Raw genomic sequence first — 227030 nt, 5'->3', positions numbered from 1 at the left:
GGTCATTCTTATTCACTTCACGCTAAAGCGGGCTCGTCTGAAGACGAGGGGTTTCCTCCAAGGCGTGGATACTAAAGGCTGTCTGCCAAGCGATTTGCAAGAAGCACAAGATCAGCTGGCTTGATCTCTTCAATGACCGAATGAATCTCGGTGTTTCAGATGAGTACGAAAAGAACTTGGGTCGCAATGCAGGACCGGAAAGAACCGCTGCAATCAAAAACTGGATACTCACCCATGAGCCTGACTTGGCTTATGGGATGTATCCTGAGCACTTTCCCCGCTCCCTCAAAACCAAATGGCAGGGCTTGCTTGAGGAACGTGGGCAATATGATCGTGTTCACTCACAACCGTTTCACACGGGGCAGCTTCACGAGATCAGCGCACAACGACCTATCCATACAAGGATCAAGCTGGATCAGGATTTTACGATAGAGGTGGATAGCTCGATTGCCGGATCAGTTATTGCTTTGGATCGTTATCGGGCAAAATGTTACCCAATGGTGTTGCGGGCTGAAGGCACATTCGACCCGATACCCATAACGCCAGAGCCATATGGTTTCCCGATCCGTGAAGGCGATCTCTCGCAAATCGTACCGATGCGACAAAGCGAATACCCTGGGGAACATGGGCACTGTTTCTTAATCGGCCCGCACGGTTTGATGAGCTACTACGCAGACCGCTTTATTGCAGGAACCGAAGTGTCTCTAGCCAACCTCGATGAAATGGCAAAAAGGCTGATGGAACTCGAACAATCCAAAGTCGCGGTCTTGCTCGAAAACGTCATCTTCGAGTAATTTTCTTAAGAGCTATCCACCTGCAGAGCCACTCTTCTTAAATCTCAGCAAAATAAGAGAAAATAGATATGCGACCGATAATATAAGAGAAAGATAGCACCCATTCAGTATCGCAACTACAATATCGCCCTCAAAAATAATCTTTTTTGATAGAATAAATGATATCTGAAAATAGTAATCAATAAATATATAAGCGAATACGAGAACTATAGAAAATATCAACTCTAATAATTTAGTCCTTAAGGTTGAAAAAATTATTATCATCATTACTGCAAAAACTGGATCGAAAACCATTGGCATGTGCTGCAATCTCAAAACAGCAAATAATGCCAGGGAAAATGTCACAAGAATAAATGTTCTTAGGAATCTTATTTTAGGCATACCGATTTTGCTTATTTTGAAGATGATCTGGCAAAGCATCCCAAAGTATATTCATTGACTCAATAACGTTTAACTGAATATTGGATTTTGAATTTTTGATGATTTTTTTGAGGTAATTCGTATCTGCGTTCCCACTCACCCCACCTCCAATATCAATACAACCAGCGCTACCGAGCGTTCCCCCGCCATGAATAAAGAAGCCCGAACGCCCAAGTGTGTCAGTAGAAGGCAATGGACGTAGTGATACGCGCCAGTCTCCCCAGTCTCCATGAAGTCTACGTAAGACATCATAAAATGAACTTGGGTCGCTAAGTTCTGAGGGTTTGATAAGGTACGTCCCAACCGGTATTGGACCTTCATTCTTCAAACTTGTTTTGCGTGGGTCATTCATTGACGGTGGTCGACCGCTTGTCGCTCTAATTTTTCTAGTTTTTTTGTTGTGCTTTACTACCAACCATCCCTCACGAATATAAAAAAATATTTCAGCCATCACGAAATCCATCATGTCTTCAAAAGAAGTAAATCGACCCTGTACTTCTTAATGACTTATGAACTTATTCGCAATCTAAAAGAGAATAGATCTTCACATTCAATTTTAAATAGCCAAAATCTATTGTTGCTAAGTTTCAATATACCGAAAGCGTTCCAGCTTAACGCGGGTCTCCTCAAACACGGTGCGATAGCTGATCGGATCAAACTTGTCAGTTTGAAGCCATTGCCTTCCGATTTGTCCAAGCACGAATTCGAATTCGCGCAATGTCGAACGTGTGACTTCGGAAGCGTCCAAACCAAGGTCTGTTAGTTCCCACACCGCCATATTTTGCGCCATCTGAAGGCGACGGATCGGTGCGGGGTGCGTAATCGCCAATCGCCCACGGGTGAATGTTGAGGCCATGGCCTCCATAAGCCAGCTCATGGCGCATATCCCAAACAACGCCATCCGCAGGCGCAGGTCACGCGGCAACGCCGCAATTCCATCGATGTTCTCTTTATTCTCAACTTGAATAGCGATGGATTGACCCAGCGCATAACCGTCGGCTTCAAACTCCAAGCATTGAAGGATGCGACTATCGAGCGATGGTGCCATCTGCCCCAATTCATTGAGGTTCAGCTCATCAAACCCAAGAGACGAGCTTTCGGCGTGTCCTCCGGCGTCACGCAGAAAATCAATATGTCCAAGCTGGCAATGCGCCAGCTCATGAAGCCAAACAAACCGCATCATCAAAAGTGCAAGATAGTAAGCAGCGGCTGAACGATGCGGATCATTCGGCATGATCGGTGCCGTGAGATTTGCGGTTTCCGCAACACCGCCGATCTCCAAGGTTTGCAAGAGAACGGATAGCCCCGGTGGAATACCATCAAGTGCAGTCGGGGACGTTTCCTGCTCAATGCTCCCGAGCTCTGGAAACACTTCTCCTTGCGCCATCACAAACCAAGCGAATTCAAGGATGACCATCGCGAGCCCCGTATGCATCGCCGCGATATGGTTATGGTCTTGTTTGTTCGCGAGAGCGTTGGGGTGCACGGACTCCAGAAAGCCAATATCGATTGAGAAATCAGAACCCGCGAACCTGGATTTCCGCACTGGCTCTGCTTGCAGCTGCGCGCGAATGCTCGCGAGCGATGTGACAAAGAGCTGATCATTTTGATTGCTATCTTCAGGAGCAAAAGCTGGCAGTTTTTGTATACTTGAAAGATTGGTTAAATGTTTTTTTACAGAGCGGTAAGAAAATCTCTCAACATTCAAATTTCTATTCATCGAATGTTGCGCCTTGATTGAGATTTTCAAAATTATTTAATTGAGAAATCTTTGCCACTGAACTGTTCAGAAATTTAAAAAGACGATCTTTGTCCGGATTGATTTTGAAATCATTATAGAGTTCAGGAGCCTGTTCTGCGGAGAGTCTGACACCTAGTATAGTATTTTTAGTGCCGTTTTTTCTGTCAATATATAAGCCCTGAATAATATCTATGTTGTCTTTTCTTCGAAATTGATAGTGACAGACAGCGGTACTGTTTGTTCCCTCAAGTTGATACCCAACAAAAACGTTATTTGTGTAGTGAGCGATTACAGGTCGAGGAATATCGTCTTCATGATTTACCCCTGCTGTCCCATTAAAAGTACCGTCACTTTCGTATATTTTAGCTCTTACTTTAACTTCAGAAGTATCGATTTCAAATTTTATTAGTCCAAAACGATTAATCGCCCTAACATCAGATGAACCTCGCCGTCTTCTTTTTGGATAACTAAGTGTAATCCATATTCCCTCTTTGTTGACCAATCCCAGCTCAGCTCCCGGAAGTCGCTCAGCCCCAACCTTACTGAAATCAAGAAAAAATGGTTTGTTTTTGTTGACTTTTTGATTCCAAGTCCTGTTTTTCAATTCCTGAAAATAGCTTTTGAAACTATTTATTAGGGTGGTTTCATAGGATCGGAATATTTCAGGATCTCGCTGTCCAGGTTCCCAACCCCAATAGACCTCCTCCACGTCTTGGCTGTATTTAAGTATTACAAAATTCAGAATGGGCATATAGTGCCTTAAAACATACACCTCGTGAGAATTAATTGCGTGTCCCGCGACAATCGATGCATACCTTCCTGAGAAAAATTCTCTAACTCCTACTATATCTTCCCAAGTCTCTTTACCTGGATTTGCAAGCCAGTTTTCATAGGATTTTACTATATTGGGATTGTCGGAATCATATAGACCAACAAAAGTATTTCTGACTGATTTTGCTTGAGATATTCTATTCGCAATCAGTTGTGTACATTCACTCGCTACTCCTAAACACTGAATAAATCCTCGACCTTTCGCAGAATCCTTGAAAGACTGTTTTAGTTCTTGAACTTCCTTTTTTCGCCGATAGTTGATCTCTGTCAAAAGCAAAAACTGAAGAAACACAGAACCAAAAACCCAACAAACCATGCCAAAAACTAAAGGATTATTGGCTATGGGGAATATTTCCAATATTATATTAGGCTGTATAAAAGATATTATGCCCATAGTATATGATAATATTGTTGCAATTGCTGTTGATGTTATGTATAAATAATATTTTAAGTTATTTTTACTAGGATTTTGCATGAATAATCTCACAAAGAAAACTAAAACCCGTTCTTCTAATTGGAGCCTCGAAGACTGTTTGTTCCTTCTATGCTCTATTCACCCAGCATCAGTCACCGGTTTGGTACTCTACGCTTGTATAAGTTACACCCCAAGCTCTCCTGAGAATAATAGACCAATTCCACTGAATGCGAACCCGACAGAAATTTTCAATCAACTTGAAGCCAACGCAAAAGACTCCTTCGATTTACCCAGTGAAAATCTGTCTGCAGTAAACAATATCGTAGTTCCGCGAGGCATCGTCGCCGCTCCAAAGTAATACTATTTTTCTCGCTCAACTTTAACCTTTTCACTTTCCTCAGCCCCGCACCATCCATCCAGTATCCGAAGCGCTTACCGAAGAACCTGACACACGGTCAATTCGCGGCCCGCATAAACGTGTGGCGTTGACCGCATGTCAGAACCGTTCGGTTTTTCAGGCGCATCGGCTGGATGGTCCGGCTGAGGAAAAACTGAAAGGACAAAACAATGACAACTTCAAACTCAAATCCAAAGCCGCTCTATCGCGTCAGCTTCTCCCGCATCACCGGGAAAGACAATCAGGGCAATGATATCCTCGGACGTCCCAAAGAAATCGGCGCAGCCTGGGAACGCAAAGGCGACAAACAAGGCGCGATTGTGCAGTTCGATATCATCCCAACGGATCTTATGAACCATAACGGCGTGATGTTCTTGGTTCCCACTGAAACCGCAAACAATGGTGGCTCGCAATGAGCCACCTTCCTTCTCAAGACAAAGCCGCGAAACCAGAACCGCAAGAACGCGTTTTCACATGGCAAGATCGATCCGTTCGGCTCATCTACGAACCCCGTCGCTGGTCAGCCATTGATCACGTCACGATCAAGTCTGAAGACGGCGATCCACTCCCGATAACAGAGACAGGATTCAAGTCGCACTACTTCGGACCGTATGACCCAATCCTGACAATGGATGAGGTTCAGACCATGGTCATTGAATGGCTCAATACCGAAGCGCTATCAAAACAATGGCAAACCTACCTTGCCCAATCTCGGCAATTGTCCCTCTTTTGAGGGGCAATTGCTTCTCGATTTGAGAGAATTGCGAAGATTGACGGTGATTGGCATTCCGCCTAAACCTCCCGGCCAGGAGGGGCGCAAATTCTTTGAATGTGTTCCCCAATAAGAAAACCGGGACGAGGCCCACACTCAAACCTGGTGACGGAACAGATCACTGCAAGACGCTCATTGTGCCCGCACTGAGCGTTTCATTTTTTCGACTTGAGTGTGTGGGCTGATCTTATCGCTTGCGGTTACTTCTTCTTTTTCTTTCCTCTGCGGGCTTTTCCGAGCCCCATATCTTTCGCAAGCTTTGCCCGCGCTTCGGCATAGTTCGGGGCAACCATTGGATAATCTGCGCTCAATCCCCATTTTGCTCGGTATTCATCAGGTGTCAGATCATAGTGCGTGCGCAAGTGACGTCTCAGAGATTTGTACTTCTTTCCGTCTTCCAGACAGATGATGTAATCCGGCGTCACGGACTTCTTGATCGGCACGGCAGGCGTTAAAGGCTCTGGTTCAGGCACGTATGACGCGGTGACCACACCTCTCAGCGCTGTATGGACGGAACCGATCAGCTCAACCATGTCCGCCGATGAGATTGTGTTGTTACCGGCATAAGCGGCAACAATGTCCGCTGTCAGCTCGATAAATTCCAAGTCTTGCTTTTGATCGTCCATAGTCGAAGTCCTTCGCCGCTATGCTCAAGGCTGCCTTGATCCGTTGCTGTCTTGTATGGCGGCGTTTTTGGCTCTGTCAAAATAGAAACTGCTGGCCCTTACCAAAGTCTCGGTTTGCGTATTCGCTAAAATCACACATTTTCTGCGTGCCCTCGGACATCATGTGTCATTAACACATCCCTCAAAAACTCGTGTGGCGCGCAAAGCGGCATACTCTTTTAGATAGGCGTCCACGAGCGGTGACATTATTAATCCTTCATCCGTCATAATATGAAGCGGCTCATTCACGTCATTCAGTGGATGATCTTTATAAAAACTTGCGTTCGATTTGGTGAGTTTGATCGGCATGAAATCGTTGATCCAACGAACCAATGAAATATCTATGGGACCGGATATATTGGTTCCCACGATCCCCCAAAGCCCATCTGGATTTTCAATACAGATTTTCAAAGCATCAAACCCATTGAGAAAGGGCTTGAATACAAATCCCTTGTATCCGGCTGCCACAATTTTTGAGTACCCGTGAGTTGTCAGAAAACTGTCCGCAATCAAAGGCAGATCAAAATTTACACCTTCCGCAAATTGCTGTGTCGGCTGTTCAACGCCGATGATGTTGTCGATATCAACAGACTGGGCAAAGTTTTCATATTGGTTACAAGTAAGCGACCCATTAAAATCTACAATAAAGCTGCAAGAATACTTATTTATAGCTCGAATAAGAGTTGGTATATTGTTTGGACTTCCCTTAAGTTTTGCAATGCCGTTGAAATCCGGAGGAACATGCAAAATCGATTTTGTGTCAAAGGTCGCTAGGTCAATCGCGTTTCTTTCGCTCCTGGATTTCAGGTTCGATAAGCTAGCCCAGCTTCCTTTGTGACAGAGCCCATTTAGGTATGAAATAAACCTCAGCACGCTTGGTGACGGTGGCGCGCTGACATTTTTAAGGGCATTGAGCACATTCTGCACACTTTCGCCCGAGCTGGGCGACAGGGGCATTTCCATCGCATAGATAAGATCGCCCGTCGCAGGGTCCCTACCCGCTATCACCAACTCTGTCTTCCGCTTTACCTCAGAAGAAGCTGATTGAAATGGCTGCTTAAGAACGAATTCCGATGCGTAGGCCTCAAGCTGTATATCCTGTTTCAATTTTGACCTCTGGATATCGAAGTTTTAAGGAGGAACGCAATTTTTCTAAATCTTCCGCGCCATCATTCATCGTATTTGTGAGGAAAAAATCAGGGCGCACGTCACCCAATAAATCGAAAACAGGCTCAAACTCGACATCGTTATCGACGGTCATCGTGATTCCAAATCCTATGTTTAAGTCATTTAACTGCGAGAGATTTTCTCTCCATATTGCTCGATGCCGAAGGCTATTTGCATTGCGTTCCGGCAACAAAACATCCGTACCCAATTGAATTCCGGCAAACCTAGGCATTGATTTCATGTAAGGTAAATACGGGTGCAGGCGCACATGGCCACCAGTGGCAACGCGGAAGTATTTTCCTGCTGAGACACAAGCTTTCATATAATTGAAGAGGGTATCAATCCTGGACTCGAATGGTTCACCACCAGAAAGAATTACGAGATCAGACCGTACATTTTCTATGTATGATAAAGGTTCGCCTGATAAACACGCGGTAGCGCTGTTACTTGCATATGGACAATGGCAACAGCGCGCATTGCAAGAACCGTTTACGAGGACAAGGTTCTCAGACACTTTTGAACTCTTCAGCTATCGCCCCATAGCCCTTTGAAATCCCTCGTATAAATTCACCGGAGAATTGGGATAACTCTTTTTCTTTCCGTTGAGAAAAACCAATTGCCTCGTTAAGCGCTTCATTGGGTGACATGCTTGTTGAAGCGGTTAATAGCTGCAAGCGATCATGAATCGAGATTTTTAACTTGGGGCTCGTGAACAGTGTAAGCGGATCGAAAGCTAAATGATGTGGGCCACAAAGATCCCAATCCACGACCGTCAACGTACCATCGTCTGCAACGAGAATGTTATCTGGGTGTAGATCTCCGTGACTTATTTGGACGTCATCTTGGAATCTTCCCTTGAAGATTTCGGAGAACTTCTGCAGCGCTTTTAATTGTTGATCTGCATCCAAATTGGAAAGTGGGGCGGCTTGTAGATACTCCCACTCTAATGAGCTTTCCCCAGAGGCGACCAGTGTTGGCGCTGGATATCGCGTTTCCCGAAACTTTCCCGATAGAACATATTCGTTGATCAAATCAGGTGCCGGATAGATCTGCTTGTAAGTCCACTTGCAATGTTCGCGCAGGAGATAATGTTCTTTGCCGGCAACAGCGTTTGTCGGTGTTACGTATATGGTTTCTGTCCGAAAATTGACCAAGCCTATTAGCCCTACACCGTAGACTATCAAAAGTGTTACGGCGATGAACAGGTTGGCTTCGGATGCCTTAGAGAACAGCACGGCAATGATCATGCTCAAGACAAAGGCAACAACGGCGCTAATGATTGAAGAAATCGATAAAGTGGTTGCAATGCTTTCCCGATCTCTCAAGCTCAAAATGAGCAATGAGGAAATGTAGTTTCGATATCCGGTTTTGAAAGCTGATAGAAGAATGAAACCAGCCGCAACCACTACAATGTTCTGGCCTGCTAGCATCAAACAAGAAAGAACAGCCATGAAGCCCAAGCAGAGAATGGGCACGACAGGAGACTCAAACGCTTTAAAGGTCCGCCGGAACAGCACAGCCGATTGTGCAGAACTGAGATTCCCGATGACAAAGATCACCGATGACACCAGCGCCGGGTCGTCACCAAAGACATCAGCAAAAACTAAAGGGCCGGTTCGGTTCGCAAGACTGACTGCGAAGGCACTCACTGAGCTAATGGCAATCAATATCAAAATATAGGGTCTTTGTATTTCTTGATGACTTGATCGTAGGAGTTGCGCAACGCTGGTGCTTTTGGGGCTGTGCACTTCACTATCGACGTTGATCAGATGGCATAGATAGATAGCCATCACCAAAAAAAGTATCTGTGCAATGAACGGCAATAGCGCGTTTATTTGGTAAAGAAATCCAGCGGCCAGAAGTAATACAATAGTCCACATGTACACATGGGTGCTTATGCGTGATTTCACCTCAAACAACTCATGTTTCGAGGAACATACTCGCAACAGCAAACTGTCTTCTGCGCCGGAAAGCGATGCCCCAGCAAAAGCAATTGCGGCCATGTAACCGTAATAGGAGATTTCACCAGGCAGAAAAATCAGGCAAAAAAACCCTACAATCATCGAAGCCATCGCCAGCTTGATGACTTTTTTGCTCCCTTCCTTGTCAGCCCATAAACCGAGAGGAGTTTCAAGGAGGATCACAACAACAGAAAATATGCCAGATATAAAAACGATGTTACCAGCATCTAATCCCTTTTCCTCCGATAGAAGCAAAGGCAAAACAGGAACGACGATTGCTGTAGACTTACAGACAGCGTACCATCTGAACAGGCCTATATTATCCACAAAACACCTTTCCGCGACAGCTCCTGCATTTGCCACTATTATGCAAGTCAGCAACGGTGTTTTTAGCGGTCCAATCGATTTGATCGTAATTGTAAATGTTTCCAAAGGATTTGGAATAGAAACAGCACTTTAGCTCTCCATCATAATCCAGAACCAAAGAAATAAATGGGAACTTGCAGAGGTCTGCGGATCTTAATTTCGGATTATTTTCGCCTAAATACAAATCTATGCAGTCAACGAAATTTCTGACATTCCAAGAGATTTCCTGCCGGTCATAGAAGGTTTTGACAGCACAGCTAATTTTGCTCGTGGGCTCATTCAACTCGCCTCTGATCGCTTTTAGTTCGGCTTCAACTGGCAACAGTTTTTCGCCGAGCTTGGTGCCGTTCGTCACACTATTGTCGGACCTCGAAAAACTGGTAGAGAATTGGTCTAGAGGACTAAAGCCAACGAAGTTGACACCTTTTTCCAAAAGATGCGAAATAGAGCCTTGCAGATCTCTTAAAAAATCTTTGGTCAGCGTAACTCTTGCGCCGATACTTTGACTTGGTTTGGTCTCTTTTATGCGTTGAATATTTTTCCAGACCAAATCGAACTTATCAGCGCCTCGAATTAGCTTGTAGTTCTCTCTATTTGTTGCATCCATCGACACAACAATTTCATCAATGTCTTCTTCGATCACCCACATATTCTTGTGAAGCAGTATACCATTCGTGTTTAGCTCAACACGCACACCTAGAGACTTGACGAATTGAACGATTTGCCGGCACTCGGGGTGCATCAAAGGTTCACCACCGGAAATCATGAGCGAATGTACACCGCGATCTGCCAAATCTGTAAATAGAGGCTTTAGGGCGTTCAGGCTATGCGAGACCTTGTGACGCGTTTTCCAACAATCGCACATGATGCAAGGACTGTTGCAGTTTTGAATGATGTGAATAATTGGAGTGGTCGGAGTCCAAACTTTTGAAAGATCATCAATACTTTCGGTTACATCCAGAACCAAATCACTGTTCAGGTTGAAACCTTTCTTTCCCAAGTCAACCTTTAAATCATAAATATCCTTCTGCAAAACCTCCGCATCTATATCAAATTTGGCGGCAATTTTGTTAGCATCCTCGTTATGCACGTACATATCCCGGAGAATAGTAATTGCCGTGTCATTCAACTCTAGAACTTCCATTGATGGGAGTTTTCGAATTGTATTTTGGCGACTATCAATATGATACATTGCGAAACTACAGAATTTGTATGCTGCGCCAGTTTAGGCGCAGCAGTATATATTAAATTGTTACTTTATTTTTTCGACTTTTTTGCAGGTGCTTTGTAACACGTGCTGCCGAGACCACCGGCTCCGACACCAATGCCGTCTCTAATGGCGGGCTTGCTATAGGACATAATTCTCTCCTTTTTAATGGGTAGCTTGAACTACGTAGCGCGTAATTCTTACGGGCGACGCGCCATTTTTGTTCCACAAAAAAAATCGAGAGTCAACTAAAGGTAGCTAAATTTTGCAATGCATCTTTTGGTGGCAAATTTCGCCTTTAAACATCGCATTTGGATGCAATAAGCGCTGAAACAGCGGCAACGAATTGTTCCGCAACTTACATCGAAAAACTCAAATACTTCGGCAACGGCACAGCTCGATGTCTCGATCAAATTCGTGAATGACATGGTCAAGCTGAAGCGTGAGACCAGACTGCTGATTACCAAATCTCTAGGCAATCCAGGTTTTGGCAAGCTCAGGCCACATACAGATTGGATCCGCTTCCCGGTAGCGGTGCACTCGCGATACAGCCAAAATTTCAGTGTGAAAGATGAAACTGAATTGAGCGATTTTTCGCCCAAGGCAGAGGCGAGGCTGTTCACCTAAAACTTTCGTTTCCGCTGCGACCCTACGAGCATGTAACGGCATAAAGTGATACTGCAAGATGTGCGCGGTAATACCGCGCCACTTGGCAAGGGGACTCGCTGCGCGTCCCCGTTGCATCCCCTCAAGCTCTTGGCACTGATCGGCATTGAGCCCATCAGTGCCATCGAAACGATCCGGCGTTTCATCCCGGCCAACAGAGGGCTGTTGGAGCACCCCAGTACAGAAAATTAGTGAGCTTATCCAAAGGACGCATTTAGTCGAACCTATGCGCGTCGGTTGCATTCTTGGTGGAGTTGCCTAACCACCGAGTGGGTGGGTCACCTCCTGCGATCGCTTCTAATATACACTCGAATGCAGGTCTACCTCGTAGAATAATCACAGAAGGGTATACCCGCCCTGGACCAAATTCGGTCCAAAATAGGAAGCTATGTGAAATAGTCGTCACCAAAAAGTTGTGATTAGAATGGGCGTATTTCTTAATTTTTTCTGAACGATCTGTATAATTGCACCCATGCGAACAAACTACGGTTGTATAATTTGACAATATCAAAAGTCGATTGGGATATTATTGATGCTCGCGTGGAAGCTGTTTCTAAACAAGAACAGCTCGCGACCAAATCAAAGGGCTTACTTTGGTTAGCCCTCGAACAGATATTTCCTTCCTTTCAGAATGAAGCTCTGGAAACCATAACTGATGGTCCTGATGATCGCGGTGTTGATGCGATCCACATTATCGAGAATGATGATACTGCTGAGGTTTTTATCTTTCAGGCTAAGTACCGAGAGAGTGTAAAAACGACAAACAAAACAATAAATGATAGCGAAGTTTTGAAGATTTCACTCTTCCTTGAAGATATTTTCAATCAAAATGAAGATTTATTGACTTCCAATATTCAGCTTTCAGAGAATGTAAAAAGAATTTGGGAGATACATAAACTTGGTAAGATTTGTCGTTATCATATCATTTTTTGCTCAAACGACTCTGGCCTGTCAAAAACGGCCGAAGATATTGTTTCAAATTATTGCCAAAACCATCCTCAAGTCACTTATGAATTCTATGGACCGTCCGAGTTCATTCGCGATTTAGCTCTGAAAGGCAGAACCGTTGCAAACGGTCACTTGCAAGTCGTTGGCAAAGAGATTTTTGAAAGAACCGATGGCGACGTTAGGGGCGTAATCGCTTCCGTAGATGCTAGATCCTATATTGACTTGGTTTGTGGTGAAGATGGAAAAACAATAAAGAGACACGTATTTGATGATAATTTAAGAGTCTTTTTGGGTGCGAAAGGTGGTTATAATTCTTCCATTATTAGTACAGCGACTTCTCAAAGTAGCTATTTGTTTTGGTACCTAAATAACGGGATAACTATTACTTGCAAAAATTTCTCGTACAACAAAGGGCATACTAACCCGACGATCAAAATCGACGATTTTCAGATCGTGAACGGGGCACAAACCTCTCATTCTTTGTTGGAAGCATATCGATTGAGTAAAGACGCCTTAGAAGATGTTGTAGTGATGATAAGGATCTACGCAACGGATAGAAGCGACATCGCCGAAAGAGTCGCGGTAGCCACCAACAGTCAAGCTAAAATCCAAAACAGAGACCTTCGCGCGAATAGCGAGGTCCTTAAGAAGATGGAGTTGGCTTTTGAGCAAAGAGGATACTTTTTCGAACGAAAGAAAAATATGCATGCAACCCAATTGGCAACGAAAAGAATTGACGCCTTAAAACTTGGTCAGGTCATCCAGACATACTACCTTCGCGAGCCCGACCGTGCCCGTGCTGGTTCAGATGACATTTTTGACGCTCAGTTTCAAAAAATATTTCATGAAGGTTATGAAATTGAAGAACTGTGTCGTGTCTGGGAACTTTATCGCTTCATTGAAACACTCCGTGAAGGCTACATAGGCAAGCATGGCACCTCAGCCGAACGCGAAGATCTGCACAAATTCCTAGTTTATGGTCAGTGGTTTATACTTTATACTTGCGGACTTCTTATTACTAGGTCGGATTATCGATTGACTTCAGAATTTAGTTTCGAAGAAGTTGTCGAGGAAGCAATTAGGCTTGTCTCGCTAGCGTGCGGCAAAAACAAGCTGGTTTCTCACTATCAAATATTCCGCTCCTCAAAGACAAAAGATAAAATTTTGGCAGAGTTAAGCGGAAAACAGCCTGACTTTTTCGACCTACTAAGAGCAGCAGGTTAATTCTTGCGTGCTTCATAGTGCACAACCATCGCCAAAATTGATGTTGTTGTAGTGCGGTGTAAATCGAAGCTTGTTGAAATTTAAAGTTGCAAAACCATGTTTTCTATAAAGGTTAGCTATGAGGGTGGAATCGCTGATGAAAATCGGCTGGATTTGTACGATGGGAGTACATCTATTCAAGGTGTCGCTCAGGCCATGCAAATCGCCACACATGCTTTCGTAAACGGTAAACTGATTACGAAAGCTCCTGCGATAAAAGGGGCTAGACTTTACCTGAAACCATCAAAACCTGGAAGTTTCTTAGTAGAGCTAGGAGTATTAATAACTGAGGATCCTCAGCGCGCACTAGCACTGGGAGGTATTTTTGCTGCATATACAGCCGCGCCATTCTATGACTTCGTCAAGATGATTTTTCGAAAAGCAAATGGAATGCAAGACGAAGAACCAGACACTCCAGCGGTGCGCCGAGCCTTGGAAAGGCAAGAGCCCTTTTTTGATGACGTTGCTGAAGTCATGGAGGGTAGCTTACAACGTACACATCGTCCAATTGGAGATGGTATTGATCAGATTCGTATTGGTCGACCAAGATCAAACCTGATTGTTCTGAACGAACACTCTAAGGATTGGGTAAATACGAGAGATATTACTCCTGTGACGAACAATTTGTCGGGTAATGTAACTCGGTATAACTCAGTTACGAGAAATGGCAGGGTTTATGTTGATCAACTGAGCCGTATCGTTCCGTTCAGGCTAGGGGAAAATTTTCCACTAGGTGTTATTGGGGCTCTAACTTGGTCCTTGCACGGGAGTAACTCTGGTGTGGGTGGAACGCAGGAGTTACCCAAGAAACTGAGGCTTTCTGCGGAAAAAGTTCTTTCTGCCTCAGGGCAAGTGAAAAGAATTATCTTATCGGATTGCAGCCGCGCAAATACATAGATTGGGGGCGCATAAAACAGTTTTCATCGCACTGCCCTAGACAGCGTGAGCGGAGCAACGCCGTATGATCGGGCGATGTGGGTGATGGTACTTTGCTTAGCGATGATCTGACTGCGGGCGTAGGCAATCTGGATATCCGTGAGTTTTCGTGGCCTGCCGATATGTTTGCCACGGGCTTTGGCGGCACGCATGCCTGCCTTGGTACGCTCCGAGATTTGTTCCCGTTCAAACTCCGCAAAGACAGCGAGTTGCCCATAGAGCATCCGTCCAACAGCGGTGGTCGTGTCGATGCCTTGCGTGATGGCCTGGAAATCCACACCGCGTTTGCGAAGGTCATCCAGCATCTGCAAGAGATGAATCGTTGATCGCCCCAGCCGATCTAACTTCCAGACACACAGCGTATCGCCTTGTTGAAGCGAGGCGAGCAGTTCGTCCAAACCCTGCCGCTTTGTGATCGCACCCGACACGCCATGATCTCCGTAGATCACGTCACATCCGGCCTGTTTCAGGGCATCAATTTGTAAATCCTCGGTCTGTTCCTTGTCTGAAACGCGGACATAACCGATTTTTTGTGGTCGTTTTTTCGATGGGGCTTTTGTTTTCTTCATCGCCGAAATCCTAACGTTTTCAGCGGCATGCGCAAGGATCGCGCATACACGCGAAACCCATCAAAAGGGTTCCTTTCTGAACGCATTGGTGACACGGGATTTGAGCGAATTACGGCATTCATTGAATCAACAACTTAGCTGAAAATCAAGCGCCGAATGCGAAAATATGGTAATGATATCAATAGGGAAGCCTTTTGATATGTCTGCCCTTCTCAAGCACAAAGCTTCGATTTTTTTATCTATTGCGGTCTTGATTTTACTCTGGCTGAGTTGGGGCTTCTGGGCGGGGCTGTTTGAGTTCGTTTCGGAACTCTGGGCGTGGCGTCCCGAGACTGTTATCGGCCTTGCCATGATCATCCTGCCGATCTTGGCAGCTTATCCGACACATTACTATTTGAATGTCCGCCGCACGAGCGAAGCTGGTGTGGTCCGAGTATCTGGCTTCGCCGACTTTATGGGGCATGGGCTGCTTAGTCTGATCGTTGGTGTTGCCTATAACGGCTCAATCCTCGCTGGAATTTTCATCCTGCTTTTTGGAGTTGATATTCACTAAATGACGCAAATTCCTCGCAAAAAATTTCGTCAATCAGGAGAAGTGGCATGCAAACTCAGGTATTCGCGGACAAACAAACAGACCCCTTAACACTTCCAATTGAGCAGGTCGAAGGGTCATTCTTTGCATTCTTCTCAAACAACAAAGGGATCGTAATTCCGCAAAATTCAGATACGCTTGTCTTGTTTGAACGCTTTGAGAAGACATGGGATACAGCGCTGTTCAAGCGCTTGGAGGTCGCATCCATAACCGCAACTGCGGTCAATGCCGACCAAATTGTTCCCCTAACAAATGTTGGTATCGGTCCGGCAGTTGGCATTGCTCTGAAAAACTCAATGGATAGTGCCCGTGCACACGCCAAAGCAGGCATCCGCATCAAGATGAAAGCCATCGATTTACCCGATTGGTTCATGCATATCCCAGATACTCAAGAACGCAGCATAGCTCATCAAGCACTCACACAGTTTCAGCTGGGAGAGATGCACGGATCATTTGTCCATATCCCGAGAGAAGTTCACGCCGTTCTGACCGCACAGCAGTTCCGCGAGAGAGATCACGTGAATATTGAGAAGCGCCAAAGTGCGTGGATCCCCGCAGCAGCAGTGTTTGCATTAATTGCCGGAGGATTTCTGCTGGCAATTCATCCGTTCTAGGCTTTGCCCCACGGGGCAATGGGGAGGCCGGGAGGCTCTGCCTCCTCTCATCCCCACAAGAGGAATAGTCAGACCCGTGTGGTGGTGACCCACTGGCCCGCGCCAGTCATGACGATTCCTCTTATCCCCTCCCATCTCCGTCCTCAGCCGGAAGGCAAGGTTGCATGGCGCAACCCACTTTCCAAAGGAGGACAACATGACAGTGACTTTTTACGCCCAGCCCTACAATATCAGTGCAACGGGGTTCTATTTTACGGACGAAGCCAGTTATTGCGAGAAGATCAACAGCATCACCGATGATTACGGTGACAAGGTCGAAGAGTTTGAGATTCAATTCATCAATGGCCTTGTGCTGGATAGTAAACTTGCTCAGGCGATTGAACCGACCCAATGCAACATCATCGCCATGATGGATGCCATGGCGACATGGACGGAAGAGCAAAAGCTCAAAGTCGTGATTGCCGTTCATGAAGGTGGAGCGCGTTTCGATATCACCGCAGATGATCCCGATGACATCGAGATTGATCTCTACCCAGATATGGATTTGAAAGACCTTGCCTATCAGTTTGTCGATGAAGGGCTATTCGGTGACATCCCCGACCATCTTGCCAACTATATCGACTATGACGCCATCGCTGACGATCTGAGGCACGATTACGACGAAGTGAGTATTTATGGTGACAGCTATGTGTATCGGTTGAGTTGAGGGATTGCTTTATTGCGCGCAAACTGTAAGGCAACGGTTTGGTTTTGTCAGTTTACAATTTAATGGTTTCGAGCATAACTAAGGCTCTCAATTATAAATTGCATGTTGGTATTTTTCGGAGGTGATAATGACTGGTTTTTCCTATCACGCTCATAAGAAGATGATTGATCTCTTTCATAACCACAGCCACGAAGTTGGCAGTCAATATTTCCCCCGTCCACCAGGAAAAACACCGACTGACTGTATAACTTATGTAATCAATGTTCTTACATATGCGTTCGAGCAAACGGGAAAAAAAACGGCGGCAGATAGAGGTCGTTCGCTTGGAGAATATGGAACAGAGCTTGCCAAATATCTCGTCGATGAACACAAGTGGATCGGTAATTACTACAATAAAGATGTCAATCACCCCAGTGACGGCGATTATGAACACACATATTCATTCTACAAACGAGTGCTCACTGGAAACAAGTATTACGGCATTTCAATAAGCAACCACGTCATTAACTACGCGCCCACACCAAAAAACAACTCAAATTACACGTCATTTCCACGTATTGGTGGAAGTAAAGAGCAAACTAAGTTAAATTTGAAGAATCTTGAGAAGATTAAAAAGGTCAAGTTCGCATTTGGTTTGTCAAGGGGAGGTAAACATACTTGGCTTTTTTCTGAAGGAAAGGTTTATGAGGTTCATTGGGAACGCATTGGAAGCGGTCTTTATGAAGCAACAAAGCTGGAAGACTTTCAGTGGTTGTCTGGGGCGATAATTGTTCCGCCTGATGCCTACACCGCAGCCGATTTTGATCAGAGAGATTTTTGGGATGACGTTTCAAAGTTTTTAAAGGGAATATTTGATTGAGAGGGATAACCAGACACAAAATAGGTTTTTTAGCCGCGGCAGCAATTATGCTTTTCATGGCATTGTATTATATGTCTTATTACTTTGAAGAGCAGACCTCTGATGAAGTTCTACATGTTTCTCACAATGAAAAGTATGGCCTATCGGTAGAATTTTTCGGTGAACGCGTTTTGAATGACAACGCAGTGCCGGAGCATCAGATCATCAAGTCAGTCAACTTACATGATCACTCCGATTCTACTGTCATCCGATACGAGCCCTTTGATCCGGAAACTCTTGAGCAGACCGGTGGCTATTTCATCAACGTCTGGTCACCCGACGGTGAATACTTACTGCTACCTTTGGGGCGGGGAGATGGGTTTGTTGTTTTTTCGTCGAAAACAGCAATGACGGATATGAAAAGTGAGCGCAAACCTCTCACGATAAGGGTCAAGAACAAATCACTTCCAACTGCGCTATGGCATAACTTTGAAGACTGGAGAGATGAACAGACGTTTCGGTTTTCGGCTGGCCAAACGAATTCTGCCTTGGTTTTTGATTTCGACATCTCAAACGAAATGGTTACATCCCAGAACCCCGCTGCGAATTTATTCGAGGCTCATATCAATACTCGTGCGATGCCGATCATTACTGATCAAGTTGAATAAAGTGATATCTCAAATAAACTTGATCCAATCGGGGAGCGGATCAATGGCTTTCTTGCGTTCGGTCATATCGAAGTAAAGCCACTCCATCAGATTTTCAGAGAGGGTTCTGTCACCGCGCTCATTGTCGCAATCGACGATATAGCGGTCTATCTCGACGTTCTCTGCTTCGACCAGCCAATCTACGTAACGCCAATAGCTCTGTGGCAAGACAAGCTTCTCATCGACACCAAACGCGTTCTTGACAAATCGTCCCACCGCTTCCGTGCCGCTCAGTTTGGGTTGGTTTTCAAGATACTTTTCAAATTCATATTGATCCATAAGACCAGAATAGCAGAGCGGGTATCCGCTCTGCTATTTGAAGATATTCCTAGAGATCACGTCCGTGATCTTTGTCCTGTGAGGGTGGTGCAATCGGCTTGAACTCTTTTTCCGGAGGATCAAAATGCTGCTGGATTTTATCCAAGGCTTGCATGTGCTTTTCCGTTTCCGGTCTCATCGCCCAACCCTGACTGTAAAAGGCCACAAGATTTGAATCCTTGTTGATTGCCAATCCTGTGATGCGGCCATGATTCAGCCCCTGTTCGGATGGCAAATTCTCAAGACGCATACGGAAGCTGTAACCCTCCATCGTGGCGATCTTCCCATGAATCCAAAGGTCTTTATTCAAATCACCCATGGTGATTTCGATATGTGGTTTTTGGGAGGGTGTTTCAGGCATCGGTCCGCGATATCCAATTGTTCCGGCTGGCCCCTGACGGTTTGTTCCGGCAATTCCCCATGTGGGCGGTTTCATCGTATGCGCCGTGTTGTCCTTGTCACGCGCCGGATAGGGATTGCTATAGGGCTCCGCCTTGCTTTCTTCCGGGTCGATATTGTGAACGGCATCATGGAACGGCTTTACAGGACGTTTGGTCATAGCGTTTTCCTGCTTTTGATTTGAAGAAGAGAAATTGCTGCGGGCCAATGCCCCTCCGCTCGGCGTTATTCAGCCGCGATTTGCTCGGGAGCTTCCTCAATCTGCGGATCATGCAGATTGACGCCGAGGGATTTGAGCTCATCATCTTTGAACCATGGGCGCTTGGTACCCAGGATCGGGTTCATATTCTCAATGAACACAAGCTGCTTGGCGTCGTCCATGCGCATCAGCTCATCGGGATAAGCAAGCTTGCGCTGCTTGGCCGATGCCGTATCCGTGTTGGTCGTGGTTTCCGAGTGCGAGGTGTCTTTGCCGCGAGAAACACCCACAGCACGGGCCAATGCCGTTGACCAATCCCAGACGGTCGTCACACCGCACAGCTTGGAAAAATACTCCGCCGTCAGATTATCGCGCGAGCCAAAATACTGGATCATGCCCGCATTAGAGATGAAGGTTTCCCAGCCATCGCCGTAAATGCGCTTTAATTGGCTCAAATCCTGACAAATACCCCAGATTTGGATTCCAAAGCCCGCCATCAGACCAAAGGCTTGTTCCAACATGGTGAGCTTGCCGAGCGCCGGCATCTCATCCAGCAGGAACAGAACGGGCTTTTTGGGTTTTAGTTCGATATTGCGGGCATTCACCGTCAAAGCTTGCTGGATCAACAGGCGTAACCACCGCCCATGACTTTCCAGCTTATCGGCAGGCAGCACCAGATAGACACTCATCGGAGTAGTTTTGAGGTCCTCGAACTTGAAGTCTGATGTTGCCAGACTGTCTCTCAGGCGTTCACTGTCCAGAAAATGGGTCTGGGCCTGCACGGATGCCATAACGTTAGAAAGAAGCTTTTCTTCCTTTTGCAAGCATCGCGCACCTGCTGAGCGAACCGCACGATGCGGGATCTTCAACATGTTCTTGAACAGCGTGTTGAGTTCGTCCCCATCCAGCAGCAGAAGTTCCCGAACACGGCCCAAGTTGCGGTTCTTGGCTTCTGATTTGCTCAAAGCGACATAGAGGATCACACCGAGCAACAGGGCTTTAGCTTCTTCATCCCAGAACCGCTCATCACCACCCGAATACATGATGATGGCATCCGCCAGCAGCATGGCATTATCGGCAATGTCGATGTCACCGGGAATGAGCCAATCCAGAGGATTGAAGCACGACACCGCCATGCCCGTGATCCCCCACGGATCAACCACATGGACCGCTTGTCCCAGAGCAGCACGGCACTTGGCGGTGATCATGGCGTTCTCGCCCTTGGGATCAATGACCAGCACCGAGCCCAGATAACGCAACAGGTTTGGGATAATCGCACTGATGCCTTTGCCCGATCTGTTTGGCGCAACGGTCAGCAGATGGCGCACACCAATATAAGACAGCGGCTGCATTGCGCCGCTGGCATCAGGCACATAGCCCAAGAGAAAGCCCTCGAGCGTGATGACGCCCCTCAAGAACATCTCTTTGAAGCTTGCCCATGCGGCAGAGCCAAAGGTGGTTGGGGTTTGTCCAAGCCGTTGGATGAAATGACGTGCCCAGTAACCAAACCCAGCAAAAAAGGCGAAGAACGCTGCAACAAACGCCGTGCCCCAGCCCAGCATACCGTGATCGACAATAACAATGTAGATTGCCCCGCCAAACACCGCGCCCATCGCAATCTGGCGGGCATTGGAGCCTTCGGGAGAGAAAAACCATCCCAAGACAAAACCAACTATCCCAGGCAAGATCGCGATACTCAGACGATACGCCGTCAACTCAAATCCATAATATGGCACCTGAGTAACAAGCCATCCTTGCAACAATGGCGTTTCCGCGAGAAATGCTAAACTGGCAAGGCCTGCCAGAGTGCCGATCCAGAACAATCCTGGTCCGCTTTCGAAAAACGTTTTGAGGGTTTCCAAATCATCCGAAAATGATGGTTCGGGTATTTGTTTTGACATGAGAGATACCTTCTCGGGTTTGAGTGACAAACCCGGTCCAAATATCAATCAATCAGGCGTAAGTGGCCGGTATTGCATGGGGTAAAGTGGGTAAATTCATCCACCCGTGAGGCAAACAAACCTGTTCTATACCTCACGAAAACACCGTTTTATGATCGATAGGAAAGCGCTTAAAAATCTTGCCGTCCGATCACCGCCATGATCTCGACTGCGGTGTCGTTCACCTTGTAGTAAACGGTGTGCGCTCGAAAAATGCTGCGGCGGTAACCTGGTCGGATATCATCAACGGCGGCGTATAAGAACGGGTTATCGCAAAGCTGATCAAGATGGTCGATCAAAGCGTCATAGTACAGATCGGCGCGCTCTTCTCCCCATTGGATAAATCCGTAGTCATAAATGGCAGTAAGATCACGATCTGCCGATGCGCTGAGTTTAAGTCTATATTTTCGCGGCATTCTTCAGTCTTTTCTTGGCCTGCGCGCGTATCTGTTCCGGCGTCCGGTCAGAAAATCCACTCTCCTCGGCTGCAATCAGCTTCTTGCGAATTTCTTCGACTTCCCGTGCCTTACGTATGAGGTCATTCACCACTTCGCTTTTGCTCGTATATTCCTCACTATCGACCTGCGCCTTAAGCCATTCATCGTTCGGGCGGGTCAGTGAAATGCTTTGTCTCGACATCTTCAAGTCCTCCAATATGGTTACGTCTATCTGATGTAATTATACACCAAAATCGCACCATCTTGCAACTTCAATGCACACAAATCTAAACGATAGGTTGCACTTCATTCCACTTCCCTTAAACTGAATCAGATATGATTTCTAATTTGGATTCTCCTCGTGCCGTTGATTGAAACAAGACCTTCCCCAGTAATGTTTGGTGAATTCTATGACAAAGAAAGCATAACCGTTGCCGATGTAAATGAAGCAGCGCCTCCGATGCCAGATGATTATCGTATCGTTAGCACCAGTGAGCATGAGCAATCGCTACAAAGCCATATTCACAGACCACTTGCGCTGCCTCTTCAGGATAGTGAGGAAAAGAATTGCCTGTGGAAGTGTCTGACAAGTGGTGCAGTTCCTGAAATAGCGCTCACAAGCATTGCCGCTATTGGCAGTGGTTCTATTCCAAAAAGCTGGGTAGGACTCCCAAGGGGCGCTGGACCTAGTGCAAGTAGGTTTACATCCGTAACTTCGATCATTGCGCACAAGGTTCCTTCGCTTGGTAATGTGCCAGTTCCGAAATCCATTCCAAATAAGGCTCCAGTGTTTGGAGGGCCTGGCATCGTAAAGATGTCGAGCACGAAATCCTTGTTGCGCTTTGTGGGACGCCGGATTCCAGGAATTGGATGGGGACTTCTTGCGATGGATCTTGTTGTCTTGGATCAGTGCCTAGCAGACTGTTCGGGAGAGAGGTCATTCTTACGCGCTGTTTGCGAAGAACTAACCCCATTTTGTATTAAGTCGGCTCACTAGATGGACAATGGTTGCACCGCACAGGAGTTGATTTTTGAAACCCTCAGAGATCTGGGTCTTCCGGAGAGTATGGACACCGTCCTAAATGGCGAGAACGGCATTCAAGGTGAAGAAGCCGAAAACCTAGTTCTCGAACTCTCCGAAAAACTCGGCATTGATCATCACAAAGTGGAGTCCTTCCCTTTTGACCGCTACTTTTATCGCGAAGAAAATCCTTTGTTTCTTCCTTTTTTTATTGTTGCTTCCTTTTTCTCAAAAAATAAATCAGACACAAAAGAGAAAATCACGGGCCAAAAGCTCATAGATTTACTTTATAAGTAATTCTGCAGGGCGTATACGAAAACCCTAAAGTGACGGCCCTCGATAGGTTCGAGACTTGTCTTGGCGGTGCTCTCTCTCCTGACTTTGCATGCGCTCGATCTGATCGCTCATCCGCATGGTCTGAGCGATATCGCGAGCAAGGATTTGGCGGTCTTTGATGTGTTTCCGTCGCAGCTTGTCAATTTCACGTTGGAGCTTCCGGCGATCTTGCATCTGCGCTTTGACTAAATCATCTCGTTGCTGCTGATCGCGCTGAAGAGCTTGCCACGCCTCACGTTCATTCTGCTTCTTGATGGTCTTGGCGCTCCCTGACAGGCGTTGCCACAACCCCTTAAGCCCTTTGTTGAGCCGCGCTGATCGCTCACGGGTTTCTGCATTCCATCGTGCCTGCTGTTTGGTTTTTAAGGATTGCCGTTCGGTGCGGTGCGCTTGTTTGAGCCTTTGACGTTCCTCGCCAAGCGGTTCCATGTCCTTCACCTGCTGCGCATCCACCTGATCGATATAATCATGGATATGATCCGTGACTTTCCGCGTGATGGTTTGCTTGGTCTCATCAACAGAGCTGAGAGCCGCAGGATCACCCAGCTTGGCTTTGACCTCGCGTGTCTTGATCCCAAGCATGCGTGGGACCGAAAAGGCTTCCCCATTGATATCCAGAGCAACAAAGCCGCGCCTGTCCCCTCGGGCAAGGAAGTAGCCCTTATCTTCCAGGGCATGTTTGAACGCCTTGGCATTGTCCGAGTGCTTCCAAGCCTCTTGAAAGCTCTGTTTGATCTCGCGTGGATCAAGCTTCAATCGTTTGGCTTGCTGCCATTCGGCGAGGGAGAAGTTCAGAGGAGACTTGCCGCCGTCACGGCGCAAGCCCTCGGGCAGTTCCCAGCCGTGATCCAGATAGAGTTCCCGCGCCAAACTCATTAGCCTGTTTTTAAAATGCGGCAGCGGGATTGCTTTCATGGTACTGGCTTCAATGCGGCTCCACACCACATGAGCATGGCGTCTGCCTTCCTTCTCATGAAAGACCATGGCGCGGGGCTGTCCGCTCAGCCCGAGTTTTTCTTCTGCGCGATTGGCTGCATCGATCAGTTCTTGCTCTGTGGCCGTGTGGTCCTTCGGAGGATTGAGGCTGAGCGAGAACATGAATTGCTCGCACTTCGTCCCCTTGGAAATCGCATAGGCTTCAGACAACGCACCATGCAGATCACGAGCAACAAAGCCGCGAACTTCATAGAGCGTGATGTGGTCGTTGTCGTGCTCGTTCATCAAATGCGCGGCGAGATTGTACGCTCCGCCGCGCTGAGAGCCTTTGAGGATCATAGGATCAATCCTCCAACGCAGCGGCTTGGGTGAAGGTTTGGCGCAGGGATTGCGATAGCTCCGCCTCATCAACTTGAAAACCGAGGGCTTTCATCAGCATCATGCGCATGGCATGCACTTCTGTGCAGGCTGATTGAATGACTGTAACTGTGTCATCATCCAACACCAGCGCTCCGCTCTCGGCAGCATTGACCAATCGACCCAGTCGATCACCGACATTGCTTTGTCCGAGCATGGCTAAGACTTGGCTCAGGCTCGTGCGATCCTGCACAGGTGAACGATTGGCATGACGGATACGTCTTGAACCATCGGCGAAGAGCTGGGACTTGATGTAAGCACCAAGAGCGATATTCCCCGCCCGAGCAAGAAGCTCGCTCTTTTCCGCGTCAGACAATCGCAATGGAAATGGTGACGGGCGCTTTGGTTTGGATTTGGGAGAAGAAGAACCGCTCATGGGCGCGGTCCTTTGGGCTTCGGAAATTGCAGATCAGATTTCGAATAACCCGCGCTTTCAAGCACGCTATTCCAGTCTTCTAAAGTATCGAAAATGTCGTCTAGAGTTTTTCGCTCTAGCGGCACCATTAAATCTCACATTCAGTCTGCACGAATGCGACACTACTGGTTCAGCGCCTCGCATACTCTTGCAGCAACATGCAGCTATCAATCTCCTGTTTGCTGGATGCATCACACAAAACCCAAACCGATTTTTGTTTGTTTTGCTCTCTCGTTCTCAGCAACTTACCCGCGGTCTAAACTGTTTCCGGCATTGGCCTGAGACGATTTGACTACTATGCCCATGGTAAGAAGACACGCTGTCAAATGCGCACTCTTATTGCTCAGATTGTCCCAGTTAAAGATTTCAGAAGTTGCCGCCGCGAGCGAGATGAGTCATTCTCCGTTAAGTTAAGGGTATTTAGAAGCAAATTTCAGGATGGATCGGCATATTTCCGATTCAAGATGAAGCAATCCAAAACCTTTCCTATAGGAAAAATATGGCTGTACGGCTCGATACTTTTTCATTGGTCTCAAGTTTATACGCTCGAATAAACGTCCTTGTTTTGGCCTTGGGCATATCATCGTTTGCCGCGGCACCAGCGCATGCGGACCTTCTGTCCTGCGAAGCTCTCAAGAAAGCCTGGTCGAGTATTTCGAGCGATGCCTCCTATGACGAGAAAGCCAGTCTCTATGACCAAGCCTACAACGACAGCGACTGCGATGGCGTGACGGTAGAGGCGTTTGGTGCAGACATCATCCATTCGCGGCTCGACAGCGTCGTTCCTTTTGACAGCCTTGCCTCCCATTCAGGGAACATCGAAGAACTCAAGGAGACACTGCTCGACCTGCAGGAGTTTGGCGAACACTGGCGGCTGTCTTATTTCCTAGGTGAAATCTACCGGCAGCAGCAGCAGGTGCTGCCGGCTCTCAGAGCCTACCAGGAAGCGCTCGGACTGGTCGACGATGAAGAGCTGACACCCAACGAGCCCGATCACAGAATGATCGCTCGGCTGCGGGACAGACTGGACGAACTTTCCGTCGTGGGGGCTCAGGTCTCAAACTCACCTGAAGACGCTCAAATACCGACCACCAGAAGTGGCCAGACGATCTCCCAATACAGCTTTTCAACACGCGGTTACAAGAGAAAGAAGACTCTTGTCCCGATCCAGTTCAAATATGACCAAGCCATCTTGACCGAAGCAGGCAGGCTCAGTTTTCAAGACGTCAGAAAAACGCTGGAGGCCCAAGGCAACCCGGACATTCGTGTGGTCGGACACACAGACCCGGCGGGCTCGGGCCCCTACAATCTCGACCTGTCCTTGCGGCGAGCACAAGCCATTCGCGAAGCACTTTTGAATACGGGCTATTCCGGCCGGATCGACGTGGACGGAAAAGGAGAAGCGCAGCCCTTTCGGTTTGATGATCCATCACTCTATTCAGAAGATCTGAGAAACCAGGCCCATCGCAGGGTCGAGTTCGTTCGCAACTGACATGAAGGAACCCATTGTCAAAAGACCTCGTGTGCAAGTGCGGACACACATTTTCAAAGTTGTCTTATGGTTGGCGATCGCAATCGCTCCAACCTCGGCAGCAGCCGGCGATCTCTATGCATTGGTGATCGGAATTGACCGGTACAGCACTCTTTCCGACCTCAAGGGTGCAACCAATGATGCCAAAGATGTTGCGCAAACCCTGGAGGCGATCGGTGCAAGGAAAGTTACCTTGATCACCGACGAGGACGCGACGCGTGAAGCAATCTTCTCTGCATGGCGCGCGTTGACCGAACGCGCGGGAGAAAATGACACTTTGATCTTTCACTATGCCGGACACGGTGCCCGACAGCCGGCGATCCTTGATGGCCACGAGGCATTCGACAACATGTTCCTGTTGTCGGGGTTCAACGAAACCGGCCCTGGGGTCAACGAGCGCCTGATCGACAACGAGATCGGCCATCTGCTGGCTGAAGAAGCCGAAGCAACTGTCGTTTTCGTCGCGGACAGTTGTTTTGCGGGCGGAATGACCCGCGATATCGATCCCAGTCTGCCGGCAAACTCCAGGGTAGCACAGGTCTCACTTGACCCTAGTGAGGACCTTATTCCACAACGTGTCGAGGCACTTGGCGAAGTCAGCGAGAAGGCGCTGGAACGCGTCGTCTGGCTCTACGCCCAGGATCAAAACAAGGTTACCCAGGAATATCGGATAAAGGACCAGGTTCGAGGGGCGCTTTCCTATGCATTTTCGCGTGCGTTGGAAGGAGCTGCCGATAAGGACAAGAATTCCGTCCTGAGCACTGCGGAGCTCAAGCGGTACATCAACCGCACGGTCAAACGCTATTCGGAACGCCGCCAGCGACCCGAAGTCAATGCAGGTTCCCGGGGATTGTCGATCCCGATTCCGACGGCATTTGGTGGTGGCACGGAACCTGTGAGCACTGGACTGCCAGGCCTTTCGCTTTACCGGACGCCAGATTTTCGGTTGCCACAACTCATTGGCGTGAAGGAAGTCGCAGACAAAACCCGGGCCGATCTGATCCTGGATGGAGAAGCGGGCTGGCTTTACAACAGAGCTGGTGATCGGGTCACTCGAATTTCGGATGAGATGAGCGCAGCAGCCTTGCAAGGTGCGATAGACAAGTGGCGCTTTCTGGCTTTTCTAGCCGAATTGAAATCCACGGAAGATCCGGACGTTTCGCTGCGTGATGGAAGCCGTGTCTACAAGGCTGGAGAACGCGTGACCTTTCAGATGGTTTCCGGCTCTCACGAAAACATTCTGCTTTTTAATCTGGCTGCGACCGGGAAAATCCAGCTGGTCGCTCCCGTTCGCTCCGGGGGGCGCGGTCTGGCAGCCGGCAAATTACGGCTTGAGCGGACGGAACGCTTTACCTCACAAGTCGTTCCGCCGCTCGGAGCAGACCACCTGATTGCCTTGTCATCGCCGACACCGATGACTGGTCTGGTGTCGCTGATCAAACTGGCAAACGGAACGGCAGACCTTGAAAATCTGGCCAAGGACTTTCGAGTGCTTCTGGACGGCCAGCAATTCGGGCTTGATTGGGTCGGTCTTTACACCCGCGAAAAGGATGAAACCCCGTGACATCAAAAACCGGCCCTTTTCTGGCAACGTTGGTGCTTTACTTCTTCCTGCTTCCAGCGGCACAGGCTGCTCAAAAGGCACTGCTGATTGGGGTCGGCGACTATCCACATCTTCCGCCAAGCGCACAATTGATCGGGCCGGCAAATGATTTGCGCGCCATGTCCTCCTTTCTGCAAAGCCACTGGAAGTTTACTCCATCGGACATTCGCATCCTCAGGGACAAGGACGCCACAAAGAACAATATCCTATCATCCATTTCAGGCTGGCTTGCCAATCAGACCAGCCCGGGCGACAGAGTTGTAATCTACTATTCCGGTCACGGGTCCCATGTACCCGACAGGAACGGCGATGAGGAAGATGGCGAAGACGAGACCTTTGTTCCATATGACTACGGGCGCCGAGGCAATGTCGCAGAGGACATGGTGCTGGACGACGAAATCGGCAAAGCCTTGTCAGCGCTTCCGGGGCGTGAAGTGATCCTGATCGCCGATTCCTGCCATTCCGGCACCATCAATCGGGATATCTTCGGCAAGGAACCCGCGAACGAGGCCGACGTGCGAGCGCGCTACTTGCCATTTGGTAGCGGGGCAAGGTCTGTTCCGCAGACGTCCCGGACAGAAGATCCACTCGCTCGCGACGCCGGTTCGCACATAACTTTTTCCGCCGCACTTCCCCACCAACTGGCCTGGGAATCTCGTGGCTATGGTATCTTCACTCGCAATCTTATCGAGGGATTGAGCACTGGCGCTGCTGACTTGAACGGCAACAACAGAATTACCAGTGCAGAACTCATGAACTACATCAGACCGAAGACGGAAAGGTGGTGCAAACAGGTCGCGCAGTGTCGCGAACTTCAGTTCACGCCCAACATATCGCCCCGCAACGAAGCTTTCATCTTACAGCCAATGCTGGCGGGCGCGCCGGTCCAGGCTGTCGAATGGAGCGCCGCAGAAGACGTTTCTGACGTGGTGCCTGAACTGAATTCGGCCGAAATCCGCGTGGATATTCTTCCGGGAAATACCCATCGCATTGGCGATGAGGTCCAGTTCCGGCTGACCAGCGGACTTGACGGTTACCTGACTCTTCTGGATATCACCGCCGAAGAAGAACTTGTGCTTTTGTTTCCAACCGATGAGGATCGGCAGGCTGGCAAAACCGGACGTATTCGAGCCGGTTCAGTATTGACGGTTCCTGATCCCACCTACGGCTTTGTTTTCGAGGCACAAGCGCCTGCGGGTACAGGAAGGCTTCTCGCCATCGTGACTGAGGACCCCGTCGAACTGGAAGATCTGCTTCGCGAACATGGCGAGCTTGAACCAATCTCTGGCAAGATGATCTTTTTGAAAGAGCTCTCCGCACGTCTCAATCAGCCTTGGACGCGCGATGCCAGCAACCGAAGTGTCCGTTGGGCTTCCGGATATGAGGATTACCAGATCAAGCCCTAAAGCTGGAGGCTGCTCACATTCGGCTAAGTAGAGACCTGCGGATTTTTTCACGATATCCCGATGAAAAACAGAAACAGGCGCTTTTACAACCTGTCCTGCTGGACAGCGGCAAAATCGTCTGCCTAGTATGCCCCAGGGGAATTTGAAAGCGCTTTCAGCAGCCAGCTTTTTATTACAGGAGCAGTCGGGTGAGAGGTCATCTGTCGGGGCGATTTTATATTTTAAAAAAAATATTCTTTGCTTTCTTGGTCTTGCAGGTTTTTTGGTCGACGCAGGCCGCACTTGCTGCGAGCCGGGTGGCGCTTGTCATTGGCAACTCGAATTACGAAAACATCCAATCTCTTTCCAATCCGGAAAACGACGCACGCCTGATGGCTGAAACGCTGATCGAGGCGGGGTTCGAAGTGCGGCAGCTGATCGACGCCGACTATCGGAAAATGAAAAAAGAGCTGCTGGAGTTCGGCCGCGTACTGCGCAATTCCGATGTTGAGGCGGGCCTAATCTACTACGCCGGACACGGCGTTCAGGTGCGCGGTGAAAACTATCTTATTCCGGTCAATGCCACGCTTGCGGACGAAGATGAAGTCGACCTGGAGGGAATCAACGTCAATGACTTTCTTCGCGTGATGAATTCATCCAACAGCCCCGTCAATATCGTTGTGCTGGACGCGTGTAGGAACAACCCGTTCAAAGGAGCCTTTCGGTCAGCAACACGTGGACTTGCGCCCGTCGACGCGCCCATGGGCACTTTGATCGCCTATGCGACCTCGCCAGGCCAGGTCGCCCTTGATGGTGCCACCAACAACTCCCCCTACACGGCTGCACTGAGCCGCGCCATCGTGGATAGTCCAGGCAAACCGATCGAATCCGTCTTCAAGCAGGCTCGCCGAGATGTGCTTCAGGAAACCGGTGATCGGCAGGTGCCTTGGGAGGTGAGTTCGATTACCGGCGACTTTTACTTTTATCCCGAAGACGAAGACGCACAGACGAGCGCATTGAGCCCCTCGGTCAGCACGTCCGATCTTGATGTGGCCTATTGGTCAGCCGTTCGAGACGACCCGACTACTAGCGAACTGCGTGCCTATCTTGAAAAATTCCCGAACGGACTGTTCGCCGCGGTTGCCGCCAAACGTCTGAAAGAACTTGAAAACAAACCCCAGCAACAAGCGAACCTCAATCCGGCGACGACGGCTCCCACGGAGACTGTCGCACCCGAGAACAATCAGCCGGTGCCAAGCGACCCAAAAGAACTTGCCCGCGCCGTTCAGCTTGAGCTGAACAGACTGGGCTGCAATGCCGGATCGCCAGATGGTGTGTGGGGTCGTGGCAGTCGTTCCGCCGCCGACCTGTTCAACCGCCACTCAAACCTGCGCCTGGCCTCGATAGAACCCAACGGCGAGTTTCTCAGACAATTGCGGGAGTTTGACAATAGGGTCTGCCCGCTTGTCTGCAAGGTGACCGAAAACCTTGTTGGCAATACCTGTGTCACCAAGTCATGTCCGAGCGGCAAGAAACTGTCTAGCAAGGGCGTGTGTTACACGCCACAACGAACAACAACACAGACGACACGGCCCGCAAGCAGCGGCGGGTCCAATTGTTTCGTTTTCAACGGAGAGCAATTTTGCGACTGAACGCCACCGTCAACCGGGGCGCATCAAAAACAGTATTGGGGTTTTGGGGCTTTTATATGAGAAAGACATTCTATTGGCTGACAAGCGTGTCAGCGCTATTTCTTGCTGCCGTCGTACTGGCTTTGCCGGCGCAAGCGGCACCCCCATCCGGAAAAACGGTGAAATGGGTGGTCTCTTACACAGTCTGCAGTCATCCCGTAGGCGTACGTGCATGCTATAAACGCCGAACGTTCAAAACGCCTTATCAGGTTTATTTCGCCAAGAACGGCGATGCCTTCTACTACACTGGCGACGGCGGCGGCATTCGCATTCGCAAAGGGCAGTCAAAGGGTGTTGAGCGGTCCAGCGGATCCATTACCGAGGCGCGACTGAAGGTTTCCGGCAACGGCTTCACGGCAGTCCACAAATACATCGACAAACGTGTCGTCAACGGAATGCAGTTTAAAGTCCAGTTCACTTCCAAGATCAGACTGAATGGCAACTCCTGTCAGGTCACACGTTTTGATGCGGACAATGTGTCAAGCGGTGGCAAGACGCTCTCCTATACGGCCGCAAAACAGGCAATTTGCAGCGTTCTTAACGGACCTCCTGGGTCTTAACCTTAGTTCAATCGACAAAAACACTCGAGCCAGGCTTTGGCTACAAAGACCTCGTAGGGAAGCATCGCATGCCAAAATCCACATTTGCACTGATCTTTATCGGGATCGCGTTGTCGCTCGCCGGCTGCCAATCAACGTCAGATGATGGTGGAGCCGCCACTCAGAATACAGCGCGCGCAACACCTCAGTCTCTTGATCTCAATGGCAAGGCCTTGTTTTTCGTCGCCAATACAAATTTCGAACGGCGAGATTCTTATTCGCAAACCGACAGGGGTTCGTTCACCGAAACGCAACGCGGAACCTCCAAGAAAGCCGTTCTTATCCGGCAGAATGACGATAGGCTCCTGATCGCCGACCCGGACACACCGTCAGGCGTTGTCTTCGTGAACGGGCGCAGCGTGAATTCATCCGGCAGCATTGCCGGCAAGGGCAAGACCGTTTGCGTCGAATTGCAGATCGAAGAAGGCTACAGGCGCGATCTCTGCTCACGTTACTCTTATCGAAACGGAATTATCGAGATCACTGAAGAAGAGAAAGACCCCGCTGAAAGCCGCACGACCAAACGCAGCTACAAACTCTCTTTCGACGGCAATAGCTGCAAGTTTGTCAGCTATACCTCTTCCTCAAATGCCACGGACGCCTATTGCGACGGCATTTGCCTCTCGGCTTATGGCGGCTCCACAAAATGGCGTTACACCTCGAAAAGCACAGCCACCACGGGAAGTTGCAGTATTCGTTAGTAAGCGAAACAGCTATTGTTTCATCAGTGTAAACTGGCCCACATCAAGAGCTTGAAGTAGAAACAATTCGGTTAGAGAGCCAGCTGGCCCGGCCCGCCGGGGTCAACGCGCACTAACTCTGCTCAAGCAGGCAACATCCAATCAACCGCCGGGGCGCGATACCATCATCGCAGAAAGTCAGTAAGTTGCCCTTCCGCCGGACAGATCAAACACGGCGCCGGTTGCAAAGCTGTTTTCGCGGTCGCAGAGCCAGGCGATCATGTCGGCTGCTTCCTTGACTTCCAGAAACCGGTTCCTCGGGATCTTGGACAGCATGTAGTCGATATGTTCTTTGCTCATCTGGTCGAAAATGCGCGTGCGCGCGGCGGCCGGGGTGACGGCGTTGACGGCAATGTCGAATGACGCGCATTCCTTGCCTGCGCTCTTGGCGAGAGCCATCACCGCAGCTTTAGATGCGCTGTAGGCGGACGCGTTGGGATTGCCCTCCTTGCCGGCAACAGAGGCGATCAGGGCAATACGCCCATAGTTGCGTTGCTTCATTCCCGGAAGAACGGCCTTCAACATGTGGAATGAGCCGGTGGTGTTGACGTCAAAAATCTGGCACCAGTCTTCCAGCGGGTAGTCTTCGATCACCGCATTCGGGCCTGCGATCCCTGCCGAGTTCACCAGAATTGAGGGCTCACCTGCCTTTGACACGGTTTCTTCCATCGCCGCGGTGACCGAGGCCCAATTGGAGATGTCGGCACAGATCGGAACAGCGCCGATCTCTGACGCTGCGGGTTTCAGCACAGTTTCATCGATGTCCCACAATGCGATTTCAACGCCCTTTTCCCGCAAGCGCTTGGCGCATGCAAGACCAATGCCCTGGGCGCCGCCCGTAACAATCGCAATTTCCTGCATGTTGATCTCCTGAACCCGGCACCCGTGCCGCCATGATCTGGTCGATTGGCTTCATGGCGAGACTATCTTCATGACAGCGCCGAGACCACAGAGGACGTGCGTGTCACACTGGCGACATTCTGCATGGCAAAGTTGATTGAGGCCCGGTGCCAGTCCGCGTTCATGGTGGAACAGGCGTCTTCCGGCACGATGACCTGAAACCCCTTGTCTGCCGCGGTGCGGGCCGTATGTTCCACGCTCATGTTTGTCCAGGACCCCGTGTTGATAATCGTGTCGATGCCGGCATGGCGAAGATAGCTTTCAAGACGTGACGTCTCCCAACCACTCATGGACATCTTTTCGCACACGAGGTCTCCCGGTCGTGGTTCCAGCCCCGGCACCGGCGCAACACCCCAAGTTCCCCGGACAAGCGCATTTTCCCCCTTTAACCCCTGAAAGAGCGGCGCATGCTGGGACAGAAGCGGGTGGCCGGGCTCGCAGACCATCCAGATGTGAATGACCGGAATGCCCTTTCGGCGTGCGGCTTCTGCAAGCGCGATCGCGTTGGCAACGACATTCTGATCCCGCGCATGTTGCGGCGAGCCGGTTTCGGCGAAGGCACCACCGTCCATCATGACATCGTTTTGCAAATCCTGAATGAGAAGCGCGGTTTTCTTCGGGTCGATTGCCGGACATCCCGAGACCTGAAGGCCGTTCTCTGTGCTTACCGGGGCTGCTTCGGAGCCCCCTGGCCGAGCATTGCTGCCAGCGCCCGAGGGCCTTGGATACATGAAAGGCTCATTGCGCGGCCTGACCCTGGTCTGGACGCTGTAAACGGACGTGCAGGCGCACATGAAGAGGGTTTGCCAGTCGTCACCTCCCCAATGAAGGTTCGCCACCATTTCAGGCACCTCCACCTTGCCGATCAGCAGCCCTTCAAACGAATAGACCCAAACCCCACCCGGTGCCGTTACCCAGACATTGCCGTTGGTATCGGCCTTCATGCCGTCCGGAACACCGGCTTTGAGCGCGTCCTTAATGCCGGAGGCAAAGACGCGGCCATTTTTGAGCCGGCCATCCTCGCCGACATCGAACATGCGGATATTCGCCTGTTCCGTGTCATTGACCCACATCCACCGCTCGCAGGGTGAAAAACACAAACCGTTCGGCTGCGTGAACATATACCGATCAGACACCAGGATCGCTTCATCGCCAGGCCGATGGTCAGCTGGCAGCATGTAAACGCCCTGGAACCCTTGCTGAAGTGGCCGGGGCACACCGAAGTGTTCAAGCCGTCCGTAGGTCGGATCGGTGAAGTAGATCGTCCCGTCGGATTTGACCACTATGTCGTTGGGTGAATTGAGTTCCTTGCCTTCAAAGTGAGAGGCAAGAACCTCGCGGGTTCCGTCTTTTCGAAACCGGGCCACGGAACTTGTCGCATGTTCGCAGACGAGGAGGTTCAATTCCGCGTCATAGGTCATGCCGTTGCCCTTGTTGGAGGGCCGCAGGTATTCGCTTACACCGGCTTCCGGCGTCCACTTTCGCCTGACGTCTCCGGGCATATCGGAAAACAGGAGAAACTTCTCCACAGGGTGCCAGATCGGCCCCTCGGTGAACACAAATCCCGTCCCGATCTGATTGACCGGTGCAAATTCGTCGATCAGGTCCCGGAATTTCGGGTCAACAACAGTGTGGCCCATGGGCTCCTCCCAATTTCACCCGTTTGCCGGCACAGCTTTCAAAGCCGTTCTCGCCAGCCCAAATCACATCGGAAACCATTGCCTTTCCGGCACGGTTTCCGTCATTGGTCCCGGCACGCTCATACCGAGCCGCCCGACCACCTGCTGGTTTTGAATTTTCGCGGGCTTGTCATGCACCGGCAGCAGGAAGGTGTAGTTGTTGAGGAGCTTCTTGATGGCGCCTTTCTCCTCACGTTTCGACCCGGCGTGGTTGCCGGTCACACGGGGTTCCATCCAGTTGTTGGTGTAAACGTGGTTCACGATCTGATCGTTGAAGTCGTAGATGACATCGCCGCAGATGCAGGCGAGCCCCTCCGCGGTCTCAACGATGACATTCATAGACCCTTCGGTGTGCGCACCTGCGGCTTCACACCAGACACCCGGAATGATTTCTTCCGCGCCGGTGATCTCCAGATCCAGAAAGCGCATCGCCTCCGGTTCGTAAATCCGTTCGACAAGATGCATGATATCGGGCTTCGGATATTGCGGATACATGATGCCGGAGACAGAGAATTCCATTTCCTTCCGGTTCAGAACAACAGTGGTGTTCATCGGAAACTTGTCGTCCTTGCCGGCATGGTCGATATGCAAGTGGGTGTGCAGGATGTAACGAATGTCGCCCAGTTTCAGACCATGTTTGGCAAGCTGGTTTTCAATCATGTTGTCGTGAAACTGAAGCCCTCGCATGCCGAGGCTTTCCATGATCGCATTGTCACGATAGCCTGTGTCTACGAGAACAGGATGCGTGCCGCCCAGGATCAGAAATCCATAGACAGGCACTCTGCGGACTCTGCCGCATTCGTGACCGAGCACGAGAAACGATGTCTCCAGCTCTATGTCTCCGTAGTCCAGAACGTGGATGGTAAGGGCCATTTCTATTACTCCCATGGAATGAAAGACCGGACGGCAGACAACGGCTAAAGCCGATAGATCCGCTCGGCCGTATCGTTGAAAATTGACTGCCTTTTTGCCTTGGTCAGTCCCTTTGCTCCGTCCTGAAAGGCGGCAAACAGATCTGCGTATGTGGTCCAGAGTTTTTCGATGGGGAAATTCGATCCGAACATGCATCTTTCTGCACCGAACAGGCTGACGCTTTGCTTGATCATGAAGGCGATAAATTCCGGATCGTTCTGGTGAATGAAGGTGCCGAATGCCGATAGTTTGGTCGCAACGTTGTCGCACTCGGCCAAGCGCCGCATGCCCTTGCGCCACAGCTTGAGGCCGTTCTGGCTGGTGTCCTCCAGCATGCCCGCATGCATCAGCACGAACTGAACATCGGGACAGTTCTCCGCCATATCGGCAGCATCGTCCATTTGCGAAGGAAACACCTGCAAATCGAAGCTCCAGTCGTAGTCGGCCAGGTATGCAATGTTCTTTTGAACCAATGGATCGGCAGGCAGGTCCGGTCTGGCGGCAAACCTGTAGAGCGGGTTTTCGTGCCAGTGCAGCTGCTGACGCAGCCCGCGCATGAGCGGGTAGCGTTTCAACCTGTCCAATTGCGGCCTGACATCTTCGACCGTGAAATCGGCATAGCCGACTATGCCGTGCGGCCACCCTGAAGCATCGGCAACCGATTGCACCCAGGCAACTTCGTCCTCAAACCAGTTCGGCGCCCAGTTGGCCTGCACATATACCGACTTGGTTATCCCGGTTCCGCTCAGATCGGCCTGAAACTCATCGACAAGGTAGTCGCGTTTGATCGCTTCATAAGGTCCGAAAATGCGCGGTTGTTCCGGGCCCAGAAGCCACGGCAGATCCTTCTGCAACCAGATATGATGATGGGCATCTATCATGAAGACCTCGATAGGCTGAGAACATGAGTGCAAAGCACCTCGATCCTGTCGCCCGGGACTAGGCTGTCGAGATAGGGCAGGCAGGCCGACAATGCTTCGGTTCGCGGCTCGTAATGCGGATCGGCGGCCAGAGGGGTCAGCCAATCCAGGCGCCAGCACAAGCGTGATAGCTTCCGGACCGCTTCAAAAAGCGATGCAGGGTCACCCCGCTCCAGTCCGTCAGACAGGATCAGCACAGCTGCTCCTCTCGCCTGACCCGCAAACCTTGGCACTGAAAGAAACGCCTGAAGCGCATCGCCAATGCGGGTACCGCCATCAAAATCCGCAACGCTGGCCCCAACAGTTTGAAGAGCCTGATCGGCATTTCTGATGCGCAGAGACTGCGAGATGCGCGTGAGCCGGGTCCCGAATGTGAATGTTTCCACGCGATCAGCGGCCTGGGTCAGCGCGTGCGCAAACCGCATTGTCGCTTCGCTCTGGTCCGTCATAGACCCGGAGACATCCACCAGAAGAAGAATACGGCGCTGTCGTGTTTTCCTGCGGGTCACCGGAAGGTCGAAGACCTCGCCATCCCGGCGCAGTGCCTGTCTCAATGCCTTGCGCATATCGATGCGGTCGCCACGCTGCGAAAAACTCCGCCTATAGGAAAGGCGTCTGGGCAGATCCCTCTCCGCCCGACGAGCGAGGTGTCTCAGGGCATCGTTTGCGTCTGCCGGAACGAATTGCCGGCGGCTTAGAAGCTCTGCGGATGTTGCGAGGTCGCCGGTTTCGTCTTCGTCCGCCCCCTCTTCAACATCCACCCGCGCTCCGGTCGGCTCAAAGGCTTCGAGATCGTCCTCTTCGTCGCCATCTTCAATCGACGTGGCAAGACCCTGACCGAGGAAATAGGCCCTGAACAAAGCATCGAACTCAAGGTGTCGCTCTCTGGGCACCGACAGCATGGAAATTGCCGCGTTTCTGATATCGCGCATGTCTCTTGGCCCCAGCAGACCCACAGCTTCAACGAAGCCCATCGTCTGATCGGGTGCGACAGGAAATCCATGCGCACGAAGGATCGCGGGAAACTCGACAAAGGGTCTGGTTGCGGCAGGAAGCGTCATGCGGCCTCCTGCGGCATGAAGCTGTCCATACGCTCTTCCAGGAACGCCAGGTCGTCATGGTCCTTGAGTGCAACGCCGATCGCACGGCGGAACGCCTCGGGCCAAGTTGCTCCCTGATCATGAAGCAGAGTGGCGGCCTCGGCCCACTCCACCGTTTCAGCAATGCCGGGCGGTTTGGCAAGAGGCTCCGTCCTGAGTTTGGCCACCGCTGCTGAAACGGCCGCGGCAGTTGCTTCAGCGACAGAGCTGGCCCGCGCCATCACGATCCGCGATTCCAGATGAATGTCCGGGTAGTCGATCCAGTGATAGACACAACGCCGGCGCAACGCTTCATGCAGGTCGCGTGTCCGGTTGGATGTCAGAACAACAACGGGTGGGCGCAGCGCCCTCACCGTTCCGGTTTCCGGAATGGAGATGGCAAAATCGGACAGAAACTCCAGAAGAAAGGCTTCGAATTCCTGGTCGGATCGGTCAATCTCGTCGATCAGAAGAATACAATCCTCAGGAGAGCGTAGTGCTTCCAGCATGGGGCGTTGCAACAGGAACTGATCGTCGTAGATGTTGATGTAATCATCACCGGCCTGCCGAATGGCGAGCATTTGCCGCGTGTAGTTCCATTCGTAGAGAGCGGATGCTGCGTCTATGCCCTCAAAACATTGCAGCCGCACGACACGGCGTCCAAGCACCGAGGCAATGGCCTTGGCAGCTTCCGTCTTGCCGACACCGGGTGCTCCTTCGAGCAACAAGGGTTTTCCAAGGGCCAAGGCCAGATAGGCCGCCGTCGACAGGTCGTCGCCTGCAATATACTGCGCGGCATTCAGCGCGTCCCTCAGGCGGTCTGGACCATCAATTCCAACGATGGACGGCTTCACGGGCATGGATCACCGCACTCCCTGTGGGCGGGCACCACCGTTGGCGATCAATCTGCGCAGTACCTTTTCCGGCGTGATCGGCAGCGTGTCGCAGCGCACGCCGACAGCGTTGTAGACGGCGTTGGCAATAGCCGGCAGAACAGGGTTGGCACACATCTCACCAGGCCCCTTGCCGCCAAATGGCGCGTCTTCAGCTGGCCGTTCCAGGACGGCAATGTTGTGATCAACCACTTCACCCGGGCCAGGCATCAGATAGGCATTGAAGTCTGTGGGAGCGTGGCTCCTGTCCGGATAGTAGGGTTCCGTCGTTTCATAAAGCGCATGGGAAACACCCATCCATGCACCGCCGATCAGTTGCTGTTCAACAAGACGCGGATTGAGCGCGCGGCCCACCTCATAAGCGGAGTTTATTTCTCTGACAGTGACCTCGCCGGTCTCGTCATCCACTTCCAGATCAACGACCAATGCGGCATGCGCAAAACACGATACTGGCGTCATTTCACCTGTATCCGGGTCAACATCTGAAGGGGGGATCAGAAAAATCCCCCTGCCCGACAACGTCCGCCCTTGCTTGAATTGCGCAGCAATTGCGGTATCGGCAACTGTAATGGTTCGGCTGGGGGCACCTTTGACGTGAATGTTTCCCTGACCGTCGGTGTCCAGGTCCGAAGCGTTGACTTCAAGTTCTTCAGCGGCGGCTTCCAGCAGCGCCTTTCGAGCTTCCGTCGCCGCCCGGATCACGGCATTACCGACCCGGTGCGTACCACGGGATGCGAAGGAGCCCATGCAATGCGGGCCCGTGTCGCTGTCAGCGGTATCGACATAGACGTCCGACACCGGGACCCCGAGCGTTTCCGCCGCGATCTGACGGGTCACCGACTTCATACCTTGTCCGAGGTCGATCGAGGACAAGGACACCATGAACTTGCCGTCCGGTGTTGAATGAACCAGTGCCTGACTAGGGTCACCACCAAGGTTCATGCCAATCGGATAGTTGATGCAGGCAAAACCGCGGCCCTTGTGAACAGTCATGATCAGCGTCTCCTTGAACCGGACAAGAACCTGGAAACGCCAGGTCGATTGACACCGCGTGAAAATGGTTTCTCCGGTTTGTAGGGCTGTGATGCGGGTTGCTGCGGCACTGCCGGGGGTTGGGCAGCAGGTGGCTCAGGAGCCATTTGAGCTGCAGGAGGAGGTGGCTTTGCTTGCTGATATTGCGAGCTGCTTGGAGGTGCCACGGGGCCGGGCCGGCTTGCCGGTGGCGGAGCTGCCGCGGCTGCCGCAGGCTGAAGCGAATGATCTGGCGTCATCGCAGCATCGGGAATTCTTGTCGGTGTGGACGATGGTCCCCTATAGCCCGTGCGGGCAGGGTCGATGACCATGTCTTCGTCCTGGGGAGCGGCAGCAACGATTGGTATACCTTGTGTCCCCGCACGAACATGCCCCTTGCTGGCAGCGCCTTCTCCCGGCGCTGTCGGGACAGGTGCACGCCTCCGCTCTCCTATTCGCCCGGCACTGTCGGTTACCGTTTCCGGGATCTCCGCCCTTGCCCCCCCGCCACCCAAAAGGGATGACTGCCGTGTGGCATCGGCCCCGATGCTCCAACCGGATTTTTGTGCCGCGACCTGGCAGCACTCGATCAGGGCCGTGTTCTTTGCCAACCTGCGGTGCGGCTTCATATCGCCGTCGCGATAGGCATTGAGGATCCGAAGCTCGATCGGATTCAGGCCGACCGTTTCCGCAACCTTGTCCATGTGACATTCGATGGCGAAGTCGACACCTGTGATGCCGAAGCCGCGCATTGCGGTCGCGGGCGTGCGGTTTGTGAAGACACAAAAGACGTTCGAGGCCACATTGGGGATGGTGTATGGCCCGGGCAAATGCGCCGAACACTTGATGATCGCGTATGAAGAGAGCCGGGTGTAGGCGCCCGCATCGAAGAAACCGGTAAAGGCCCGGGCCAGAATACGGCCATCTCTTGCAACGCCATCCTTGATCCGCCAGCGCTCCGCTCCGCGCGGGGCTCCGACCTGCATTTCCTCGGTGCGGTCCCACATGAATTTCACAGGCCGTCCGGTCAATACAGCTCCAAGGACAGACAGCGGTTCCACAATGCTGTCGACCTTGCCGCCAAAACCACCGCCGACAGTCCCGCCGATGAAGTGAAGCCGTGACGAAGCCATATTCAGGAGCTTTGCGGTCGTCCCGAGTGAGAAGAACAGCGCTTGCGTGGAGGTGTAGCAGACGTATCTGTCATTGGTTTCCGGGGCTGCAATGGCACCGCAGGTCTCGATCGGAGCCTGTTCAATCGGCGACATCTGGTATTCGCCCTCGACGATATGATCTGCCTCAGCAAAACCTTTTTCGACGTCTCCGAACCTGAGTTTCTGATGATCGTAGAGGTCGTGATAATCGAACGTGTTGTTCGGATAGATCTCGTTGACAACCGGTGCGTCGGAAGACAGCGCTTCTTCGGGATCCAGAACGTGGTTCAGAACCTCATAGTCCACCTTGACTGCAGCGCAGGCGTCACGGGCCTGACGGTCGGTTTCGGCAATAATGGCCGCGACGGGCTCGCCGATGTAGGCGACCTTGGTATCCTGTATGAGTTTCTCTTCGTCTTTACCGAAATTGATCAACGACAACAAGGTGTTGAGATTGTTCGGAACATCACGGGCGAGAACCACCCTGATGACACCGGGCATGCGCTCCGCCATGCCAGTATCGATTGACCTGATCCGCGCATGATGGTGGGGCGACCGGACACACCGCATGTGCAAGAGGCCATCAAAGAGATGATCATCATAGTAGGGTGAGCGGCCCGTTACGTGACCCAGAATATCCTGCCTGCGTGTCGGCTTGCCGATCTCCTGCAGATTATCGTCACGTTCGTCGTTGAAGAGATCCTTGCGGAATTCCACGGATGACATCAGCCGGTCCTCCGTGTCGGTTGACCGCTCGCAGCCAGGATGGCGTCGATTATGGGTTCATAACCGGTACATCGGCAAATGTTCCCCGAGATGGCTTCGATGACTTCTTCGCGGCTCGGCCTTGGTGTTCGATCTAGCAAGGCCTTGGCTGCCATCAGCATACCCGGCGTGCAGTAGCCGCACTGAGCTGCAAAATTTTCCATGAACGCTTCCTGGAGCGCATGAAGCTGCGGACCTTCGGCCAGGCCGTTTGTCGTTTCAACGGCGCGGCCCTCTACGGTTTCCGCCAATGTCAGACAACTCAAATGCGGCTCGCCATCGATCAGCACGGTGCAGGACCCACAGGTGCCCTGTCCGCAGCCGTATTTCGGCGACAAGTCGCCAACACCGCGTCTGAGAACATCAAGAAGGTTCTGTGCGTCATCGACAAAGACCGCTGCCGGAGATCCATTGAGTGAGAATTGTACGGGTGTCTTGGACATCAGCGCGTTCCTTGCCCGAGAAGCAGACGTTTGAGATGCACGGGTGCGACTTCCTTGCGGTACCAACCGGAGGCCAAACTGTCGTCTGGTGGGTTCAGGTCGTTGGCGACACTCTGAAGCGCGCGATCAATGCCGTTTTGGTCGAGACTGACACCTTCGAGCGCGGCTTCGACGGCTGGGGTACGAACCGGTGTTGGCGCCATGGCCCCAAACGCAACGCGTGCACCGGAGATACGGCCTGCCCGTCTGGGCAGCCACGCGGCGATACTGAGCACCGACGCCCCTCGCGGCTTAACCCGGGTGACTTTGAGAAACCGGAAATCATCGCCGGCAGGGCGCATAGCCGAAACAGATTCAATGAGACGCGTTTCCGTCTCGCGCGCGGCGAGCAGACGCTCCAACTCCAATTCACTGCCATCCGACATGCGCAGTTTTGCGTCCAATGCCAGCAAGGCGACGGCAAAATCACCATAAGGATGCGGGGCAAAAACATTGCCGCCGACAGTTGCCATGTTGCGGATCGCCGGACCGCCGACGGCACGCGCCACAGCGTGCAAAAAAGCGACATCTGCGGATTTCAGAATTGTTGCCATGGTCGCGCATGCCCCAAGCCGGACACGTTCTCCTTCCGACGACACGCCCGCAAGGCTCTCGGGCTGCCGCAGCCGCACGATGCGCGACACATTCTGATCACCATAATTCACACCACGCATGAGCAAAGTGCCGCCACCGAGGAACGCAGTTCCCTGGCCTTTGTTTGCAGCTGCATCCTGGAGCGTTTCGACCGTTGTAATCGTCACCATCTGTTAGGCCTCCAGTCCCATAAAGTCCGATACGGCTTTAAAGCCGGCGACATAGATTTCATCGCCGACGAGGGCCGCAAGCTCCTTGTTGCGGCCCGCCGGGGTGTCGAACCGGCTTTGCCATTCCCAAAGCGTGGTGTCGTCGTCCGTGACCGGTGACAAACGGACATGGGCGACATAGTTGAAAAGCGGAATGGGCGTATCCAGAAGGCAATAGGAGAAGGTCTGTTCCAGATCGGAGAGTGTCAGAAGCTGCTCTCTGAGTTCAGATCCGTCCTTCAGCCTGAAGCGCCGGACAGCGCCAACCCTGTCGGAACTCCCACCCCGCTCTATCTGGCTGGACGCCACTGCCGGATGCCAGCGATCGTGGCCGTTGAAATCGCGCAGGACATCCCACACAGCTTCGATCGGTGCCTTCACTATTGTGCTGCGAACAACCTTGACCACGGCGCTAACTTTCTGTTTTCACTTGAACTTCATGTCAGCCGGATCAAAGGTTGTGACCTGCACATACATCAGACCATCGCGCGTTACATATGCATCCGCTCCCTTGTAGGGCTCAGCCAGATAGTCTGCCTCGACACGCCAGGAGACATTCACAGTGTCGCCAATGGTCTTGACCTTTTCCGCGATGAAGGTTGCGCCCTTGAAGCCACCATCTTCGCGAGATTTGCAGAACCCCGCGAAGACGTCTCCGATGTTGCGACGTCCTTCGATCCAGACCCCATTTGGAAGAATGAACAGAACCTCTTCCGGATATTGCGCCATGAGCCGGTTCCAGTCGCAGGCGTTCAGCGCATCGATATGCTCAAAGGTTACCCGTTCTGCGTTGGGTTGAATTTCGAGTGGCGGAAGATCCTGCGCCAATGCATTTGATGTTCCCAGGATCAAGCCAAACCCGAAAACCACTTTCTGGAAATTCATCTTCTTTCCTCCCATTTTGACAGCGGAACCTGCTACTCAGCCTCCGAAATGTCTCTTCAACGCTTCAAAGCCACCTTGAAAGACATTGGTGCCGATGCCGGCGACCAACTCGTCTTCCACGTCCGGTTCGCAGGAAAACTCCGCCGACCATTCAATGAATGTGCGGTCACCCTCGGTGACCGGCGTCAGACGCAACGTCGCGATATATTCGCTCAACGGCATGGGCCCCTCGAGCATGGAATAGCTGTAGAAAAGGTCGTAGTCGGAGAGACCGAGCAGCTGTTCTCGAATGTTGTCGCCGTTTTGAAGATTGAAGTTTCTGATGCAACCGATCTTGTCGGCTGGCAGCGCTTCCTCAATGCGGCTTTCTCGTATCCTCGGATGCCATTTTGGCAGACCGTTGAAGTCCCGGATCCGCTCCCAGACCTTGTCTGCGGGGGCATCAATCACGGATGAGGTGTAGACCCGCGCCATTCACTTGCCCTCCTTGGAAGTGGTCTGGCCTTTGGGTTTGTCATCCGCCTTCAGCCGCTTCATCTCATTGGCGGCGCGTGTCATGTCGTTGGCGGTTCTCATCACGTCCGATTTGGCGAGATTGGATCCATCGATCCCGATATCGCTGAGCAGACTGTCCACCATCGGCGCTTGCACCCGGTAACGGAGTGCCGAGTTGATGACCTCGTCTGTCGGACTGCCGCCGCCACCTCCACCACCGCTGGTGCCGGTACCTGTGCCATTTCCGTCCGCCCAGCCAAGGCCGGAAGTTCCGCTTCCGCCCAACTGCATGATTTTGATATCGTTGATCTTCTCAAGCGGCTTGACAGACGCTGAGACAATTCCTTCCACATGCTCCAGCATCTTGCGCTTGAAGAGCGAGTGGCGTGCTGCATCGGTGAGGACGTTTTCTGCCTCGTTGATGAGCTTTTGAGCTTCGGCCTCCACTGCCTTGCGAACACGCTCGGCGTCGGCAGCAATACGTGTCTCCTCTGCTTCCTTTTCCGCTAGAACCACATCGACCGACTTGCGGCGTGTTGCGACTTCCGTTTCCTGCGCCGTCTTGACCTTTTCAGCAGCTTCCGTCGCCCGCGCCTTGGCAACCTCGGCCTCTACCGCGGCTGCACTTTCATCGAGCGATTTCTTGTAGAGCTCAATGGCCTTGTCCATCTGGGCACTTTCGACGGCCTTCTCGCGCGCAATCTCAAGGCGCCTGCGCTCCGTCTGATGACCAATCCTGGCATCGTCGAGACCACGCTCGGATGCGATCTGTGCACGCTCGATCTCTTCCTGGCTGGAGATTTCGGCTTCGCGCAGAGCCTGAACGCGTGAGATCTCGAGCTGCTCGAGCACTTTCTTGCGCTCCAGCTTCTTCGCATCGAGTTCCTGCTCGGCAAGGATACGCTCGGCATCGATGGACTTTTCCTTGGCGACCTTTGCAGCCTCGATTGCCTGATCTGCGGCAACCTGGGCTTGGTCGATTGCCTGGTTGCGAGCGATCTCGAGCGCCCGGATCTTCTCGTCGCGGGCGATCTTCTCCGCAGTCGTTTCCTGCTCCTTGACAATCCGGAGCTGTTCGACGGATCTGCGTGAGGCAACTTCTGCAGTCTCGATCGCCTCGGTGCGTTCGATCTCCCGTTTTCTGACTTCGGCTTCTTTGGAGATTTCCGCCGTGCGCAACTTGTTCTCCTGCGCAATGCGAGCGGCTTCGACCAGTTCCTGCGCAGAAATATTGGCGACATCGACAGCACGATTGCGCGCGATCTCGCGTTCTCTCAAATCCTGTTCGTAGGCAATGCGCTCTGCAGCGACCTTTTTCTCCTTGGCAATGCGGGCTGCCTCGGTCGCCTCGGCTTTTGCAATCTCTGCTGCTTCAACGGCCTTCGCTCTGGCGACATCCCGTTCTCTGGTGGCTTCTTCGCATTCGATGCGCTGCAACGCGATTTTGGCTTCCTGCGCGATGCGCGTGGCATCTACAGCTTCGCGTGCGGCAATCTCAGCCTCCTCAACAGCCCTGTTGCGGGCGATTTCAAGAGCACGTGTTTCCTGCTCGAAACCGATCCGTTCGGCGGCGATGACTTTCTCCTGCGCAATGCGCTTGGCTTCCGTTGCCTCCTTGGCGGCAATGGTGGCGGCATCCAATGCCGTTTGACGTTCAACGTCGCGGCCGTCCGTTGCTTCCTGAGCTGCGATCCGCTCGAAGGCGAGCTGCTTGTCCTGGGCAATTCGCGCCTTTTCGACTGCTTCGCGTGCGGTGATCTCTGCCTCGTCTATCGCCTTGTTGGAGGCAATTTCGAGATTTCTGATCCGCTCTTCCTGGGCAATCCGTGTCTTGTTGGTCTCCTCGCGGGCAGCAATCTGGGCGATTTCGATTTCGCGCTGCTGCTCGATCTGGAGTGCGCGTGTTGCCTGTTCGGATGCAATACGCTCTGCCGAAAGAGATTTCTCCCGCGCGATACGAGCGGCCTCGGTTGCCTTTTGGCTTGCGATCTCTGCTTCCTCGAGGGCCTTTTGCCGCTCGATTTCAAGGCGGCGTGTTTCGCGATCGGCCGCGATACGAGACGCATTGACCGTCTGCTCTTGCGCAACGCGCAGTTTTTCTGCGGCTTCGCGCGACGCGATTTCCGCCTGTTCAATTGCCAGATTGCGCTCGATTTCCCTTTCACGCGTAACAAGCTCGAAGGCAATACGTGCTTCCGTAATCGCGTCTTCCTGTGCGATCTTTGCCCTCTCCACGATCTCACGCGCTGCTATGTCGGTTTCCTCGATTGTTTTACGGCGTTCGATTTCAAGCGCTTCGGTTTCGCGGTCTTTTGCGATCCGGGCTTCGGTCAGGGTGCGTTCCTGAGCAATACGCGCCTTTTCAACGGCTTCCTTTGCCGCGATGTCGGCTGCTTCCGTGGTCTGCTGCGTGCGAATGCGTTCTTCGGTGAGGTTCTTTTCCTGACCGATCCTGGCTTTTTCAACAGCTTCGCGGGTTATTATTTCCGCTTCATCGATCACCCGCTGACGTTCGATCTCCTTTTGCCTGACTTCGCGTTCCGATGCGATCCGTGCCTCGGAAATGAGCCTTTCATTTTCGATCCGCGCCGTCTCGATGGCTTCGCGGCTCAACAGTGAAGCCTGTTCAGCTTCCTTTTCTCGCTCGGATCGCTCTCGCACCAGATCGGTGTGCTGCTGCGCCCGCTTGAACTCAATTTCCCGCTCCTGTTCAAGTCGCGCCTTCTCGCTTTCTCGTTCGATATCGAGAACCTGCTTTTCCGCTTCCAGGTTCCGGGTACGAATTCGGATCATCGAGTCCTGCTCGATGTCATTGCGCAGCTTTCTTCTGTCTTCGATATCCCTGATGACAGTCGTCAGACCTTCAGCGTCGAACCTGTTCGACGGGTTGAAATATTCAATACCGGTCTGGTCGATGTCTGTGATTGCAACGCTTTCCAGTTCAAGGCCGTTCTTGTCGAGACCGACCTGGGCCGCTTCAAGAACCCTGTCGACATAGACGTGCCGGTTCTCGTGCAGTTCTTCCATGGTCATCTCGGACGCAACGGTGCGCAGCGCGGATATGAATTTCCCCGTCAACAACGAGTGGATGCGCTCAGGCTCAAGTGTCCGGCGGCCCAATGTGGACGCGGCCAGACTGACGGCCTTCTTTGTCTGGCCCACACGGACATAGAATTCCGCATCGACATCGACCCTCAGGCGGTCCTTGGTAATCAGGGCATCTTCCTTTGCACGGGTCAGCGCCATCTGAAGCGAATTCATGTTGACCGGTGTGATGTCGTGAATGATCGGCCAGACGAATGCACCTCCGTCGATCACGACCTTCTCTCCCCTGAATCCCGTTCGGACGAAGGCAACTTCCTTGGTCGACCGCCGATAGAGCCAATGCATCACCCAGTAGAGGATGAAGACCACAATGACTGCGAGAATGAGCCACAGCACCAGTTGTCCGATGAGCTGACCAGCCATTTTCGATCCTCCCTCCCCGGCTCAAGAGCCGCGGATTTCCTTGAATTTTTTGGTTTGTTCGACAAGAGCGATTTCGGTCGGCAGGCGTTCCATTGAAGACGCGCCGTAGAACCCGTGACAGTTGCGCGTATTCTTCAAAACGAATTCCGCGTCGTCCGGCATGGCAACGGGGCCGCCATGGACCAGAACAATGGCTTCCGGATTGACCTCAAGAGCCGCCTCGGACCATTCATCGACGATCTGCGGGCAATCGGCCAGTTTGAGGGATGTTCCAGCACCAATACTGCCGCCAGTCGTCAGCCCCAGGTGACAGACGATGATATCGGCTCCCGCAGCAGCCATCGCGGCCGCATCCTCGGTTGCAAAGACATATGGCGTGGTCAGAAGATCCTTTTCGTGAGCCATCCGGATCATGTCCACCTCAAGCTGATAGGACATGCCGGTTTCTTCCAGGTTTGCACGGAAGTTGCCGTCAATCAGGCCAACCGTCGGAAAGTTCTGAACCCCGGAAAATCCGGCCGCTTTGACCTCGTCCAGGAACTTGTCCATGAGCCTGAATGGATCCGAAGCGCAGACGCCGGCAAGAACCGGTGTGTTGCGCACAACCGGCAAGACTTCACCCGCCATTTCCATCACCACCGAATTGGCGTCGCCATAAGGCATCAGCCCGGCGAGACTGCCGCGGCCCGCCATCCTGTATCGGCCGGAATTGTAGATAACGATCAGGTCAATTCCGCCTGCTTCCTCGCCCTTGGCTGACAATCCGGTGCCTGCGCCACCACCGATGATCGGCTCGCCCCTGGCGATCATGTCGCGATACCTGGAAACAAGTTTCCTGCGATCAAACATGTTCAGTCTCCTGCTGCTCGGCTGCGCCGGCTGGAATAAAAGCCCCGGAACGTCGTGACGATCAGATCAGCGAACTCGGGGTCGTTGATGTTGTGGGGCACCCTGATCAACCTGCGCTCGCTCGTCTGCCGCACAGTGTCTTCAAGGGATCTGAATAGTGCTTCGTCGGCGGCAGGGTCATGGAAGGCCATGCCTGGAGCATCGAGCAGGGAAACGCCGCCTTCGGGCATGAAAAACCGGACTGGTGCGGTCATTTCATTGAGACGCTGGCCAATCCAGCGTCCCATTTCGACGTTTTCCTCAACCGTTGTCCGCATCAAGGTGATTTGCGGATTGTGCTCATAGAATGTGCGTCCGCGATATCTTTCCGGAACTGTGTCAGGTGCATTGAAATTCACCATGTCCAGCGCACCGCAGGAACCGATGTATGGCAGGCCTGCGCGGATCGAAGCCCCGAAACGGTCTTCGCTGGCGGCAAAGACACCACCGGCGACCTTGTCGCAGACTTCCGTTGTCGTGAGGTCGACAATGGCGGCCAGCATGCCGCTGTCCATGAGTTTTTCCATGGAGCGGCCACCGACGCCCGTGGCATGGAAGACCAGACAGTCGAAGTCATATTCCAAGGCTGCGGTGACCTGTTGCACACAAGGTGTCGTGACGCCGAACATCGTCAGGCCAACGGCGGGCTTGGCATCCACAACAGGCTTGCGTTTCGCGCTCGCCTTGACGGCTCCTGCGAGCGCACCGGCACCATTGCCAAGCACTTCGCGAGTGATTGAATTCAGCCCCTGAACATCGGCAACCGAATGCACCATCATGATGTCTGACGGGCCGACATATTGCTCGACATTCCCGCTGGCGACCGTTGAAATCATGATCTTTGGGACGCCCACCGGCAGCGTGCGCATCGCCGGAGTGACCAAGGCCGTTCCTCCGGATCCACCCGCGGAGATGATCCCCGCAACGCTCGACTGGGCCTCCATCCAACGTTCGAATGCAAGTGTCATGGCAGCGACAGCAGAACCGCGGTCGCCAGTGAAAACCCCACTCGCACCGCGCGGGTGAAATGCTGCGACCGCATGAGGGGGAACCTCGGCACCTGATGGCCTGCCACTCGTCGAAAGATCGATCATCTGAACGGACAGGTCTTCCGCCTTTAATATATCGCGCAGGTAGCGGAGCTCCGCACCCTTGGTGTCCAGCGTTCCTGCCACATAGACAGTCGCCCCGGCCTTCGCCCGCTGAGCGGAGAATGGTGTCACGGTTGCAGAGGGAATCGCCGCGGCGGTGCTTGTCCGTGCAGAACTTTCAATCACTCTGATCGGAACCGGCTTTGACCAGCGTGTGGGGATCTTCGGGTTGGAGACATAAATCCTGGCAACGGAAGGGGTGGCAGGTGTTCCCACCGGTGTCTCCGAGACCCTTGCAGGTGCCGGGGTCTCGTCGTGCGCATGGCGACCAACACCCAGGAGTGCCTGTTGAAGGTCCCGATCTGCCGCCAGTTGAGCTGATGGCATGATCCTGTTGATCTTGCCGTTGACCATGATGGCCACCTGATCGGCAACCGCACAGGCAACGCCGATATTCTGTTCAATAACTAGAACGTCGATGTCACCTTCCTGGCCGAGACGCACAAGCATCTCGGCAACCTGATTGACGATGACCGGGGCCAGGCCTTCTGTCGGCTCGTCCATTACAAGCAGCTTCGGGTTGAGAAGCAGCGCCCGTCCGATTGCCAGCATCTGTTGCTCACCGCCGGAAAGCTGCGCACCTCCGTTCGAGCGGCGTTCGGCCAACCTCGGAAAGACCGAATAGACGCGTTCTGGGGTCCAGTCACCTCCTTTGCGCGCCACCAGTTTCAGGTGTTCGTCTACCGTCAGGGAACGCCACAACCGGCGACCTTGCGGAACATATCCAACACCCAACCGGGCGACTTCCGCCGGGCCCAGACCGGCAAGGTTGCGGCCCGCCAGACTGATTGTGCCGGAAGCTACCGGCACAAGCCCCATGATCGCCTTGCAGGTTGTCGTTTTGCCCATGCCGTTGCGCCCAACGACGGACAAAACGCCATTGCCAAGTGTCAGGTCGACACCCTGCAAGGCATGCGAGTGACCGTAGTAGACATTCAGGTCTCTGATCTCGAGCGCAGGTGCGGAGCGGTCAGCCATGCCCAAGTCCCTCCTCGCCACCGAGATAGAGAGCCTGCACCTCTTCATCGTCTTCGATTTCAGCCGGTTTGCCTTCTTTGAAGATCCTTCCGTTGTGCATCATCGTCACGGATTCGGCGACACGCAGGGCGACATCCATGTCGTGTTCGATGATGATGAAACCCATATGGCTGGGAAGACCTGTGAGTATCTCGATCAGTTCGCGCCGTTCGGTGGGTGACAATCCTGCGGCAGGCTCGTCAAACAGGATGAAACGCGGTGCGCCGGAAAGTGCCATGGCTATTTCCAGCTGCCGCTGTTGCCCATAGGAAAGATCGGCCACCTTGGTGTCGCGAAGCTCATCCAGATGAACCACCTGAACAAGGTTTTCCGCGCTTGCCATCAAGGCGTCGTCCCGTCCGGGGCGCACAAACGAGAACCGCCCGCGCGACACGCCGCAACAGGCCAGATAGACATTGTCCAAAACACTCAAGCCGGTGAACAGCAGAGATATCTGATAGGTTCTGCGCAAACCCCGCCGGATCCGTTCCTGAGCCGGGAACGCTGCGACTTCCTCGCCAAAAAAGCGGATGGAACCTGTTGTCGGGGCGAAGTCACCGGTAATGCAGTTGAACAGCGTTGTCTTGCCAGCGCCGTTGGATCCCAGCACTGCGCGCCTCTCACCGGGCTTGACCGTCATGTCGATCTCGGAAAGCGCTGCCAATGCACCAAACATCTTGCTGACGTTGCGAAGCTCCAGCGCATTGGCTGTGCCGGTTGCACTCAAGCGGTCGGAAACTGAAGAGCTGGCACGATCAAGCAGGGTCAACGCATGTCCTCCCGCCGATCGAGGAGTGGGTCGCGCTTGCGGTATTCCTGCCAACGATCCCAAAGTCCGAGCAGACCGTCCGGCGAAAAGAAGACAATTGCCAGGAAACCGAGACCGATGAGCAGCTGAAAGCGTTCTCCGCTCAATCCGACGGACAGCAGAACATCAATGGCGAAGGTCTTCAGAAGGACGTAAATGAACGCTCCGATAAAGGGGCCGATCGGCCGGCTCATACCGCCGATAACGGCAATCACGAGAATATCGATTGCCGGTCCGATTCCCGCCGTCCCCGGCGAAATCTGCGCGGATTGCCAGGTCAGCAAAATGCCTCCCGTCCCCGCGATCAGCGCGGCAAATGCATAGGCCGCAATCCTGTGCGCGTTGACGCTGTACCCCAACGCCGCCATCCGGCGCGGATTGTCCCGTACACCTTGTAGTGCGAGCCCGAAGGGAGCCCGGGAGATGTAAAGCACGGAAAAATAGGCAACGGTCGCCCAGAACAGGGTCAGGTAGTAGAATGGCTTGCTTTGCCGCCAGTCGACACCGAAGAGATCTGGTGGCAGAACGCCGTTGAACCCGGAAAACCCGTTAAACACGACATAATTCTGACGCGTGAAATAGAAGAACGCAGCAGCCACCGCGAGCGTGATCATGATGGTGTATATGCCCTCGGTCCGCACGGCGAGCGAGCCGACAATCGTGCCGAAAAACATGGCAACGATCAAAGCCAGAGGGATGGCGACGTACCAGGGCCAACCCATGCTGATATCGGTGATGGCGCTGTCACCAAATATGGCGACCATATAGCCGGCAAGGCCTGCGATGGACATCTGAACCAGGCTAACCATGCCGCCATAGCCGCCAAGGAACATCAGGCTGAGCGAAATCATGCCGAGGATGAAGGTCCAGCCGAAGACTTGATAAAGCGCGAAGTCGCTTGCAAATGCGGGCATGATCAAGAGGACGATACCGACGACCCAATAGCTTGCCGGGATCCGCTCGAACCAGACCCTCTCCTGTGCATTGTGTGTCCTGCGTGTTGAATTGGTTTCCGCAAGCGCCATCGATCAAGACCTCCCCATGAGGCCCTGCGGGCGGAATGCAAGCACAAGCACCATGATCAGGAAGGTCAGGACAACTGCATAAGTTGGAAAATAAACTGAGCCGAACTGCTCGGCGAGACCGATCAGCAGTGCCCCAAGCGCAGCGCCTGTGATCGACCCCATTCCGCCAACGATCACCACCACAAGCGAGGCCAGCAGAAAGCGAATGTCTTCGCCCGGTGCCACGGATTGGAATGTGCCACCGACCACGCCTGCAATACCCGCAAGGCCTGCGCCAAAAGCGAAGACGCCGACAAAAACCAGTTGAATGCGTGCACCTGTTGCCGACAGCATGTCCCGGTCATCGACGCCCGCACGGATCATCATACCGATCTGCGTCCGGTTCAGGATCAGCCACATGGCAATTCCGATGACGACAGAGGCCAGAAAAATGACTACGCGCACCACCGGGTATTTCAGGTAGATGAGATCGCCTGAAGAGCGCTTCACACCGGTTACCAGAAGCGTTTCCATCGGACCGCTCAACCAGCTAGGCGGCGTAATGTTGTAAAAATCGCCACCGACGCCCCAAAGCATCAGATCCGCCATGACGATCGAAATTCCGATGGTGACGAGTGTCTGTCTGAGGTCTTGTCCCTCCATACGGCGGAAGATGAAAATCTGCATGAGAACACCGACAGCCGCCACGAGCACAAACGCGACTGGAAAGGCTAACAGCCAATACCCTGTCGAGGACGCGACGAAGTAGCCGATGTATCCACCAAGGAGATAGAGGGATCCATGCGCAAGATTGACGTTGCGCATGAGACCGAAGATGAGCGTGAACCCGCTGGCGACAAGAAAATACAGACCACCAAGCGTGATGCCGTTGAACAAGGCGTTGAGAAACACTTTCTTGCGGCCGATCACATCGACCAGTCCCTTTGGCCAGATTGCAAAAATCAGCCAGATCAGGGCTGCGACCGCCAGCAGGATGACAATCGTCCAACCAGGATGCCGTGATGCCAAGGCCCTCATGTGCGAAACTCACAAATGAGACCTGCCCCGGTGCTGTCTTCAAATTGCCGCATAATGCGACACCCTCCCAAAGCGCTGTTGACGACAAAGTCTTCCGCTCTTGAAGAAAGGCTACGGCTTAGTTTCGGAAATCGGCGTACCCGATAGTCTTCTCGGATGGCCCAACATCGGCATTATTTTTGCCGATGCAGATTGGAGTTCAGGCGCTATTCGACATGTGCGACCCTGCGATAGTCGCTTGGCGGGATGCCAACATTGGAAGAAAAGAAGCGCGTGAAGCTTGCCTGCGAGGAAAAGCCCAGGTCGTAGCTGATTTCCGTGACCGATTTGTCGGTCGTCATCAGATCCGAAATCGCCTGTTCCGCCCTTAGCGTGTTCAAGTAAAGATTGGGTGTGATGCCCATCTGCTTCTTGAAAAGCTTGAAGAAATGCGGACGCGACAAGCCAACTTCCCGGGCCAGCCATTCCACTTCCACTTCTTCAGTGTAGTTTTCCTGCATAAGACGCAGTGAGCGACGGACGCGATAATCCGTAAAACGGCGTTTGCTGTCTTCCAGAACCGAATTGCGATCGGCATTCCGCCAGGATTGCTCGAAACACTGCAGTGTCGTGCGGTAAAGATATCCATCGAACAGGTGATCGTTGCCACCATCCAGCAGCAGCGACGTCAGCCGCTTCACCCAATTCACAACATCCGGCGTCATGGCGACATGAGACCTGCCGAAATTCAGTGCGAACTCCGCGGATTGGCTGTTTTCCAAAAACCAGATTGGCTTGATGTAGAGCACGAGACACAGACATGCTTCTGCAGTTGATGCATTTTTCAGATGGAAACTGTGCTGTTCCCAGGGACTGACTGCCACTCCGACGTGTTTATCCGCTGGCACCCACTTTCCAGATACGCTGACCTTTGCTTCGGCACCGCTCAAATAGAAGATCAAATGACCTTCTCGATGTGCGTGAGTCACGATCGGCTTGTCCAGCTTGTAAAGCGCCGCACGACCGAACTCACCGTGGTGAACGGAGATCGCCTCGCTCATCATCATTCCTCCCGATGACTTGCACGTTTATCGATGTAAACGTTTTCTTTTAAGTATCCTCCGTAAAAATCGATATTGGCAATACGAAATGACTCACAAAGAGACTTAGAGTTACGGAAGAAGACAATAATTGATGCTGCAATGCAGCGATCACGCCCGTATGTAACTTGTTTTTACTGTACTGAAAAACTCAGCCGCGTAACGTCCCTGTTCTCTTGGGCCATAGCTTGATGACTTCCTCCCGCCAAAGGGGACATGGTAATCCACGCCCGCCGTCGGCAAATTGACCATCACCATTCCGGCTTGGGAGTCCTTCCTGAAATGGGATGCGTATTTGAGGCTCGTTGTCATTATGCCCGAGCAAAGTCCGAATTCTGTATCGTTGGATGTTGCCAATGCTTCTTCAAAGTCGCGAACGCGGATGACGGATGCAACCGGCCCGAACACCTCTTCACGATTGATGCGCATGTCATTGGTGGTATCGGTAAAAAGCGCGGGCTGCAGAAAATAACCCTCATTCGAACCATTGACGAGATCGCCGCCACAGCGCAGGTTGCCTCCTTGAGCGCGCGCAATTTCGATATATTTGAGGTCCGTTTCCAGTTGCGCAGCGCTAGCCACCGGCCCGATATCGGTTCCAGCGTCCAATGCATCGCCAACTTTTAGTGTCCGGCATCGTTCGGTCAGCTTTTCAATAAACCTCCCATAGATACCCTCCGTAACGATGAGCCGGGAAGAGGCCGTGCATCTTTGACCCGTTGAATAAAAGGCCCCATCGACAGCACAGTCGACCGCGAGATCCAAATCGGCATCGTCAAGCACGACGAGGGGGTTCTTCCCACCCATTTCCAACTGCAGTTTGCGCATATGCCTGCTACAGGCCTGCGCGATGTGAGAGCCCACGCCTTGAGAACCTGTGAAGGTAACAGCTTCAACATCTTCGGCTTCTAGGATCGTATTTCCAACAACCGATCCCTTCCCAGTAACCAGGTTGAAAACACCCTTTGGGATTCCAGCACTTTGAAGGATGTCAGCCAGCACCCATGCACATCCCGGGACAAGTTCAGCCGGCTTGAAAACAACAGTGTTGCCATAGCAAAGAGCCGGGGCGATCTTCCAGGATGGAATTGCAATCGGGAAGTTCCAGGGTGTGATGATCCCGACAACGCCGAGCGGCTCGCGCGTTACCTCAACTGAAACATCGGGGCGGACGGACGGGAGAAGCTCGCCGGCTTGTCGAAGGCATTCACCTGCAAAGAAGCGGAAGATATTGGCTGCCCGTTCAGTTTCCGCAATTCCTTCGCGCAGCGTCTTGCCTTCCTCACGCGACAGAAGCGTCCCGATTTCTGTTTTCCGTCCGATCAGTTCGTTTGCCACCCGGTTCAGGATTTCGAACCTGAATTGTGGGATGCTCGACGCCCAGTCCGGAAAAGCCCGGGCAGCCGCCTCAATTGCCGCCTGCGTCTCGGCTCTACCAGCGTGAGCGTAAAGATCGATCACTTCGCTCGTGTTTGACGGATTGCGATTTTCCTCGGCATGTGCCGTCGTGACCCATGCTCCGTCGATCAAGAGAGGCTTCATCAATTCACCTGAATTTCGTTCGAAAGAGCCGACTTCATGATCGAAAACAAGCTCGGACTGCTGAGGGCTCTCGGGCTTTGCACCGCTGCCAGGTCCGATGCGGCAAGTTCGGCTGCTATTTTGATTTCTTGCTCGTTGATGCCCATCTCGGCAAGGCTCTCCGGCAGTGGCAGCGTATAGAGAAAGTCCGCGACGCAGCGCGCCGGCGACCTGTCTTCTCCCGATTTGAGAACCTGCTTCAACGTTATGTATTTTTCCTGGGCGGCATCTGCATTGAACTGCAGAACCGCCGGCAGCAGCAACCTGCTGAGGGCACCTGGATCCAGCCGCCTGCCGGCCACCGTTTCCAGGGCGCATCCAATTGCATGGATCGTACCCAGGCCCTTTTGCAAAGCCAGCGCACCATTCAGGCTGGCGGCCATCAACTCTCTGCGAGCCTGAACCGAGTCCTTGTCCAGTACCTTGTGAAGGTTGCTGACAACGCGGCCGAGGCCGTCGAGAGCTATGCCGTCGGCGGGCGGATTGAACCCGGGAGAGAGATAAGCCTCTATGCACCGGCCCATGGCATCAGCCCCGGCGCTGGCGCTCTCAATCCGACCAGCGCCCAAGGTCAGCGTCGGATCGCAAATCGTCATGGTCGGCACCAGCTTCTTGCACATGAGGCGGGTGCGTTCGCCGCTTGTCAGAATAACCGGCGCATGAGCACTTACAGCTGCACCAAACCCTTGAATGCTCGGCACCGCATATAAATCAGGCAGATTTGTACCGATGCGCCTCGATCCGCCACTGGCATAGGAAAAGGTCTCCAGCGGCTCGGTATGGGCGATCGAAATTCTTGCAATCTTGGCCAGGTCAATCGCCGTGTTGCGGCCGAAGGCGATCAATAGGTCGCGCTCCGTCTGGCGAAACGCCGTCGCAATTTCCTTGGCGGCTGTTTCGTTCGGAATGTCGGGTATATCGCTAAACACCTCAAGGGAAGTGCGCACCGGCAAACCGGCCAACAAACGTTCAAAAAGTTCGCTGTTCAGATGATGTTCGTCCGTGATGATCAGGGGACGCTTTTTGCGATTGACTTCAATTTCAGACCAAAGCGCTTCTTCCAAAACGCCGTCGGCGAAATGAACTCGCGTGACGTATGTGATGAGCGTCATGGCCTGATCTCGAGGATACGCTGCACTGGAGCGCGAAAAGATATAGGCACCGGGCAGAAACTCCTGCCCGGTGCAGTCGCCGTCAGTAAGAAGTCTTACACTCAGGCACGTCGCGGCTCGGGAGGCCGATCTTTGCAAAGACCCCGGGATCGATGCCGAGCGTCTGAGGGACATTGTCCTTTATTTTCACCAACTTCGTGACCAGCGACCCATCGTCGAGTTCGGTCACTTCCGATACGAAGTTGGCGCCGATGGCCTGACGGTTTTCATCAAGCTTTATCTTGCCGTTCGGAGCATCCAGTTCAAGATTGCTCAGGCAGGTACGGAACGCAGCTTGCCCGTCGGACAGATCGCCACCTACCTCATCGAGACAGGTCATGGCCGCCGTGGTCGCATTGTAATAGCCGGTCGCCAGCAGAGACGGGCTCGGGAAACGTTTGTCGGGCGGGAACGCGTCCTGATAGGCTTTCACATAGGCCTGCCAGCCTTCGTCGTCCCAGGTGTCAGCCTGAGGTCCGGAAGACGGCGTTCCGATCAGAGCCTTCTTGGCGTCTCCCTTGGAGTTCAGCACTGTGCCGTCCACCATGATGGATCCACCGATCAGATTGGCATCGCCGCCGGCCTGTTGATACTGGTTCAGGAAGTTGACGGCATCGCCCCCACCCAAGCCAAGATAAATTGCATCCACATCATCAGGAAGCGAGGCAATGATCGAACCGAAATCCTTGGTTCCAAGCGGCACCCAGAAGCGATCTGTGATTTCGCCACCGGCCTGACAATACTCGAGCGCAAATCCGAAGACCTGTGTGTAGATGAAGGAATAGTCCTCACCGATCGTGGCGACCGTTTTCCATCCCTTGTCGTTGAACACATAGTCGCCGAGGCCGGCCGACCATTGCGCGCCGTCAGTATTGAAACGGAAGAAATTGTCCGACGGGGTCACATAGGTTGTTTCCTGTGCGCCGGAAATTCCGTTCAGGAAAGTCACCTGCGGTTGCGTTTTCGAGTAGTCGCGGATCGCGATCCCCTCCGATCCTGAAAGTGGACCGATAACAATGTCCACCTTGTCCTGCTCGACCAGCTTGCGGGCTCCGCGTACGGCACTATCCGGTGACGCATCGGTCGACTGGATGATGAGTTCGAGATCTCTACCACCTGCCTGCTCGCCGCGGACGGCCAGCGCTGTTCTCAGACCGCGCACGCCATCTTCTCCAAGAACCGTATAGGTTCCTTCCAAGGTGGCCAGAACGCCGACTTTCAGTGGATCCGCCGCATAGGCGGCACCTGTCGTTAGAAATGCAGCCGCCGATACCGCGGCCAGGAGTTGCTTCTTCATCCGTTCCTCCCAACGAATTCCAGCCGCTTCTGGACGCAGGCGGAGAAAAATCTTTCGATCTTCACCGCTCGGAATGCGTCTACGGCAACCCGGTCAGCATGCGCCAAGGAGGAATTGTGACCTATCTCGGAGAGTAAGCGTCATATAACGCTCAGTCTGTTTTTGAGTTGTTTTTCACCCGGAACACTCCTGACTATCTTTTCGCGCACCTTACGCAGCAGCGTGGCGGCCTTGTTCAACGCTCCAGAATTTTCTTGAGCGAGACGACGGCGGCGGAGGTTCGGTTTTCGACGCCAAGTTTTCCAAAGATCCGGTCCAGGTGCTTGTTCACCGTCCTTGGACTCATTTCCAGGATGGCCGCGATTTCCTTGTTCGATTTTCCGTGGGCGATCCACATGAGCACTTCTGCTTCGCGCTCGGTCAAATCAAAGGATCTGCGTAGAACATCGGTCGGGTTGCCGTCGACCATCTCAGCGACCCTCAACAGGTGCTCACCCGAGCTTATTTGCCCTGCATAGCTGAAACGTAGCGAAAGGCCTCCCATGCTGGCAACGACATTGCTGTCATTGTTCGCTGACTTGCTGACGTTGACGAGATAGCCGCGCAACCATTCGACTGCTTCTGCGGGCAACTGGCCGATATGGTCCGGCTCCTTCTGGTTCCCGCCGTCGATCAGCACTATGGCCTGCGGTGTCGCCCAGCAAATTGCTCCGGTAAGATCAACCGAAATCAGGAACCTGCCCGACGCATCCAAAGCCACATGGGCACTGTGGGAATTGCGGGCATTGGAGATGTGGACGCGCAATCTTGCAATCAACTCTTCCGGGTCTACCGGCTTGGTGATGTAGTCGACACCTCCCGACTCCAGTCCCCTGACAATGTGTTCCGTCTGGCTCAGCCCTGTCATGAAGACGACCGGAACATCCCGGAGCGCATCCAGTCTTTTGATCCTTTTGCTCGTTTCGAACCCGTCGAGTTCCGGCATGATCGCATCCATCAGGATTGCGGTCGGCGTCACCCGCGAGGCGATGTCGAGCGCTTTGCGACCGTCCTGAGCGACCAGCACGGTATAGCCCGCCTCTTCCAGCGCGTCCGTCAGCATGCCCAGCGATGCCGGTGCGTCGTCGACCACCAGCACCGTTTCGCTTGGACTAGGAGCACTCATGATCATGTCCGAGCCTTTCAAGAACCTTGTCATATTGTGTCAGATCGAATTCGCGGATGAGGCGACGCATGTGCACCACAAACTCCGAAGCGTGGGGTTCGTGTGCTTCAATGTCATCAAGCTTGGCGCGAATGCCGCGCACATATCCAAGCCCGCTCAATTGTTTCAGCATTTCCAGGCTTTCCACCGACGGCAAACGGCCCTGCTCGAAAACCGGTTCAAAGTCCGATTTCGAGGAACTCGGCTTAATGCGGGGCTCTGCCGGAACGGTTCGCCAAACGATTTTCAGGCCCTGCTGCAACTTCTCCTGAAGGTTTTGCAGCCGCACGGGCTTGACCAGATAGTCATCGTGAAAGATCCGGTGCAACGGCTCACGCCCGCTTTCATCCGCATTCGCCGAGATCATGATGATCACCGCGTCGCTATGGCCCCTCTCCCGTAGCGTTCTGGCAAGGGTCCACCCGCTCATGCCCGGCATGCTGATATCCAGTAGAAATGCGTTCGGCTTTTCAACCTCCGCCATTGCCAGACATGCCTGACCGCCTGGAGCGGAAAGGACCTTGAAGCCGAGCGGGCTCAGAAAATCCTCGATAAGGGTTCTCTGTGCGGCGTCGTCATCAACCACAACGACCGTCTGAACCGGGCCTTCGTAGCCATTGATCCGCATTTCAGCCCGTGCCACCTTGGCCGGTGCGGCGGCTGCGCTCAACAACATGCGCACTTTAAAGGTGCTGCCTTTGCCGACTTCGCTTTCGACCTGAATATCGCCGCCCATGATTTCGCTCAGGAGCTTGGTGATCGTCAGGCCGAGACCGGTTCCCGGCACCCCTGCCTGTCCTTCTTCTTCCACCCGCTCAAAGGGATTGAAGATCCGACCGAGATTTTCCTCCGCAATACCGATACCGGTATCAACAATCGAAAACTCCGCCACCTGGCTGTGATAGTTGACGATCAGGCTAACGCTGCCTTGATCAGTCCATTTGATTGCATTGGAAAGCAGATTGATCAGCACCTGGCGCAGTCGCTTTTCATCGCCGAAGACGAAGAGCGGAAGATTGTCCGCAGGCTGAAAGGAAAAGGTCAGCGCCTTGGCATCGGTCTGCAATCGGAACATATCGACGATCTGATTGAGAAAGTCGTGCAGATTGAAGCGCTCGCGATAGATTGTGAGATGCCCGGCCTCGATCTTGGAGATGTCGAGAAGACCCTCAATCAGTCCCGCGAGATGATCGGCGGAATGCTGAATCACTTTGACCGCATCACGGCGATGAGCCGGGATCGTCGGATCCTTGCGCATAAGCTGTGCGTAGCCGGCGATCGCATTCAGCGGTGACCGCAGCTCGTGACTGATCCCGACAACGTACCTGCTTTTCGCCTGATTGGCCGATTCAGCTGCTTCCTTTGCCTTTTGCAGCTTTGCATCCGTGCGCTTGTGCGCCCTGATTTCCTTCATCAAAAGACTGGTCTGCCGCCGGGTCTCCTCGTTCGCGAACTTCCGGCTTTCATGAACAAGAACAAAGAGCCAGGCCATGACCCCTGAGATCACCAGGAGAATGAAGAAGACCTGCGTCAACGCCCTTGCAACGCCGTCCTGATCAACGGACTTTGCTTCGATAAACACGAGCGAGAGAATGCCGCCCAGTGATGCCATCACGATCAGCATGACGCCGAGGTATTTGCCGACCCGCGATCCAAGCCTGCTTGCAGCGTTTGCCGGCAACAGGGCATGCAGCAACATTGAAATCTGATCCCCCAGGCGAGCATTTTCCTTGCAATCGTCCTCACAGCGCGCGTCAAGGGAGCAACAGAGTGAACAGATCGGTCCCGAATAGACCGGGCAATTGGTCATGTCCTCATGTTCAAACGTGTGCTCGCAAATACAGCATTGGATACGGTGTTGTTTCACACCTGTTTCAGACACCACGTCTTCAGGTTCCCGGGCGATGTAGAACCGGCCCTTCGTCAGATAGGCAATGAGCGGTGCGAGTAGAATTGCAGTGAGGAGCGCGATGTAGCTTGCAAGCGCGTGCGCTGTCTGACCGAAGAAGCCCGCATATGCGATAAATGCGGCCACGCTTGCAACGGTCATCGACCCAAGTCCGACGGGATTGATATCGTAGAGATGCGCCCGTTTGAATTCGATATGCGGAGGGCTCAGACCCAAAGGTTTGTTGATCACTAAATCAGCGAAGATCGCACCGATCCAGGCCACTGCAACAATGGAATAAAGACCTAAGGTTCGTTCAAGCGCCTTATAGACACCCAATTCCATGAGCGTCAGTGCGATCACCACGTTGAACACCAGCCAGACGACCCGTCCAGGATGGCTGTGCGTCAGGCGGGAAAAGAAGTTGGACCAGGCGATTGAGCCCGCATAAGAGTTGGTAACGTTGATTTTGATCTGGCACACGATGACGAATATGCCGGTCAAGGCAATGGCAACTTCCGGTGTTGTAACTTTGCTAAAGGCCACCAGATACATATGCGTCGGTTCGACAGCCTTGTCCGGTGTCAGTCCGCTTTGCAGGGCAACAACAACCAGAAACGAGCCCATCAGCAACTTGATGGCTCCAACGATGATCCATCCCGGTCCTGCGGCCAGCAGTGCGAGCCACCAGCTGCCACGACGTCCCTGTCTCTGACGGGGTAAAAACCGCAGAAAATCGACTTGCTCGCCAATCTGCGCGATCAAGGAGAATAGAACCGCGCTGGCCGCGCCGAAGAGCAGAAGTTCAAATTGCCCCTCTTCATTGCCGAGCCGCCCTGAAAAGCTCCGCCAGTCTTCAATCGGAGCGACACCCTGCCAGGCCAGAAACACGAATGGCAGCAATTGAAGGGCGATCCACACGGGCTGCGTATAGACTTGCAAACGGCTTATCAAAGTGATGCCGTAGATCACCATCGGGATGACAACGAGCGAACAGACGAGATAGCCGATGTTGAGCGGAATACCGAGGAACAGCTCAAGCGCTGTTGCCATTATCGCAGCTTCAAGAGCGAAGAAGATGAAAGTGAAACTCGCATAAATGAGCGAGGTGACCGTGGATCCGATGTAACCGAAACCGGCCCCGCGCGTCAGCAAGTCGATGTCGACACCGTATTTCACCGCATAGTAAGAAATCGGCAATCCTGTGATGAAAATCAGCACTCCAACCAAAAGGATGGCCGATACGGCATTTGTGAAGCCGTAATTATAGGTGATGGCCGCTCCGATCGCCTCTAGCGCCAGGAACGAAATCGCACCAAGTGCAGTGTTGGCCACCCACACCGGAGACCACCTGCGTGCGCTTTTGGCGGTAAAGCGCAGGGCATAATCCTCCAGGGTCTGGTTCGCGACCCACTGGTTATAAGTTCGACGCAATCGAACGACCCGCTGATGACCTGCCATATACCCCGCCTTGCGAAACTGCTTCAGTTAGTCGCGCTTAGTATTTGTGCAACGCAATCATTTGACCTGCTGATTTCGCACAAACTCACAGCAGAGCGCGCTAACAAACAACAAATCGTCCCCTCACCTCTCCTAAAAGCAAAATACGTGCCTAAAATTTTTGAAATTAACTTTTACATCAAAAGTTGTATTCAAAATTTTATTTACGTTTTCCTCCTGAAAATTTCCAGAACTCAATAAAAATGGAAAACTTTCACGTATTAACTCCTGAACAATTTAGTCCATACAAACGTAAAACGATCTCACAGTTTCTCAACGCTTGGAATCAGTCAATTGACCCACAGCAACTGACGCATTGCGGCAGTGCACAAATTCAAGTGAGCCTTCCCTCCATGCGGTGGCGCCATGAGGTGCCCTGCTCCAACCTCAAACATGGAGGGGTCATCTGATGCGACGCCTGAAAAACCTGATTGAAAACCGGCTCTCCCGCCGGGCCGTTCTCGCCGGAACAGTGTCGGCTGCAACACTCGCGATGGCAGGTGCCTTGACGCCGTCTTTCGCGCAGGATGTCAACACGACCGGCCTTGCTGTTACCGAAGACACCGTGAAAGTCGGGATCCTGCACTCCGTTACCGGGACAATGGCAATTTCCGAAACCGGTTCTGTGCAGGCGGAAAAGCTGGCAATCGAACAAATCAATGCAATGGGCGGCGTGCTGGGCCGCAAGATCGAGTATATTCAGGAAGATGGTGCTTCCGATTGGCCGACCTTTGCGGAAAAAGCGAAGAAACTTCTGGTCAACGACAAGGTTGCCGCCGTGTTCGGATGCTGGACGTCCGCATCACGTAAGGCCGTTCTGCCAGTGTTTGAGCAATATAACGGCATGCTCTACTACCCAACTTTCTATGAGGGCCTGGAGCAGTCACCAAACGTGATCTACACCGGCCAGGAAGCCACTCAGCAGATCATTGCCGGCATCGATTGGGTCGCCAGGGAAAAGGGCGCAAAAAGCTTCTATCTGCTCGGTTCGGATTATATCTGGCCGCGCACTTCCAACAAGATCGCACGCAAACACATCGAAAAGCTGGGCCACAAAGTTGTCGGTGAGGAATACTATCCGCTCGGCCACACCCAGTTCAATTCGGTGATCAACAAGATCAAGTTGAAGAAGCCTGATGTGATCTATGCAATCGTGGTCGGCGGTTCCAATGTCGCGTTCTACAAGCAGCTTAAGGCCGCAGGCATCGACATGACAAAAGAGAAGCCTCTGCTTCTGACCATTTCGGTGACTGAGGATGAAATTCGTGGCATCGGCGGCGAAAACATCGAAGGTGCCTACGCCGCGATGAAATATTTCCAGTCTCTCGACAATGATAACAATCAGGCGTTCGTCAAGGCTTTCAAGGAGAGATGGGGAGACGACATCGTGATCGGCGACGTCACGCAGGCAGCATATCTCGGCCCGTGGCTTTGGAAAGCCGCCGTTGAGAAGGCGGGCAGCTTCGATATCGACAAGGTTCGCCTTGCCTCACCTGGTATCGAGCTGACGACTGCGCCGGAAGGATATGTCCGTATCCATGAAAACCATCACCTTTGGTCCAAGACCAGAATTGGTCTCGCCAAAACCGACGGTCAGTATGAAATGATCTACGAAACCGCGGATTTGATGGAACCCGATCCCTTCCCGGAAGGCTATCAGTAAGCCGGTAGCTGTTCCCCAGGGACGGAAACGCCCGCTTAAATGACGGGCCGATCCAGAGGCGCTGCGTGGATGCAGCCTGCGCAGCGCCGCATCAGCAATTTCATATCAACCCATTCCCACAGCAGGGGTACCGGCACTTGCGCCGCCCCCAAGCATGGAGACGTGCGCAATGTTCGCCGACTACACCTGGACAGAACTCGGGTCCATCTTTGCCATGCAGGGTTTTGCCGGACTGATCCTGTTTTCCGTTTTTGTCCTGATGGCCCTCGGCCTGGCCATCATCTTCGGCCAGATGGGCGTCATCAACATGGCTCATGGCGAGTTCATGATCCTCGGCGCCTATGTCACGTACCTGTGCTCCAACTTTGTCGAGGCTTACGCGCCGTCCTTCTTCGGTGTGTATTTCTTCTTTGCCATGATACTTGCCTTTGTGGCCGCCGGATCGCTTGGCGCCCTGGTTGAATGGTCGCTCATCAGACACCTATACAAGCGACCGCTCGACACGTTGCTGGCAACCTGGGGCCTCAGCCTGATCCTGCAGCAAGCGTACCGGTCGATATTCGGCGCCCGCGAGGTGGGTGTCACTCTTCCGAACTGGCTTCTCGGATCGGTCCCGCTGACGGATATAATCGAGATCCCGATCAACGGGATCTTCGTGATGGTGCTGACCTTCTTCATTGCCATCGGCGTCTATTTCATCCTGTTCAGGTCCCGCATGGGGATGCAGACGCGCGCGGTGGTGCAAAACCGCGTCATGGCCGGTGCCGTCGGCATCAACACCGAGAAAGTCGATCGTCATACATTTGCCCTTGGTTGCGGCATAGCCGGCATAGCCGGGAGTGCTTTCACAATGATTGGCTCAACCGGTCCTACTGCAGGCCAGCTCTATATCGTCGACACCTTCCTGATCGTCGTATTTGGCGGCGCAGCCAGCCTTCTGGGCACGATTGCCTCATCCTTCGCCATCAGTCAGGCGCAGTCGACAATGGAGTTCTTCCTGTCCGGCTCAATGGCCAAAGTGCTCACCCTGTTGACGGTTGTGGGCATCTTGATGTTGCGCCCTCAAGGGCTTTTCTCCCTGAAAATCCGCCGCTGAGGAGGTATCGATGACCAACCTGAAATCCTTCATGTCCCGGCAGGAAATGCTTGGCCTCCTGGTAGTTGCAGCGGTGCTGTTCGTTGTCATGCCGCTTGCCATGGACATCTTCAGACTGAACCTCTTCGGCAAGTATCTGACCTACGCCTTTGTCGCGATCGGCCTTGTCCTTTGCTGGGGCAAGGGCGGCATATTGAGCCTCGGGCAAGGTGTCTTCTTCGGCCTCGGCGGTTACTGCATGGCCATGTATCTGAAATTGGAGGCCTCGACTCCCGAGGCAACCGCCATCCAGTCGACACCGGGCATTCCCGATTTCATGGACTGGAACCAGATCACGGCCCTTCCCTGGTTCTGGCAACCGTTCAATAGCCTCACCTTCACAATAGTCGCGATCATCGCGGTTCCCGCCCTCTTTGCCTTCATCATCGGCACAGCCATGTTCAAGCGCCGTGTGGGAGGGGTCTATTTTGCCATCATCACGCAAGCAATCGCTGCAATCCTGACCATCCTCATCATCGGTCAGCAGGGCTATACGGGCGGTGTCAACGGCATCACGGATCTGCGCACTCTCAAGGGCTGGGATATTCGGACCGACGAAGCCAAATACATCCTTTATTATGTCAATGGCGGTCTGTTGATCGCAGTCCTGCTGCTCAGCCAAATCGTTCTGAAGAGCAAGCTCGGCCGGCTACTGGTCGCCGTCAGGGACCAGGAGGACCGCGTTCGGTTTTCCGGCTACGACGTGTCCAACATCAAGATCTTCGTCTTCTGCTTCGCGGCCGTTCTTTCAGCGATTGGCGGCGCGATGTTCACCTTGCAGGTCGGGTTCATGTCGCCATCTTTCGTCGGCATCGTTCCATCCATCGAAATGGTCATCTTTTGCGCAGTTGGCGGGCGGCTTTCGATCTTTGGGGCCGTTTATGGAACGCTGCTCGTCAACTGGGCAAAAACCACATTTTCCGAGACGTTTCCCGAACTTTGGCTGTTCGGTCTCGGGGCTCTGTTCATTGCCGTCGTCCTGGTTTTTCCCAACGGGCTGTCAGGCCTCTACCGCAGCTATCTCGCACCAATTGTGGACCGCTTCATCGTTCCGAAGGGACGAAAGGCCGAACCGGACAAATCAACGCCGGCGGCGCCGTTCGGTGCGGACACAACAGCCAAACCCGCGGAGTAGGACGCAGTCATGAACACGCTCAACAACAACACGGATTTCTTGCTCTCCATTGAGAACCTGACCGTCTCCTTCGACGGCTTCAAGGCGGTCAACGATCTCAATCTCTACATCGACGAGAACGAAATTCACGTCATCATCGGCCCGAATGGGGCCGGCAAGACAACGGTTCTCGATCTCATCTGCGGAAGAACCAGGGCGACCGACGGTTCGATCAAGTTCCGCAACAAGGAACTGACTGCCATGCGCGAGCACGAGATCGTGCGGGAGGGTGTCGGCAGAAAATTCCAGAATCCGTCCATTTACGAAGATCTCACGGTCTTTGAGAATCTGGAGCTTTCTTTTCCGCGTGGACGTACCGTCTTTGGTGCCCTCACCTTTCAGCGTGACGAGGAAGTCCGGTCACGCGTCAGGGAGATCGCTGAAATGGTCTTCCTGGACACACTTTTGGACATGCAGGCAGCTCTTCTGAGCCACGGTCAGAAACAGTGGCTCGAAATCGGCATGCTCCTCATTCAGGACCCGGAACTCTTGATGCTGGACGAACCGGTTGCCGGCATGAGCGTCTCGGAACGCAAGCAGACCGCAAAGCTTCTCAATGAAATCACCAAAGGCCGCTCGGTGATGGTGGTCGAACACGACATGAAGTTCGTTGAAGACATCGCCCACCGCGTCACCGTTCTGCACCAGGGCAAGATCCTTTCAGAAGGATCAATGGCGAAGGTCCAGGCGGATCCCAAGGTCATTGATGTCTATCTCGGTCACTAGGAGGCTCACATGCTGAATGTAGCGCAATACCACGTGGCCTACGGCCAGAGCGAGGTCCTGCATGGCCTCGATTTCACGGTGGCCCCCGGCGAAATCATTGCCATCATGGGTCGAAACGGCATGGGCAAGACCACGCTGATGAAGTCGCTGATGGGGATCGTTCCGACCAAGGACGGTGCTGCCGCCGTTGACGGCATCGATATCACTTCGATGAGAAGCTACGAGAGAGTCGCCAGCGGGATCGCCTATGTGCCTCAGGGACGGATGATCTTTCCGACCATGACGGTGCAGGAGAACATCGAAACCGGACTGACGATCAGCGGCCAATCCAAGGTACCTGGCGACATTTACGAACTGTTCCCGGTGTTGCTCGAAATGAACGGACGCCGTGGCGGCAATCTTTCCGGCGGTCAACAACAGCAATTGGCTATCGCCCGGGCACTGGCAACCAATCCCAAAGTGCTTCTCTTGGACGAACCGACGGAGGGCATTCAACCGTCCATCATCCGGGAAATGGCACGGGTCTTGAGGCGCATCCGAGATGAGCGCGGTCTGTCCATCGTTGTTTCCGAGCAGGTGCTCTCCTTTGCATTGGACGTCGCCGACCGCGTGCTCGTTCTGGAGAATGGCCGGCTCGTCCACGATGAACCCCGTGACAGTGTCGATGAGGACAAAGTCGCCGCATTCCTTTCCGTCTAACTCCGTTTCCAACCGCGCCAATGCTTGCGCACTTCCAAGAGGAGAACCCCATGGCTGATACGCTGATTTCGGTAGATTTGAGTGAGTCTCCGCATACGAATGAAAAAGTTCACAATCGCTGGCACCCGGACATTCCCATGGCGGTCTGGGTGGAACCGGGTGACGATTTCAAGATCGAAACCTATGACTGGACCGGCGGACAAATCAAGAATGACGATGACGCAGCCGATGTCAGGGATGTCGAACTTGAACAGGTTCACTACCTCTCCGGCCCCATCGGGGTCAAAGGTGCCGAACCTGGAGACCTTCTCGTCGTCGATATTCTCGATATCGGTGCGAAAGAGGAAATGCTTTGGGGTTTCAACGGCTTCTTTTCCAAACAGAACGGCGGAGGCTTTCTGACAGAACACTTCCCGGAGGCGCAGAAATCGATCTGGGACATTGAAGGAATGTTCACGCGCTCCAGGCACGTACCGGGCGTCAGTTATGCCGGGCTTATTCATCCCGGACTGATCGGCTGTCTGCCTGACCGCTCTATGCTGGACATGTGGAACTCCCGCGAAAAGGCCCTTTTCGACACGGACCCCGACCGTGTTCCGCCGCTGGCTGCGCTTCCCAACACCCAGTCGGCTCACATGGGCCAACTGAAAGGCGAAGCAAAGGAAAAGGCTGCAGCAGAAGGCGCACGCACCGTTCCGCCGCGCGAGCATGGCGGCAACTGCGACATCAAAGATCTGTCGCGCGGTTCAAAAATCTACTTCCCGGTCTATGTCGATGGCGCAGGCCTGTCGATGGGCGATTTGCATTTCAGCCAGGGTGATGGCGAGATCACTTTCTGCGGTGCAATCGAGATGGCCGGCTGGTTGCATATTCGCGTCAGTCTGATCAAGGATGGTGTCGCGAAATACGGCATCAAAAACCCGATTTTCAAACCGTCCCCGATCACTCCAAGCTACGACGACTACCTGATTTTCGAAGGTATTTCGGTCGATGAAGCGGGAACCCAACACTATCTGGATGTTCATATCGCTTACCGGATGGCCTGCCTTAACGCCATCGAATATATGAAGAAATTCGGATACTCGGGCGCTCAGGCCTACGCCATTCTGGGTACGGCACCCGTTCAGGGGCACATTTCCGGCGTGGTCGACATTCCAAATGCCTGCGCCACCTTGTGGCTGCCGACCGACATCTTCGACTTTGACATGATGCCAGGTGCAGAAGGGCCGACGAAACTCATTGACGGGTCCGTGGATATTCCTCTGGCTCCAGACCTGTGAGGAGAAAACTATGCCGGTTTATGATTACCTTTGCGCGCAGTGTGGGCCAATAACGGCACTGCGCCCGATGTCGGCTCACTCAGAACCGATCGAATGTCCGGCCTGCAAGCAGGAAGCGCCCCGCGCTTTCCTGCAAGCACCGAACATGTCGACGCTCTCAACAAGCGATCGGACAGCGCACCAACGGAACGAAACGTCACGCCACAATCCCGTTCATTCGACCAAGTCGGACAGGCAAGATGGGGCCAAAGAGCAGAGGAAACGTCATCCGGCCGGCTGTTCCTGCTGTTCCGGTTCGAAAAACAGCTTTCGATCAAGTGCTGTCTACAAGGCAGACGGCAGCAAGACATTTCCATCAAAAAGACCATGGATGATCAGCCACTAGAGCATTTCTCAACTTTGACTAAGGTCATGGCAACACAGGCTGAAGCGGCCCACAACTTGAATTGAACTTGAGCGCAATCCGTCAGCTTTCGACAACAGGCTGACAGTCTCATTGGACAATTCAAATGCTTGAAGACACACCGCTCTGCGGAGCGATTAGATCGGAACGAGGCGAAAACGTTGACCGCCTCCTCGAAGCGCTTGTCAAACTGCTTCAGGCCGAAGGACTTTGTGTTTCCGGGGTCGTTCAGCGCCGCGCCGAATATGGTGACACTTGTTGCGCCGATATGGGGTTGGAACTCATATCGAGCGGTGAAACCATAGAAATATCGCAAGCGCTTGGGCGTGGGTCGCAAGGCTGCAGGCTCGATCCGCGCAGTCTGGCCGACATCACTGCTCGTTTGCAGACAGAAATCGATCTGAAACCCGATCTCCTTGTCCTGAACCGGTTCGGAAAAGGCGAACAGGACGGCCAGGGATTTCGTCAGTTGATCGGTAAGGCCATGGAGCTTTCAATTCCGGTTCTGACCGTCGTCCGAGAGCCCTATCTGGAGGCCTGGCGTAGCTTTGCCGGCGAATTGGCTGTCGATCTTCCAGCTGACCTGGATGCAACCGTGGCCTGGTGCCTGACTGTTTCCGGTAAACCGGCGGCGGTGGCGGCCAATGGTTAGTCTTGATCCTGCCTGCGGTACGTTGAACGATCAGTTCGGCCGGACCGCGACGTATCTGCGCCTGTCTGTAACCGACCGATGTGACCTGCGATGCACCTATTGCATGGCAGAGAACATGACTTTCCTTCCACGCAAGGATTTGTTGTCGCTTGAAGAGCTTTATCGGCTTGCGACGGTCTTCATCGGTCATGGCGTGCGCAAAATCAGACTGACCGGAGGGGAACCGCTTGTCCGCAAGAATGTGACCAGCCTGTTCAAGAACCTGTCCCGACATCTGGAGACGGGGGAACTTGATGAAGTCACCCTGACCACGAACGGATCACTATTGGCAGCTTACGCTGGTGAGCTTGTGGATTGTGGTGTGCGCCGGGTCAATGTCTCCCTCGATACGTTAGATGCCGACAGGTACAGAACCATCACGCGCTGGGGCAAAATCGAGCGCGTCTTTGCGGGGCTGGAGGCAGCAAAACAGGCTGGCCTGAAAGTCAAACTGAATGCCGTCGCCCAAAAAGGCGTCTTTGAGAGCGAACTCAATGACTTGATCCGATTTGCCCATGAAAGGGCGATGGATCTTACCCTCATTGAGGAAATGCCACTTGGCGGGGCTGCAGCGTGTCGCAGTCGAAGTTTCCTCTGTCTTGCAGAATTGCGCGGACGACTCGAAACGGAATGGACGCTCGAACCCTTGTCGGAGACGACGGGCGGTCCCGCAAAATATGTCCGGCTAAAGGAGACTGGCGGCAAGCTGGGGTTCATCACGCCGATGTCCTGCGACTTTTGCGCTGACTGCAACCGCATCCGATTGAGCTGCACCGGCGATCTTTACACCTGTATGGGGCACGAAGGCGGCTTGGCTCTTAGGGAGCCTTTGCGTCAATCCAACGGCAACGAAAAAGTGGCGCAGCTCATTCGACAAAAGGTCTTCGACAAGCCACTCGGACATGCGTTTCAAATCAACGACACCGGGGTTAGCGGAATCGTTCGCTCCATGTCGACCCTTGGGGGGTAAGCCGATGCGTATTGCCATTCTCGTGGTGTCGGACCGCGCCTCAAGGGGCGAGTATGAAGATCGGGGTGGGCCTGCCATTCAGGCATGGTTGGAAAAAACCGTCACCACACCGTTTGAATGCGAAAGGATCATCATTCCGGATGGTTTTGAAAGCGTTCGCGACACCTTGATCGATCTGTGCGATGCCAAGGCATTCGACATGGTGCTGACAACAGGTGGCACCGGTCCGGCTCCCCGCGATCTTACGCCGGAAGCAACACAGGCCGTTATCAAAAAGGAACTGCCAGGATTTGGCGAATTGATGCGCCGACGCAGTCTGGACTTTGTGCCAACGGCTATCCTTTCCCGGCAAACTGCCGGAATTCGGGGCAACACTTTTCTGCTCAATCTGCCAGGCTCTCCAGGCAGCATCGATGTTTGTCTGACGGCGGTCTTTGCGGCAGTTCCCTATTGCCTTGACCTGATCGGGGCAGGTTACGTCGAAACCGATCCATCTATTTTGAAGGCCCACCGTCCCGGCACATAGGTCCAAAAGCCACAAACGCCCGCGGTCCATTCAGGTCCGCGGGCGTTTGTGTCTTGGCTTACAGGTTCATGCAGGCTGGGTCGATTTGCCGAGGTCAGCCAGTATTTCAAGCGCGATGATACGGCCTGCGCCGCTGACCTCACATGCGTCTTGAAGTTTGCCCATGATCCTGGTTGTGAGATCGCAAGCCCCCCGTTTTCCGACAGCGCCCGAGAGCTCTGACCAGAGCGCGCCGCTTTCTCTGAATGCTGCCTCAAGCAGAGCATCAGCAGCATCCCCATCAGCAGATGCACACAGTCCTTTCAGGGCAGCCCGCCGTGTCGTCCGATCATCAGATTGAAGTAACGCGCCGATTTGCGGCGGGAGGGTCTGCATTGTCATGCAGGCTTTCAGTGCTGCCGCCTGATCGGCAGGGTCGTTGCCGCTGAGGGCTGCCTCAAAATGAGGAGCCGCAACTGCGTCCGGTGCAAACGACAGGAGGTCGAGAAGCGCAGCCCTTGACGGCGCATAATTGTCGGGTGCCAAGTTCACCAGAAACGACCAATCCGAATGAGACAGGGTCACTCCGTTGCCGCTTCGCGTTGCAAGCGCTGTTAAAGCGGCAACGCGCAATTCATCGTCAAGGGTTTCCATCGCAGCCAGCAAAACCGGAGTGAAAACTGTCAGTTTTTGCTCGCCAATCAGTCTGACGGCAATTCTACGAATTTCCAGGCCCGCATTTGGTGCCACGTCCGGTCGGACGCGCTTCTTCTTCAATGTGGATTGTGCGAGTTCCAGAAATTTCAGGTCCTCGTCCGACAGGTCGATCTTCTCTTCCGTGAATTCGGCCTGTTCCACATCACCCTGCAGGATTGCTGCCAGCGTGCTTTGGGGGAAAACGACAATTTCAGCTGTCTCCTCAGGCGTTTCGCCTGCAGCTGCATCCGAACCAGCACTTTGCGCCTGGCTCTGGTCGGGGTCGTCAGCATCATCACCCTGCGTTTCGGGTCTGCGATAGTCGCTCAGCTTTACCGGTTCACCCGACTCGTTGGTCTCGTTCACCTCGTCTTGAGGAACAATGTTTCCCTCCCGATCCAGCACGATGCGATTTTTCGTGCCTCCGTCGTCGTCCCGTGCACGAGCGCCAAACTGTTTATGCTCCTCTTCAGCGCCTTCCTTTTCTTCATTCTCGGCGTCCGTTTCTTCAGACACCAGGTCGCCTTGTGCAGCCAAAAGAAGAATGGCGGCGGCATTATCAGCGACCGCTCCCTCCCCTTCAGACAGGGCCGCCACCGTGGCAAGCGCTGAAAGCCGGACCATCTGGCTCTTTGAGGTTATGCCATCGGCCAGTTGTTCAAGAACTTCAGGCTTTCGGAAATGTTCGAACGCCGACAACACAGCCCGTTGGACTTCCGGTTTCGGGTTATGCGCTTTGATTTCCAGAAGAGCTTCAAATGCTTCGTCGCTCTCGCTACGGCCCAGAACGTCCACCAGGCTAGAAACAAAATCTTCCCGTTCGCCGCGCAGTTTCGCGCCGGCGAGATCCAGAAGCTTGGCAAGCTGGGATGGTTTCAGCTTGTGATCTTTCAGTCGGTTGATCGCTGCCAGCCTCACGGTCCTGTCGTCGTCATGCAAAACCAGACCAATCAGATCATCGACCGATATCGTGGGCGATTTTGCGGCCGTCATGGATCGAATGAGCGCAGATGAATCTTCGATCAATCGGGTGTCAGACACGGGAGCGCTGCGCTCCAACATGGTTTCCAGCGCGGCCAAACGCACATCAACAATCTTGTCCTGACACAATCCATCCAAGGCCTTCAAAGCATGTGGGTCAGAGGATGCACCAAGCGCCCGGGCAGCGCGGGCGCGCTGACGGTCCGACGAGCTTTGCCCCGCATCCAGAAGCGCGAGGAAACCAGGGCGGCCAAGACCGGCATAAGCTTCAAAAACCTCTCGCCAGAGTTCTTGACCAAATTCATCCTTTGCCGCCGTCAGCAGGTCATCGAGGGCCTCTTCGATCCCCAGACGACCGATTGTGCGGATCGCTTCCTTTTGGACATCGAGCCAGTCATCCCAATCGGCGTTTTCATCTTCCCAGGCGATTTCGTCATCGAAGCTTTCAACTGCCAGCTTGCGCAATAGCGGTGCGGCCAGTTCGCGGTCTTCCGGTTGAAGACCATTGAGCGCCGCGATCTTGGATTCGCTCACGGGATCATTCTGAAGGCTCCAGAGAAAGGTCTCACCCAAGCCCTTCCCGCCAAGTTTTACCAGCGTTTGCAGCGCATCGACCCGGATATCGGGATCGCCATTTCGAGTTGCCTCCAGGAGCACATTACGCGCTGATGGAAGTTTCCATTCGCCGGCTGCCTTGATGGCCAGACACTGCTCCGCAGGTGAGCCTGATTGCACGATTTGAAGCATGGTGTTTTCAAGATCGCTGCCAAGCACCAGCGCCTCAGGCTGCATGGAAATCGAGGGTTTAGGCTGGGCCATGTCTGAAGAACCTTTTCGTTAAATGCCTGGAAAAACAATAAGGCGGGAACTCTCGTCCCCGCCTTGATCTTGATCAGTCTATCGCGACGCCTTTATGCGATGTCACGGCGTGCGAAGGACATCGAACGGTAGCTGGTCTTGTAAGGCGATGTGCCGATCTTGCGGATCCGGCCAACGCCCATCTTGTAGTTGTAGTTACCGCTGATCCAGTCGACCACACGCCCGGACAAGGCGTTGGCCGGCTGAGCCGTGTGCAGGAAGTCCATGTAAAGGAGCCCCTTCTTGACGGCGGGGGTCACAATGGCGACTGCTGTGATCGCGGCTTCCGTCAACTCGATATGGCCATGCTCCATCAGTTTTTCGAACTGGAAGTCATCGCCTTCCACACCGATGATGGTGTCCTTCTGAACAGGGATCCGGTCAGAATAGAGCATGACGTAATCACCGTTCTCGATCCCTCTGGCCGCCGCATCGTCAGGATGGATTTCCACCCAGTTTTCCGGCCAGCGCTGAACGATGTACGGGCGACGGCGATCATCGTAACCGGACTGCCAGCGCTCGTTGATACGACCGGACGTGACCCACAACTCGTCGTCCTTCGGCTTCAGCCATGCCCAGTAGTCGGAGAACAGGCTCCATGGTGACTTCTGGATGTTGCACTTGCCGGTCTGCGAGTTGAAGTGCGTCAGCTTCTTGCCAAGGCGGTTTGCACCGGACGGCCCGTCAGCTGGCAGTTTGCGTTCAGTGTCATGCAGACGCTTGGTACCGACCAGCGAGCCATCGTCCTGCAAGAGGACCGGGCCCTGGATGCCATTGGTGCCGAACTCGGCCAGTTTCTCATGCAGGGTTTTGCCTTCACGTTGTGCAACAACCTTGACGTTGAAGAAATCCTTGCGGCTTCCTCGTGAGAAACGGGCACCTTCTTCAAGCACTTCGTTGGAATTCTTCCAATCAAAGCCTTTGTAGCCCATGGCGGTCGCCAGTTTGGCAATGATCCACCAATCCGGCTTGGCTTCACCCGGCGCATCGTAGAACTTCGGATAGAGCCGAATGCGACGCTCGCCGTTGGCGCGGGTGAAGGTATCCTCGCCCCAGCCGGCAGCCGGGAAAACGATGTCCGCATAGCGTGCACCGATCGGGTCCACCAGATAGATGTCCTGGTTGACGACGACCATGCCGCCACTGTCAACGCGCCGCTTCAGCGTATCGATGATCTCCTGCTTGTCGAACGAACGGATCTGATGCGGATTTTGCACCGTCAGCTCGTTGAACTTCGCCGCAAGAGACTGCGATCCGCACATGGACTGGATCCAGGTGTTGCCGATCACATGCGCAAAGCGCGTATGGCCGGACATCAGATACCGGTCCGTATCCATGGCACGGCGACGGCGGCCGGGCAGTTTTTCAGGCGACTTGTTGCGTGGGTATTTGCCGCCGCGCAGACCGCCACGCTGGTGACCACCGGCTCGACCGATGACCTGCCCCGGACGACCACCGGCCCCGACGATGATGCCGAGTGCGGAGATGGCCTGGGTGTTGCCGGTGTTGTTCGACCAGTAGAAGCCCTTTTCGATCATGACCGATGTCTTCGGACGTGATCCGTCTTCCTTCGGTTTGGCCATCCATTCAGCGGCGGTGTAGATCTTCTGAACGTCGATCTGGGCGATCTCGGCAGCCGTTTCCGGTGCGAACTCGTCCTGAGACAGGAGCCATTCTTTCCAGTCTTCAAAACCGGCGGTCTGGAACTTGCCCCAGGTGGTGCGCCACTGCCACGGCGTGTTCCGGGTGCCTTGACCGAAGCCTGAGGAGCTTTCCCATTTGTTGTTGACCCATTTCTGGATCCAGTCGCTGTCTTCCCAACCGTTTTCCACGATGACGCGGGCAATGGCGTTGACGACCAGAAGGTCGGTGCCCGGTTGAATGTCGAGCCACATGCCGCCGTTCTTTTCGGCATAGGCAATGCCACCGGTCTTGCGCGGAACCATGAAGATCGCTTTTTGCCCGTTCTGAATACCAGGCATCATCCAGTCGGTGAACAGGATGGTCTTGGTCTCATAAGGGTCGGTGCCGCAAACAAGCAGCGTTTCGGCGTCTCTCCAGTCTTCGTAGGACGGTCCGAAGTTGTCGAAGCCAGCATCCCGGAAACCGGGTGTGGATGTCACGTCGGACGGCGTGTCGTGGAACGTGAAGTTGGCAGTGCTGACGCTGTTCAAGGCGTATTTCGTGATGGCATAGGTGTTTTCCATATAGCCATACGAGAAGGTCTTGACGCAGTAGGCGTTTTCGCCGTGAGTCTTGATCACATGCTTGCCGACTTCTGCTGCGATTTCCATCGCGAAGTCCCAGGTGACCGGCATCAGGACACCGAACATGCGGATCATCGGAGATTTCAGCCGATCACGGGTCGGTGTCTGCGGATTATAGACCTTCTGCGCCAGAGCCCCGCCGCGGATGGAGGAGTTGCCGAGCAGATTGACGTGCTCCGTATCCTTGTCGGGAATGATGATGACGTGATGTGGCTCGCCATCATGCAGCACGACATTGTACTGGTTCGGTGCAACCCATGGGCCGAGCGGGTCGACCGGGAAGTCGACGCCAAAAGCGTTTTCCTCGGCCTTCTCGCCGCCAACCTTGCCGCCCTTGACCGGCCAGCGATAAATCTTGTAGCCGCAGGCGACAATGCAGTAGTCGCAAGCGGTCGAGATCACATCCGCATCCACCGGAGGCAGCGGAATATTTGTCTCTGGGATATAGTAGGGTGTGGACATTATCGGTCTCCTCAGCCCTTGAGATTGTTGTAACGGCCATAGATCAGGCCGAACATTCCAACGGCATAGATGTCATCTCCATCCAGCTCGAGCAGCACCTGAGGCAGGCTCTGGTAAGCTTGTCCGGAGATGAAAATACCGTGGCGTGTCAGATCGAATGTGGTCAGGTGCAACGGGCACGGCCCCAGCACCTTGTCCTCGGACTTGTAAGTGCCCTGAAGCGGTCCACCCTGGTGGGTACAGGTGTAGTTGAACGCAACCACATCCTTATTGGGTCCGATCCCTCCGCCGGCTTCACGGCCGAGCTTGACCAGCATGGATTCCGAATAAGCGCCGTCATCGGGATAGGTGAAGTCGAGAGGCTCGTCCTCTTTCAGCTCCGAGAGCTTGCCGATCAGCTTGCGTTCGTAGGTCGAAACCACCGCCGGAACCTTTGCAGATGAAGGGCCAGCCTTCAGAGCGACCATGACCGTGAACGTGGTGATGCCCGACGTCAGAAGAAACTGACGTCTGTTCATGAGGCACCGCTTGCCTGTCTTGGCAACGTCCTTCGGGCCGTTGATGGCTTCGATCAGAGCCGGATCGATCGGTTTTTGATGTTTCGTCATAATCCGTCTCCTTAGTTCGAAGCCGCCGGAAGGACGTCGTATTCGGGAAGCTCAGGCTCCTCCATCACGATGCGTTCACCGGAAAGGCTTTCCAGAAAGGCCAGCAGATCGGCTTTTTCGTCGTCATTGAGGCCGAGAGGTTTGATGAGTTCGCTTTTGGTTTCAGCGAACTGGTTTTCACCGCCGCCCTGGTTGTAGAACTCGATGACGTCTTCCAGCGTTTCGATCATGCCGTTGTGCATGTATGGCGCCGTGTACTTTGTGTAGCGCAACGACGGAACGCGGAATTTGCCGAGGTGGTTCTTGTCCTTTGCACGGAAATAGACGCCCGGATCATCCTTGTAGGACCGGTACATTTCCTCCGTGGATCCCTTCGCATAAAGCTCGTAACGGAAGGTGATCTGGGCAAGCTCGTCGGCTTCCCAACCGTCATAGGCAGGCACACCGAGATTATAGTATTTCTGGTTGCTCAGCAGCGCCCCGTTGTGACACTGGGAGCATCCTGCCTTGCCGGTGAACAGTTCCAAACCGCGCTTTTGGGCATCATCCAGAGCCGCATCATCGCCGCGCATATAGGTGTCGAATGGTGTGTCTGTTTGAACGAGTGTGCGCTCAAACGCGGCAATTGCCATCCAGGCGTGGCTCAGGCGCGGATACTCGGTTCCAAAGACATCCTTGAACCGCTCGCGGTATTCCGGAACGAATGCCAGGCGAGATTCAAGCATGTCATCTTCGCCATTCCCGGCGACCGCACCTTTGGCAGCCGACTTGGCCTGTGCTTCCAGCGACTTGGAAGATCCCGCCCAGAAGAGGTTGCCGTAATAGGCCGAGTTGATGATTGTCTGGGAGTTCCGCCAGTGAACCGTGCCCGGATATCCAAGCGAGATCTTGTCGGGGAAATCCCACCCGGCGTCGGGTAGATGGCACGCCGAGCATGGCATTGCGCTGTTGCCGGAAAGACGCGGATCGAAAAACAACATCTTGCCGAGTTCGATCTTTTCCGGTGTTTGCGGGTTGTCTGCCGGAATGGGCGGGTCACCCAGCGGTGCAAGGTCTGCCGGCCGATCTGCGGCGATTGCTCCGGTGGCGATTGCCAGCACTGATGCGCCTGCAAGAGCCCATGCGGAGACGGCTTTCTTCATGGCTTTTGACATGATCCTGTCTCCTCAATTGGTCGCGTTTTTCCAGTCGGGAACGACTTCATATGCGTAGTCATCCTGTTCCCAGACATAGGCGGGTTGGTTGTAGCTATCGCCGGAAAGCGCTTTCAGAAATTCAACCAGGTCAGCCTTTTCGCCGCGGGTTAGTTCAAGCGGCTTCAAACGAGAATCCTTGTTCAAGTCATCACCACCACCCTGGTTGTAGAATTCGACCACGTCTTCCAGCGTTGCCAGCGTGCCATTGTGCATGTACGGCGCGGTGTAAGTCAGCTCGCGTAAGGTCGGCGTCATGAATGTTCGTTTCGAACTTTCCTTGTGATCGCGGATGTAGGCTCCGAGATCCGTGCGCACGTTCATGTAGTTTTCGACACCCATGAATTTCGCATAGGCAACGTATGTCTGATGCCGCAGCGGGTCGGACCAGATGTCCGGGTTGTCGGGAACGCCGATATTGTGCGGCTGGTCGTCGGTGAAACGGTCACCGGAATGACAGGCCGTGCAGCCGGCCTTGCCCTTGAAGTTCACGTAGCCGCGTTTCGCAGCTTCGCTCATTTCACCGGTATCGAACGGAGAACCTGAAGAGGCGATCGACTTCAGGAACTCCTGAAGCGCTGAGCGCGCACCGCCGTTTGAAGGTTCACCCTTGCCGGCAGCCTTGAACATTTCCACATAGACCGGATCCTGCTTCAGACGCTCCTGCATCATCCGCATGTCCATGTTCATGATGTAGTCTTCCGTGATCATTTCACGGGAAACGTCGTTCAGGTTCGTGCCGAGGCGGCCATCATGCATCCAGGCCGCACGCTGGCCGACATTGGCAAGCGTGGGCGTGTTTCGAAAACCTTCCGACCCGCTATAGGCCGTTGAAAGGGCCTCACCGTCCGAAAAGGCGAGATCCGGCTGATGGCAAGATGAACAGGAAAGGTTGGTGTCGCCGGACAGGCGTGTGTCGTAGAAAAGACGCTTGCCGAGTTCGGCCAGCTCGGGATTGACCTCCATCGGCGTAACCGGACCCTGATCTGCGGACCAGGCAGCCGTGGTGGCTAATAGCAGAGCTGCAATACTTGCAGTTAGGCGCATAGGACCCTCCGTAGTGGAGAGGAGTATTAGAACGCGATCACCACTGAATCCGGCGACCGCTCAACTCCCCCCTCACGGCGAGTATTCACTTGTGAAAATCATCAGCACTGATTGCAATCAATCGTCCGTTTTTTTGAGTAATCATACGTAGAGATTTGAAGTAAAACCGAACATTCAAACATTCGAAATTATATAATTATCAAACATTTGTGACGATTGATATTGCTCAATTATGTATTCGGAGACAGACCATATAGTCCCCTCAACAGTAGGGGCCTGATATGAGACCAATGAACGGACTATCGGCGGAGAGCTATACTGAAGATCAAGATGCCGGCAATCTGTGCAGTCTGGAACACAGCTGCGGTTTTCATTCTCAAAACTGTATTTGCGCCGCTCTTCGCACGACCTTTGGAATAGATCTCCCGAAGGGTGCGCATAGATATGCGCTTGCGACCGGACAGGAAATAGACCCCGAGACACTTCCAAATTCACCTGTTATCGGCATCCTGACCGGTGCGGTCGGGATCGTTGCCCACCTCAGCGATGGCAGAAGAACGATCACCGGTCTGTTCCTGCCGGGCGACTACATCAATCTTGCGACACTGCAACGTCAGTTCGACGGCTCGATAACAGCGCTTACGCCCAGCGCGGTCCAGTTGATGGAATACCCGATTTTCGAGAAACTTCTCAGTCGGTCCGATACAGCCAGAGACCACTTTATCGATCAGACAAACAATTTTCTTTTCCGCTTGCTCGATCACAGCAATGATCTTGCCAAGAAGACGCCTATCGAACGCATTGCTGCATTCATTTTTGAGCTCAAAAGCCGGATGCTGCCGCGAAGTGGACATCAGTTCAATTCGATCACAATTCCATTCGGGCGCCGCGACATCGCCGATTATCTCGGACTTCAGCCTGAAACCGTCAGCAGAGGTTTTACGACGCTGACAAATGAAGGGGTTATCAGCCTTCCCGAGGCCGAGCTGGTAACCATCGAGGACGTTCGCCGATTGCGTCTGATTGCCAATGGGGGGCGTCCCAGAAAACGCGGCGCCTAGTGTCGCTCACTCATGGCACCCAATTGGGCTGCCTTTCGTTCCCAAATTTCAAACTGCCGAGCCATCGCGGTCAACAGGTGTCGTAAACGCCACTTTCGGACCGGTAGCCAGGTCAACCTGGAGTGAACCCATGCCAAGCGCATTTTTCAAATATGCTGCGGTGGCTTCCGTCATGGCCGCCATACTTCTTGCGACATCGCCAATCTTTGCTGATGGCACATCTTCCAGCGCGAAGATCGATCAAATCAGCGACCCGTTGGCTGACCGGGTGTTGGACATGTTTCGGTTTGAGCCGAATTTCGTTGCCCTGAAAACAGGTGAACGGGTCACCTTCAACAATTCCAGGGGTCAGCACACGGTGGTCAGCGTCAAGGGACTGATACCAGACGGTGTTGAAAAGATCTCGGTGGCCAACACCGCATCCGAAACCCTGACAATGGACGTGCCGGGACTTTATGTCCTGACCTGCAAGGTTCATGGCCGGTATGGGATGGTCATGCTGCTGGCTGTCGGAGAACCCGACGCCTGGAAAAATCCACCGGAAAGCTGGACCAGGAAACTCTCCGGCCGCCACGATGAAAAGCTCCAGGAACTGCTGGCAAAGCTGGACGCAAAATTCCCGCGTTAAACCGCTTCTTTCGCGTTTTCTTGTGGCTTCCAGATCAGCAGCAAAGCTGCGCGTTTGCCAAGAGCAGTATCAAAAAACAGCCAGTCCTGAGGCTTCTCAAGGACCGGCTGCGTTCTTCCTAAAGTCCCATATCTGCTCTGAACGGATAAAACTTCAGCTCAGATCCCGGTTCTATGCTTGAACAGCCTGCAGTAACCGCACCCAAACCGTCTGCCTCAATGAGAGGCATGAGACGAGCGGAGCCGGCTCTGCCCGTCTTCTCAAGAAGCGGAAAACCTTCTTGTGACGTGCCGACGATGTTGCAGGGAAAGAATTCCTGCCGTCCCGGTCTTCGTTGCCAGCCAAAGGCAGCTCTGGCGTTCAGGACCAACGGCGCGCGCTGCACGGCACCGGCAAGCGCTTCAAGAACCGGCCTGCCGACCAGCAGAAAATCAACAAAACAGGCAAGCGGATTTCCCGGCAACCCGAGGTATACCGCCTTGCCGATCTTTCCAAGCGCGATCGGCTTGCCGGGCTTAATTGCCATGCGCCAGCCTTCTATGCTGCCACCTGCGGCAACTACGGCAGCCTTCAAATGATCTTCCTCGCCGACCGAGACGCCGCCTGATGTAATGATGAGATCGTGATCCCCTGCAGCTTCCCGCAGCGTCTCCGAGATCGCGCCGAGATCATCCTTGATGATCCCCAGATCAGTCGTCTCCACGGCATTCGAATTGAGAAGCGTGCGCAGCATCGGCCGGTTGGTGTCGAAGATATGGCCAGGCCCCATTCCTACACCGGTATCGCGCAGCTCATTGCCGGTCGACAGCACAGCCACCCGAATTTTCCTGACAACACATGCTGTCTGATAGCCGCTGGCAGTCATCAGCGCAGTGTGGCGCGCATCAAGGCGCGTGCCGCTGCGGACAAGGGATTGGTTGACTTGAACGTCTTCGCCAGCACGGCGAATGTTGTCGCCTTCCGGGACGTCGAAATTCGGCACAACGCAGCCATCCGAAACGGTCGCGTGTTCCTGCATGACAACGGACCTGGTTCCATTTGGCGTTGGAGCGCCGGTCATGATGCGGACGGCTTCGTCCGTCGCAATTCGGCCTTTCGGGCAATCTCCGGCAATCATTCGTCCGACAATCTTGAGCGCTTTTTTCCCACTTCCGCCCAGCGCATATCCGTCAACGGCTGAGTGATCATGAATTGGCAGGGAGAAAAGCGAAACCGTTTCGCCAAAGTTGACCCTTCCGGCGGCGCCTGGCAAAGGCACATCTTCAAATTCTGTGATTTTGCTGCAAAGGCTGACAGCCCGTGACACGGTATCATTAACGCTCGAAAGGCGGTTTTCCTGGCTATTGTCACAACAATCGAACTTGGCTTTGCTTTCCATGGACTTGATTCCGGAATGAGTTGTTGCTTGGTTTTTCAAGATCCAGAAAAGCTAACTCAGACCCGTCCGTCTTTCTTTGACGAGCGTCAAAGGCGTTTTCTTTGAAGAGACGTCCATCCCACAATCGACAGCAGCGAATTAGGTTTTTCAACTCAAGCAATGTCTGATTGCCATCTCACCTAAGGCGCGCGCCTCGCTTTACCTGGCGACACAGCTGCTATCGGGATCCATTCGATGTCCGGCAGGAAGCGTCTCACTTTCAAGGCTCCCCGGGACAGAACATGTGTTAGCGTCAGCACAAGATTTCATGCCGCGCAGTTGTTCAAGCGAAAACTCGAAAATGATTGCAGAAGGACCAAACGTCAAAAATGATGAAGCTAGATCGAGCCTATTCAGCTGTCCTGTTCGATATGGATGGAACGTTGCTGGATTCGCGTGTCGTAATCGAACGGATCCTAACGGAATGGGCCGTTGCAAATCAAGTTGATCCTGATGCCTTGCTCGCAGTTTCACATGGTCGAAGGACAATCGACACTCTAAAGGACTTCGCGAATGCCGGCACCGATTGTGAGGCGGAAGCTGCAAAAATTGAGTCGGCGGAAACTGCCGATGTGCGTGGCATCATCCCTGTTCCGGGCGCAGTCGAGCTTTTGAGCCGTTTGCCGCCCAAACGTTGGGCCATTGTGACGTCTGCGGGTCGCGACCTCGCTATCAAAAGGTTATCGGCTGCTGGTTTGCCTATACCTGAAGTGCTCGTGACTGCTGAAGACATCGAACACGGAAAGCCGGATCCTTCCGGATATCATCTGGCTGCCAAAAAGCTCAGTACGACCACCGACCAGTGCCTTGTCTTTGAAGACGCTCCGGCGGGAATTCAGGCAGGGATGAACGCTGGAAGTGATGTGATTGCCATCGGCTGTGCAAGTCCCACCAATACAAAACCTGCATGCCCACTGATTTCAGATTTTGAAGCCATCGAGTTCCGATTGACCTGATCCAATGCAGCTTCGTTGCAAGGCAGGATACTTCAATTTTGACACCAAAAACGGATCCGACGTTGAATTCAAAAGACTGAGAAATGAATTTCAACCTGCAAGAAGGCTGGAAAGTTGAGCCGCGGCTGATTTCAGCTTGTCGACATGATTGATCGCATCATTGAGCGGCAGTCTTTGTTCCGGGGCGTGAAAAGAAAGGGTCGAAACCAATCGGCCATTGGCTTCGATGATTGGAACCGCAACGGCAATCATGCCCTCCATGAATTCGCCGTTGTCAGTTGAAAAACCGCGCTCCCGAACTTTCGCAACCTCTTCAATCAGAACCTGGGGGGCCGTGATCGTCGTCGCAGTCATGGCGTCCAGTTTCGTCGAGGCCGAGTAGTTCCTGAGGTGCCTGCGATCAAGACTGCTCAGATACATCTTGCCGCTTGCTGTGCAGTAAAACGGCACTCTTGTGCCAACCGGCAGCTGAATGCGCAAAGGCCATTTGGTTTCCACGCGGTCCAGATAAATCATTGCATCGCGGTCAGGGATGGCAATGTTGCAGGTCTCGCCGATGTCTTCTGCAAGCTTTGCCAGGATTGCCAGACGCGCGGTACGAATGCGCAACGACGACAGGATGCCAGCCGACATCTTCCGCAAGCGAAGACCGGGCGAGTAACCCCTTCCGTCAATTTCCCGCTGGATGAAACCTTCGCTTTCCAGCGTGGTAAACAGCCTGTGGATAGTCGGCTTTGGCAAACCGAGCTTGGAATTCAGTTCCGTGGGGGTGACCGGAACGCCTGATTCGGCCAATTCTTCGAGAACGAACAGCAAACGCAGATTGGTTGGAATTGCATTTTCCCTGCCGTTTTCGTCCACCATGCAGTCCCCTTCCCCCTGTACTGCCTCCGCTTTAACCGGTTGGGACCAGCATTGTCGAGAGGGTCGGGACCATGGCGACAATAAACCAGACCACCAGAAGCGAGATCAGATAAGGCACCGTGTACCTCAGAAGTCGGAAATAGGGAACGCCCGTTACGCCCGACGCAACATAGAGATTAAGTCCGTATGGCGGGGTGACGAAGCCTATTGAAGCTCCAACGAGAAAGATGACGCCGAATTGCAGAGGATCAACACCGACCGAGTGGGCCGCTGGCGCAAGGATGGGTGCAAGGATGATCGTCACAGGAAGACTTTCAAGCACCATTCCCGCGACGAAAACGATCATCATCGATGTGAACAGAACGGCATAATAACCTCCCATGCCCGTCACGAAATCGCCAATGATCTGCTGTGCACCGAGCACGGAAAGAATTTGCTGCATCACCACTGAAACGGCGATCAGCGGTGCGAGAATGCCGGCAATCTGCGCTGAGCGCATCGTAATGCGCGGCAGCTCGAGCGGGCCGAAGCCTTTGACGACAAGATATTCTGCGATGTTTCGTTCTTTGTAGCTGCGTTCTTCTGAAGGTGAGCCCAGCAACTTGAACAGCGGCAAACTGATGAAACCGACCAGAACGCAGAAGCCGACCGTGACGCCCGCAGCTTCCGTCGGTGAAAACTTGCCGGTGTAAATGCCCCAGAGCACGAGACCGATGGCAAAGAAGCCCAGCCAGGCACCGGTTGCCGTCTTGAACACCCGGATGAAATCCAGCTGAATGAGATGACCCCAGGCATTTCTGCTGCAAATGACAAATGCGACCAGCATCATGGCGCCGACCATCATCGCGCCAGGAACAATTCCGGCGAGGAACAACTCGGAAATCGGCAGATTCAGCAGGAAACCATAGACAATGAAGATGATCGACGGCGGGATGATAATCCCGACCGTACCACCGGCGGCGGCCGTCGCCGCTGAAAAGCGCTCGTCATACCCACCCTTGACCATTTCCGGGTGCAGCATCGAACCGATCGTTGCTGTCGTCGCGGAGTTGGAGCCAGATATGGCGGCAAACAATCCGCAAGCGCCAAGACTGGCCATCGCAAGACCACCGCGCAGCCAGCCAAGGCAGGCATAAGCAAAGTCGGACAGCCGCTTGGCAATCCCCGACCGGTTGATCAGGTCTCCTGTCAGAATAAAGAGCGGCATGGCAAGAAGCGCAAAACCGTCCGTGAACACGTCGGCAAGCGCCGCACCGGTGTTGATAAGGGGAAGGCCCAGCACAAAGCTCATGCCGATCACCCAGTATCCGATGACAAGAAACACAGGCACGCCCAGCATGAACAAGACTGTGACGCCGATTGAGATGAGAGTGGTCCAGGTACCGTCAGTCATGTCTTGAATTCCTCAGTCTGAGCCAATCGCGACGGCGCCGGTAAGCGGCTTTCCGGTCATCAGGTTTTTCACGTCAATCATCCAGTTCTCCATTGCCCGGGCCGCAATCAGCAAGAATGCGAGCGGCACGGAAATGAGGAACCACCACTGCAGCACGTTGTCGGTGCCGAGCATGATTTGGAAATTTGCAGCAGAGTTCGCCGCAACCTGTGTGGAGGTGACAACAACAACCCAGGAAAAGCCGAGCCATAAAAGGGCGTCCAAGGTAAGACACATAAATTGTGCGGGACGCGGCATAGCCATTCGAAATTCAGAAAACGCCAAATGCGTCCGGAGCTTTACATTATAGGCACAGCCCATCCACGTCATGATCAGGAACAGGAAAGGAGGAAGCGTGGTCGACCAGGGTGCCTGCACGTTCAAAACAAATCGCCGGAAGACCTCAACAAATATGATCGCGCCAATCAGGAGATAGGTCGACGTCATGATTGTGGCTTCGAGGCTCCGCTCGATCCACGGCACATAGTGATAGACAAGCACGATCAGGGCGCCGCCAATAAGGGTAACAAAGGCTCCGACAACCCAAGCTGCATCGGTTTTCAGGGCTTCACTGATCATCCAGGCATCGTTTGACAAAACAGCACTGAAGATCTCGGCAGCTTCGCTGACGATACTCATGACATGTCTCCTCCCAAGCCAGACATTGTCTGGACTTTTGCAGCTGGTGACCACTCCGTTTCAATGCCGGCTCGTCCGGGCACCAGATCTGCAACGTAACCCATGGAGCCCACGGCGCGTGCCATGGGGTTCTTGAAATACGTTTCTGAAAACGCAGTCCCTGGAAACGTATATGAAGTTCCCCTCAGGCCCCATCTGTGAAAAGGGCGGCGGGGTCCTCCACCCCGCCGCCACTGTTTTCTTCTCGTCAGCCCTTCCACCAACGGCGAGGCTCTACGTTTTCCGGCTTCATGTCGGCTGGCACTTCGCGGGCCACGCGATAGAGTTCCGCGTAGGTATCCATGCCGCCAGCCCAGTTGTTGATGCGCTCGCGCCATTGTGCCCATGGCTCCGGATTGAATTCCGGCGAACACATTTCCTCAGCCATCTTGATCTGATCATCAGACAGGAAGGCCGGACGAACGTCGTTCTCGGCAAAGAGCGTACCCGGCATGACCGGATCAGAGAAACCGACGGTCTTGACCAGCGCCGCCTCGTTGGCGGCCTGAACATGAACCTGCGCCAGATAGGCCGATTCCATAACCGCATCCTGCAGATTTGCCTCAAGGCTGTCGAAGACCTTGGCGGACATGGCAGTGTGCTCAGTGCCGCAGAAGAAGCGCAGGTCGACCGATTGCGAAACGACCGGCGACATGTTGGCGTAGGCAACGGCAGAAGCCCAGGTTTCCGCACCGTCGATCAGGCCGGTTTTCAAGCCATCCAACGTCTCTTCCCAGGCAACAGGAACCGGATTCAGGTTCAGGAGTTGCATGGCAATACGACCCAGCTGAGTGCCGGTAACGCGGTTTTTGGTTCCGAACAGCTCTTCAAGTTTCGTAACCGTCGGCTTGTCCGCAAAGGATTGACCAAGCTGGATACCTCGCAATTCGCAGTGGCTGAAGAGGAACTTCAGACCATGGCGTTTTTCGAGCGGATCACGCAGGATCTTCTGGGACTCCGGGCTGTAAAGGAAATGATACTGCGACGCGCGGCCCGGGAACACATAGGCATAGTCGAGAACGTTCAGGTAAGGTGCGCCGCCAGCAGAGTTCTGGGTTGAAGCAGCGTAAATATCCACGATGCCGTTCTGTGTTTTTTCAACACAGTTCAACTGACCGCAGATCTGGTTGTCACCGATGAATTCAATTCTGATCTCACCATCGGTACGCTCTTCCAGGTCACGCGCAAATTCCAGACACCCTGCCCGCTCGATCAACAAGTTGCGTGCATTGAAGCCCGAAGCTCCGAACTTGAGAGTGTGCTTTGCTTCCTTCTTGTAACGCTTTTCGTAAGTGGACTCCGCGGCTGAAGCGAGTGCGCTCAGAGAAACCGTGCCTCCGAGAGCGCTTGCAGCAAACAGTGTGGACGACAGACCGTATCGTCCGGCAACCTGGAAAAACTCCCGACGAGAGACCCCATCAAGCTTATCCGAAATTTTCATGAACTCCTCCTCCGTGTTCATATTCGGCAATTTTTGAGACTTGCAGTATCATTTTTAATCATTATTGTTGCTACCGCAAGGAAAACTTCACTCGGTTCCAATTCGCGTCTTTTGGAGGGCCTGATAGATGGGAGCGCAAAAAGCCGATTATATCGTCGTTGGCGGCGGTTCTGCCGGATGTGTGCTGGCAAACCGTTTGAGCGAAGATCCGTCGAACCGCGTGATCCTGCTTGAGGCCGGTCCGCGCGACTGGAACCCATGGATTCACGTGCCGGTCGGCTACTTCAAGACAATGCACAACCCTTCCGTTGACTGGTGCTATCGCACTGAACCGGATGAGGGAATCAACAAGCGAACCATCGACTGGCCACGCGGCAAGGTGCTTGGGGGATCATCTTCGCTGAACGGCCTGCTTTATGTGCGCGGTCAAAAGGAAGACTATGATCGCTGGCGCCAGATGGGCAACGAAGGCTGGGGTTGGGATGACGTTCTGCCACTGTTCAAGCGGTCTGAAAATCAGGAGCGTGGAGAAGATGATTATCACGGCGTGGGGGGAGAACTTTCCGTTTCGAACATGCGCCTGCAACGGCCGATATGCGACGCATGGGTCGCAGCTGCCCAGGAAGCCGGCTATCCGTTCAACCCCGACTACAATGGCCCAACCCAGGAAGGCGTCGGCTATTTTCAGCTGACGACCCGCAATGGCCGGCGCTGCAGTTCTGCGGCCGCTTTCCTCAAACCCGCCCGCAAGCGACCGAACTTGCAGATTGTCACCAAGGCTCTGGTCCGCCGGATCGAGATCGAGGACGGTCGCGCCACCGGCGTCACGTATCTGAACGGCTCCGGCAAAGAGCATACCGTCCACTGCTCTCGTGAAGTGGTTCTCTCGTCCGGTGCGATCGGATCGCCGCAAGTTCTTATGCTGTCGGGTGTCGGAGATGCCGAACAACTCAAAGATAACGGCATTGAAGTGCAGAACCACTTGCCAGCCGTTGGCAAGAACCTTCAGGACCACCTGCAGGCCCGTTTGGTATTCAAGTGCAATGAGCCGACCCTGAATGACGAAGTGCGCAGCCTTTTCAATCAGGCACGCATATTTGCCAAATACGCACTGTTCCGCGCAGGCCCCATGACAATGGCTGCCAGTCTCGCCGTTGGCTTCATGAGAACAGGCTCGCATGTCGAAACGCCCGATATCCAGTTTCACGTTCAGCCCTGGTCGGCGGACAGCCCCGGCGAAGGAGTGCATCCGTTTTCAGCTTTCACCATGTCGGTTTGTCAACTGCGCCCGGAGAGCCGTGGCGAGATTAAATTGAATGGCAATGACCCGCGGACTTATCCGAAAATCCATCCCAATTACCTGTCGACGGAGCTGGATTGCCGTACCATCGTGGAGGGTGTGAAAGTGGCCCGGAAAATCGCCCGGCACAGCCCTTTGAAATCGAAGATTTCCGAGGAATTCCGTCCGACAAGGGATCTCGATCTGGAGGATTATGAGGGGACCCTTGATTGGGCACGCAGCAATTCCTCCTCAATCTATCACCCGACAGGGACCTGCAAGATGGGGCAAGGACCGGGATCGGTCGTCGATTCGCGGCTTCGCGTTCACGGCATTCGCGGTCTCAGGGTCGCCGATTGCTCGATCATGCCGGAAATCGTCAGCGGCAATACCAACGCGCCCGCCATCATGATCGGCGAAAAAGCCAGCAACATGATCCTGGAAGACCACGCGGGTTCGATCTGATCATCATTTTTATAATATCAGGAGACGCACTATGAAGATGACCACGGAAGAGGCATTCGTCAAAGTACTGCAGATGCATGGGATCGAGCAGGCATTCGGTATTATCGGGTCCGCGATGATGCCAGTGAGTGACCTGTTTCCAAAGGCTGGGATCAATTTCTGGGATTGCGCCCACGAGACGAATGCCGGTCTGATGGCGGACGGGTTTACCCGCTCCACCGGAAAGATGTCGATGGCGATCGCACAGAACGGTCCAGGTGTGACCGGTTTCGTGACGCCGATCAAGACAGCCTATTGGAACCACACCCCTCTCTTGCTGGTAACACCACAAGCAGCCAACAAGACCATCGGTCAGGGCGGCTTCCAGGAAATGGAGCAGATGAGGCTTTTTGCCGACAGCGTCTGCTATCAGGAAGAAGTGCGTGACCCAAGCAGGATACCGGAAGTTCTCAACCGCGTCATAATGCAGGCCTGGCGCTGCAGCGCACCGGCACAAATGAACATTCCGCGAGATATGTGGACCCAGGTGATTGACGTCGATCTGCCGCAAGTGGTCGCATTTGAACGTCCTGCCGGTGGAGAACAAGCGGTGAGCGAAGCCGCCAAACTTTTGTCGGAGGCCGAATTTCCGGTAATCTTGTCCGGTGCCGGTGTGATACTGGGCGGTGCGATCCCGGATGTCGTTGCACTTGCCGAACGATTGGAAGCCCCGGTTTGCTCCAACTATCAGCACAATGACAGCTTTCCTGGCCAGCATCCCCTGGCGGCTGGTCCTCTTGGCTACAATGGCAGCAAGGCGGGCATGGAACTGATTGCCAAGGCTGATGTCGTGCTCGCACTCGGCACGCGGCTCAATCCATTCTCGACACTTCCAGGCTATGGCATCGATTACTGGCCGAAACAGGCGAAGGTGATCCAGGTCGACATCAATGCCGACCGCATCGGTTTGACCAAGAAGGTCACTGTCGGCATCCAGGGAGACGCGGGCAAGGTTGCACGCGGAATTTTGGCACAACTGGCTCCGAATGCAGGCGACAAGGGCCGGCAGGAACGACGTGACCTGATTGCGGTGACGAAGTCATCCTGGGCGCAGGAACTCTCCAGCCTCGATCACGAGGATGATGATCCCGGCACCGAATGGAATGTCGGAGCGCGCGAACGCGACGCCGATCTGATGTCCCCACGCAAGGCCTGGCGTGCAATCATGCAGGCTGTTCCTGAGGATGCAATTGTGTCCTCGGACATCGGCAACAACTGCGCTATCGGCAATGCGTATCCATCCTTCCGGCAAGGCCGGAAATATCTGGCACCTGGCCTGTTCGGTCCTTGCGGATATGGTTTTCCATCTATTCTCGGTGCAAAAATCGGCAATCCTGACACGCCAGTTATCGGCTTTGCCGGGGACGGTGCCTTCGGTATTTCGATGAACGAGATGACTGCATGCGGGCGAGACAACTGGCCGCCCATCACCATGGTGATTTTCCGAAATTACCAGTGGGGTGCGGAGAAGCGGAACACAACGCTGTGGTACGACAACAACTTTGTCGGCACGGAGCTAGACCGCGACACATCCTATGCCGGCATCGCACGGGCTTGTTCAGCCGAAGGCGTATCGGTCAAGTCGCAAGAGGAACTGACGGACGAACTGCACAAGGCCGTTGAACGTCAGATGAAGGAAGGCAAGACCACCTTCATTGAAGTGCTGCTCAACCAGGAGCTCGGCGAACCGTTCCGGCGGGATGCGATGAAGAAACCGGTTGTTGTCGCCGGCATCGACAAGGCCGACATGCGCCCGCAGCAAGGCGCTGCCTGACCCATTGAAACAATACGCGCGGCGGTGACACCGCCGCCGCGCCTTCATTTTCTGTCGCATGCGCAATCAAGGATTGGCGCAATGAAATCATTTGTCCCGACAACTGCGCAGATGCAGTCGCACTTTCCCGGCATCGCCGTCTCCGTCCTGATTGCCATATCGGCGCAGTTCCTGTCCGAGCATTACGGCGCACCAGCTATGCTCATGGCGTTGCTTCTGGGACTTTCCCTGCACTTTCTTGCGGAAGAGGGCACGCGCACCGAGCCTGGGATCTCGCTTTCCGCACGCACAGTGCTGCGGCTCGGCGTGGCACTGCTTGGCGCCAGAATAAGTGCCGACATGCTGGTAGGGCTCGGCACCCCGATGATCGCGCTCGTGATTTCAGGCGTGCTCGTGACAATCGTGTTTGCGCTGATTGTCTGCCGTCTAGTCGGACGGTCCATCGGCTTTGCGTTGTTGACCGGTGGGTCGGTCGCAATTTGCGGGGCCTCGGCGGCCATGGCCATTGCTGCGGTTCTGCCAAAACACGACAAATCCCAGCGGGATCTTGTCTTCACCGTGCTTTCGGTGACAGTCCTGTCGACGATTGCGATGGTGCTCTACCCGATGCTGTCGAACCTGTTCGGCTTTAGTCCCCGTGACAGCGGTGTCTTTTTGGGCGGAACCATCCACGACGTTGCGCAAGTTGTCGGGGCCGGATTTTCGATCAGCCCTGAAGTTGGGGAAAACGCCACTCTGGTCAAACTGATACGCGTTGCCATGCTGGCACCGGTGGTCCTGATTTTTTCACTTGCTTATCGCTCCAGCAGCAAGGCAACGACCGGCAAGAAGCCTCCCCTGCTTCCTGGCTTCGTCATTGGCTTTCTGATCCTCGCAATTTTGAATTCAATTGGCCTGATCCCGTCCTTCGTCTCGGAAGCTGCCGGCAATCTGTCTCGATGGTTTCTTCTGATTGCCATTGCAGCGGTTGGTCTCAAGACCTCCTTGAAAAAGATGCTCGATGTTGGCGGCGTTGCCATCGCCCTTATCGTCGCAGAAACGATATTCCTGGGAGGCTACGTTTTGATCGGCCTGCGTGTGATCGACTAGGTTTCCGTATGCTTCTGAACAGCTTTTTGGGCTTTCGGAGACCTCGAGCGCACCATCGGTGGCAATGCGGTGTTAGTCTGATTGTCGGGATCAATTGACCTTGATGAACCGACACCTGGAGACCAATGCCTCAACGCCCGGAAATCAAGGATCTCAGCCTGAAGGCCCTGGAGCTTTTCCAACTATGCGCCCGCCGCGGGTCTCTTCAGGCCGTTGCAACTGAAACCGGCCTTTCGCCAAGTACGGTTTCACACCATTTGCGCAACCTTGAAAGTTCCTTGCGCGTTCAATTGATAGACCACTCACGGCGCCCGCTTGTTCTGACACCAAAGGGCAAGATTTTCCTTCGCAACATTGATGATGCGTTGCATGCATTGCGCAAGGCCAGAGCCGAGGCCGCTGTCGGGGATATGTCTGATGCAAGTTATCTGAGGGTGGGAGCGATTGAGGACTTTGACAGCGACGTCATTCCCGCGCTCGCTGTCTCGCTGTTTGAAAGCATGCCGAATTGCGACTTCGTCTATCACACAGATTCAAGCCACCGGATTATGGAGATGCTGAAGAACCGGGACCTTGATATCGGCATAACCGCAACGTCAAATGAGCGGTTTCCAGATTGCGTTGAGCGACCGCTTCTGCGCGACCCGTTTGTCATGGTGTTGCCGAAGAACCTGGACTGGCGACCCGCCGAGGTTTTGAACGGCAAGGCAAACCTGCCGTTTCTGAGGTTCTCCAGCAATCTCGTGATTGCACGGCAGATCGAAGCGCAGCTGCGGCGGATAAACGTTTTGCCCGCACACCGGTTCGAGTGCGACAACAACCAGACCCTGCTTGCGATGGTTGCAGCCGGAACGGGTTGGGCCGTCACCACACCCCTCTTGTTTTCAAGAGCACGGCGCTTTCACACCCATGTTGAGATGCACCGTTTCCCTGGAAAAGGATTTGCGCGCAATCTGGCGGTGCTGGCAAACGACGACTGTTCGCGTTCCGTGCTGGATCTGGTGGAGGGATCCCTACGCGATCTCATCCAGGAAACCCTTATCAAACCCACTCAACGAGATGCGCCCTGGTTGGCGGAAAGCTTCAGGCTTCTGGACCGGACCTGAGGACTTTGACGACCGGGAAGTGACCGCCCGCTTTCAAAGGATTTTGAAACGGTCTCTAATATACCGGTCTTCGTCCTTTTCGAGATAAACAGGATGGTGGCTCTTGAGGATGTCCATTGCTCTTTCGCGCGCCCGGCCCCATGCATCCCGAGCGCCGTTTTGCGCCCAGGTTCTCGGCTCGTCCCGGTCAGCAAGCGCGGGATAAAAATAATCCCGTTCCATAGCCTGGTAAGTGTTTTCGCACCCCAGAAAATGCCCTTCTCCCAGAACCGCGTCTCGAATGGTTTCAAAGGCAAGACTTTTTTCGGTCACCTCGATGCCGCGCAAGGTGCGGTAGGTAAGTGAGTGCATTTCATCGTCCAACACGAAAGCCTCAAAACTCGCCCCAAGCAAGGATGCCGTCATGCCCGAACTCTCGTAGATGAGATTGCCACCAGCCAGTGCTGCTGCAAGCGATGTGATCCCCTTTTCGACGCCGGCCTGCGCATCGACAGCCTTGGCATCGGTCATTGAACAGGCAACGCCGGACGGGAGCCCAAGCCAGTTCGTCAATTGCGCGGAAGCAGCGTTCAAAAGGGCTGTTTCGCCACCACCACCTGAAAAGGCACCCGTGCGCAAGTCCACAACCAGTGGCCAGTTGGAAAAGATCATCGGAAATCCCGGGCAAATGGCGTGCACCATCACAAGGCTCGCAAGTGTTTCGGCAAGTGACTGCGCCAGAAAACCGGCGAGCGTCGCCGGTGCCGTCGCACCTGCCTGAGCGGCCGTGATACACGTCATCGGTATCTGGTGCCTGATGCATTCATAAACCACTCCGACGGCGTCCTCGCCATATCTCAGCGGCGAAATTACCGGGCTGATATGCGCTTTCAGAAACGGCTGCTTTGCGAATTGACCGCTGCCACCGGCAGCAACATCCAACATCTCCACGATCGGGCTGACATGCTCCGGTAAAGTAAAGGAGGTCGCGACCGGCTTGGTGGTGTTCTTGAGTAGCGCATAGACCGTGTTCACATCGAGATCGAAATTATCGGGAACATCCGTTGCGACGCAGCAGCGGGTGAACCAGCTGACATTCTGGAGTACGTCCTGTAGACGGGTAAAATTGTGCAGATCCGCAAGCGTTGACGGTCGATAGAGGCCGGTTTCCATATCAAGCGTTTGAACTGCCGCACCTCCGGTCCCGAAATAGACCCGGTCCGCACCGACAACAATGGACCGTTGCTCATCTCTCCCGTGAAAGGTGAAGGATTTAGCTGCCGAAGCGATCGCGGCCTCAACAAGCCTTTCCGGAAAGCACAGTCTGTCGCCGCTTCCAGACGATGCACCCGCAGCGATCAGATCCGCTCGAAGCCGGGCGGGCACCTCTCCCATACCAAGACTTGAAAGCAGGTCCAGGGCAGTTTGAAAAATCCGGCAAAGATCGGTTTCGTCGAGGGGCCTGTACCGCCCTCCCGGCTGACCGGGCGGACACGGGTCGATCAAAGGTTTAGCGGCCCGCATTGCCAATCGCTCCTTGCGGCCACCTCTCTTTTTTAGACCTCCTGCCAAAACGGATCCTCCAGAACCTTTGCGGTCGATTTCAAAAGATCCACAAAGCCGGCGCAATGAAATTGAGATGTATTTTAGAATTTCGTTTTAATATTTCTATTTTTTCGAATTTAGTGATCCCTGCGTTGTCGGCTGTCGCGCGGTTCGGCTTTATGGGCCTTCCATCGAATTTGGAGTCGAAACGCATGAAGTCGCGTACCAGGGCCGTCGTCATCGGCGGAGGCATTGCCGGATGCTCAACGCTTTTCCATCTCACGCGAGAAGGCTGGAGCGACGTTGTTCTGGTCGAACGTAACGAGTTGACCAGCGGCACAACCTGGCATTCAGCAGCCCAGGTGACAAATTTTGGCATGAACCAAACGATGGTCGGCCTGAAAAGCCACTCCATCCGCCTTTATAAGGACCTGGCGGAAAACCCTGAATACCCGATCAACTATCATTATGGCGACGGAGGTATGCGGCTCGCGAACACACACGCCCAGATGCAGGGTTACCGGCATTTCGCCTCCATGGCGCGTGCAATGGACGTTCATTTCGAAGTTATTGACGCAGACGAATGCGCCCGCCGTCACCCGCTGGTTTCCAAGGACAATCTCTTAGGTGGGCTGTGGGACCCCTTGGACGGCGACATCGACCCCGCTCAGTTGTGCCAGGCACTCGCCTTTCACGCCCGCAAGGCAGGTGCTGAAATCTACCGCAACACACCCGTGACGGCTTTGACCCAGCACCGGGACGACACATGGACCGTACACACAGAACACGGGGACATTGACTGCGATGTCGTTGTCAACGCCTGCGGCTACCGGGTCAATGAAGTCGCCGCCATGATGGATGTGCACCACCCGGTCGCCTCCATGGAACACCAGTATTTTCTCACCGAAGACATTCCGGAAATTATTGCAGCAGACCACCGGATGCCGCTCATTCGCTGCCCGATCAGCGACTATTATTGCCGGCAGGAAAAACAGGGCTTGCTGATCGGTTTTTACGAACAGGACTGCAAGACCTTCGGCATGGATGGCATCGACCCGAACTTCGTCAACGCCTTGTGCCCGGACGACCTTGATCGCATTATGGATGTGTTGGAGGGCGCCTTTGAAAGAATGCCCGCCCTTACGGAGGCTGGCATCCGCTCGGTTATAAACGGTCCCATCACTTATACGATTGACGGGGCACCACTTGTCGGCCCCATTCCAGGCAAGCGAAACGCATATTGCATAATCGGGCTCAGAGCTGGCCTTGGAGAAGGTGGCGGCCACGGATGGCTTCTGGCCCAGCAGATTGTTCATGGCGAAGCGTGCTACGACACCTGGTGCATCGACCCGCGAAGATTTACGGGGCATGCCAATGTCGAGTTGACGTCAGTCAAAGCGATCGAAGACTATCAAAACGAGTTCCGTTTTCACTTCCCACATGAACACCGGCCTGCGGGACGACCAGCCAAGACAACACCGCTCACGCCCCATTTGAAGGCAGAGGGCGCAGAGTTCACCGTGATCAATGGCTGGGAGCGCGTCGACTACATCAAACCGAATGAAGAGTTTCATCCCTCGCTCAGTTACGGTTTCGATGAGGCTTTTGGTGTGGTCAAACGCGAGATTGAGAATGTTCGGGACAATGTCGGCCTATGCGAAGTCAACGGTTTCAACAGGATTGAGATTACAGGTGCCGACCGGCATACGTTTCTCGATCGGCTCGTCTGCGGCAATGTGCCAAAGCGCGATGGCCGCGTCGGTCTTGGCTATCTTCTCAATCATCACGGCAGGATCAAATGCGAAGCAACATTTGCGAACTTGCCACGGAGCGATCGTGGCCCTGCCCGCGTCTGGTATGGCTCTGCAGCGGCAAGTGAATATCACGACATGGACTGGTTGAGGCAGAACCTTCGAGACGACGAAGATGTTGAGATCAAAAGCCTGACCAATGATCAGACCATCCTCGTTCTTGCCGGCCCGAATGCTAGGAAGGTGCTGTCCGAGTGTGCGCGAGGCGACTGGTCCGCCGAAACGTTTCCATGGCTTGGCGTTCGCGAGTGTTTTGTCGGCTTTGCGCCAGCCACCGTCATGTCGGTGAGCTTTTCCGGCGAGTTGGCCTATGAAATCCACATCCCTAATGCGTCGCTTTATGCGGCTTATGCTGCGCTTCGCCAGGCAGGGGTGCCGCTTGACATGAAGCTGTTTGGAGCACGCGCGGTGGAGGCCATGCGCCTCGAGAAAGGCTTCTTCCATTGGAAAGCGGATCTTTTGACTGAGTTCGACCCTTTTGAGACCGGCCTCGATCGATTTGTGAAAATGTCCAAGGACACGTTCATAGGAAAGGCTGCCCTTCAAAAACATGTAGAGAATGGGCCAACCAAAAAGATTGTGACGCTGAGAATTGACGCCGAACATGCCCCGGCACCACCTGGAGCCTCGCTGATGAAGGGCGAGGCTGTCATCGGCACTGTGACGTCTGGCGACTGGGGACACAGGGTTGGAATGAACCTTGCCTATGCTTTTGTTGACCCGGTCTATTCAGAAGTCGGACAAACCATGTTGCTCGATCTGTGTGGCGAGCCGGTCGCTGCGACCGTCATTCCACCTTCTCCATATGATCCCGGGCATGATCTCATGCGGGGCTGACCCTCAGGACATGGCTGCGGGCCGGGTGTTGCGATTTCAGACGGATGTTCTTGCAACGTCGAGTGTCAGGCAGCACCGTCCAGGACGAGCCCGGTCGCGCAGTGCACGATGATTTCCGAAACCGTTTGGCAATCATCCAGTGAAAACGTAAGCGGGATCCGCATGTCGAACAAACCTGCAAGGATGTCATCGGTTTGCGGCAGTTTCTGGCGTTCCAGATACCGCCAACTGTGATGATTTGAGGTAAAGGCAACAGGGTCCACATCGCCGAACCACTTCAATTCTACTCCCAGTGATTTGGCATTTGCCACAAACTGCCTTGCTTCGGGCTCGGCAATTCCGGGAATACGGAATTGAATAGAACTGCCGACATAGAATTCCTTCGATGAGCGCTCCGGCAGAACAATTGTGGCCGAACGGCTCAAGTGACCGGCGACAAGATCATATCGTTCATTCCAGCGCTGAATGTTTTCTTCCAATACCGCAATTTGAGGTTTCAGGATCGCTGCTCTCAGATTGTCCATCCGTCCGGACATATTCGGGGTATCAAGGCGCGCATCGTTAAAGTGGTGCTCTGCGGGTGCTGCACCGTGGCGCTCATAAAGCATGTATGAGCCTGAGAGCATGATGGCCCGGGCCATGAAGTCAGGATCATCAGATGTCAGAAGCCCCCCTTCTCCGGAATTGATGTGCTTGTAGGTTTGTGCCGAGAAACATCCCGCCAGGCCGAAATTTCCGCTTAAAGCCCCGTTCCAGCGCGCACCCATTGTGTGGGCGCAGTCTTCAATCAGGGTCACACCCGTCTCGTTCAGAACCCCAACCAATTCATCCATGTCGCACAAGTGACCGCGCATGTTCGACAACAGCAGATGCTTCGCACCGCAGCCCGAAATTTTCTTGCGCAGATCGTGCAGGTCAATCACCAGGTCCGGTGTTATCTCAACGAGAACCGGAACCGCGCCAACAGATGCAATCGCGCCCGGAACCGGGGCAAGGGTAAAACTGTTTGTGAGGATCTTGTCACCCGGGGCGACACCGGTAGCACGCAGCGCAATCGACATGGCATAACCGCCGGAGGCGCAGGCAAGGCAGTATTTTGCACCTTGAAAGACGGCATAGTCCCGCTCAAGTTCACTCGTGACGCTCGGTTCGCTGCCCAGCGTATTGTAGCGATGAAGGCGGCCGGATTTCAGAACTTCCACCGCTGCCGCGATCGCCTCGTCAGGAATGGCTTCCTGTTGCGTGAATTGCCCCGTGAACGCTTTCAAACTCCACCTCGCCCCGTCAGCGGTCAGTCAAATGACCGGCGAATGATCATCATTGAAAACGAATAGTGCTGGGACCTGCGAGATGTGCAAGCAGATTATGCATCTCGCACATAGAGGACTTGTTTAGTCCTTGCCCGCAAGCTTGGATTTGACCTTCAGCCGTCCAGCTGCACCTCGGACATGAGCGGCCATGGCATCGCGCGCGGCGGCTTTGTCGGAGGCCTCGACGGCATTCAAAACCTTCAGGTGTTCTGCAATCGTGGTACCGACGAGATCCTTCTTTACGTGAAGGCCGGATGTCGCCCGGGTGGTGTCTTTCAACCGAGACGAAATATATCCGATGATGGCGGAAAGGTAAGTGTTGCGCGTGGCATTTCCGAGTGCGCGATGAAACGCGGCGTCCGCTTCCAACCGCTCGTCATCAAATTGCTCCTGTCCACCCATCTCGGAGATGGCATTTCGCATATCCTGAAGATCGTCGGCGCTTCGGCGTTCAGCTGCCAGTCCCGCCGCTTCAATTTCCAGGATGCCTCGCAATTCGAACAGATCAGCAAGATTGTCCGACTTGCCGAGGGCACGAATATCGACACGGAATGTTTCACGCTCCGACACCGGTTTGACGACCGCGCCGCGTCCTTGCCGGGATTCAATGACGCCATCGGAACGCAGCCTGGCGATGGCTTCACGCACGACGTTACGGCTGACGCCAAAGGTGTCGGCAAGGCTGTGCTCTGTCGGCAATGTGTCACCGGGTACCAATTCGCCATCGGTGATCTTGGCCATGATGTCAGCAGCAATCTGATCCGGCAAAAGAGACGCCCGCTGCACCTCCCGAAATTGCGGCATCACCGCTCCTCCCTGCATTGTCTTGTGTCGTTTTTTCACGACTTTAATGTATGCATAGGCGAAGGGTGCCTGCTTGTCGAGCTAGGGGCGACCCGTATGTTTCAATGGCAATCCGTCTGAATGACACCTGTCTAAAGTGCATAGATCACTTCTGCTGCCCTGACGGCGGCAGAAGCCCTATTCTCGACGCCGAGTTTGACGAAGATCTGTTCCAGATGCTTGTTGACCGTGCGCGGCGACAGGCCAAGGATTTCACCAATGTCCTTGTTCGACTTGCCTTTGGATATCCAAATCAAGACCTCGGCTTCCCGATTTGTGAGATCAAAACGCTCCTGCAAGGCACTTATCTGTCCGGCTTCGTTTTCAGCAGTCACCCGGAACAGGTTTTCGTCGGGTCCGACACGGCCAAGCGGATGCAATTGTACAGACAGGTCTTCCGAAAGACCAAGCATGAAGCTTTTGCGCCGATCGTTTGCCTGTCCGGCACCGTCCAACCAGTCCCCCAGTGCCCTGCCCAGTCGGAAGAGACTGTCTTCTGCAATGCCCGTACGCGCAAGAAGGTTCTGGATTTGCGGCGTCGACCAGAGGACTGCCCCTTCTCGCGACACAGCAATAAGATGGCGGCCCGCCGCATCCAGAGCAACATGCGCGCTTTGTACAGAGCGTGCGTTTTTCAGATGCACCTTGATGCGTGCCTTCAATTCATCAACATCAATAGGCTTGGTGAGGAAGTCCACCCCGCCCGACTCCAGTGCCTTGACCACGTGTTCGGTCTCAGAGAGACCGGTCATGAAGATAACCGGGACATGCTTTAGTGCAGGATTTTCCTTGATCCTGCTACACGTGTCGAAACCGTCAAGGCCTGGCATGACAGCGTCCATCAATATCGTGTCGGGTGTCACCCTTTCACACACGGACAGCGCCGCCTCACCACTTGTCGCCACCAGCACGGCAATTCCGGTCTGTTTCAGCGCTTCGGTGACGAAACCCAGCGTTTCCGGACTGTCGTCAACAACCAGAACTGTATCCCGGCGCTCATCCGTCATGTACTTCCAATCCGCTTAACACGTCTTTGTAGGCTTTAAAGTCGAAACGCGTGAGATGTCCTTGCAAGGTTTCGGTGAGTGGCCGATATTCCGGCATTTCGGCAAGCTCGCTCAATTTCGCCTCGATGCCTTCCACATATCCGATCTCTGCCAGCGACATCAGATCCGCCACCTGATCGGCTCCCGGTGAGCGAAATTTCGTCACGGGCGCAGGGCCCCGGTTTTCAAGATTTGGGGTTTCGGTCCAACTCAGCGACAGATGTTTCTGCAGGAGGTCAAACAACTGGCCGATATCAAATGGCTTGGCAAGTGTCGCATCATGATGGGATGGGCCATCGGGGCGTAGAGCCTGATCGCCGATATTGGCCGACAACATGACGATCGGTGCCATGACATTCCGGTCCCGCAAGGCCTCTGCCAGTTCCCACCCATTCATGCCGGGCATCAAGATATCGACGAGATAAAGATCCGGCTTGTGCTCAACGATTTCACCGAGGCAGGATTTTGCGTCCTCGCCCTCCAACACGGTGAAACCTATTGGTTTGAGAATATCGCTGACCAAAGCACGATGGTCCGGATTGTCATCGATCACCGCGATTGTGCGGTGCTGGCCCTCATAACCACGAACCTGGCGTTCAAGTCGAACGGTGTCCACTGGGCGATCCACTGCGGCAAGCATGAGCCTGACTTCAAAAGAAGCGCCCTTTTCCGGTTCGCTGGCGAGGGCGATCGCACCTCCCATGGTTTCAGTGAGCAACTTGGTAATCGTCAATCCAAGCCCAAGACCCGGCGTCCTTGCGCCACTGGCTGCCTTGCTGCGGCCGAAGGGTTCGAAAATCTTTCCCTGTTCATCCAGAGCGATGCCGGGGCCGCTGTCGCTCACGACGAAGCTCGCGACCTGGGACCGATAGCTGATGGACAAGGAAACCTCGCCCGCATCGGTGAATTTGATCGCGTTCGAGAGCAGATTGACCAGAATTTGCCGTAACCGCTTCTCATCTGTTCGAGCAAAAACCGGCAGATTGCGAGCCCTGACATAGTTGAAACCAAGCCCTTTGGCAGCAGCCTGCATGCGGAACATGTCGACGATCTGGTCGAGAAATTCATAAAGGTTGATTTCGTTGGAATAGATCTGCAGGCGGCCTGCCTCGATGCGGGAGATATCCAGAAGACCATCGATTAGACCGGAAAGATGTTCGGCGCTTCGGCGAATAGTGCTGACCGCCGGTTTGCGGGCAGGCGGAAGAGTTTCATCCCGCTCCAGAACCTGCGCATAGCCCATGACCGCATTCAGGGGTGTCCTGAGTTCGTGACTGAGGCCGACCACATAGCGGCTCTTGGCAAGATTGGCCGCCTCAGCGTCCTCCTTTGCCTTCTGCAAGGCCGCGTCCGTCACCCCGTGGGCGTCGATTTCCTTTTGAAGGAGCGCGTTCTGGCGCACAGATTCTTCTTCCGCGACCCGGCGGGTGTCGTGGGCCAGAACCAGAAACCAGCAAGCGATGCCGGCAACGATGGCAAAAACGAAGAAAATCAGTGCAACGGTTTGGGCGATAATGCCGGTCGGGTCGCCAAGCCGGCTTGCGGCCTGTGCATAGATAATCCAGAGCACCAGGCCGATGCTGGTCACCGACAAGAACGAAAACAGCGCATAGCGTCCCAGCCGGGATCGGAAATGGACAAGCATCCTTTCCGGCAAAATCATTCCGGCAACTGAGCCAACCTGATGGGAAAGCCGGGCTTTCGGCTTGCAGGAATCGTGACAGCGTGCATCCAGCGAACAGCACAGCGAACAGATTGGCGCTCTGTAGGCCGGGCAATAGGCCATGTCTTCCGGTTCGAATGGGTTTTCGCAGATGGAGCAGGCTATCTGATCGGCGCTCTGCCAACTTTGCCTTGGTTTGCGCGCCAGGTAGTACTGGCCCCTGGTCAAATAGGCGATCAATGGTGCGGCAACAAAGGCAATACCCATCGCCAGGAACGTTGCCAAAGCTGCCGCGATCTCACCGAACATGTCGAAATGGGCAGCAAGAGCCAACCCGGCCGCCAGAAACATGGCCCCCGTCCCGACCGGATTGATGTCGTAAAGATGTGCACGCTTGAACTCAATGCCGGGCGGCGACAGACCCAAAGGTTTGTTGATGAACAGGTCTGCCGAGATGGCGGATAACCAGGCCATGGCAATGATGGAAAAGATACCGAGTGTCTCTTCCAGAAGTCCGTAAATGCCGAGCTCCATCAAGAGCAGCGCAATTCCAACATTAAAGACCAACCAGACCACCCGGCCCGGATGAGAATGGGTCAGGCGTGAAAAGAAGTTCGACCAGGCAAGCGACCCCGCATAGGCGTTCATGACGTTGATCTTTAGCTGCGCCACGACGACGAAGGCCGCCATCAAGAGCAGCACCAGAGTTTCATTGGGGATCATGTAGCCGAAGGCAACAGCATACATGCGCGCCGGTTCGTCCGCGTGTTCCACAGGCACACCATGAGACATAACAAGGACCGCCAGGAAGGACCCTGCGATCATTTTTGGAGCGCCCAGAACGACCCAGCCGGGCCCGGCCAGGAACAGCGCCAGGCGGTGCCGCTTTCGGACGAAATCCTGGGCTGGAAGAAATCGAAGAAAATCGACCTGTTCGCCGATCTGGGCCATCAACGCCAAAATAACTGCGGAAGCTGCACCAAAGCTGACGAGACTGATGTTATCCCAGCCTCCTCCCGATGTTGCCGGCGCACCGGTTGATGGATCGATCCCGGAGAAACTCAGCCATTCACCGACGGCTTGCCAATCGGTGAAAGCTATGAATACGAAGGGCAAAATGTTGAGAATGATCCAGAAAGGCTGCGTGGCCAGCTGAAACCGGCTGATCCAGGTAATGCCATGCGTGACCAGCGGAATGACCGCAACCGCGCTGATGATGTAGCCAAGCCATAGCGGTACGCCGAATGCAAATTCCAGCGCGCTCGACATGATTGACGCTTCAATGGCGAAGAGAATGAAGGTGAAGCTGGCATAGATGAGCGAAGTGACCGTTGAACCGATATAGCCAAAACCCGCACCTCTGGTCAGAAGGTCAATATCAACACCGTAGCGCATGGCATAGCGGCTGATCGGCAACCCTATGACGAGAAGAACGAGGCTGCCGACCAGAATGGCAAGAAAGGCGTTAGCCGTCCCATACGAGAGCGTGATGGCGCCACCGATAGCCTCCAGCGCCAGGAAGGAAATGGCTCCGATTGCAGTTTGCGAGATCGCACGCGATGAGAACTTGCGTGCACTCTTTGCCGTGAAGCGCAGCGCATAATCTTCAAGCGTCTGGTTGTTGACCCATTTGTTGTATTGGCGCCGAATGGGCAGAATGCGTTGACGGGCATTCATTTGGCTGGCCCCGCGGCCAAGGTGATCTTCGGCTTCCTCAGTTCAGAATTGGCGTGCGTTTGCGACGTCATGAAGCCAAGAAATGCCTCATAAATCATCATTTGCCTGCTTTTTCGGCAAACACCCGTCTTCATCAGCCCGATTTTCCGCCCCGTTACTCTGGTTAGCCAAAACACTCAGCATTTTTCGTGCCGAACTGGCTTACGCTTTGGCGCAACCCCGTTTTCGCCACTTACGTCAATTGACGTATGTTGCGCCGCAACAGTTCCGGCGCACGATCCTTCCCCGACAGCGGCAGTCCTTCCAGCCGCCATTCGCCGGCCGGGAACCGGCGACGTCATCGAAAAGGGGAACTCACATGAAAAAGTCTTTTACCAAACTCGCATTGGCAGGTCTGATGGCCTCCACCATGATCGGCGGCGCAGCTGCTGAAGACACCATCAAGGTTGGCATCCTGCACTCCTTGTCCGGCACGATGGCGATTTCGGAAACGACGCTCAAAGACGCAATGCTGATGCTCATCGAAGAGCAGAACAAGAAGGGCGGTCTTCTCGGCAAGAAACTGGAAGCCGTTGTCGTCGACCCTGCGTCCGACTGGCCGCTCTTTGCGGAAAAAGCGCGTGAACTGATCGAAGTCAACGGCGTTGACGCTGTCTTCGGATGCTGGACTTCCGTTTCGCGCAAATCCGTGCTGCCGGTCTTTGAAGAACTGAATTCACTGCTCTTCTATCCGGTTCAGTACGAAGGTGAAGAATCTCAGCGCAACGTCTTCTATACCGGTGCGGCACCGAACCAGCAGGCCATTCCGGCAGTTGACTACCTGATGAATGAAGAAGGCGTCGAGCGCTGGGTCCTGGCCGGCACAGACTATGTCTACCCGCGGACAACCAACAAGATCCTGGAAGCCTACCTGAAGTCGAAGGGTGTCGCTGAAGAAGACATCATGATCAACTACACGCCGTTCGGTCATTCCGATTGGCAGACGATCGTTTCCGACATCAAGACCTTTGGATCCGCCGGCAAGAAAACTGCTGTGGTTTCAACCATCAACGGTGACGCCAACGTTCCCTTCTACAAGGAACTCGCGAATGCCGGCATCAAGGCTGAGGACATCCCGGTCGTTGCTTTCTCGGTGGGTGAAGAAGAGCTTGCAGGTCTCGACACGGAGCCGCTCGTCGGCCACCTGGCTGCCTGGAACTATTTCCAGTCCGCGGACACTGACATCAACGCCGAGTTCATCGACGCCTGGCACGCCTATATCGGCGACGAAGAACGCGTAACAAACGACCCGATGGAAGCTCACTTCATTGGCTTCAACATGTGGGTCGAGGCCGTTGAAAAGGCCGGCACCACCGATCCGGATGCCGTGATCGACTCCATCGTCGGTGTGACCGTTCCGAACCTGACAGGCGGTTACAGCGCAATGATGCCGAACCACCACATCACCAAACCAGTCCTGATCGGTGAAATCCAGGATGACGGTCAGTTCGAAACCGTTTGGGAAACCTCAGGCCTCGTGGTCGGCGACGCATGGTCCGATTACCTGGAAGGCTCCAAGGACCTGATTTCCGACTGGCGCGCACCGATGTCATGCGGCAGCTTCAACACCGCCACTGGCGAGTGCACCGGCTCCGGTTCCTAACGGATTAACCAAAACCGGGGCGGGCCAGCAAATTGGCCCGTCCCGAATGGCTTGGTTCGTGACGGTGGACGATAAATGTCCTTGAAGGATCTCCTCCTCCTGGTCGATAGCCAACACGTTCGTCTGGACGAACAGGCCGACACTAAAAGCACCGGTTTCCCGCCTTGCGGGCACCACCAAGCGGCTCTTTAACGAGAGGCCGCCATCGTCAAGCTCACAACGCCGGTGGACACATGTCCTTCTTGAAATCCCTCTTCCTGATTCTGGGCCTCATTTTTGGTATCTTTGTGAGCCCTGCTGTTGCCCAGTCCGAGCCGGAAACGCTCCGCCCGCTGATCAACGAGCTTGCCAAAGGCAAATATGCCGAAACGGAACAGCAGATTGGCGCCCTGGCTGCAACGGGCGATCCTGCTGTGGCTCCGGCACTGAAAGCACTCAGCGAAGGCGATCTCTTCTTTCGCAAGTCCGACGGTGTAGTCTTCATCGCTGAGAAGCAAGGCAACTCCTACAATCTGAAAGACCCACTAACGCTCGAGGCAGCGGGAGAAGCCGGCAGACGCGAAGTCAAAAAAATCAAGGTCAACAACAAGCTACGCCGTGTGATCCGGTCGGCACTCGGTTCCCTAACGCTGATGGCTTCGGACCCGAACGTACGGCGGCTGGCGGCTGTGGCGATTTTCAAGGCCAAGGATCCCGAGGGTATCGAAGCACTTGATGTAGCGCTTGCTGCTGAAGAAGACGAGGGCGTGCGCCGTGTCATGGAGCAGGCGCGTGCCGCAGCCGTATTGAATTCAGACCTCGATGAAACGCAAAAACTTGACGCTGTCGCCACTCTTTCGGACATGGGCAACAGAGATGCACTTTCGTTGCTTTTGAGTGTCAGGGCTTCGTCAGAAGGCGTGGTCCGCTCCGCTGCAAGCGAAGCCATCACAAAGATTGAAAAGTCAATTGCCACCTGGGATGCGGCCCAGAACATTTGGTACGGCGTGTCTCTGGGATCGGTTTTGTTGCTGGCGGCAATCGGCCTTGCCATTACGTTCGGCGTGATGGGTGTCATCAACATGGCGCATGGCGAGATGGTGATGATCGGCGCTTATACCACCTTTGTGGTTCAAGACGTGATCCGGACCTCCATGCCAGGTCTGTTTGAATACTCTCTCTTTATCGCACTTCCACTTGCCTTCCTCGTTGCGGGTTTGATCGGAATTGCGATCGAGCGCGGCGTCATACGCTGGCTCTATGGTCGACCGCTCGAAACATTGCTCGCAACCTGGGGCATTTCGCTGATCCTGCAACAGGCCGTGCGCTCGATCTTCGGACCGACCAACAGGGAAGTCGGCAATCCCGACTGGATGTCTGGAGCGTTCGAGCTTGGGCAAATGACAATCACCTATAACCGGATGTGGATCATTGTCTTTGCCTTGCTGGTTTTTGCAGGACTGATGCTGGTTCTCAAAAAAACGCCCTTTGGCCTCTACACGCGTGCAGTTACCCAGAACCGGCGCATGGCTGCCTCAATGGGCATTCGCACCCCATGGATTGACGCTCTGACCTTCGGCCTCGGATCGGGCATCGCAGGGATAGCGGGTGTTGCCCTCAGCCAGATCGACAACGTCTCTCCAAATCTCGGTCAGGGCTACATCATCGACAGTTTCATGGTTGTCGTGTTCGGCGGGGTCGGAAATCTCTGGGGCACATTGGTCGGCGCCATGACGCTTGGGGTCGTCAACAAGTTTCTGGAGCCCTATGCCGGCGCAGTGCTTGGCAAGATCTTCGTGCTCGTCTTCATCATTCTCTTTATTCAAAAGCGTCCGAGAGGCCTCTTCGCCCTCAAGGGCCGGGCAGTCGAAGCATGATGTCTTCCTTTCTCTTCCGCGCGATGGACGCAAAAGCCGGCATATTCCTGGCCATTCTAGGGGCTGCGATTGTCCTCGTTCCGGCTGGCAACCTTCTGGTTCCGGAGACATCGCCCTTCCACGTGCCGACATATGCCGTCACGCTTATGGGCAAGTACCTGACATATGCCTTGCTTGCCCTGGCAGTTGATCTGGTTTGGGGTTACTGCGGCATCCTCTCGCTCGGTCACGCGGCATTTTTCGCTCTCGGTGGTTATGCCATGGGCATGTATCTCATGCGCCAGATCGGTCCACGTGGCGTTTACGGCGATCCGGTTCTCCCCGACTTCATGGTGTTTTTGAATTGGGAGCATCTGCCCTGGTACTGGTATGGCTTCGACATGTTTTGGTTCGCCGCGTTGATGGTGCTGCTGGTACCAGGCGCTCTCGCCTTCGTGTTCGGATGGTTTGCGTTCCGCTCGCGTGTCACCGGTGTTTACCTTTCCATCATTACCCAGGCACTTACCTACGCCCTCCTGCTCGCTTTTTTCCGGAATGACATGGGCTTCGGCGGCAACAATGGCCTGACAGACTTCAAAGACATTCTCGGCTTCGACATTCAAGCCGATACGACCCGCGCCGGCCTGTTTGCAGCCTCGGGCATTGCGCTGGTCCTGTGTTTCCTGATTTGCCGCTCGATCACGCGGTCCAAGCTCGGCAAGGTTCTCGTAGCTGTTCGCGACGCCGAAAGCCGAACACGGTTTCTGGGTTACCGGGTCGAACATTACAAACTGTTTGTGTGGACCCTCTCCGCCATGATGGCCGGAATTGCCGGCGCACTTTACGTGCCGCAGGTCGGTATCATCAATCCAGGCGAGTTTGCGCCCGCAAATTCCATCGAGGTGGTGATCTGGGTGGCCGTTGGCGGACGAGGAACACTGGTGGGCGCGGTTCTCGGTGCAGTATTGATCAACTTTGCCAAGACCTGGTTCACCGCGGCACTGCCGGACATTTGGCTGTTTGCACTTGGTGGCCTTTTTGTCGTGGTCACGCTGTTTCTGCCAAAGGGGATCATCGGCACACTTGGCTCCGGCTGGACCGCATTGAGGCAACGCAAGATTTCCGCCAGATATGAAGCCGGTTCCGACCAACCGCCGAGCCCTGCCGCCCATTCGCCGGGCGCAGCCGCAAATATCTCACCAAGAGCCGAAAACACCGCGTCAAGCACATCCGGCGCTGCCAAACCACAGCCTGCGGAGTAAGTCGATGGCCCGAGCAACAAGTCTCCTTTATCTCGACGGTGTTTCCGTTTCCTTTGACGGCTTCAAGGCACTCAATGAGCTGTCACTGATTATTGCCCCTGGAGAAATGCGCGCCATCATCGGTCCGAATGGAGCCGGAAAGACCACCATGATGGACGTGATTACAGGCAAAACCCGCCCGGACACGGGAGAAGTCTTTTTCAACGGTGCCATTGACCTGACGGGTGAAGACGAAGCATCGATTGCCGAACTTGGGATCGGCCGCAAGTTTCAAAAACCAACGGTGTTTGAAAGCCACACGGTTTGGGACAATCTTGAGCTCGCGCTCAAAGCTCCACGCGGTCCGTTTTCAACACTGTTTCACGTTATCGCCCAGAGCGAGAAGAAGCGCATCGACCACCTTCTGGATCTCATTCGGCTTGGGTCAAAACGCCATGAACTGGCCGCCAACTTAAGTCACGGACAGAAACAATGGCTCGAGATCGGCATGTTGCTTGCTCAGGACCCGAAACTCCTGCTGGTTGATGAGCCGGCTGCCGGAATGACCGATGCAGAGACCGCAGAAACCGCAGAACTGCTGAAAGATATCGCCAAGGACCATTCCGTTGTGGTCGTCGAACACGACATGGTTTTCGTGCGATCCCTGGATGTCAAAGTAACCGTACTTCACGAAGGCTCGGTGCTGGCGGAAGGGTCACTTGATCATGTATCCGCGGATGAGCGGGTTGTCGAAGTCTATCTGGGCCGTTGAACCATGTTGCAAGTTGAAAAAATCAATCTTCATTATGGCGCTGCTCAGGCTCTCAAGGGCGTGTCGCTCAACGCTGAAATCGGCAAGGTAACCTGCCTGATGGGCCGCAATGGTGTCGGCAAGACCTCGACCTTGCGCGCGGTTGCCGGCCAGCATGGCATAAGCTCGGGCAAGATCGTGTGGGACGGAACCGACATTTCCACACTGCCTGCGCACGCGCGTGCGAAAAGCGGAATTGCGATTGTACCCCAAGGCCGCGAGATCTTCCCGCTCCTTTCGGTAAAGGAGAATCTGGAGACAGGCTACGCGCCGGTGAAACGCCAGGATCGAAACATCCCTGAGACGATCTACGAACTGTTTCCGGTTCTGAAAGACATGCTGAACCGGCGCGGCGGAGATCTCTCTGGAGGTCAGCAACAGCAGCTCGCCATTGCCCGTGCACTCGTAACCCGACCAAGGCTTCTGGTTCTGGACGAGCCAACCGAAGGCATTCAACCGTCAATCATCAAGGATATCGGACGGGCAATTTCCTGGTTGCGGGATCAAGGCACCATGGCCATCGTGCTGGTCGAACAGTATTTTGAATTCGCACGCGATCTGGCGGATGACTATTCCGTAATGGACCGGGGCGAAATCGTTCTTTCCGGGACTGGCGCTGATCTCTGTGAGGCGGAGGTTAGACGCTTTCTTACGGTCTGAGATTTTGAAAGCAGGCTAACCGGTCAATCGCAAAGCCACCTCAGCGAAACACCAGGGCAAATTGACCGTTGGCCCATTCAGGTCTGGCCTTTTCCGGCTACAGGATGTAATCGGTGCGCAACTTACGATGATTGGCGTTCGCCGAGAAGCATCCAAATGCGGGAATGAACAATGCGCGTTGCAATGATTGGAACCGGCTATGTCGGTCTGGTGTCCGGAACTTGTTTTGCCGATTTCGGTCACGTTGTTACGTGCATTGACAAGGACACTTCCAAAATCGACGCGTTGAACAACGGCGAGATTCCAATCTACGAGCCGGGCCTTCAGGATCTTGTCGCAAAGAACGTTTCTGAAGAACGGCTTTTTTTCACGACTGCTCCTGAGGAAGCAATCAGACAGGCGGACGCGGTCTTTATTGCCGTCGGCACACCAACCCGGCGCGGTGATGGTCATGCGGACCTAACCTATGTCTATGCCGCAGCTGAGGAAATCGCGGCCCTGATCGAAGGCTTCACCGTTATCGTCACCAAGTCCACCGTCCCGGTCGGAACGGGAGATGAAGTTGAAGCCATTATTCGGCGAACCAACCCCGATGCCGATTTCGCGGTGGTTTCGAACCCGGAGTTTCTGCGCGAAGGCGCCGCAATCAATGACTTCAAACGTCCTGATCGCGTTGTCGTGGGAACCGACAGCGAGCAGGCCGTGGAAGTCATGCGTGAGCTTTACCGCCCGCTCTATCTCAACGAAACACCGATCATTGTCACGCGCAGACGCACGTCCGAATTGATCAAATATGCCGCCAACGCATTTCTCGCCGTCAAGATCACCTTTATCAACGAGATTGCAGACCTTTGCGAGAAGGTCGGTGCCAATGTTCAGGAAGTGTCGCGTGGCATCGGACTTGATAACCGTATCGGGTCAAAGTTTCTGCATGCTGGCCCGGGATACGGCGGTTCCTGTTTCCCCAAGGACACACTTGCTCTGTCGAAGATCGCCGCAGACGTCCAGTCCGACCTGAAAGTGGTCGATTCCGTGATCGAGGTGAATTCAGCCAGAAAGAAGAAGATGGCTGACAAGGTCATCGATTTCCTAGGCGGAGATGTCAATGGAAAGACCATTGCCCTCCTCGGACTGGCTTTCAAGCCGAACACCGACGACATGCGTGAAGCGCCCAGCCTCGACATTGTTGCGAAACTGCAAGAGGCTGGTGCCAATATCCGCGCCTTTGATCCCGCAAGTATGGAAGAAGCAGAGAAGCTCATGACGGGCGTGTTGTTCTGCGATGGGCCCTATCACGCGATCGAAAACGCGGACGCTGTTGTCATAGTCACTGAGTGGGATCAATTCCGGGCACTGGATCTGGAACGCATGAAAACTCTGCTGAATGAGCCGAAAGTGGTGGACCTACGCAACATTTACACCTCTGACTACATGGGTAGTCGTGGCTTCGAATACACAAGTATTGGTAGAAGCTACTAAGTTGTATTGACGGTGACAGTATTCAGAATGGTTGTAGACAGGTTGCAAGCACTCTGACTCACACCTTTGAAAACGTTACCAAAATTTCACATCACATTTAACTTTGGATTATTGCGCGATCAATTTCTGCGTGGTAACCAAATCCTTAACAGCAAGAACTTTTACGAGTTCTGTTAACCAATTGTTTACGATATCGTGGCGCGCACAGGACCCAACAGGTACGATGTAACCGTTGTTCCTCGAATGCACGTGACCGCGTGAGGCTGACGGATTTTGGCAAACGAAACTGTCTCATATGACGCTGACGATCGTCGCAGCGGACCAATCAAGCTGCCCGGAATTTCCGGTCTGCAGCCGAAACGGGTCCGATCCGCGCGAAAGGTTCCGTCGCGCTTCCTGAAGCGATCTTTCGACGTTATCGCCGGCAGCATCGGACTCGTATTGCTAATGCCTTTGTTTGTGCTGATTGCCCTTTCAATCAAACTGACAAGTCGAGGCCCGGTCTTTTTCAGGCAACAGCGATATGGCTTGAACGGCGTACCATTCGAGGTTCTGAAGTTCAGGACCATGTACAAGAAAATGTGCGACGATAGCGGTGTCGTGCAAACCGTTAAGAATGACCCACGAGTGACGCCTGTTGGGTCCTTCCTGCGGAAAAGCAATTTCGACGAGTTACCCCAACTGATCAATGTGCTTAGGGGCGACATGTCTCTCGTGGGGCCTCGCCCGCACGTGCCCGGTATGCTCGCCGCCGGTGTCCCGTACGAAGAATTTGATCCGAGATATATGGATCGCCATAAAATTCTTCCTGGAATTACGGGACTGGCGCAGATCAGCGGCTTCAGAGGTGAAACGCGCGAAGAATATCCGGCCCGCATGCGGCTGGAGCATGATCTTCATTATGTCGAGCACCAGTCTCTTCTGCTCGACATAAAGATCATTCTCGAAACCATACGGAACGAATTTTTCAGTGGCAAAGGCTACTGATTGTACTGACCTAAACCGTCAGATCTCACATTCTAGATGGATCAGTCAGACTTTTGACTTAAGCGGCCCGCGATGTGTCGAACGGCCAACTGATATCCGTCGACGCCGCACCCTGCCAACACAGCTTCCGCACGTTCCGAAACGTAGGAATGTTGCCGAAAATCCTCACGTTTATGAATATTCGAGATATGCACCTCGACAACAGGTGCGTCAAACGTGTTGAGCGCATCAAGGATTGCAATTGACGTGTGTGAATATGCGGCCGGGTTGATGATAATGCCATCAGCCTTCTCACGGGCCTCATGGATCCAGTCAATGAGTTCATGTTCAGCATTGCTTTGGCGAAATACGATTTCGACCCCGACTTGCGAACCCATGGTTTCGCAAAGCCGGCAAACATCATCAAGCGTCTGCGAGCCGTATATCTCCGGTTGGCGCTTGCCGAGAAGATTGAGATTCGGTCCGTTCAGTATGTAGACAACTTTCGCCATGTAAGAAGTTCCCTGTTCACCGTCAAAAACGGCAAGCCCCTTGCTAGTTTTCCTGCGCAATTAAGTGAATTACCACAAAAGATTGTGGACGGCTCCCGATTACACCAAGCACAACCAGACGTTCACTTGCACCGACCAATTTTACGTACTATTAACCATAAATCTCCAGTGTGTATGAAAATCACCTTAGCGAGAAATCATGATCAAGCTGCGTGAACGGCTGGACACTTTAGAAGCTCTGATGTCAGCCATTGAGGGCTATCAGCACCTCCCGATTGACGTTCTGTCTCAATTCCTTCTGGACCACTATACCGTCGATCTTGATGTGCTGGCCCAATTTGCCGACGCCGCGGAAAACAGCAGTTCCGTTGTTGCGAAGGGCGGTGAGACGTTCCAGACGGCAAGAGCTGGTGCTGCAGCTTAACCAGAGCCAAGTCGGCAGCGCAAAAATCCTGAAAATCAACCGATTGCGGTGATGTTTTCGACGGGACCTTCCTCACCAGGTGGTTGACCTTGCGGCTGACCCGGTCCTCCCTGCCAGATTTTCTGACGGTTGCGAATCTCCCGCGGCGCCGGCCCAAAATAGGTGGCGGTTTTGATGAAGTCACGCGGATGCAATATGACGCTCGAGACGCGTTGATAAAGAGACTTCGCAGAAATTGGTTTGGACAAAAGCTCATGAACACCGAGCCGGCGCGCTTCAACGATCCGGCTGCGTTCCGTATGCGCTGTCACCATGATGATCGGGATATAAGCGAACGGATTGTTGGGACTGCGGATCATGCGGACCATGTCAGCACCGTCCAGAATCGGCATGACCCAATCAAGGATCAAGATATCGGGATTGGCACGATCCATGGCCTCGAGGCCGGATGCACCGTCCTCGGCCTCAACAATTCGACGCGCACCGAAGCCCTGCAGCATCGTGCGCAGGATCGTCCGCATATATGCACTGTCTTCGACCAACAAAAATGTCAGCGAGGCAAGATCCAGGCTCACCTAGTCCTCCATGTTTCCCGACAGTGTTGACATGAAAGTCTGAACAATGAGTTAGCCAGTGAATTTCGCCTGTTTTGTCTTGATTTGCAGCGTCCAGGGAGGCACCGGAAAGCCTGCATGGATTGGTAAGGTGTTTACAAAACTCCCGGGATGCAAACAGACCCTTTCACCTCTCGGTAATGTTGCGGCACATTAATCTTTTGTCGCCTATCGCTTTAACGCGGGATTCAATCCTGAGCGTCATGGTGAGGCTGTATCGTCAATGCCTTAAACACACATTCTGCCGGTTGTCCGCTCTATGCCCTTGCATCAAGAAATGTTCCAAAACGAAGAAACGTTTGCTGCCGACAAGCCGGACGTCGACATACCTGCAGGATCGTTTCAGCGAGACAACATGTTGCTGATTGCCGGTATAGCGCTGGTGTTGCTGGCAGCGGGCATGGCGATGTCAAGTGCACTGGCCTAGGCCTGCAGTCCGGCATTGAGTTGACAGCCTGTCCCTCATGGTTTTGCAGATCTGGCAGCAAACAAGGCAACACATCCAATCATCTGAATGGACACTTCGGCGAACCGCGCAGAGAGTTCAGCTCGCAATGTTTCCAGAGTGTCGTTGGCGTTCGCAAAAACGCCTTTTGAATTGTAGATACTCATCAGCTTGCGAGCGACCGGCGGGCACGGATTTACGCCTTGCAAGATGGTCGATCCAAAAACCATCCCGTCTTCGGAAAGGTGAGGCTTCAGGTGGTCGAAAATGACCGACTTTCGGGTCATCGAACCTGGCAAGCAATGAAGAAGATAGTTCAGCCCGATACTGTCGAAGTGACCAAGAGTGCGCGGGAATGGAACCAATGCATCGGCGTGAACGGATTTCGGCTTGTACCTGCTGATGCGTTCCGTTGCAATTTCCAGACAATCCCTGTTCGGGTCAAGCAGAGTAATCTGCGGTGACCTTTCAGGAAACCTGGCCTTGTCGAGGAAGAAACCGGTGCCTACGCCGATATCAAGATGGCACGCTGCCAAATTTTCCTCGTGATGTCTAATGAGATGCCGGCTTGGACAGCGCCAGATGAAACGATTGGAAAGTCCCAGAACCAAGGTGTCGTAGATCGCTAGAGATCTGCGAGAATAGACCGCGTAACCGGGTTTGTTTTCTTCGGGAAACTTTTCCACGCACGAGATCTCAAGTCTGACCGCCCACACCACATCCTAGCAGTGTAATGATCTGCACACGCTCGCGCCAACGAATAGAGCACCGCTCAATCGGGCAGATCGTCATCGTCCAGGATGCGCCATTTAGCACCTTCCAGGTCGTCATATTGACCGCTCTTCAGGGACCAGAGAAACGCGCCCAAGCCGAGCGCGCCCAAGAACAAGGCAATCGGGATCAGGAAAATGAGCACATCCATGAGCGTTATCCCTTTGCCAGCTGGTCTTCGGACTTGCGAAGCGGCAGTGGTTCACGTGAATTGGCGTCCTCACCCAACCGTAGTTTCAGCGCATTTGCCGTCACTGCCAATGAAGACGCAGACATGGCAACAGCGGCCATAAGCGGTGTCACGAAACCGGCGACTGCGATCGGTACCGCAATGATGTTGTAGACAACCGAAATCCAAAGGTTCTGCTCGATCGCAGCACGGGCTCGCTTTGAAAGTCGCAGTGCGTCCGCAACGGGTTGCAATTTATCGCCCAGAAAGACCGCGTCTGCGGCAGCCTGGCTCAAATGCACAGCCGAGACCGGAGACAGCGAAACATTTGCACCGGCGAGCGCTGGTGCATCGTTGAGACCATCCCCCACCATCAACACGTTCCTGCCTTCAGCCTGAAGTGCTTCCAACCGGGCAATCTTGCTGGCCGGTTTCATGCCTGCTTGCCAGGCATCCACACCAAGAGCCTTCGCGCATGCGGCGACGGCCGGCTCTGTGTCACCTGAGACAATCTCAAGTGCAAACCCTTGCGCCTTCAGCTGATCAATGACGGCACGCGCATCAAGACGCAGGCTCTGACGGAAGGTCAAAAGCCGAACTGGTGCATCACCGTGCCGGATCGCAAGAAGCGAAGCGCCCGGTGTCTCGGACAAGGCTCGCTCGATCTGCTGGCGAGACGCACCGCAGAACATCGGGCTGCCGAGCCGAAGCGTTTTGCCGGCAACTTCCGCTTCCAGTCCAGCGCCGGAAACCTCGGTTACTTCAGCAAGCGGTGTGATCGCACCTGTTGCCTTGACAAGTGCAGTCGACAGAGGATGGCGGCTGGCCAGAGCAAGCCGGCCGGCCAGAAGCACCGTGTCGTCTGACAGGTCTATTTCACCGCAAAGTTCCGGTTCCGCCAGCGTTAGAGTACCCGTCTTGTCGAACAAGATGGTGTCAATATCGGCCAGACGTTCGATCGCATCGCTTGAATTCAGAAGGACACCGCATCGAAACAACTGTCCCGAGGCAACGACCTGGACCGCGGGCACCGCAAGCCCGAGCGCACAGGGACAGGTAATGATCAGAACCGAAATGGAAATCACAAGCGCGGGCTGCCAAGCCAGTCCTGCCAGTAGCCAGCCAAGGAAGGTGATTGCCGCTGCACCGTGCACAAGTGGCGCATAAAGCCGGGCCGCCCGATCGGCAACGCGAACATACTTCGACTTTGCCTGTGACGCGGTTTCAAGAAGCCGATTGACCTCATCCAGGAGCGTCGCACCGGACGCGGCCTCAACGCGCACCTGCAAGGCTCCTGCTCCGTTCAAAGTACCAGCGTAAACGCGCTGCCCCGGATTTACGGGAACAAGAACACTTTCCCCCGTCACCAGGCTCTGGTCGATTTCCGAAGCGCCTGTTTCGACAACTCCGTCAACGGGAACACGTTCACCACCCGAGACCATGACAAGGTCACCGGTCTCAATCTTGGAAAGCGGAACTTCGCGGACGCTGCCATCCGGATTGATCCGGGCTGCGACTTCAGCCTTCAAAGCGGCAATGTTTTCAGCGAAGGAACGCGTGCGGCCACGCATATTGTGGTCGAGATATCGGCCAATCAGCAAAAAGAACAGCAACATCACCGCAGATTCAAAATAGGCATGATGATGATGCTGGATCGTTTGCACGACTGAGAGAGCAACCGCAAGAAAGACACCGATCACGATCGGCACATCCATATTCAACCGCCCCGCGGAGAGCGCCTTGAACGCGCTTTTCACGAAAGGCCGGCCCGAATAGGCAACGGTCGGCAGCGCAATCAAAGCTGACAACCAGTGAAAGAAATCACGCGTTTCAGGGGTAATGTCAGTTGCATTTCCGGACCAGACGGAAACGGACAACAGCATGATGTTCATGCCGGCGAAACCTGCAACCGCCAGGCAACGCAACAATTGTTTGCCGCTTTTGTCCTGCCGCTCGCGCTGACTCGCGGGATCGAAGGGATGCGCCGCATAGCCGAGACGCTCCAACTCGGCAACAATCTCGTCGGCTCCGGTCTCATCCTGGACCCAGTCGACTGCAAGACGCTGGCTGGTCAGGTTGACCCGTGCATTGCGAATTCCCGGAAGCCGGCGCAAGCCACGCTCAATTTCGCCCATGCAGGCAGCACAGGTGATACCGTCGACGGCGAGGTCCATATGAACCGCGCCGTCCTTTCCCGGGGTGACAAAAGCCTGCCAATCGCGCTGATGAACCGTCAAGACAGTCGCCTCAATCCGTCAGGAAAACCCGGTTTTCGGACTTGAACATCCGCTTACCGTCCTGCTCGATTACCAACACAAGGTTCCAATTGCCGGCAGGCAAACTGGAGACGTCAGCCGTATACCGGCCGCCGCCATCTGCATTCAGGAAGAGCTCGACATCCCCCTCACCCTGAGCGGGGCGCCGCAGCGCGGCTTTGACATCCACACCATAGAGAGGCGTCCCCTTTGCATCCAATGCCGTGACCTGAACCTTGGCACTTGCACCAGCCGTCCGGGTAACTTCATTGGTCACCTGCCAGTGCAATTCTTCCTGAGCCTTTGCAGCCGCAATTTCCTGATTGTAGGCCTGCCCGGCCTCATAGGAACTTTCCACGACCACGCCCGGGAATGATCCGAATGCAAGGTAAAGAAAAATCGCGTTGGCGGTAAAAATGACGCCAAAAAACCCTATCAGCCAGGCCAGCACCGTCTTGCCGGTAATAGCCTTTGGATCCTTCATGTTCGACTGGACCATGGTCATCATTATCTCCTCAAGGATTTCCCGGGGCTTTGAACGTGTCTCTGGCTGTCACAACCTCACCCATCACGCTTTCCGTGATCCGGAAGATGACGGGTGTCGAATGAGGCATGTCTAAACTTGGCGGCGATGTCACCAGTATCCGAACTTCCCGCGTGGTGTCCGGACCAACCTCAATAAATGGCCGGCCGGCAAAGGTTTCGTCGACGCCTACAGCTTCAACAAGCGTTTCGGGCGGCATGCCCTCCACGTGAAGCATGAAGTGGCGCTCGTGGCGACGCTTGTTCGAAAGACGAACCGAATAGCCGTTGCGCACAGATCCGTCGGACTGTTCCACAAAGACCGGATTTCTGTCGTGCAGAACGCTGATGTCGGCAAAATCCCGGTTGAGCAACACGAACAGCATGATCGCGCCAACCAGCGCAATGACTGCCGCATAGACAACGGTTCGGACGCGGACAATCTCGTAGACCGGTTCCTTGCCTTCGATCCGGCGTTCAATGTTTTCGTCAGTATCATAAGCGATCAGGCCCGTTGGCTTTCCGACCTTCTTCATGATGTTGTCGCACGCGTCGATGCAGAGGCCACACTGAATGCAATCAAGCTGCATCCCTTTGCGAATATCGACCCCTGTCGGACAGACCTGGAAACACTGATAGCAGTCGATGCAATCGCCTGCGGGAAGTCCCTGATCAACGAGTTTCTTGTTTTGCTTCAGGGATCCGCGCGGTTCACCACGATCCCAACGATAGGTGACGTTGAGGGCTTTTTCGTCGGTCAGTGCAGCCTGAATCCGTGGCCAGGGGCACATATAGATGCACACCTGCTCCCGCATGAAACCCGCCAGCAGATACGTCGTCGTGGTCAGTATCCCGATCCAGATATAGGCAATCATGGGTGCCTGGAACGTCAGCAATTGCCAGACCAGCGTCGGGGCATCGTTGAAGTAAAGAACCCAGGCTCCACCTGTCCACCAGGCAATCATCAGCCAGAAGAAGTGTTTTGTCGCTCTTTTGCCAACCTTGCTGGCGGTCCAGGGCTGTTTGTCGAACGCGATGCGCTCGCGCCTGTCACCCTCGACCTGTCGCTCGACCCACAGGAACAGATCCGTCCAAACCGTCTGAGGGCACAGATAGCCACACCAGATCCGGCCAGCGACGGCGTTCATCAAAAACAAGGCCACTGCTGCGATAATGAGAAGGCCGGTGAGGTAATAGACTTCCTGCGGCCAGATCTCGATGAAGAAAAAATATGCCCGCCGGTGCTCCATATCGACCAGAACAGCCTGTCCCGGTGCGTTCGGCCCCCTGTCATACCGAATGAAAGGGAGAAAGTAGTAGATGCCCAGAGTAATGAATAGCAGTGCCCACTTGATCCTGCGAAACAGACCGTGGGTCGCCATGGGATAGATCTTTTTGGCTGACGCAAACCATTCGTCGGATTGCGAGCCTTCATGCGTTTCGGTGTCCGTAGACATGCCGCCCGTCCTCTTAAACGCGATCCTGCCCCAATAGGATCTGAACTTTCAGATGCTCATGATCTTTAGCATCCGTATCTCAAAATAAACCGGCGCAAAGCGTCACACTTTGCGCCGGATCAAATCATTCAGGCCATCTGGCGTTTTTGTCGCATCAGTCCTGTGAATTGCAGGCCCGGCCTGACAGTTTTACTGACCACCACCGAAGGAGTGGACGTAAACCGTCAACGACTTGATGGTCGCCGGATCGAGACGATCCGCCCATGCGGGCATCACACCGTTCCGCGGGTTCGTGACCTGTGCCTTGATGGCATCAAGCGATTTGCCATAAAGGTAGTTGGCCGACATCAAGCTCGGTGCTCCGACTTCCTGGATACCTTCGAGGTTGTCGCCATGACATGCCGCGCAATTGTCTTCGTAGAGCGTCTGCCCAGCGGCCAGATCAACACCCTCGTCCGTTTCCAGTCCAGCTTTGGATGCGACGAAGTTCGAAACCTGATTGATCTCGTCCTTGCTCAGAAGCTCGTCGCGGCCATACGCCGGCATGTCACCGAAACGGGTGTCGTCATTGGTTGTGCGGATGCCATGGAGCAAGGTGGTTTGGATGTCATCCAATGTGCCTCCCCAAAGCCAGGTGTCATCCTGCAGGTTTGGATAACCCTCCGCACCCGTGCCGCCGCTGCCATGGCAAGGTGCACAGTTGTCACCGAAGGCAGCCTGTCCGTTTGCCAATGCAAATTGCAGCATATCCTGATCAGCCGAAATGTCCTGTAGCGAAGTTGCGACAATCTTGTCGGCAAACTCGGACCGGTCGGCAATACCCTGATCATAAGCGGCAATCGCTTCCATGCGCTGGTTGGCGCCGAGGACACCTGTGGTGTAACTGGTTACCAACGGCCAGGCCGGATAAAGGATCCAGTAAACAACCGCCCAGGCGATGGTGACGTAAAAGAGATACAGCCACCACCTCGGCAAGGGATTGTTCAGTTCCTTCAGGCCATCCCACTCGTGACCGGTTGTTTCGACCCCGGAAACCTGGTCGACTTCCTTGTTGTGTGCGTCAGCCATCAATCAATCCTCCCGAAACGGGATCTGAGCTGCATCGTCGAACTTTTTGCGGTTCTTTGGCCACAACGCATAGGCCAGGACGATGCCAAACAGGATCATGAAGTAGAGTAGGCCCCAGGTCTGTGCGAAGCCTGCGAAAGCGGTATACGTTTCGTTCATCGCCCTTACCTCGAGTTTGCCTTGTTGTCGTAGATGGAGAAGTCCACCATCGTGCCGAGCACCTGGAGATAGGCGACGAGTGCGTCCATCTCGGTAACGGCGTCAGGGTTGCCGTCGAAATCACGGATCTGAGCCGTCGGCCAGCGTTCCTCGAATGCATAAGCTGCATCCGTGTCCGGCCGAGCCTGTCCCATCAGGTCGCTGGCGGCGTTCTCAATCTGCTCTTCGGTGTAAGGCACACCAACGATGCTGTTGACCGTCAGGGCCGATTGAGTGTCACGCGTATCCAGCTTGTTTTCCGCCAGGAACGGATAGCCGGGCATGATAGACGCGGGAACCAGAGACCTTGGGTCGATCAGGTGCTCAGTGTGCCAGGCGTCGGAATACTTGCCGCCAACGCGGGCAAGGTCCGGGCCTGTACGCTTGGACCCCCACTGGAACGGATGGTCATACATTGACTCCGCCGCCAGCGAGAAATGACCATAGCGTTCCATCTCGTCCCGCATCGGGCGCACCATCTGCGAGTGGCAGAGGTAACATCCCTCACGGATGTAGATGTCACGCCCCTTGAGCTCGAGCGGCGTGTAGGGCCGCATTCCGACGGTCTTCTCGATCGTGCTCTTCAAGTAGAAGAGCGGCGCAATCTCGACCAGACCGCCTATGGCGACCGCCACCAGAATGCCGATCAGCAGAACAAAGGAGTTCTTCTCAAAGACTTCGTGTTTTTTCCATGCAGACATTTTTGTCCCTCCCCTATTCGGCCGGAGCCAGGGAGCCAGCCGGCGCAGCGTCGGCTTCTTCAGCCTCGCCATGACGGACGGTCATCCAGAGATTATAGGCCATGATCACAGCGCCGATCACAAAGAGCGCACCGCCGAGAGCACGGATGATGTAGAAGGGATGCATCGCTTCCACGGTTTCCACGAACGAATATTCAAGGAAGCCGAGACTGTCGTATGCGCGCCACATCAGGCCCTGCATGATACCGGACACCCACATCGCGGTGATGTAGAGAACGATACCGAGCGTCGACAGCCAGAAGTGCCAGTTCACCAGCTTCAGCGAATAGAGCTGCTTCTTGTTCCAAAGCCATGGAACGAGGCAGTAGATCGCGCCGAAGGAGATGTACCCCACCCAGCCGAGAGCACCGGAATGCACATGGCCAATGGTCCAGTCGGTGTAATGTGACAGCGAGTTGACCGAGCGCAGGCTCATCAGCGGACCTTCAAAGGTCGACATTCCGTAGAATGCAACCGAGACAACCATCATGCGCAGAACCGGATCGGTTCTCAGCTTGTCCCAAGCACCCGAAAGGGTCATCAGACCGTTGATCATGCCACCCCAGGACGGCATCCACAGGATGATGGAGAAGGTTGCACCCAGGGTCGATGCCCATTGCGGCAGAGCCGTATAGTGAAGGTGGTGCGGTCCAGCCCAGATGTAGAGGAAGATCAGCGCCCAGAAGTGGACGATTGACAGACGGTACGAATAGACCGGCCGGTCAGCCTGCTTCGGAATGAAGTAGTACATGATGGCCAGGAAGCCGGCTGTCAGGAAGAACCCGACCGCGTTGTGGCCGTACCACCATTGCACCATCGCGTCCTGTACGCCCGACCAGACAATGTAGGACTTGGTCGAATAGATCGACACCGGTATCGTCAGGTTGTTGGTGATGTGAAGCATGGCAATCGTGACGATGAACGCCAGATAGAACCAGTTGGCCACATAAATATGCGGCTCTTTCCGCTTCCAGAGCGTGCCGAGGAACAGGAACAGGTAGAAGACCCAGACGATGGTCAGCCACAGATCGGCATACCATTCCGGTTCCGCATATTCCTTACTCTGGGTCACGCCCAGAAGGTACCCGGTGCCCGCAATCACGATGAATGCGTTGTAACCGAGAATGACGAACCAAGGCAGGATCCTGCCCGGCATACGGGCCCGGCTGGTCCTTTGCACCACATACATTGACGTGGCCAGCAGCACGTTGCCGCCAAAGGCGAAAATCACAGCTGATGTGTGCAAGGGACGCAAGCGCCCGAAATTGGTCCAGGGCAGATCGAAATTCAGGGCCGGCCATGCCAGCTGCAATGCGATCACGAGCCCGACCGTAAACCCGGCCAGCCCCCAGAATACTGCTGCTATGGTCCCGAATTTGACCGGTCCCATGTTGTAGTTCGGTTTTCCGTCGATTTCAGCCGGGATCGGTTCCCCGCCATCGTCGAAGTAGTTTTTGAAGATAAAAAACACGCCCACAGCGGCAAACAATGTGCCGATGCCAGCGTGAAATGCCATGACCTGATCAAATGTCTTGCCTGCTACGATCAAGCAGACAAAAGCAAGCACCACGAGGAAGATCGCAAAACCGCCTTCCTCGAGCGAGATCATTTTGGCCTTATTTTGTGCCATTTCAGCGCCCCAGTCCTTAGAATCCATACAAGGTGCCAACGATGGCACGACCATGCACACGACTTTTCCCGAGCCGCGTTGATTCATATCAATGGGGTCATACAGTCCCTCTAGACAAAAGGTTGAGTGCAGGTTGTCGCACCTGATCGGCACAATGTCGCAGCTCTCGGCCCGATCCCCGCAAAGGCCCTTGATTTGCCCATTTTTCCAACCGGCAATTGCCGGTCGTTTACGTCCCTGAACCACGAATTTTAAGCGCACCTGCAGGTAAGCTGTGCTACTTCGTCTCTGCCTTCCTCACGTCGGCACCGGTTTCAGTGGGGCCGGTGCCTCCAAATCAGGACATGCTTCTTGTCATCGTCGCACGAGAATAAAACGCCTTTGCCAGCGAACCTTGCCGGTAGCCTCTGGATGATCGCTGCCATGGCGGCGTTCGCATTGGAGGATGCGTTTGTGAAACAGGCGGCGCTACAGCTGCCTGTCAGCGAAATACTTGTCTTGTTTGGTATCGGCGGTGCATTGGCGTTCTGGGCCCTGGCAGTCTTTAATGGTGAGCGCGTGTTCAGGCGCGAAGCCCTGTCGCCCGTAATGCAGGTGCGTTTCGGTTTCGAGCTCGTTGGACGGTTGTTTTATATTCTCGCTCTGGCCCTCACGCCCCTCTCGGCCACAACAGTCATTCTTCAGGCCACACCGATTTTTGTTGTGTTGGGCGCTGCGCTTTTCTTTGGCGAGAAAGTCGGCTGGCGTCGATGGACAGCAATTCTCGTCGGTCTTGTCGGCGTCATTATCGTTTTGCGGCCTGACAGCGGATCGTTTACGCCCTTGTCACTGCTTGCGGTCATCGGCATGCTCGGCTTTTCCGGCCGTGATCTGGCCAGCCGGGCAGCTCCGGCATCGCTCAGCACAAATGTGCTGGGATTCTACGGCTTCGTGACCATACTCATCGCCGGGCTCTTGTTCGGTCTCTGGGAACAACTGGTATTTGTCACTCCTCCCCCCAACAGCGTTTTCGCTCTTCTGGCCGCCGTTTTTTTCGGCATCTTTGCCTATACCGCGCTGATGAAAGCGATGCGGACAGGTGAAATCGCCACGGTCGCGCCTTTCCGCTATTCCAGGCTTCTATTCGGTGTCCTATTGGGTGTTGTCTGGTTTGGAGAAACAATCGATGCGCAAATGCTGATCGGATGCGGCGTCATCGTCGGATCGGGGCTGTTCATCTTATGGCGCGGTGGCAAAGTGCGCGGCAACACCTGATCAGCTGCGGTAGTCTGATCTTGTTCAAGCGGTCTGGTCGGCCAGTCTTTTCAGTTCCATCGTCACATCGTCAACCGCCTTGTTGCCTTGCCCACCCGGGAGGCTCCACAGACAAATCGGCATCTCGAGCGGCGTGGATATGGCGAATGGAGCCACCAAATCTCCTGAATGCAAGTGTTCCTCAATCAGGCGCTTGTGCGCCATCAGAACACCGGCGCCGCTAAGAGCCTCCTGAACCGCCAGCGAGTAGAGGGAATAGACCGGTCCCTTGGGAACAAACTCCCAGCCGTCTACCGAACGGGATGCCCAATTGCGCCAGTCATCCGACCAGGCACTGTCAGTCAGGCAGGTGACATTATCGAGATCCATAGGTGTTCTAAGCGTCGCGGCAATCGCTGGGGTGCACACAGGCAATAACTCATCTGACGAAATGACGGTTGCCCCACGATCTTGCGCGTCCGCATAGAAAAGGCACAAATCAAAGGGAACACGCTTGAGGTTCGGAGGCACCTCCAGAGCCGTTACAGAAATATCCATGTCCGGATATTTCGCCCGGATAGCGGGCAGACGGGGTGCCAGCCAGAGTTCCGCAAGCGCTGGCAATGCCGCGATGTGAACCTTGCGCGGTTCTGCTTCGCGTCGAAGCTCGCGGACGGTCTGGCCCAGATCGTCAAAAACGGTGACAAAACCGGGTAATGCTCTTTCACCAAGCGGTGTCAAACGCACACCACGCACATGGCGTTCAAATAGCGGCGCCCCGATGTCTTCTTCCAATTTCTTGACCAGGGCTGCAACAGCTCCAGGCAACACATTCAGTTCTTGTGCTGCCTGTGCGAACCCACCCAACCTTGCTGAAGCTTCGAACGCCCGCAAGGCATTGAGAGACGGCAGCCGGGGGACCGGAGGGGCAACTGACATGATCTGAGACCTAATTTTTCTAGCCCTTAAATTTCTAAAATCTTGTTTGTCCTAGCGCAAGTTTCCGCGGCAACCTGGTGCAGACGAGAAACTGGAGTTGAGACATGAGTGCACGAGACACACATCCCTGGTTGCCTGCTGAAGCCATTTCACGGATTGACGGCATCAAGGATGCTTCCTGCGAACTGAATTCGCAGCAGATCGTCTCACGCATTGAAGCGTTGGCCGACGAAAACCGGACCATCCACGAAAAGAACTGTTTCAACCTCAACCCTGCGACCAATGTCATGAACCCTCGGGCCGAAGCACTGCTGGCAAGCGGTCTCGGCTCCAGGCCTTCGCTCGGATATCCTGGCGACAAATATGAAATGGGTCTTGAAGCCATTGAAGAGATCGAGGTTTTGGCGAGCGCACTGGCTTGCGAAATTTTCAGATCTACCCATTCGGAAATCCGGGTCGCTTCCGGAGCAATGGCCAATCTTTATGCCTTCATGGCTACCACGCGTGCGGGCGATGTCATTATCGCTCCACCGGCATCGGTCGGTGGCCACGTGACCCACCACCAACCGGGATGCGCCGGTCTCTACGGTCTTGAAATCCACACGGCCCCGGTCGATGCTGACGGCTACACACTCGACATTGACGGCCTGCGGCGGCTTGCCCGCGAGAAGCAACCGAAGCTCATCACCATCGGAATGAGTTTGAACCTCTTTCCGCATCCTGTTGCGGACATTCGGGAAATAGCGGACGAAGTCGGCGCCCTGGTCCTGTTCGATGCGGCCCATCAGTGCGGAATGATCGCCGGCGGTGTATTTGCAGACCCGCTTTCGGAGGGCGCCCACTTGATGACGATGAGCACCTACAAAAGCCTCGGCGGCCCCGCCGGTGGCCTGATCGTCACAAACGAGGCGGACCTGGCGCAGAAGCTTGATGCAATCGCGTTTCCGGGCATGACGGCCAATTTCGACGTGGCCAAATCTGCCGCACTGGCCATCACATTGCTGGACTGGCGCGAATTCGGGACTTCCTATGCCCGGAAAATGGCAGACACCGCACAGGCACTTGCCGCGGCACTTGCTGAAGAAGGGATGCCTGTCTTCAAGACCGGCAACGGATTTACCGCTTCACACCAATTTGCTCTTGAAGCAGCTGCGTTTGGCGGTGGGCAGACTGCATCTAAAAAACTCCGCAAGGCAGGCTTCCTGGCTTGCGGCATCGGCTTGCCTGCCGCGGATGTTGCCGGTGACATGAACGGCTTGAGAATTGGCACTCCTGAACTTGTGCGCTGGGGTATGGACGATATCCATATGCCGCAACTGGCGCATCTGATCGCTGAGGCTCTGCGGTCAAATGATCCCGAAGCAATGGCCGGACGTGTAGCGGAATGGCGGGGCAGTTTCGGGGCACTGCACTATGTGCTGACATAACCAAGACTGTGGTTTTACCGCATCAAGTGCCTTCCGTTTTTTCCAGTCTGTGAATACCTTTTGCATTGCAAGTTCTTCAATGCACCGGGGGCAACACGGATATGCCGGACTCTAGCAACGACGGATACGCAGCCCTGGGGCACCTGATCAAAGGAGCCCCGGATCTCTTAAAGTCGATCCTTGAAGGTTCTCCGGACACCATCAGCGTTTCCGATGTAAGCCAGCCGGACTTGCCGCTCACCTATGTGAACCCGGCATTCACGAAAACAACCGGCTACGCCTCAGATGAAGCCCTTGGTCGGAACTGCAGGTTTCTGCAGGGCGAGAGCACCAACAGGGACGATGTCGCCAGAATTCGGAAGGCCATTGAAGACCAGAAACCAATCGACATCATCGTGCTGAACTACAAGAAAGACGGGGAGCCATTCCTGAACGCTTTGCGCATGGCACCGATCTTCGACAAATCAGGACGGCTTTCAGCCTATTTGGGCATTCAACGCGACATCACCCAGGAACGCCTTAGGGAAGAAAAGGAAAAGACGCAGAACCGTCTTGAAACACTCGGGACTGCGTCAGGTGCACTCGCCCATCAGCTGAACAATCTGCTGCATCCCATAGAGAGCCTGATTTCACTTCATTTGCCTGACATCCCCGACCCCGCGATCAGGGCCGATCTGGATATGGCACGCTATAGCGCGCATCAGGCTGCGGACCTCTCCAACAACTTGCTCGGCCTTTCGCGTGGGGAATTTCAAAACAGTTCCGAATCGACTCACCTGCCTGACGCCCTGATCCGCACAATCTCACTGGTGCAGCTCATGCTGCCGGCAACTGTCAGTATTCAAACCGACTTTCGGAACGTTCCAGCAGATTTGGCTATACCGATCAATGAAACTCTGTTTGCACAAGTATTGATCAATATCATCACCAACGCGTCCCAAGCGACAAAGCATCTAGGGATAATACGTATAGAACTCAAGAAAACTGAAAACACCAGACTCCAGATTTCCATTTCCGATAATGGGCCAGGTATTGAAAAGTCTGATAGAGATAAAATATTCAAACCATTTTACTCAAAAAGTCTAAGTAAAAATAGTTCCGGACTTGGTCTTCCTGTCGCTTTGCAAATTATTAATAATATTGGTGGAATAATTATTCTTAGTGAGGGCTTAATACAACCAGACGGACATGGATACGGTTGTATGTTTACTTTAGATCTGCCCAACATTACGTAAGGTTGTTTCTAGGTCGTACTTGGAGGGGAATACCGTGTGTCAAATTCTGCTGATTGACGATATGCAGCCGGTTCGCCACGCGATTGCGGCTACCTTGCGGAAAGCTGGGCATGAAGTTGTCGAGGCCGAGGACGGTCAAAAAGGTCTCGATATCGCTTCTAGCCGGACATTCGATCTCGTGATCACGGATATCATGATGCCCGCAACAGACGGCACAGATGTCGTGTTTGCGCTCAAGTCTGCACCGGCAGGGCCGAAGGTGGTCGCCATGTCAGGCGGGGGGGCCGGCATTCCTGCGAAGGAAGCACTTCATCTTCCGTCTTCGCAGGCCGACGCAGTTCTGAAGAAGCCTTTCACAAACGAAGTTCTGATCGACACAGTGCGCGATCTCACCTCGAGCTGATCTAGACATTCAACCACGCTTCTGGAGGGGTTATCGTGGCCTGGTTTTACAATATGCGGCTTACGCAGAAACTTCTGCTTGCCTTCGGTACATTACTTGTCGTGATGCTCTTTCTCGGCGGAAAATCCGCCCTGATGTTTCAAACACTCGATCACGAATTCTCCGAATTCTCCGAGCACGGCAATGCTCTTGCTGCCGCGGCGGACATCACGCAAGGGTTTTCAGAGATGGAGATCTCGGCGATAGAATACGTCACCAATCCAACTCCTGAAAATCTCGAGAAGGTTGATGTTGCGCACACTAGTGTCGCTTTCATGATCGACGAAAAGCTGCAAAAACTGCATGTGCCGGAAGAGGTTAAACGCCTCGAGGATGCGAAAAAACATATCGAAATCTATTGGAAAAACTTCCAGAAACTCGCCGAGGAGCGTGAACAGCAGCTCGTTATTGTGGACAATCAGCTCCACAAAACAGGCGACAAGTTGCAGTCGGAAATTTTGACGGTCTTCAAGCATAAACTGGAAGGCGAGCTCGCAAGCGAGACCCCAAGCGAGACACTTGATCTCGTCACGGATGCGACGGTTCACCTGCTGATCGCCCGCGATCATGCCAACCGATATGTCTATTCACACGATGAGAGCGAACTCGACTACGCTCTTTCGGAGATTGAGCGGGTCAAGAAAGACCTTACGAGCGACTCCATGGCGGCGCTGAAAGGTGAAGACAAAGCACTCGTTGAAGATGCCGTTCATCAGATAGAAGTCTACGTCGCGGCCCTGAACGACTACCGAGCACTTGATCAGGACATCAAACGGCTCGAAAAGGATGTCATGCAGGCCGAGGTGAAGATCATCACTGACGATCTGGAATTGATCAAAAACTTCGCAATCGAGGCCGAACACAAGATCGAAGATCTGGTTCACGCACAGACATCCAGCGCAGTTCTGTTTTCGATTGCTGGAACGCTGGTTGGATTGGTCCTTGGCCTGTCAGCCGCCATTGTCCTCGGACGCATGATAAGCCGCCCCATCGTCCAGCTTTCGGGCACCATGCACGACCTTTCTGAAAACAGGCTCGACACACATGTCGCTGAACCGCGTGGCAAGGACGAAGTCGCAGATATGACCCGTTCGGTCATCGTGTTCCGGGACGGTCTGATCGAGCGCCACAAAATGCGTGAAGAGCAGGAAAGGGACCGCGAGACTTCGCAACGGCGCAGGGACGAACTCGATCAGATGGTCGGAATCTTCGGCAACACCATCCGCGGCATTTTCAAACGTATGTCAGAATCGTCCACCGAAATGTCCACGACCGCCGAAGACCTGACCCAGAATGCAGATCATTCAACGTCGCAGGCTTTGACACTTGATCAGGACGCCTCGGAAACCTCCGGCATGGTCGCAACGGTTTCCTCCGCCGCCGAGGAACTGATTTCCTCCATTCAGGAAATTCAGCGAAACGCCGACCACTCGGCGGAAATTGCCACGAAAGCTTCCGGAAAGGCGGAAGAAACGCGCTCGAACTTTGCGGAGCTTGTCAGCGCAGCAGACCAGATCACAAGTGTGGTCGATCTCATTCGCGAAATTGCGGACCAAACCAACCTCCTGGCCCTGAATGCGACGATTGAAGCCGCGCGTGCAGGTGAAGCGGGCAAGGGATTTGCGGTGGTTGCCTCCGAAGTCAAGGAGCTTGCTGCACAGACCGCGCGCGCCACAGGTGAAATCGGCAATCAGGTTGGCGCTGTTCAGCGCACTGCCCAGGGCGCTGAACAGCACATGAGCGAGATTTACGAGACTGTTCAGGAAATCAGCGAAGTTGCCAACAGCATTGCAGCCTCGGTTTCGCAACAGCAAAGCGCAACCTCGGAAATCGCGCAGAGCATGGAAACCGTGTCGAGCAATGCAATGAGGGTTCGTGATAGCGTCTCCGTCATGCGCGACAACGCAGAAAACTGCGCGTCTTCGTCGCTTCTTGTCAAAAGAGGGAGCGCCGTTGTCTATGATGAGGCCGTGCTCCTGGGCTCGGAGGTCGAAACCTTCCTCGGCGCGATCGGCAACAGGTCCGATGACGAGACCTATCGGATCTATGCTGTCGACTGGGCCGCCAATCTGAGCGTTGGCGACAACCAGATGACCGCACAATGTGTTAGCATCTCTTCGGCCAACTGCGTGATCGATGTCAAACTCGATTGCCCGGCCGGGACACCTGTCGTGTTTGAGACGGAGTGGCTGAAAGAGCCTGTTCAGGCGCGCGTCTCGGTAACGGACGATCATGGCACCACGCTGCAGTTCCCGCTGAAGCTGGACCATATTGCCGATATCAAGTTCCAGCTGGAACAACTGAGCCTGCGCACAGCCGCTTGAGACAGACCGTTTCGCAAATCAAAAGGGCCGTTGCAAAACGGCCCTTTTTTCTTGCTCGCATTGAGAACCGCGCAAGCCTGGAACAAACTGTTCAAACAAGACTGCGATTTCTGTCTTTCCCTCATTGACGCTTCAGGTTGGCCGTCTGCCCAGGACCAGAACGGTTATCAGCGGCAGCAACAGAACCATGCTTGTGAAGCGGACAATCTGATGGGCGGCGACAAAGGCAGGATCGAGATCGAGCATGAAGGCAAGCAGCGTCATGACTTCCAGTCCGCCGGGCGCATAGGCAAGAAGCGCCTGACCAAAGGGAATGCCGGCCAGTTCCGACAGGAGCAGTGCTCCGGCAATCGACGTCAGAAAGGCGGCGCAAAACGCGGCAATCGATGCGCCCAACACGCTCATGAATTGGCGAAATGTCATGTTGGCAAATCGGCAACCGATCATCGCTCCCATCATGACAAAGCAGGGCAGCACAACAAATTCAGGTAGAGCCAGGGTTAGAAGACCTGTCGCGTTGAGCCCCGCGCTCATAAAAAAGGCACCGGTCATCCACCCGCCAGGCACCCGAAGCTTTACGGCCAAAAAGCTGGCTGCCAGACAAAGCGGCAAACCCAAAAGGATTTCCAGAGGCGTGGAAACAATGACCGACATTCCCTGCCCTGTCGGTTCACCATTGGATGTCACGACAGCGAAGGGCAATATTGCGACCAACACAAAAAGACGGAGAGACTGACTGGAGGCAATGCGCGGCAGGTCCGCGCCGCGCTCTGTCGCCAACGCAATCACGTAGTTCAGCGCGCCGGGGATTGCTCCGAAAAAAGCCGTATCACGTGACCATTTGGCGCCGAAATGCAGCACGACATACCCTGCCATTGTCACGGCAACCACAACAACAACCAGCAAGGCCATGGAAACTGGCCATTCTCCTATCCGTTCCAGGACATCGGGACGGACGCCGGCTCCCATTGACAGGCCGATCAAGACGAACAGCGCGTCACGAAGCTTGTCGGGCAGCAATGTTGGCGCACCCGCCAGCGTTGCAAGCGCAACAAAAACCATCGCGCCAGAAAGCCACGCGGCCGGAAGGTCCATAATATAAAACGCTGTTCCTCCCAACGCGGCAATCAGTACCGTGAGGAGAACGCGGCCGAAGACCGTCTCGATAGACATCGAATTCATGAGCAACCGTTTTCTGATAGGGAAGATACCCTATAGAACCGTCCTACAGCTTTGGCATGCTTGATTGCTTCAATCAACATAAGCTGAATGGCAGATCGGCCAATTTGTCAGACTTAAGCCGTTGTACCGGGCAAGGTGACAGGTTTCGGTTCGCTGAAGGGCAACCCCTTAATGCCTTCGAGACTGCAAGCGCGATTGACTGCAGGGCGGTCCTCCAGCTCCTCAATCATGCGTTTAAGATAGGGTGTGCCAAGCGGAGCCCATTTGCCGTCGTTGCGATAGATCTGCGCCCAACGCGCGCAACAGGCTGCATAGTGATCCAGACAAGTCAGCTCCTGTCCCATGAGATACGGACCGCCGCTTGCCCAGATTTCGCGGTCGAGCAGGTCAAAGCTCCGCGCAATCCGCAAGATGAGCCCGTCTGACAGATCTTCGGCCGCCCTTCCTTCCGCAACATATTTGTACGGCTTGAATGAAATCCTCAGTTCCGAATGAAGGGTATTGGAAATGAAGAAAAGCCACTTGAGGAACCGGCCCCGTTCCAAGGAGCCAACAGCCGGACCGAGACAGCCATGCGTCTCGACGAGATGAAGGAGAATGGCACCGGTCTCAAAAAGCGGGGCATCTTGCCCCGGCACTTCCAATACCGGAATAAGGCCTTGCGGATTGAGTTTCAGATAGGCTTCGGAATTCTGCTCTGAACGAAGCCGGTCAACCGGCACATATTGATAGGGCGTCTCCATTTCTTCCAGCACAAGCCGCACAACCAGATTGGCGCTGTCAGGAGATCCATGGAGGCGGTAGGTGCCGGCGGCGGGCTTATCGGAGCGTTTGGGCGTGGTTGATGTGAGCATTTCAGTCAAGCAGTGCCCCTTCCCGGAAATTCTCGCCTGACTTCAAACAGACGCTTGAGCAAGATCAAGGAACGGATCGGCGAAATATCAGAAACAAGAACCATGATGAAAGATCCGCTTTCCTATGCACTGCGCAATGTACCGCGCTACACGAGCTACCCGACTGCGCCCCATTTTCATGACGGCGTCACGGCAGAGACCTATGCAGATTGGCTTCGGGCGGTCACGCCGGCTGACTCGCTCTCGCTTTATCTGCATGTGCCGTTTTGCAGGGAGCTTTGTCATTATTGCGGGTGTCACACCAAAGCAACCCGTCAAGATGCGCCGCTAAAGGCCTATGCCGCGACATTGGGGAAGGAAATTTCTCTTGTCGGTGCGCAACTTCAAAAGGCTGGCCACGTCAGGCACATACATTGGGGCGGTGGCACCCCGAGCTTGCTTCCGCGAGAAAGCCTTGTGGATCTGGCCGGATTGTTGCGGGTGATGTTCAATTTTGCTCCCGACCTTGAACACGCAATCGAACTGGATCCGCGTCTGGTATCCGCCGGTCTGGCGGAGACCTTGGCCACCATCGGCATCAACCGGACCAGCCTTGGCGTTCAGGATTTCGATCCGGATGTGCAAAAAGCGATCGGCAGAATTCAACCCTTTGAGATCGTGGAGCGCGCAACGGCCAATCTCCGAGCAGCCGGTCTAGACGACCTCAATTTCGATCTGATGTATGGACTGCCAGGCCAGTCCAGTGAAACCATCCTCGATACGGTTGAAAAAACCCTTGCGCTGGCGCCGGGGCGGATTGCGCTTTTCGGCTATGCCCATGTGCCCTGGATGCGCAAGCACCAAAAGCTGATTGACGAAAGCACCTTGCCGACAGCTGCTGAACGCATCGCACTGGCTGATCTGGCGAGAGCCGAATTGCTGAAAGCCGGTTATGTTGCCATCGGTCTCGACCATTTCGCACGTGCCGATGACAGCATGGCAATTGCCCTGATGGATGGATCGCTTAAACGGAATTTTCAGGGTTACACGACGGATCAGGGCGAACAATTGATCGGCTTTGGCGTTTCCTCCATCGGCAAGGTGTCGAACGGATACATTCAGAATATGCCGGATGTCGGCAACTGGCGCCGCAGTGTTGAAGCCGGCAAGCTACCGGTGTCGAAGGGACTCGCACTTTCTGCGGACGACCGGTTGCGCGGTCACATCATTGAAGAGTTGATGACCAACTATTCCTGCGATCTCAAGCCCGCCTGCAATGCATTTGGCTTGTCGACCCATGATCTTTCAGACGCTATCGACGCTCTTCAAGATCTTGCAAGAGATGGCCTTGTTCGGCTGGACCTCGGTGCAAACGACAATGCCAAGGTTGAGGTAACGGATGCGGGCCGCCCCTATGTCAGGCTCGCGGCAGCCGCCTTCGATGCCTACCTTTCCGAGGGCAAGGCCCGCCATTCTGCAGCCATCTGAATATTCGTGAAAAGCCCGGACATTCCGGGCTTTTCTTTCACGTAGGACTTAAGGAACCGGCCTCATAAAGAGGCCGTTGAGCGTCTCATCCGGGCATTGCGACAAGCCCCATTCCATTCGCCCGTTCTCAAATTCGACGATATAGATGTCAAAGCCATCGACCCCAACACCGCGGAACTCGACCGATCTCATCTGACCAAGACGCTCAAGTTCTTTGACCACGACCGGCAGTTGCTCCTCGACAAGTGACTTCAAAACAGGCGTCATTTCGACATAGTCCGGTTTTCCCTCGCGATGTTCGCCAATCAGCCGACGCAGTTTCTGTTCACCACCGGCAAAGGGCGTCTTGTTCCGAATTCTGTCCTCCAGTTTGGCTTTCGCCGTCGCAAAGACACCTTCGGCGCACCTTTCAGCTTTCATTTCGAAACCACCTTGGTGCAGGACCAATCCTTCAACCGCGCCTTCCGCATCTCGTGAAAACGTGAACTGTGCCGGTGTCACCTTCAGAAAGAACCTGTCCGGTGCTTCCGCAAAGAGATCGAACTCCGGTTGGCCAAGCAACTCTCCACGCAGTGCCTTGCCGGTTGAGGTGATCCTGATCGCAATACCGTCCTCAAAACGATATTCGCCAGCGCAAGCCTGCAGGTTTTCCCGATCAGGCTCGATCTCCGTTCGGGGACGCGCCTGGTCATATCGCTTCCAAGCATATTCATCCGCTGCTTCGTTCATTTTTGTCTCCTTTGCCAAATCAAGGAGATCACCCATAGACAAGCCTTCTCCAGCCAGGTTCTTGGATTGAAGCTGGGCAACGAGACGGAGGCCGCGTTCAGCCTGTTCCTGACGGGCGGTCAGTATTGTTTTTTGAATGTCCAGCAGTCGGCCGACATCCGTCATTCGCCCTTCCAAAATCTCGGCAATGGCCGACAGACTGAGGCCAAGCTGTTTCAAGCTCAGGATTTCGTTCAGCCTGGCTATGTCTCCAGAGCTGTACAGCCTCCAGTTCTTCTGTGAGCGAACAGGTGACAGAAGACCGTTTGCTTCATAGACCCGGAGAGTTCTCACTGAGATTCCGGTTCGTGCGGCGCACTCCGCCGCAGTCAACAACACATCCTGAGGGCTTGTCTTATCCATGGGAACCTCCTGAACAGGCTCCCTAAGCTATGACCGTAGGTTCGGCTCAAGTCATTATTTGAAAAAAACAAAAAAGAAGGCTGCGGAAACCGCAGCCCAGGGAGGAACATGCCAAGTGGGAGTTAGTGCATGCCGGTCATCTGACAAAGGCTGCAAACTTTGTTCAGATGGATCTTGTCTGCCTTGTCGACCCTGATGACGCCGCGGCGTTTCAAGTCGGACACGACACGACTGACTGTTTCGATGGTCAGTCCGAGATAATCTGCGATTTCCTGCCGGGTCATATGAAGATGAAGATCAAACCCGTCTTGTTCTTCATTGTCCGGTCCAACGCACCCGATACCACCACGGTCGGGAACGAGGTGCATCAGGAAGCTTGCGACACGCTCAACTGCCGACTTGCGCCCAAGGAGCACGGCATGTTCGTGAAGAACACGCATCTGGTTTGTCAGGCAGGTGCTCAGCGTGCGCTGAAGTTCATTGGAGCGCTCGACTTGCTTCAGGTCGATTTCGTTGACTTCGGCTTCGGTAAGTGTCTCGGCGGTACAATCATATTCGTCACTACCGGCCAGGCCAAAAATGTCGCCCGGACGTAGCACTTCAACGACCTGGCGCCGACCGTCGGGCAGGAGCTTGTAGAGCATCACCGACCCTTTGACGAGTTCATAAAGCCGTTTGCTCGGGTCACCCTCGTAGTAGACCACCGAATGGGTGTCATACTGAGCTGCCTTTGCACCGAAAGCCGAAAAGGAGGATGTTTCCGAGGAGAAGACCGGTGCGGCGCTGTGCGCGAAAGATGCACCCTGGCTCGGATTGCTTGCGTCGAAATATGCCATTTTCCCTCCTTCGAGCAGAAATGCCCGGATCTGATCCGCAAACCAGCAGGTGCTTTCCTGTAAGGGGATCCAATCGTCCGAACCCCAAACCGCCCCGTTGCCGATGCAAGCGCCCCGTCCGACGCTCGCCGTTTGCATGATCAAACTTTAGAGACAGAAGTAGAGGGACGAAATTCGGTCGACTGCGTAAGAGGAACTACATATGAGGTGAAAAGACGCGCGATTTTTTGTCGCTGGGTAGGGATTTCTTCTTATCCCATTGCGTCCGAAATCATCTCTATCGACAGCGGTTTGCGCAAAACTTTCAGGTCTGGCAACTCTCGCAACTGGCGCAGAAGATTGGTTCGCGACTTTCCGGAAATTGCAACAATATTGGGAGGTTGCCCAGAATCCAGCAGATCTCGGATTACGTCTGCACCGCTCCTGCCCGGCAGTCCCAGGTCAACAAAGACCCAGTCATCCGTTGCGATGCGCGCCCGGGCGAGGAATGTCTCGCCGTCCGGATATGTTCTGGGACGATGATCGAGATCTTCGAGCGCCATGGCAAGCGCATCTGCAACCGCTTCATCATCCTCTACAATATGAACAACCACGTACTGCAATCCCATGGTCAGGCACAATTACCTGACCTTGCCTTACAGATACTCCAAATTTACAGCTCGGGATGTACGCACAAATACCAGCATGCATCACAGCTTTGAGAGCAAAAGGCAGAATTCTTCGAACTTAACGACGCTTTACGCAGTTGGATGCCCAAGTACAATGCGCACCAGATCAGCCGCGTTCCGAGCCCCAAGCTTCTCCATAATGCGCGCACGATGTACTTCGACAGTCCGCGGACTGATGCCCAGTGTCCGGCCGGCTTCCTTGTTCGAGGCGCCGTCGGTGATCTCCTTGAGTACCTCAAGTTCACGCCGTGTCAGAAGTTCAGCGCCCTGGAATGTCGGGCTTGCAACGTCCCCTTGTTTCTTCATACGGGAGATCCCGTCGCGCACACGCTCCAAGACCGTCTCGGCAGAAAAGGGTTTTTCGATGAAATCGAAAGCGCCGTTGCGAATAGCTTCAACAGCCATCGGGATGTCGCCCTGGCCCGAGATGATAAAAATCGGTGCCGGGTAGTTTTCAGCATTGAGAGACTTCAAGATCTCAATTCCCGAACGGCCTGGCATATGCACATCCAGCATGACGCATGCCGGAACAGCCTTGCTGGCCGATTCGATAAATGTGTCGCCGTCGGAAAATGTCTCGACCACATATCCTTCCATATTGAAAAGAACAGACAGCGCGTCTCGCACCGCAGGGTCATCATCAACGATGTAAATGGCCTCCGCGTCAGCTTTCATGTGGACGTATTCCTCGCTCTTAATCTTCTGTCGTGGCAGAACCGGATGGCTCGACCATATCTTCGTCTTTCGGTTCGACCGGCAAGGTCAAAACGAATGACGCTCCACCATCCTTGTTATTCTCCAGTCTCAAATCACCGCCGTGATTTTGCGCGATTGAGCGGGAGATTGCCAATCCCAGACCGACACCCTTGTGTTTTGCGCCTGAAAAGGCTCGAAAGAGATTGCCTGCAAGCTCTTCAGGAACACCCGGGCCATTGTCTGTGACCCGAAACTCCAAGGTGTCGCCAATCCGGGAAACGGACAGGAAAACTTTTTTCTGCGGCACGTCTATCACTGCTTCGCGTGCGTTGCGAAGAAGATTGATCAAAATCTGACGGATTTGAACAGGGTCTGCCTGCAGCATTGGCAGTTCTTTGGAAACATTCGCCTGCAGATAGGCGTATCCGTCGGAACTCCCGAGCTCTGCCATTTCCACACAGGTCTTGATGAAGTCCTCAACCTGAATGGTCTGCCGTTCTGGAGCTTTCTTTTCCACCAGCTGGCGCATGCGCTGGATAATTTCGCTGGCGCGTTCGGCTTCACGCACCGCTTTGCCGATCACATCAACAATGAGCGGATCCAGTGAGTCTTCGGCATTGGCCTTGCGGGAAACGGACTGCAGATAAAGCAGGACAGCCGTCAAAGGCTGATTGAGTTCATGAGCAATAGCTGCGCCCATCTCATCCAGAGCGCTGATCCGGGTCATGTGCAGCAATTGCGCTTGTGTCTTGGACAAGCGGTCTTCCATTGCCTTGCGCGGTCGCAGATCCCGCAAGATACCGATGAACTGGCGTCCAAAATGCGTCCCGGCTTCACCCACGGACAGTTCGATTGGGAAAACCGTGCCATCCTTATGTTGCGCCTGTACTTCCCGGCCGATGCCGATGATTTTCTTTTCACCGGTGGAAATGTAGTTGTGCATGTATTGCTTGTGCTGGCTCGCGTAGTGATGGGGCATGATGCGGCTGACATCCCGGCCCAGCAGATCCGCGGCCTCGTAGCCGAACAACTGTTCGCAGGCCTTGTTGAAAGCAAGAATCTGACCGCGCTCGTTGATGACCACGATGCCGTCTGCGGCTGTATCGAACACGCTTGCAAGACGCGCTTCCGATACGGCTGCGTTTTCCTCTTCCCGCTCTATTACGCCGTCCTGCCCCATACCGACACTCAAATGGATTCCACGCCATTTAAGGTTTAGGGGCTTTTACGTATCCGAACAACCCACCCGGCACCTAAATCGCTGTCAGCCAAGAATTAATTCGGTCAATGGCCGTTTCCAGATGGTCTGTGCGGCGGGCGTAGCACAGGCGAAGATGGTTCTCACCGCCAACACCAAAGGCGGTGCCCGGCGCGAGACCGACGCCGGTTTGACGAACAAGGTCGAGGGCGAACTGGCGAGTGTCTTCAACACCGTCTATGGAGAAAAACAGATAGAACGCACCGTCCGGCGCCTGAATGTTCACTCGGTCAACCTTATTTAGCCCTTCAACAACGCAGTGTCGGCCTCTTTCGGCTCTTGCCACCTGCTGTTTCAGGAAATCATGTCCTTCGCTCAAAGCAGCGACCGCGCCCCACTGAGAATAGGACGGCACACCGGACGTCGAATATTGAATGAGGTTTTCGATCACCTGGCCAAGGACCGGCGGAGCCGAGATCCATCCAATACGCCATCCGGTCATGGCCCAGTTCTTGGACATGGAGTTGACGAACAGGATCTTGTCTTCCTCGTCCGCCACATCATAGAATGAGGGGGCCCGACGTCCCTCTCCATAGTAAAACAAGGCGTAAATCTCATCAGCGATGATCCAGAGATCATGTTTTCTTGCAAGCGCTACAAAATCCTTGAGAAGCTGACGGTCTGCAACCCACCCGGTTGGATTGCATGGCGAATTCAAAAAGAGTGCCGATGTTCTTGGCGTGATGGCGGCCTCAATGTCATCCAGGTGGAGCTGCCACCCGCTATCGGATTCCCGCATGGGCACGCGAACCGCTTGAGCACCGTGAATTTCCACCGCGGCAGTGATGTTTGGCCAGGTCGGCGACGGAACGATCACCTCCTGGTCTGCGCCCGAAACAGCCTGAACGGCGAGCTGGATGGATTGCATGCCGGACCCGGTCACGAAAAAACGTTCCGGAGAAAATGATCGACCGTAGAGATCTGAATGATAGGTGGCCAGCGCTTCACGCAGTTGCGGAATGCCGCGCTGGTAGGTGTAAAAGGTTTCGCCGCGGTCCAGTGAAGCTTTTGCCGCGTCGCATATGAATGCGGGCGTCGGCAAGTCTCCCTCTCCTGCCCAAAGGGGGATCAGATCTTCCCGGCCCCGGCCAGCATTGAACACTTCAACAATTCCGCTTTCCGGAGCGTTTCTGGCTTCCGGGCTCAGTTGGTCTATCAGGCTGGTCACGCCGACTCCTTGCTTTCCTTGCACCAAGCTTACTTACTTTGCCGCCATTTGTTTCATGAAAGGATGTGAAGAAGACTTCACCAATGGTGATCAATCGCTCGAACAATCCGTGCAAAATACAAGGAATGCCGATGTTGTTCACAAGGCGAATGGACAGAACCACTTAGCTGTGGTCGGATCACAAAATTGCGAAGCTGAATGCCACTGCGCAGAGACGCAAGGGCAATCATCATCTGGCGTAATGCCAAACCGGACGGGAGGACGGTAAAACCAGACCATGCTGCATGGATGGCTCGTGATCTTAACCGCAACGGCCTACATCCTGTGTCTGTTCGCGATTGCAAGCTACGGCGACCGGATGAGACGGCGTTTTTCGTCGCGCTCTGGCGGCCGACCGTTTATCTATGCCTTGTCGCTGTCTGTGTACTGTACCTCCTGGACATTTTTCGGCTCTGTTGGCAACGCCAGCCGAACCGGTATTGAATTCCTGACGATCTATATCGGCCCACTGCTCGTCTTTGCGCTCGGCTATCCGTTGCTGCAGCGGATAATCCAGATCTCCAAGACAGAGAGCATCACCTCGATCGCCGACTTTATCGGCGCCCGATACGGCAAGAGCCAGTCGGTTGCCGCTCTCGCCACGCTGATCGCCGTCATCGGTGTCATTCCCTATATCGCTCTGCAGCTCAAAGCCCTGTCACTGTCGATCACCACGATGGCCGGATCTCTGATCTCGCCCGGCTTTATTTTCGCGCCGATTTTTGACGACATAACCCTGATGATCGCGCTCGGCATGGCGATCTTCAGCTGGGCCTTCGGCACACGGCACATAGACGCCACCGAGCACCAGGAAGGACTGATGCTGGCCATCGCGGCTGAAGCGGTGGTCAAGTTGCTCGCCTTTCTGGCGGTCGGCATATGGGTCACCTATTTCATGTTCGAAGGTCCGCTCGACCTCGTCCGCGCAATCTCGGAAGCTCCGGAAGTCGCTCAGGTTTTCGACCAACCCATCAATATCGGCAACTGGCTCGTCATGTCCTGTCTGTCGGCCTTTGCCGTCATTTTGTTGCCGCGTCAGTTTCATGTCACCGTGACGGAAAACAATTCCGACGAAGAGTTGCGCCGGGCCACCTGGATGTTTCCGCTTTATCTGGTGCTGATCAATCTTTTCGTTATTCCGATTGCCGCTGCCGGCATGCTCAGGTTCGGCCAGGACATCAACCCTGACACCTATGTTCTGGCACTGCCGATAGATGCAGGTCAGTACTGGCTGGCCATGTTTGCGTTCATTGGCGGTCTGTCTGCTGCGACCGCCATGGTGATCGTCGCCACTGTTGCGCTGTCCATCATGATTTCAAATGACATTGTGGTGCCCCTGCTGCTGCGCCGTCACAGCGAAGAGGACATTGTCAACGCAAACGGCCGCGACATGAGCAGACGGCTCCTGACCATCAGGCGTCTGGCGATCTTCGGCATCCTGCTGCTTGCCTATGCCTACTACAAAGCGGCTGGCAATACCGCAGCTCTTGTGTCCATTGGCCTGTTGTCATTTGCGGCGATTGCACAGTTTGCACCGGCCTTTGTCGGTGCCCTCTTTTGGCGCCGGGCAACCTCGCTCGGTGCTATTTCCGGTCTTTGCGGCGGCTTCATTGTCTGGGCCTATACGCTATTGCTGCCGACTTTTGCGAAGTCCGGCCTTTTTTCCGACGGTTTCCTGGCAACCGGCCCTTTCGGCATTGGATGGCTGCAACCCCAGGCGCTTCTCGGCATTGAGATCGATCCGTTCATACACGGCACGCTCTGGAGCCTTGCCGTCAATATCTGCCTTTTTGTCGGCGCTTCTTTCATTCGAAAGCCGCTCCCGGCGGAAACCATCCAGGCAAACGTGTTCGTCCCGGCAAAGCTGGCCCCCTCGCCCAACTTGCGGTACTGGCGCACCTCCGTGACGGCGGGCGATCTCCAGGCAACTGTTGCGCGCTATCTTGGCGACGTGAGAACCGAACGTTCCTTTCAGCGGTTCGCCAGCGAACGTGGCAAGGAGCTGGACCCGAATATGATGGCCGATGCCAACCTGCTCAGATTTTCAGAGCAGCTCTTGGCAAGCGCGATTGGAGCTGCCTCCTCTCGCCTAGTACTCACATTGATGTTGAAGCGGCACGACCCCTCCACGAAGGGTGCGGTCAAGCTGCTCGACGATGCCTCCATGGCGATCCAATACAACAGGGATCTGCTGCAAACGGCGCTTGATCAGGTTCGGCAGGGCATCGGCGTGTTCGACCGGGATCTCAGGCTGATCTGCTGGAACCGCCAATTCCGCGACCTCCTCGGATTGCCAGCAGAATATGGGCAGGTCGGCACGACGCTGGATGCAATCGTGAGGTTCAATGCCGAACGCGGCGAGCACGGGGCGGGTCCGGTGGAGGCAATTGTTGCAGACCGCCTGGAAAAACTGGTGCTGGTGCAGGAGACCTTTCAAGAAAGACTGGCCTCCAACGGAACGGTATTTGAAGTGCGCATCAGTCCAATGCCCGATGGTGGCATCGTGACGACCTATACGGACATTACCGAGCGGGTGATGGCGGAAGATGCGCTGGCACGGGCTAACGAAACACTGGAACGCCGCGTGCGCGAACGCACAGAAGAGCTGACCTCTGTCAATGAACGCCTCGTTGAAGCGACCCACGCCGCAGAAGAAGCCAACATCGGCAAGACGAGGTTTCTTGCAGCAGCCGGCCACGACATCCTGCAGCCGCTCAACGCCGCCCGTCTTTATGCCTCTGTTCTGGTGGACAAACTCAAGGACGGTGAAGACGGTTCACTTGTCCGCAATGTCGAAACAGCGCTGGAATCCGTTGAAGATATCATCGGTGCGGTGCTCGATATTTCCCGGTTGGATACAGGAGCGTTGAAGCCGGAACCAACCGTCTTTCGGCTGGATGAAATCCTGCGGGGAATTGCCCTGGACTTCCAGCCTGTTGCTGAGGAGAAAGGGCTGGAGCTGCGAATTGTTCCAACGTCTCTATCCGTTCGGACGGACCGCCGTCTGTTACGGCGGCTGCTCCAAAACCTCGTCTCAAACGCGTTGAAATACACGCAGAAAGGCCGCGTGCTCGTTGGCTGCCGCAGACGCGGCAAACGCATTCTGGTTGAAATCCACGACACCGGCATGGGCATTCCCAAAAGCAAGCAAAAGGCGATCTTTCAGGAATTCCATCGACTGGATGACGGAATGCGCGTGGCAAAGGGTCTCGGGCTCGGACTTTCAATCGTCGAACGAATTTCCCATGTACTGCAACACCCCGTGGAATTGCGTTCAGAGGCCTACAAAGGCTCCTGTTTTTCGGTCGAATTGCCTCGCTCGGCAGCCTTGCCGGATCTCACACCGGTTCAGCAGATGCCCGCATCATTGGGACAGCTGGACGGCCTATGCGTGGTTGCGATCGACAACGAACCCGATATCCTCAGCGGAATGCAGCACTTGCTTTCCAGCTGGAATTGCAGAGTGTTCACCGCCGCGGACGACACAGAAGCGGCAGCCAAACTGAATGAAGCCGGCCTGACACCCGATGTGATCCTTGCCGACTACCACCTGGACAATGGGACCGGCATTGAAGCCATTGTCAGATTGAGATGGAAATTCGGAAACCAGATCCCGGCGATCCTGATCACGGCAGACAGAAGCCGGGCCGTCAGAACGGAAGCTGGCGAAAAAGACATCAGCTTCTTCAACAAACCGGTCAAGCCGGCTGCACTAAGGGCACATCTGGCGCGTTGTCAGGCAGGTCAGGCAGCAGAGTAACTTACAAGGTATTGTGGCCAGGACGCTGTTCAACTGGCCGGCTTCAAAAGCCCGGCCACCGGCGAATTCTCTTCAGAAACAGGCTGGTCCCAGTCTTCGTTCACAACGTCGGTGATCTTCATCGGGTTCGCATTCGGCTTGCCGAAATAGTAGCCCTGCATTGTGTCACATCCAAGCGTGCGTAAGGCGTCGACCTGAAACTTGCGCTCGACACCCTCCGCTGTCACTTCAAGACCAAGATTGTGGGCAAGTGCAATCACCGCCGAAATGATGGCCAGCCCGTCGCTGCGCTCACCGATTTCGTCCACGAATGACTTGTCTATCTTGATCTTGTCGAATTTGTACTGCCGCAGATACGAAAGCGACGAATAGCCCGTTCCGAAATCGTCAAGCGCAATGTGAATGCCGAGTTCGCGCAGTTTCGCAAGTTTGGTGGAAGCTGTTCCGAAATCCTTCAGGAAGACGGATTCCGTGATCTCCAGAACCAACCGCTCGGGCGGGAAGCCGGTTTCAGCCAGCACAGCTGTAACCTGCTCGACGAGATTTGGATCCATAAACTGAACCGGTGACAAATTGACGGCAATACTGTTCAGCTCCGGGCACTGCGCTGCGGCGGCGCAGGCACGTTTGAGAACCCAGTTCCCCAATGGCAAGATCAGGCCCGCATGTTCAGCAATAGGAATGAATGTGTCCGGGCCAATTTCGCCACGCGTCGGGTGGAACCAGCGCACAAGCACTTCACTGGATACGACCTTGCCAGTGCGCGCATCGACAATCGGCTGGAACTCGGTTGCCAGTTTGCCGTATTCAAACGCCTCGCGCAGATCGGCTTCCATTTCCCGGCGCTCACGGACTTCCCGCTCCATGTCGGCTTCAAACGCAAGTGCCCTGCCGCGTCCGCTTTCCTTGGCCTTGTAAAGCGCAATATCCGCCTTGCGCATCAGATCATCGACTGTGTCGGCGTCATCGCGAAGGCGCGTGAAACCAACCGTTGCGCCAATAGCAAAATCTCGGCGGCCAATCCGAAATGGCTTGCGGGTCACATTGACCATTTCCTCGGCGAATGCACTTGCTGCCTGATCGCTCACGAACTGCCCAAGGGCGGCAAATTCGTCACCACCAAATCTTGCAAGGACCGTTCTGCCTTCGCTGATTGAGGAAAAGCGGCTCGCGACCTGTCGCAACAACTCATCTCCGGCCGGGTGCCCGCTTGTATCGTTGACAACCTTGAAGTTGTCCAGGTCGATAAGGAACAGCGTCAAAGTCGTCCGGCCGGTTTTTGACTGTTCTTCAAGCAACTGCTCAGCCTGTTTCAGGAACCAGCTTCGGTTGCCTATTCCAGTCAGGGAATCGTGTTCGGCAAGATGTGAGACAAGTGCGTTAGCCCGCCGTGTCTCGGTGATATCTGACGCCACGCCGCGATATCCTGCAAAGAACCCATGATCGTCATAAACCGGGCGGGCAGACAGGGACCACCAGCGCTCGTCGCCCTTTACATCCACCCCGATAACTCTGTCGCGGAATGTCTTTTGAAGTTCCAGCGCTTCTTCCAGGTCGCCGACAACATCACGTGCTTCGCTTTCGTCGAGCGAATAAGCGAGGTCCACCATGCGCAATGTTTCAAGTTCGTCTTGTGTTCTGCCGCTGGCGTGAACAAAACGCTCAGAGATATTGCGCAACGTGCCCTGGCTGTCCGCTTCCCAGATCCAGTCGCTGGCCTTTTCTTCAAATTCATTAAGAAGTAAAGCGATCAACTCTCCGCGGTGTTCAAGTTCGGCCTCCGCCAGGAAGTGAGATGCGAACAGCCACCCTGCGGACGCCACGCTGCAGACGATCACGACCGCATAACTCGAAAGCAGAAACAATAACGGCCAGGTGGATGCACTCGGATCGATGGAAAGCGACAGGACTGAGGCAATGAAAATAATGGCCACCCATCGAATGGCTGCCTGAGGAACAGTCGCAAGAGCAAACCCGCCACCGCAGATCATGCCGGTGGTCACACAAGAGGCGATCCAGATAGCGTTTGCATCACCGCTCGAAAACGCAGCGATCGGCACAACGGCCCATAAAGCGCTGAAGATCGTGGCATGGGAAACCGCTTTGTCGAGTGCCCGCCGGGAGGCCGACTCGATGGGAGACCGGCTGGCACTGATCCATTTGCTCGTTGTGAGCGTCAAAAGTCCGACGACGGCAGCCAGCCAGCCAAAGACGACCACGTTCGGCAGAATTCCCAAGAAGACAGGGACAATGACAATGGCATTGATCAAGTTCGCCAACACAGTGAAAGGTGTCAGGCGAGCAATACTGGAGATCTGCGCCGCGCGAACCTTGCGTGCAACGTCCTCCTCAACGACCGGATACCCGAAAGACAGAAGAAAGGCCCTGGTTGGATCGGAATCCTGCTGACCGGTCGGGGTGACCGTGCGATCTTTTAGCTCTCCCTGGACTGTCTTGCCAGTCGAAAGGAATGCCCTGCCGATCGTCAGCAAGACCAGTTTCCAGTGGGCGCTAAAGCGCATTTTGTCTCCGCGATTGCTACTCGAAACTTGAGCGCGGAATCTCCCCGCAGGACGAGCTATAGGGGAATACCCTGAAGGTCCGGTAAAGACGCCCGAATAGAATCGACAGGAATTTCAAATTACTTTAGGGGAAGCGCGCAAACAGGGTGGTTCTTGCACTGGCAGAAACCGGGCAGAATTCGGGTCTATTTGCCAAAGCGCTGACCGCTTTAGCGCGCTTCTGCAGCTTTCGTTTCTTCTTCGCCGCCAAGCTGCCACTGGCCGGCTTCAATCTTCGACGCTTCAATCACGGCCTGGGTGCGGCTTTCCACACCCAGTTTTTGCAGGATCGCTGAAACGTGGGCTTTCACGGTTGCCTCTGATACCGACAGCTCATAGGCGATCTGCTTGTTCAAAAGTCCTTCAGAAAGCATCATCAGAACCCGCACCTGCTGCGGTGTGAGCGTGGACAAACGCTGCACAAGATCACTGCCACCGTCATCAGCTGACAAATCAACATCCGGCGGTGTCCAGACATTCCCGTTCATGACTTCGGAAATCGCCTGCCGGATGACTTCAATACCATGCGACTTCGGGATGAAACCTGATGCACCGAACTCAATCGCACGCCGAATGGCTTGAGGATCCTCATTGGCGGAAACAACCACGACCGGCACTCCAGAAAACTGTGCCCGCAAATACATGAGACCTGAGAAGCCACGCATGCCCGGCATGGTCAAATCCAGGAGAATCAGATCCGCATCCCCGTCCTGTTCCAGGCGTGTTGTGACGTCTTCAAGCGCACCAGCCTCTTCTATTGAGGCATTTGGAAACTGGGTCTCGAGCGTCTGACGCAGGGCGCCACGAAACAAGGGATGATCGTCTGCGATGATAAACTTGTACGTTGTCGCCGACACGTTGTTTTCCTCCCTCAACGGTCCTTTTGCAGCACAGTCCCCCGTCCAACGAATTGGGACATCCCTGTGCCTTAGACCATTTGGTTATCGAGCGTGACACTCATTCTTGCGGCCTTTAGTTCAGTATGTTTGCAACAAGGAGAACTCGCAAGTCAAACCATGCTTTTGGCGAACCCGTATTATTCGCAAATGCACCGCGGCAAGGAACAATGACCTAACCTTACGCTGAATAACCTAAGTATTAATTGCACCATGCAGCACAGCTCCCCAAACAACCCAGAGTTTATTTCACTTATGCGAAGTGAATTTATGAATGGATGCAGTATCCATTCACCCGTGAGCGTATTTTTTCCACAGACTACATTTGCTGTTGATAATTTACGTAAAGACAGCAACAAATGAACTTGCAAGCGATTGCACACATAATCAAAATCACTGGGCATACGATTTTAAATAATGACAATTCAGGCAACGCTATTTTCGTTTGTCAATCGCTGGGAATGCGATGAAAACGACCATCTTAACGTGCAGTTCTACTTCAACCGGTTCGAAGAGGCGGATCGTCAGTTTCGACTCATCTCGGGCCTGAGCGAAACCCTTGTCGGCGCAAGAAGGGTCCGACACGTCAGATTTCACAAAGAGCTGCGCACCGGCGACCTCATCACCGTTCAGTCGAGTGTTGCCTTCGACGGTCCACATATGTTGACCGTCATTCACGAGTTGCGGGATGGTGGCACCGGAATGCTGGCCGCGACGGCACTCGATGGTTATGAGCCAAATGCAAGTTCAGCCAAGAACCTCCGCCAGAGATTTTCGGATTATCAGACACCGATGATTTCCGAGGCCTCACCAAGAGGCCTCTCGGCCGGCCCTGCCGGCCTTCGAACGACGTTGCCCGGAGTGCAGTCAAAGGGCGCTCAGATCTGCTATCGGGGCACCGTCCTGCCGCGTGATATCGGCATTGACAACAAGGCAGACGATCAGTTCGCGTTGTCATGTTGTACCGACGGTGTTGCTCATGTTTGGCAACGCACACCGATGACGCATTCATATCTTTCCGAAAACGGTTTTGGTCGTGTTGCGGTGGAAATGAAACTCACATGGGCGACACCCTTAAAAACGGGTGACACAGTGATCGTGGCGACTGGATTTACCGGTGTGGGTCCAAAAACGTTCTCGATGCGCCACCATCTGTTCGAAAGCCGCACCGGCCGCCTGGCAGCCACACTTGACGTTGTTGCACTCACTATGGATCTAGAGGCACGGCAAGCCGTTTCTTTGCCCCAAGAGGCACATCAGGCCATCAACAAGATGCTGATCGATTGACGTCGGTAAAACCTGAAAATCTCGAAAATGGGAGTGAAGGAAAATTAGTTCCCTTCACCTTCGAAATCGCGCTGAAGCTCGCGCACCATACCGAAGAACCTGCGCATCGCGCTTTCGGTAAAGGTCATCATTTGCTCTAGCTCTTTCTCGTCCTTTTCGTTCAGGCGCGAGGTTTCATTTTCAGAACCTGTCTCCGGATCCGCCTTTTCCGGTGCCTTTCCCGGCGGCACTATTGCGCCATCGCCGGCCCCGTCTTCCAACTCTTGAAGCCGTGCCGTGAGACGGTCAACCTCTTCCGCAAGATCGTTGATCTCGGCAAGATACGCATCTTCCGCGAGGGGCACCGGATTGCACCGCCAGGAGGCACTCTGTTCCTTGCAGACCGACACAGTGCCGTTTTGCCGATCAACCCTCAGAATATCATCGTCAACGGCGACCAGCGAATAGCGATCAGCCGCGCCGCCTGTAACCGCTTCGATATCTTCCGGAGAGACCCTGCTCTCGGCACCGACTGAAGTGGCGAAAATCATTGCGGCCACAATGGCACTCAGAAGGGAAAGAAACCACGTGTTGCGGTTTGACATTATGTGTCTCCAGTTACAGAACACGGCGTCTTCTGACACCCGCGCACTCAACAGGTGCCACAATTCCGTGTCCAAAGCACGGCCAATTGCCGATATTTCAAGACCTTCATCCGTCTCAAACCACCAGGACCGTTCGGCACACCGGGAGTTACCCTTCCACCGGCAGCAGCGCCTGGAGGGTTTCGATGCGGTCTGCTTCGGAAGGGGGCTTGTCCCATCTCAGCCGTGAAATTCTCGGAAAACGCATGGCAATTCCAGACTTGTGGCGCGTTGAGCGGTTCAATCCCTCAAAAGCAACTTCCAGAACCAATCCCTTTTCCGGATCGTGACTGACTTCGCGAACCGGGCCGAAGCGATTGATTGTGTTGTTGCGGACAAACCGGTCAATTTCACGCAGTTCCTCGTCAGTGAACCCGAAATATGCCTTGCCGACAGGGACAAGTTCCGGTCCGTCATCCCCATGGCGCCAAACACCAAATGTGTAGTCTGAATAAAACGATGACCGTTTGCCATGACCTCGCTGTGCATACATAAGCACTGCGTCGACCAGTTTCGGTTCCCGTTTCCATTTGAACCAGAGGCCCTTTGGCCGCCCGGTTACATAGGGCGTTTCCCATCCCTTGAGCATCACACCTTCGACGGCTTCTGCGTTGCCGTCCTTCAGCAACTCCGCCGGCTCTGCACGGGCTTCAGCTATTTCCTTCCAGGATGATGCAGGCACCATGTCGGAGATTTCGACCCGCGGTTCCGACAACGTGGCAACAAAGGCTTCGAGTTTCTTGCGCCGTTCGCGGAAGGACAAACTGCGTAGATCTTCGCCCTTAAGATAAAGCAGATCGTATGCGCGGATAGCGGCCGGGTAGTCCCGCAACAATTTTGGGCCGGCGGTCTTTCGGTTGAGGCGCTTTTGCAAATCCGAAAACGGACGCACCTTGTTCTGCGACACGATCAGAAGCTCGCCATCAATGCAGGCGTCAAACGCGAGGATGTCCATGATGTCGGGGAATGCCTTTGAAATGTCCTCTCCGGTTCGGCTGTACAGGCGTTTCACCGGTTCACCTTGACGGTTTGTACCCGACGACGCCTGGACCCGGATACCGTCCCATTTCCATTCAACGGCAAAGTCCGCTGCTGCCAGCAGCTCAAGGTCTTTGGTCTCGTCGAGCGGATGCGCGAGCATAACCGGCCGGAACGGTGCGGGATCATCAATGTCAGGCTGTTCGGCCTTACCTTCCGCCCAGGCAAAAAGTGCTTCGTATGGGGGTGCCATGCCGTGCCAGACCTCTTCGACCTGCGCGACATTCAACGAGCCCAGTTTCGCAACCGATGATTTTGCAAGGCGCGCCGAGACACCAACGCGCAAACCACCGGTGACGAGTTTCAGCAGGGCCCATCGGCCGGTTTCGTCAAGGGTATCCAACCAGCCGATCAAAAGGCGGGGAACGTCTGTTTTGCCGGCGTGTTCAAGTTGGTCGACAATATCGGCAATGTCGGGTGCAGGAGCATTTTTGCTATCAGTCTGCGATTTCTCAGGTGCAGGCCACATAAGCGCAATGGTTTCCGACAAGTCTCCAACGAAATCATAGGAAAGCGCGAAGAGCACTGGATCCGTGCGATCGCTCACCAACGCACGCAGGAGAGCCGGTTTGGCATTCTTGAATGTCAGTCCGCCCGTCAAAGCCGCAAGCGCATAGCCGCGATCCGGGTCCGAGGTCTCCTGGAAATATCTGACCAGCAACGCCTCTTTTGCGAGACGTCTGGGCTCTAACGAGAGCCTGTCGAGCAGTTTCGAAAAGGAACGCATAAAACCAATACCAACCGGGAAAGCTTGTGTGTTGCAAGTCTTTCCCGGTTAAGTGTCTCAATCAGTTACAGCGTCAAGTTTTCAAGACTGTCAGGCTGCCACCGCATTCAGGTCTTGTGCCTCGAGAAATTGCAGACCTGCAACATCGTCCCGCACCCATTTGACGGCCATCGGGAAGCGGTCACCTGAGGGTTCTTCAAACATCACCTGCATTCCTGCATGGGCGCCGTCGAAAGTCATGACACCTATGCCACCTTCCGAGCTGTTCATGAGTCTCGTGGTGTATTGCTTTCCCTCTTCAGTCGTCAGCGTAACTTCCTGTCCGGATTCCTGTTTTCGGTTTGCACGGCGACGCTCCTCGACATCGTGCGCCATTTCCTGCAGGAAGCCTTCGATGCCCTGGGCCATTTCTGCGGCGACGCGTTTGACCTCACCCGCGATACGGTCGACGGCTTCTGCTTCACCTGCAGTGATATGGATTGCCTCATCCACGGTCTCGGCGCTCTTCACGGCATTGCCGGTTTCCGTCGCCGCCATGGTAATGCTTTGTGATATTTCCTGGGTCGCAACGCTTTGCTCACCAACCGCGGTGGTGATTGCCCCGGTCACGTCATTGATCATTTCAATAGAGCCGGATATCCGCCGGATTGATTCTACCGCTTCATTTGTGAGGCCCTGAACAGACGAGATCTGGTTGGAAATTTCTTCGGTCGCCTGCGCAGTCTGCGTTGATAGCTCCTTCACTTCCGCCGCGACAACCGCAAACCCTTTGCCTGCTTCGCCGGCACGTGCTGCCTCGATGGTTGCATTCAGCGCCAGAAGATTGGTCTGTTCGGCAATGGCGCGGATCATTTCAACAACCGTACCAATTTTATCAACCGCGTCAGCGAGACTTGAAACATTCGTATCGGTGCGCTGCGCGACGTCGGTCGCCTCACCAATGACAGTGTTTGCACGATCTGCCTGATTCATGATCTCCTGAATAGCGGCCGACATTTCCTCTGCGGCCGCAGCCACTGTCTGCACGTTGTTCGACGAAGATGTCGAGGCATCCTTTGCCTGGGTCGCAGCGCCCGAAGCATCCTGTGAAATATCCCGGACTTTGGCGGCTATCTCGGTCATTTCACCGGTCTTGGTGTTCACATCGGCGGTAACGCTCTCCATCAGTGCATGGAACTTGTTGATCAGGTCCTCGATGTGGTTTTGACGCATCCGCTCGCGATCCCGTTCCTTCACTGCTTCCGTTTCAAGCGAGGTGCGCACGCGGGAATTTTCCTGGAAGACACTGCCTGCCCTGGCAAGATCGCCGACTGCATCCTTGCGCTCGGTAAAATGCATCGCAAACTCCGTGTCACCCTTGGCAACGCGAACAAGGTTCTGGGTCAGCTGTGCCAATAGCTTGTCGACACTACGCAATTGCCAGACACAGATTGCCAGTGTGATCAAAACGACAACGACGGTTTCTGCGAGCACATACATGAAGTGAGACGAGGCATCGCTGGCCATCTCCGCAGCGCGGTCTTCTGCGGCAAACAGCATCCCAAGCGCTGTCTCCCTGATCAGGTTCAGGCGCTCGGTCGCTTTCCCGAACCAAACCAAACCATCGATGTTCTGTCCGTCCTTTGTGTCAGGCAGCGAACGCAGGATCTCGCGCCATTCATCAACCTGGGCAACAACAGGTCCGGACACATTTTGGTTATATGCCTCCAGCTCTTCAGGCGTCGCAATACGCTTGAAATTGTCGAGGAAGGCGGATTCGATCGACAGGCGTTCGAAATAGGCCAGATACCTTTCAGCCGGCACCTCGCCGGTTTTGGCGACAGTCGTGAACAATTGGCTGCCGATAGCGCGCTCCAGTCCACCAGCCTCTGTCGCTTCCGTCAACAAGAGGAAAGGCGTCATCAGACTCGCGTACTCGGCGTCAGCGCTTGCGTGCTGCGCTTCCTGGACAATGGTGATGAGATCCCGAACCTTGGTGGAATAGAACTTGAGATTGTCACCCCCGGTGATCGATTTCCCGTCTATTCCGGCACGATGGACACTGATTTCATCCATCCCTGAAACGATATGCTCAACTTCGCTTTGCAGTTTTTCGCGGGTAATATCAAACTCCGCGACCATGTTGCCAAGTTCGCTCAAGGCTATGTCGGTTGCAGACCGCTGAGCTGACAGGAGGCCACTTTCTTTTGCCCCATATTCTGAAGCGAGAAGGCCAGCTGTGAGACCCCGCTCTTTCTGCAGTTCATGCAAGAGTGCTTCCGATTTTTCGGCGACCTTGGCAATTGGCAAAATCTCGGAAGCGGTTGTGCGTTCCAGTCCCGCTTCCTGCAGCGCTATAAAACTGGCAAACACGTAGGCCAACAACGGCACAATAGCTAACAACGCAATTTGAACGCGAATCGATTTCAACATCGCAATTCCCCAAATACAGCAATCCCTGGGGTAAATCTGCGCCTGAGCTGGTTAATTTTTGATATAACCAGAAGCTGAGAGATTCTAATTTACTAACTTACGGTATTTTTGACGGTTGTGCTGCCGGTTGCACTCAAATTCACATCGGGAAAAATCTGGATACTTCTTAATATCCGACTGAATTACCGGGATGGACGCTCATGGAAATTCGCTGTATAAGCCGCGCCCATCCCTTGGCCGATGCAAAATCGGCCCGATCCGGTAGACTGCTGACTGGCATGCAGATGATCCGGAGCAGTTGAAAGATCTCGATGACCGAATTGACGTCTCTCGCCCCGGCCCTGTCGGCCGCGCTGGCGAAACGGGGCTATGAAAGCCTCACTCCCGTACAGGAAAGCATTCTGAGCGAAGCGCCGCCAGAAGCAGACCTTCTTGTTTCAGCGCAAACAGGTTCCGGTAAAACGGTTGCCTTTGGGCTGGCCCTTGCACCCACCCTGCTTGAAGGCGAGGAACGCCTCGGCCCTGCATCGTCTCCTATTGCTCTGGCAATCGCGCCAACTCGCGAGCTTGCGCTTCAGGTCAAAGAGGAACTGTCCTGGCTCTATGCGGAAGCAGGCGCGGTGACGGCGTCCTGTGTTGGTGGCATGGACCCGCGCACAGAGCGTCGCACACTTGAGCGTGGCGCCCATATTGTGGTCGGTACACCGGGTCGCCTGCGCGATCACATCGAACGCGGTGCGCTGGATCTTTCGCAGATCAAGGCCGTCGTACTCGACGAAGCCGACGAGATGCTCGACATGGGCTTCCGTGAAGATCTCGAATTCATACTGGATGCCGCGCCGAGAGAACGGCGCACCCTGATGTTTTCTGCAACCGTGCCGAAGCAGATCGCCGAGCTTGCCAAGCGGTTCCAGAAGGATGCCGTGCGCCTTTCGACAATCAATTCAAGAGAACAGCATGGCGACATCGACTATGTCGCGCATCCCGTAGCACCAAATGAACGTGAAAACGCACTCATAAACGTTTTGCGTCTCCATGAAGCGGAAAAGGCAATCGTCTTCTGCTCCACGCGCGAAGCTGTAAGCCGTCTGACTTCGCGGCTTGCAAATCGTGGCTTTTCAATTGTCTCGCTTTCCGGCGAACTCAGCCAGGAACAACGCTCCAATGCGCTTGCTGCGATGAAAGATGGCCGTGCGCGGGTCTGTGTAGCAACAGACGTGGCGGCACGCGGTATCGACCTGCCCAACCTTGATCTGGTTATCCATGCCGATCTTCCAACAGGAAAGTCTGCTCTTTTGCACCGGTCCGGACGGACGGGCCGCGCGGGCCGCAAAGGAACCTGCGTGCTCATGGTGCCATTTCCGCGCCGGCGGCAGGCCGAACGTGTGCTGCAGTTTGCGGGCATCAAGGCGACTTGGAAAGGCGCGCCTACAGCTGATGATATCCGCCAGAAAGACAAGGAAAGACTTCTTGCCGATCCGGTTCTGAGCGCAGAACTTGAAGAAGAAGAACAGGCCGTTGCCATGGAACTTCTGGCACTCCATAGCCCGGAGAAACTGGCAGCCGCGTTCGTCAAGCTGCGGCAGTCTCGCCTACCGGCCCCAGAAGATGTTTCGGACCTTCAGGACACCGCGCTCCGAGGCCGGGACGCGGGTTCGCGCGGCGGCCGCAGCGCTGAGATCACCGGCAAGTTTGAAGATGGTGTATGGTTCTCGCTGTCACTTGGACACCGGCAACGTGCTGAACCACGCTGGATCTTGCCCATGATCTGCCGCGCCGGTCACGTCACCAAACGGGAAGTCGGCGCAATCAAGATTTTCCAGAACCAACTCTATTTTGAGATTGCAGGCAGCCACGGCCAGAGATTCTCCGAAGTCATCAAACGCGATGGCACGGGCGAAGAAAATGTCGTCATCGAGCTTCTCGATGCGCGAGGCGGTAAAGTGCCGTCACCGCCCAAAGAGGATTTTTCGCGCGGAAGCCGGAACGCACCACCACGGCGCAAGCCTCGAAATGCTGACGCTCCCGACTATGAGAGCATGGGCCGGGAAGACACATTGAAGCAAGGGCGCCCAAAGCGCGGCCCGAAGCGGGACAATGAAGCCCCCAGAAACAAAAAGCGCCGGCGCTCTTCAGATGACGACGCAGCCCCGCACCATCCGGCATATGAGCCTTTGGACATGAAAGCACTCGCACGCGAACTCGATGGGGCTGACAATTCCGAAAAGCAAAAATCTCGGCGCAGCCCAAAAGCAGGCGAGGAACGCGGCAAGCCCCGGTCAAAATCTGCTGCCAAATCATCCGAGACGAAAAAGAAAGCCTCCAAGAAGAACAAGCCGTCTCGCGCCACACGCAAGGCATCAAAGGCAACTAACAAATAGACACAGTCGACTGGGCCACAACCTCTGTCAATTTCTCCAAATTGCGGTCCCCCGTTTCGTCCAGTACGCTGGTTCAAAATGGGGGGTCCAATGAAATTTGTTGTTGCCGTATTGGTTTCGTTGATCCTGACGTTCGGGGCCGGACTTTCTATCTCAAACGCTTCAGATCAACCCGATTTTCACATGGACTGCCACGCAGCCCGAACGAACAATGAGCAATTCATTTGCGCTGATGAAGATCTGCTGCGGCGCGATGCTCAAATGGGCGAAGTGTCCGACAAGCTTTATGCTGTCCTTGATGCGCCAGCGCGCGCCGAAATGGCGCGGGAATTCGCAGAATGGCTTGCCACCCGAGACGACTGCGAAGACAACTATTTCTGCAATGCCGGAATGTACAGCGACCGGATCGCGTATTTGCAGCAGGAGCTTGACCACATGGATGCTCCAGGATTTGTGCAAAAATCAGCGCCTGTAGACTCCGATGGATTCGGTCTTGTTGCGAACGCCGGCATTCCCGGGCACAACAAGGAAACCTACCCTGCCCTGACGATCGAAATCTGCAAATCAATCTGCGTTCAACGTCCCTGGTGCAAAAGCATTGATTTCGACCGTACGAATGGCGCGTGCTACGTGCAACCAGTGGCGGAAGAAGACGTCGGGGCTCTCAGAACGGACTATCCCGGTCATCCCTACGATCATTATTTTTACGCACCGCGTCTCAGGAACTGACTACAAATGCACCGGTGACCTCTTTCACCATGTCGCCAGCTGAACGTTCGGCTTGGCCTGGTGGGAAGCGGAGGCAACCGCCTCCGCATCACCATCAAAACGAATAGGAAATTCCAATGCCGCCTGAAAACTGGTCGGCTGAGCCTTCCTTTTTTACGATCGGACTGTCGGCAGCATCGCCCAGAAGTCTGGAATAGCCCACCTTTCCTACGATGCCCCAACGTTCCGTCACATTGAAACTGGCGGTCGCACCCAGACTGACGTCCTTCACGCCCCCTCCCGCGGTGTAGGACTGAAGGCCAGAACGTGCAGCCCCGCCGCTTGTCACACCAAAATAGGTATCCATGTAACCGTCACTTGCAAATCCGACGGCCACCTCCGTTCCCAAACGCAATCGATCCGTAACACCGTACATATAGCTTGCGCCAATGGAGCCAGACACTCCCTCGTGAACACCTGAGACATCGGCCATCAACTCGGCAGAAATTTCAAAGACGTCTGATTGGGCCAAAAGTGAACTGAACTGATAGGCGGCAAAGCCGCCGACTTCGAAGGCAGCGTCAATTTTGTCAAGACGATCAACCACTTTGTTGGAAGCTCCATCGCGGCCCATGTCGTAGCCGATTGAAGGCCCGAACTGGAAGGCCGCGTCGGGTCTGAGATTTAACGAAACCTCAGGACCTTCGATTTCCAGCCCAAGGCCGAATGCGGTCAAGTTGGCGTAAAGCAGAGGTACGGCGGCATACTCAGCGGCCCCTTCAAAGTCGGGCTGGACACCGCCGCCCAGGACTATAATGCCATGAAAACCCTCTTGTTCATCGTCCTCCAGGATGACGTTTTCAGGCACGTCTGCCTGCAGATCCGCGGCCAATGCCGGTGCTGCGCAGCAACCGGTTAAGGCCAGCATCAATCCGGTTGTCAGTGGAAAATCCTTGCGGTTGCGCAACTGTGTAACCTCCGTCCAAGTCAATAGATGTGGCGCTTTTCGAACAAGCGCCGGTTGGCAGCAGGACTTTGGCTTCAGAATGGATTTTCAGATACTCGCGTTCCCAATCGTGTGGTTCGCTGTCTCAATTTTCAGCAATCTAGATTTAACCGGTTGATTTTTATCGATTAAATTCCCACTTAACGGCATTCGGCGAGCATTGACCTTCAGGTTACTCGCGTTCCCGTCACATTTCTGTCCAATCTCGTTCCCTTTTAGAGACGGTCGACAGGAAGAAGGAGTTGTCTGTGCCTTTGCAAACGGATCCGCAACCGCGGCGTCAGCCCAAACAATTGCGTTCACGAATGATGGTGGAAACGACTGTTGAGGCTGCCCGGCAGGTTTTTGCCGAACACGGGTTTGAAGCAGCAACGACAAACCAGATCGCGGACCGGGCCGGCATCAGCATCGGGTCCCTCTACCAGTATTTCCCCAACAAGGATTCCCTAATTCTGGCAGTTCACAAAAAGCACCACGAAGAGGTACTTGCCGTGGTCAAGGGAGCTATGGACAGAAGTCAGCACCTGCCGCTGAAGGATGCAATCAGGCACATCATTGCTGCCAACCTGGAAATGCATATGAAAACGCCGCGCCTTCACACAGAATTTGACGCATGGATCCCTGCCCGCTCGAAACTGGTCGACCAAGACGGTTTCCAGAACGAAATGGCGCAGATCGTTTTGAACTTCCTGTCAAAAAGGCCTGACTTGCAAAAGGGAGATCAACTGAAACCAGCGGTCATTGTCATCATGAACATGGTCCGTTCGGTCCTGCATGCCACTGTCGGGAGCGTTTCTGATGCTGAAAGCCGCGAACAAATGCTCGACCATCTGTGTGCAGGTATATATGGCAGTCTGAATACCGTCGTTCAGCCGCTTGGGCAGGACGTTTCTGCACCAGCGCCGGCTTCTGACGGTTTTGGCTGAAGGATCACTGTTTGATTGTGCTCCCCTTTCGCTAGGAAACTGTTTTGGATGAAATCTCGGCCTGAGGGTGAATAGTTTCGATTGTTCTCAATAACCGTTCCGACAACAGGTCTGTTCAAGTATTTTGCCCGAAACGGGCTCCCCAGATACAGATATTCGAAATCCCCGACAAAAAAATTGTCCTCGACCACGTTGCCGTCGTCCTCGATACGAATGCCGGTTTGCAGGTTTTCAAAACAATTGCCCTGGTAGAGATTGTCCTTCGCAAAGTCTTCAAAGAGGCGAAGTTTCATCGGAAACGGCCAGCGAGGCGAAAGCGCACGCTTGTCGACAAACCCGGCGATCAATTCCGGGTTGAAACGGTAGCCGAGGAATTCGTCGGACTTGCCCCAGGATCTGTCACCCATCATGAGCTCCAGTGAAACCGGGTTTTCATAAGGGCTTTCGTCACCGCAGTCCCACATCACCAGGTCCCGCGCCTGGCGTGAAGCCACCCAGATACCGATATCCATGTTTTTAAAGATGTTCCCGCGGATGATATTGCCATCAGAGCCTTGCAGGCGTGGCCGGCTTTCCGGGTTGGTCGTGTGAAACTCCCAGCAATTCTTGTAGTGAAAGATACCACCGAAGGCATTGCTGTCGAAAACATTGTTCTCAATCAGGTTGAAGGCGGATCCGTCGACCGAAAGACCCTCGCGCCGTGTCGGGCCGATCCGCCGAATGCCCTGATTGGTGAAAAGGCCGTTGTTGCGTATCAGGTTTCCCGACACGGTGTTTTTTTGTGAACCGTGTTCCAGGTAGATGCCGACATGATGTCCATCCGCGACAATGGAATTCCGGATCGTTGCGCCAACGACATAATGATCGACAAAGACGCCGGTCATATAGGATTCGGTAATCGTCAGATGCTCCAGCACAACGCCGCTAGACGAAGCGGCTCGGGCAGCATCGCGCGCTGGCGCGTCATCTTCCGGCGTTTGGCCTTCAATCAAGATGCCACCGGTGTCATGCAATCGACAGTCGCGGATCGTGACATTGCGAAGTCCCGGGCGGATGACGATGCCGCGTCGGTGCATTCCGGTGATTGTTGCGCCCCTGCAATCGAGCACAACATCGCTCTGTTCTATCGTGATACTGCGGCGGTAACGGCACCCGTTTTCAAGGAAAACCGTGCCAGGACCGATTTCGGGCAGTTCGCAATCCCGAAGTTCTGGTGGGGCTCCGGTCAGTGCACCAAATGTCGTTTCTACCTGATCGTCCGCCTGCGCATGACCGGACAGGCAAAGCAGCAAAACGACACACGCAGATAAGCGCAGTACCGGACGAAAGAAGCACTCAATCATTGATTATGCAGGCAATCACCCAGTCCGAGCCGTCCTGAATGAGCTGGTAGTGACAAGTGAATTCAAATACAGGCTCACCGTCCGAGTTCTCCTGCGTCCAGTCCAGCGTCACCAGAGCTGCCGATCCGCTGACATGGCTGGACGCGACATGAAACTCCGAGTGACTGACACCTTCTTTCTCGAGGGCTTTCAGAAGTGCTTCAATATTCTCAATCAGCTCATCTTCATCGGCAAAGACGTGTCCCTTTTCATGTTGCCAGATGATTGCAGGCATTGCGAAGCAATCGCAGATGCGATCAACGTCGTAGTCGTTGAAACCTGACTGGTAATCGTCAAAGAGTTCGGCAATGGCCACTTCGGCATCGCCGTTCGCGACGGCTCCTGCCTCATTGGTCGGGTCGTTTCCGGCACCCGCAAAACCACCGTCATCCGCCATGACTGCCTCCCCGAAGGACTGCCCGCTGCGTTTGCTTGGCATTACACCTCAGCTGTCGCCGCATTGTCGGCATCCTCGCCATCGTCATACCCTATCATATTGAGTGGACGTGCCTTTCGTCCATTCAATTCGCACCAGTGGACAAGCGCTTCTTCCGCGCCATGTGTTACCCAAATTTGCTCCGCTCCTGTTTCAAGAATGGTCCGGCAAAGATCGTCCCAGTCGGCATGATCCGACAGGATCAGGGGCAGTTCGGCCCCGCGTTGGCGTGCACGGGCACGAACACGCATCCAGCCGGAAGCCATGGCTGTGACGGGGTCGCCGAAACGTCGCGCCCATCTGTCTGCAAGCTGACCTGGCGGGCACAGGATGATCTCTCCTTGCAGCTCTTTGCCCCGTTTCGCGACCGGCTCTACAGAGCCCAGATCAATGCCCTGGCTTTGGTAATACGCGGTCAGTTTTTCCAGTGCGCCGTGAAGATAAATCGTCTTTTCATAGCCCGCCGCACGCAACTCTCCGATGACCCTTTGCGCCTTACCAAGAGCATAGGCACCAACAAGATGTGTCTGTTCGGGAAACAGATCGTGGGAGGACAGGAGTTTTGCAATCTCCTGAGCAGCAGGAGGATGGCGAAAAACCGGAAGCCCGAAGGTTGCTTCGGTCACGAAAGTGTCGCAGCGAATGAGTTCAAATCCGGCGCAGGTGGGATCCTTCTGTCTTTTGTAGTCTCCGGAGACCACTGTCCGCCGGCCCTCGGCTTCCAGCAAAACCTGAGCGGATCCAAGAACATGCCCGGCTGGATGAAGCGACACAGAGACCCCACCGATAGTCAGTCTCTCGCCGTAATCTGCAGGCTGAGCCGTGCCGCAAAAATTCTCACCGTAACGGATTGCCATGATTTCCAGTGTCTGACGCGTAGCAAGGACAGCACCGTGGCCTGCCCGAGCATGATCGGCATGCCCGTGCGTGATAATGGCCCTTTGAACTGGTTTTATCGGGTCGATATGCGCACTGGCCTGTGAGCAATAGAGCCCTTCTTGAGTGAGAGTGAGGAGGTCTGACATCTGGATCTAACTAGGTTCGCCCGTCATCAAAGCCATATCCAAGCGGCCCAAAAGCCGCCTGGAATTCAAGACTACTGACAATAGGTGTATTCGATCCGGCAGCCGGAGGCGCCGCTGTTGGAGCACCAACCCATCGCGAAGTTCTGGGCTGCCTGCTCGCTTTCTCCAGCTCCGATGCCGTTGCTGCCGGGCGCGACTGCAAGCGCGTGGCATCTGGCCTGCGTTGCGTCGGCTATCCGGCACTGCGCGCCTCCACAATAGTTCATGGCAAACTGCTCAGCCCCGGCCTTTGTTGGCGCCGCTCCGTGACCATACGCACCGTTCGGTGCAAGCGCGAACGCCATCCAGCCACCTGCTGAGCCGGTTGAACTGTTTTGTACAGGCTGTTGCGGCGGCCGACTGCCACATTGCTGATATATGCCTGCTATTTGCTGTCCATTGGAGCACATGATGCCACCCCATTGGAAACCACGCTGGCCACGGTCGGTTGCAACTTCAAACCAGTCGTAGCCGTCAAACCGAACACCCGTGTTCCTGAGGATCGTGACCCAGGTACCCTCGGTCAGACTTCCAACCTGTGCATAGTTGGTTCCCGGACCGCCACGAAGTTTTCCGCCGAGAGATTGTCCCTGAACATTCAATTGCTGAGCGGCACTCGCAGGCTGTTGGGGCTTTTGCACGGTACGGGCACCGCATTGTTCGAAAATGCCCGCGAGCTGTTGACCGTTGGAGCACATGATACCACCCCACTGGAAGCCGCGCTGACCACGATCAGTTGCAACCTCAAACCAGTCGTAGCCATTAAACCGAACGCCGGTGTTTGCCAGGATGGTGATCCATGTTCCCTCGGTAAGACTTCCCGTCTGGCGAAAATTCATGCCCGGCCCATCGCGAAGTTTGCCACCGAGCGACTGACCTTGCGCATTCAGGCGCGTTTCATTGCCGCCGACAGCACCCCCTGCGTGGGTTTGACCGCCCGAGGGGCGAGGAGCCGCCAGCTGGCAGGCATAAGCGACGTCACCGAGATAGAGTGCCGGTTGGCCGTTATGGTCGGCGAAAGACACTTCCTCGCGGTCATTGAAATATCCACCGCGCCCGTCCGGCACAAGGCTCAGGTTACCAGTGTCACCTTGATAAAGCGCACGCCCCTCTTCGGGAATAGTCTGCACGAAGGCAAACCCGTCACCGAGATTGCATTGGTAAGCAAGACTTTCCGATGCCGTTGAAATGCCGTGAGTTGAGAAAAATCCTGCGGCCAAAAACCCCATAAAAACAAACGATTTCAACTAACCCTCCTGATCGAATTTTCGCAGTGAGAATTGACCATTGGGAAGCTGAACACAAGCTGAACAATTCAAGGCGGACCACTCGCCTTTTTTGGTGGCCTATCCTAAAACGTTGTCATGGACGCCGCTCTCCTACCCAACCGCTTCCACAACTGGTTCGCTTCGCGCGGTTGGGCGCCGCGTGCGCACCAGTTGCAGCTGATCGACCATCTGGAGCAGGGTCATTCCACTCTGCTGATTGCACCAACTGGCGCGGGCAAGACGCTTGCGGGGTTCTTGCCGAGCCTGGTGGAACTGGAGCGAAAGGGCAAACGCAAGCCCGGCCAGGCTGGACGCGGTATTCACACGCTTTATATTTCACCGCTCAAGGCCCTCGCTGTCGATATTGCCCGCAACCTTGAAGCACCGGTCGCGGAAATGGGCCTGCCCATCAAGCTGGAAACACGGACCGGTGACACGCCTTCTCACAAACGCCAGAGACAAAAGCTCAATCCGCCGGACATTCTTCTGACGACCCCAGAACAGATCGCCCTATTGTTGTCGGATCCACTGTCCGCGCGGCTGTTCGGATCCCTTGAAACGGTCATCCTGGACGAACTTCATGCGCTGGTGACTTCCAAGCGTGGCGATCTGCTGTCCCTGGGACTTGCCCGATTGCGGCGCCTTTCACCAGGCCTCAGAACAGTCGGCTTGTCTGCAACCGTGGCAGAGCCTGAGGATCTTCAGGCCTATCTTGTCGATCAGGCAGATCCGAAACGGCGGAATTTGTCGCATGTGGTTAAAGTCAGCGGCGGAGCCCAACCGGATATTTCGATCCTCGATTCAGAGGAGCGCCTTCCCTGGTCGGGCCATTCGTCGCGATACGCCATCCCCGACATTTACCAGATGATCAAGGCGCACAGTGTTTCGCTGCTATTCGTCAACACCCGCAGCCAGGCCGAAATGGTTTTTCAGGAACTGTGGCGGATCAACGAGGATACCTTGCCGATCGCGCTTCACCACGGCTCGCTGGATGTCGGCCAGCGGCGAAAGGTCGAGGCAGCAATGGCGTCAGGTGGTCTGCGGGCAGTTGTTGCCACGTCTTCGCTGGACATGGGCATCGACTGGGGTGACATCGATCTTGTCATCAATATCGGCGCTCCCAAGGGAGCCAGCCGACTTGCCCAGAGGATCGGACGTGCCAACCACCGCATGGACGACCCCTCCAAGGCCATCTTGATCCCGTCCAACAGGTTCGAGGTGCTGGAGTGCCAGGCAGCGCTCGCAGCCTCCAAAAGAGGGGAACAGGACACGCCTCCGCTGCGCAAGGGCGCTCTGGACGTGCTTGCCCAGCATCTGCTCGGCCTTGCCTGCGCCGATCCGCTGGATGCGGTTGCAGTATTTGACGAAATCCGCTCTTCGGAGACCTATCGACAGCTCGACTGGGAGACATTTGAGCGGGTGCTCGACTTTGTTGCCACCGGCGGTTACGCGCTGAAAAGCTACGAGCAATACGCCAAGTTGCGCAAGTCCAAGGACGGGCTCTGGCGCATTTCACACCCGAAGATTGCGCAGCAATACCGGCTGAATGTCGGCACAATTGTCGAGGCTCCCAAGCTGAAAGTGCGGTTGGTGCGGTCGAAAGCCAATGGCCGGCGCACGCCTGTGGGACGCGGTGGCCGTATTCTGGGAGAAATCGAGGAATACTTCATCGACCAGATGACACCGGGCGACACGTTCCTGTTCGGCGGCGAGATCGTGCGGTTCGAGGGCATCAGGGAAACCGAAGCCTATGTTTCCCGGTCCAACAGCGAAAACCCGATGATCCCATCCTATATGGGTGGCAAATTTCCACTCTCCACATATCTGGCCGAAGGGGTCAGAGCGATGCTGGCAGATCCGCCATCCTGGAAGGAGTTGCCCCACCAGGTGCGCGACTGGCTGGAGATCCAGCGTGAAAAGTCCGTTCTTCCGGCCAAGGACGGATTGCTGGTCGAGACCTTCCCCAGATCCAACAAGCACTACATGGTCTGCTATCCCTTCGAAGGCCGTTTGGCGCACCAGACGCTTGGCATGCTGCTCACCAAACGGCTAGAGCGGATGGGTGCCAGACCCATGGGATTTGTTGCCAATGACTATGCGCTGTCCATTTGGGGGCTTGGCGATCTGTCGCTTCTGTTCTCATCGGGAAAGATCCCGCTGGAAAGATTGTTCGAACAAGACATTCTGGGCGACGATCTTGATGCGTGGCTGGCTGAATCCAGCCTGATGAAACGCACATTCCGCAACTGTGCGGTGATTGCCGGCCTCATTGAGCGCAGGCATCCGGGCAAGGAGAAATCCGGCAGGCAGGTCACCGTATCGACCGACTTGATCTACGATGTCCTGCGCGCTCATGAACCGGATCACATCCTGCTGAAAGCAACCTGGAACGATGCTGCCGAAGGACTTTTGGATATCTCGCGTCTGGGGGAACTTCTCACACGTATCCAGGGACGAATCACGCATACTGGCCTTGAGCACGTCTCTCCACTCGCCGTCCCCATTCTTCTGGAAATAGGCAAGGAACCGGTCTACGGAGAAGCTATGGATTCGCTATTGGAAGAGACGGCAGAGGAGCTGGTTCTGGAGGCCATGGAATGAGTGCACTCACGTCACATTTGCGCAAATACACAGCTGCGCCAGTGTGTCATGACATTCAGATCAATGGACAACTGGTGGGCCTTCACGACAGTGGTGTTTTGTGGTGGCCGGACGAAGCAACGCTCGTTGTTGCTGACCTGCACCTTGAAAAGGGCTCAAGCTATGCCCGAAGAGGCATCATGCTGCCGCCTTACGACACCGGCGTCACGCTGGAAAAGCTCGCGGGTGTTATCGACGCTTTCGATCCGGCCCGCGTGATCTGTCTCGGCGACAGCTTTCATGATCCGGACGGGTCTGACCGTCTGCCCGCACCTTACCGTGCCATGCTGACAACATTGCAGCTCGGTCGGGAATGGATCTGGGTCACAGGCAATCACGATCCCGTAGCCCCTGTCCGGCTTTGCGGTGAAACGGTTGACGATGTTTCCATCGGACCTTTGACTTTCCGGCATGAGCCGATTGAAGGCGTTGGAGCGGCCGACGCCGTGGGTGAGATCTGTGGTCACCTGCACCCTGCCGCCAGGGTCCGACGGTTCGGACGCTCGATCCGTCGAGCCTGCTTTGTAACCGATGGCGCCCGCCTGGTTTTGCCCGCATTCGGTGCGTTGACAGGTGGACTTAACGTGACCGACGAAGCTTACGCCCTGGTTTTCAAGCGCAGGAAGTTTTCAGTCTTCATGTTGGGCAATGACCGACTGTTTCCCTTTACTGCGTCGCGGCTTGTCGGGGACTGATGATCAAAGGGTGACCAGCGCCTACTCAACCTTGCTGATTTTCGGCACATCTCACGTCGGTAAATCGACGCTCGCCAAACGCATTGGCAAGGAAGTCGGGTGGCCTGTTCTGTCTACGGACAAAATGGGAAGGCATCCAGGCAGACCCTGGCCCAGTGTCAGAAAGCAGGTCGCCGAGTATTATTCGAAACTGTCAGTAGAAACCATCTATTGGTTCTTGAGGGTTCATCATGAAAACATGTGGCCACATCTCAGAGACAGGATCAGCACCGCCAGCCAATCAAATTCCGGGTGCGTGATTGAGGGATCGGCGCTCCGCCCGGAATTCATTGCCGACCTGCAACCTTCCCGAACCCTCACTGTCGGGCTTCATGCGAGCAACGCGTTTCTGAGGCAACGCATGGAGGCTGAAAGTCTCTATGAAAACCAGGATATGCACACGAAACAGTTGATAGAAAAGTTCATTCAACGCTCGCTTACAGACAACGACAGCATCGTCGAAGCGTCAAAACATCATGGGTTGACCTTGATAGACGTATCAGATCCATCATCTCTCGGCATTGAAGCCGACCGGCTCATTGAAAAACTGCGCCAATAATCAAGCGAAGTGCCTTTGCGATTTCACTTGATGTTTGATGAGAGGTCACTCGGTTGCTGTGAGGGAAAAACGCATTTGGTCAGCTCCTTTTCAGATCTTGAATCATGCCAACAGTCCGTCGGTCAAGGTCTCTTTCCCCGTTAGAAACCGGCATGGTGCACAGCAGGCCGATTGTCTGCGGTGAGCCCAATTTGGAAGTCGTCGCGTATGCTGTAGGCAGCACTCCTACGCCTCAGAAGCAACTGCTGTCATACTGCATTTCCGCGTCACGTCGCTAAAACTGCAAGAGGAAATCAAATGGCTTCTTTCCGCACTCGTATTTCGTCATTTGCGATCACGTTTGCCACTCTGTTGGCAGCCTCTCCCTTGGCGGCGCAGATGACAGAGGAACCACTTCATCGCGTCGAGGTTACGCGGGATATCGTTTATGCTGAAGGCAGAATCCGCGTCGACGGTCAGGAAGCGGTCCGAGACCTCTGGATGGACGCGTATCTTCCCAAAGGTGCTGGAGAGGACCCTTTGCCGGTGGTAATCTACACACGCGGCGGCGCGTTCCACCATGGTTCACCTCGTACCGGATACAGGGTCGACGGTGCACTCTCCACCTCCCCGGAACACTATTGCCGCTTGTTCGCCGAACTGGGGTACGCCTGTTTCGCGATAAACTACCGGCTCGGTCCGGAAGAACCGATCGCTTCGGGGATTGGTTACGACGAGCAGCGTGTCGAACGCGACACCATCGCACTCATGATGGACCGGGTGAGCATCATTCGACAGAACCTAGGCATGCGACCTCTCGACGTGAGTGATCCCAAAGACGAACTCCTGCTATCCGACACGGTTCTGAGCGCGACTGAAGATCTCTGGCGCGCGATCGACTTTGTCCGTTCGAACGCCATCGATTTCGGTGTCGATCCTGACCGCATCGTGTTGGGCGGGTTCTCGGCAGGAGCGGTGACCTCGCTCAACGTGGCACACGGGACGGATGCGGGTGTCGCTGGTGCATTCATGCTGTCAACGGCGCCAATCGGGCTCAACATATTTGAAACGGTCAGGGAGGGTTCAAGCGCCCCCCCGGCTCTTATTTTCACGGGCCAATACGATCTGTCCGGTGCGCTCGCCAGCATCAAAGGTTTGCTGCAGCACTACCATGACGTCGGTCTTGACTACGAATTCGCCTGGGTTCCGGGGTTTGGACATTTCTATCCGTCAGGGGCTCCGTCGCTCGGTGCTGATGGCTCGATCCAATCGGTTGAAGATCGCATCGTGGCATTTGTGGACAGGGCAACCGGTCACCGCTGATGGCTAACTGTTCGGAAGTCGCTTGTTTTGAGACAAAGAGCTCAATGGGAACGGATACAATCAGTGAATGAAATCCCGTCGATTTGGTCGCCGCCAAAATTTGAAGACGTGGTAACCTCCAGCTATCGAAGGATGAACGAAAATCCAGACCTGCCGACCACAGTATTCAGCAGACATGCCTTAGAAAAGGATCTCTGAAATGCCAAAAATTACCAAGATCGCCAGCGCCGCTTTGGTGGCGGCTTCGTTGACATTTACGCAGGTTGCCAATGCCTGCACCACGATCATTCTAACGGCCGAGGACGGCTCGAATGTATGGGGGCGGACCCTTGAATGGGGCGCGTATGACATCAACACGGAAGTCATGATTGTCCCTCGTGGACATGAGTTTGTTTCTGATCTTGGAGAAGGTCGTGAGGGGTTTTCATGGACGGCTCGGTATGGCGGTGTCGCGTTCAATGGCTTCGATCAGGACTATTGGCTCGACGGAATGAACGAGGTCGGTCTCATGGTGGGTGCCAACTACCACCCGGGCTTTGCGGAGTATCTCGAGGTGGACGAGACGATGATGGAAACCTCCATCGGAGCCATCGACGTGATGGCCTACATCGCCACGAGTTTTGCAACGGTCGACGAGGTGCGCAACGCCCTTGCCGACTTGCGCGTGGTGGCCGTCGTAGAGCCCAAACTCGGATTTCCGCCACCTGCGCATATAATGGTGAGCGACAAAAGCGGCGAGACCATCGTGATCGAGTTTCTCGAGGGTGAAACCGTGATCTTTGACGCGCCGCTAAGGGTCATGACGAACGCGCCGTCCTACGATTTTCACATGACCAACCTGAGGAATTACATCAATCTCTCGCCGGTCGCACTCCCTACGCGTGAGATTGCCGATCTGGATTTTGCACCACTGGGAGGCGGCAGCGGCATGATCGGCCTGCCCGGTGACAACACTCCGGTGTCGAGGTTTGTGCGGGCAGTTGCAGCCACGCAAACGGCGCGCCCCACCTCGACCGGCGACGAAACCGTGTACGAGATTTTTCGTATCCTTGACAACTTCAACATTCCCCTTGGAGCCGCAGAAGGCGACGCGCTTGAAGGCAGCGATGACAGCATGCGATCGGCCACGCTTTGGACCAATGCGATGGATAGCCAGAATATGAAGGTGTACTACCACACCATGCACAACCGCCGCGTTCGCATGCTCGACATGAACAAGATCGACTTTGAAACTCTCGACACGCTCACCAAGATGCCGCTGGATCGTGTGACTGAACAGGACATCGAGGAAATCAATCTGAACTGACGCGTTGCTATCGACAGTACGACTGCCTTAGTGAGAGGGCACCTTTTGCGGTGCCCTTTTTTCTGGATTACGCGGTTCTTCGGAAATTCATTACCAGGTCGAACGGCATATCCGCCTGGAATTGAGACACCACCTGCTGCCTCGCAAGTGTTTTCTGGCCGGCGGGAAGTACACTATTCGGACTTTTCTATAGTAACCGGCCTAGAGAAAGCGGTAACCGGCGAAAATCAGAATGCCGATCACAACAACAATCAGAATGAGGTTCTTGCGCAGTTCCTTGCGCACAAAACTGTCGAGTTCTTTGCTCATAAAACTGCCCTCAAAACCCAATTCCCGGCAACAAGTTGTTTACGCACCGGATGTGGCTTCGTCTTCACCCACTTTCACCCAGGCGATTACCAGTTCATAGAACACAGCCAGCACGACAGGCCCGAGAAAGAGCCCCAATAAACCGTGGGCAATCGTGCCGCCAAGAACGCCGATCAGAATGATCAGCATGGGTGTATCCAGCCCGCGGGACATCAGGATGGGTCTCAGTACGTTGTCCACGAGCATGACGGGAACCATCAGCACCGTAAAGAGAAGTGCCGGGACAAGGTCCCAAGCGCTCCATGCCCAGATAATTGTCGGCAGGATGACAAGAGCAGGCCCTATCTGGACAATGCAAAGTACTAGGGCAATGAATGTCAGGATGCCCGCAAGCGGCACCGAAAATGCGATGAGCAAAACACCTGTCAGAAGCCCCTGAATGACGGCAACGCCGATGACACCGCGAGAAACATTGCGGATGGTCGCGCCTGCAAGATCCACAAATTCCGCGCCGCGCGGGGCGATAATCCTGTCCGCGAACCGTTTAGCTCCCTTGGCAAGCGAGGGCCCTGGGACGAAAAGACATCCGGCCAGTATGATCGACACTACAAAAAAGAGAACGCTGCCGCTCAGGGATGCCAGCACGGACAGAATACGACTGCCAGCGGGTACAAGCATTGGTCCAACCTTGGTCAGGAACAATTCAAGACTGCGTTGCGCCAGCCCCCAGAACTCGGCAATCTTCTCGCCGACCAGGGGAAGGGCTGCAATCCGCTCCGGTAGTGAGGGCAAATTGAGCTGGCCGCCCGACACCGCTTCAAACCAGGACTGCAAGGTTTCGACAAGACTGACGACCAGCACCGCAACAGGCCCGATGACAACGGCAAGGCAGAACAACGTCAGCAGTACGGCGGAAAGTACCTTGCGCCCGCCGAGCTTGCCGGACAGCCAGGCGTAAACCGGGTACAGCGCCACGGTCAGAACCACTGCCCAAAGCAGAAACAGAAAGAAGGGCGCTATCAATTGCAGTGAGAAATAGGCAAACAGCCCGAGGACACCGAGCCGGATGGCGATGTCGATTACCCTGGAATCAACCGACGGATTTGAGTTTGCATCTGTGCCGACCGGTGTTTCGGTCGAAGGTTCATCACTCATCTTGGCCCCACTCACGCTACTGGCTGTTCCACCGAAAACTGAGAATACCGACGCCAATGCGCAGCGCCACCCCAAAGAGGTGCCAGGGGGACCAAAAATTAGTCTTTGCGGAAAATCACACCAGCGAGCCAACCGGTGAATATCGCCAGCATGACCGCAAGCACACCATAGAAGAATGGGTAGTGCTGGGCGAGCTCGAACGTAATCTGCTCAAAACCGATCTTGGCAACCGCGAGGCTTTCCTCGGTTTGCGAGACCACCTCTCCATGGTGAAACAGGAAGCTTTTCACCTTGTAGTCTCCAACGGGAATGTTTGCCGGCAGAGGAATGTTGGTGCGGAACATCGTATGGGTCAGAAACTCGATCGATGTTTCCTGTTCCGAGTAGAGCCCGGCTTCCTCGCGCAGACGGATAAAGGCCTTGCGGAAGTCGTCACGATCAGAGAGCGGCACGTTCGAGACACCTGAAACTGCCAGATTGATGTGATTTAGACCAATACCGAGTTCATCAAGGACAGTCCTGTCGGCCATCATTCCGATATCGACTGAGCTTGCCACTGCATAAAAGGACGGAACAGCCTGAAAGCGCTCGGCCTCTCGATTGACCCAGACCCCCAGAAACCGGCCTTTCCGACGGGTGGTGATGTCCTGAGGAGGCCCTTCAACGACAATCGCCAATTCATAGCCGCTCGGGTCGTTCGGCTGACGGGCGATATGGCTTGCCTGTCCGAAAATGACGATTTCAGTTCCCGTGAAATTGGACTGGATCGACACAACATCGGAGGACAGCGCCGTTACCAGGTCTTCGTTGGAAACGCTCTGCGCGTGCCCACCAACAGGCACCAGAATTAGGGCCAGCAGAAGAACCAGGCACCTCATGACCCGGCCCCCTTGCGGATGGCGATGGAATAGAAATCATCGGGAATAAGCAACAAGTCGACAGCAAAACGCAATCCAACGCCCAGAACCAGCAGCGCAAGCAAAAGGCGAAGCTGATCACCGCGCAGGTTCTGTCCCATGCGAGCGCCAAATTGTGCGCCTATTACACCGCCGATCATCAATGTCAGCGCCAGGACGATATCGACGGTCTTGGTTCCCATGGAGTGGAAAATTGTCGCTGCGGCCATCGTAAACAGGATCTGGAACAGCGATGTCCCGATGACAATGCTGGTCGGGACCCGCAGCAGATAAATCAGCGCGGGGACCATCATGAAGCCGCCGCCAATGCCGAGGATTGTTCCGAGGAAACCGATGATCGCCCCGAGACCCACAACCGGGATCACACTGACATAGAGTTTGGACCGCCTAAACCGCACCTTGAGGGGCAGGCCGTGGATCCAATTATGCTGCCCCGGCCTGCGCGCGCTTGGCGCGGAACCGGACTTGCGCCGACGGATCGCACGCACGGATTCAAACAGCATCAAACCGCCGATTGCACCCAGAAAGGTCACGTAGGACAGCGAAATCACAAGGTCCAACTGCCCGACGGATTGCAGGACGTCGAACAGGATTACGCCAATCAGCGAACCGAACACACCTCCCGCCAGCAATATGCCCGCCAGTTTGAAATCGATCGCTTTTCGCCGCCAGTAGGTGACCACCGCTGAAGCAGAGGACGCCACGACCTGGGTCGTCACTGTCGCGACGGAAACCGCGGGGGGAATGCCGGAAAAGATCAACAACGGCGTCAGCAGAAAGCCGCCACCGATGCCAAAGAGGCCAGAGAGAAAACCCACTGCCCCGCCCATGGCAAATATCACGAAGATATTGACCGGTATTTCGGCTATCGGCAGGTATAATTGCACAGGGTCAACGCCAGGACAGATTGCAGGTAAAACTGCGTATCAACTACATTAAATTGGTTAAAGACCCGTGCTGCCCGGTGTGTCAACCGGGCAACAGGCTTCTTCGGTTCGATAGAGCTATATTAGGCCAGTTTATGGCGGAAACGGTAAAGTTCCGTTTTAGATCGCCTGGCTCTTGAGTTCGTCGATAAGCTTGTTGTCCACTTCACCGGTCTCCGGCAGCCCAAGGCTACGCTGAAACGCGCGAATGGCGCTTCTGGTGCGTGGCCCCATCTGACCGTCAGGTGTTCCGGTGTCGAAGCCAAGGTAATTAAGTTTGTCTTGTGCTTCGCGGACCATGGCTGTGTTGTCTACGGCCTTAACGGCGGCCTGTGCTGCAGGAAGCGATGCATTGTCCGCCCATCCCTGCTCCATGGTGACCTTGTTTGCAGCCGGGTTCGGCGTTTCCAGCTTGAAGCTTTCAACCGCGAGCCGCGCATTTGCCAACGTTTCCTGATCCATCATGTTTGCGACATCGTCGCGTCTCTTGGCGGCTTCCGGATCTCCCTGATCAGCAGCGATTGCAAACCATTTGTAGCTGGCAACCAGATCCTTATCGACACCGATGCCGCCTGCATAAAGAATGCCGAGATTGAACAGGCTGTCTTTCACGCCGAAATTGGCTGCCTGCTCAAACCATTTGGCAGCGGCCGCATAGTCGGGCTGTCCGCCGCCGCCTTCGGCGTAAAGAACTGCAAGGTTGTGCATGGCCTTTGCGTTGCCGGCTTCAGCCGCCTTGACGTACCAGGCCTGCGCCTTCGGCAGATCCTTGTCGACCCCACGGCCTTTCTCGTAAAGGCTGGCGAGACGGTACTGTGCCGGTGCCAGACCCTTGTCGGCAGCTTTCTGATACCAGGTTGCAGCATGAGAAAGATCGGCTGGAACGCCATTTCCTTCCGTGTATTTCACACCGACGAGGAACTCAGCTGCGGGATTGCCGCTGGCTGCGGCACTGCGCAGTGCCATCGGGCCGACCCCTTCAGGCGGGAGACTTGCAATGAGCGCAGAAGGCGCGTTTGTGGTTTCGCTTGCTGAAGGAGGTGCGGGTTTGAAGCCCGTGGAGTTATCAACGGTCTGCTGACCGAAACTGCCGGCAACACCTGCAGGCGGTGCAAAGGCAAGTTCTGCGTCCGCGGACATAGGCTCTTGTGAAACGGCACTCTGGACGTTCCGAGGTGTGGCTGCCGGCGCGGCCTGTGTCGCTGTACCAGGGGCCGGTGTCGCAGCTGCGATCGCGGGCACCTCAGGTTGCACCGAATTTGCTTCCGCAGGAGGTGCTTCTGTCGAGGCGTCCCCCGCTGAACGGGTCGCGACAGCCGGTGGATCTCCGCCCTCGGGATTGGCAGCTGCATCTGCGACAGACGTTGCCGGTGCAGCAACAGCCTCTGCCTGTGCGGAGACGGGAGGCGTATCAACGCGCTCCTGTGTTTCCTGCGGCACTGCGGCAAGCTGATTGCCGTCATCTGAGGGCGTCGTTGCGATCCGGTAGACCTGAATACCAAGAACCAGAACCACAGCTGCAGCCGCATAGAGAATGGCACGGCGGCGGAAACCGGATCCTTGCGGTGTCTCGGGTGCAGGTCGGTCGCCCGGCAGCACAGTGGTGTCCTGAGCTTCGAAGTCCCGGTCGGCGATATCTTCCGTACCAAGCTCCAGATCATCAAGCTGTTCGCCCTTTTCCTCGACCGGTGCAGAGGACTTGTCGCGCTTCAGGACATTGCGGAGCCAGCCGACACGCGCTTTTCCGCGTTGTTCATCGGCAGGATCTGGTTCAGCGCTTTTCTTCTGTCTTTTTTCAAGCTGAGCCGCTTCGGCAGATGCTGCCTGCGCAGCGCGCCGGGCCGCAGCAATGAAATCCGCCTTGCGGTCTCGAGCCCGTTCTTCAGGACTAGCCTTTTCTTCAGCCCTGTTGGCAAATTCGGCTTGCGGCGGCTCGCTCAATTTCGGCTTAGAAGGTCCTGAGAAAAGTGTGGATGTGTCGTCAAGCGTGAGCGGTGAAAATTCAGCTGTGGCTCTCGAACCCGCAGGTTTCTGAATGGGGCCGCCCTGATCCGGCGCTTCCGTACGTTCCAGATTATCCAGACGTTCGGTCAGGGAACCGAGAACGGATTTGACGCCGTCGAATGTATTGCGGGTGCGCTCCTCGCTGCCTTCCGCCGCATCGAGAAGCTGCCTCAGATCTCCCTGCAAAGAATTGATTGCCTGGTCATATTGCTCGTTCTTCGGCGCGGGCGTCGTTGCTATAGCCTCTGCTGCCGCTTGCCTGGCAATTCCCGCAATGTCGTCGCGGCTTTGCTCCAGACCTTTTTCAATACGCTCCAGCACCGGAGACAGGTGATCGCCGTTGGCCGCATTGATGGAGGTGTTTTCAATCTGCTCTGCAAGCGCAGCCACCTTGGAGCTCAATTGATCGAAACGGCTGTCGTCAGCTCCATCCGCACCCTTGGAGACAATCTGCGCCAGGTCGGAAATACGTTTTTCCAGAGCTTCCGTGGAGCCCGGAGCCTCCACAGAGGCGCGCATTGCACCAATTTCCTCACGCAGCTTGTCCAGATCGGATGTGGTTACACCCACTGTCGGCTGGTCGAGACGTGCGGTCAGATCGTTCAACCGATCCTGTAGCTGGGTCATGAACTTGTCATCATGACCGCCTGCGCCGCCTGTACGCATATTGGCCGCATCCAGAACGGGCACTGGACGGGACGCCTTCTTTTCGATGGCGTCGATCTTGCCGGATATCGTTTCAAGCCGGCTTTCCAGCGACTGAAACGCTCCAGTGTCGGTTGCCGGCAGCGGCGCCTGTTCCATGCGCTCCAGCCGATCAACGATCTCGTTCAGGCGCTTGTCGACCTGAGACAGGTGTTCATGGTTGGCCGGGGCAGCCCTGTCGTCGGACATCATGCCGACAATGTCTTCAAGTCGTCCCTGGAGCCGGGAAATGGATTCCGGCTCAGGCATACGCTCTTCCATCGCGGAGAGACGGCTGTCGAGACCTCGCTGCTCGCGCGCAAGGACCTCAAGGTCATCCAGCCGCCCGGAAACGAACTTCATCCTGTCGTCGATACCTTCGACAAGGCCATTGATGTCGATTTGCTCAACGAAACCGCGGACTTCACGCAACTCCGCACGCAAAGGCTCGATTTCGGCATGACCCTTGCGCTGAAGCAGTTCTTCCATGCGCTCGGCGATGCTCACGACACGGTCCTCAAGCACCACCATGTGCTCTGACCGAGGCAGGGCCGCGAACGCGTCTTCGATTTCACTCAGACGTGCGGTGACACCGCGCAATACTCTTGGGTCAACGGAAGCCCGGGACAGCTCATCAAGGCGCTGAAGAATGTGCGCATAGCCGTGCTCGAGCGTTTCCAGTGCGCCTTCGACATTGGTTCGACCAACCATCGATTTGAGGTCGGCAACTTCCTTACGGATCTCTTTTGCAAGCAAGTCGTTCCGTTTGTCGGCGCGCATGCGTTCGACCATATCGGACAGACGCCGGAGCTCTGCGTTTTGCCGGCCTACCGTTTCGCTGGTGCCACGCGAAATTCCACTGAGAGCATCCCGCAGGGATCCCAGTTCCTCGCGCACCTGGTTGAGCGCTTGCTCATGAGGAGCTCTCAAAGCGTCGATACGACGACCAAGATCCTTGTAAATATGCATGGAGGCATCGCGCTGCGGATGGCCTCTGCGGCGGCGGGCGGGTTCGTGAACGTAGTCGTGTTCGTCAACGTAGCCGTCATCATCGTCTTCGTCTTCGTGATGGTAATACGCGTCTTCTTCACGAAGTGCGTCCATGGCGTACCGGCCTGGCCGGCGCTGCGGACGCGGAGCATCACGATATGGGTCCGACGGAGCCTCGTAGCCTGAAAGACCCTGGACCTGTTCATCCAGCCGGTCCAGTGCTACCATAACATCATCCAGGCCGGGTTCAGGTGGGCGGGACTGACGGCGCGGCGCCGGACGAGAAGTACGGCGGGGCTTTGCTGCGGCTCTTCCAGGCCTGCCGGTCGTGCGGTCCTGATCCGACAAGAGACGATCCAGTTCATCTGCCACAGCGTCCAGATCCTCGTCCCGCTCATCGATCATCTGTGAATCGTATCGGTTACCCAAGGCGGTCGCGGTGCGTGTCAGCCGTTCAATTCTGCTATTTGCGTGCTCGCGGCGGGGAGCGTCGTAATAGTCGTCGCTCTCATACACATCACGTCCGCGGCGTCCTGCCTCGTTTTTCTTCCAAGCCGGCATATCTTGACCCTGGGCTTACGGCCATTCAGGCCGCTGATGGAGCAGGCTGCACCGGGAATCCGTCATAAGACGGGACAAGCGCAGCGTTTTGAAAGACTTTGTAGACTTAGGGTAAACAGGGCGTTAATCGGCCTTGCTAAATGCAAAAACCGACTGTTTTCGATTGAAAAGACTGAGGACAAACCAAGGATTCGTGCCGAATCGCCTAAACAACCGTTAACGTTTTTTTGTCGGATGACCTTACGCGACTGGACCTTGACGCAAACGTAAGGTAAAGAGTGCGCCATCAATCAGGCTGACTGCTTGTGCGGATGGGCATTCGGGAACGAAATCCTCAACGGGGTCTTGGTCCCGTGACCCGTCTCAACCCGTCCTCCGGGCGTCACCTGAAGTCGCACGGCCACCCGAATCTGCCGGGCGACTTTCGAAAAAGCATCAACAATGAGCCGGCAAACGGCGACACTGAAGAGTACAAACTGCTATGAGCGAAGCGCTTTCGATCCTCAACGAGGACGATCTGGTTGACGTCGTTTCCGCAAATGACGACAGCACCAAGAAAACGCAATTTACGATCGGCGATCTGGCCAAGGAATTCGACTGCACATTGCGGACCCTGCGTTTCTACGAAGACAAGGGATTGCTGAATCCGAAACGCGACGGCATGAACCGCATCTATAACCGCCGCGACCGTGCACGCCTCAAACTGGTTCTGATGGGCAAGAGCGTTGGCTTTTCCTTGTCTGAAATCCGGGACATGCTTGACCTTTATGACTTGCGTGACGGCCAGGTCACACAGCTGCGTGTGGCACTGTCAAAGTTCAACGAACAGATCACCGTTCTGGAAGAGCAACGCAAAGACATCGAGCAGGCAATCGAGGAATTGTCCCGGACTGTCGAGATCGTTTCCGGAATGCTGAAGCAGAAAGAAGCTGAAGAGGCCTAAGCCCCAAAGCTTCAAACGAATTGGAAAGCCGTCGAGCCTAGGGCCGGCGGCTTTCTCTATTCTGCTCCGATGGAAGCGTCCCGTCTGCTTTTGCGTCTCTTTGCGCAAGAGCTTCTAGTGTTTTGGTTCGCCAATTAGAATTGTTGGCTTTCCACCTGTCGAGATGCGTTCAGCGTCGGCTGCGACTTCCTGCATGCCGGCGGTAGACATGGCTTCTTGCAGTGCTTGAGCTGATGAAAATTCCATTGAAAAGCTTTGGTAAAAGGGCGGATTGCCGTCAGGGCCCGCAAGGAACCTCACCACAGAGTAGGGTTTCCGGCCTGACGGAATTCCGGCTTTTTCATTCAGCAATTCCAAATGGGCTTCATAGTCGGCATTGAATTTTTCGGCATCAGACGGCCAAGGATACAAGACTGTCAGCACGACTTGTGACAAAGCGGCCTCCCTTCGGCGCGACACAAATAATCTTTCCGAAGAAGAGTTATCACCAAATCAGTTGGAATCGAAACAGAACCTAAGACTTGCGAATGCGAAACTCGTTAGCCACAGGGCCCTTGTTCAAGCCAGTCACAACTGATTCCCGATAGCCGGCTTGTCCGGCACCTGGAAGTCTTGTCGTTTCAAGTGAAGGACGGTGCTGGAATTCCAGGACTGTATAGGGCCTTTGGTAAAGCCAACTGCGGTTCTGAATTGCCAAGGGGTCAGATGATGGTGGGTCTTCTTCGGTGAAAGCAAAGAAATAGAGCGTGAAACCAAAAGCTTCTACCGGCATGATTGCCAGCAGCTTCATGCCCAGGGCGTCACAGCTTTCGAACATTGTCGCTGTTTCCCGGCAACGCAGTGTCAAAAGGTTCAAGGCTGGACCGCCACCCAGTTTGCCTGGTTTTGTATCTTTAGGGCTTCGCTCACCCTTAAAACAATGCGCAATCAGCTCGACCGCAAACCCCTCCGGATCCTCGAAATGGGCCAGATAGCCAATATCGCGGAATTGTTCGGGCGCACTGACTTTCACGCCTTTTCCGGCGAGCTGCTGACAGGCCAGGTCAAGATTCGGCACGGCCAAGGCAATTTTCCAATAAAGATCGTCGGCAGATCCGCAATAGGACACGGTTGCCTGCTCGAATTTGAGCCTTGCCTCTTCACCGCCATAGCCGACAGAGCCATCCCCCCAATCCTTCATTCCAAGGACATCACAATAAAAGCGTCGTTGTGCTTCAGGGGCCCGGCATGTCAGCGTGATCCATTCAATCTTGGGCATACGACAATCTGCTCCTTTGATCCTTGATTATGCCGGTACGCCTTCTTCCCGGTTTATGACCTGCTGGTGAAAGGCAGTCGCGAAGACCTCAAAAATAAGTCATCGAAACACAGATCTGTGCTGACGAACCCTCAAAATCATTCCAATTAGCATGTTTTGGGCGTATTTTTTTGTCATGGCTTCCCTTGGGACACCACTTGCCGGACGGAATCAAGACGCGTATATAAGTCTTAAGATGACGTTTACGGAAACGTAAGCTCACACTGCATTCCGGCGAATCTGGGAGGATTTCCATGCCGAGTTATACAGCACCCGTCGATGACACACTCTTCCTCTTAAAAGACGTATTCGGGTACGAACGCTATTCCAACCTTCCAGGCTTCAGTGACGCTCCTTTGGATCTGGTTGAAGCGATCCTGCGCGAGGGCGGCAAATTTGCCGAAGAAGTGCTTCAACCCCTCAATCAGAGCGGTGACCAGGAAGGCTGCACACGCAATGAAGATGGAACAGTGACAACGCCAAAGGGTTTTGGGGACGCTTACCGCGCATTCTGCGAAAACGGCTGGGGCACTCTTGCAGCTGATCCGGACTATGGCGGCCAGGGCTTGCCCCACACGCTTGCCACCATTTTCAATGAATTCGCATCATCCGCAAACATGGCCTTTTCCATGTATCCCGGACTGACGGCCGGGGCCGTCGCTGCATTGACGTTCCACGGTAGCGACGAACAGAAACAGACATATCTGCCGAACATGATCGCGGGAATCTGGACCGGCACCATGAACCTGACTGAACCTCATTGCGGCACGGATCTTGGCCTGATCCGTACCAAGGCGGTTCCCCAAGAAGATGGCTCATACAAGATCTCCGGCACCAAGATATTCATCTCGGCCGGCGAACACGACATGGCTGAAAACATCGTTCACCTTGTGCTTGCACGGATTGAAGGCGCACCGGATGGTACTAAAGGAATTTCGCTGTTTGTCGTGCCGCGCAATCATGTTGGCGAAGACGGATCGGTGGGCGACAACAACGGCGTTTCCTGCGGATCCATCGAGCACAAGATGGGTATTCACGGCAACGCAACCTGCGTAATGAACTACGACGATGCGACCGGCTGGCTGGTCGGCGAGGAGAACAAGGGCCTGCGGGCCATGTTCACCATGATGAACGAGGCGCGCCTCGGCGTGGCGGTTCAAGGTCTTTCCCAGTCGGAAGTCGCCTATCAAAATGCGGCCACCTACGCCACCGACCGTTTGCAGGGACGTGCACTGACCGGCCCCAAGGCCCCTGACAAGGCGGCAGATCCCATTATCGTACACCCGGATGTGCGCCGGACGCTGATGTCGATCCGCTCGTTCAACGAAGCTGCAAGGGCTCTCGTCATCTGGACAGCTCTTCACGGTGATGTTTCACATCGCTCGGACGACGACGCATCGAAGCAGTTTTCAGACGACATGATGGGCCTGATGACCCCGGTCCTGAAAGGCGTGCTTACCGACACCGGATTTGCCAATGCGGTCAACGCCCAACAGATGTATGGCGGGCATGGGTATATAGGCGAGTGGGGAATGGAGCAGTTCGTCCGCGATGCCCGCATTGCCATGATCTATGAAGGCGCAAACGGAATTCAGGCACTTGATCTCGTCGGCCGGAAACTGCCGGCGAATGGTGGCCGTGCAATCATGAGCTTTTTCAACGAAGTCAACACGTTCCTGAAGGAAAACAAAGACAATGAAGACCTTGCAGGCTTTACCGCACCATTGAAGAAAGGCGTCGACGATCTTCAGGCGGCCACGATGTGGTTCATGAACAACGCCACCAAAAATCCGGACAATGCCGGTGCCGGTTCGGTCGACTATATGCACCTCTTCGGTTTGGTAGCGCTTGGCTATATGTGGGCCCAGATTGCCAAAACGTCGAAAGAGCAGTTGTCCAACGGCGCAGGCGACAAGGCCGGTTGGCTTGAAAACAAGCTTGCCTTCGGAACTTTCTTCATGGAACGGACAATGCCGGAAACGACGGCACATCTTGACAGAATCTCAACTGGCTCCGACACAATGATGTCGGTTGCCGCAGAGGCGTTCTGATCTCATTCGGCCCTCTTTGTGAGGGCCGGTAATTCACCCGCGCAAATCGCGACGCGGCGCGCTAGTCTCGCCCCTCAACTGATTTGCCAGGGAGATAATCAAGTTATGGCTGAATTCGTTCTTCACTGCATGGCACAATCGGGTCACTCTTACAAAGTGGCCCTGATGCTGGAATTGTGCGGTGCCGACTGGGAACCCAAGTGGGTGGACTTCTTTAATGGAGAGACCCGTACGGAAGAGTTTCGCACCACATTGAATGAAATGGGTGAAGTTCCGGTTCTCGTCGACGGATCGAATGTACTGACCCAATCCGGCGTCATTCTGGATTACCTGACCGAAAAGTTCGGAAAATTCGGCGGCGACTCGGCAGAAGAACGCCGCGAAGTTCTGCGCTGGACCATTTTCGACAACCAGAAGGTTTCCGGCATGATCGGACCGCTGCGTTTCCTGCGCGCGTTGATCAAAACCGGCGAAACCGAAGTTACCGGCTGGCTAGACGGACGGGCAAAGTCTGCTCTTGCCATCATGAACAAGCACTTCGAACACAACGCTTTCGCTATCGGGTCGAAGCCAACGACAGCCGACTTCTCTCTCTGCGGATATCTTTACGTCAGGCACGAGACCGGCATTGATTTCGCACCCTACCCCCACGTCATCGCCTGGCTGGAACGGATCAAGGCCCTGCCCGGTTGGAAACATCCCTATGACCTCATGCCCGGCCATCCCCTGCCGGACGCCAAGTGAGGATCGTCTGATCTTGAGGAGGATCTGATGCCCGAAGCCTATATTTTCGACCACGTGCGTACGCCGCGCGGCCGCGGAAAAAAGGACGGCGCCTTGCACGAAGTACCGTCCGTGCGTCTTGCAGCAACGGCTTTGGAAGCCATTCGCGATCGCAATTCATTGGACACGTCCAAAGTCGATGATGTCGTGCTCGGCTGCGTAGACCCGGTCGGAGAAGCGGGCGGCGACGTCGCCCGTGCCGCCGTCTTCGCCGCCGGTTATGCGACGTCGGTTCCTGGTATGCAGATCAACCGCTTTTGTGCCTCCGGGCTGGACGCAGTCAACATGGCGTCCGCCCAGGTCATGGCTGGTCAACACAAACTGGTGGTCGCCGGCGGCGTGGAGAGCATGAGCCGCGTTGGCATAGGCGCGTCTGGAGGCGCATGGCCGATCGAACCGCAAGTCGCCATTCCCTCCTATTTCATGCCGCAAGGTGTTTCTGCCGATTTGATCGCCACCAAATATGGCTTTTCTCGTGACGATTGCGATGCCTATGCCGTGGAAAGCCAGAAGCGTGCCGGGAGATCCTGGGACGAAGGACGCTTCTCCAAATCGGTAGTACCGGTAAAAGACATCAATGGCATCACCATTCTCGATCGGGACGAGCACATGCGGCCAGAAACGGATATGCAGTCGCTCGCCGCGCTCAATGCATCCTTCGAACTGATGGGCGCAATGGGTGGTTTTGATGCGGTCGGCATCCAGGCGCATCCGGAAATCGAAAACGTCAAACATGTGCACCACGCCGGCAACTCGTCCGGCATTGTCGACGGCGCTGCCGCTATCCTGATCGGATCCAGCACGGCGGGCCGCTCCTCCGGACTTAAACCGCGTGCCCGCATCAAGGCATTCGCCAATATCGGTTCCGAGCCTGCCTTGATGCTGACCGGGCCGGTGGATGTTACCGAAAAACTTCTGAAAAACGCCAAGATGGATATGAAGGACATCGACCTTGTTGAGATCAACGAGGCATTTGCTTCCGTTGTCCTGCGGTATCAGCAGGCATTCGATCTCGATCCAGACGTCGTCAACGTAAATGGCGGTGCCATCGCCATGGGACACCCTCTTGGCGCAACCGGGGCCATGATCCTTGGAACCGTACTTGATGAACTGGAGCGCAGAGACCTCAACACGGCCCTTGTTACGCTTTGCATCGGCGCGGGTATGGGCACGGCTACCATCATCGAGCGGGTCTGAGCGATGATCAGCAATCTCGACAGGGAGTTCGGCCGGATTACCGATTACTGGTCGCCGCGGGTTGTTGCCGATGTCAACAATCAGAGCGTCAAGCTCGCCAAGTTGAAAGGTGAGTTCGTCTGGCACGATCATGCCGACGAAGACGAACTGTTTTTCATCGTCAAGGGCAGTCTGACCATTCAGTACCGCGATCGCGAAGATGTGGTGTTGTCCGCCGGTGACCTGCATGTGGTTCCCAAAGGCGTTGAACACAACCCGCTGGCTGAGAACGAATGCTGGGTGATGCTTTTTGAACCCGCAGAAACCAAACACACGGGCGACGTGGTCGTGGAAGGCACGAAGTCGGCAGCGCAACAGCGCGCCCACTTGACCAACGGCGCTTGAGACCGAGGAGGATTGTCAGATGAACTACAAGAATTTCACCATTGAGACCGATACCGACGGCTTTGCGCTGATCACCTGGGACATGCCGGAAAAATCGATGAACGTCATTGATCTATCGGTCATGAACGAGCTGGATGCCCTGATCGACGAAGTTGCCGGTACCGACGCCATCAAGGGAGCGGTCATTGCATCCGGCAAGACGGCCTTTTCGGGAGGTGCGGATCTGACGATGCTGGAGGGCCTGTTGAGGGATTTCCACATCAAACGCGGAAGCGATCCGGAAGCGGCAGCCAGGGCCTTGTTTGAAGGCTCACGCAAACTGTCTCTGGCCTATCGGAAACTGGAGACCTGCGGCAAGCCGTTCGTGGCCGCTGTTGCCGGCACCTGCATGGGTGGTGGAACGGAGCTTGCCCTTGCTTGTCACGCAAGGGTCGTCGATGAGAGCCTGAAAATGGGTTTGCCGGAAGTAAAGGTCGGCTTGTTCCCTGGCGCTGGCGGCACGCAGCGCGTCATGCGGATGACAGATGGCCAACAAGGCATGCAATTCCTGTTGCAGGGACGTACATTGCGCGCTCCACAGGCCAAGCAAATGAAACTGGTCGATGATGTGACCGGCACCAGGAAACTGGTCGCCGCTGCCAAAAAGATGCTGAAAGCTGGAATTGATCCGGTCAAGGATTGGGACAAGAAGGGCTACAAGCTGCCCAACGGCAAGATCTACTCTCCCGCAGGTTTTCAGTTCTGGCCTGCGGCCAATGCAATTTACCGGCGCGAGACCCACGACAATTATCCCGGCGCGCGCTATCTGCTGCACTCCGTCGTTGAAGGACTTCAGCTACCGATGGACCTCGCTTTGCAGGTGGAAAGCCGGTATTTCGCCAAGGTGCTGCAAACGCCTGAAGCCGCCAACATGACACGGTCGCTCTTCGTGTCGATGCAGGAACTCAACAAGCTGGCACGCCGCCCGCTGGACCAGCGCCCGAACAAGATCAAGAAGGTCGGTATTCTTGGAGCCGGGTTCATGGGCGCCGGCATCGCTTATGTATCGGCTCAGGCCGGAATTGATGTCGTGTTGATCGATCGGGATCAGGAAGCCGCGGACAAGGGCAAGGCCCATACCGAACAGCTTATGAGCAAGGCGATCAAGCGTGGCCGGGCCAGTGAAGACCAAAAAGAAAAGCTGCTGGCCAAGATCGCAGCGACCACCGACTACGACGCCCTCGCCGACTGCGACCTCGTCATTGAAGCGGTGTTCGAGGACCGGGATATTAAAAAGACCGTGACGGAAAAGGCCGAAGCGGTCATGAAATCTCGCGCAATTTTTGCATCCAATACGTCAACACTGCCGATCACGTCTCTCGCCCAGGCCTCCAAGCGACCGAAAAACTTCATCGGCATCCATTTCTTTTCTCCCGTCGACAAGATGATGCTGGTTGAAGTGATCCTTGGAAAACGCACATCGGACCGGGCCCTCGCACTGGCGCTCGATTACATCAAGGCAATCAAGAAGACACCCATTGTGGTCAATGACAGCCGTGGTTTCTATACCTCCCGCGTTGTCATGACCTATATCCGCGAAGGCCTGATGATGCTTGCCGACGGTGTTCCGGCGGCGATGATCGAAAATGCGGGCAAGATGGCCGGCATGCCTGTTGGCCCGCTCTCGCTTGGCGACGAGGTCGCACTGGATCTCGCCTGGAAGATCGTTTCGGCGACACGCAAGGACCTTGGCGTCAAATACGTCGAAGGACCTCTGGACAACATTCTGGAAGAAATGGTGGTCAAGCGCGAACGCTTCGGACGCAAGAACGCCAAGGGCTTCTATGATTACAAAGGCAAGGAGAAGAGCCTGTGGCCAGGCATTCCGGAGGTTACCGGCCAGCCGAAGCCGGCGGAAAGCTTCAACATTGAAGAACTGAAGCAGCGCCTCTTGGTGATGCAGGCTCTGGAAACTGCACGGATATTCGAGGAAAAATGCCTGACCGATGTACGCGAAGCTGACGTCGGCTCGATCCTTGGCTTCGGGTTCGCACCCTATTCCGGCGGCACCCTGTCTTATATCGACATGATGGGCACGCCCGCATTCGTGGAGCTTTGCAAAAAATTCACCCGCAAATGGGGCCCGCGTTTCAAACCCAACAAATTGCTCCGCGACATGGCCAAGGACAACCAAAGCTTTTACGGGAGATTCCCGCCGAAAGCGCCTCAAATGGACAAGGACGCCGCTTAAACTTCACGCAGATACCGCCTCTTTTCTGAGGCGGTATTGTCATTTTTACCTAAATCGCACGTGATATATGTTAGCAAATCACGTCAAAACTTGATCCTTCACGACTTGTCATGCACATTTCGTAAAAGAGCTGTGCACGTCGGCTGGAGTTGGGAATGTCGCTTGATGGCGAATGGGCGCGCGCGGACGTTTTCCGCGTACTGCGTGATATTTGTTCAAACGAAGATTTGGACTGGCCCTATCTGGCGCAACGTTACAACTTTGACCTTGCGAGCCTGGAAGACCCTCAAGGCGTGGTTCCTATAACCGCGTGGCACGGGGTCTTTGAATATATTGCCGAAAAACTTGGCAACGATGCCGTCATGTTCGACCTGTTCAACAATGTCGACATCGGCTGTTTTTCCATTTTCGACTATCTCTTTGCCTGTGCGCCTACTCTGCGTGATGCATGTCAGGCCTGGGTGAAGTTTATTTCGATCCGCACCAATGCATACCGGATGACCTTTGAAGAAGATGAGACCGGCGGCTACGTTCAGTGGCCAATCCTGGAAGGACGCGGTGAATGGCGGCAGAACATGTTCGCGCGGATGGGTTGGGCGACGCAGCAGCTGGAACATGCTCTCGATATGAAAACGCCACCGATCATGATCGAATTGGCGACTTCGGAACCCAAAAACAGATCCGCTTTTCAGAAAAAGTACCAGGGGCGTATCCGATTCAATTCGCCCCATAACAGGATCGCTCTGCCAAAGGCTCTGTTATCACGCCCGCTTCGCCGCAACGATGCGCATCTTTACGATATCATCTTGAAATCGGCCTTGGGCGAACTGGACCGTTTCGGTGAGCTGGAAGCGCCGCTGTCCAGAATTGCGAATGAAGTCGCATCCAACCTGGCCGACGGCTCCTGTACCTTGCCGCATGTGGCGGCAAAACTCGGCATGTCGCAACGTGCCGTGCAGCGCCTTCTGGAAAAGGAAGGCACGAGTTTTCGCAAGCTTAGCGAGGAAATCCGCAGATCGGCAGCAGAAAGATACCTCCGCAGCACGGATCTGCCCATGAAGGAAATTGCCTACCTGTTGGGCTTTTCAGAACTCAGCACGTTCTCCCGCGCCGTGAAGGCGTGGTTCGGAGTATCTCCCCGCAAGGTTCGGGAAGCTCCGGAGAAGCCGCTTTCGATCAGTGGAGATCCGGCTTCTGACGAGCGCGTCAAACAATTCTCACGGCCTGCGCTGAAAAACAAAGGTGCGTCCGCATCCCAGCCACGCCTGCGGGAAGCGATTACAGCTGACTGATAAGAAATGGAAGAATTGTGGCACGGTGGTACTTTCGGGCAAGTGAGCCACCGTGCCTAAGAACATTCTTTTTGCCGCCAGGTACCAAAAACTCCCGCTTAGCTACCTGTCTCCAAAAACGGTTTCGGACTACGACGTGCATAGAGACCGATCCGCCTTCGATATTTTTTCGGCCCATCCCGCAGTGTGATCGTTTTGTTTGCCAAACCCGTTTTTCCGCGCCGGGCCGGCGAATATCTTTCACCACAGGTAGAGGTTGGTCAGCGTGCCGCGATTGTGGGATTTCGCTCTGCTACCGATTTATCCAACCTAGAATCATCATTACCCATTATGCCAAGTAAGTAATTGGCCTGACGCGTAAAGGATTTTACCATTTACGCCACCACATACAATTATTCGGGGTTTTGACCCCATCCGATGCCCTGCCATTGTAATCCGAAACGATTGTTCCTAACTTTCGGAACAATTCAGACGTTAACGCAGGATCAGGAGAATCGCATGTCAGACACCGGCTTGAGCCGTTTTCTCGGAGGCTCTCCCGCTCAGGTGCTGTTGCGGCTTGTCTTCCTTTCCTTCGTGGTTGGGATCGTCTTGTCCGCACTCAACCTGGACCCGATCGACCTGGTCTACATGGTTCTCAACTTTTTTGAGCGTCTCTGGGATATGGGCTTCAACGCGATTGGCAGGCTGGGAAATTACCTTGTCATCGGCGCAATTGTGGTCGTTCCGATCTGGTTGGTATCCCGCCTTCTCTCAATGGGCCGGACAAGGAACTAACCGCGCTCGCGGTGCGATGCAGGGTGACATGCCTATCCGCAAGTTCATCGATGTCTGTTGAATAACCGCCGCCGAGCACACCTGCGATCGGGATTCCGAAAGAGCGTGTGCTTTCAATCACCAATCTGTCACGCCGTCTCAATCCTCCCCTTGTCAGTGCGAGCCGGCCCAGACGATCATGTTCATAAGGGTCGACACCTGCGTTGTAGACAACCAGATCCCAGGCCTCGCGCTCCAACAAATCGGGCAACAGTTCGGCGAGCCTCATCAGATAGGCGTCGTCATGGGTCAGATCGGCCAGTGCGATATCGAGATGAGAAGGCACCTTTCGAACAGGGTAGTTTTTCTCGGAATGCATGGAGAAGGTAAAAATATCCGGATCACCTTGAAAGATGTCCGCGGTTCCGTCGCCCTGATGAACGTCCAGATCAACGATCAATGCCTTACCGATAGCGCCATCGGCCTGCATCACCTTGAGTGCAACAGCCACATCATTGAAAACACAAAAACCGGCACCGTGCGCGCGGCGTGCATGGTGGCTGCCTCCGGCGGTATTGCACGCGATACCATGTTCGAGAGCCAGATAACATGTCAGTACGGTTCCCCCTGTTGCACAGCGCGCGCGCAGCGCAATGTCTTCCCGCATCGGGAACCCTATTTCCCGTGCAATCCTGTCCGGCACCTTTCCATTGAAGACCTGATCCACATAAGCTGGATCGTGAGCGAGAGCGACCCACTCGAACGGAGCCGGCCGTGGCCGGTAGAAGTCACCCTGCTCCAATAATCCTTCGTGCCGGATCAAGTCGGCCACGGCCCGAAACTTGTCCATCGGGAAACGATGATTTGCAGGCAGATCAGCGCAATAGGCAGGATGATGAACAATCGGCAGCGGCATGGGTCGCAATATAGGCCAGACGTTCAGGCGTTACACCCCTGCGTGAAAGGGTTCTCATTCATTACAACGCCCTGGAATAACGGGTATGCAGGCTCGTGGATTGACGAAACCGGTCAAGCGGGACAAAGAAGGCGTCAGTCCAATCAGAGATCTCCATGTCACATCCAAGTGCCGCGCCCGAGCCGCCCAAATTTGCATTTTCTGTAACGCATCGATCGGTGCTGGCGATCGCTGTGCCGATGACACTTGCTTATTTGTCGACGCCGCTCCTGGGGCTGGTGGATATGGCGGTTATCGGGCGCCTCGGTGACGCGGCGCTTCTGGGCGGCATTGCGATCGGGGGGATCATTTTCGACCTGGTCTTCACGACTTTCAATTTCCTGCGCTCCGGCACGACCGGCCTGACGGCACAGGCATTTGGCGCCGGGAACGAGCGAGAAGTCCGGGCTACGTTGCTCAGGGCCATTGTCATTGCTCTTCTGAGTGGCCTGGCGGTGATCATCGCCCAACTGCCCCTTAAAGAATTCGGGCTCTGGTTCATGGGCGGCAGCCCGGATGTGCAATCTGCGACCAGACGCTATTTCGACGTACGTGTCTACAGTGCGCCTTTTCTTCTGGCCAATTATGCGATGTTGGGCTGGTTCATCGGACTTGGTCGCGCCGGAACCGGACTGCTGCTGCAACTGGTTCTGAACGGTCTCAACATCATTCTCAGCCTGTGGTTCGTGGTCGGGCTCGGATGGAGTGTGGAGGGCGTGGCGTTTGCCACCGTATTGAGCGAAATATCGGCAACGATTTTTGGACTTGTTCTGATTCTTGCAGCAACAAGGAACGGAAGCTGGCCGGGTGCTGCCATCGTTTTCGATCGCCGCCTGCTCTCGCACATGATGGCTATCAACCGCGATATCATGATCCGCTCATTCACGCTGCTTTATGCGTTTGCCTTTTTCATGGCGCGTTCGGCCGATCAGGGCGACATTGTACTGGCTGCCAATGCGTTGCTAGAAAAGTTCGTCATGGTCGCCGCGTTTTTTCTGGATGGCCTGGCAACAGCTGCGGAACAACTGGCCGGGCGCGCCGTTGGTGCGAAATACAGACCTGCCTTCGACCGGACACTGAAACTGACGGCGCTCTGGAGCTATGCACTGGCTGGGCTTCTTGCGCTGCTCTTTTGGACAATCGGTCCCCTCATGATCGATTTCATGACCACATCGCCCGAGGTCAGGCAGACGGCCGCAACCTTCCTGGTATGGGCGGTGATCACCCCCCTTTTCGGCGTGCTGGCATTTCAGATGGACGGAGTTTTTATTGGTGCGACCTGGTCCGCCACCATGCGCAACATGATGTTGCTGTCGCTGGGGCTCTATCTTACTGCCTATTACGCCTTGTTCCCGTATCTGGGCAACCACGGCCTATGGCTGGCCCTTTTGCTTTTCTTCAGCGTACGTGGCTTCACGCTGCTTGCCGTCTGCCAAAGACGCGCGGCTGAAACCTTCAATGAAGGCTGATGTCACGCTTCTTCGCTTGCCCATGCTTCCATGTTGGCATCTCTTGCCTCCCGCAAGGAGGAAAGACCCTGCTCTTCGAGCTTGTCTGATAGCCCGTCCAGAATGTCGCCAACCAATGCAGGTCCCTTGAAAACAAGCGAGGAATAGAACTGCAAGAGGTCAGCTCCTGCAGTGATCTTGGTCCACGCGGTTTCAGCACTGTCAATTCCGCCCACGCCGATGATTGGCAGCTCTGGTCCGGCGAGTTTGCGCGCTCTTGCAAGCATGATCGTCGATTTACGGAAGAGTGGACGGCCTGAGAGACCTCCGGCTTCCTCTGCAGGCCCAAATCCGCTCAGGCCATCGCGGCTTATTGTTGTGTTTGAAACGATCAGCCCATCAACGCCTTTCGACAGTACTTCCTCGACAATGTCGGAGAGATCTTCATCAGCAACATCGGGTGCAATCTTGAGAAGCACGGGCACGTGACGGCCAATTTTCTGCGTGCACTCGTCACGCGCAGAAATCACACCGGTCAGGAGCTCTGCCAGGACCGAACGCGCCTGCAGGTCGCGAAGGCCGGGCGTATTCGGCGATGAAATGTTGACGGTGAAATAAGTCGCAATGTCGGCAAAGGCATAAATGCCGCTGACATAATCGGCGATCCGGTCCTCAGCATCCTTGTTCGCCCCAACATTGATACCGACAATACCGGTAAGGTTCCCTCTGGCATCAAGGCGTTTGCGCAGAGCCTCGTGGCCCTCATTGTTAAATCCGTAGCGATTGATAACACCCTGATCGGCAGGCAATCGAAAGACGCGCGGACGCGAATTACCAGGCTGGGGCCTTGGAGTTACGGACCCGACTTCGGCATGACCGAACCCAAGCTTCAGGAGCGCATCCGGCACCTCACCATTCTTGTCGAAACCTGCTGCCATGCCGAGCGGGTTAGGGAAGGTCAAGTCCCACAGTTTCACCGCAAGGCGCGGATCGGAACGAAGTCTTTGACCGGGCAGAACGCCTGACTTCAGCGCAAGTATCGTCATCCGGTGCGCTGTCTCTGCATCCAGAGCGTGAAGGACCTTAAGTGCTGCTTTGTCCAGCCAAGGCAAACTCATTCGTCCATCTCCGGAAAGACATGGTCACCATCCTTGCCGAGAGGCAGTTCCTTGACCCAAACCGCAGTCGCAGGGTCCAGGTCTGCATAAAGGTGCGGAAACAAAGCGCCACCGCGCGAAGGTTCCCACTTCAGCTGATCTCCAAGGACGCCGGCATCAAAAGCTGCCAGAAGCAGGTTCTCCTGACCCACAAAATGCTTTTGCGCCGTTTCGCGCGCCTGATCTGCAGTAGAAAAGTGGATGAAACCGTCTGAAAGATCCACAGGGGCACCCTTAAAGCATCCCTCCTGGATCGCGGTTTGCCAAAGAGATTGAGGAACGATCTTGAAAATCAGCGTCATCCGTGTGCCTTTTCGCGCGACAGCAGTGCGGGTTATTCCAATCCTGCCGTTAGTTCCGCCGGCAGGACACTACTCAAGTGAATTCTGTCGAACAAGCGGATGAACGGTTCCTTGTTCGCACCGCGTCACTTTTTTAAGGATAAACGCTGACACTTGAGCCATGAGAGAAGCCGCAACACCGCAATATGCGAAATTCGAACCTGACCGCTCTGAAGGCCTCTGTTTTAATTTGCGCACTCGGCATTCATAGCATTTGCCGGTATCATTCACCGTGCCAGTAAAGCGAGTAACAACGGAATGAAACTCAGGCCAGTCTTGGTACCTGCTCTCGTGCTGACTGCCGCCGGCGGTCTGCTTGCGTTGCTGTTGTTGGCTGATCCGCCCGACCTGTCCGCCGATCGGCAATCCGGTGGCCATGATGGTCAGCTGGCAAAGGCATTGGTGGCAGACGACCAAAACAACACACCTGGTGCGCAAACATCTACGCCTGCCCCGGCAACACCTGCTCCTCTTCCAGGAAACATCCGGGATGTCTCACCCGACGGCGTCAGCGCGCCAAAAGTGAGCGGCGGCTTGAAACGCATTTCGCCTTCCAAACGCTATCTGGAACTCAAGGATCCACCGGTTGAGCCGATCCCGGATGGCCCCCTGGAACTTGTCAGGGTGCAGGTTCTTGATGGTGGCCGGCTGCGTGCGAACCAAATTACGGTCAAGCTGGCTCACATTATTCCGCTAGAGCCGGAAGAGACCTGTGTCTCCCGCCTTGGCGGCACCTGGCCTTGCGGAGCCCGTGCCAGAACTTTCCTGCGCGGTTTGATCCGTCAATTCAAGGTCAGCTGCGAAAAGATCGAAGACCTCGGATCCCGGCAAATCCTGGCAACCTGCAGCAGGGGCAAGATAGATCTCAGCACCCGGTTGGTCCGCTATGGATGGGCGGACCCGCTTGAGAATGCGCCAGACAATCTGCAGGAGCTGGCTCTCAAGGCCAAGGAAAGAAAGATCGGCAAATGGCAGGCAGAATGGCTGAAAGACCTGCCGGCAACACAATGGGAAAATGACCCGACTGCGGCATTGCCCGGCCTCGAGGTCATCGAGCCTGAAATCGTCGAATGGAGCCTCAGAGCCGACCCTGAAGCACCGGAAGACGACACCTCTCTCTTCGGCCTAGGCGACCCCGCCATTGCTCCCCAGCAATAAGCCCGATGACCATTCACTTAAGGCTTTGAAAGGCGGCAGTTGCGCCGCCTTTCCTGTTTAGGCCGAGAGTTCGCCCGCGAGTGCCTTGCGGATCATTTCCCGGGTCTCGGCGATCCCGTAAAGAGCGACGAATGAGCCGAAACGCGGGCCCTTTTCCTGGCCGAGCAAAAGCTGGTAAAGCGCGGAGAACCAAGCAACCGAAACGCCGGGACCACCGTCAGGGCCTTTTTTCTTCGGATCCTGGTATCGCTCAATTGCGCGCGCAACATCGAGCACTGCATCCTGGATGGCTGCACCGTCGGCGTCTTGTGGCAAGGCGGCCAGTTTTTCGTCCAGCTGGCGAAGCGCCACCTGTTCAGTTTCATCGGGTGCCTTGAAAGACTTGGTCGGTCGAACGAAGTCCTCAAAGTAACGGATCGCATAGCCGACAAGCGCATCCAGGTCCGGATGCGTCGCGGGTGTGACGCCCGGCGCATACCGCGAAATAAAGGCCCACAGGACGTCTTTGTTCTCCGCATTGGAGGCCGACACCAGATTGAGCAACATGGCAAAAGGCACCGGCAAATCGATCTTCGGAATGTTACCGGAGTGGATGTGCCAGGCCGGGTTCTGCAGCTTTTGCTCCACCGGCATCTGCTCGTATTTCTGAGCAAACGTATAGTATTCGTCGACAGCTTTCGGAATGACGTCGAAATAGAGCTTCTTTGCCGTTTTGGGCTTCTGATAATTATACAACGCAAGGCTTTCAGGCGCTGCATAAGTCAGCCATTCGTCAATGGACAGACCATTGCCCTTGGACTTGGAGATTTTTTCTCCCTTTTCGTCCAGGAACAGCTCATAGACATAGTGTTCCGGAGCCTTTCCGCCCAGAATGTTGCAAATCTTGTCGTAGATCGGCGCATTGGTCATGTGGTCCTTGCCGAACATTTCAAAATCGACATCGAGCGCAGCCCAGCGCATGCCAAAGTCCGGCTTCCACTGAAGTTTCACCTGTCCCCCGGTCACCGGCAAGGTGATGTCGTCACCGGTTTCATCCTGGAACGTAATGGTGCCGTCTTTTGCATTCACCTCTTTCATCGGCACATAAAGCACGCGCCCTGAACTTGGCGAGATCGGCAGGAACGGCGAATAGGTTGCCTGTCGCTCTTCCCCCAGCGTCGGCAACATCACGTCCATGATCTTCTGATATTTTTCAGTTGCCAGGATCAACACTTCGTCGAACTTTCCGGACTTGTAATACTCCGTCGCGCTCGCGAATTCGTAGTCGAAACCGAATGTATCGAGGAACCGGCGCAACATCGCGTTGTTATGAGCAGCGAAGCTGTCGAAGTCCCCGCCGAACGGATTGGGAACGGTGCTCAGCGGCATTTGCAGATACGGTTCAAGTGCCGCCCGATCCGGAACACTTTCCGGGATCTTGCGCATGCCGTCCATATCATCGGAGAAGCACAGAAGACGCGTCGGTATCCTGTCTTCGGTGAGCAAACGGAAAGCTGTGCGCACCATGGTTGTGCGCAACACTTCGCCGAAGGTTCCTATATGAGGCAGACCGGACGGACCGTAACCGGTTTCAAACAGAACCGGCTTTTCCGGATCCCGCTTCTCGATACGTTTGACCAGTTTTCGCGCTTCTTCGAACGGCCAGGCTTTCGATTTCCGGGCCGCCTCGACAAAGTCTTGCGAAAGGTCAAGCGGAGGCAGGGATTGGTCGGTCATTTTTTGAATTCGTTCTGTTTGTTTGGATGAATTGCGCAGCATAACGGAAGGCTTTTTGAGACTTCAGGCCAAATGCTGCGGCGCGACACTAGATCAAGCAGCATTCATGTGCAATCACATGTCGCAAGTCCATGACTTGAAGCTTTCACGCCAAGCCTATACACCGGGCCTTCGAATTGGAAAATAACCGGCGCCACTGGAGAATGCATAGTGACTAAGAATGAGCCGATCAGCGTACAGGAAGCCCTCATCTATGTGATGGTCATCGTTTCGGCGTCGGACAACGAAATGACCGATATGGAACTGGCGACGATTGGCGATGTGGTCAAGATGCTCCCGGTTTTCCAAGGGTACGACAGCACGCGGATCATCCCGGCTGCGCAGCGCTGCGGCGACATTTTGCAGGAAGACGATGGTCTCAAACTGGTGCTGGAACTGGTCGGCGACGTGCTTCCGGCCAAGCTTTACGATACGGCGTACGCACTTGCTGTCGAAGTTGCAGCGGCCGATCTTCACGTTGAACAGGAAGAGCTGCGCATTCTCCAGCTGCTTCGTGACCGCTTCAGTCTCGACAAGCTAACCGTGGCAGCGATCGAACGCGGAGCAATTGCGCGCCATCGCTCGGTCTAAGCAGGGCGGACAGGTGGGTTGAAGAAGCCGAGCCCAAGGCGCAACTGGATCTTCCCGACTTTCTTTGCCGGTCTTGCGGCGATCATTTTAGCTGCACTCTTGGTCTTTCTTTCCGGCCTTGAAGACTTTGAGCTTTCAAAGTTTGAAACACGCGAGCTCAGTTTTCAGGACGAACGGCACCAGATTTCCGGGTCGTTGATCTTGCCGGTTGAACACCCGACTTCGCTTGTACTGCTGATCCACGGCGACGGACCGGCAGACAGGTTTGCCAATGGCGGTTATCTGCCGCTCATCAACGCACTCCTTGATGGTGGTATCGCAGTCTTTTGCTGGGACAAACCAGGGATAGGTAAAAGCGAGGGCGACTGGCTGCAGTATTCGCTCGCCGAGCGCGCGCGCCTTGCGGAGGCGGCACTGATTGCTTTGGCGGCGGAAGAAGACCTCTCAGAGGTTCGCAAGGGCGTTCTTGGCCTCTCTCAGGGCGGCTGGGTGGTTGCGGACCTCGCCGCAGGCAAAACCAGCACAGATTTCGCAATCATCATTGGCGGTGCCGTCAACTGGCTTCGGCAAGGCCAATATTATCAGCGTCGCCGTCTTGAAAACGACGGTGCCACCCAGGGCGAGATAGAAACCGCGCTGTCGAAGAGTGCCGCCGCCAATAACCAAATGGCTGACAAAGACTTCGACTATCAGGACTACCTTGAAATTGCCGGGCCAGATCCAATGAGCTCAAGCCGCTTCCAGTTCGTTCGGAAAAATGTGTTGGCAGACTCTTCCGGTCATCTGACCAAGATCACAATTCCGGTACTGACTTTGCACGGTGGCGAAGATCTGAATGTGGACCCTGACTACAATTCCAGTCGCTATCGGTTTCTCTTGAAATCCGGGCACGCTGCAAATCGAAGTGGCGTAATCAAAGGTGGTACGCATAGTCTTTTGCGCGCGGAACTGTTCAACTACCAGCTTGAAAGCCAGATGCCATGGTGGTCTCAGGCAGCATTTCTCGCGTTGGGACGATACGCCTATGCGCCCGAAGCGCTGGATATGCTGACGACATGGACGAGGCAGCACGCGCCCTCACGAACCGGAGACTGACAGTTCGGTTGAATTGGGGATTCAAGCGCCGAAGGGCCGCGTCAGTTCAAGCTCCGAATGCTGTCGGGAAGATCCAGTGAAAACGCAGGTATCGTCACGTTGAAGAGCGTTCCGTCAGGCCGTTCCATCTCATAGGCACCAGCCATGATACCGCTGTCTGTCGCCAGCGGGCAGTGTGAAGAATACTCGTAGGTTTCCCCGGGTTCGATAACCGGCTGTTCTCCAACGACCCCCGGACCATTCACTTCTTCCTGACGCCCAAGACCGTCAGTGATCTGCCAGTAGCGGGATTTCAGTTGAACCGGTTCGCTGCCGCCATTGTGGATCTCGACCATATAGGCCCAGATGAATTCACTTTCTTCCGGGCGCGATTCATCGTCCAGATAAAAAGGTTCGACGGAGACTTCGATTCCTTCGGTTGTGGCGCTGTAACTGCCCGACACGTTTAATCCTTTTGCTTCCGGGTTAGGACCCGTTCATTCAAAACGGGCTTATAAGGCGTATGACGTAAGCGTGAAAGGGACTGACTTGTGATTTCCGAGTGGATTTTGCATGTAGACCGCTGAATTTTTCAATTATGTGACCATCAACATGTTCGATGCCCGAATTCGTCCTCTGATCGATCCGCCCCTGAACCGAATGGGTCAGGCGTTGGCGGCTGCCGGCATCAGTGCAAACGCGGTGACCCTGTTCGGCTTCGCCTTGGGTCTTGTCGCAGCCGTGGCAATTGCTTGCGGCGCAACGCTTGCCGGTTTCTTTCTGATTGGACTGAACAGGCTGGCTGATGGCCTTGATGGCGCGATTGCACGCGCATCCGGCAAGACCGATCTTGGCGGATACCTCGATATCACGCTCGATTTTTTCTTCTATGGCGCTATTCCGCTCGCCTTCGCTGTGCTGGATCCTGCCAACAACGCCCTCCCTGCGGCAGCCCTTCTCTGCAGCTTCTACGCCAACGGCTCAGCCTTTCTGGCATTCGCCATCATGGCGGAACGCAAACAGCTGACGACGGACGCGCGCGGTTCCAAGTCTCTCTATTATCTCGGCGGCCTGGCTGAAGGGGCAGAAACCATAGCCCTGTTCCTGTTGATGGCTCTTCTTCCCGCCTGGTTCCCCGTTTTGGCCTGGGGATTTGCTTTTGTGTGTTTCGTCTCAGCCGCTGCCCGTGTCCTGATTGGCGTCGCCGCCTTGAGAGACTAGGGTTTCATTTCATTTGGCTTTTTACCTTTGAGACCTTCGTCCAGGAGATATCGTGTCTTCCACTCCTCGCTCACCTTGTCCGCAAGTTTGGCAACAGGCAGCGGAATCCCCTTTGCAACCGCGCCATCAAAACCGAGATGCGAAATGAGATCGACAAGGACAGTCTCCGGATCATTGGCCAATCCGTCATAGGTTATCCGGTAGGGATCCAGCCCTTCCCGGGAAAACCAATTGCTCCACTCGTCTTCATATAGTGTGACTTCCTCAACCGTCTGGCGGATCAGCTCTCTGTCGTAGTCCGGTTCTTTCGGTTCGGATGTTCTTTCCAGCTCTGTTCCATCGGGAGCTTTGTGCCAAAGGCCGGTTTGCGTGGCCTTGATCAATGAGATCGCCTGGGAAAGCTTGTCCTGCCGCGTCAAATGGATGATGCATGTTTTTCCAAATTCCGCTTCGAAGCGCGCCAGATCGCTCGAAGCGTCCGGGTGCGTAAATTCGAGCCGGTCAAAGAAAAAGCTTGCGCTTTTCCGCTGCAATCGCAGGCCGAAAAGACTGCTTCCTCCCATACCCTTGGAACGGGAGGCGGAAAATACTGCCTTGAGAGCCGAAACTTCTTTTTTGTAGTCACGGGACTGAAGGTTCAGGGATTTCTGCCAAGCCGCAAGTGTCGGCACGTGGAAATAGGATTCCGGCTTTCCGGCGACGCCTGTTGCCGCCAGCAATTTACACAACAAGGTGCTGCCGCTGCGGGGTGAGGTACAAATGATATAGGCCTGGTAACCGAATTTGGACTGAACCGTCATCTGAGCCACTTCCTGCCCTCAGGTATTCGATGGGCGTTCTTCGGCCCATCCAAGGGTTTCCTTGGCACAACTGGCGCGCCAGTTCACGCTGTTTTGCTCCTTTCGCAACGGTTCGGGCTTACTGTGTTGCCTCTTCACAACGGCCCTGGACAGCATCTCAAATGAAAAGCCCGGCACTTGGCCGGGCTCGTACGTCTAATTTCACGCGCTCATCAAACTGCATTGAGCGCTTTTTCAACGTCTTCCAGAAGGTCCAGCGGATCTTCCAGACCGATTGATAGCCGCAAGATGCCGTCGGAAATATCCAGCTCCGCGCGTGCTTCTTCACCAATCGACTGATGGGTCGTGGTGGCCGGATGGGTGATCAGGCTCTTGGCGTCTCCAAGATTGTTGGAGATCTTGATCGTCTCCAGCGCGTTGGTGAAACGGAAGGCTGCTTCCTTACCACCCTTGACTTCAAAGGCAACCATTGTCGATCCGGCTGTCATCTGACGCTGAACGACATCAGCTTGCGGGTGGTCGGCGCGCCCAGGATAAATCAACCGGCTGATCTTGGACTGGTCCGCCAGAAAATCGGCTACCTTTCCGGCACTCTCGGTCTGGCGTGCCACGCGTAGCGGCAACGTTTCCAGTCCTTTGAGGAGAACCCAGGCACTGAAAGGGCTCATGTGTGGCCCGGTATGCTTGATAAAGGGCATTACCTCGTCAGTGATCCACTCCTCATCTGAAAGAACGACCCCGCCCAGACAACGGCCCTGACCGTCAATGTGTTTGGTTGCCGAATAAACGACAACGTCGGCACCAAGCTTAAGAGGCGACTGATAGAGTGGTGTTGCAAAGACATTGTCGACAATCAGCCGCGCACCGGCTTCCCTGGCGATGTCGGCGACTGCAGCAATGTCGATCACCTCGAGCGTCGGATTGGTCGGGCTTTCCAGAAACAGCGCCTTGGTGTTCGGACGAACTGCTGCTTTCCACTGATCGATGTCGGTGCCGTCAACCAGCGTGCTTTCTACCCCGAACCGCGGCAAGAGTGTCTCGCAAATGTATCGGCATGATCCGAACAGGGCTTTGGCTGCAATCACATGATCGCCCGCCTTGACCGACGCCATCAGCGCCAGATTGACAGCTGCCATGCCGCTTGCAGTCCCGCGCGCAGCCTCTGCGCCTTCCAACCCCTTGATCCGGTCCTCGAACATGCTGACAGTAGGGTTGGCATAACGGGAATAGACATAGCCTGGATCTTCGCCGTTGAAGCGCGCTTCAGCCGCTTCGGCCCCGCTATAGGTGAACCCTTGTGTGAGGTATATGGTCTCTGAGGTTTCACCAAAAGGTGACCGCATCGTACCGCCATGCACCAGTGCGGTTGCAGGACGCCAGTTCTTGTTTCCGGTCTTGGTGGTCTCAGTCATGTCTTCCATTGCTCCAAACGCAAAAAACCCCAGCCTCAAGACCGGGGTTTGCACCTCCGGCCTATTTAGCAACTTGTTTAACGTGGCTGCAAGCCGGCCGGCCCAAATCACCACGAAGAGCCTGTTTGTTAAGTGAAAACGTTTCGAAGGTCAATCTCCTTCGGCGAAAAGCCTGCCATCGGCTACAAAGCCTGTTGGCGCGGGCCGCCCTATCCGCTAAGGACGATAGGCAAGGAATTTGCGGGAAATCATATGAACGTCACGGCGGGTCAGGTCTTGAACGGTAGCGCAGCACTTTCAGCCAGCGGCATTTTGCCCGAACGCATCATTCAGGAGATGTTCGCAGCCGGCGAAATATCGGCTGCCGAACCTCCAGTCACCGGTCAGATCCAGCCTGCAAGCCTCGATCTGAGGCTTGGACGCGAAGCCTACAGGGTTCGTGCGAGCTTTCTGCCCGGCCCGGAGATCAGGGTTGCCGAGAGGCTGGAGCAGCTGAAGCTTCATACAATCGACCTTTCGGAAAGCGCTGTTCTTGAAACCGGATGTGTCTATATCGTTCCCCTGCAGGAAAGCCTTGCCCTTGCAGCGGACATTTCGGCGACCGCCAATCCGAAAAGCTCCACGGGCCGACTGGATGTCTTCACCCGTGTTATCACCGACAACGGCCTTGCCTTCGACACTATCCCTGCCGGATACGAAGGCCCGCTCTACGCCGAAATTTCACCCCTCACCTTCCCGATCCTGGTCCGCTCGGGCTCGAGGTTGAGCCAGATCCGTTTCCGGCGTGGCCAGTTCCTGATTGCTGACGACATTCTGGAAGAGGTGCACAAATCCCATACGCTTATGAGCGGTGGCAATGAGCGTATCGGCAATGGCGTTCAACTTTCAATCGATCTTGAAGGCAATGGTCCCGACAGCCTGATCGGATACCGTGCCAAGCATCACTCCGGCCTGATTGACGTCGATGTTGTCGGCGCGCAGGACCCGCTCGATTTTTGGGAACCGATCCACCGCCGCCAACGCGGTGAGCTGATCCTCGACCCCAATGCGTTTTATATCCTGGTCAGCCAGGAAGCCGTGCACGTACCACCTGACTTCGCTGCGGAAATGGTGCCGTTCGACCCGCTGGTTGGCGAATTCCGCGTCCACTATGCCGGTTTTTTCGACCCCGGTTTCGGTCATTCCGGAGCCGGCGGCGTCGGCTCGCGCGCTGTTCTGGAAGTCCGGTCGCACGACGTGCCCTTCATTGTGGAACATGGCCAGACCATTGGCCGCCTTGTCTATGAACACATGGCAGAACGCCCGGCAACGCTTTATGGCGAAGGGATCGGCTCCAATTATCAGGGCCAGGCGCTCAAACTTTCCAAACATTTCAGGTCGCCTGCATAGACCGGCATGGCATTCAGGACCGTCACGCGGGAGTTCGAAGGTTTTCTGGAGGACCGGAAGTCCCGGTTTCTTGCACATCTGGTTCCATTTGAAGTGTTTGACCAGCGGCTGGACGACCTTCGCAAGGAACATCGCAAGGCCAATCATGTGGTCACGGCTCACAGACGGCTTCTTGAAGGTGACCAGATAGAGGAAAGCGGCAAGGACGATGGCGAACCGGCCGGCACGTCCGGCATGCCGACCTTGCGCGTTCTGCAAGGGGCGGAGCTCATCAATTGCGCGGTGCTGATTGTGCGTTATTTCGGTGGCACCAAACTAGGCGGCGGTGGCCTCGCGCGGGCCTATTCCGGCGCAGCTCAGGACGCCATCAACAACGCCGATCTCGTGCCTTTCAGAAAAATGGCGCAAAGGGAGTTCAGTGCGGACTTCGCCCACAGCTCAGACCTGGAGCGACGCGTTGAGGTGCTTGGCCTCAGCGTTGTCGCGCGCGATTACACGGAAAACGGTGTACGTCTTCTCGTTGAAGGTCCCCAGGAGACGCTCGAGGACCTCTAGGATCTGGTCTTGTCGACCTCGGCTCTGAGCGCCTTCAGTTCGGTTCTAAGGGCTTTCACTTCTTCCAGGATCAAGCCCGTATCGTCATGGATCGCCTGCCGGTTTGCATCGGCTTCGGCATCATGTTCTTCCTGCATGGCCGACACGATGATACCGATGAAGAGGTTGAGCACCGTGAATGCCGTGCACAGAATAAAGGGCACGAAGAACAGCCAGGAATAGGGATAAGCTTCCATCACCGGACGGACGATGCCCATGGACCAGCTTTCCAGCGTCATGATCTGGAAGAGCGTATAAAGCGAGGCTCCAAGATCGCCGAACCATTCGGGGAAAGATTCTCCGAAGAGCTTGGTCGCCATGACGGCAAAAACATAGAAAACCAACGCCATAAGGACGACAATCGAGCCCATGCCTGGAAGGGCTGCAATCAGGCCGCCGATCACGCGTCTGAGCGAAGGAACGACCGAAATCAGGCGCAGGACACGCAAGATGCGCAACGAACGCAGCACCGAGAGATTTCCACTGGCCGGCACAAGCGAAATCGCCACGATGACAAAGTCAAAAATGCTCCAGGGATCCTTGAAGAATTTCAGGCCATGCGCATAGAGGCGCAAGATCAGCTCGACGACGAAAATCCCGAGGATCACCTTGTCGACAAACACCAGCGTTCCGCCAACCTGGTCCATCACCGACTTGCTGGTTTCCAACCCCAGCGTGATGGCGTTCAGGACGATAATCCCGATAATACAGAATTCCCAATTGCGCGAAGTGACGAGCGCCTTGACCTTGTTTCGCATATATCCGACCTGGAGTGTGCCATCATCATTGGCGCAGTTTGCGCCCGCGCGAACATGGCGATTTCTTTGCCGCAGTGCAAGATCAACAGCACGTCGATATCCAACTTCTTGAGTTGACAGACCCGTCCACTCGGCGCAGAAAGCTCCCGGAGCCATCGCGGGTGTAGCTCAATGGTAGAGCAGAAGCTTCCCAAGCTTAAGACGAGGGTTCGATTCCCTTCACCCGCTCCAGCAATTCAGCCGCCTTAAAATCCTCTGCGTCTCGGTCTCGCTGTAATCGGTTGGAACAATGGTCAGTTCGCTCCTCAGCATTCTTGAGGCATCTGTCCGGCTTAGGCCGAGGTCGCGCAGCAAGTGATCCGGCATCTGCGCCAGGCTTTGCGCGTCCTTCCGGCGCTTCGATTGGAGCTGAAGATTTCGAACAACAATCTGCAACAGTTCCGGGAAAGACGCCCAGGTGAATTGGAGTGGGCTCTGACTTGTTGTTTGATCGCTCATCTCGAGTGCTCCTTTGTCTTGACTGTATTGAAGACTAGGGAGCATCGCTGCACTCGGTGCGCAAACATCTCACTTAAACAAGAATTTATCGCAAAAAATAGAAGATTGTGATAATTTCTCGCACCTGATTTCTTTTTTGACGAGATAACTCTCATGGACCCACTAGATGACTTCGACCACCGCCTGCTGCGTCTGTTGAGCCTCGATGCACGCCAAACCGGCAAGGAACTTTCCGAAAAGGTCGGTCTGTCGCCTGCAGCGTGTCTGCGACGGGTTCAGCGGCTCCGGGAGATCGGCGCGATCCGTAAGGAAATTGCCATCCTGGCGCCCGAGGTAACCGGCACCACCGTCACCCTGCTCGCCATGCTGGAAATGGTGCGTGGCCAGCCGGAAAGAAATGCCAGAGCCCGTGAGACGCTGTTGAAATTGCCGGAAGTGAAAAAGCTCTACCATGTCACCGGCAAGGCCGACCTGGTGCTGACCATCGAATGCGCCTCCATGGAAGCTTATGCCGCCTTCACCGAAAGGCACTTTTATGCTGAGGAAATCAAGGGCTTCGACACGATCGTTGTGCTGAGATCTTATGATCCGGAGGTGGAGGACTGACACCGCGCTTGCCAAAGCCGGCAAGTGCGCTGTGTCCTTGAGTAATGTCTATCGCACATCACGGGCTTCATATTCCGGGAGTTATGCGCCAGGGATCTGAAACCGGTCCGTTAAAAGGCCTTGTCGCCACCTCGTCTAATCGCCCAATGGCTGAGGAGCAGTGCGCCCGTGATACGCAGTCAGGGACGAGCGGATCCGGCGCAGGTTCTCCGTTGTTTCTTCACTTGTCTCGTAAGCGACCGACATGGCGATCGCGTCCAAAACGGCGAGGAATGCATAGCGGCTTGCAGTCGGCTTGAAGATATGCGGGTCTTCCGGCAGATCGACGACGATCGGGATGGAAACGACGCTTGCAAGCCGGCTGCCGGGCTTTGAAATGCAGATTGTCTTTGCACCATAGGCTTCCGCAACCTTTGCGGCCGCGACAATCGCATCGGTTTCGCCACTTGCCGAAAACAGGAGCAGCGTATCACCGCGCCCCAGCGTCGCGGCCCTCATTTGCAGGATGTAACTGTCATTGACAGCCATTGACGTGATGCCCAGCCTGAAAAAGCGGTTGGCCCCCTCCTGCGCAAGCACGGATGACCCTCCGCCCATACCAGCGACAAGCAGCTGCTTGCTGCCTACGATCGCTGTCTTGGCTTGCTCCAGCTGCGCCGGATCGAGCTGATGGCGCATAGCGTTGGTCGTCGCGTAGATTGCTGCCAGAACGTGGTCGATCGAATTCTCCATGCTGGCAGGCTCTTCACCCACGTCCGGTCGAATATACTGAAGGCTTACCGCCAGATTCTGCGCCAGACGCAGCTTGAATTCCTTGAATCCATCGCACCCCAGCGACCTGCAGAAGCGGATTACGGTCGGGGTGGAAACATCGGCAGCCCCAGCAAGCTCTGCGATGGTCATTGTGCTGATGCGGTCGATATTGGCCTTGACGTAATCTGCAACACGTTGTTCGCGCGTAGCAAGTTGACCGTCTATGCGGTCCAACGCGGAAATCAGATCTGCAACGGCACCCTGACCACGTTTGGGAAGTTCTGTTTCCGCGCCTTCACCATCCGACATTTCCTGCTCCCACGCCTTCATTTTGATTTGTAACTTAAGTACATTTCTTTTCGAAATCCAGACTCAAGATACAGAATTCTGAGCTTGCTTCGCCGAAAATTTGTACTTTAGTTAGAAATTTTGCTTGATTTTGTATTTTTACCTCCACACAATGTACTTCAGTTACGTATCTGGGAGGGTAGAATGCAAACGTGGGCACGTCTCGCTATCGCACGGATCAACACAATCACCGAAGCCGTGGTTGCCTTATTGATGCTGCTGCTGGTGCTTGATGTTTGGCTGGGCGTTGTCGACCGTTATTACTTTCATTGGCAACTCCCCTGGCCCGAGGTCATGGCTCGCTACCTGATGATCTGGGCGGCGATGCTGGCGATTTCCTGCGGTATTGCCCGGCGGGAACATATTGGTCTCACAGCCTTTTTGAATTTGTGGCCCAAGCCAGTGCAGCGAACGGTCCTCATTGTCATGGACCTGCTCGCTCTGAGCCTCTTTCTCTATGTTCTTTGGTATGGCCTTGGCTTCGCTCAAAGCGGCGCCAGCCGGCAGGCAATGATCTTCGGGCTCAGTCTCGAGCCTTTTTATGCAGCCATACCGGTTTCTGCCGCGCTTTGCAGCACTCAGCTCGCTCTCGTTCTTGTGCGGGATCTCGGCACACACCTGGAGTTTCCTGCCGAAGAGGAAGCTGTCTGATGTGGGCGGGCATTGCATTTGTTCTTCTGATCCTGCTCGGCATGCCGATCGGTTTTGCCATTGGTCTTGCCGGGGTTGTCGGTCTGATCGACATGGGCGGCACCCAGTTCCTGTCCATCGGACCGAGCAAGATCTTCAACGGTTTGAATATCTTTCCGTTTCTCGCCATGCCGTTCTTCATCCTTGCCGGTGAAATCATGAACGGCATCGGCATCACCAACAGGCTCGTCAACCTGGCGCAGGTTCTGGTAGGCCGGTTCAGGGGTGGTCTGGCTCACACCAACATGCTGGCTTCTGTTTTCTTTGCCGGATTGACCGGTTCGGCGACTGCAGATGCGGCCGCCTTCGGACGAACACTCGTGCCGGCCATGGTCAAGGAAGGCTACAAGCGCGACTATGCCTGTGCTGTGACCGCAGCCGGTTCCATCATCGGTCCAACCATCCCCCCTTCCGGGCTCATGGTTGTCTATGGCTCACTCATGGGCGTTTCGATCGCCGGTCTGTTTGCAGCCGGAATTCTGCCTGGTCTTGTCATCTGCCTGGTCTGCATGGCGGTCATCGTGATTGGCGGAAACCGTGAAAACCTGCCAAAGGCGGCGCGTGGCGCCACCTTGAAGGAAGTCTGGTCGACATTTGTCAGCTCGCTTACGGCGCTGGCCATGCCGATCATTATTCTGGGTGGCATTCTGGGTGGTGTCGTTACGCCGACGGAAGCGGCCTCCATCGCAGTGGCCTACGCGGTCTTCATAGGTGTTTTCGTCTACCGCACGCTCAAGCTCAAAGCCTTCTACCGGATGCTGGTACGCACCGCCCGGATCACCGGCGTCATTTTCGTCATCATCGCCTTTGCCGGAATTCTCGGCTGGTGGATGAGCTTTGAACGTATTCCGCAGCTGATCGCCGAGAACGTTCTAAGCCTGTCCGACAACCGCTACGCGGTCATTGCAATCATCATCGGGCTTTTGCTGCTTGTGGGCATGGTGATGGATATCACCGCGATCCTGATCATCCTTGCACCTGTCCTCGTGCCACTGACCGAGCAGGTCGGTCTGGAACCCATTCACGCCGGGATCATCTTCGTTCTTGCACTGAACATATCGCTGATGACACCGCCGGTCGGCGCCTGCCTTTTCGTCCTGTCCTCTGTGACGGGGGAAAAGCTCGAACGCATATCGATCAAGCTGATGCCGTTCCTGGTGGCCGAAATCAGCATCCTTTTCATCTTCGCATTCTGGGAAGACGCAGCGTTGATGCTGCCCCGTTTCCTTGGATTTGCCAACTGACGTCATAAGAAACCAGAGAGGACTGAAAAAATGAGACTACTTACAACAGGACTGGCCCTAGCCGTGACCATGACAGCAAGTACCGCGCTCGGTGCTGGCGGTACCATCAAGTTCGGCCACGACAACAAGACCGACCCATTTGAAAATCCGGCACATGCGTGCACAGCAGTGTTTTCCAACCTGGTTCAGGCGGGGACCAACGGCAGCGTAAATGTCGAGGTTTTTGGCTCGAACCAGCTCGGCTCAGCCGCAGAGCACGTTCAGCAGGTTCGTGACGGACTGATCCAGGCAACTCTTACGTCTACCGGGGCACTCGCCAGTTACTATCCGCGCATTGATGTTCTGAACCTTCCGTTTGCGTTTGCAGGCAACGAAGCGACCTACAAGGTTTTTGACGGCGACTTCGGCAAAGCGCTCGCAGCCGACATCGAAGCATCATTGGGTGATGTTGTCGTCCTGGGCTTCCCAGACACGGGCGGCTTTTTCGCTGTGACAAATTCGCAAAAGCCAATTGCAAACCTTGAAGACTTCGAAGGCATCCGCATCCGCACTATGACCCTTCCTTCACACCAGACAATTATTCAAGCGCTTGGTGCCGAGGCCTATCCGCTCTCTTGGGGTGAGGTGTATTCCGGTCTGCAGACTGGTGTGATCGATGGTCAGATGAACCCCGTTCCGATCATCTCCTTCGCCAACTTTTCCGAGGTACAGAAGTATCTGACGCTCACCAACCACCTGTTCTCGCCATACACGTTCATGATCAACCGCGCTTTTTATGAAGGTTTCAGCGATGAGGAGCGCGCTACGCTTCATGCAGCGGCGGAAAACTGTGTCACCGCAAGCCGGGGCCTGTCCCGCATAATCGAGTCCTCAGAACGCGGTCTCGCCGGTCTCATGGATGCCATGGAAGTCACCGCTCTGGACGATGCTCAGCGCGAGGCGATGGCCGCGGCGACGCAGCCTGCATTTGAAGGCCACGTGAATGAAAACCTCGATGAAAAGGCGGTTGAGCTCCTGAACCTGTTCAAGGCGGAAGTCGCCAAGGCAAACGCTGAAACCTACCTCGACTAATCAAGGATGGCCGGTGGGGACCCACGACCTGCCGGCCATCTTCCGACAACGAGAACAAGAAACGCCTCTCATTGGACAGGACATTTCAATGCGCGTCTTCTGTGCTTCCATCGCGACTGAAACAAATACATTTTCTCCGCTCCGAACGGATCTCGCCGACTTTAAAGAAAGCTTCTATGCCCCTCCCGGGAAACATCCCGAGACACCAACCCTGTGCAGCGGGGTTTTTCCAGCGCTTCGCAAACGCGCACGTGCCGGTGAGATCACTCTGATCGAAGGCACTGCAACCTGGGCAGAACCAGGCGGATTGGTCAACACGTCAACCTGGACCCGATTGCGCGAGGAAATTCTCGGGCAGCTTCATGCCGCACTGCCGTTTGACGCCATCATCCTCGGTCTTCACGGAGCAATGATCGCCGACAATTGTGTCGACTGCGAAGGCGATCTGATCGCTGCGGCTCGCCAGATTGCCGGACCTGCGACCAAGATCGGCGTGACTTTTGATCCGCACAGTCACCTCAGCGACAAGCGCGTCCGGAACGCCGACATCATTACGGTGTTCAAGGAATTTCCGCATACGGATTTTGCTGAGACGGGCGAAGCATGTGTGGACCTCACATTACGGGCAGCGCGGGGCGAAATTGAACCGGTCCTGTCTGTGTTCGATGTGCGCATGATCGAAATTCTGCCGACAAGTCGTGCTCCCATGCGTGCTTTCATCGACAAGATGGTGCACCTTGAACAGTCCGGAACAGCCCTGTCGTTGTCCGTCATCCATGGCTTCATGGCAGGAGACTCGCCCGATCTCGGTGCCAAGGTTCTCGTGACCACCAACAACTCGAAGCAAGCAGGCGATTTGCTGGCTGAAAAACTCGGACTGGAACTGTTTTCCTTTCGAGGAACGACCCGGCCGGAATTTCTGTCGCCAAGTGCGGCCCTTGCAAAGGCAGCAGCACATCCGCAAGGACCCGTTGTCATTGCCGATGTCTGGGACAATCCCGGCGGTGGGGTAGCAGGCGATTCAACCATATTGCTGCGCCGGGCACTTGATCTGGGATTGACGGAGATTGCGTTCGGCACGATCTGGGACCCTATGGCTGTCCGTCTGTGCCATGCAGCCGGAGAAGGCGCGCGTCTTGACCTCAGGTTCGGGGGGAAAACCGCCTCAGACGCCGGCGACCCTGTCGACGGCAACGTTAGGGTGCTTAAGACACAGCGCAACGCTGTGCAAAGCTTTGGTCAGTCCGTTGTTCCCCTTGGAGACAGCGCGGTTATTGATATCAATGGCATTGTTGTGGTTTTGAATTCGAACCGGGCACAGACCTTTTCGCCGGATCTCTTTACCAATCTAGGCATCGACATCACCGCTCAAAAAACACTTGTTGTGAAATCCACGAACCATTTTCACAGCGCATTCGAAACCATTGCTGCGGATATTTTATACTGTGCCGTCGATGGGCCCTATCCGAGCGACCCCAGGAACAACGCCTACACAAGACTGGAACGCCCGATCTGGCCGATCGTCGAAAATCCTCATGAGACCGAAGCTGCTTAAAGAGCCATTGTCGACTGGACTGATTGTCTGGTCATGAAATGACATTGCGTGCTGACAAGCTGACCCTGAACACGATACTCTGCACCCACGACTGATTTGGCAGCAAGGCAGCCACTGCGCTGTAGCAAATGAGGCATCGGGAATTCCGCGTGAGGATAGACCAACCAATTTCCATTCGTTTTCTGTGCGCCTGCTTTTGCCTTCTTGCTATTATGGGCCAATCCGCGAGTGCCCAGGATGAGGCGATCCGGGTGCCGAATTTCTGGGATCCTAAAGCGGTGCATGATCGCCCGAGTACGATCCCGGACAAGATCCAGTTTCTTGCAACGGATGGATATCCACCTTTTGTCTTTCGCGATCCGCAGGGCCGTCTGACAGGTTTCAACGTCGACCTGGCGCGCGCGCTCTGCCAGGAATTGGGCAGCTCCTGCGCGCTGCGGATCAAGGACTTCGATGTTCTTTTGCCGGCGCTTGATGAGGACGAAGGCGATGCCATCATTTCCGGCCTGTCGCGCAATCTGGCGAGCACGCGGCGCCTGAATTTCACTGAAGACTATATGAAGCTGCCCGCCCGGTTCATCGTCGCTGCCGACAAGGCGGCAACATTTGACGAGCAGAAGCTGGACGGCGTCAAAATCAGCGTCGAAACCGGCACACGCTACGAAGCCTTCGCCAACAGGTTCTGGCCGATGGCCGAGATTGTCAGCCTGGAGACGGAAACAGCAGCCCGAGAAGCAATCATATCAGGCGAAGCAGACGCACACTTCGGCGATGGGCTCAGCCTTTCTTTCTGGCTTCCGAGCCAGGCCGCCGATGGTTGCTGCAAATTTGCGGGCGGTCCCTGGTTGGAGCCCGGCTATTTCGATGAAGGATTGGCAATCGCCACACGCTCAGACGATCCGGAGCGCGCCGCCGCCCTGACATATGCGCTCCGCCAGCTGCATCAAAAAGGTATCTTCCGCGAGCTTTATCTGCGGTACTTCCCGCAGAGCTTTTACTGACGGTCCACCTTCTTTTTCAGTCCGCTTTTTCTTTCCGGCCTGGTGTCGCCATTTGCCAGGAAAGGAATTGCGAGGCTGAAGGGAAACGAATGCGCACGCGGCGTCAGCGCCGGTCCAAGACCGATTTCCATGCCGTCATGGCCTTTTTCCGGTTCTTCCACATAGGTGCCGAAGAGCCTGTCCCAGATAGAAAGATAGAAACCGTAGTTGGAATCGGTTTCCCGGCGCAGCACCGAGTGATGGATGCGGTGCATGTCCGGCGTGACGATGACGAAGCGCAGGATATTGTCCAGTCCTGCGGGGATACGAAAGTTGGCATGGCTGAAGACGGCTGAAGCATTCAGCACAATCTCGAAGATCAGGACGGCTTCCCAGGGACCGCCAAGCGCGACGATCACCAGCCCCTTCCAGACAAAGGACAGAAGGATTTCTATAGGGTGAAAACGCAGCGCCGTAGTGGCATCGACTTCGCTGTCAGCGTGGTGCATCCGGTGGATTCGCCAGAAAATCGGCACTTTGTGTGACACGACATGCTGGCCCCAGACAGCAAAATCAAGTACGAGAAATGTCAACACGCCGGCAACGAGACCGCCCCAACCCAAGAGGCTAAAGAGCCCCCATCCCTGTTCCTGTGCCAGAAGGGCAAGACCCACACCGCCGATCGGGAAGATGAGGCGCACCAGCAGCGCATCCAGGAAGATTATGCCCCAGTTGGTTGGCCAGCGCTTCAGCCTGCTGCTTTTCATCTGCCGACGTGGCAAACCCGCTTCGAGCAGAGCCATAAGCAGGAAAATGCCGGCAAAACAGGCCATGCGAACCTGATTGATATCCAGCTGTTCAAACATTGGGCCTCGTCATTGCGGAATGGATCATGCGCCTTGCAAAGGCGTCCCCGGCTCTATACGCCAGATACTACCGCCTTTTACATCAAATACCCCTGCGACAGATCACATCATCATGAGCGCCTTTCTCTGGACCCGACCCGACACGCCCGCCCACGCCAGCCTATTGCTTGCCCACGGCGCCGGTGCACCGATGGATTCAACCTTCATGGGAAAGCTCGCCACAGCGCTGGTTCTGCAAGGCGTGGCTGTTGCGCGGTTCGAATTTTCCTATATGGCCGGACGCCGGACCGGCGGTTCCAAGCGTCCGCCACCGCGCGCGGACAAGCTGATCAGTGAATTCCAAACGGCACTACAGGCAACCCTGGCGGAAACCGAAGGCCCTTTGCTGATTGGTGGCAAGTCCATGGGTGGGCGTGTCGCTGCGATGCTGGGCGGCGGCGGGTCTTTGCCTACACGGGTTAAAGGCATTTGCTGTTTCGGGTATCCCTTCCATCCGGCAGGCAAACCGGATGCGGACTGGCGAATGTCTCCGATCGAAGACGCAAAACGACCCGTTCTGATCCTGCAGGGAGAGAGGGATCCGTTTGGCAACAAAGCTGAATTGGACGAGATCAAGCTGCCGGATCACGTGTCCCTCTCCTATCTGGAGGACGGAAACCACGATTTCGGTCCGCGCGGAAGATCCCCGGCAACGCTCGACGGCAATATCGAAATTGCGGCCGAGGCAACGGCAAACTTCGCCCAAGACCTTTGATCATTCGGCGGGAGTGATCCCGCGCCCACCCGGCGCCGGTGCCGGCAACTGCCGGCGGCTGCGACGTATCTGAACCAGCCCGGCAAGGTCATCTCCGATCTTGATCAGGGCGGGCACCAGAACAAGCACAAGCGCGGTTGCCGTTGCCAGTCCGAACACAATGGTAATTGCCATCGGCAGCAGGAACTGGGCCTGAAGGCTGGTTTCGAACATCAGAGGAAGCAAGCCTCCGATTGTGGTCATGGATGTCAATAGGACCGCCCTCAATCGATCACAACTGGATCCGACTGCTGCCGAATAGAGCTCCTCTCCAAGCTTCCGGCGCTCTTCGAACCGGGCAACGAGAATGATCGAGTTGTTGACCAGAATGCCAGCCAGCCCGAGCAACCCGATCATACTCAAGATTGTGAGATTGAAGCCCATGAGATAGTGGCCGACAATCGCCCCGACGATACCGAAGGGGATGATCGACATGACCACAAGCGGTCTGGAGTAGCTGGCGAAGATCGCCGCCAGGATGATGTAAATACCGGCAACCGCCATCATCACCCCGGTCAGAAGATCCGAAAAGGCGTTTGACTGTTCCTCGGCACGTCCTGCAAAGGAATATTCAAGACCGTAATTCTGCGCGAGTTCCGGCAGAAATGCCTTATTGAGTTCGGCGATAATCTCGTTGTTGGAAGTGATGGTGCTGTCGACATCGGCAACAACCGTGACAACCGTCTTGCCATCTCGCCTGAGGATCACTGAAAAGCCCTGCGCATCTGTCAGATTGACCACTTCGGTCAAGGGCACGAACTCACCAGCTGGTGTTTTGAGCGAAAGTTGACGAAGCGCCGCCGTACCGTTCTGGTCAAACACCTGTTTCACCCGGACGGCAACTTCTTCATCGCCTTCCGCAAAACGTCTGGCAATATTTCCCTCAAACGCGTTGCGGATCTGTCGTGCTGCGCTTTCGACCGTAAATCCGAGCGTCCTGCCGCGCGGGGTCAACTCGACCAGAAGCTCAGGCTTGCCATAGGGCAGATCGTCTTCCACGCCGCTTGTGCCGGGAAAAGCGGACAGTTCCTGCTGCAACTCTTGAGCGGCTGCCTTCAGATCCTGCAGAGGTGCTCCGGTAAGGCGGATATCCAAGTCCCTGCCAGGAGGCCCGCCGCGTCTTTCCGCAATCGCGATCCGTGAGGTGCCGGGGATGGCGGGAAGTGCCGCTCGCCAGGCACGCACGATTTCCGGTGTTCGCACGGTTCTTTCTTCCGAAAGGGTCAACTGAACCGAAATGCTGGCAATATTGTCGCCGCGATTGTTTCCAGCGGACCCCAGCGTGACATAGGTTGCCCTGACAAGGGATTGATCCAGTCCCTCGGTCAGTTTGGCTTCAGCTTCCTTCAGGGCCTTTTCGATGATCAAAATACCTTCGATGGCCTGCTCTTCGGGAATGCCGGCATGGAAGAACACGGACGCCGTGAGGTTTTCAGCCTCAGGAGAGGGAAAGAACGTGAAACCGACACGTCCGCCGCGCACCAGCCCGACGGCAAGTATCAAGGCAGCAATCGCGATGGCTAAGGTCACATAGCGCCAGTGAACCGCCGCAGACACCAACGCTCTGAATGGATAATCCCGGATCCAGTTGAACCCGCCGTCAAACCCGCGCCGGAACAAGCTTGGTCTTTCTGCACCCTGATCACGTCGTTTGCTGCGCCGCAAGGCTGCCAGAAGGGTCTCAACCGCAACAGCGAGAAGGAAACAGCAGGCGATCAGAATGACTTCGAAGGCGAATATTCCGACAGTGTCTTTCAGGGCGCGCAACGGATCATCGATCACATCCAGGAAGGGCGGCACTGAAAGATCCGGCTGCGTTACCAGGCCTGTCAGGAAGAATGCCGGTGCTGCAGCCAGAATTGCCACCCGCCACCAGCTCCAACCCGGCCGACTTCCAAGCGCATGGGACAGGTGTCCAGGTAGAATGAGAAAGCATTCGATCACCGACGCAATGACCACCGCGACGACCACGACCGGCAGCGTGCCCATGATCTGCCCAAGCACATCGCTGATCAGGAGGATCGGCAGAAAGGCAGCAATGGTTGTGGCGCTGGCAGCAAATATCGGAGCAAACATGGTCGAGGCTCCGATGATTGCCGCGTTTTCGGGTGAGTCGCCCATGGCCTGCCGCGTTGCAGTGTGTTCGCCAACGACAATCGCGTCATCGACAATCACACCCAACATCATGATGAGCGCGAACATGGAAATCATGTTGATGCTCTCGCTCATCAGCCACATGATCCCGAGTGTGGCCATCATTGCAACGGGTATGCCGGCGGCAACCCAGAAAGCAATCCTGGAATTGAGGAAGAGAAACAGGATCCCGACGACAAGCACCAAGCCGGTCAGACCGTTTTCGACCAGCAGTGTAATTCGTCCTTTGACCGCATCGGCACGGACATCGTATTTCAACAATTCGAGCGACTGCGGTAGTTGCGGGCTGATTTCGGCCAAATAGTCGTCGACGATCTGTGCTGCCTTCAAGGTATCAGTGTTTTCCGCCCGCAGGATCTGCAATTCTATTGCGCGGGTTCCGTTCGAAAACCCCTGATCTTCACCCGTATCGAAATCGCGGCTGACATCTGCAATGTCCTTGACCAGCGTTTTTTCGCCCGTTGCGAAGGACTTTACATCAATTCGACCGACAGCCTCTGGTGACCGCTGCTCCGATAATGCGCGGATCTGGCGCTCCACGGCGCCGTCAAGACTGCCCGCAGGAAGATCGATAGTGTTTCCGGAAATCTGACTGGCAACGTCGGAAATGGTCAGGTCCAGCCGACGCAATTCCCGTTCTGGTACCTCAACGAGATATTCCGGTGACCGGTAGCCGTTCAACTCCACCTTGTCGATCCCGCGCGCAAGAAGGTCATCCCGGATCTGCCGGGCGAACACCTTCAACGCGTCCTCAGAGAACGGACCTCGCAGCGCGATGGTAGCAACGCCATCGGTAAACGTATTGGAAGATATGACAGGCGTTTCTGAATCTATTGGTAGCGTCGTAATGTTCGAAATGGCCTGTTCGACGTCAGATAGTGCCACCTGCATGTTGGCACCTTCCAGAAACTCCATTCTGATCGTCGCGCTGCTTTCCCGTCCGTAGGAGATGATTTCATCGAGACTGTCCAAAAACCGCAATTCCGGCTCGACCACTTCCAAAATATTCGATGTAACATCCTCAGCGCTTGCGCCAGGCCAGGTGATCGAAACAGTGATCATCTCTGTCTTGACGGTCGGAAAAAACTGCGTATTGAGCTTTGCAAGCCCATACGCACCGAAGAGCACCATGACGGCCATAATGAGATTGGCCGCATTGGGGTGACGAACAATGACCTCGAGCAGACCGCGGGACTTTCCTTCAAAAACCATCAGCCGTCCCTTTACCGATTGTCGCCGGAAGCGGCGTCCGTCTGACTGGCATTCTGCGAGGCAGTGCCCTCGTCACCGGATGCGATGTCCTGCACGAGCAGGCCTTCTCCAGCTTCGGGTATACGTGTCACGAGCAGCGTTTCTCCCGGCTCAAGATCCCCTTTCACCAGGATGAAGCCGTCATCAATGGCAAGCGCCATCACCGCGCGCCGTTCAAGCCTGTCATCCTTGACGACGTAGACAGTCCCTTCGCCATAGTATGCGGTTTCGGGAATGCGGAAGCTGTCGGCATAGGTCTGGTCAGGTACGGAAACTTCCACAAATGCGCCAGGGCGAAGAGGTACATCCACGCCTTTACTTTCAATAGAGGCGATCAAGTCGACACCGCCTCTGGTACTGGCAACGTCCGCACCGATGCGCGTAACAACGGCCCTATAGCTGATAGGAACATTGCCCAGGAACCAGGTCACCTCCACAGACCGCCCGACAACCGTGCCACTTTCAGTGAGCAGACGACCATACTGGTTGTCCGATAAAGTGAACCGCACTTCGAATTCGTCGCTGCTATAGAGCGAGACAACGGCGTCATTGACATTGACGAGCCGACCAGGCTCCGCTTCCTCTGAGCGCACAATCGCGTCAAACGGAGCCCTCAAGATTGTGTTGCTCAGCTGACGCTCTGCATTCTCCATGCGCCATTCCAGCCGTTTGATGGCAGCCTTTTGCTGAACCACCTTTGCCTCTTCCAAGGCAAGAGAATTTTCGGTCTGTTCCAGCGACTGCTGCCGCTGAGAGACAAGAAGCTTTCGCTCATCGAGGGTCCGCTCGGTAACCGCCCCTCTGCCCAAAAGCTCCTGTGCTCGTTCCAGATCACGCGCAGCAAAATCCAGTTGTTCCTTGACCCGGATAACATTTGCCTTTTCCAGCCGAACCCGGCCTTCGCTTTCCACCAGGGCTGCCTGCGCTTCTGCCATATTGGCCTCCGCCTCGGTCACCGCGCCCTCGTAGTCGAAGCGATCGATTGCGACCAGCACTTCACCCTGCGCAACCTGGCCACCCGCTTTCAGGTCCGGATGAACCTCAACCACCTCACCGGCAACCAGCGTCCTCAAATCAACTTCACGTCCGGCCATTGTTTCGCCGAAAACATTGATCATCGGAGCATAATCGCCGCGCACGGCTTCAACCGTGGTAACGGCGTAACTCTTTTCCTGGACAGGCCGCTTGGGAACATCGGGTTTGGTTGCAACAAGCGAGTTCATGCCTGTCACCGCACCAAACAGTATGGCAAATGCAAGTAAAGCCTGAAGTAGGGCCTTTAGCACAGTCGCGATCCGTCCGGGCCGCCGGTCCTGCTCCCTGTGTTCAGGTGGCAGGACTTCAGAGACCTGCGTGTTGGCGGTTTCGGACTTAATAGACTGCAGCATGTTCTGTGCACCCGGAGGTCAAGACGCTTCTAAGGCCAAGCATTGCTTTGCCGGTTCGAAGGATAAATTTCCTTCGCGATGCAAAATTCAAGAGTCACATAAGCGCGGATATGACGTTTGGCACGTTGAAAAGTGTAACAGAATGTTGCTGAAAGCGGCGATTGCGTTTCGGAAAGGGGAACGGGCACACAATTAACTGAGCGCCAGTTCCTGCATTCGTTCAGTCGTCGAACTCGTATTTGGTGCTGCAGAACTCACAGGTAACGACGATTTTTCCATCAACTGTCATCTGCTCGATTTCTTCAGCACTGAAGCCAGCCAGAACGCCTTCGATCTTCTCGCGCGAACAGCGGCATTTGTCCAACAGGGGCTGAGGCTCGAAGAGACGCACACCGCGTTCATGGAACAGTCGGAACAGCAACATTTCTACACTGACCTCCGGATCGGTCAGCTCGACATCCTTGACTGTTTCGACCAAAAGCTTGGCTTCAACCCAGGCGTCGTCTTCTTCAACTTCGTGAAGTTCGGTGCCATGCGGAGCATCGCCTGGATCCAGATCCGCCTGGCGCATCCGCTCGGGAGACTCGGGCAGAAATTGCACCACCACCCCGCCTGCGGTCCAGCTCTGGTCGGGGCTTTCGCCTTCCTGTCTGGTGAAGAGTTCGCCGACAGCAAGACGGACTTCAGTCGGGATTTGCTCAGACCGTTCGAAATACCGCCGAGCAACCTCTTCCAGCGAGACACCGTCCAGCTCCACAAGGCCCTGGTAGCGCTGCATATGCTGGCCCTGATCGATTGTCATGGCGAGATGACCGTGGCCAAGCAGGGCCTCTGGTGCCGCCTTTCCTGCTTCCATGAGCGCCTCGACCCTGTCAGCGTCATAGGTCGCACAGGCACGAATTGCATCTGGAGATGCAAAATCGACAACCAGCATGGATACCGGCCCTTGCGTCTGTGTCTGCAGGGTGAAGCGCCCGTCGAACTTGAGCGACGTGCCCAGCAGGCAGGTCAGTACGATCGCTTCGGCCAGAAGGCGAGAGACCGGCTCCGGATAGTCATGCCGGTCCAGGATGGATTGCAAAACCGGACCGAGCGCAACAGCACGACCCCGGACGTCCAGAGATTCAACAGCAAAGGGCCGGACAGCATCCAGCCCTGCGGGCGTGATGCCCAATTCATCAAGATTCAATGCCACGATGGAATTGCCTTAACTTGCGCCGAAGCACCAGGCCAGAATACCCTTCTGGGCATGGAGCCGGTTTTCTGCTTCGTCAAACACCACAGAGTTGGGACCGTCCATCACTTCCGACGTCACTTCCTCGCCGCGATGAGCCGGCAGGCAGTGCATGAACAAAGCGTCGTTGTTCGCTTCCGACATCAGACGCTTGTTCACTTGATAGGCGCTGAGCAGATTGTGACGCGATTCCGCATCATCATCGCCCATGGACACCCAGCAGTCGGTCACGACACAGTCGGTCCCCTTGACCGCCTCATATGGGTCTGTGGTCACGATAATTGAACCACCCTTGGCGCGGGCAGCATCGATAAGGTCTTGCGGCGGTGCCAATTCGGCTGGTGTTGCAATGCGCAGTTCGAAGTCGAGACGCGGGGCTGCGTGAACCCACGACGCCAGAACGTTGTTGTTGTCGCCTGTCCAGGCAACGCTCTTGCCCCTGATAGATCCGCGATGTTCTTCAAACGTCATCACATCGGCCATGATCTGACAGGGGTGTGAAACTTTGGTCAGCCCGTTGATAACCGGAACGGTTGCGTTTTCGGCAAGTTCATTGAGTTCATGATGATCGAGGATACGGATCATGATGGCATCGACGAAACGCGACAGAACCTTGGCCGTATCTGCAATGGTTTCTCCCCGGCCCAGCTGCATTTCAGTGCCGGTCAGCATCAAGGTTTCACCGCCCAGCTCACGCATGCCGACATCAAAGGATATGCGCGTGCGTGTCGAGGGTTGTTCGAAGATCATGGCCAGCACCTTGCCCGCAAGCGGACCTTCGCCGCGGCGTACACCGTTGCGGCTGGACTTGATCTTGAGACCGGTGTCGAGAATGGTGCGCAGTTCGTCGCCTTCAAATTGAGTCAGATCCAGAAAATTCCGGTAGCTTCCGTTCGCGGTCATTCTGCCGCTCCTTCCACCAGTTTCGCTTCGATCGCCAGCGCGGCGTCTTCAAGGCGCTCTACGGCAATTGAGATTTCATCTTCGCTAATTGTGAGCGGCGGCATGATGCGCACCACGTTGTCGCCCGCAGGCACCGCCAGCAAGCCCGCTTCGCGCGCGGCACCCACATATTCACCAACGGGCACAACACACCGTATGCCCAACATCAGACCGTTGCCTCGCACCTGATCCAGCACTTTGGGATGACTGTCCACGAGGCCCGCAAGCTTCTGCTTGAGATGGAGCCCTTTGTGTCGGACATCTTCCAGAAAGCCGTCACCAAGCACGACGTCCAGGACGGCGTTGCCGACAGACATCGCGAGAGGGTTGCCGCCGAAAGTCGTTCCATGCGTTCCCGGTGCAAGTGCTTCCGCGCAGTCCGCGGTCGCAAGACAGGCACCCATCGGGAACCCACCGCCAATGCCTTTGGCAACAGCCATGATGTCCGGCTCGATGCCGCTCCACTCATGAGCAAAAAATTTGCCCGTTCGCCCGACGCCTGTCTGGATTTCGTCCAGGATCAACAAGATACCTTGATCGTCACACAGCTGGCGCACGGCACGCAGGAAGTCCGTCGGGATCTCCCGAATACCGCCCTCACCCTGGACAGGTTCAAGCGCAATCGCCGCCGTCTGCGGTCCGAGGGCCGCCTTGAGAGCATCCAGATCGTTTGCAGGCACTTGATCGAAACCCGGTGCCTTCGGGCCAAATCCTTCCAGATATTTGGCTTGGCCGCCCGCGGCGATGGTCCCCAGTGTCCGGCCGTGGAACGCTCCCTCGAAAGTGACGATATGGTAGCGTTCCGGCTGTCCTTTGTCGAAATGGTACCTGCGCGCGCACTTGATGGCGGCTTCCATCGCTTCAGCGCCGGAATTCACAAAAAGCACCTTTTCGGCAAAAGAAGCGTCGCAAAGGCGCTGCGCAAGGCGCTCGCCCTCCGGTATCTGATGAAGGTTGGACACGTGCCACAGTTTTGCGGCCTGCTCCTGTAGCGCCGACACCAGGTGCGGATGGCTATGCCCGATGGAATTGACAGCAATACCGGAACCGCAATCGAGGAATCGTCGGCCGTCTTTCGTAACAAGCCAGACACCTTCCCCATGATCAAACGACAGGTTCGATCTTGCGTAGTTACCGAATAATGCAGTCTTGGACATAACCTCTTTTGTCTCCTTAAGAACGCCTGCACGAAGGTGACGTTCGCGCCCGACAGGAGCAACGATGTCACAGTTACGGTGTCAGGCCAAAATGCAACATGCCGCCCCGAAGAGGCGGCACGCTGCGGTTTTCTTATACACCCCCGGCCCCAAGGCCTGTCAATGGAAATGGCGCTTCTACGCAACCTGCAGCCCCTGAGCGCAGATTCAGCAAAAGTCTCAAGGGTCTCGCCATACTTGGGGAAAAGTCGCTTCATCCCCAATTGGTTTTGGGCGAATGGTTGCCTGACAAACTAACGTTATTGTAACCTCTTGATATTCAAACACGAGATCTCGTGGGGCTAATCATTCTTAGGCACTAGATATGCCATATCAGGCGTGCCTGCGCATGCCAAGCACGGGGTTAATGGCCGGCAAAACGGTCAAATGAAAAGGTGCGGCAATGAGTTGGACAGACGAACGGGTTGAGCTTCTCAAAAAGCTTTGGAGCGATGGCTTGAGTGCAAGTCAGATTGCGGGTGAGCTGGGTGGCGTAACCCGGAACGCCGTCATCGGCAAAGTACACCGACTTGGATTGTCAGGTCGCGCAAAGTCCTCCTCGTCCAGCAGCAAACCTCGTCGTCCGCGCACAAGCGCGCCCGCAGCCGGGACTTCGGCACCCAAAAAACCGACACCTCAACCACAGACTATTGGGGCGACGGCGCTGAAGGCCGACATTGCACCAACACCCATCGTCGAGGCAGAGCCTGACCTTGAGCCGATCGCAGAGCTGATCCCGATTTCCGAACGCGCGTCGATCCTGACCCTGACCGAACGGACATGCAAATGGCCGATTGGCGATCCGGCAACCGATGACTTTTACTTCTGCGGCCGCCAATCCGACGCAGGTGTTCCCTACTGCGCGCACCATTGTAAAATCGCCTATCAACCGGTTGCAGACCGCCGCCGTGATCGCAAAGTGATCGCCCGCGCAGGATAGCGGTCAAGCAGCAGCGAAAATGCAAAGCCCGCCAGAATGGCGGGCTTTTTTGTTGTGATTTTTGCACCTGGAATTCGTCACTTCATCATGCAACCACCGAAAACTGATCGTTGAATGCATAGCCGGCACCGCGGACCGTTCGGATCGGGTCTCTTGCCTTGCCCTTATTCAGAGCCTTGCGGAGGCGGCCAACGTGAACATCAACGGTCCGCTCGTCGACATAGACATCATGCCCCCAAACACCGTCAAGCAGTTGCTCTCGTGAGAAAACCCGTCCGGGTGAGGTCATGAGAAATTCCAGCAGACGGAATTCCGTCGGCCCAAGGTGGACTTCTTTCGCATTCCTGCGAACCCTGTGCGTTTCACGGTCCAGTTCGATATCTCCGGACCGGAGCATTGTAGACACAACTTCAGGACTTGCCCGGCGCAGGATTGCGCGGACCCGCGCCATCAATTCAGGTACGGAAAACGGTTTGACCACATAGTCGTCCGCCCCTGTCGACAGTCCTCTGATACGCTCTGCCTCTTCACCGCGCGCCGTCAGCATTATGACGGGCAATCGCTCGGTGTCTTCCCTGGCTCTCAAGCGCCGACACAACTCGATCCCAGACAGACCCGGAAGCATCCAGTCGAGCAGCAAAAGGTCCGGCACGCTTTCCCGCAACCGAATTTCTGCCTCATCGCCACGAATACACGATTCAACCGTGTATCCTTCGGCTTCTAGATTGTATCTCAACAGAAGACTAAGCGGTTCTTCGTCTTCAACGATGAGCACCTTCGGCATACATCTCGCTCCATGTCATGCAGCAGGCGCAGCCGCGCCGGCTGGATCATTTTTCCGCAAGTTCGTTCGGCGACTAAGAAACGCTGGTGGTTTCGTCCAGCTTGGTCCGTTCTTCCGGCAGCCGGTCACCGGTCACCATGTAAAAGACGTTTTCAGCAATGTTGGTCGCGTGATCACCAATGCGTTCAATGTTCTTGGCGCAGAAAAGGAGATGGACACACTGCGTGATAACCCTTGGATCTTCCATCATGTAGGTCAGCAGCTCGCGGAACAGCGATGTATAGATTGCGTCCACTTCCGCATCGGCTTCCTGCACGCGTTTCGCGGCTTCCGGGTCCTTGCGGGTATAGGCGTCCAGGACCTGCTTCAGCTGGTTCAGCGCCAGCTCGGTCATGTGCTCGACACCAATCGCAAGCTTTTTGGAACCGAGGCTGTTGTCAATTGCAATGGCGCGTTTTGCAACGTTCTTGGCCAGGTCGCCAACGCGTTCCAGATCATTGGCAATACGCGTGGCGGCCGTAATTTCCCGCAGATCCTGACCCATGGGCTGACGGCGCGCGATCATTTCGATCAGCTTTGCTTCCACTTCCTGATGCAACGTATCAAGCCGTTCATCCTGGGCAATGGTGGTTTTGGCCAATTCCAGGTCCCGTGACACCAGAGCAGAAACGGCATCGGCGAAAGCCTTTTCGGCCAAGCCGCCCATTTCAGCGACCTTGCCAGCCATTTCTGTCAGTTCTTCGTCATAGGCAGAGACTGTATGTTCAGACATACTTTGTCCTCTTTAGTAATCTCGAAAGAATTTCTTAGCCGAAGCGGCCAGTTATATAGTCCTGAGTACGCTTGTCTTTAGGGTTTGTGAAGATGTCCTGTGTCGGACCCTCTTCAACCAGAATACCAAGGTGGAAGAATGCCGTACGCTGGGACACACGCGCTGCCTGCTGCATGGAGTGCGTCACAATCACGATCGTATAGTTCTCGCGCAGTTCGTCGATCAGCTCTTCCACCTTCGCGGTCGCAATCGGATCCAAAGCCGAACACGGCTCGTCCATGAGGATCACTTCAGGACTGACGGCAATCGCCCGGGCAATACATAGACGCTGCTGCTGACCGCCGGACATGCCGGTTCCGGGCTCATCCAGCCGGTTCTTCACCTCTTCCCAGAGACCTGCCTTTTGCAGGCTGGAAGAGACGATGTCATCGAGTTCTGACTTGTTTTTTGCCAGACCATGAATGCGCGGACCGTAGGCGATGTTGTCATAAATCGACTTCGGAAACGGGTTCGGTTTCTGGAACACCATGCCGACCTTGGCGCGCAACTGCACCGGATCGACCTTGGGATCGTAGATGTCTTCGCCGTCAATCTTGATCGAGCCTTCGACACGGCAAATGTCGATGGTGTCGTTCATACGATTGATAGTCCGCAGAAACGTCGACTTGCCACAACCAGATGGGCCGATAAAGGCCGTCACCGAACGTGGCTGGATTTCAATGTCCACGTCCTTGATGGCCTGGTTGTCGCCGTAATAGACCTGAACCTTGTTTGCAGAGATTTTGCTATCGGTCATTTTAATCGCCTGTTCAATGTTCGGCATCTCGTTCATCGCATCAATCCTCACCAGCGGCGTTCAAACCTGCGGCGCAGGATGATCGCGAGAATGTTCATTGTGAGCAGGAAGATCAGCAGGACGATGATACCGCCCCAGGCTTTTTCGTAGAATGCGTAGTCCGCCCTGGCTGCCCAGGTGTAGATCTGCGCCGGCATGGCAGAGTTCGGGTCCAGGAAACCCGAGACGAAGCCGTCCGGATATCCGCGCGCAACAAAGCCGACCATACCGATCAGAAGCAGAGGTGCAGTTTCACCCAGTGCCTGTGCCAGACCAATAATGGTGCCTGTCAGAATACCCGGCATCGCAAGTGGCAAGACGTGATGGAAGATCGCCTGCATTTTCGACGCGCCCACACCAAGTGCCGCGTCGCGGATGCTCGGAGGTACCGCCTTCAGCGAGGCACGTGTCGAGATAATGATCGTGGGGAGCGTCATCAGTGTCAGCACAAGGCCGCCGACCAGCGGTGCTGATTGCGGCAGATGCATGAACTGGATGAAAACGGCCAGACCCAGAATACCGAACACAATGGAAGGAACGGCAGCCAGGTTCGAAATGTTCACCTCGATCAGATCAGTGAACTTGTTCTGCGGTGCGAACTCTTCAAGGTAGATGGAGGCAGCCACGCCAATGGGGAGCGACAGAAACAGAACCACCAGCATCATGAAGAAGGAGCCAATCACCGATGCACCGATGCCGGCACCTCCCGGATTGTCAACGCCAGAATCTGCTCCGGTTATGAAGCTCCAGTTGAAGACAGACCTGATGATACTGGCTTCAACCAGAATGTCGACGAGATCCAGATCCGTTTTTTGCAAGAAGCGGCTGTCGGTCATGTTCTCGCGTGTCACGCGTCCGTTGATGTATCCGTCCACGCGGGAGGAAGCTGCCAACTCGAACGAAACGGGCTGTCCAAGCTGGCTCTCATCCGCCTTGAAAAACGACCTGATGTCGCCACCAGGCTTGCCGACGATGCGTTCAATCGTGCTGGCGTCGAAGGGAACGTCGAGGCCCTTTTCCTCAAGCTGACCTTGCAGCGCGCCGATAAAGATCTGCTCGTAGGCCTTGGTCTTGAAGAGCTGGCCCTCGGCTTCGTCATACTGCTCCTGCGTCAGCGTGAACTCCACCTCGACAATCGTCTTGGTGAAGGCGGGAATGCCCTCGGAAATGATGGCAATGGCCAGGACAACGAGGAAAAACAGGCCTATTCCAATCGCCCCTATCCCGTAGGCTTGAAAGCGCTTCTCCGCTGCGTTTCGTTTGCGGGTCAGTTCATCGATCGCATAAAGAGACTTCGGTTGCGCAGGCTTCGCGCTGGAGGGCTCAGATGTTGCGGGAGGAAGTGTTGCGTCGGTCATCAGTCATACTGCTCCCGGTACTTGCGCACGATGTAGAGTGCAACGATGTTAAGTCCAAGTGTCACCACAAAGAGCGTCATGCCGAGGGCAAAGGCAACCAGGGCAACCGGGGAAGCAAAGTCGGCATCGCCGGTCAACTGACTGACGATTTTCGCGGTCACCGTCGTCATGGCTTCGAAAGGATTGAGGCTCAGGCGCGCAGCTGCACCAGCGCCGAGTACAACGATCATCGTTTCGCCGATTGCACGCGAGGCAGCGAGCAGGATTGCACCGACAATACCCGGAAGAGCTGCAGGGAGAATGACCTGCTTTACCGTTTCCGATTTCGTTGCGCCAAGACCGTAGGAGCCGTCACGCATCGCCTGGGGAACTGCATTGATGATATCGTCGGAGA

Annotated in this window: 196 protein-coding genes, 1 tRNA gene, 2 pseudogenes and 1 riboswitch (1 of these 200 running past the window's edge); of the genes and pseudogenes, 85 read left to right on the top strand and 114 right to left on the bottom strand. The window is 54.8% G+C overall.

Features of this window, described 5'->3' with window-relative positions; translation table 11 throughout:
- Nucleotides 1-140 precede the first annotated feature (140 nt).
- Nucleotides 141-794 carry a hypothetical protein gene (locus Q0835_RS06435; RefSeq protein ID WP_298959478.1) on the top strand — a complete coding sequence of 218 codons (654 nt, stop codon included), beginning with the start codon at nt 141-143 and terminating at the stop codon, nt 792-794.
- A 373-nt stretch (nt 795-1167) separates the two neighbouring features.
- Here the strand turns inward: Q0835_RS06435 and Q0835_RS06430 are convergent, their stop codons facing one another.
- The 3 genes from Q0835_RS06430 to Q0835_RS06420 form a co-directional block, all read right to left on the bottom strand.
- Nucleotides 1168-1665: a tlde1 domain-containing protein gene (locus Q0835_RS06430; protein WP_298959475.1), complete on the bottom strand. Its 498-nt coding sequence runs from the start codon at nt 1663-1665 to the stop codon at nt 1168-1170.
- Nucleotides 1666-1794: 129 nt separating this feature from the next.
- Nucleotides 1795-2934, bottom strand: coding sequence for a hypothetical protein (locus Q0835_RS06425; RefSeq protein ID WP_298959473.1), 1140 nt, complete (start codon nt 2932-2934; stop codon nt 1795-1797).
- Nucleotides 2927-4261: a hypothetical protein gene (locus Q0835_RS06420; protein ID WP_298959471.1), complete on the bottom strand. Its 1335-nt coding sequence runs from the start codon at nt 4259-4261 to the stop codon at nt 2927-2929. The genes Q0835_RS06425 and Q0835_RS06420 overlap by 8 nt, the downstream gene beginning before the upstream one ends.
- 507 nt (nt 4262-4768) lie before the next feature.
- On the opposite strand from Q0835_RS06420, the gene Q0835_RS06415 reads away from it, so the two are divergent.
- Nucleotides 4769-5014: a hypothetical protein gene (locus Q0835_RS06415; RefSeq protein WP_298959469.1), complete on the top strand. Its 246-nt coding sequence runs from the start codon at nt 4769-4771 to the stop codon at nt 5012-5014.
- Nucleotides 5011-5331: a hypothetical protein gene (locus Q0835_RS06410; protein WP_298959468.1), complete on the top strand. Its 321-nt coding sequence runs from the start codon at nt 5011-5013 to the stop codon at nt 5329-5331. Before Q0835_RS06415 ends, Q0835_RS06410 begins: the two co-directional genes overlap by 4 nt.
- A gap of 239 nt (nt 5332-5570) precedes the next feature.
- On the opposite strand, the gene Q0835_RS06405 is transcribed toward Q0835_RS06410, so the two are convergent.
- The 5 genes from Q0835_RS06405 to Q0835_RS06385 form a co-directional block, all read right to left on the bottom strand.
- On the bottom strand, nt 5571-5996 hold the full coding sequence (locus tag Q0835_RS06405) for a MucR family transcriptional regulator (protein ID WP_298959465.1): 426 nt from the start codon (nt 5994-5996) through the stop codon (nt 5571-5573).
- Between the two features lie 159 nt (nt 5997-6155).
- Entirely contained in the window at nt 6156-7142 is a 987-nt protein-coding gene (locus tag Q0835_RS06400; RefSeq protein WP_298959463.1) for a hypothetical protein, read from the bottom strand.
- On the bottom strand, nt 7120-7716 hold the full coding sequence (locus Q0835_RS06395; RefSeq protein ID WP_298959461.1) for a hypothetical protein: 597 nt from the start codon (nt 7714-7716) through the stop codon (nt 7120-7122). Before Q0835_RS06395 ends, Q0835_RS06400 begins: the two co-directional genes overlap by 23 nt.
- On the bottom strand, nt 7709-9490 hold the full coding sequence (locus tag Q0835_RS06390) for an MFS transporter (RefSeq protein ID WP_298959458.1): 1782 nt from the start codon (nt 9488-9490) through the stop codon (nt 7709-7711). The genes Q0835_RS06395 and Q0835_RS06390 overlap by 8 nt, the downstream gene beginning before the upstream one ends.
- Nucleotides 9483-10619, bottom strand: coding sequence for a radical SAM protein (locus Q0835_RS06385; RefSeq protein ID WP_298959457.1), 1137 nt, complete (start codon nt 10617-10619; stop codon nt 9483-9485). The genes Q0835_RS06390 and Q0835_RS06385 overlap by 8 nt, the downstream gene beginning before the upstream one ends.
- Before the next feature lie 1281 nt (nt 10620-11900).
- Here Q0835_RS06385 and Q0835_RS06380 point away from each other — a divergent pair.
- Entirely contained in the window at nt 11901-13574 is a 1674-nt protein-coding gene (locus tag Q0835_RS06380; RefSeq protein ID WP_298959454.1) for an AIPR family protein, read from the top strand.
- A gap of 96 nt (nt 13575-13670) precedes the next feature.
- On the top strand, nt 13671-14510 hold the full coding sequence (locus Q0835_RS06375) for a hypothetical protein (RefSeq protein ID WP_298959452.1): 840 nt from the start codon (nt 13671-13673) through the stop codon (nt 14508-14510).
- A gap of 23 nt (nt 14511-14533) precedes the next feature.
- Here Q0835_RS06375 and Q0835_RS06370 read toward each other — a convergent pair whose 3' ends face one another.
- A complete protein-coding gene (locus tag Q0835_RS06370; protein WP_298959449.1) occupies nt 14534-15118 on the bottom strand; it encodes a recombinase family protein in 585 nt (194 codons plus the stop codon).
- 199 nt (nt 15119-15317) lie between these two features.
- Here Q0835_RS06370 and Q0835_RS06365 point away from each other — a divergent pair, with 199 nt between their 5' ends.
- From Q0835_RS06365 to Q0835_RS06345, 5 genes are all read left to right on the top strand, one after another.
- On the top strand, nt 15318-15671 hold the full coding sequence (locus tag Q0835_RS06365) for a hypothetical protein (RefSeq protein ID WP_298959447.1): 354 nt from the start codon (nt 15318-15320) through the stop codon (nt 15669-15671).
- Nucleotides 15672-15718: 47 nt separating this feature from the next.
- Nucleotides 15719-16324, top strand: coding sequence for a hypothetical protein (locus Q0835_RS06360; RefSeq protein WP_298959445.1), 606 nt, complete (start codon nt 15719-15721; stop codon nt 16322-16324).
- A gap of 196 nt (nt 16325-16520) precedes the next feature.
- On the top strand, nt 16521-17030 hold the full coding sequence (locus Q0835_RS06355; RefSeq protein WP_298959442.1) for an antirestriction protein ArdA: 510 nt from the start codon (nt 16521-16523) through the stop codon (nt 17028-17030).
- Nucleotides 17031-17157: 127 nt separating this feature from the next.
- Nucleotides 17158-17889 (top strand): hypothetical protein, encoded by a 732-nt coding sequence (locus Q0835_RS06350; RefSeq protein WP_298959441.1) that lies wholly within the window; start codon nt 17158-17160, stop codon nt 17887-17889.
- Nucleotides 17886-18536 (top strand): hypothetical protein, encoded by a 651-nt coding sequence (locus tag Q0835_RS06345; protein WP_298959439.1) that lies wholly within the window; start codon nt 17886-17888, stop codon nt 18534-18536. The genes Q0835_RS06350 and Q0835_RS06345 overlap by 4 nt, the downstream gene beginning before the upstream one ends.
- Before the next feature lie 9 nt (nt 18537-18545).
- On the opposite strand, the gene Q0835_RS06340 is transcribed toward Q0835_RS06345, so the two are convergent.
- The 5 genes from Q0835_RS06340 to Q0835_RS06320 form a co-directional block, all read right to left on the bottom strand.
- Complete coding sequence (locus Q0835_RS06340) at nt 18546-18854, bottom strand: hypothetical protein (RefSeq protein ID WP_298959437.1); 309 nt, start codon at nt 18852-18854, stop codon at nt 18546-18548.
- 49 nt (nt 18855-18903) lie between these two features.
- On the bottom strand, nt 18904-19452 hold the full coding sequence (locus tag Q0835_RS06335; protein WP_298959434.1) for a hypothetical protein: 549 nt from the start codon (nt 19450-19452) through the stop codon (nt 18904-18906).
- 65 nt (nt 19453-19517) lie between these two features.
- On the bottom strand, nt 19518-21422 hold the full coding sequence (locus tag Q0835_RS06330) for a type IV secretory system conjugative DNA transfer family protein (protein WP_298959430.1): 1905 nt from the start codon (nt 21420-21422) through the stop codon (nt 19518-19520).
- Between the two features lie 140 nt (nt 21423-21562).
- Nucleotides 21563-21847 (bottom strand): type II toxin-antitoxin system RelE/ParE family toxin, encoded by a 285-nt coding sequence (locus Q0835_RS06325; RefSeq protein WP_298959425.1) that lies wholly within the window; start codon nt 21845-21847, stop codon nt 21563-21565.
- Entirely contained in the window at nt 21831-22070 is a 240-nt protein-coding gene (locus tag Q0835_RS06320; protein ID WP_298959422.1) for a hypothetical protein, read from the bottom strand. The genes Q0835_RS06325 and Q0835_RS06320 overlap by 17 nt, the downstream gene beginning before the upstream one ends.
- A 795-nt stretch (nt 22071-22865) precedes the next feature.
- Here Q0835_RS06320 and Q0835_RS06315 point away from each other — a divergent pair.
- Nucleotides 22866-23186, top strand: a complete 321-nt coding sequence (locus Q0835_RS06315) for a hypothetical protein (protein ID WP_298959420.1) — start codon at nt 22866-22868, stop codon at nt 23184-23186.
- 24 nt (nt 23187-23210) lie between these two features.
- Here Q0835_RS06315 and Q0835_RS06310 read toward each other — a convergent pair whose 3' ends face one another.
- Complete coding sequence (locus tag Q0835_RS06310) at nt 23211-24500, bottom strand: relaxase/mobilization nuclease domain-containing protein (protein ID WP_298959417.1); 1290 nt, start codon at nt 24498-24500, stop codon at nt 23211-23213.
- A 4-nt stretch (nt 24501-24504) separates the two neighbouring features.
- Nucleotides 24505-24954 carry a hypothetical protein gene (locus Q0835_RS06305; protein ID WP_298959414.1) on the bottom strand — a complete coding sequence of 150 codons (450 nt, stop codon included), beginning with the start codon at nt 24952-24954 and terminating at the stop codon, nt 24505-24507.
- 538 nt (nt 24955-25492) lie between these two features.
- Here Q0835_RS06305 and Q0835_RS06300 point away from each other — a divergent pair.
- The 6 genes from Q0835_RS06300 (at nt 25493) to Q0835_RS06275 (ending at nt 32503) form a co-directional block, all read left to right on the top strand.
- Complete coding sequence (locus Q0835_RS06300) at nt 25493-26485, top strand: OmpA family protein (RefSeq protein ID WP_298959411.1); 993 nt, start codon at nt 25493-25495, stop codon at nt 26483-26485.
- 1 nt (nt 26486) lies between these two features.
- Nucleotides 26487-28088, top strand: coding sequence for a caspase family protein (locus tag Q0835_RS06295; protein ID WP_298959408.1), 1602 nt, complete (start codon nt 26487-26489; stop codon nt 28086-28088).
- A complete protein-coding gene (locus Q0835_RS06290; protein ID WP_298959405.1) occupies nt 28085-29533 on the top strand; it encodes a caspase family protein in 1449 nt (482 codons plus the stop codon). Before Q0835_RS06295 ends, Q0835_RS06290 begins: the two co-directional genes overlap by 4 nt.
- Before the next feature lie 296 nt (nt 29534-29829).
- Nucleotides 29830-31164, top strand: coding sequence for a caspase domain-containing protein (locus Q0835_RS06285; RefSeq protein WP_298959402.1), 1335 nt, complete (start codon nt 29830-29832; stop codon nt 31162-31164).
- A 56-nt stretch (nt 31165-31220) separates the two neighbouring features.
- Nucleotides 31221-31763: a hypothetical protein gene (locus Q0835_RS06280; RefSeq protein ID WP_298959399.1), complete on the top strand. Its 543-nt coding sequence runs from the start codon at nt 31221-31223 to the stop codon at nt 31761-31763.
- Nucleotides 31764-31831: 68 nt separating this feature from the next.
- A complete protein-coding gene (locus Q0835_RS06275; RefSeq protein WP_298813289.1) occupies nt 31832-32503 on the top strand; it encodes a hypothetical protein in 672 nt (223 codons plus the stop codon).
- Nucleotides 32504-32680: 177 nt separating this feature from the next.
- Here Q0835_RS06275 and Q0835_RS06270 read toward each other — a convergent pair whose 3' ends face one another.
- The 25 genes and pseudogenes from Q0835_RS06270 to Q0835_RS06150 form a co-directional block, all read right to left on the bottom strand.
- Complete coding sequence (locus tag Q0835_RS06270) at nt 32681-33403, bottom strand: SDR family NAD(P)-dependent oxidoreductase (RefSeq protein ID WP_298959396.1); 723 nt, start codon at nt 33401-33403, stop codon at nt 32681-32683.
- A gap of 68 nt (nt 33404-33471) precedes the next feature.
- Complete coding sequence (locus Q0835_RS06265; protein WP_298959393.1) at nt 33472-35082, bottom strand: isochorismatase family protein; 1611 nt, start codon at nt 35080-35082, stop codon at nt 33472-33474.
- A 63-nt stretch (nt 35083-35145) separates the two neighbouring features.
- Nucleotides 35146-35994, bottom strand: a complete 849-nt coding sequence (locus tag Q0835_RS06260; RefSeq protein ID WP_298813296.1) for an N-acyl homoserine lactonase family protein — start codon at nt 35992-35994, stop codon at nt 35146-35148.
- Nucleotides 35995-36038: 44 nt separating this feature from the next.
- Entirely contained in the window at nt 36039-36914 is an 876-nt protein-coding gene (locus tag Q0835_RS06255) for an amidohydrolase family protein (protein ID WP_298959390.1), read from the bottom strand.
- Complete coding sequence (locus Q0835_RS06250) at nt 36911-38014, bottom strand: VWA domain-containing protein (protein WP_298959388.1); 1104 nt, start codon at nt 38012-38014, stop codon at nt 36911-36913. Before Q0835_RS06250 ends, Q0835_RS06255 begins: the two co-directional genes overlap by 4 nt.
- On the bottom strand, nt 38011-38892 hold the full coding sequence (locus Q0835_RS06245; protein WP_298959386.1) for a MoxR family ATPase: 882 nt from the start codon (nt 38890-38892) through the stop codon (nt 38011-38013). The genes Q0835_RS06250 and Q0835_RS06245 overlap by 4 nt, the downstream gene beginning before the upstream one ends.
- A gap of 3 nt (nt 38893-38895) precedes the next feature.
- On the bottom strand, nt 38896-39918 hold the full coding sequence (locus Q0835_RS06240) for a molybdopterin cofactor-binding domain-containing protein (RefSeq protein WP_298959384.1): 1023 nt from the start codon (nt 39916-39918) through the stop codon (nt 38896-38898).
- 494 nt (nt 39919-40412) lie between these two features.
- Nucleotides 40413-41816 (bottom strand): annotated as a pseudogene (locus tag Q0835_RS06235) (molybdopterin cofactor-binding domain-containing protein); the annotation flags it as partial.
- Entirely contained in the window at nt 41816-42298 is a 483-nt protein-coding gene (locus Q0835_RS06230; protein ID WP_298813308.1) for a (2Fe-2S)-binding protein, read from the bottom strand. The gene Q0835_RS06230 and the pseudogene Q0835_RS06235, both read right to left, overlap by 1 nt.
- On the bottom strand, nt 42298-43101 hold the full coding sequence (locus tag Q0835_RS06225) for an FAD binding domain-containing protein (protein ID WP_298813310.1): 804 nt from the start codon (nt 43099-43101) through the stop codon (nt 42298-42300). The genes Q0835_RS06230 and Q0835_RS06225 overlap by 1 nt, the downstream gene beginning before the upstream one ends.
- A gap of 3 nt (nt 43102-43104) precedes the next feature.
- The gene (locus Q0835_RS06220) at nt 43105-43548 is read right to left on the bottom strand and encodes an SRPBCC family protein (protein ID WP_298959381.1); all 444 of its coding nucleotides are present in this window, start codon (nt 43546-43548) and stop codon (nt 43105-43107) included.
- An 18-nt stretch (nt 43549-43566) separates the two neighbouring features.
- Nucleotides 43567-44025, bottom strand: a complete 459-nt coding sequence (locus Q0835_RS06215) for a nuclear transport factor 2 family protein (protein WP_298959378.1) — start codon at nt 44023-44025, stop codon at nt 43567-43569.
- Between the two features lie 36 nt (nt 44026-44061).
- The gene (locus tag Q0835_RS06210; protein WP_298959376.1) at nt 44062-44499 is read right to left on the bottom strand and encodes an SRPBCC family protein; all 438 of its coding nucleotides are present in this window, start codon (nt 44497-44499) and stop codon (nt 44062-44064) included.
- Nucleotides 44500-47988, bottom strand: a complete 3489-nt coding sequence (locus Q0835_RS06205) for a flotillin family protein (RefSeq protein ID WP_298959373.1) — start codon at nt 47986-47988, stop codon at nt 44500-44502.
- A 21-nt stretch (nt 47989-48009) separates the two neighbouring features.
- Nucleotides 48010-48843 carry a phosphoenolpyruvate hydrolase family protein gene (locus Q0835_RS06200; RefSeq protein ID WP_298959507.1) on the bottom strand — a complete coding sequence of 278 codons (834 nt, stop codon included), beginning with the start codon at nt 48841-48843 and terminating at the stop codon, nt 48010-48012.
- Nucleotides 48840-51005: an ABC transporter permease gene (locus Q0835_RS06195; RefSeq protein ID WP_298959370.1), complete on the bottom strand. Its 2166-nt coding sequence runs from the start codon at nt 51003-51005 to the stop codon at nt 48840-48842. The genes Q0835_RS06200 and Q0835_RS06195 overlap by 4 nt, the downstream gene beginning before the upstream one ends.
- Nucleotides 50998-51807, bottom strand: coding sequence for an ABC transporter ATP-binding protein (locus Q0835_RS06190; protein ID WP_298814036.1), 810 nt, complete (start codon nt 51805-51807; stop codon nt 50998-51000). The genes Q0835_RS06195 and Q0835_RS06190 overlap by 8 nt, the downstream gene beginning before the upstream one ends.
- Before the next feature lie 2 nt (nt 51808-51809).
- On the bottom strand, nt 51810-52877 hold the full coding sequence (locus Q0835_RS06185; protein ID WP_298813316.1) for a branched-chain amino acid ABC transporter permease: 1068 nt from the start codon (nt 52875-52877) through the stop codon (nt 51810-51812).
- 3 nt (nt 52878-52880) lie between these two features.
- Nucleotides 52881-53894: a branched-chain amino acid ABC transporter permease gene (locus tag Q0835_RS06180; protein ID WP_298813317.1), complete on the bottom strand. Its 1014-nt coding sequence runs from the start codon at nt 53892-53894 to the stop codon at nt 52881-52883.
- Between the two features lie 206 nt (nt 53895-54100).
- Nucleotides 54101-54934 (bottom strand): AraC family transcriptional regulator, encoded by an 834-nt coding sequence (locus tag Q0835_RS06175; protein WP_298813318.1) that lies wholly within the window; start codon nt 54932-54934, stop codon nt 54101-54103.
- A gap of 150 nt (nt 54935-55084) precedes the next feature.
- A complete protein-coding gene (locus Q0835_RS06170; RefSeq protein ID WP_298959368.1) occupies nt 55085-56515 on the bottom strand; it encodes an aldehyde dehydrogenase family protein in 1431 nt (476 codons plus the stop codon).
- Nucleotides 56515-57666: an iron-containing alcohol dehydrogenase gene (locus tag Q0835_RS06165; RefSeq protein ID WP_298959365.1), complete on the bottom strand. Its 1152-nt coding sequence runs from the start codon at nt 57664-57666 to the stop codon at nt 56515-56517. The genes Q0835_RS06170 and Q0835_RS06165 overlap by 1 nt, the downstream gene beginning before the upstream one ends.
- Nucleotides 57667-57748: 82 nt before the next feature.
- Entirely contained in the window at nt 57749-59002 is a 1254-nt protein-coding gene (locus tag Q0835_RS06160; RefSeq protein ID WP_298959363.1) for an ABC transporter substrate-binding protein, read from the bottom strand.
- Nucleotides 59003-59237: 235 nt separating this feature from the next.
- On the bottom strand, nt 59238-60167 hold the full coding sequence (locus Q0835_RS06155; protein WP_298959360.1) for a DNA-binding response regulator: 930 nt from the start codon (nt 60165-60167) through the stop codon (nt 59238-59240).
- On the bottom strand, nt 60154-63555 hold the full coding sequence (locus Q0835_RS06150; RefSeq protein WP_298959358.1) for an ATP-binding protein: 3402 nt from the start codon (nt 63553-63555) through the stop codon (nt 60154-60156). Before Q0835_RS06150 ends, Q0835_RS06155 begins: the two co-directional genes overlap by 14 nt.
- Nucleotides 63556-64087: 532 nt before the next feature.
- On the opposite strand from Q0835_RS06150, the gene urtA (Q0835_RS06145) reads away from it, so the two are divergent.
- The 11 genes and pseudogenes from urtA (Q0835_RS06145) (at nt 64088) to mog (ending at nt 72861) form a co-directional block, all read left to right on the top strand.
- On the top strand, nt 64088-65257 hold the full coding sequence (urtA, locus tag Q0835_RS06145; RefSeq protein ID WP_298814037.1) for an urea ABC transporter substrate-binding protein: 1170 nt from the start codon (nt 64088-64090) through the stop codon (nt 65255-65257).
- 169 nt (nt 65258-65426) lie between these two features.
- Entirely contained in the window at nt 65427-66353 is a 927-nt protein-coding gene (gene urtB, locus Q0835_RS06140) for an urea ABC transporter permease subunit UrtB (RefSeq protein WP_298813327.1), read from the top strand.
- A gap of 10 nt (nt 66354-66363) precedes the next feature.
- Entirely contained in the window at nt 66364-67527 is a 1164-nt protein-coding gene (urtC, locus tag Q0835_RS06135) for an urea ABC transporter permease subunit UrtC (RefSeq protein ID WP_298813328.1), read from the top strand.
- 9 nt (nt 67528-67536) lie between these two features.
- Entirely contained in the window at nt 67537-68292 is a 756-nt protein-coding gene (urtD, locus tag Q0835_RS06130) for an urea ABC transporter ATP-binding protein UrtD (RefSeq protein ID WP_298813329.1), read from the top strand.
- Between the two features lie 9 nt (nt 68293-68301).
- Nucleotides 68302-68991 carry an urea ABC transporter ATP-binding subunit UrtE gene (gene urtE, locus Q0835_RS06125; protein WP_298813330.1) on the top strand — a complete coding sequence of 230 codons (690 nt, stop codon included), beginning with the start codon at nt 68302-68304 and terminating at the stop codon, nt 68989-68991.
- 50 nt (nt 68992-69041) lie between these two features.
- A complete protein-coding gene (fmdA, locus tag Q0835_RS06120) occupies nt 69042-70271 on the top strand; it encodes a formamidase (RefSeq protein WP_298813331.1) in 1230 nt (409 codons plus the stop codon).
- A 10-nt stretch (nt 70272-70281) separates the two neighbouring features.
- Nucleotides 70282-70353: pseudogene (locus tag Q0835_RS30335) on the top strand (zinc ribbon domain-containing protein); the annotation flags it as partial.
- Between the two features lie 11 nt (nt 70354-70364).
- Nucleotides 70365-70721, top strand: a complete 357-nt coding sequence (locus Q0835_RS06115; protein ID WP_298959509.1) for a hypothetical protein — start codon at nt 70365-70367, stop codon at nt 70719-70721.
- Nucleotides 70722-70780: 59 nt separating this feature from the next.
- Nucleotides 70781-71326 (top strand): DUF2478 domain-containing protein, encoded by a 546-nt coding sequence (locus Q0835_RS06110; protein ID WP_298959355.1) that lies wholly within the window; start codon nt 70781-70783, stop codon nt 71324-71326.
- Nucleotides 71319-72335: a GTP 3',8-cyclase MoaA gene (gene moaA, locus Q0835_RS06105; protein ID WP_298959353.1), complete on the top strand. Its 1017-nt coding sequence runs from the start codon at nt 71319-71321 to the stop codon at nt 72333-72335. The genes Q0835_RS06110 and moaA overlap by 8 nt, the downstream gene beginning before the upstream one ends.
- A 4-nt stretch (nt 72336-72339) precedes the next feature.
- A complete protein-coding gene (gene mog, locus Q0835_RS06100; RefSeq protein ID WP_298959350.1) occupies nt 72340-72861 on the top strand; it encodes a molybdopterin adenylyltransferase in 522 nt (173 codons plus the stop codon).
- A 66-nt stretch (nt 72862-72927) separates the two neighbouring features.
- Here mog and Q0835_RS06095 read toward each other — a convergent pair whose 3' ends face one another.
- From Q0835_RS06095 to Q0835_RS06075, 5 genes are all read right to left on the bottom strand, one after another.
- On the bottom strand, nt 72928-75336 hold the full coding sequence (locus tag Q0835_RS06095; RefSeq protein WP_298959348.1) for a HEAT repeat domain-containing protein: 2409 nt from the start codon (nt 75334-75336) through the stop codon (nt 72928-72930).
- 92 nt (nt 75337-75428) lie between these two features.
- On the bottom strand, nt 75429-78104 hold the full coding sequence (locus tag Q0835_RS06090) for an arsenate reductase (azurin) large subunit (RefSeq protein WP_298959345.1): 2676 nt from the start codon (nt 78102-78104) through the stop codon (nt 75429-75431).
- 11 nt (nt 78105-78115) lie between these two features.
- Complete coding sequence (locus tag Q0835_RS06085; protein WP_298813337.1) at nt 78116-78712, bottom strand: arsenate reductase (azurin) small subunit; 597 nt, start codon at nt 78710-78712, stop codon at nt 78116-78118.
- Nucleotides 78713-78723: 11 nt separating this feature from the next.
- Nucleotides 78724-79866: a cytochrome c peroxidase gene (locus Q0835_RS06080; protein WP_298959341.1), complete on the bottom strand. Its 1143-nt coding sequence runs from the start codon at nt 79864-79866 to the stop codon at nt 78724-78726.
- 12 nt (nt 79867-79878) lie between these two features.
- Nucleotides 79879-80952: a cytochrome c peroxidase gene (locus tag Q0835_RS06075; RefSeq protein ID WP_298813339.1), complete on the bottom strand. Its 1074-nt coding sequence runs from the start codon at nt 80950-80952 to the stop codon at nt 79879-79881.
- Nucleotides 80953-81233: 281 nt separating this feature from the next.
- Here Q0835_RS06075 and Q0835_RS06070 point away from each other — a divergent pair, with 281 nt between their 5' ends.
- Both Q0835_RS06070 and Q0835_RS06065 read left to right on the top strand, forming a co-directional pair.
- A complete protein-coding gene (locus Q0835_RS06070; protein ID WP_298959337.1) occupies nt 81234-82013 on the top strand; it encodes a helix-turn-helix domain-containing protein in 780 nt (259 codons plus the stop codon).
- Nucleotides 82014-82143: 130 nt separating this feature from the next.
- Nucleotides 82144-82641 carry a plastocyanin/azurin family copper-binding protein gene (locus tag Q0835_RS06065; protein ID WP_298813341.1) on the top strand — a complete coding sequence of 166 codons (498 nt, stop codon included), beginning with the start codon at nt 82144-82146 and terminating at the stop codon, nt 82639-82641.
- Between the two features lie 118 nt (nt 82642-82759).
- Here Q0835_RS06065 and Q0835_RS06060 read toward each other — a convergent pair whose 3' ends face one another.
- Nucleotides 82760-84019 carry a molybdopterin molybdotransferase MoeA gene (locus Q0835_RS06060; protein ID WP_298959334.1) on the bottom strand — a complete coding sequence of 420 codons (1260 nt, stop codon included), beginning with the start codon at nt 84017-84019 and terminating at the stop codon, nt 82760-82762.
- Between the two features lie 368 nt (nt 84020-84387).
- Here Q0835_RS06060 and Q0835_RS06055 point away from each other — a divergent pair, with 368 nt between their 5' ends.
- The gene (locus tag Q0835_RS06055; RefSeq protein WP_298959331.1) at nt 84388-85014 is read left to right on the top strand and encodes an HAD-IA family hydrolase; all 627 of its coding nucleotides are present in this window, start codon (nt 84388-84390) and stop codon (nt 85012-85014) included.
- A 90-nt stretch (nt 85015-85104) separates the two neighbouring features.
- On the opposite strand, the gene Q0835_RS06050 is transcribed toward Q0835_RS06055, so the two are convergent.
- From Q0835_RS06050 to Q0835_RS06030, 5 genes are all read right to left on the bottom strand, one after another.
- Nucleotides 85105-85878: an IclR family transcriptional regulator gene (locus Q0835_RS06050; protein WP_298813346.1), complete on the bottom strand. Its 774-nt coding sequence runs from the start codon at nt 85876-85878 to the stop codon at nt 85105-85107.
- 31 nt (nt 85879-85909) lie between these two features.
- Nucleotides 85910-87271 carry a TRAP transporter large permease gene (locus Q0835_RS06045; protein WP_298959328.1) on the bottom strand — a complete coding sequence of 454 codons (1362 nt, stop codon included), beginning with the start codon at nt 87269-87271 and terminating at the stop codon, nt 85910-85912.
- Nucleotides 87272-87283: 12 nt separating this feature from the next.
- The gene (locus Q0835_RS06040) at nt 87284-87949 is read right to left on the bottom strand and encodes a TRAP transporter small permease subunit (protein WP_298813349.1); all 666 of its coding nucleotides are present in this window, start codon (nt 87947-87949) and stop codon (nt 87284-87286) included.
- Nucleotides 87946-88074, bottom strand: a complete 129-nt coding sequence (locus Q0835_RS06035; RefSeq protein WP_298813350.1) for a hypothetical protein — start codon at nt 88072-88074, stop codon at nt 87946-87948. Before Q0835_RS06035 ends, Q0835_RS06040 begins: the two co-directional genes overlap by 4 nt.
- Nucleotides 88075-88196: 122 nt before the next feature.
- On the bottom strand, nt 88197-89429 hold the full coding sequence (locus Q0835_RS06030; protein ID WP_298813351.1) for a TRAP transporter substrate-binding protein: 1233 nt from the start codon (nt 89427-89429) through the stop codon (nt 88197-88199).
- A 127-nt stretch (nt 89430-89556) separates the two neighbouring features.
- Between Q0835_RS06030 and Q0835_RS06025 the strand changes: the two genes are divergently transcribed.
- The 4 genes from Q0835_RS06025 to Q0835_RS06010 all read left to right on the top strand — a co-directional run bounded on the left by Q0835_RS06025 (nt 89557) and on the right by Q0835_RS06010 (nt 95181).
- The gene (locus Q0835_RS06025) at nt 89557-91173 is read left to right on the top strand and encodes a choline dehydrogenase (RefSeq protein ID WP_298813352.1); all 1617 of its coding nucleotides are present in this window, start codon (nt 89557-89559) and stop codon (nt 91171-91173) included.
- A gap of 31 nt (nt 91174-91204) precedes the next feature.
- Nucleotides 91205-92986 carry a sulfoacetaldehyde acetyltransferase gene (xsc, locus tag Q0835_RS06020; RefSeq protein ID WP_298813353.1) on the top strand — a complete coding sequence of 594 codons (1782 nt, stop codon included), beginning with the start codon at nt 91205-91207 and terminating at the stop codon, nt 92984-92986.
- Between the two features lie 81 nt (nt 92987-93067).
- The gene (locus tag Q0835_RS06015) at nt 93068-94075 is read left to right on the top strand and encodes a putative sulfate exporter family transporter (RefSeq protein ID WP_298813354.1); all 1008 of its coding nucleotides are present in this window, start codon (nt 93068-93070) and stop codon (nt 94073-94075) included.
- 125 nt (nt 94076-94200) lie between these two features.
- Nucleotides 94201-95181 carry a LysR family transcriptional regulator gene (locus Q0835_RS06010; RefSeq protein ID WP_298959325.1) on the top strand — a complete coding sequence of 327 codons (981 nt, stop codon included), beginning with the start codon at nt 94201-94203 and terminating at the stop codon, nt 95179-95181.
- Nucleotides 95182-95214: 33 nt separating this feature from the next.
- Here Q0835_RS06010 and Q0835_RS06005 read toward each other — a convergent pair whose 3' ends face one another.
- Entirely contained in the window at nt 95215-96732 is a 1518-nt protein-coding gene (locus Q0835_RS06005) for a trimethylamine methyltransferase family protein (protein WP_298959322.1), read from the bottom strand.
- Nucleotides 96733-96917: 185 nt separating this feature from the next.
- Between Q0835_RS06005 and Q0835_RS06000 the strand changes: the two genes are divergently transcribed.
- Entirely contained in the window at nt 96918-99353 is a 2436-nt protein-coding gene (locus Q0835_RS06000; RefSeq protein ID WP_298959320.1) for an FAD-dependent oxidoreductase, read from the top strand.
- A 65-nt stretch (nt 99354-99418) separates the two neighbouring features.
- Here the strand turns inward: Q0835_RS06000 and Q0835_RS05995 are convergent, their stop codons facing one another.
- From Q0835_RS05995 to Q0835_RS05980, 4 genes are all read right to left on the bottom strand, one after another.
- Nucleotides 99419-100621 (bottom strand): DegT/DnrJ/EryC1/StrS family aminotransferase, encoded by a 1203-nt coding sequence (locus tag Q0835_RS05995; RefSeq protein WP_298959316.1) that lies wholly within the window; start codon nt 100619-100621, stop codon nt 99419-99421.
- A 123-nt stretch (nt 100622-100744) separates the two neighbouring features.
- A complete protein-coding gene (locus tag Q0835_RS05990) occupies nt 100745-101467 on the bottom strand; it encodes a FadR/GntR family transcriptional regulator (protein WP_298813360.1) in 723 nt (240 codons plus the stop codon).
- A gap of 131 nt (nt 101468-101598) precedes the next feature.
- Nucleotides 101599-102513, bottom strand: coding sequence for a DNA-binding response regulator (locus Q0835_RS05985; RefSeq protein ID WP_298813361.1), 915 nt, complete (start codon nt 102511-102513; stop codon nt 101599-101601).
- Nucleotides 102503-105892 (bottom strand): ATP-binding protein, encoded by a 3390-nt coding sequence (locus tag Q0835_RS05980; RefSeq protein WP_298959314.1) that lies wholly within the window; start codon nt 105890-105892, stop codon nt 102503-102505. Before Q0835_RS05980 ends, Q0835_RS05985 begins: the two co-directional genes overlap by 11 nt.
- A gap of 358 nt (nt 105893-106250) precedes the next feature.
- Here Q0835_RS05980 and urtA (Q0835_RS05975) point away from each other — a divergent pair, with 358 nt between their 5' ends.
- The 7 genes from urtA (Q0835_RS05975) (at nt 106251) to Q0835_RS05945 (ending at nt 114547) form a co-directional block, all read left to right on the top strand.
- Complete coding sequence (urtA, locus tag Q0835_RS05975; protein WP_298813364.1) at nt 106251-107534, top strand: urea ABC transporter substrate-binding protein; 1284 nt, start codon at nt 106251-106253, stop codon at nt 107532-107534.
- Between the two features lie 233 nt (nt 107535-107767).
- On the top strand, nt 107768-109390 hold the full coding sequence (gene urtB, locus Q0835_RS05970) for an urea ABC transporter permease subunit UrtB (RefSeq protein ID WP_298959312.1): 1623 nt from the start codon (nt 107768-107770) through the stop codon (nt 109388-109390).
- Nucleotides 109387-110631 carry an urea ABC transporter permease subunit UrtC gene (gene urtC, locus Q0835_RS05965; RefSeq protein WP_298959307.1) on the top strand — a complete coding sequence of 415 codons (1245 nt, stop codon included), beginning with the start codon at nt 109387-109389 and terminating at the stop codon, nt 110629-110631. The genes urtB (Q0835_RS05970) and urtC (Q0835_RS05965) overlap by 4 nt, the downstream gene beginning before the upstream one ends.
- A gap of 4 nt (nt 110632-110635) precedes the next feature.
- Entirely contained in the window at nt 110636-111382 is a 747-nt protein-coding gene (urtD, locus tag Q0835_RS05960) for an urea ABC transporter ATP-binding protein UrtD (RefSeq protein ID WP_298813367.1), read from the top strand.
- 3 nt (nt 111383-111385) lie between these two features.
- On the top strand, nt 111386-112081 hold the full coding sequence (urtE, locus tag Q0835_RS05955; protein ID WP_298813368.1) for an urea ABC transporter ATP-binding subunit UrtE: 696 nt from the start codon (nt 111386-111388) through the stop codon (nt 112079-112081).
- A 171-nt stretch (nt 112082-112252) separates the two neighbouring features.
- The gene (locus Q0835_RS05950; RefSeq protein WP_298959304.1) at nt 112253-113560 is read left to right on the top strand and encodes a UDP-glucose/GDP-mannose dehydrogenase family protein; all 1308 of its coding nucleotides are present in this window, start codon (nt 112253-112255) and stop codon (nt 113558-113560) included.
- Between the two features lie 273 nt (nt 113561-113833).
- A complete protein-coding gene (locus Q0835_RS05945) occupies nt 113834-114547 on the top strand; it encodes a sugar transferase (protein WP_298959301.1) in 714 nt (237 codons plus the stop codon).
- Between the two features lie 41 nt (nt 114548-114588).
- On the opposite strand, the gene aroQ is transcribed toward Q0835_RS05945, so the two are convergent.
- The gene (gene aroQ / locus Q0835_RS05940; RefSeq protein WP_298959299.1) at nt 114589-115038 is read right to left on the bottom strand and encodes a type II 3-dehydroquinate dehydratase; all 450 of its coding nucleotides are present in this window, start codon (nt 115036-115038) and stop codon (nt 114589-114591) included.
- Between the two features lie 199 nt (nt 115039-115237).
- Between aroQ and Q0835_RS05935 the strand changes: the two genes are divergently transcribed.
- The gene (locus Q0835_RS05935; RefSeq protein WP_298813372.1) at nt 115238-115462 is read left to right on the top strand and encodes a hypothetical protein; all 225 of its coding nucleotides are present in this window, start codon (nt 115238-115240) and stop codon (nt 115460-115462) included.
- 35 nt (nt 115463-115497) lie between these two features.
- Here Q0835_RS05935 and Q0835_RS05930 read toward each other — a convergent pair whose 3' ends face one another.
- Nucleotides 115498-116037 carry a response regulator gene (locus Q0835_RS05930; protein ID WP_298813373.1) on the bottom strand — a complete coding sequence of 180 codons (540 nt, stop codon included), beginning with the start codon at nt 116035-116037 and terminating at the stop codon, nt 115498-115500.
- Nucleotides 116038-116353: 316 nt separating this feature from the next.
- On the opposite strand from Q0835_RS05930, the gene Q0835_RS05925 reads away from it, so the two are divergent.
- On the top strand, nt 116354-116503 hold the full coding sequence (locus Q0835_RS05925; protein WP_298813374.1) for a hypothetical protein: 150 nt from the start codon (nt 116354-116356) through the stop codon (nt 116501-116503).
- 35 nt (nt 116504-116538) lie between these two features.
- Here the strand turns inward: Q0835_RS05925 and Q0835_RS05920 are convergent, their stop codons facing one another.
- From Q0835_RS05920 to ccoN, 9 genes are all read right to left on the bottom strand, one after another.
- On the bottom strand, nt 116539-117207 hold the full coding sequence (locus Q0835_RS05920) for a class I SAM-dependent methyltransferase (protein ID WP_298813375.1): 669 nt from the start codon (nt 117205-117207) through the stop codon (nt 116539-116541).
- Nucleotides 117208-117293: 86 nt separating this feature from the next.
- Nucleotides 117294-117443: a cbb3-type cytochrome oxidase assembly protein CcoS gene (gene ccoS / locus Q0835_RS05915; protein ID WP_152502863.1), complete on the bottom strand. Its 150-nt coding sequence runs from the start codon at nt 117441-117443 to the stop codon at nt 117294-117296.
- 5 nt (nt 117444-117448) lie between these two features.
- Nucleotides 117449-119698, bottom strand: a complete 2250-nt coding sequence (locus Q0835_RS05910) for a heavy metal translocating P-type ATPase (RefSeq protein WP_298959296.1) — start codon at nt 119696-119698, stop codon at nt 117449-117451.
- A 10-nt stretch (nt 119699-119708) separates the two neighbouring features.
- On the bottom strand, nt 119709-120221 hold the full coding sequence (locus Q0835_RS05905) for a FixH family protein (protein ID WP_298813387.1): 513 nt from the start codon (nt 120219-120221) through the stop codon (nt 119709-119711).
- A 10-nt stretch (nt 120222-120231) separates the two neighbouring features.
- Nucleotides 120232-121695 carry a cytochrome c oxidase accessory protein CcoG gene (ccoG, locus tag Q0835_RS05900; protein ID WP_298813389.1) on the bottom strand — a complete coding sequence of 488 codons (1464 nt, stop codon included), beginning with the start codon at nt 121693-121695 and terminating at the stop codon, nt 120232-120234.
- Between the two features lie 189 nt (nt 121696-121884).
- Nucleotides 121885-122763 (bottom strand): cytochrome-c oxidase, cbb3-type subunit III, encoded by an 879-nt coding sequence (gene ccoP / locus Q0835_RS05895; RefSeq protein WP_298959293.1) that lies wholly within the window; start codon nt 122761-122763, stop codon nt 121885-121887.
- Nucleotides 122764-122766: 3 nt separating this feature from the next.
- Nucleotides 122767-122922 (bottom strand): cbb3-type cytochrome c oxidase subunit 3, encoded by a 156-nt coding sequence (locus Q0835_RS05890; RefSeq protein ID WP_152502866.1) that lies wholly within the window; start codon nt 122920-122922, stop codon nt 122767-122769.
- Between the two features lie 5 nt (nt 122923-122927).
- A complete protein-coding gene (gene ccoO, locus Q0835_RS05885) occupies nt 122928-123662 on the bottom strand; it encodes a cytochrome-c oxidase, cbb3-type subunit II (RefSeq protein WP_298813394.1) in 735 nt (244 codons plus the stop codon).
- A gap of 13 nt (nt 123663-123675) precedes the next feature.
- Nucleotides 123676-125331 (bottom strand): cytochrome-c oxidase, cbb3-type subunit I, encoded by a 1656-nt coding sequence (ccoN, locus tag Q0835_RS05880; protein WP_298959290.1) that lies wholly within the window; start codon nt 125329-125331, stop codon nt 123676-123678.
- A gap of 351 nt (nt 125332-125682) precedes the next feature.
- Here ccoN and Q0835_RS05875 point away from each other — a divergent pair, with 351 nt between their 5' ends.
- The gene (locus Q0835_RS05875; protein WP_298959287.1) at nt 125683-126585 is read left to right on the top strand and encodes a DMT family transporter; all 903 of its coding nucleotides are present in this window, start codon (nt 125683-125685) and stop codon (nt 126583-126585) included.
- A 24-nt stretch (nt 126586-126609) separates the two neighbouring features.
- On the opposite strand, the gene Q0835_RS05870 is transcribed toward Q0835_RS05875, so the two are convergent.
- Nucleotides 126610-127503, bottom strand: coding sequence for a LysR family transcriptional regulator (locus Q0835_RS05870; RefSeq protein ID WP_298959284.1), 894 nt, complete (start codon nt 127501-127503; stop codon nt 126610-126612).
- 104 nt (nt 127504-127607) lie between these two features.
- Here Q0835_RS05870 and Q0835_RS05865 point away from each other — a divergent pair, with 104 nt between their 5' ends.
- The 4 genes from Q0835_RS05865 (at nt 127608) to Q0835_RS05850 (ending at nt 132931) form a co-directional block, all read left to right on the top strand.
- Complete coding sequence (locus Q0835_RS05865; RefSeq protein WP_298959281.1) at nt 127608-128930, top strand: aminotransferase class I/II-fold pyridoxal phosphate-dependent enzyme; 1323 nt, start codon at nt 127608-127610, stop codon at nt 128928-128930.
- Nucleotides 128931-129031: 101 nt separating this feature from the next.
- A complete protein-coding gene (locus tag Q0835_RS05860) occupies nt 129032-130165 on the top strand; it encodes a PAS domain-containing protein (RefSeq protein WP_298959278.1) in 1134 nt (377 codons plus the stop codon).
- Nucleotides 130166-130199: 34 nt separating this feature from the next.
- The gene (locus Q0835_RS05855; protein WP_298813406.1) at nt 130200-130568 is read left to right on the top strand and encodes a response regulator; all 369 of its coding nucleotides are present in this window, start codon (nt 130200-130202) and stop codon (nt 130566-130568) included.
- A gap of 35 nt (nt 130569-130603) precedes the next feature.
- Nucleotides 130604-132931: a methyl-accepting chemotaxis protein gene (locus Q0835_RS05850; RefSeq protein ID WP_298959275.1), complete on the top strand. Its 2328-nt coding sequence runs from the start codon at nt 130604-130606 to the stop codon at nt 132929-132931.
- Nucleotides 132932-133063: 132 nt separating this feature from the next.
- On the opposite strand, the gene Q0835_RS05845 is transcribed toward Q0835_RS05850, so the two are convergent.
- Together Q0835_RS05845 and Q0835_RS05840 are read right to left on the bottom strand one after the other, a co-directional pair.
- Nucleotides 133064-134113, bottom strand: coding sequence for an AbrB family transcriptional regulator (locus Q0835_RS05845; protein WP_298959272.1), 1050 nt, complete (start codon nt 134111-134113; stop codon nt 133064-133066).
- Nucleotides 134114-134226: 113 nt separating this feature from the next.
- Nucleotides 134227-134967: a glutathione S-transferase family protein gene (locus tag Q0835_RS05840; protein ID WP_298959505.1), complete on the bottom strand. Its 741-nt coding sequence runs from the start codon at nt 134965-134967 to the stop codon at nt 134227-134229.
- A gap of 102 nt (nt 134968-135069) precedes the next feature.
- Between Q0835_RS05840 and hemN the strand changes: the two genes are divergently transcribed.
- Nucleotides 135070-136434, top strand: coding sequence for an oxygen-independent coproporphyrinogen III oxidase (gene hemN / locus Q0835_RS05835; protein ID WP_298959269.1), 1365 nt, complete (start codon nt 135070-135072; stop codon nt 136432-136434).
- A gap of 48 nt (nt 136435-136482) precedes the next feature.
- Here the strand turns inward: hemN and Q0835_RS05830 are convergent, their stop codons facing one another.
- From Q0835_RS05830 to Q0835_RS05805, 6 genes are all read right to left on the bottom strand, one after another.
- The gene (locus Q0835_RS05830; protein ID WP_298959266.1) at nt 136483-137565 is read right to left on the bottom strand and encodes a MerR family transcriptional regulator; all 1083 of its coding nucleotides are present in this window, start codon (nt 137563-137565) and stop codon (nt 136483-136485) included.
- Between the two features lie 122 nt (nt 137566-137687).
- Nucleotides 137688-138401 (bottom strand): Crp/Fnr family transcriptional regulator, encoded by a 714-nt coding sequence (locus Q0835_RS05825; RefSeq protein ID WP_298813416.1) that lies wholly within the window; start codon nt 138399-138401, stop codon nt 137688-137690.
- A gap of 251 nt (nt 138402-138652) precedes the next feature.
- Nucleotides 138653-138994 (bottom strand): response regulator, encoded by a 342-nt coding sequence (locus Q0835_RS05820; protein WP_152502879.1) that lies wholly within the window; start codon nt 138992-138994, stop codon nt 138653-138655.
- A gap of 144 nt (nt 138995-139138) precedes the next feature.
- Entirely contained in the window at nt 139139-139744 is a 606-nt protein-coding gene (locus Q0835_RS05815) for a response regulator (protein WP_298813419.1), read from the bottom strand.
- 19 nt (nt 139745-139763) lie between these two features.
- Nucleotides 139764-140957: a PAS domain S-box protein gene (locus Q0835_RS05810; protein WP_363324480.1), complete on the bottom strand. Its 1194-nt coding sequence runs from the start codon at nt 140955-140957 to the stop codon at nt 139764-139766.
- 61 nt (nt 140958-141018) lie between these two features.
- Entirely contained in the window at nt 141019-142191 is a 1173-nt protein-coding gene (locus tag Q0835_RS05805) for a pyridoxal phosphate-dependent aminotransferase (RefSeq protein ID WP_298959261.1), read from the bottom strand.
- A gap of 277 nt (nt 142192-142468) precedes the next feature.
- Here Q0835_RS05805 and Q0835_RS05800 point away from each other — a divergent pair, with 277 nt between their 5' ends.
- Complete coding sequence (locus tag Q0835_RS05800) at nt 142469-145990, top strand: PAS domain-containing hybrid sensor histidine kinase/response regulator (RefSeq protein ID WP_298959259.1); 3522 nt, start codon at nt 142469-142471, stop codon at nt 145988-145990.
- Nucleotides 145991-146019: 29 nt separating this feature from the next.
- Here Q0835_RS05800 and Q0835_RS05795 read toward each other — a convergent pair whose 3' ends face one another.
- Nucleotides 146020-148512, bottom strand: coding sequence for an EAL domain-containing protein (locus tag Q0835_RS05795; RefSeq protein WP_298959256.1), 2493 nt, complete (start codon nt 148510-148512; stop codon nt 146020-146022).
- Nucleotides 148513-148721: 209 nt separating this feature from the next.
- Nucleotides 148722-149408 carry a response regulator transcription factor gene (locus tag Q0835_RS05790; RefSeq protein WP_298813429.1) on the bottom strand — a complete coding sequence of 229 codons (687 nt, stop codon included), beginning with the start codon at nt 149406-149408 and terminating at the stop codon, nt 148722-148724.
- A 456-nt stretch (nt 149409-149864) separates the two neighbouring features.
- Here Q0835_RS05790 and Q0835_RS05785 point away from each other — a divergent pair, with 456 nt between their 5' ends.
- Nucleotides 149865-150734 carry a thioesterase family protein gene (locus tag Q0835_RS05785; protein WP_298813431.1) on the top strand — a complete coding sequence of 290 codons (870 nt, stop codon included), beginning with the start codon at nt 149865-149867 and terminating at the stop codon, nt 150732-150734.
- Between the two features lie 44 nt (nt 150735-150778).
- Here the strand turns inward: Q0835_RS05785 and Q0835_RS05780 are convergent, their stop codons facing one another.
- From Q0835_RS05780 to Q0835_RS05770, 3 genes are all read right to left on the bottom strand, one after another.
- Nucleotides 150779-151318: a hypothetical protein gene (locus Q0835_RS05780; protein WP_298959254.1), complete on the bottom strand. Its 540-nt coding sequence runs from the start codon at nt 151316-151318 to the stop codon at nt 150779-150781.
- A 148-nt stretch (nt 151319-151466) separates the two neighbouring features.
- Nucleotides 151467-153122, bottom strand: coding sequence for a cisplatin damage response ATP-dependent DNA ligase (locus Q0835_RS05775; protein WP_298959252.1), 1656 nt, complete (start codon nt 153120-153122; stop codon nt 151467-151469).
- Nucleotides 153123-153212: 90 nt separating this feature from the next.
- A complete protein-coding gene (locus Q0835_RS05770; RefSeq protein WP_298959250.1) occupies nt 153213-155534 on the bottom strand; it encodes a nitrate- and nitrite sensing domain-containing protein in 2322 nt (773 codons plus the stop codon).
- Between the two features lie 311 nt (nt 155535-155845).
- Here Q0835_RS05770 and Q0835_RS05765 point away from each other — a divergent pair, with 311 nt between their 5' ends.
- Nucleotides 155846-157915: a DEAD/DEAH box helicase gene (locus tag Q0835_RS05765; protein WP_298959248.1), complete on the top strand. Its 2070-nt coding sequence runs from the start codon at nt 155846-155848 to the stop codon at nt 157913-157915.
- A gap of 90 nt (nt 157916-158005) precedes the next feature.
- Nucleotides 158006-158644, top strand: coding sequence for a PAN domain-containing protein (locus tag Q0835_RS05760; RefSeq protein WP_298959245.1), 639 nt, complete (start codon nt 158006-158008; stop codon nt 158642-158644).
- 94 nt (nt 158645-158738) lie between these two features.
- Here Q0835_RS05760 and Q0835_RS05755 read toward each other — a convergent pair whose 3' ends face one another.
- Nucleotides 158739-159590, bottom strand: coding sequence for a MipA/OmpV family protein (locus Q0835_RS05755; RefSeq protein WP_298813441.1), 852 nt, complete (start codon nt 159588-159590; stop codon nt 158739-158741).
- A gap of 287 nt (nt 159591-159877) precedes the next feature.
- Between Q0835_RS05755 and Q0835_RS05750 the strand changes: the two genes are divergently transcribed.
- On the top strand, nt 159878-160555 hold the full coding sequence (locus Q0835_RS05750; RefSeq protein ID WP_298813443.1) for a TetR/AcrR family transcriptional regulator: 678 nt from the start codon (nt 159878-159880) through the stop codon (nt 160553-160555).
- Here the strand turns inward: Q0835_RS05750 and Q0835_RS05745 are convergent.
- From Q0835_RS05745 to Q0835_RS05730, 4 genes are all read right to left on the bottom strand, one after another.
- Complete coding sequence (locus tag Q0835_RS05745) at nt 160498-161898, bottom strand: right-handed parallel beta-helix repeat-containing protein (RefSeq protein ID WP_298959243.1); 1401 nt, start codon at nt 161896-161898, stop codon at nt 160498-160500. The genes Q0835_RS05750 and Q0835_RS05745 overlap by 58 nt on opposite strands.
- A complete protein-coding gene (locus Q0835_RS05740; RefSeq protein WP_298959241.1) occupies nt 161891-162334 on the bottom strand; it encodes a DUF4440 domain-containing protein in 444 nt (147 codons plus the stop codon). The genes Q0835_RS05745 and Q0835_RS05740 overlap by 8 nt, the downstream gene beginning before the upstream one ends.
- 41 nt (nt 162335-162375) lie before the next feature.
- Nucleotides 162376-163398 carry a ligase-associated DNA damage response exonuclease gene (locus Q0835_RS05735; RefSeq protein ID WP_298959239.1) on the bottom strand — a complete coding sequence of 341 codons (1023 nt, stop codon included), beginning with the start codon at nt 163396-163398 and terminating at the stop codon, nt 162376-162378.
- A gap of 71 nt (nt 163399-163469) precedes the next feature.
- The gene (locus Q0835_RS05730; protein ID WP_298959237.1) at nt 163470-164684 is read right to left on the bottom strand and encodes a DUF4189 domain-containing protein; all 1215 of its coding nucleotides are present in this window, start codon (nt 164682-164684) and stop codon (nt 163470-163472) included.
- Between the two features lie 117 nt (nt 164685-164801).
- Between Q0835_RS05730 and Q0835_RS05725 the strand changes: the two genes are divergently transcribed.
- The 5 genes from Q0835_RS05725 to Q0835_RS05705 all read left to right on the top strand — a co-directional run bounded on the left by Q0835_RS05725 (nt 164802) and on the right by Q0835_RS05705 (nt 171246).
- Nucleotides 164802-167306: a ligase-associated DNA damage response DEXH box helicase gene (locus Q0835_RS05725; protein ID WP_298959235.1), complete on the top strand. Its 2505-nt coding sequence runs from the start codon at nt 164802-164804 to the stop codon at nt 167304-167306.
- The gene (pdeM, locus tag Q0835_RS05720) at nt 167303-168040 is read left to right on the top strand and encodes a ligase-associated DNA damage response endonuclease PdeM (protein ID WP_298959232.1); all 738 of its coding nucleotides are present in this window, start codon (nt 167303-167305) and stop codon (nt 168038-168040) included. The genes Q0835_RS05725 and pdeM overlap by 4 nt, the downstream gene beginning before the upstream one ends.
- Nucleotides 168041-168050: 10 nt before the next feature.
- Nucleotides 168051-168638, top strand: coding sequence for a hypothetical protein (locus tag Q0835_RS05715; RefSeq protein WP_298959230.1), 588 nt, complete (start codon nt 168051-168053; stop codon nt 168636-168638).
- 378 nt (nt 168639-169016) lie between these two features.
- Nucleotides 169017-169940 (top strand): alpha/beta hydrolase fold domain-containing protein, encoded by a 924-nt coding sequence (locus Q0835_RS05710; RefSeq protein WP_298959228.1) that lies wholly within the window; start codon nt 169017-169019, stop codon nt 169938-169940.
- A gap of 199 nt (nt 169941-170139) precedes the next feature.
- Nucleotides 170140-171246 (top strand): linear amide C-N hydrolase, encoded by a 1107-nt coding sequence (locus Q0835_RS05705; RefSeq protein ID WP_298959226.1) that lies wholly within the window; start codon nt 170140-170142, stop codon nt 171244-171246.
- Nucleotides 171247-171594: 348 nt separating this feature from the next.
- Here Q0835_RS05705 and Q0835_RS05700 read toward each other — a convergent pair whose 3' ends face one another.
- The 4 genes from Q0835_RS05700 to Q0835_RS05685 form a co-directional block, all read right to left on the bottom strand.
- Nucleotides 171595-172710, bottom strand: coding sequence for an AI-2E family transporter (locus Q0835_RS05700; protein WP_298959223.1), 1116 nt, complete (start codon nt 172708-172710; stop codon nt 171595-171597).
- A 98-nt stretch (nt 172711-172808) separates the two neighbouring features.
- Nucleotides 172809-173588, bottom strand: coding sequence for a TIGR02186 family protein (locus Q0835_RS05695; protein ID WP_298813463.1), 780 nt, complete (start codon nt 173586-173588; stop codon nt 172809-172811).
- A complete protein-coding gene (locus Q0835_RS05690) occupies nt 173585-174514 on the bottom strand; it encodes a sulfite exporter TauE/SafE family protein (protein ID WP_298813464.1) in 930 nt (309 codons plus the stop codon). The genes Q0835_RS05695 and Q0835_RS05690 overlap by 4 nt, the downstream gene beginning before the upstream one ends.
- Nucleotides 174515-174673: 159 nt before the next feature.
- Nucleotides 174674-178792 (bottom strand): peptidoglycan-binding protein, encoded by a 4119-nt coding sequence (locus tag Q0835_RS05685; protein ID WP_298959220.1) that lies wholly within the window; start codon nt 178790-178792, stop codon nt 174674-174676.
- A 481-nt stretch (nt 178793-179273) separates the two neighbouring features.
- Between Q0835_RS05685 and Q0835_RS05680 the strand changes: the two genes are divergently transcribed.
- Complete coding sequence (locus tag Q0835_RS05680) at nt 179274-179735, top strand: MerR family DNA-binding transcriptional regulator (protein WP_298813466.1); 462 nt, start codon at nt 179274-179276, stop codon at nt 179733-179735.
- 114 nt (nt 179736-179849) lie between these two features.
- On the opposite strand, the gene Q0835_RS05675 is transcribed toward Q0835_RS05680, so the two are convergent.
- On the bottom strand, nt 179850-180170 hold the full coding sequence (locus tag Q0835_RS05675; protein ID WP_298959217.1) for an EthD family reductase: 321 nt from the start codon (nt 180168-180170) through the stop codon (nt 179850-179852).
- 79 nt (nt 180171-180249) lie between these two features.
- Nucleotides 180250-180993, bottom strand: a complete 744-nt coding sequence (locus Q0835_RS05670; RefSeq protein WP_298959214.1) for a VOC family protein — start codon at nt 180991-180993, stop codon at nt 180250-180252.
- A gap of 293 nt (nt 180994-181286) precedes the next feature.
- On the opposite strand from Q0835_RS05670, the gene Q0835_RS05665 reads away from it, so the two are divergent.
- From Q0835_RS05665 to Q0835_RS05635, 7 genes are all read left to right on the top strand, one after another.
- Nucleotides 181287-183083, top strand: a complete 1797-nt coding sequence (locus tag Q0835_RS05665; RefSeq protein ID WP_298959211.1) for an acyl-CoA dehydrogenase C-terminal domain-containing protein — start codon at nt 181287-181289, stop codon at nt 183081-183083.
- 105 nt (nt 183084-183188) lie between these two features.
- Nucleotides 183189-183827 carry a glutathione S-transferase gene (locus Q0835_RS05660; protein WP_298959208.1) on the top strand — a complete coding sequence of 213 codons (639 nt, stop codon included), beginning with the start codon at nt 183189-183191 and terminating at the stop codon, nt 183825-183827.
- A 27-nt stretch (nt 183828-183854) separates the two neighbouring features.
- Nucleotides 183855-185063 carry an acetyl-CoA C-acetyltransferase gene (locus Q0835_RS05655; RefSeq protein ID WP_298813475.1) on the top strand — a complete coding sequence of 403 codons (1209 nt, stop codon included), beginning with the start codon at nt 183855-183857 and terminating at the stop codon, nt 185061-185063.
- Between the two features lie 3 nt (nt 185064-185066).
- Complete coding sequence (locus Q0835_RS05650; protein ID WP_298959205.1) at nt 185067-185447, top strand: cupin domain-containing protein; 381 nt, start codon at nt 185067-185069, stop codon at nt 185445-185447.
- Between the two features lie 19 nt (nt 185448-185466).
- Nucleotides 185467-187677 (top strand): 3-hydroxyacyl-CoA dehydrogenase NAD-binding domain-containing protein, encoded by a 2211-nt coding sequence (locus Q0835_RS05645; RefSeq protein WP_298959202.1) that lies wholly within the window; start codon nt 185467-185469, stop codon nt 187675-187677.
- A 155-nt stretch (nt 187678-187832) separates the two neighbouring features.
- The gene (locus Q0835_RS05640; RefSeq protein WP_298813481.1) at nt 187833-188969 is read left to right on the top strand and encodes an AraC family transcriptional regulator; all 1137 of its coding nucleotides are present in this window, start codon (nt 187833-187835) and stop codon (nt 188967-188969) included.
- A 498-nt stretch (nt 188970-189467) separates the two neighbouring features.
- On the top strand, nt 189468-189746 hold the full coding sequence (locus tag Q0835_RS05635; protein ID WP_152502913.1) for a DUF6460 domain-containing protein: 279 nt from the start codon (nt 189468-189470) through the stop codon (nt 189744-189746).
- On the opposite strand, the gene Q0835_RS05630 is transcribed toward Q0835_RS05635, so the two are convergent.
- On the bottom strand, nt 189673-190641 hold the full coding sequence (locus Q0835_RS05630) for a histone deacetylase (protein ID WP_298959199.1): 969 nt from the start codon (nt 190639-190641) through the stop codon (nt 189673-189675). The two genes, Q0835_RS05635 and Q0835_RS05630, sit on opposite strands and share 74 nt — an antisense overlap.
- Before the next feature lie 155 nt (nt 190642-190796).
- On the opposite strand from Q0835_RS05630, the gene Q0835_RS05625 reads away from it, so the two are divergent.
- A complete protein-coding gene (locus Q0835_RS05625; protein WP_298959196.1) occupies nt 190797-192149 on the top strand; it encodes an MATE family efflux transporter in 1353 nt (450 codons plus the stop codon).
- 2 nt (nt 192150-192151) lie between these two features.
- Here the strand turns inward: Q0835_RS05625 and Q0835_RS05620 are convergent, their stop codons facing one another.
- Nucleotides 192152-193246, bottom strand: a complete 1095-nt coding sequence (locus tag Q0835_RS05620) for a quinone-dependent dihydroorotate dehydrogenase (protein WP_298813491.1) — start codon at nt 193244-193246, stop codon at nt 192152-192154.
- Entirely contained in the window at nt 193243-193587 is a 345-nt protein-coding gene (locus tag Q0835_RS05615; RefSeq protein WP_298959193.1) for a DUF952 domain-containing protein, read from the bottom strand. The genes Q0835_RS05620 and Q0835_RS05615 overlap by 4 nt, the downstream gene beginning before the upstream one ends.
- A 297-nt stretch (nt 193588-193884) precedes the next feature.
- Between Q0835_RS05615 and Q0835_RS05610 the strand changes: the two genes are divergently transcribed.
- A complete protein-coding gene (locus Q0835_RS05610; RefSeq protein WP_298959190.1) occupies nt 193885-194784 on the top strand; it encodes a thermonuclease family protein in 900 nt (299 codons plus the stop codon).
- 57 nt (nt 194785-194841) lie between these two features.
- On the opposite strand, the gene Q0835_RS05605 is transcribed toward Q0835_RS05610, so the two are convergent.
- Nucleotides 194842-196500, bottom strand: a complete 1659-nt coding sequence (locus tag Q0835_RS05605; RefSeq protein WP_298959187.1) for a lysine--tRNA ligase — start codon at nt 196498-196500, stop codon at nt 194842-194844.
- 258 nt (nt 196501-196758) lie between these two features.
- Between Q0835_RS05605 and Q0835_RS05600 the strand changes: the two genes are divergently transcribed.
- Complete coding sequence (locus tag Q0835_RS05600; RefSeq protein WP_298814044.1) at nt 196759-197130, top strand: tellurite resistance TerB family protein; 372 nt, start codon at nt 196759-196761, stop codon at nt 197128-197130.
- Nucleotides 197131-197148: 18 nt separating this feature from the next.
- On the top strand, nt 197149-198225 hold the full coding sequence (locus Q0835_RS05595; RefSeq protein ID WP_298959185.1) for an alpha/beta fold hydrolase: 1077 nt from the start codon (nt 197149-197151) through the stop codon (nt 198223-198225).
- 41 nt (nt 198226-198266) lie between these two features.
- On the opposite strand, the gene apaG is transcribed toward Q0835_RS05595, so the two are convergent.
- Complete coding sequence (gene apaG / locus Q0835_RS05590; protein ID WP_298813500.1) at nt 198267-198668, bottom strand: Co2+/Mg2+ efflux protein ApaG; 402 nt, start codon at nt 198666-198668, stop codon at nt 198267-198269.
- 148 nt (nt 198669-198816) lie between these two features.
- On the opposite strand from apaG, the gene Q0835_RS05585 reads away from it, so the two are divergent.
- Nucleotides 198817-199425: a CDP-alcohol phosphatidyltransferase family protein gene (locus Q0835_RS05585; RefSeq protein WP_298813502.1), complete on the top strand. Its 609-nt coding sequence runs from the start codon at nt 198817-198819 to the stop codon at nt 199423-199425.
- Here the strand turns inward: Q0835_RS05585 and Q0835_RS05580 are convergent.
- Nucleotides 199422-200225 (bottom strand): Stf0 family sulfotransferase, encoded by an 804-nt coding sequence (locus Q0835_RS05580; protein WP_298813504.1) that lies wholly within the window; start codon nt 200223-200225, stop codon nt 199422-199424. The genes Q0835_RS05585 and Q0835_RS05580 overlap by 4 nt on opposite strands.
- Nucleotides 200226-200437: 212 nt before the next feature.
- Nucleotides 200438-201637 carry an O-succinylhomoserine sulfhydrylase gene (locus tag Q0835_RS05575; RefSeq protein ID WP_298813506.1) on the bottom strand — a complete coding sequence of 400 codons (1200 nt, stop codon included), beginning with the start codon at nt 201635-201637 and terminating at the stop codon, nt 200438-200440.
- A 44-nt stretch (nt 201638-201681) separates the two neighbouring features.
- A riboswitch (SAM riboswitch) is annotated at nt 201682-201761 on the bottom strand.
- Nucleotides 201762-201889: 128 nt separating this feature from the next.
- Here Q0835_RS05575 and Q0835_RS05570 point away from each other — a divergent pair.
- Together Q0835_RS05570 and Q0835_RS05565 are read left to right on the top strand one after the other, a co-directional pair.
- A complete protein-coding gene (locus Q0835_RS05570) occupies nt 201890-203026 on the top strand; it encodes a 2'-deoxycytidine 5'-triphosphate deaminase (protein ID WP_298959179.1) in 1137 nt (378 codons plus the stop codon).
- Nucleotides 203027-203032: 6 nt separating this feature from the next.
- Nucleotides 203033-203581 (top strand): YigZ family protein, encoded by a 549-nt coding sequence (locus Q0835_RS05565; protein WP_298813510.1) that lies wholly within the window; start codon nt 203033-203035, stop codon nt 203579-203581.
- Here the strand turns inward: Q0835_RS05565 and Q0835_RS05560 are convergent.
- Entirely contained in the window at nt 203578-204378 is an 801-nt protein-coding gene (locus Q0835_RS05560) for an ion transporter (protein ID WP_298813512.1), read from the bottom strand. The genes Q0835_RS05565 and Q0835_RS05560 overlap by 4 nt on opposite strands.
- A gap of 157 nt (nt 204379-204535) precedes the next feature.
- Here Q0835_RS05560 and Q0835_RS05555 point away from each other — a divergent pair.
- Nucleotides 204536-204609 (top strand) — tRNA-Gly (locus tag Q0835_RS05555).
- Here the strand turns inward: Q0835_RS05555 and Q0835_RS05550 are convergent.
- Nucleotides 204598-204876 carry a DUF1127 domain-containing protein gene (locus Q0835_RS05550; RefSeq protein ID WP_298813514.1) on the bottom strand — a complete coding sequence of 93 codons (279 nt, stop codon included), beginning with the start codon at nt 204874-204876 and terminating at the stop codon, nt 204598-204600. The genes Q0835_RS05555 and Q0835_RS05550 overlap by 12 nt on opposite strands.
- 153 nt (nt 204877-205029) lie before the next feature.
- Here Q0835_RS05550 and Q0835_RS05545 point away from each other — a divergent pair, with 153 nt between their 5' ends.
- Entirely contained in the window at nt 205030-205482 is a 453-nt protein-coding gene (locus tag Q0835_RS05545) for an Lrp/AsnC family transcriptional regulator (protein ID WP_298813516.1), read from the top strand.
- A gap of 135 nt (nt 205483-205617) precedes the next feature.
- Here Q0835_RS05545 and Q0835_RS05540 read toward each other — a convergent pair whose 3' ends face one another.
- Nucleotides 205618-206544, bottom strand: coding sequence for a MurR/RpiR family transcriptional regulator (locus Q0835_RS05540; protein ID WP_298959176.1), 927 nt, complete (start codon nt 206542-206544; stop codon nt 205618-205620).
- 183 nt (nt 206545-206727) lie between these two features.
- Between Q0835_RS05540 and Q0835_RS05535 the strand changes: the two genes are divergently transcribed.
- The 5 genes from Q0835_RS05535 (at nt 206728) to Q0835_RS05515 (ending at nt 212144) form a co-directional block, all read left to right on the top strand.
- Nucleotides 206728-207234: a TRAP transporter small permease gene (locus Q0835_RS05535; RefSeq protein ID WP_298959173.1), complete on the top strand. Its 507-nt coding sequence runs from the start codon at nt 206728-206730 to the stop codon at nt 207232-207234.
- Nucleotides 207234-208517: a TRAP transporter large permease gene (locus tag Q0835_RS05530; RefSeq protein ID WP_298959170.1), complete on the top strand. Its 1284-nt coding sequence runs from the start codon at nt 207234-207236 to the stop codon at nt 208515-208517. Before Q0835_RS05535 ends, Q0835_RS05530 begins: the two co-directional genes overlap by 1 nt.
- A gap of 30 nt (nt 208518-208547) precedes the next feature.
- Nucleotides 208548-209588 carry a DctP family TRAP transporter solute-binding subunit gene (locus Q0835_RS05525; RefSeq protein ID WP_298959168.1) on the top strand — a complete coding sequence of 347 codons (1041 nt, stop codon included), beginning with the start codon at nt 208548-208550 and terminating at the stop codon, nt 209586-209588.
- An 88-nt stretch (nt 209589-209676) separates the two neighbouring features.
- The gene (locus Q0835_RS05520; protein ID WP_298959165.1) at nt 209677-211143 is read left to right on the top strand and encodes a M81 family metallopeptidase; all 1467 of its coding nucleotides are present in this window, start codon (nt 209677-209679) and stop codon (nt 211141-211143) included.
- 251 nt (nt 211144-211394) lie between these two features.
- Nucleotides 211395-212144 (top strand): transporter substrate-binding domain-containing protein, encoded by a 750-nt coding sequence (locus tag Q0835_RS05515; protein ID WP_298959162.1) that lies wholly within the window; start codon nt 211395-211397, stop codon nt 212142-212144.
- On the opposite strand, the gene Q0835_RS05510 is transcribed toward Q0835_RS05515, so the two are convergent.
- Entirely contained in the window at nt 212138-212989 is an 852-nt protein-coding gene (locus tag Q0835_RS05510; RefSeq protein ID WP_298959160.1) for a sterol desaturase family protein, read from the bottom strand. The genes Q0835_RS05515 and Q0835_RS05510 overlap by 7 nt on opposite strands.
- Before the next feature lie 112 nt (nt 212990-213101).
- Here Q0835_RS05510 and Q0835_RS05505 point away from each other — a divergent pair, with 112 nt between their 5' ends.
- Nucleotides 213102-213743, top strand: coding sequence for an alpha/beta family hydrolase (locus tag Q0835_RS05505; protein WP_298959157.1), 642 nt, complete (start codon nt 213102-213104; stop codon nt 213741-213743).
- Here the strand turns inward: Q0835_RS05505 and Q0835_RS05500 are convergent, their stop codons facing one another.
- From Q0835_RS05500 to Q0835_RS05480, 5 genes are all read right to left on the bottom strand, one after another.
- Nucleotides 213744-217148 carry an efflux RND transporter permease subunit gene (locus Q0835_RS05500; protein WP_298959154.1) on the bottom strand — a complete coding sequence of 1135 codons (3405 nt, stop codon included), beginning with the start codon at nt 217146-217148 and terminating at the stop codon, nt 213744-213746. It lies immediately after the preceding gene.
- A gap of 11 nt (nt 217149-217159) precedes the next feature.
- Nucleotides 217160-218575 carry an HlyD family efflux transporter periplasmic adaptor subunit gene (locus Q0835_RS05495; protein WP_298959151.1) on the bottom strand — a complete coding sequence of 472 codons (1416 nt, stop codon included), beginning with the start codon at nt 218573-218575 and terminating at the stop codon, nt 217160-217162.
- Nucleotides 218576-218795: 220 nt separating this feature from the next.
- Nucleotides 218796-219770, bottom strand: a complete 975-nt coding sequence (locus Q0835_RS05490) for an Hsp33 family molecular chaperone (protein ID WP_298813538.1) — start codon at nt 219768-219770, stop codon at nt 218796-218798.
- A 12-nt stretch (nt 219771-219782) separates the two neighbouring features.
- Nucleotides 219783-220712 carry an ornithine carbamoyltransferase gene (gene argF, locus Q0835_RS05485; RefSeq protein WP_298959149.1) on the bottom strand — a complete coding sequence of 310 codons (930 nt, stop codon included), beginning with the start codon at nt 220710-220712 and terminating at the stop codon, nt 219783-219785.
- Entirely contained in the window at nt 220709-221908 is a 1200-nt protein-coding gene (locus Q0835_RS05480; RefSeq protein ID WP_298959146.1) for an aspartate aminotransferase family protein, read from the bottom strand. Before Q0835_RS05480 ends, argF begins: the two co-directional genes overlap by 4 nt.
- A 442-nt stretch (nt 221909-222350) precedes the next feature.
- Between Q0835_RS05480 and Q0835_RS05475 the strand changes: the two genes are divergently transcribed.
- Entirely contained in the window at nt 222351-222887 is a 537-nt protein-coding gene (locus tag Q0835_RS05475) for a GcrA family cell cycle regulator (protein ID WP_298813544.1), read from the top strand.
- 85 nt (nt 222888-222972) lie between these two features.
- Here the strand turns inward: Q0835_RS05475 and phoB are convergent, their stop codons facing one another.
- The 5 genes from phoB to pstC all read right to left on the bottom strand — a co-directional run.
- On the bottom strand, nt 222973-223671 hold the full coding sequence (gene phoB, locus Q0835_RS05470; protein WP_298813546.1) for a phosphate regulon transcriptional regulator PhoB: 699 nt from the start codon (nt 223669-223671) through the stop codon (nt 222973-222975).
- Between the two features lie 73 nt (nt 223672-223744).
- Entirely contained in the window at nt 223745-224443 is a 699-nt protein-coding gene (gene phoU, locus Q0835_RS05465; protein ID WP_298813548.1) for a phosphate signaling complex protein PhoU, read from the bottom strand.
- Nucleotides 224444-224477: 34 nt separating this feature from the next.
- Nucleotides 224478-225239 (bottom strand): phosphate ABC transporter ATP-binding protein PstB, encoded by a 762-nt coding sequence (gene pstB / locus Q0835_RS05460; protein ID WP_247649271.1) that lies wholly within the window; start codon nt 225237-225239, stop codon nt 224478-224480.
- A 47-nt stretch (nt 225240-225286) separates the two neighbouring features.
- On the bottom strand, nt 225287-226636 hold the full coding sequence (gene pstA / locus Q0835_RS05455) for a phosphate ABC transporter permease PstA (protein ID WP_298813551.1): 1350 nt from the start codon (nt 226634-226636) through the stop codon (nt 225287-225289).
- Nucleotides 226636-227030, bottom strand: the final stretch of a protein-coding gene (gene pstC, locus Q0835_RS05450) for a phosphate ABC transporter permease subunit PstC (RefSeq protein ID WP_298813553.1). Its footprint extends 1078 nt past the window's final position; the window shows 395 of its 1473 coding nt (coding positions 1079-1473); the start codon falls outside the window, past its right edge; the stop codon is at nt 226636-226638. Before pstC ends, pstA begins: the two co-directional genes overlap by 1 nt.

It is taken from the genome of uncultured Roseibium sp., from assembly GCF_947499295.1.
Lineage (GTDB): Bacteria > Pseudomonadota > Alphaproteobacteria > Rhizobiales > Stappiaceae > Roseibium.
Note: the sequence above shows the minus strand (reverse complement) of the source record. Positions and strands in the feature narration are given on the sequence as shown.

Bases quoted from the DNA above. Each gene is read 5' to 3' on its own strand.
- Q0835_RS05770 (WP_298959250.1), bottom strand. From the start codon at position 155,534: ATGTTGAAATCGATTCGCGTTCAAATTGCGTTGTTAGCTATTGTGCCG.
- Q0835_RS05605 (WP_298959187.1), bottom strand. From the start codon at position 196,500: ATGACCGACCAATCCCTGCCTCCGCTTGACCTTTCGCAAGACTTTGTC.
- Q0835_RS06425 (WP_298959473.1), bottom strand. From the start codon at position 2,934: ATGAATAGAAATTTGAATGTTGAGAGATTTTCTTACCGCTCTGTAAAA.
- Q0835_RS05740 (WP_298959241.1), bottom strand. From the start codon at position 162,334: ATGGCGGATGACGGTGGTTTTGCGGGTGCCGGAAACGACCCGACCAAT.
- Q0835_RS06310 (WP_298959417.1), bottom strand. From the start codon at position 24,500: ATGATCCTCAAAGGCTCTCAGCGCGGCGGAGCGTACAATCTCGCCGCG.
- moaA (WP_298959353.1), top strand. From the start codon at position 71,319: ATGGTTAGTCTTGATCCTGCCTGCGGTACGTTGAACGATCAGTTCGGC.
- Q0835_RS06095 (WP_298959348.1), bottom strand. From the start codon at position 75,336: ATGGCCCAGCCTAAACCCTCGATTTCCATGCAGCCTGAGGCGCTGGTG.
- urtD (WP_298813329.1), top strand. From the start codon at position 67,537: ATGAACACGCTCAACAACAACACGGATTTCTTGCTCTCCATTGAGAAC.
- pstB (WP_247649271.1), bottom strand. From the start codon at position 225,239: ATGACCGATAGCAAAATCTCTGCAAACAAGGTTCAGGTCTATTACGGC.
- Q0835_RS05700 (WP_298959223.1), bottom strand. From the start codon at position 172,710: ATGAGTGATGAACCTTCGACCGAAACACCGGTCGGCACAGATGCAAAC.
- Q0835_RS06155 (WP_298959360.1), bottom strand. From the start codon at position 60,167: ATGAGTGCTCCTAGTCCAAGCGAAACGGTGCTGGTGGTCGACGACGCA.
- Q0835_RS06335 (WP_298959434.1), bottom strand. From the start codon at position 19,452: ATGACCAAACGTCCTGTAAAGCCGTTCCATGATGCCGTTCACAATATC.
- Q0835_RS05710 (WP_298959228.1), top strand. From the start codon at position 169,017: ATGACAGAGGAACCACTTCATCGCGTCGAGGTTACGCGGGATATCGTT.
- Q0835_RS05775 (WP_298959252.1), bottom strand. From the start codon at position 153,122: ATGCGTTCCTTTTCGAAACTGCTCGACAGGCTCTCGTTAGAGCCCAGA.
- Q0835_RS06025 (WP_298813352.1), top strand. From the start codon at position 89,557: ATGGGAGCGCAAAAAGCCGATTATATCGTCGTTGGCGGCGGTTCTGCC.
- Q0835_RS06305 (WP_298959414.1), bottom strand. From the start codon at position 24,954: ATGAGCGGTTCTTCTTCTCCCAAATCCAAACCAAAGCGCCCGTCACCA.
- Q0835_RS05725 (WP_298959235.1), top strand. From the start codon at position 164,802: ATGGACGCCGCTCTCCTACCCAACCGCTTCCACAACTGGTTCGCTTCG.
- Q0835_RS05585 (WP_298813502.1), top strand. From the start codon at position 198,817: ATGTTCGATGCCCGAATTCGTCCTCTGATCGATCCGCCCCTGAACCGA.
- Q0835_RS05545 (WP_298813516.1), top strand. From the start codon at position 205,030: ATGGACCCACTAGATGACTTCGACCACCGCCTGCTGCGTCTGTTGAGC.
- Q0835_RS05575 (WP_298813506.1), bottom strand. From the start codon at position 201,637: ATGACTGAGACCACCAAGACCGGAAACAAGAACTGGCGTCCTGCAACC.
- Q0835_RS05800 (WP_298959259.1), top strand. From the start codon at position 142,469: ATGCTGCATGGATGGCTCGTGATCTTAACCGCAACGGCCTACATCCTG.
- Q0835_RS05890 (WP_152502866.1), bottom strand. From the start codon at position 122,922: ATGAACGAAACGTATACCGCTTTCGCAGGCTTCGCACAGACCTGGGGC.
- Q0835_RS05925 (WP_298813374.1), top strand. From the start codon at position 116,354: ATGTTCCAAAACGAAGAAACGTTTGCTGCCGACAAGCCGGACGTCGAC.
- ccoG (WP_298813389.1), bottom strand. From the start codon at position 121,695: ATGTCTACGGACACCGAAACGCATGAAGGCTCGCAATCCGACGAATGG.
- Q0835_RS06240 (WP_298959384.1), bottom strand. From the start codon at position 39,918: ATGACTGTTCACAAGGGCCGCGGTTTTGCCTGCATCAACTATCCGATT.
- ccoO (WP_298813394.1), bottom strand. From the start codon at position 123,662: ATGTCTGCATGGAAAAAACACGAAGTCTTTGAGAAGAACTCCTTTGTT.
- mog (WP_298959350.1), top strand. From the start codon at position 72,340: ATGCGTATTGCCATTCTCGTGGTGTCGGACCGCGCCTCAAGGGGCGAG.
- Q0835_RS06275 (WP_298813289.1), top strand. From the start codon at position 31,832: ATGCCAAAATCCACATTTGCACTGATCTTTATCGGGATCGCGTTGTCG.
- Q0835_RS06215 (WP_298959378.1), bottom strand. From the start codon at position 44,025: ATGAATTTCCAGAAAGTGGTTTTCGGGTTTGGCTTGATCCTGGGAACA.
- phoB (WP_298813546.1), bottom strand. From the start codon at position 223,671: ATGCCGAAGGTGCTCATCGTTGAAGACGAAGAACCGCTTAGTCTTCTG.
- ccoS (WP_152502863.1), bottom strand. From the start codon at position 117,443: ATGGATGTGCTCATTTTCCTGATCCCGATTGCCTTGTTCTTGGGCGCG.
- Q0835_RS06065 (WP_298813341.1), top strand. From the start codon at position 82,144: ATGCCAAGCGCATTTTTCAAATATGCTGCGGTGGCTTCCGTCATGGCC.
- Q0835_RS06165 (WP_298959365.1), bottom strand. From the start codon at position 57,666: ATGACGCTCATCACATACGTCACGCGAGTTCATTTCGCCGACGGCGTT.
- Q0835_RS05550 (WP_298813514.1), bottom strand. From the start codon at position 204,876: ATGAGCGATCAAACAACAAGTCAGAGCCCACTCCAATTCACCTGGGCG.
- Q0835_RS05630 (WP_298959199.1), bottom strand. From the start codon at position 190,641: ATGCCGCTGCCGATTGTTCATCATCCTGCCTATTGCGCTGATCTGCCT.
- Q0835_RS05935 (WP_298813372.1), top strand. From the start codon at position 115,238: ATGATCAAGCTGCGTGAACGGCTGGACACTTTAGAAGCTCTGATGTCA.
- ccoP (WP_298959293.1), bottom strand. From the start codon at position 122,763: ATGGCTGACGCACACAACAAGGAAGTCGACCAGGTTTCCGGGGTCGAA.
- Q0835_RS05825 (WP_298813416.1), bottom strand. From the start codon at position 138,401: ATGGCATATTTCGACGCAAGCAATCCGAGCCAGGGTGCATCTTTCGCG.
- Q0835_RS05640 (WP_298813481.1), top strand. From the start codon at position 187,833: ATGTCGCTTGATGGCGAATGGGCGCGCGCGGACGTTTTCCGCGTACTG.
- Q0835_RS05860 (WP_298959278.1), top strand. From the start codon at position 129,032: ATGCCGGACTCTAGCAACGACGGATACGCAGCCCTGGGGCACCTGATC.
- Q0835_RS05535 (WP_298959173.1), top strand. From the start codon at position 206,728: ATGCAAACGTGGGCACGTCTCGCTATCGCACGGATCAACACAATCACC.
- Q0835_RS06075 (WP_298813339.1), bottom strand. From the start codon at position 80,952: ATGCGCCTAACTGCAAGTATTGCAGCTCTGCTATTAGCCACCACGGCT.
- Q0835_RS06325 (WP_298959425.1), bottom strand. From the start codon at position 21,847: ATGCCGCGAAAATATAGACTTAAACTCAGCGCATCGGCAGATCGTGAT.
- Q0835_RS05580 (WP_298813504.1), bottom strand. From the start codon at position 200,225: ATGACGGTTCAGTCCAAATTCGGTTACCAGGCCTATATCATTTGTACC.
- Q0835_RS05765 (WP_298959248.1), top strand. From the start codon at position 155,846: ATGACCGAATTGACGTCTCTCGCCCCGGCCCTGTCGGCCGCGCTGGCG.
- Q0835_RS05620 (WP_298813491.1), bottom strand. From the start codon at position 193,246: ATGAGTTTGCCTTGGCTGGACAAAGCAGCACTTAAGGTCCTTCACGCT.
- Q0835_RS06030 (WP_298813351.1), bottom strand. From the start codon at position 89,429: ATGAAAATTTCGGATAAGCTTGATGGGGTCTCTCGTCGGGAGTTTTTC.
- urtC (WP_298813328.1), top strand. From the start codon at position 66,364: ATGACCAACCTGAAATCCTTCATGTCCCGGCAGGAAATGCTTGGCCTC.
- Q0835_RS06115 (WP_298959509.1), top strand. From the start codon at position 70,365: ATGTCCGGCCTGCAAGCAGGAAGCGCCCCGCGCTTTCCTGCAAGCACC.
- Q0835_RS06365 (WP_298959447.1), top strand. From the start codon at position 15,318: ATGTCTGCCCTTCTCAAGCACAAAGCTTCGATTTTTTTATCTATTGCG.
- Q0835_RS05520 (WP_298959165.1), top strand. From the start codon at position 209,677: ATGCGCGTCTTCTGTGCTTCCATCGCGACTGAAACAAATACATTTTCT.
- Q0835_RS06360 (WP_298959445.1), top strand. From the start codon at position 15,719: ATGCAAACTCAGGTATTCGCGGACAAACAAACAGACCCCTTAACACTT.
- xsc (WP_298813353.1), top strand. From the start codon at position 91,205: ATGAAGATGACCACGGAAGAGGCATTCGTCAAAGTACTGCAGATGCAT.
- Q0835_RS06195 (WP_298959370.1), bottom strand. From the start codon at position 51,005: ATGGCTGACCGCTCCGCACCTGCGCTCGAGATCAGAGACCTGAATGTC.
- Q0835_RS06040 (WP_298813349.1), bottom strand. From the start codon at position 87,949: ATGAGTATCGTCAGCGAAGCTGCCGAGATCTTCAGTGCTGTTTTGTCA.
- Q0835_RS05665 (WP_298959211.1), top strand. From the start codon at position 181,287: ATGCCGAGTTATACAGCACCCGTCGATGACACACTCTTCCTCTTAAAA.
- Q0835_RS05840 (WP_298959505.1), bottom strand. From the start codon at position 134,967: ATGCTCACATCAACCACGCCCAAACGCTCCGATAAGCCCGCCGCCGGC.
- urtA (WP_298814037.1), top strand. From the start codon at position 64,088: ATGGCAGGTGCCTTGACGCCGTCTTTCGCGCAGGATGTCAACACGACC.
- urtE (WP_298813368.1), top strand. From the start codon at position 111,386: ATGTTGCAAGTTGAAAAAATCAATCTTCATTATGGCGCTGCTCAGGCT.
- Q0835_RS06230 (WP_298813308.1), bottom strand. From the start codon at position 42,298: ATGTCCAAGACACCCGTACAATTCTCACTCAATGGATCTCCGGCAGCG.
- Q0835_RS05650 (WP_298959205.1), top strand. From the start codon at position 185,067: ATGATCAGCAATCTCGACAGGGAGTTCGGCCGGATTACCGATTACTGG.
- Q0835_RS06255 (WP_298959390.1), bottom strand. From the start codon at position 36,914: ATGATAGATGCCCATCATCATATCTGGTTGCAGAAGGATCTGCCGTGG.
- Q0835_RS06260 (WP_298813296.1), bottom strand. From the start codon at position 35,994: ATGGCCCTTACCATCCACGTTCTGGACTACGGAGACATAGAGCTGGAG.
- Q0835_RS06270 (WP_298959396.1), bottom strand. From the start codon at position 33,403: ATGCAGGAAATTGCGATTGTTACGGGCGGCGCCCAGGGCATTGGTCTT.
- urtB (WP_298959312.1), top strand. From the start codon at position 107,768: ATGTCCTTCTTGAAATCCCTCTTCCTGATTCTGGGCCTCATTTTTGGT.
- Q0835_RS05655 (WP_298813475.1), top strand. From the start codon at position 183,855: ATGCCCGAAGCCTATATTTTCGACCACGTGCGTACGCCGCGCGGCCGC.
- Q0835_RS06180 (WP_298813317.1), bottom strand. From the start codon at position 53,894: ATGAGGGCCTTGGCATCACGGCATCCTGGTTGGACGATTGTCATCCTG.
- Q0835_RS05795 (WP_298959256.1), bottom strand. From the start codon at position 148,512: ATGCGCTTTAGCGCCCACTGGAAACTGGTCTTGCTGACGATCGGCAGG.
- Q0835_RS05560 (WP_298813512.1), bottom strand. From the start codon at position 204,378: ATGCGAAACAAGGTCAAGGCGCTCGTCACTTCGCGCAATTGGGAATTC.
- Q0835_RS06150 (WP_298959358.1), bottom strand. From the start codon at position 63,555: ATGGCAGGTCATCAGCGGGTCGTTCGATTGCGTCGAACTTATAACCAG.
- Q0835_RS05610 (WP_298959190.1), top strand. From the start codon at position 193,885: ATGAAACTCAGGCCAGTCTTGGTACCTGCTCTCGTGCTGACTGCCGCC.
- Q0835_RS05645 (WP_298959202.1), top strand. From the start codon at position 185,467: ATGAACTACAAGAATTTCACCATTGAGACCGATACCGACGGCTTTGCG.
- Q0835_RS05670 (WP_298959214.1), bottom strand. From the start codon at position 180,993: ATGCCCAAGATTGAATGGATCACGCTGACATGCCGGGCCCCTGAAGCA.
- Q0835_RS05505 (WP_298959157.1), top strand. From the start codon at position 213,102: ATGAGCGCCTTTCTCTGGACCCGACCCGACACGCCCGCCCACGCCAGC.
- Q0835_RS06430 (WP_298959475.1), bottom strand. From the start codon at position 1,665: ATGGCTGAAATATTTTTTTATATTCGTGAGGGATGGTTGGTAGTAAAG.
- pdeM (WP_298959232.1), top strand. From the start codon at position 167,303: ATGAGTGCACTCACGTCACATTTGCGCAAATACACAGCTGCGCCAGTG.
- Q0835_RS06265 (WP_298959393.1), bottom strand. From the start codon at position 35,082: ATGGGCCACACTGTTGTTGACCCGAAATTCCGGGACCTGATCGACGAA.
- Q0835_RS05760 (WP_298959245.1), top strand. From the start codon at position 158,006: ATGAAATTTGTTGTTGCCGTATTGGTTTCGTTGATCCTGACGTTCGGG.
- Q0835_RS05870 (WP_298959284.1), bottom strand. From the start codon at position 127,503: ATGTCAGTTGCCCCTCCGGTCCCCCGGCTGCCGTCTCTCAATGCCTTG.
- Q0835_RS06070 (WP_298959337.1), top strand. From the start codon at position 81,234: ATGAGACCAATGAACGGACTATCGGCGGAGAGCTATACTGAAGATCAA.
- Q0835_RS06225 (WP_298813310.1), bottom strand. From the start codon at position 43,101: ATGGTGACGATTACAACGGTCGAAACGCTCCAGGATGCAGCTGCAAAC.
- Q0835_RS05540 (WP_298959176.1), bottom strand. From the start codon at position 206,544: ATGTCGGATGGTGAAGGCGCGGAAACAGAACTTCCCAAACGTGGTCAG.
- Q0835_RS05830 (WP_298959266.1), bottom strand. From the start codon at position 137,565: ATGGATAAGACAAGCCCTCAGGATGTGTTGTTGACTGCGGCGGAGTGC.
- Q0835_RS06300 (WP_298959411.1), top strand. From the start codon at position 25,493: ATGGCTGTACGGCTCGATACTTTTTCATTGGTCTCAAGTTTATACGCT.
- Q0835_RS06370 (WP_298959449.1), bottom strand. From the start codon at position 15,118: ATGAAGAAAACAAAAGCCCCATCGAAAAAACGACCACAAAAAATCGGT.
- Q0835_RS06185 (WP_298813316.1), bottom strand. From the start codon at position 52,877: ATGGCGCTTGCGGAAACCAATTCAACACGCAGGACACACAATGCACAG.
- Q0835_RS06295 (WP_298959408.1), top strand. From the start codon at position 26,487: ATGAAGGAACCCATTGTCAAAAGACCTCGTGTGCAAGTGCGGACACAC.
- Q0835_RS06320 (WP_298959422.1), bottom strand. From the start codon at position 22,070: ATGTCGAGACAAAGCATTTCACTGACCCGCCCGAACGATGAATGGCTT.
- Q0835_RS05905 (WP_298813387.1), bottom strand. From the start codon at position 120,221: ATGACCATGGTCCAGTCGAACATGAAGGATCCAAAGGCTATTACCGGC.
- Q0835_RS05845 (WP_298959272.1), bottom strand. From the start codon at position 134,113: ATGAATTCGATGTCTATCGAGACGGTCTTCGGCCGCGTTCTCCTCACG.
- Q0835_RS05815 (WP_298813419.1), bottom strand. From the start codon at position 139,744: ATGAAAGCTGACGCGGAGGCCATTTACATCGTTGATGATGACCCTGCG.
- Q0835_RS05480 (WP_298959146.1), bottom strand. From the start codon at position 221,908: ATGTCCAAGACTGCATTATTCGGTAACTACGCAAGATCGAACCTGTCG.
- Q0835_RS06415 (WP_298959469.1), top strand. From the start codon at position 4,769: ATGACAACTTCAAACTCAAATCCAAAGCCGCTCTATCGCGTCAGCTTC.
- Q0835_RS05735 (WP_298959239.1), bottom strand. From the start codon at position 163,398: ATGTCAGACCTCCTCACTCTCACTCAAGAAGGGCTCTATTGCTCACAG.
- Q0835_RS05525 (WP_298959168.1), top strand. From the start codon at position 208,548: ATGAGACTACTTACAACAGGACTGGCCCTAGCCGTGACCATGACAGCA.
- Q0835_RS05865 (WP_298959281.1), top strand. From the start codon at position 127,608: ATGAGTGCACGAGACACACATCCCTGGTTGCCTGCTGAAGCCATTTCA.
- Q0835_RS05600 (WP_298814044.1), top strand. From the start codon at position 196,759: ATGGTCATCGTTTCGGCGTCGGACAACGAAATGACCGATATGGAACTG.
- Q0835_RS06375 (WP_298959452.1), top strand. From the start codon at position 13,671: ATGTTTTCTATAAAGGTTAGCTATGAGGGTGGAATCGCTGATGAAAAT.
- Q0835_RS06410 (WP_298959468.1), top strand. From the start codon at position 5,011: ATGAGCCACCTTCCTTCTCAAGACAAAGCCGCGAAACCAGAACCGCAA.
- Q0835_RS05500 (WP_298959154.1), bottom strand. From the start codon at position 217,148: ATGGTTTTTGAAGGAAAGTCCCGCGGTCTGCTCGAGGTCATTGTTCGT.
- Q0835_RS06000 (WP_298959320.1), top strand. From the start codon at position 96,918: ATGAAGTCGCGTACCAGGGCCGTCGTCATCGGCGGAGGCATTGCCGGA.
- Q0835_RS05685 (WP_298959220.1), bottom strand. From the start codon at position 178,792: ATGCCGGCTTGGAAGAAAAACGAGGCAGGACGCCGCGGACGTGATGTG.
- Q0835_RS06060 (WP_298959334.1), bottom strand. From the start codon at position 84,019: ATGGAAAGCAAAGCCAAGTTCGATTGTTGTGACAATAGCCAGGAAAAC.
- Q0835_RS05780 (WP_298959254.1), bottom strand. From the start codon at position 151,318: ATGTCAAACCGCAACACGTGGTTTCTTTCCCTTCTGAGTGCCATTGTG.
- urtA (WP_298813364.1), top strand. From the start codon at position 106,251: ATGAAAAAGTCTTTTACCAAACTCGCATTGGCAGGTCTGATGGCCTCC.
- Q0835_RS06340 (WP_298959437.1), bottom strand. From the start codon at position 18,854: ATGGATCAATATGAATTTGAAAAGTATCTTGAAAACCAACCCAAACTG.
- Q0835_RS06405 (WP_298959465.1), bottom strand. From the start codon at position 5,996: ATGGACGATCAAAAGCAAGACTTGGAATTTATCGAGCTGACAGCGGAC.
- Q0835_RS05475 (WP_298813544.1), top strand. From the start codon at position 222,351: ATGAGTTGGACAGACGAACGGGTTGAGCTTCTCAAAAAGCTTTGGAGC.
- Q0835_RS05680 (WP_298813466.1), top strand. From the start codon at position 179,274: ATGAGCGAAGCGCTTTCGATCCTCAACGAGGACGATCTGGTTGACGTC.
- Q0835_RS06355 (WP_298959442.1), top strand. From the start codon at position 16,521: ATGACAGTGACTTTTTACGCCCAGCCCTACAATATCAGTGCAACGGGG.
- Q0835_RS06435 (WP_298959478.1), top strand. From the start codon at position 141: ATGAATCTCGGTGTTTCAGATGAGTACGAAAAGAACTTGGGTCGCAAT.
- Q0835_RS05625 (WP_298959196.1), top strand. From the start codon at position 190,797: ATGTCACATCCAAGTGCCGCGCCCGAGCCGCCCAAATTTGCATTTTCT.
- pstA (WP_298813551.1), bottom strand. From the start codon at position 226,636: ATGACCGACGCAACACTTCCTCCCGCAACATCTGAGCCCTCCAGCGCG.
- Q0835_RS06035 (WP_298813350.1), bottom strand. From the start codon at position 88,074: ATGGCACGCGCCGTGGGCTCCATGGGTTACGTTGCAGATCTGGTGCCC.
- Q0835_RS05985 (WP_298813361.1), bottom strand. From the start codon at position 102,513: ATGACGGATGAGCGCCGGGATACAGTTCTGGTTGTTGACGACAGTCCG.
- Q0835_RS05510 (WP_298959160.1), bottom strand. From the start codon at position 212,989: ATGTTTGAACAGCTGGATATCAATCAGGTTCGCATGGCCTGTTTTGCC.
- Q0835_RS05530 (WP_298959170.1), top strand. From the start codon at position 207,234: ATGTGGGCGGGCATTGCATTTGTTCTTCTGATCCTGCTCGGCATGCCG.
- Q0835_RS05990 (WP_298813360.1), bottom strand. From the start codon at position 101,467: ATGCCGCAATTTCGGGAGGTGCAGCGGGCGTCTCTTTTGCCGGATCAG.
- urtC (WP_298959307.1), top strand. From the start codon at position 109,387: ATGATGTCTTCCTTTCTCTTCCGCGCGATGGACGCAAAAGCCGGCATA.
- Q0835_RS06420 (WP_298959471.1), bottom strand. From the start codon at position 4,261: ATGCAAAATCCTAGTAAAAATAACTTAAAATATTATTTATACATAACA.
- Q0835_RS06350 (WP_298959441.1), top strand. From the start codon at position 17,158: ATGACTGGTTTTTCCTATCACGCTCATAAGAAGATGATTGATCTCTTT.
- aroQ (WP_298959299.1), bottom strand. From the start codon at position 115,038: ATGGCGAAAGTTGTCTACATACTGAACGGACCGAATCTCAATCTTCTC.
- Q0835_RS06090 (WP_298959345.1), bottom strand. From the start codon at position 78,104: ATGTCCACACCCTACTATATCCCAGAGACAAATATTCCGCTGCCTCCG.
- Q0835_RS06110 (WP_298959355.1), top strand. From the start codon at position 70,781: ATGCTTGAAGACACACCGCTCTGCGGAGCGATTAGATCGGAACGAGGC.
- Q0835_RS05660 (WP_298959208.1), top strand. From the start codon at position 183,189: ATGGCTGAATTCGTTCTTCACTGCATGGCACAATCGGGTCACTCTTAC.
- hemN (WP_298959269.1), top strand. From the start codon at position 135,070: ATGATGAAAGATCCGCTTTCCTATGCACTGCGCAATGTACCGCGCTAC.
- Q0835_RS05950 (WP_298959304.1), top strand. From the start codon at position 112,253: ATGCGCGTTGCAATGATTGGAACCGGCTATGTCGGTCTGGTGTCCGGA.
- Q0835_RS06210 (WP_298959376.1), bottom strand. From the start codon at position 44,499: ATGGCGCGGGTCTACACCTCATCCGTGATTGATGCCCCCGCAGACAAG.
- Q0835_RS06045 (WP_298959328.1), bottom strand. From the start codon at position 87,271: ATGACTGACGGTACCTGGACCACTCTCATCTCAATCGGCGTCACAGTC.
- fmdA (WP_298813331.1), top strand. From the start codon at position 69,042: ATGGCTGATACGCTGATTTCGGTAGATTTGAGTGAGTCTCCGCATACG.
- urtD (WP_298813367.1), top strand. From the start codon at position 110,636: ATGGCCCGAGCAACAAGTCTCCTTTATCTCGACGGTGTTTCCGTTTCC.
- urtE (WP_298813330.1), top strand. From the start codon at position 68,302: ATGCTGAATGTAGCGCAATACCACGTGGCCTACGGCCAGAGCGAGGTC.
- Q0835_RS06050 (WP_298813346.1), bottom strand. From the start codon at position 85,878: ATGGTGGACGAAAACGGCAGGGAAAATGCAATTCCAACCAATCTGCGT.
- phoU (WP_298813548.1), bottom strand. From the start codon at position 224,443: ATGTCTGAACATACAGTCTCTGCCTATGACGAAGAACTGACAGAAATG.
- Q0835_RS05565 (WP_298813510.1), top strand. From the start codon at position 203,033: ATGGCATTCAGGACCGTCACGCGGGAGTTCGAAGGTTTTCTGGAGGAC.
- Q0835_RS05635 (WP_152502913.1), top strand. From the start codon at position 189,468: ATGTCAGACACCGGCTTGAGCCGTTTTCTCGGAGGCTCTCCCGCTCAG.
- ccoN (WP_298959290.1), bottom strand. From the start codon at position 125,331: ATGGCACAAAATAAGGCCAAAATGATCTCGCTCGAGGAAGGCGGTTTT.
- Q0835_RS05570 (WP_298959179.1), top strand. From the start codon at position 201,890: ATGAACGTCACGGCGGGTCAGGTCTTGAACGGTAGCGCAGCACTTTCA.
- Q0835_RS06085 (WP_298813337.1), bottom strand. From the start codon at position 78,712: ATGACGAAACATCAAAAACCGATCGATCCGGCTCTGATCGAAGCCATC.
- Q0835_RS06160 (WP_298959363.1), bottom strand. From the start codon at position 59,002: ATGAAGAAGCAACTCCTGGCCGCGGTATCGGCGGCTGCATTTCTAACG.
- Q0835_RS05745 (WP_298959243.1), bottom strand. From the start codon at position 161,898: ATGATTGAGTGCTTCTTTCGTCCGGTACTGCGCTTATCTGCGTGTGTC.
- Q0835_RS06205 (WP_298959373.1), bottom strand. From the start codon at position 47,988: ATGGCTGGTCAGCTCATCGGACAACTGGTGCTGTGGCTCATTCTCGCA.
- Q0835_RS06080 (WP_298959341.1), bottom strand. From the start codon at position 79,866: ATGTCAAAAGCCATGAAGAAAGCCGTCTCCGCATGGGCTCTTGCAGGC.
- Q0835_RS05785 (WP_298813431.1), top strand. From the start codon at position 149,865: ATGACAATTCAGGCAACGCTATTTTCGTTTGTCAATCGCTGGGAATGC.
- Q0835_RS06245 (WP_298959386.1), bottom strand. From the start codon at position 38,892: ATGCCCGTGAAGCCGTCCATCGTTGGAATTGATGGTCCAGACCGCCTG.
- Q0835_RS05615 (WP_298959193.1), bottom strand. From the start codon at position 193,587: ATGACGCTGATTTTCAAGATCGTTCCTCAATCTCTTTGGCAAACCGCG.
- Q0835_RS06280 (WP_298959399.1), top strand. From the start codon at position 31,221: ATGAGAAAGACATTCTATTGGCTGACAAGCGTGTCAGCGCTATTTCTT.
- Q0835_RS05980 (WP_298959314.1), bottom strand. From the start codon at position 105,892: ATGAATGCCCGTCAACGCATTCTGCCCATTCGGCGCCAATACAACAAA.
- Q0835_RS06010 (WP_298959325.1), top strand. From the start codon at position 94,201: ATGCCTCAACGCCCGGAAATCAAGGATCTCAGCCTGAAGGCCCTGGAG.
- Q0835_RS05695 (WP_298813463.1), bottom strand. From the start codon at position 173,588: ATGAGGTGCCTGGTTCTTCTGCTGGCCCTAATTCTGGTGCCTGTTGGT.
- Q0835_RS06170 (WP_298959368.1), bottom strand. From the start codon at position 56,515: ATGAAGCCTCTCTTGATCGACGGAGCATGGGTCACGACGGCACATGCC.
- Q0835_RS05495 (WP_298959151.1), bottom strand. From the start codon at position 218,575: ATGCTGCAGTCTATTAAGTCCGAAACCGCCAACACGCAGGTCTCTGAA.
- Q0835_RS06015 (WP_298813354.1), top strand. From the start codon at position 93,068: ATGAAATCATTTGTCCCGACAACTGCGCAGATGCAGTCGCACTTTCCC.
- Q0835_RS06315 (WP_298959420.1), top strand. From the start codon at position 22,866: ATGGACAATGGTTGCACCGCACAGGAGTTGATTTTTGAAACCCTCAGA.
- Q0835_RS06055 (WP_298959331.1), top strand. From the start codon at position 84,388: ATGATGAAGCTAGATCGAGCCTATTCAGCTGTCCTGTTCGATATGGAT.
- urtB (WP_298813327.1), top strand. From the start codon at position 65,427: ATGTTCGCCGACTACACCTGGACAGAACTCGGGTCCATCTTTGCCATG.
- argF (WP_298959149.1), bottom strand. From the start codon at position 220,712: ATGACCGCGAACGGAAGCTACCGGAATTTTCTGGATCTGACTCAATTT.
- Q0835_RS05705 (WP_298959226.1), top strand. From the start codon at position 170,140: ATGCCAAAAATTACCAAGATCGCCAGCGCCGCTTTGGTGGCGGCTTCG.
- Q0835_RS06175 (WP_298813318.1), bottom strand. From the start codon at position 54,934: ATGAGCGAGGCGATCTCCGTTCACCACGGTGAGTTCGGTCGTGCGGCG.
- Q0835_RS06250 (WP_298959388.1), bottom strand. From the start codon at position 38,014: ATGACGCTTCCTGCCGCAACCAGACCCTTTGTCGAGTTTCCCGCGATC.